General features: G+C 68.4%; 211 protein-coding genes and 2 riboswitches (2 of these 213 cut by a window edge). Of the genes, 90 read left to right on the top strand and 121 right to left on the bottom strand.

From position 1 onward, the window contains the following. From OID54_RS23640 to OID54_RS23600, 9 genes are all read left to right on the top strand, one after another. Positions 1 to 715: the 3' portion of a phage tail tube protein gene (locus OID54_RS23640; protein ID WP_443055665.1), read on the top strand. The gene continues 44 nt to the left of window position 1, outside the view; 715 of the gene's 759 nt are visible here — the last part of the coding sequence; its start codon lies off the left edge, out of view; its stop codon occupies positions 713 to 715. A 105-nt stretch (positions 716 to 820) separates the two neighbouring features. Beyond that, a complete protein-coding gene (locus OID54_RS23635; RefSeq protein ID WP_329022513.1) occupies positions 821 to 1,159 on the top strand; it encodes a phage tail assembly protein in 339 nt (112 codons plus the stop codon). 380 nt (positions 1,160 to 1,539) lie between these two features. Beyond that, positions 1,540 to 5,814 carry a hypothetical protein gene (locus tag OID54_RS23630; protein WP_329022511.1) on the top strand — a complete coding sequence of 1,425 codons (4,275 nt, stop codon included), beginning with the start codon at positions 1,540 to 1,542 and terminating at the stop codon, positions 5,812 to 5,814. After that, positions 5,808 to 6,653 carry a phage tail family protein gene (locus OID54_RS23625; RefSeq protein WP_329022509.1) on the top strand — a complete coding sequence of 282 codons (846 nt, stop codon included), beginning with the start codon at positions 5,808 to 5,810 and terminating at the stop codon, positions 6,651 to 6,653. The genes OID54_RS23630 and OID54_RS23625 overlap by 7 nt, the downstream gene beginning before the upstream one ends. Further along, a complete protein-coding gene (locus OID54_RS23620) occupies positions 6,653 to 8,851 on the top strand; it encodes a siphovirus ReqiPepy6 Gp37-like family protein (protein ID WP_329022507.1) in 2,199 nt (732 codons plus the stop codon). The genes OID54_RS23625 and OID54_RS23620 overlap by 1 nt, the downstream gene beginning before the upstream one ends. A gap of 11 nt (positions 8,852 to 8,862) precedes the next feature. After that, a complete protein-coding gene (locus tag OID54_RS23615; RefSeq protein ID WP_329022505.1) occupies positions 8,863 to 10,176 on the top strand; it encodes a tail fiber domain-containing protein in 1,314 nt (437 codons plus the stop codon). Positions 10,177 to 10,190: 14 nt separating this feature from the next. Beyond that, positions 10,191 to 10,502, top strand: coding sequence for a DUF2746 domain-containing protein (locus tag OID54_RS23610; protein ID WP_329022503.1), 312 nt, complete (start codon positions 10,191 to 10,193; stop codon positions 10,500 to 10,502). A 28-nt stretch (positions 10,503 to 10,530) separates the two neighbouring features. Further along, positions 10,531 to 11,352 carry a peptidoglycan recognition protein family protein gene (locus OID54_RS23605; protein WP_329022502.1) on the top strand — a complete coding sequence of 274 codons (822 nt, stop codon included), beginning with the start codon at positions 10,531 to 10,533 and terminating at the stop codon, positions 11,350 to 11,352. Continuing rightward, on the top strand, positions 11,349 to 11,558 hold the full coding sequence (locus OID54_RS23600) for a DUF7439 family protein (RefSeq protein WP_329022499.1): 210 nt from the start codon (positions 11,349 to 11,351) through the stop codon (positions 11,556 to 11,558). Before OID54_RS23605 ends, OID54_RS23600 begins: the two co-directional genes overlap by 4 nt. A 55-nt stretch (positions 11,559 to 11,613) precedes the next feature. On the opposite strand, the gene OID54_RS23595 is transcribed toward OID54_RS23600, so the two are convergent. The 3 genes from OID54_RS23595 to OID54_RS23585 all read right to left on the bottom strand — a co-directional run bounded on the left by OID54_RS23595 (position 11,614) and on the right by OID54_RS23585 (position 13,689). After that, on the bottom strand, positions 11,614 to 12,072 hold the full coding sequence (locus OID54_RS23595) for a hypothetical protein (RefSeq protein ID WP_329022498.1): 459 nt from the start codon (positions 12,070 to 12,072) through the stop codon (positions 11,614 to 11,616). Between the two features lie 64 nt (positions 12,073 to 12,136). After that, positions 12,137 to 12,820 carry a hypothetical protein gene (locus tag OID54_RS23590; protein WP_329022496.1) on the bottom strand — a complete coding sequence of 228 codons (684 nt, stop codon included), beginning with the start codon at positions 12,818 to 12,820 and terminating at the stop codon, positions 12,137 to 12,139. Between the two features lie 41 nt (positions 12,821 to 12,861). Then, positions 12,862 to 13,689, bottom strand: a complete 828-nt coding sequence (locus OID54_RS23585; RefSeq protein WP_329022494.1) for a hypothetical protein — start codon at positions 13,687 to 13,689, stop codon at positions 12,862 to 12,864. Between the two features lie 268 nt (positions 13,690 to 13,957). On the opposite strand from OID54_RS23585, the gene OID54_RS23580 reads away from it, so the two are divergent. From OID54_RS23580 to OID54_RS23515, 14 genes are all read left to right on the top strand, one after another. Continuing rightward, the gene (locus OID54_RS23580) at positions 13,958 to 14,380 is read left to right on the top strand and encodes a hypothetical protein (protein ID WP_329022492.1); all 423 of its coding nucleotides are present in this window, start codon (positions 13,958 to 13,960) and stop codon (positions 14,378 to 14,380) included. Positions 14,381 to 14,624: 244 nt separating this feature from the next. Then, entirely contained in the window at positions 14,625 to 14,888 is a 264-nt protein-coding gene (locus OID54_RS23575; RefSeq protein ID WP_329022490.1) for a hypothetical protein, read from the top strand. A 2-nt stretch (positions 14,889 to 14,890) separates the two neighbouring features. Continuing rightward, positions 14,891 to 15,829, top strand: coding sequence for a hypothetical protein (locus tag OID54_RS23570; RefSeq protein ID WP_329022488.1), 939 nt, complete (start codon positions 14,891 to 14,893; stop codon positions 15,827 to 15,829). A gap of 66 nt (positions 15,830 to 15,895) precedes the next feature. Beyond that, positions 15,896 to 16,324 (top strand): hypothetical protein, encoded by a 429-nt coding sequence (locus tag OID54_RS23565; RefSeq protein ID WP_329022486.1) that lies wholly within the window; start codon positions 15,896 to 15,898, stop codon positions 16,322 to 16,324. 148 nt (positions 16,325 to 16,472) lie between these two features. Beyond that, on the top strand, positions 16,473 to 16,910 hold the full coding sequence (locus tag OID54_RS23560) for a hypothetical protein (protein WP_329022484.1): 438 nt from the start codon (positions 16,473 to 16,475) through the stop codon (positions 16,908 to 16,910). Positions 16,911 to 16,999: 89 nt separating this feature from the next. Further along, positions 17,000 to 17,839, top strand: coding sequence for an AAA family ATPase (locus OID54_RS23555; protein ID WP_329022482.1), 840 nt, complete (start codon positions 17,000 to 17,002; stop codon positions 17,837 to 17,839). 60 nt (positions 17,840 to 17,899) lie between these two features. Then, positions 17,900 to 18,274, top strand: coding sequence for a hypothetical protein (locus tag OID54_RS23550; protein ID WP_329022480.1), 375 nt, complete (start codon positions 17,900 to 17,902; stop codon positions 18,272 to 18,274). A gap of 190 nt (positions 18,275 to 18,464) precedes the next feature. Then, positions 18,465 to 18,899 (top strand): CHC2 zinc finger domain-containing protein, encoded by a 435-nt coding sequence (locus OID54_RS23545; protein ID WP_329022479.1) that lies wholly within the window; start codon positions 18,465 to 18,467, stop codon positions 18,897 to 18,899. Positions 18,900 to 18,933: 34 nt separating this feature from the next. Further along, a complete protein-coding gene (locus OID54_RS23540) occupies positions 18,934 to 19,443 on the top strand; it encodes a toprim domain-containing protein (protein WP_329022477.1) in 510 nt (169 codons plus the stop codon). Continuing rightward, entirely contained in the window at positions 19,440 to 19,691 is a 252-nt protein-coding gene (locus tag OID54_RS23535) for a hypothetical protein (protein ID WP_329022475.1), read from the top strand. Before OID54_RS23540 ends, OID54_RS23535 begins: the two co-directional genes overlap by 4 nt. Then, complete coding sequence (locus OID54_RS23530; RefSeq protein WP_329022473.1) at positions 19,688 to 19,906, top strand: hypothetical protein; 219 nt, start codon at positions 19,688 to 19,690, stop codon at positions 19,904 to 19,906. The genes OID54_RS23535 and OID54_RS23530 overlap by 4 nt, the downstream gene beginning before the upstream one ends. Beyond that, on the top strand, positions 19,903 to 21,099 hold the full coding sequence (locus tag OID54_RS23525; protein WP_329022471.1) for a hypothetical protein: 1,197 nt from the start codon (positions 19,903 to 19,905) through the stop codon (positions 21,097 to 21,099). Before OID54_RS23530 ends, OID54_RS23525 begins: the two co-directional genes overlap by 4 nt. Further along, positions 21,096 to 21,416 carry a hypothetical protein gene (locus OID54_RS23520; protein WP_329022470.1) on the top strand — a complete coding sequence of 107 codons (321 nt, stop codon included), beginning with the start codon at positions 21,096 to 21,098 and terminating at the stop codon, positions 21,414 to 21,416. Before OID54_RS23525 ends, OID54_RS23520 begins: the two co-directional genes overlap by 4 nt. Next, positions 21,413 to 21,799, top strand: a complete 387-nt coding sequence (locus OID54_RS23515) for a hypothetical protein (RefSeq protein WP_329022468.1) — start codon at positions 21,413 to 21,415, stop codon at positions 21,797 to 21,799. The genes OID54_RS23520 and OID54_RS23515 overlap by 4 nt, the downstream gene beginning before the upstream one ends. Before the next feature lie 133 nt (positions 21,800 to 21,932). Here OID54_RS23515 and OID54_RS23510 read toward each other — a convergent pair whose 3' ends face one another. Next, complete coding sequence (locus tag OID54_RS23510; protein ID WP_329022465.1) at positions 21,933 to 22,154, bottom strand: DUF397 domain-containing protein; 222 nt, start codon at positions 22,152 to 22,154, stop codon at positions 21,933 to 21,935. Continuing rightward, positions 22,151 to 23,020 (bottom strand): helix-turn-helix domain-containing protein, encoded by an 870-nt coding sequence (locus tag OID54_RS23505; protein ID WP_329022463.1) that lies wholly within the window; start codon positions 23,018 to 23,020, stop codon positions 22,151 to 22,153. The genes OID54_RS23510 and OID54_RS23505 overlap by 4 nt, the downstream gene beginning before the upstream one ends. A gap of 217 nt (positions 23,021 to 23,237) precedes the next feature. Between OID54_RS23505 and OID54_RS23500 the strand changes: the two genes are divergently transcribed. The 7 genes from OID54_RS23500 to OID54_RS23470 all read left to right on the top strand — a co-directional run bounded on the left by OID54_RS23500 (position 23,238) and on the right by OID54_RS23470 (position 28,551). Beyond that, positions 23,238 to 23,663, top strand: a complete 426-nt coding sequence (locus OID54_RS23500) for an ATP-binding protein (protein WP_329022461.1) — start codon at positions 23,238 to 23,240, stop codon at positions 23,661 to 23,663. Then, positions 23,663 to 24,208, top strand: coding sequence for a DUF6415 family natural product biosynthesis protein (locus OID54_RS23495; protein ID WP_329022459.1), 546 nt, complete (start codon positions 23,663 to 23,665; stop codon positions 24,206 to 24,208). The genes OID54_RS23500 and OID54_RS23495 overlap by 1 nt, the downstream gene beginning before the upstream one ends. Positions 24,209 to 24,266: 58 nt before the next feature. Then, on the top strand, positions 24,267 to 25,136 hold the full coding sequence (locus tag OID54_RS23490) for a hypothetical protein (protein WP_329022456.1): 870 nt from the start codon (positions 24,267 to 24,269) through the stop codon (positions 25,134 to 25,136). Positions 25,137 to 25,668: 532 nt separating this feature from the next. Then, positions 25,669 to 26,148 (top strand): hypothetical protein, encoded by a 480-nt coding sequence (locus OID54_RS23485; protein WP_329022453.1) that lies wholly within the window; start codon positions 25,669 to 25,671, stop codon positions 26,146 to 26,148. Positions 26,149 to 26,201: 53 nt separating this feature from the next. Next, positions 26,202 to 26,486, top strand: coding sequence for a putative ATP-grasp-modified RiPP (gene tgmA / locus OID54_RS23480; protein ID WP_329022451.1), 285 nt, complete (start codon positions 26,202 to 26,204; stop codon positions 26,484 to 26,486). Continuing rightward, positions 26,483 to 27,436, top strand: coding sequence for an MvdC/MvdD family ATP grasp protein (locus OID54_RS23475; protein ID WP_329022449.1), 954 nt, complete (start codon positions 26,483 to 26,485; stop codon positions 27,434 to 27,436). Before tgmA ends, OID54_RS23475 begins: the two co-directional genes overlap by 4 nt. Then, entirely contained in the window at positions 27,433 to 28,551 is a 1,119-nt protein-coding gene (locus OID54_RS23470; protein WP_329022447.1) for a methyltransferase domain-containing protein, read from the top strand. Before OID54_RS23475 ends, OID54_RS23470 begins: the two co-directional genes overlap by 4 nt. A 1,693-nt stretch (positions 28,552 to 30,244) precedes the next feature. Here the strand turns inward: OID54_RS23470 and OID54_RS23465 are convergent. Together OID54_RS23465 and OID54_RS23460 are read right to left on the bottom strand one after the other, a co-directional pair. Then, entirely contained in the window at positions 30,245 to 30,865 is a 621-nt protein-coding gene (locus OID54_RS23465) for a hypothetical protein (protein WP_443055664.1), read from the bottom strand. 513 nt (positions 30,866 to 31,378) lie between these two features. Next, a complete protein-coding gene (locus tag OID54_RS23460) occupies positions 31,379 to 32,965 on the bottom strand; it encodes a beta-N-acetylhexosaminidase (protein ID WP_329022442.1) in 1,587 nt (528 codons plus the stop codon). Positions 32,966 to 33,342: 377 nt separating this feature from the next. Between OID54_RS23460 and OID54_RS23455 the strand changes: the two genes are divergently transcribed. The 6 genes from OID54_RS23455 to OID54_RS23430 all read left to right on the top strand — a co-directional run bounded on the left by OID54_RS23455 (position 33,343) and on the right by OID54_RS23430 (position 38,360). After that, complete coding sequence (locus OID54_RS23455) at positions 33,343 to 34,029, top strand: 2-oxo-4-hydroxy-4-carboxy-5-ureidoimidazoline decarboxylase (protein WP_329022440.1); 687 nt, start codon at positions 33,343 to 33,345, stop codon at positions 34,027 to 34,029. A gap of 223 nt (positions 34,030 to 34,252) precedes the next feature. Then, a complete protein-coding gene (gene sdhC / locus OID54_RS23450) occupies positions 34,253 to 34,633 on the top strand; it encodes a succinate dehydrogenase, cytochrome b556 subunit (protein ID WP_308312055.1) in 381 nt (126 codons plus the stop codon). Positions 34,634 to 34,641: 8 nt separating this feature from the next. After that, complete coding sequence (locus OID54_RS23445) at positions 34,642 to 35,118, top strand: succinate dehydrogenase hydrophobic membrane anchor subunit (protein ID WP_329022437.1); 477 nt, start codon at positions 34,642 to 34,644, stop codon at positions 35,116 to 35,118. Between the two features lie 20 nt (positions 35,119 to 35,138). After that, positions 35,139 to 36,899: a succinate dehydrogenase flavoprotein subunit gene (gene sdhA / locus OID54_RS23440; RefSeq protein ID WP_329022435.1), complete on the top strand. Its 1,761-nt coding sequence runs from the start codon at positions 35,139 to 35,141 to the stop codon at positions 36,897 to 36,899. Further along, positions 36,899 to 37,657, top strand: coding sequence for a succinate dehydrogenase iron-sulfur subunit (locus tag OID54_RS23435; protein ID WP_329022434.1), 759 nt, complete (start codon positions 36,899 to 36,901; stop codon positions 37,655 to 37,657). The genes sdhA and OID54_RS23435 overlap by 1 nt, the downstream gene beginning before the upstream one ends. A 178-nt stretch (positions 37,658 to 37,835) precedes the next feature. After that, positions 37,836 to 38,360 carry a hypothetical protein gene (locus tag OID54_RS23430; RefSeq protein ID WP_329022432.1) on the top strand — a complete coding sequence of 175 codons (525 nt, stop codon included), beginning with the start codon at positions 37,836 to 37,838 and terminating at the stop codon, positions 38,358 to 38,360. A gap of 105 nt (positions 38,361 to 38,465) precedes the next feature. On the opposite strand, the gene OID54_RS23425 is transcribed toward OID54_RS23430, so the two are convergent. Genes OID54_RS23425 through OID54_RS23415 form a run of 3 tightly spaced genes read right to left on the bottom strand, consistent with a single transcriptional unit; the run spans position 38,466 to position 42,110 of the window. After that, positions 38,466 to 40,913 carry a DUF4132 domain-containing protein gene (locus tag OID54_RS23425; RefSeq protein ID WP_329022430.1) on the bottom strand — a complete coding sequence of 816 codons (2,448 nt, stop codon included), beginning with the start codon at positions 40,911 to 40,913 and terminating at the stop codon, positions 38,466 to 38,468. Positions 40,914 to 40,945: 32 nt separating this feature from the next. Then, positions 40,946 to 41,242, bottom strand: coding sequence for a hypothetical protein (locus tag OID54_RS23420; RefSeq protein ID WP_329022428.1), 297 nt, complete (start codon positions 41,240 to 41,242; stop codon positions 40,946 to 40,948). A 55-nt stretch (positions 41,243 to 41,297) separates the two neighbouring features. After that, positions 41,298 to 42,110, bottom strand: coding sequence for an alpha/beta fold hydrolase (locus OID54_RS23415; protein ID WP_329022426.1), 813 nt, complete (start codon positions 42,108 to 42,110; stop codon positions 41,298 to 41,300). A gap of 134 nt (positions 42,111 to 42,244) precedes the next feature. Between OID54_RS23415 and OID54_RS23410 the strand changes: the two genes are divergently transcribed. From OID54_RS23410 to OID54_RS23400, 3 genes are read left to right on the top strand one after another with little or no spacing between them, the layout of a single operon-like run. Further along, entirely contained in the window at positions 42,245 to 42,694 is a 450-nt protein-coding gene (locus OID54_RS23410) for a hypothetical protein (RefSeq protein ID WP_329022424.1), read from the top strand. 4 nt (positions 42,695 to 42,698) lie between these two features. Further along, the gene (locus tag OID54_RS23405; protein ID WP_329022422.1) at positions 42,699 to 43,133 is read left to right on the top strand and encodes a thiol-disulfide oxidoreductase DCC family protein; all 435 of its coding nucleotides are present in this window, start codon (positions 42,699 to 42,701) and stop codon (positions 43,131 to 43,133) included. A 9-nt stretch (positions 43,134 to 43,142) separates the two neighbouring features. Next, positions 43,143 to 43,970 (top strand): TetR/AcrR family transcriptional regulator, encoded by an 828-nt coding sequence (locus OID54_RS23400; RefSeq protein ID WP_329022420.1) that lies wholly within the window; start codon positions 43,143 to 43,145, stop codon positions 43,968 to 43,970. A gap of 77 nt (positions 43,971 to 44,047) precedes the next feature. On the opposite strand, the gene OID54_RS23395 is transcribed toward OID54_RS23400, so the two are convergent. Further along, positions 44,048 to 46,486, bottom strand: a complete 2,439-nt coding sequence (locus tag OID54_RS23395) for an MMPL family transporter (RefSeq protein WP_329027734.1) — start codon at positions 46,484 to 46,486, stop codon at positions 44,048 to 44,050. Between the two features lie 223 nt (positions 46,487 to 46,709). Between OID54_RS23395 and OID54_RS23390 the strand changes: the two genes are divergently transcribed. Next, on the top strand, positions 46,710 to 47,417 hold the full coding sequence (locus OID54_RS23390) for a response regulator transcription factor (protein ID WP_329022418.1): 708 nt from the start codon (positions 46,710 to 46,712) through the stop codon (positions 47,415 to 47,417). An 80-nt stretch (positions 47,418 to 47,497) separates the two neighbouring features. Continuing rightward, complete coding sequence (locus OID54_RS23385) at positions 47,498 to 49,180, top strand: sensor histidine kinase (RefSeq protein ID WP_443055788.1); 1,683 nt, start codon at positions 47,498 to 47,500, stop codon at positions 49,178 to 49,180. On the opposite strand, the gene OID54_RS23380 is transcribed toward OID54_RS23385, so the two are convergent. Together OID54_RS23380 and OID54_RS23375 are read right to left on the bottom strand one after the other, a co-directional pair. Then, positions 49,146 to 50,609, bottom strand: a complete 1,464-nt coding sequence (locus tag OID54_RS23380) for a metallophosphoesterase (protein ID WP_329022414.1) — start codon at positions 50,607 to 50,609, stop codon at positions 49,146 to 49,148. The two genes, OID54_RS23385 and OID54_RS23380, sit on opposite strands and share 35 nt — an antisense overlap. A gap of 11 nt (positions 50,610 to 50,620) precedes the next feature. Continuing rightward, positions 50,621 to 50,872: an SCO4848 family membrane protein gene (locus OID54_RS23375; protein WP_329022412.1), complete on the bottom strand. Its 252-nt coding sequence runs from the start codon at positions 50,870 to 50,872 to the stop codon at positions 50,621 to 50,623. Between the two features lie 145 nt (positions 50,873 to 51,017). On the opposite strand from OID54_RS23375, the gene OID54_RS23370 reads away from it, so the two are divergent. Next, positions 51,018 to 52,238 (top strand): D-alanyl-D-alanine carboxypeptidase family protein, encoded by a 1,221-nt coding sequence (locus OID54_RS23370; RefSeq protein WP_329027732.1) that lies wholly within the window; start codon positions 51,018 to 51,020, stop codon positions 52,236 to 52,238. 124 nt (positions 52,239 to 52,362) lie between these two features. Here the strand turns inward: OID54_RS23370 and OID54_RS23365 are convergent, their stop codons facing one another. The 4 genes from OID54_RS23365 to OID54_RS23350 all read right to left on the bottom strand — a co-directional run bounded on the left by OID54_RS23365 (position 52,363) and on the right by OID54_RS23350 (position 55,778). Next, a complete protein-coding gene (locus OID54_RS23365; RefSeq protein ID WP_329022410.1) occupies positions 52,363 to 52,950 on the bottom strand; it encodes a dihydrofolate reductase family protein in 588 nt (195 codons plus the stop codon). Between the two features lie 120 nt (positions 52,951 to 53,070). Continuing rightward, entirely contained in the window at positions 53,071 to 53,973 is a 903-nt protein-coding gene (locus tag OID54_RS23360; RefSeq protein ID WP_329022408.1) for a YihY/virulence factor BrkB family protein, read from the bottom strand. Between the two features lie 55 nt (positions 53,974 to 54,028). Then, entirely contained in the window at positions 54,029 to 54,991 is a 963-nt protein-coding gene (locus tag OID54_RS23355) for a decaprenyl-phosphate phosphoribosyltransferase (RefSeq protein WP_329027730.1), read from the bottom strand. Beyond that, on the bottom strand, positions 54,984 to 55,778 hold the full coding sequence (locus OID54_RS23350) for a phosphatase PAP2 family protein (protein WP_443055663.1): 795 nt from the start codon (positions 55,776 to 55,778) through the stop codon (positions 54,984 to 54,986). The genes OID54_RS23355 and OID54_RS23350 overlap by 8 nt, the downstream gene beginning before the upstream one ends. A gap of 290 nt (positions 55,779 to 56,068) precedes the next feature. On the opposite strand from OID54_RS23350, the gene OID54_RS23345 reads away from it, so the two are divergent. Together OID54_RS23345 and OID54_RS23340 are read left to right on the top strand one after the other, a co-directional pair. After that, a complete protein-coding gene (locus OID54_RS23345; protein ID WP_329027726.1) occupies positions 56,069 to 57,358 on the top strand; it encodes an FAD-binding oxidoreductase in 1,290 nt (429 codons plus the stop codon). Between the two features lie 66 nt (positions 57,359 to 57,424). Then, positions 57,425 to 58,180 (top strand): decaprenylphospho-beta-D-erythro-pentofuranosid-2-ulose 2-reductase, encoded by a 756-nt coding sequence (locus OID54_RS23340; protein WP_329022406.1) that lies wholly within the window; start codon positions 57,425 to 57,427, stop codon positions 58,178 to 58,180. Between the two features lie 136 nt (positions 58,181 to 58,316). Here the strand turns inward: OID54_RS23340 and OID54_RS23335 are convergent, their stop codons facing one another. Then, a complete protein-coding gene (locus OID54_RS23335) occupies positions 58,317 to 58,907 on the bottom strand; it encodes a 2'-5' RNA ligase family protein (RefSeq protein WP_329022404.1) in 591 nt (196 codons plus the stop codon). 314 nt (positions 58,908 to 59,221) lie between these two features. After that, a complete protein-coding gene (gene trpS, locus OID54_RS23330) occupies positions 59,222 to 60,235 on the bottom strand; it encodes a tryptophan--tRNA ligase (protein ID WP_329022402.1) in 1,014 nt (337 codons plus the stop codon). On the opposite strand from trpS, the gene OID54_RS23325 reads away from it, so the two are divergent. The 3 genes from OID54_RS23325 to OID54_RS23315 all read left to right on the top strand — a co-directional run bounded on the left by OID54_RS23325 (position 60,234) and on the right by OID54_RS23315 (position 62,998). Next, the gene (locus OID54_RS23325) at positions 60,234 to 60,911 is read left to right on the top strand and encodes an RNA polymerase sigma factor (protein ID WP_329022400.1); all 678 of its coding nucleotides are present in this window, start codon (positions 60,234 to 60,236) and stop codon (positions 60,909 to 60,911) included. The genes trpS and OID54_RS23325 overlap by 2 nt on opposite strands. Next, positions 60,904 to 62,148, top strand: a complete 1,245-nt coding sequence (locus OID54_RS23320; RefSeq protein ID WP_329022398.1) for a hypothetical protein — start codon at positions 60,904 to 60,906, stop codon at positions 62,146 to 62,148. Before OID54_RS23325 ends, OID54_RS23320 begins: the two co-directional genes overlap by 8 nt. Positions 62,149 to 62,302: 154 nt before the next feature. After that, on the top strand, positions 62,303 to 62,998 hold the full coding sequence (locus OID54_RS23315) for a hypothetical protein (RefSeq protein ID WP_329022396.1): 696 nt from the start codon (positions 62,303 to 62,305) through the stop codon (positions 62,996 to 62,998). A gap of 113 nt (positions 62,999 to 63,111) precedes the next feature. Here OID54_RS23315 and glyA read toward each other — a convergent pair whose 3' ends face one another. Further along, entirely contained in the window at positions 63,112 to 64,380 is a 1,269-nt protein-coding gene (gene glyA, locus OID54_RS23310; RefSeq protein WP_329022394.1) for a serine hydroxymethyltransferase, read from the bottom strand. A 30-nt stretch (positions 64,381 to 64,410) separates the two neighbouring features. Further along, positions 64,411 to 64,501, bottom strand: a riboswitch (ZMP/ZTP riboswitch). A gap of 176 nt (positions 64,502 to 64,677) precedes the next feature. On the opposite strand from glyA, the gene rocD reads away from it, so the two are divergent. Both rocD and OID54_RS23300 read left to right on the top strand, forming a co-directional pair. Beyond that, on the top strand, positions 64,678 to 65,883 hold the full coding sequence (gene rocD, locus OID54_RS23305) for an ornithine--oxo-acid transaminase (protein WP_329022393.1): 1,206 nt from the start codon (positions 64,678 to 64,680) through the stop codon (positions 65,881 to 65,883). 390 nt (positions 65,884 to 66,273) lie between these two features. Further along, a complete protein-coding gene (locus tag OID54_RS23300) occupies positions 66,274 to 66,939 on the top strand; it encodes a polysaccharide deacetylase family protein (RefSeq protein WP_329022392.1) in 666 nt (221 codons plus the stop codon). A 69-nt stretch (positions 66,940 to 67,008) separates the two neighbouring features. Here the strand turns inward: OID54_RS23300 and OID54_RS23295 are convergent, their stop codons facing one another. Both OID54_RS23295 and OID54_RS23290 read right to left on the bottom strand, forming a co-directional pair. Next, positions 67,009 to 68,190: a glutathionylspermidine synthase family protein gene (locus tag OID54_RS23295; RefSeq protein WP_329022390.1), complete on the bottom strand. Its 1,182-nt coding sequence runs from the start codon at positions 68,188 to 68,190 to the stop codon at positions 67,009 to 67,011. Positions 68,191 to 68,205: 15 nt separating this feature from the next. Then, positions 68,206 to 68,487, bottom strand: coding sequence for a hypothetical protein (locus tag OID54_RS23290; protein ID WP_329022388.1), 282 nt, complete (start codon positions 68,485 to 68,487; stop codon positions 68,206 to 68,208). A gap of 131 nt (positions 68,488 to 68,618) precedes the next feature. Between OID54_RS23290 and OID54_RS23285 the strand changes: the two genes are divergently transcribed. From OID54_RS23285 to OID54_RS23275, 3 genes are all read left to right on the top strand, one after another. Further along, positions 68,619 to 69,431, top strand: coding sequence for a hypothetical protein (locus OID54_RS23285; RefSeq protein ID WP_329022386.1), 813 nt, complete (start codon positions 68,619 to 68,621; stop codon positions 69,429 to 69,431). Positions 69,432 to 69,735: 304 nt separating this feature from the next. Further along, on the top strand, positions 69,736 to 70,773 hold the full coding sequence (locus OID54_RS23280) for an alpha/beta fold hydrolase (RefSeq protein ID WP_329022385.1): 1,038 nt from the start codon (positions 69,736 to 69,738) through the stop codon (positions 70,771 to 70,773). A gap of 34 nt (positions 70,774 to 70,807) precedes the next feature. Next, positions 70,808 to 71,158 (top strand): hypothetical protein, encoded by a 351-nt coding sequence (locus OID54_RS23275; protein WP_329022384.1) that lies wholly within the window; start codon positions 70,808 to 70,810, stop codon positions 71,156 to 71,158. A gap of 197 nt (positions 71,159 to 71,355) precedes the next feature. Here the strand turns inward: OID54_RS23275 and OID54_RS23270 are convergent, their stop codons facing one another. The 4 genes from OID54_RS23270 to OID54_RS23255 all read right to left on the bottom strand — a co-directional run bounded on the left by OID54_RS23270 (position 71,356) and on the right by OID54_RS23255 (position 75,693). Further along, the gene (locus tag OID54_RS23270; RefSeq protein ID WP_329022382.1) at positions 71,356 to 72,345 is read right to left on the bottom strand and encodes a malate dehydrogenase; all 990 of its coding nucleotides are present in this window, start codon (positions 72,343 to 72,345) and stop codon (positions 71,356 to 71,358) included. Positions 72,346 to 72,605: 260 nt separating this feature from the next. Continuing rightward, positions 72,606 to 73,658, bottom strand: coding sequence for a helix-turn-helix domain-containing protein (locus OID54_RS23265; protein WP_329022380.1), 1,053 nt, complete (start codon positions 73,656 to 73,658; stop codon positions 72,606 to 72,608). Between the two features lie 391 nt (positions 73,659 to 74,049). Beyond that, positions 74,050 to 74,808 carry a DUF3017 domain-containing protein gene (locus tag OID54_RS23260; RefSeq protein WP_329022378.1) on the bottom strand — a complete coding sequence of 253 codons (759 nt, stop codon included), beginning with the start codon at positions 74,806 to 74,808 and terminating at the stop codon, positions 74,050 to 74,052. Positions 74,809 to 74,829: 21 nt separating this feature from the next. After that, a complete protein-coding gene (locus OID54_RS23255; RefSeq protein WP_329022376.1) occupies positions 74,830 to 75,693 on the bottom strand; it encodes a bifunctional methylenetetrahydrofolate dehydrogenase/methenyltetrahydrofolate cyclohydrolase in 864 nt (287 codons plus the stop codon). A 256-nt stretch (positions 75,694 to 75,949) separates the two neighbouring features. Between OID54_RS23255 and OID54_RS23250 the strand changes: the two genes are divergently transcribed. Beyond that, entirely contained in the window at positions 75,950 to 76,552 is a 603-nt protein-coding gene (locus OID54_RS23250; RefSeq protein ID WP_329022375.1) for a hypothetical protein, read from the top strand. Positions 76,553 to 76,853: 301 nt separating this feature from the next. Here the strand turns inward: OID54_RS23250 and purH are convergent, their stop codons facing one another. Both purH and purN read right to left on the bottom strand, forming a co-directional pair. Further along, the gene (gene purH, locus OID54_RS23245) at positions 76,854 to 78,434 is read right to left on the bottom strand and encodes a bifunctional phosphoribosylaminoimidazolecarboxamide formyltransferase/IMP cyclohydrolase (protein WP_329022373.1); all 1,581 of its coding nucleotides are present in this window, start codon (positions 78,432 to 78,434) and stop codon (positions 76,854 to 76,856) included. After that, entirely contained in the window at positions 78,431 to 79,075 is a 645-nt protein-coding gene (gene purN, locus OID54_RS23240) for a phosphoribosylglycinamide formyltransferase (RefSeq protein ID WP_329022371.1), read from the bottom strand. The genes purH and purN overlap by 4 nt, the downstream gene beginning before the upstream one ends. A gap of 305 nt (positions 79,076 to 79,380) precedes the next feature. Here purN and OID54_RS23235 point away from each other — a divergent pair, with 305 nt between their 5' ends. Beyond that, positions 79,381 to 80,169 (top strand): hypothetical protein, encoded by a 789-nt coding sequence (locus OID54_RS23235; protein ID WP_329022369.1) that lies wholly within the window; start codon positions 79,381 to 79,383, stop codon positions 80,167 to 80,169. Between the two features lie 263 nt (positions 80,170 to 80,432). On the opposite strand, the gene OID54_RS23230 is transcribed toward OID54_RS23235, so the two are convergent. Beyond that, positions 80,433 to 82,562: a cell division protein PerM gene (locus OID54_RS23230; protein ID WP_329022368.1), complete on the bottom strand. Its 2,130-nt coding sequence runs from the start codon at positions 82,560 to 82,562 to the stop codon at positions 80,433 to 80,435. A 116-nt stretch (positions 82,563 to 82,678) separates the two neighbouring features. Here OID54_RS23230 and OID54_RS23225 point away from each other — a divergent pair, with 116 nt between their 5' ends. Beyond that, entirely contained in the window at positions 82,679 to 84,385 is a 1,707-nt protein-coding gene (locus OID54_RS23225) for a sigma factor-like helix-turn-helix DNA-binding protein (protein ID WP_329022366.1), read from the top strand. Positions 84,386 to 84,588: 203 nt separating this feature from the next. Here the strand turns inward: OID54_RS23225 and sucD are convergent, their stop codons facing one another. The 5 genes from sucD to OID54_RS23200 form a co-directional block, all read right to left on the bottom strand. After that, positions 84,589 to 85,473, bottom strand: coding sequence for a succinate--CoA ligase subunit alpha (sucD, locus tag OID54_RS23220; RefSeq protein WP_329022364.1), 885 nt, complete (start codon positions 85,471 to 85,473; stop codon positions 84,589 to 84,591). A 21-nt stretch (positions 85,474 to 85,494) separates the two neighbouring features. Further along, on the bottom strand, positions 85,495 to 86,676 hold the full coding sequence (gene sucC, locus OID54_RS23215) for an ADP-forming succinate--CoA ligase subunit beta (protein ID WP_329022362.1): 1,182 nt from the start codon (positions 86,674 to 86,676) through the stop codon (positions 85,495 to 85,497). A 602-nt stretch (positions 86,677 to 87,278) separates the two neighbouring features. Beyond that, complete coding sequence (locus OID54_RS23210; protein WP_329027724.1) at positions 87,279 to 88,430, bottom strand: vWA domain-containing protein; 1,152 nt, start codon at positions 88,428 to 88,430, stop codon at positions 87,279 to 87,281. A gap of 101 nt (positions 88,431 to 88,531) precedes the next feature. Further along, positions 88,532 to 91,306: a DUF5682 family protein gene (locus tag OID54_RS23205; protein ID WP_329022360.1), complete on the bottom strand. Its 2,775-nt coding sequence runs from the start codon at positions 91,304 to 91,306 to the stop codon at positions 88,532 to 88,534. Further along, a complete protein-coding gene (locus tag OID54_RS23200) occupies positions 91,303 to 92,427 on the bottom strand; it encodes an ATP-binding protein (protein WP_329022358.1) in 1,125 nt (374 codons plus the stop codon). The genes OID54_RS23205 and OID54_RS23200 overlap by 4 nt, the downstream gene beginning before the upstream one ends. Positions 92,428 to 92,545: 118 nt before the next feature. Here OID54_RS23200 and OID54_RS23195 point away from each other — a divergent pair, with 118 nt between their 5' ends. Next, positions 92,546 to 93,883, top strand: a complete 1,338-nt coding sequence (locus tag OID54_RS23195) for an SWIM zinc finger family protein (protein ID WP_329022355.1) — start codon at positions 92,546 to 92,548, stop codon at positions 93,881 to 93,883. Positions 93,884 to 93,894: 11 nt separating this feature from the next. Next, positions 93,895 to 95,544, top strand: a complete 1,650-nt coding sequence (locus OID54_RS23190) for a DUF5691 domain-containing protein (protein ID WP_329022353.1) — start codon at positions 93,895 to 93,897, stop codon at positions 95,542 to 95,544. 636 nt (positions 95,545 to 96,180) lie between these two features. Here the strand turns inward: OID54_RS23190 and OID54_RS23185 are convergent. Continuing rightward, positions 96,181 to 96,594, bottom strand: coding sequence for a cobalamin B12-binding domain-containing protein (locus OID54_RS23185; RefSeq protein WP_329022351.1), 414 nt, complete (start codon positions 96,592 to 96,594; stop codon positions 96,181 to 96,183). A gap of 475 nt (positions 96,595 to 97,069) precedes the next feature. Between OID54_RS23185 and OID54_RS23180 the strand changes: the two genes are divergently transcribed. Both OID54_RS23180 and OID54_RS23175 read left to right on the top strand, forming a co-directional pair. Beyond that, positions 97,070 to 98,212: an alpha/beta fold hydrolase gene (locus OID54_RS23180; protein WP_443055787.1), complete on the top strand. Its 1,143-nt coding sequence runs from the start codon at positions 97,070 to 97,072 to the stop codon at positions 98,210 to 98,212. 358 nt (positions 98,213 to 98,570) lie between these two features. Further along, positions 98,571 to 100,358: a M23 family metallopeptidase gene (locus tag OID54_RS23175; RefSeq protein WP_329022347.1), complete on the top strand. Its 1,788-nt coding sequence runs from the start codon at positions 98,571 to 98,573 to the stop codon at positions 100,356 to 100,358. Positions 100,359 to 100,561: 203 nt separating this feature from the next. On the opposite strand, the gene pcrA is transcribed toward OID54_RS23175, so the two are convergent. After that, positions 100,562 to 103,036 carry a DNA helicase PcrA gene (gene pcrA, locus OID54_RS23170; protein ID WP_329022345.1) on the bottom strand — a complete coding sequence of 825 codons (2,475 nt, stop codon included), beginning with the start codon at positions 103,034 to 103,036 and terminating at the stop codon, positions 100,562 to 100,564. A gap of 529 nt (positions 103,037 to 103,565) precedes the next feature. Between pcrA and OID54_RS23165 the strand changes: the two genes are divergently transcribed. Next, positions 103,566 to 105,224: an ABC-F family ATP-binding cassette domain-containing protein gene (locus OID54_RS23165; protein ID WP_329022344.1), complete on the top strand. Its 1,659-nt coding sequence runs from the start codon at positions 103,566 to 103,568 to the stop codon at positions 105,222 to 105,224. A gap of 326 nt (positions 105,225 to 105,550) precedes the next feature. Beyond that, positions 105,551 to 105,715: riboswitch (cyclic di-AMP (ydaO/yuaA leader) on the top strand. A 62-nt stretch (positions 105,716 to 105,777) separates the two neighbouring features. After that, positions 105,778 to 106,854: a C40 family peptidase gene (locus OID54_RS23160; protein ID WP_329022342.1), complete on the top strand. Its 1,077-nt coding sequence runs from the start codon at positions 105,778 to 105,780 to the stop codon at positions 106,852 to 106,854. Between the two features lie 160 nt (positions 106,855 to 107,014). Here the strand turns inward: OID54_RS23160 and OID54_RS23155 are convergent, their stop codons facing one another. Then, positions 107,015 to 107,368 carry a hypothetical protein gene (locus OID54_RS23155; RefSeq protein WP_329022340.1) on the bottom strand — a complete coding sequence of 118 codons (354 nt, stop codon included), beginning with the start codon at positions 107,366 to 107,368 and terminating at the stop codon, positions 107,015 to 107,017. A 256-nt stretch (positions 107,369 to 107,624) separates the two neighbouring features. Here OID54_RS23155 and OID54_RS23150 point away from each other — a divergent pair, with 256 nt between their 5' ends. Next, positions 107,625 to 108,710: a C40 family peptidase gene (locus OID54_RS23150; protein ID WP_329022338.1), complete on the top strand. Its 1,086-nt coding sequence runs from the start codon at positions 107,625 to 107,627 to the stop codon at positions 108,708 to 108,710. Positions 108,711 to 108,818: 108 nt separating this feature from the next. Here the strand turns inward: OID54_RS23150 and OID54_RS23145 are convergent, their stop codons facing one another. Beyond that, a complete protein-coding gene (locus OID54_RS23145) occupies positions 108,819 to 112,397 on the bottom strand; it encodes a HelD family protein (protein WP_329022336.1) in 3,579 nt (1,192 codons plus the stop codon). Between the two features lie 405 nt (positions 112,398 to 112,802). Between OID54_RS23145 and OID54_RS23140 the strand changes: the two genes are divergently transcribed. Further along, positions 112,803 to 113,252: a hypothetical protein gene (locus tag OID54_RS23140; protein ID WP_329022333.1), complete on the top strand. Its 450-nt coding sequence runs from the start codon at positions 112,803 to 112,805 to the stop codon at positions 113,250 to 113,252. Between the two features lie 173 nt (positions 113,253 to 113,425). Here the strand turns inward: OID54_RS23140 and OID54_RS23135 are convergent, their stop codons facing one another. Next, positions 113,426 to 114,121, bottom strand: coding sequence for a response regulator transcription factor (locus tag OID54_RS23135; protein ID WP_329022331.1), 696 nt, complete (start codon positions 114,119 to 114,121; stop codon positions 113,426 to 113,428). After that, positions 114,118 to 115,425 (bottom strand): PspC domain-containing protein, encoded by a 1,308-nt coding sequence (locus OID54_RS23130; protein WP_329022329.1) that lies wholly within the window; start codon positions 115,423 to 115,425, stop codon positions 114,118 to 114,120. Before OID54_RS23130 ends, OID54_RS23135 begins: the two co-directional genes overlap by 4 nt. Before the next feature lie 233 nt (positions 115,426 to 115,658). On the opposite strand from OID54_RS23130, the gene OID54_RS23125 reads away from it, so the two are divergent. Next, positions 115,659 to 117,038 (top strand): PspC domain-containing protein, encoded by a 1,380-nt coding sequence (locus tag OID54_RS23125; protein ID WP_329022327.1) that lies wholly within the window; start codon positions 115,659 to 115,661, stop codon positions 117,036 to 117,038. Further along, the gene (locus tag OID54_RS23120; protein WP_329022325.1) at positions 117,025 to 117,465 is read left to right on the top strand and encodes a hypothetical protein; all 441 of its coding nucleotides are present in this window, start codon (positions 117,025 to 117,027) and stop codon (positions 117,463 to 117,465) included. Before OID54_RS23125 ends, OID54_RS23120 begins: the two co-directional genes overlap by 14 nt. Here OID54_RS23120 and OID54_RS23115 read toward each other — a convergent pair. After that, positions 117,372 to 117,881 (bottom strand): DoxX family protein, encoded by a 510-nt coding sequence (locus tag OID54_RS23115; protein WP_329022323.1) that lies wholly within the window; start codon positions 117,879 to 117,881, stop codon positions 117,372 to 117,374. The genes OID54_RS23120 and OID54_RS23115 overlap by 94 nt on opposite strands. A gap of 66 nt (positions 117,882 to 117,947) precedes the next feature. Here OID54_RS23115 and OID54_RS23110 point away from each other — a divergent pair, with 66 nt between their 5' ends. Further along, a complete protein-coding gene (locus tag OID54_RS23110; protein WP_329022321.1) occupies positions 117,948 to 118,109 on the top strand; it encodes a hypothetical protein in 162 nt (53 codons plus the stop codon). Positions 118,110 to 118,152: 43 nt separating this feature from the next. Here the strand turns inward: OID54_RS23110 and guaA are convergent, their stop codons facing one another. Next, a complete protein-coding gene (gene guaA, locus OID54_RS23105) occupies positions 118,153 to 119,739 on the bottom strand; it encodes a glutamine-hydrolyzing GMP synthase (RefSeq protein ID WP_329022319.1) in 1,587 nt (528 codons plus the stop codon). A gap of 331 nt (positions 119,740 to 120,070) precedes the next feature. Between guaA and OID54_RS23100 the strand changes: the two genes are divergently transcribed. Then, positions 120,071 to 120,367 (top strand): chorismate mutase, encoded by a 297-nt coding sequence (locus OID54_RS23100; RefSeq protein WP_329022317.1) that lies wholly within the window; start codon positions 120,071 to 120,073, stop codon positions 120,365 to 120,367. A gap of 554 nt (positions 120,368 to 120,921) precedes the next feature. On the opposite strand, the gene OID54_RS23095 is transcribed toward OID54_RS23100, so the two are convergent. From OID54_RS23095 to OID54_RS23085, 3 genes are all read right to left on the bottom strand, one after another. Next, complete coding sequence (locus tag OID54_RS23095; RefSeq protein WP_329022315.1) at positions 120,922 to 121,506, bottom strand: SMI1/KNR4 family protein; 585 nt, start codon at positions 121,504 to 121,506, stop codon at positions 120,922 to 120,924. A 111-nt stretch (positions 121,507 to 121,617) separates the two neighbouring features. Then, positions 121,618 to 122,133 (bottom strand): SMI1/KNR4 family protein, encoded by a 516-nt coding sequence (locus tag OID54_RS23090; protein ID WP_329022314.1) that lies wholly within the window; start codon positions 122,131 to 122,133, stop codon positions 121,618 to 121,620. A gap of 859 nt (positions 122,134 to 122,992) precedes the next feature. Beyond that, positions 122,993 to 123,343 (bottom strand): hypothetical protein, encoded by a 351-nt coding sequence (locus tag OID54_RS23085; RefSeq protein ID WP_329022312.1) that lies wholly within the window; start codon positions 123,341 to 123,343, stop codon positions 122,993 to 122,995. A 52-nt stretch (positions 123,344 to 123,395) separates the two neighbouring features. On the opposite strand from OID54_RS23085, the gene OID54_RS23080 reads away from it, so the two are divergent. After that, positions 123,396 to 123,983, top strand: coding sequence for an LPXTG cell wall anchor domain-containing protein (locus OID54_RS23080; RefSeq protein ID WP_329022310.1), 588 nt, complete (start codon positions 123,396 to 123,398; stop codon positions 123,981 to 123,983). A 168-nt stretch (positions 123,984 to 124,151) separates the two neighbouring features. Here OID54_RS23080 and OID54_RS23075 read toward each other — a convergent pair whose 3' ends face one another. From OID54_RS23075 to OID54_RS23045, 7 genes are all read right to left on the bottom strand, one after another. Next, positions 124,152 to 126,023 (bottom strand): GMC family oxidoreductase, encoded by a 1,872-nt coding sequence (locus OID54_RS23075; RefSeq protein ID WP_329022308.1) that lies wholly within the window; start codon positions 126,021 to 126,023, stop codon positions 124,152 to 124,154. 64 nt (positions 126,024 to 126,087) lie between these two features. Continuing rightward, positions 126,088 to 127,692: a succinic semialdehyde dehydrogenase gene (locus tag OID54_RS23070; RefSeq protein WP_329022306.1), complete on the bottom strand. Its 1,605-nt coding sequence runs from the start codon at positions 127,690 to 127,692 to the stop codon at positions 126,088 to 126,090. Positions 127,693 to 128,011: 319 nt separating this feature from the next. Beyond that, positions 128,012 to 129,712, bottom strand: a complete 1,701-nt coding sequence (locus OID54_RS23065) for a serine/threonine-protein kinase (protein ID WP_329022305.1) — start codon at positions 129,710 to 129,712, stop codon at positions 128,012 to 128,014. A gap of 105 nt (positions 129,713 to 129,817) precedes the next feature. Next, positions 129,818 to 131,548, bottom strand: coding sequence for a serine/threonine-protein kinase (locus tag OID54_RS23060; RefSeq protein WP_329022303.1), 1,731 nt, complete (start codon positions 131,546 to 131,548; stop codon positions 129,818 to 129,820). A 183-nt stretch (positions 131,549 to 131,731) separates the two neighbouring features. Further along, positions 131,732 to 134,770, bottom strand: a complete 3,039-nt coding sequence (locus OID54_RS23055; protein WP_329022301.1) for a serine/threonine protein kinase — start codon at positions 134,768 to 134,770, stop codon at positions 131,732 to 131,734. A 171-nt stretch (positions 134,771 to 134,941) separates the two neighbouring features. Then, entirely contained in the window at positions 134,942 to 137,677 is a 2,736-nt protein-coding gene (locus OID54_RS23050) for a protein kinase domain-containing protein (RefSeq protein WP_329022299.1), read from the bottom strand. Between the two features lie 262 nt (positions 137,678 to 137,939). Further along, entirely contained in the window at positions 137,940 to 139,646 is a 1,707-nt protein-coding gene (locus tag OID54_RS23045; RefSeq protein WP_329022298.1) for a glycerol-3-phosphate dehydrogenase/oxidase, read from the bottom strand. 456 nt (positions 139,647 to 140,102) lie between these two features. Between OID54_RS23045 and OID54_RS23040 the strand changes: the two genes are divergently transcribed. Continuing rightward, positions 140,103 to 141,332 (top strand): nucleotide sugar dehydrogenase, encoded by a 1,230-nt coding sequence (locus OID54_RS23040; protein ID WP_329022297.1) that lies wholly within the window; start codon positions 140,103 to 140,105, stop codon positions 141,330 to 141,332. Between the two features lie 154 nt (positions 141,333 to 141,486). Here OID54_RS23040 and OID54_RS23035 read toward each other — a convergent pair whose 3' ends face one another. The 4 genes from OID54_RS23035 to OID54_RS23020 all read right to left on the bottom strand — a co-directional run bounded on the left by OID54_RS23035 (position 141,487) and on the right by OID54_RS23020 (position 146,031). Beyond that, a complete protein-coding gene (locus OID54_RS23035; RefSeq protein ID WP_329022296.1) occupies positions 141,487 to 142,611 on the bottom strand; it encodes a GuaB3 family IMP dehydrogenase-related protein in 1,125 nt (374 codons plus the stop codon). Positions 142,612 to 142,762: 151 nt separating this feature from the next. Further along, positions 142,763 to 144,265, bottom strand: coding sequence for an IMP dehydrogenase (guaB, locus tag OID54_RS23030; protein ID WP_329022295.1), 1,503 nt, complete (start codon positions 144,263 to 144,265; stop codon positions 142,763 to 142,765). Between the two features lie 325 nt (positions 144,266 to 144,590). Further along, a complete protein-coding gene (locus tag OID54_RS23025; RefSeq protein WP_329022294.1) occupies positions 144,591 to 145,166 on the bottom strand; it encodes a sigma-70 family RNA polymerase sigma factor in 576 nt (191 codons plus the stop codon). Positions 145,167 to 145,419: 253 nt separating this feature from the next. Beyond that, on the bottom strand, positions 145,420 to 146,031 hold the full coding sequence (locus OID54_RS23020) for a response regulator transcription factor (protein ID WP_003948568.1): 612 nt from the start codon (positions 146,029 to 146,031) through the stop codon (positions 145,420 to 145,422). A gap of 429 nt (positions 146,032 to 146,460) precedes the next feature. On the opposite strand from OID54_RS23020, the gene OID54_RS23015 reads away from it, so the two are divergent. Beyond that, positions 146,461 to 146,826, top strand: a complete 366-nt coding sequence (locus OID54_RS23015) for a WhiB family transcriptional regulator (protein WP_329022292.1) — start codon at positions 146,461 to 146,463, stop codon at positions 146,824 to 146,826. Between the two features lie 300 nt (positions 146,827 to 147,126). Here the strand turns inward: OID54_RS23015 and OID54_RS23010 are convergent, their stop codons facing one another. Then, positions 147,127 to 148,050 carry a LysR family transcriptional regulator gene (locus OID54_RS23010; protein ID WP_329022291.1) on the bottom strand — a complete coding sequence of 308 codons (924 nt, stop codon included), beginning with the start codon at positions 148,048 to 148,050 and terminating at the stop codon, positions 147,127 to 147,129. Positions 148,051 to 148,130: 80 nt separating this feature from the next. Between OID54_RS23010 and OID54_RS23005 the strand changes: the two genes are divergently transcribed. From OID54_RS23005 to OID54_RS22985, 5 genes are all read left to right on the top strand, one after another. Further along, positions 148,131 to 148,808 (top strand): MOSC domain-containing protein, encoded by a 678-nt coding sequence (locus OID54_RS23005; RefSeq protein WP_329022290.1) that lies wholly within the window; start codon positions 148,131 to 148,133, stop codon positions 148,806 to 148,808. A 321-nt stretch (positions 148,809 to 149,129) separates the two neighbouring features. After that, positions 149,130 to 150,641, top strand: coding sequence for a multicopper oxidase family protein (locus OID54_RS23000; RefSeq protein ID WP_329022288.1), 1,512 nt, complete (start codon positions 149,130 to 149,132; stop codon positions 150,639 to 150,641). A 10-nt stretch (positions 150,642 to 150,651) separates the two neighbouring features. Further along, on the top strand, positions 150,652 to 151,425 hold the full coding sequence (locus OID54_RS22995) for an SDR family NAD(P)-dependent oxidoreductase (protein ID WP_329022286.1): 774 nt from the start codon (positions 150,652 to 150,654) through the stop codon (positions 151,423 to 151,425). A 61-nt stretch (positions 151,426 to 151,486) separates the two neighbouring features. After that, complete coding sequence (locus tag OID54_RS22990; protein WP_329022284.1) at positions 151,487 to 152,518, top strand: hydroxyacid dehydrogenase; 1,032 nt, start codon at positions 151,487 to 151,489, stop codon at positions 152,516 to 152,518. Positions 152,519 to 152,697: 179 nt separating this feature from the next. Further along, on the top strand, positions 152,698 to 153,588 hold the full coding sequence (locus OID54_RS22985) for a sigma-70 family RNA polymerase sigma factor (protein WP_329022283.1): 891 nt from the start codon (positions 152,698 to 152,700) through the stop codon (positions 153,586 to 153,588). A gap of 131 nt (positions 153,589 to 153,719) precedes the next feature. Here OID54_RS22985 and groL read toward each other — a convergent pair whose 3' ends face one another. From groL to OID54_RS22970, 3 genes are all read right to left on the bottom strand, one after another. After that, a complete protein-coding gene (groL, locus tag OID54_RS22980; RefSeq protein WP_329022281.1) occupies positions 153,720 to 155,345 on the bottom strand; it encodes a chaperonin GroEL in 1,626 nt (541 codons plus the stop codon). Positions 155,346 to 155,477: 132 nt separating this feature from the next. Beyond that, positions 155,478 to 155,786, bottom strand: coding sequence for a co-chaperone GroES (groES, locus tag OID54_RS22975; RefSeq protein ID WP_329022280.1), 309 nt, complete (start codon positions 155,784 to 155,786; stop codon positions 155,478 to 155,480). 540 nt (positions 155,787 to 156,326) lie between these two features. After that, the gene (locus OID54_RS22970) at positions 156,327 to 157,301 is read right to left on the bottom strand and encodes a polysaccharide deacetylase family protein (RefSeq protein WP_329022279.1); all 975 of its coding nucleotides are present in this window, start codon (positions 157,299 to 157,301) and stop codon (positions 156,327 to 156,329) included. A 252-nt stretch (positions 157,302 to 157,553) separates the two neighbouring features. On the opposite strand from OID54_RS22970, the gene OID54_RS22965 reads away from it, so the two are divergent. Then, the gene (locus tag OID54_RS22965; protein WP_443055786.1) at positions 157,554 to 158,669 is read left to right on the top strand and encodes a class I SAM-dependent methyltransferase; all 1,116 of its coding nucleotides are present in this window, start codon (positions 157,554 to 157,556) and stop codon (positions 158,667 to 158,669) included. 99 nt (positions 158,670 to 158,768) lie between these two features. Continuing rightward, complete coding sequence (locus OID54_RS22960; protein WP_329022278.1) at positions 158,769 to 159,122, top strand: hypothetical protein; 354 nt, start codon at positions 158,769 to 158,771, stop codon at positions 159,120 to 159,122. A 65-nt stretch (positions 159,123 to 159,187) separates the two neighbouring features. Here OID54_RS22960 and OID54_RS22955 read toward each other — a convergent pair whose 3' ends face one another. From OID54_RS22955 to OID54_RS22945, 3 genes are all read right to left on the bottom strand, one after another. Beyond that, positions 159,188 to 160,438: an RNA polymerase sigma factor gene (locus OID54_RS22955; protein ID WP_329022276.1), complete on the bottom strand. Its 1,251-nt coding sequence runs from the start codon at positions 160,436 to 160,438 to the stop codon at positions 159,188 to 159,190. A 46-nt stretch (positions 160,439 to 160,484) separates the two neighbouring features. Next, on the bottom strand, positions 160,485 to 160,841 hold the full coding sequence (locus OID54_RS22950) for a YciI family protein (protein WP_329022274.1): 357 nt from the start codon (positions 160,839 to 160,841) through the stop codon (positions 160,485 to 160,487). A gap of 93 nt (positions 160,842 to 160,934) precedes the next feature. After that, positions 160,935 to 162,506, bottom strand: a complete 1,572-nt coding sequence (locus tag OID54_RS22945; RefSeq protein ID WP_329022272.1) for an MFS transporter — start codon at positions 162,504 to 162,506, stop codon at positions 160,935 to 160,937. 81 nt (positions 162,507 to 162,587) lie between these two features. On the opposite strand from OID54_RS22945, the gene OID54_RS22940 reads away from it, so the two are divergent. Further along, positions 162,588 to 163,310: a TetR/AcrR family transcriptional regulator gene (locus OID54_RS22940; protein ID WP_329022271.1), complete on the top strand. Its 723-nt coding sequence runs from the start codon at positions 162,588 to 162,590 to the stop codon at positions 163,308 to 163,310. 41 nt (positions 163,311 to 163,351) lie between these two features. Here OID54_RS22940 and OID54_RS22935 read toward each other — a convergent pair whose 3' ends face one another. Genes OID54_RS22935 through tsaB form a run of 4 tightly spaced genes read right to left on the bottom strand, consistent with a single transcriptional unit; the run spans position 163,352 to position 165,925 of the window. Beyond that, positions 163,352 to 163,636, bottom strand: coding sequence for a hypothetical protein (locus OID54_RS22935; protein ID WP_329022268.1), 285 nt, complete (start codon positions 163,634 to 163,636; stop codon positions 163,352 to 163,354). Then, positions 163,633 to 164,766: a tRNA (adenosine(37)-N6)-threonylcarbamoyltransferase complex transferase subunit TsaD gene (gene tsaD / locus OID54_RS22930; RefSeq protein ID WP_329022266.1), complete on the bottom strand. Its 1,134-nt coding sequence runs from the start codon at positions 164,764 to 164,766 to the stop codon at positions 163,633 to 163,635. The genes OID54_RS22935 and tsaD overlap by 4 nt, the downstream gene beginning before the upstream one ends. Then, positions 164,766 to 165,233, bottom strand: coding sequence for a ribosomal protein S18-alanine N-acetyltransferase (rimI, locus tag OID54_RS22925; protein ID WP_329027720.1), 468 nt, complete (start codon positions 165,231 to 165,233; stop codon positions 164,766 to 164,768). Before rimI ends, tsaD begins: the two co-directional genes overlap by 1 nt. A 29-nt stretch (positions 165,234 to 165,262) precedes the next feature. Continuing rightward, on the bottom strand, positions 165,263 to 165,925 hold the full coding sequence (gene tsaB, locus OID54_RS22920) for a tRNA (adenosine(37)-N6)-threonylcarbamoyltransferase complex dimerization subunit type 1 TsaB (RefSeq protein ID WP_329022264.1): 663 nt from the start codon (positions 165,923 to 165,925) through the stop codon (positions 165,263 to 165,265). A gap of 125 nt (positions 165,926 to 166,050) precedes the next feature. Here tsaB and OID54_RS22915 point away from each other — a divergent pair, with 125 nt between their 5' ends. Beyond that, the gene (locus tag OID54_RS22915; RefSeq protein WP_329022262.1) at positions 166,051 to 166,602 is read left to right on the top strand and encodes a L,D-transpeptidase; all 552 of its coding nucleotides are present in this window, start codon (positions 166,051 to 166,053) and stop codon (positions 166,600 to 166,602) included. A 543-nt stretch (positions 166,603 to 167,145) separates the two neighbouring features. Here the strand turns inward: OID54_RS22915 and tsaE are convergent. The 4 genes from tsaE to OID54_RS22895 form a co-directional block, all read right to left on the bottom strand. Further along, on the bottom strand, positions 167,146 to 167,655 hold the full coding sequence (gene tsaE / locus OID54_RS22910) for a tRNA (adenosine(37)-N6)-threonylcarbamoyltransferase complex ATPase subunit type 1 TsaE (RefSeq protein ID WP_329022260.1): 510 nt from the start codon (positions 167,653 to 167,655) through the stop codon (positions 167,146 to 167,148). 11 nt (positions 167,656 to 167,666) lie between these two features. Next, positions 167,667 to 168,878, bottom strand: coding sequence for an alpha/beta fold hydrolase (locus OID54_RS22905; protein ID WP_329022259.1), 1,212 nt, complete (start codon positions 168,876 to 168,878; stop codon positions 167,667 to 167,669). Between the two features lie 21 nt (positions 168,879 to 168,899). Beyond that, positions 168,900 to 170,111: an alanine racemase gene (gene alr / locus OID54_RS22900; RefSeq protein WP_329022258.1), complete on the bottom strand. Its 1,212-nt coding sequence runs from the start codon at positions 170,109 to 170,111 to the stop codon at positions 168,900 to 168,902. A gap of 1,713 nt (positions 170,112 to 171,824) precedes the next feature. After that, complete coding sequence (locus tag OID54_RS22895; protein WP_329022257.1) at positions 171,825 to 173,246, bottom strand: NAD(P)H-hydrate dehydratase; 1,422 nt, start codon at positions 173,244 to 173,246, stop codon at positions 171,825 to 171,827. A gap of 215 nt (positions 173,247 to 173,461) precedes the next feature. Here OID54_RS22895 and OID54_RS22890 point away from each other — a divergent pair, with 215 nt between their 5' ends. Both OID54_RS22890 and OID54_RS22885 read left to right on the top strand, forming a co-directional pair. Further along, a complete protein-coding gene (locus OID54_RS22890; protein WP_329022255.1) occupies positions 173,462 to 174,031 on the top strand; it encodes a hypothetical protein in 570 nt (189 codons plus the stop codon). A 2-nt stretch (positions 174,032 to 174,033) separates the two neighbouring features. Next, a complete protein-coding gene (locus tag OID54_RS22885; protein ID WP_329022253.1) occupies positions 174,034 to 176,148 on the top strand; it encodes an endoglucanase in 2,115 nt (704 codons plus the stop codon). Positions 176,149 to 176,269: 121 nt separating this feature from the next. Here OID54_RS22885 and OID54_RS22880 read toward each other — a convergent pair whose 3' ends face one another. Together OID54_RS22880 and glmS are read right to left on the bottom strand one after the other, a co-directional pair. After that, entirely contained in the window at positions 176,270 to 176,638 is a 369-nt protein-coding gene (locus tag OID54_RS22880) for a holo-ACP synthase (RefSeq protein WP_329022251.1), read from the bottom strand. 4 nt (positions 176,639 to 176,642) lie between these two features. Then, on the bottom strand, positions 176,643 to 178,490 hold the full coding sequence (gene glmS, locus OID54_RS22875; protein ID WP_329022249.1) for a glutamine--fructose-6-phosphate transaminase (isomerizing): 1,848 nt from the start codon (positions 178,488 to 178,490) through the stop codon (positions 176,643 to 176,645). 241 nt (positions 178,491 to 178,731) lie between these two features. Here glmS and coaA point away from each other — a divergent pair, with 241 nt between their 5' ends. After that, positions 178,732 to 179,727, top strand: a complete 996-nt coding sequence (coaA, locus tag OID54_RS22870; protein WP_329022248.1) for a type I pantothenate kinase — start codon at positions 178,732 to 178,734, stop codon at positions 179,725 to 179,727. A 30-nt stretch (positions 179,728 to 179,757) separates the two neighbouring features. Further along, entirely contained in the window at positions 179,758 to 180,702 is a 945-nt protein-coding gene (locus OID54_RS22865; RefSeq protein WP_329022246.1) for a DUF389 domain-containing protein, read from the top strand. Positions 180,703 to 180,917: 215 nt separating this feature from the next. On the opposite strand, the gene glmM is transcribed toward OID54_RS22865, so the two are convergent. From glmM to rplM, 3 genes are all read right to left on the bottom strand, one after another. Beyond that, positions 180,918 to 182,276 (bottom strand): phosphoglucosamine mutase, encoded by a 1,359-nt coding sequence (gene glmM, locus OID54_RS22860; RefSeq protein ID WP_329022244.1) that lies wholly within the window; start codon positions 182,274 to 182,276, stop codon positions 180,918 to 180,920. 171 nt (positions 182,277 to 182,447) lie between these two features. Beyond that, positions 182,448 to 182,966: a 30S ribosomal protein S9 gene (gene rpsI / locus OID54_RS22855; RefSeq protein WP_329022242.1), complete on the bottom strand. Its 519-nt coding sequence runs from the start codon at positions 182,964 to 182,966 to the stop codon at positions 182,448 to 182,450. Positions 182,967 to 183,007: 41 nt separating this feature from the next. Then, positions 183,008 to 183,451: a 50S ribosomal protein L13 gene (gene rplM / locus OID54_RS22850; RefSeq protein ID WP_329022240.1), complete on the bottom strand. Its 444-nt coding sequence runs from the start codon at positions 183,449 to 183,451 to the stop codon at positions 183,008 to 183,010. Between the two features lie 568 nt (positions 183,452 to 184,019). Between rplM and OID54_RS22845 the strand changes: the two genes are divergently transcribed. Next, the gene (locus OID54_RS22845; RefSeq protein ID WP_329022237.1) at positions 184,020 to 184,598 is read left to right on the top strand and encodes a hypothetical protein; all 579 of its coding nucleotides are present in this window, start codon (positions 184,020 to 184,022) and stop codon (positions 184,596 to 184,598) included. A 34-nt stretch (positions 184,599 to 184,632) separates the two neighbouring features. On the opposite strand, the gene OID54_RS22840 is transcribed toward OID54_RS22845, so the two are convergent. Further along, the gene (locus OID54_RS22840; protein WP_443055662.1) at positions 184,633 to 186,255 is read right to left on the bottom strand and encodes an ABC-F family ATP-binding cassette domain-containing protein; all 1,623 of its coding nucleotides are present in this window, start codon (positions 186,253 to 186,255) and stop codon (positions 184,633 to 184,635) included. A gap of 56 nt (positions 186,256 to 186,311) precedes the next feature. Between OID54_RS22840 and OID54_RS22835 the strand changes: the two genes are divergently transcribed. Continuing rightward, positions 186,312 to 187,250, top strand: a complete 939-nt coding sequence (locus tag OID54_RS22835) for a hypothetical protein (protein WP_329022233.1) — start codon at positions 186,312 to 186,314, stop codon at positions 187,248 to 187,250. Here the strand turns inward: OID54_RS22835 and truA are convergent. The 38 genes from truA to OID54_RS22645 all read right to left on the bottom strand — a co-directional run bounded on the left by truA (position 187,221) and on the right by OID54_RS22645 (position 214,943). Beyond that, positions 187,221 to 188,090 (bottom strand): tRNA pseudouridine(38-40) synthase TruA, encoded by an 870-nt coding sequence (gene truA, locus OID54_RS22830; protein ID WP_329022231.1) that lies wholly within the window; start codon positions 188,088 to 188,090, stop codon positions 187,221 to 187,223. The genes OID54_RS22835 and truA overlap by 30 nt on opposite strands. A 100-nt stretch (positions 188,091 to 188,190) precedes the next feature. Then, a complete protein-coding gene (gene rplQ / locus OID54_RS22825) occupies positions 188,191 to 188,697 on the bottom strand; it encodes a 50S ribosomal protein L17 (RefSeq protein WP_329022229.1) in 507 nt (168 codons plus the stop codon). Positions 188,698 to 188,831: 134 nt separating this feature from the next. Continuing rightward, positions 188,832 to 189,854 (bottom strand): DNA-directed RNA polymerase subunit alpha, encoded by a 1,023-nt coding sequence (locus OID54_RS22820; protein ID WP_146481858.1) that lies wholly within the window; start codon positions 189,852 to 189,854, stop codon positions 188,832 to 188,834. Between the two features lie 125 nt (positions 189,855 to 189,979). Beyond that, positions 189,980 to 190,384, bottom strand: coding sequence for a 30S ribosomal protein S11 (gene rpsK, locus OID54_RS22815; RefSeq protein WP_003956432.1), 405 nt, complete (start codon positions 190,382 to 190,384; stop codon positions 189,980 to 189,982). Positions 190,385 to 190,482: 98 nt separating this feature from the next. After that, positions 190,483 to 190,863 (bottom strand): 30S ribosomal protein S13, encoded by a 381-nt coding sequence (gene rpsM, locus OID54_RS22810; RefSeq protein WP_146481856.1) that lies wholly within the window; start codon positions 190,861 to 190,863, stop codon positions 190,483 to 190,485. A 194-nt stretch (positions 190,864 to 191,057) separates the two neighbouring features. Continuing rightward, entirely contained in the window at positions 191,058 to 191,171 is a 114-nt protein-coding gene (rpmJ, locus tag OID54_RS22805; RefSeq protein ID WP_003956441.1) for a 50S ribosomal protein L36, read from the bottom strand. A gap of 58 nt (positions 191,172 to 191,229) precedes the next feature. Then, positions 191,230 to 191,451 carry a translation initiation factor IF-1 gene (gene infA / locus OID54_RS22800; RefSeq protein ID WP_003956442.1) on the bottom strand — a complete coding sequence of 74 codons (222 nt, stop codon included), beginning with the start codon at positions 191,449 to 191,451 and terminating at the stop codon, positions 191,230 to 191,232. A 357-nt stretch (positions 191,452 to 191,808) separates the two neighbouring features. Further along, positions 191,809 to 192,645, bottom strand: coding sequence for a type I methionyl aminopeptidase (gene map / locus OID54_RS22795; protein ID WP_329022228.1), 837 nt, complete (start codon positions 192,643 to 192,645; stop codon positions 191,809 to 191,811). Between the two features lie 143 nt (positions 192,646 to 192,788). Beyond that, positions 192,789 to 193,439: an adenylate kinase gene (locus OID54_RS22790; protein WP_329022227.1), complete on the bottom strand. Its 651-nt coding sequence runs from the start codon at positions 193,437 to 193,439 to the stop codon at positions 192,789 to 192,791. Continuing rightward, positions 193,439 to 194,758, bottom strand: a complete 1,320-nt coding sequence (secY, locus tag OID54_RS22785; RefSeq protein ID WP_329022225.1) for a preprotein translocase subunit SecY — start codon at positions 194,756 to 194,758, stop codon at positions 193,439 to 193,441. Before secY ends, OID54_RS22790 begins: the two co-directional genes overlap by 1 nt. Positions 194,759 to 194,992: 234 nt before the next feature. Next, the gene (rplO, locus tag OID54_RS22780; RefSeq protein WP_329022223.1) at positions 194,993 to 195,448 is read right to left on the bottom strand and encodes a 50S ribosomal protein L15; all 456 of its coding nucleotides are present in this window, start codon (positions 195,446 to 195,448) and stop codon (positions 194,993 to 194,995) included. Position 195,449: 1 nt separating this feature from the next. Next, positions 195,450 to 195,632: a 50S ribosomal protein L30 gene (gene rpmD / locus OID54_RS22775; protein ID WP_329022221.1), complete on the bottom strand. Its 183-nt coding sequence runs from the start codon at positions 195,630 to 195,632 to the stop codon at positions 195,450 to 195,452. Then, positions 195,632 to 196,237, bottom strand: coding sequence for a 30S ribosomal protein S5 (gene rpsE / locus OID54_RS22770; RefSeq protein WP_005313527.1), 606 nt, complete (start codon positions 196,235 to 196,237; stop codon positions 195,632 to 195,634). Before rpsE ends, rpmD begins: the two co-directional genes overlap by 1 nt. A gap of 46 nt (positions 196,238 to 196,283) precedes the next feature. Then, entirely contained in the window at positions 196,284 to 196,667 is a 384-nt protein-coding gene (gene rplR, locus OID54_RS22765; RefSeq protein WP_329022220.1) for a 50S ribosomal protein L18, read from the bottom strand. A gap of 3 nt (positions 196,668 to 196,670) precedes the next feature. After that, a complete protein-coding gene (gene rplF / locus OID54_RS22760) occupies positions 196,671 to 197,210 on the bottom strand; it encodes a 50S ribosomal protein L6 (protein WP_329022218.1) in 540 nt (179 codons plus the stop codon). Positions 197,211 to 197,230: 20 nt separating this feature from the next. Further along, positions 197,231 to 197,629 carry a 30S ribosomal protein S8 gene (rpsH, locus tag OID54_RS22755; protein ID WP_329022216.1) on the bottom strand — a complete coding sequence of 133 codons (399 nt, stop codon included), beginning with the start codon at positions 197,627 to 197,629 and terminating at the stop codon, positions 197,231 to 197,233. Positions 197,630 to 197,892: 263 nt separating this feature from the next. After that, the gene (locus OID54_RS22750) at positions 197,893 to 198,078 is read right to left on the bottom strand and encodes a type Z 30S ribosomal protein S14 (protein ID WP_003948630.1); all 186 of its coding nucleotides are present in this window, start codon (positions 198,076 to 198,078) and stop codon (positions 197,893 to 197,895) included. A gap of 3 nt (positions 198,079 to 198,081) precedes the next feature. Continuing rightward, a complete protein-coding gene (gene rplE, locus OID54_RS22745) occupies positions 198,082 to 198,639 on the bottom strand; it encodes a 50S ribosomal protein L5 (protein ID WP_250923446.1) in 558 nt (185 codons plus the stop codon). Beyond that, positions 198,639 to 198,962: a 50S ribosomal protein L24 gene (gene rplX / locus OID54_RS22740; RefSeq protein ID WP_250923445.1), complete on the bottom strand. Its 324-nt coding sequence runs from the start codon at positions 198,960 to 198,962 to the stop codon at positions 198,639 to 198,641. Before rplX ends, rplE begins: the two co-directional genes overlap by 1 nt. A 2-nt stretch (positions 198,963 to 198,964) precedes the next feature. Continuing rightward, entirely contained in the window at positions 198,965 to 199,333 is a 369-nt protein-coding gene (gene rplN, locus OID54_RS22735; protein ID WP_023539336.1) for a 50S ribosomal protein L14, read from the bottom strand. Between the two features lie 96 nt (positions 199,334 to 199,429). Next, the gene (gene rpsQ / locus OID54_RS22730) at positions 199,430 to 199,714 is read right to left on the bottom strand and encodes a 30S ribosomal protein S17 (protein WP_329022213.1); all 285 of its coding nucleotides are present in this window, start codon (positions 199,712 to 199,714) and stop codon (positions 199,430 to 199,432) included. After that, positions 199,714 to 199,938 carry a 50S ribosomal protein L29 gene (gene rpmC / locus OID54_RS22725; protein WP_329022211.1) on the bottom strand — a complete coding sequence of 75 codons (225 nt, stop codon included), beginning with the start codon at positions 199,936 to 199,938 and terminating at the stop codon, positions 199,714 to 199,716. Before rpmC ends, rpsQ begins: the two co-directional genes overlap by 1 nt. After that, on the bottom strand, positions 199,938 to 200,357 hold the full coding sequence (gene rplP / locus OID54_RS22720) for a 50S ribosomal protein L16 (protein WP_072485538.1): 420 nt from the start codon (positions 200,355 to 200,357) through the stop codon (positions 199,938 to 199,940). The genes rpmC and rplP overlap by 1 nt, the downstream gene beginning before the upstream one ends. A gap of 5 nt (positions 200,358 to 200,362) precedes the next feature. Further along, entirely contained in the window at positions 200,363 to 201,196 is an 834-nt protein-coding gene (gene rpsC / locus OID54_RS22715) for a 30S ribosomal protein S3 (protein WP_329022209.1), read from the bottom strand. Beyond that, complete coding sequence (gene rplV / locus OID54_RS22710) at positions 201,196 to 201,543, bottom strand: 50S ribosomal protein L22 (protein ID WP_016645177.1); 348 nt, start codon at positions 201,541 to 201,543, stop codon at positions 201,196 to 201,198. The genes rpsC and rplV overlap by 1 nt, the downstream gene beginning before the upstream one ends. A gap of 51 nt (positions 201,544 to 201,594) precedes the next feature. After that, on the bottom strand, positions 201,595 to 201,876 hold the full coding sequence (gene rpsS / locus OID54_RS22705; RefSeq protein ID WP_030351437.1) for a 30S ribosomal protein S19: 282 nt from the start codon (positions 201,874 to 201,876) through the stop codon (positions 201,595 to 201,597). Positions 201,877 to 201,888: 12 nt separating this feature from the next. Beyond that, the gene (gene rplB / locus OID54_RS22700) at positions 201,889 to 202,725 is read right to left on the bottom strand and encodes a 50S ribosomal protein L2 (RefSeq protein WP_329022207.1); all 837 of its coding nucleotides are present in this window, start codon (positions 202,723 to 202,725) and stop codon (positions 201,889 to 201,891) included. A gap of 39 nt (positions 202,726 to 202,764) precedes the next feature. Continuing rightward, on the bottom strand, positions 202,765 to 203,097 hold the full coding sequence (gene rplW / locus OID54_RS22695) for a 50S ribosomal protein L23 (RefSeq protein ID WP_329022205.1): 333 nt from the start codon (positions 203,095 to 203,097) through the stop codon (positions 202,765 to 202,767). Beyond that, positions 203,097 to 203,750: a 50S ribosomal protein L4 gene (gene rplD, locus OID54_RS22690; protein ID WP_329022203.1), complete on the bottom strand. Its 654-nt coding sequence runs from the start codon at positions 203,748 to 203,750 to the stop codon at positions 203,097 to 203,099. Before rplD ends, rplW begins: the two co-directional genes overlap by 1 nt. A 5-nt stretch (positions 203,751 to 203,755) precedes the next feature. Next, positions 203,756 to 204,400: a 50S ribosomal protein L3 gene (gene rplC, locus OID54_RS22685; protein ID WP_250923438.1), complete on the bottom strand. Its 645-nt coding sequence runs from the start codon at positions 204,398 to 204,400 to the stop codon at positions 203,756 to 203,758. Positions 204,401 to 204,414: 14 nt separating this feature from the next. Continuing rightward, a complete protein-coding gene (rpsJ, locus tag OID54_RS22680; RefSeq protein ID WP_003948644.1) occupies positions 204,415 to 204,723 on the bottom strand; it encodes a 30S ribosomal protein S10 in 309 nt (102 codons plus the stop codon). A gap of 542 nt (positions 204,724 to 205,265) precedes the next feature. After that, positions 205,266 to 205,817, bottom strand: a complete 552-nt coding sequence (locus OID54_RS22675; RefSeq protein WP_329022201.1) for a hypothetical protein — start codon at positions 205,815 to 205,817, stop codon at positions 205,266 to 205,268. A 194-nt stretch (positions 205,818 to 206,011) separates the two neighbouring features. Continuing rightward, positions 206,012 to 206,395: a DUF7919 family protein gene (locus tag OID54_RS22670; RefSeq protein ID WP_329022199.1), complete on the bottom strand. Its 384-nt coding sequence runs from the start codon at positions 206,393 to 206,395 to the stop codon at positions 206,012 to 206,014. A gap of 5 nt (positions 206,396 to 206,400) precedes the next feature. Next, on the bottom strand, positions 206,401 to 211,176 hold the full coding sequence (locus OID54_RS22665) for a putative T7SS-secreted protein (RefSeq protein ID WP_329022197.1): 4,776 nt from the start codon (positions 211,174 to 211,176) through the stop codon (positions 206,401 to 206,403). A gap of 212 nt (positions 211,177 to 211,388) precedes the next feature. Continuing rightward, positions 211,389 to 212,009 carry a hypothetical protein gene (locus tag OID54_RS22660; RefSeq protein WP_329022195.1) on the bottom strand — a complete coding sequence of 207 codons (621 nt, stop codon included), beginning with the start codon at positions 212,007 to 212,009 and terminating at the stop codon, positions 211,389 to 211,391. Continuing rightward, positions 212,006 to 213,817 carry an alpha/beta hydrolase gene (locus OID54_RS22655; protein ID WP_329022193.1) on the bottom strand — a complete coding sequence of 604 codons (1,812 nt, stop codon included), beginning with the start codon at positions 213,815 to 213,817 and terminating at the stop codon, positions 212,006 to 212,008. Before OID54_RS22655 ends, OID54_RS22660 begins: the two co-directional genes overlap by 4 nt. 5 nt (positions 213,818 to 213,822) lie before the next feature. Then, positions 213,823 to 214,278: a hypothetical protein gene (locus OID54_RS22650; RefSeq protein WP_329022192.1), complete on the bottom strand. Its 456-nt coding sequence runs from the start codon at positions 214,276 to 214,278 to the stop codon at positions 213,823 to 213,825. A gap of 266 nt (positions 214,279 to 214,544) precedes the next feature. After that, the gene (locus OID54_RS22645; RefSeq protein WP_329022191.1) at positions 214,545 to 214,943 is read right to left on the bottom strand and encodes a glycoside hydrolase family 18 protein; all 399 of its coding nucleotides are present in this window, start codon (positions 214,941 to 214,943) and stop codon (positions 214,545 to 214,547) included. Positions 214,944 to 214,996: 53 nt separating this feature from the next. On the opposite strand from OID54_RS22645, the gene OID54_RS22640 reads away from it, so the two are divergent. Further along, positions 214,997 to 216,703: an RNA ligase family protein gene (locus OID54_RS22640; protein ID WP_329022189.1), complete on the top strand. Its 1,707-nt coding sequence runs from the start codon at positions 214,997 to 214,999 to the stop codon at positions 216,701 to 216,703. Continuing rightward, positions 216,690 to 218,843 carry an RNA repair domain-containing protein gene (locus OID54_RS22635; RefSeq protein WP_329022187.1) on the top strand — a complete coding sequence of 718 codons (2,154 nt, stop codon included), beginning with the start codon at positions 216,690 to 216,692 and terminating at the stop codon, positions 218,841 to 218,843. Before OID54_RS22640 ends, OID54_RS22635 begins: the two co-directional genes overlap by 14 nt. Before the next feature lie 248 nt (positions 218,844 to 219,091). Here OID54_RS22635 and OID54_RS22630 read toward each other — a convergent pair whose 3' ends face one another. Further along, positions 219,092 to 220,774, bottom strand: a complete 1,683-nt coding sequence (locus OID54_RS22630) for a D-glucuronyl C5-epimerase family protein (RefSeq protein ID WP_329022185.1) — start codon at positions 220,772 to 220,774, stop codon at positions 219,092 to 219,094. Positions 220,775 to 221,263: 489 nt separating this feature from the next. Between OID54_RS22630 and OID54_RS22625 the strand changes: the two genes are divergently transcribed. After that, a complete protein-coding gene (locus tag OID54_RS22625) occupies positions 221,264 to 221,530 on the top strand; it encodes a hypothetical protein (protein ID WP_329022184.1) in 267 nt (88 codons plus the stop codon). Positions 221,531 to 222,466: 936 nt separating this feature from the next. Here OID54_RS22625 and OID54_RS22620 read toward each other — a convergent pair. The 5 genes from OID54_RS22620 to OID54_RS22600 form a co-directional block, all read right to left on the bottom strand. After that, entirely contained in the window at positions 222,467 to 227,161 is a 4,695-nt protein-coding gene (locus tag OID54_RS22620) for a putative T7SS-secreted protein (protein WP_329022182.1), read from the bottom strand. Next, positions 227,161 to 227,799, bottom strand: coding sequence for a hypothetical protein (locus OID54_RS22615; protein ID WP_329022180.1), 639 nt, complete (start codon positions 227,797 to 227,799; stop codon positions 227,161 to 227,163). The genes OID54_RS22620 and OID54_RS22615 overlap by 1 nt, the downstream gene beginning before the upstream one ends. Further along, positions 227,796 to 228,191, bottom strand: a complete 396-nt coding sequence (locus OID54_RS22610; protein ID WP_329022177.1) for an SseB family protein — start codon at positions 228,189 to 228,191, stop codon at positions 227,796 to 227,798. Before OID54_RS22610 ends, OID54_RS22615 begins: the two co-directional genes overlap by 4 nt. A gap of 221 nt (positions 228,192 to 228,412) precedes the next feature. Continuing rightward, positions 228,413 to 228,622: a DUF397 domain-containing protein gene (locus OID54_RS22605; protein ID WP_329022175.1), complete on the bottom strand. Its 210-nt coding sequence runs from the start codon at positions 228,620 to 228,622 to the stop codon at positions 228,413 to 228,415. Next, positions 228,619 to 229,515, bottom strand: a complete 897-nt coding sequence (locus OID54_RS22600; RefSeq protein WP_329022173.1) for a DUF5753 domain-containing protein — start codon at positions 229,513 to 229,515, stop codon at positions 228,619 to 228,621. Before OID54_RS22600 ends, OID54_RS22605 begins: the two co-directional genes overlap by 4 nt. A 136-nt stretch (positions 229,516 to 229,651) precedes the next feature. Here OID54_RS22600 and OID54_RS22595 point away from each other — a divergent pair, with 136 nt between their 5' ends. After that, positions 229,652 to 230,230, top strand: a complete 579-nt coding sequence (locus tag OID54_RS22595; protein ID WP_329022171.1) for an ATP-binding protein — start codon at positions 229,652 to 229,654, stop codon at positions 230,228 to 230,230. Positions 230,231 to 230,369: 139 nt separating this feature from the next. Continuing rightward, a protein-coding gene (locus tag OID54_RS22590) for a helix-turn-helix domain-containing protein (protein ID WP_329022169.1) crosses the window boundary here: on the top strand, positions 230,370 to 230,686 show its 5' portion. It continues 631 nt past the right edge of the window; the window shows 317 of its 948 coding nt (coding positions 1-317); its start codon is at positions 230,370 to 230,372; its stop codon lies off the right edge, out of view.

Genomic DNA, 230,686 nt, shown 5'->3' with positions numbered 1-230,686 from the left:
CGTCGTTGGCAGTGGCAACTACCTTACGGCGCCCGTCGGGACGCCTATGCCCGCCGACCTTCTGACCCCCACTTCCCCCTGGCAGACCGTCGGCCATACCTCACTTGAGGACGTTTTCGGCATCACGTCAGAGGGCGGCGAAGCGACCACCATCGGATCGCTCCAGAACAAGTCTCTCCGCACGAAATATTCGGCGCGCACGGAGACCATGACTTTCACCCTCCAGCAGTTCGACACCGCCGCCCTTCGACTGTACTTCGGCGCCAACTCACCTATTCTCCCGGATGGTTCGGTGGGCGTTCCCACGAATCCGGAGCCGACACAGTCGGGGTTTCTCGCCATCTTCGTCGACGGCGAGAACCATTTCGCCTTCTACGCGCCGCGTTCGGAGATTTACCGGGCGGACGACATGGCAATCGCGGATACGGAGTCCCTTGCGGGCCTCCCCCTCGGCGTGAAGCCCATGGCTCACGGCTCGAATTCGTGGACGTATGCGATCACGCCGCTCGGCGGCGTCCTGGCGACCGGCGCGACCGCAGGGTCCCCGGGTGCATTCACCCCGGACGGGGCCACCGTTCCGGCCGATCTCGGAGCCCTCGCGTCCGTGATCGCCACCCCGACGGCGGCATGGGCCACCGGTCAGCACGTCGTTCTCGGCGACGCCGCGAAGGCCCATTGGACCGGCACTGCGTGGGCCGCCGGCCAGGCCGTCTGACAGCTCCCTGCGCGGACCCCTGCGGACCAGGGCCTGCGCGGACCCCTCCCCCACCAGGTCCGCAACACCTCACCCCCTTCCCCCAGCTCCCGGAGGTCTGCCCCCTTGGCTTCGTACACCCTCGACGACATCCGCTCCGCCGCCGACCGCAAGTACGGCTCCACCGACATCGAGGTGAGCGGGGAGACCGTCCGGCTCCTCAACCCCCTGCGGCTGACCAAGGCCAAGCGGGACTCGCTCCTCGGCCTCCAGGAGGAGATGGTCCGCGACGACGCCGACCAGGCCGCGCTTCTGTCGGAGGCGATCCGCACCGTGGCCCAGTCGGAGACGGCCGCGGATTCCCTCCTCACCGAGATCGGCGGCGATCTCGCCGTCCTCGCCGAGGTGTTCGGCCGATACGGGGAGAGCACCCAGGCGGGGGAAGCCTCGGCCTCGCACGGCTGATAGACGAATACGGGGAGGGGCTCTATCCGGACCTGCTCTTTCATTTCGGCGTCGATCTCCTCGAAGTGATAGCGGGCCGGGGCCCCACCCCCGCCCTCGTCCTCCTGCTCGTGCAGAGGCTCCCCGACACCTCTTTGACAACCGCCCTCGCGTCCGGGGGCCGTGAGCAATTCGGCTGGGGCCAGGACCGCCACCTGGCCGCCGACTTGTACGACGCAATCAACCAGAACACTCGGGCGACCGGGCAGTGGGAAAAGGGCAAGGCCCCGAAGATTCCCGCCTACCCGCGCCCGCAGGCAAAGACGGCTTCGGAGGAAACTCCGGCCAAGCCGCGCTCCGTTGCGGAGATTTACCAGCACTTCCAGCGGAGGTAGGCGCTTTTGTCGGACGCGAACATAGTCGGCCGGGTCGCGGTCAAGGTCATGCCGGACACCGCCGGGTTCAAGGACGACCTCAAGGACAAACTCAAGAGGATCGAGCGGGACCTTGATGTCACGGTGGACGCCCGCCTCGACGGCGAGGAACTCGGCCGGCAGGCCCGCTCCGCCCGGCGCGACGCCCAGCGGGAGATGAAGGATCTCCGACTGCGGGTCAACCTCGACAACCAGGACTCCGTCCGGGCTGCCATCGCCCGCACACGCCGGGCGCTCGACACCCTGCGCGAGACGACCATCGAGGTCGACCTGAACGAAGCCTCGTTGCAGGCAGCCGTCGACATGTTCGAGGAGCAGCTCGACGACATCGGGACGGTCTCCGTCCAGGTCGACCGCGCCTCCGAGTCGTCCGTCCGCAGCGCGGTCGCCCGTCTCGACCGCGAGCTGGAGCGGATCGCCGAGACCGAGCTGACCGTACGGCTCGACCGGGATTCGCTGGAGGAGGCCAGGCGGGATCTGCTGGCCGCTTCGCGGGCCGCCGCACAGCAGGCCGCCGACGAGATCCAGGCCGAGCTGGACGGCATCGACATCCGCCCCGAGCTGGACCACGCGCACGTCGCCAAGACCAAGCGCGAGCTGGAGGCGGCGTTCGCCCGGATGCGGGAGCTGCGCGCCAAGATCACGCCCGAGCTGGACGCGCTCGCGGTCCGCGCCGTCGAGCGGGACATGGAAGACCTCCAGGAGCGGATCGACGGGCTGCGGGCCGAGATCGAGCCCGAGGTGTCCCGCACCGGGATGATGGCGGCCTTCGCCCACATTGCCGCGCTCGCCCGGGACCGGATCGTTCATCTGGTCCCCCGGGTGCGGCTGTCGGCTGCGGCTACCGCGTCCTCCATGCTCCAGGCCCTCTCCGGCGCTCGGGTCATCAACAGCATGTTCGAGCGTCTCGGCCGGACGATCAGCAACCTCGACAAGAGTGTGCCGGTCATCGGGACGATGGCGACCGCCATCGCGGGCCTCGCCGGGTGGGGCATCGCCGCCGCGTCCAACCTGGCCGCCCTCTCCGCGTCGCTGGCGCAGATCGGCTACACCGCCCTCCTTCTCCCCGGTCTCCTCGGCGGTATCGCGGTCGGCCTGGGTGTCACGGTCGCCGCCCTCAAGGACTTCAACAAGGAGATCCCGGAGGCGAAGCAGGCGCTCGCCGGTCTCCAGGACGCGATCTCGGGCAACTTCTGGGAGAAGGCGCGGGAGCCGATCCGCTCCCTCGTCGAGGAGCTGCTCCCGAAGTTCCGGGACGGGGTCGAGCAGACCGCGACTCAGCTCGGCGGCTTTTTCGGCGGCCTCGCCACCGGCCTCGAAGGCGCACTCGTTCCCGCGCTCGGCCAGATGTTCTCGGACCTTTCCGAGTCCATCGGAATTGCGACGGCCGGGACGGATACTTTCGCGTCGGTCATCGCCATTCTGGGGAAGGTCGGCACTTCCTATCTTCCCGAGCTGGCGCAGTGGTTCGTCACCATTTCGGAGAAGTTCGACGCCTTCCTGAAGCGCAAGGGTGAGATCGGGCTCAAGAAGGAGATCGACGAGGGAATTAACGCCCTCAAGGATCTCGGCTCGGTCCTTTTCCACACGGGCGGAATCCTCGCCGGGTTCTCCCGGGCCGCGACTGCGGCCGGGGGTTCCACGCTCGACTCCATGGCGAGCGGGCTGGAGCGTGTCCACAGGACTGTGGACAGCCCGTCGTTCCAGTCCGGACTGACGCAGCTCTTTTACGCCGCCCATGAGGCGATGCGGGAAATCGCCACCGTTTCCGGCCCAGCGGTCGAAGAGTTCCTCAAGACGTTCGGCCGTCTGCTGCGGGACATCCTCCCGCAGGTCGGTGCGATCATCGGAACCGCGCTCGGCGCCATCGCCTCGGCGCTGTCCCAGCCCGCGGTGGTCGACGGGGTCAAGTCCCTGTTCGACGGGATTCAGTCCGCCGTCGAGGCGCTCGCCCCCGCGATGATGCCGGCCGGAGCCGCCCTCGGCACCCTGCTGGAGATCGCGGGCGCCCTCGCGGCCATCCTCGGCCCCCTCGCAGCCGCCGTTCTAACCCCCCTTGCAGAAACGTTCACTCTGCTCGGAGCTGCGGTTCTTCCGCTGATCGGGCTGCTCGGTGACGGGCTGATGGGGATCGTCGCGGCGCTGACCCCGCTTTTCATGACGGTGGTCGCGGCCGTCGTCCCGCTCGTCGAGGCCCTCGTCGCCGGGCTGGCCCCGATCATCCCGCTGATCACTGCCGCCTTCGCGGTGATGTCGGAGGCGCTTCAGCCCGTCGTCGAAATCCTGATGCGGATTTTGACGGCTGCGATTCTGCCGCTGATCCCGGTCGTCCAATCGCTCGCCGCCGAATATCTGCCTCAGATTTCGGCCGCTTTCTCGGCCGTCATGGAAGCGCTCCAGCCCTTCCTTGAGGCGCTGGAGGCGATAGTCGATTTCCTGATGCCGATCCTGGCTCCGGCGATCGAATTCATAGCCGGGCTCTTTCTGGACGTGCTGGTGACCGCCATCAACGGCGTAGCCAATGTCCTTGAGGGATTGCAGAAGATTTTCGTCGGCGTCTGGGACTACATCGTCGGCTACTTCAAGGTGGTCGTCGGATTCTTCAAGGGAACCCTGACCGGCGACTGGTCGATGTTCTCCGACGGCCTGAAGCAAATCTGGAACGGAATCAAGGGATTCCTCTCCGGCCTGTGGGACACCATCAAGGGTTTGTTCATGGTCTTCCTGAGCGTCGGAATCCTCGGCGTCGGGAAGAAGATCCTCTCCGGAGTGAAGTCCCTGTGGGACGACATCTGGAACGGAATCAAATCCTTCGCGATCGGCCTGTGGAACAGCATCAGGGGTGCGGCGGGCGTCTTCATGACGGGCGTCCGTGGCTACATCGACGACGGGCTGAATGCGATCAAGGGCATCTGGTCCTCGATCTGGAACTCGATCAAGAGCTTCTTCTCCAGCACCTGGGACTCGATCAAGTCCGTCGCCGGAACCGCGATGACCTCTCTGCGGACAGCAGTCTCGGACGGCATCGGCCGCGTGCTCACAGTCCTCAAGGAGCTGCCGGGCAAGGCGAAGTCGGCCCTCGGAAGTCTCGGCTCAACTCTCATCGACGCGGGCAAGAAGCTCATCCAGGGACTCATCGACGGCATCAAGTCGATGTTCGGGGCCGTCAAGGGCAAGCTCGGCGAACTCACCGACAAGCTGACCGACTGGAAGGGCCCTCCGAAAAAGGACGCCCGACTCCTCTACGACGCGGGACGGCTCATCATCTCCGGCCTCGTCAAGGGTCTGGAGTCGCAGTACGACAAGGTGAAGCAGTCCCTCGCCGAGCTGACGGCGAAGATCCCGAAGGACGCGTCCAAGGGGCTCAAGGACCGGGTGAACCGGGACCGCACCGAGCTGCTCAAGCTGGCCGCCCAGTGGGAGGCCGGAGCGAAGCGGCTGGAGGCCGCCCGCGACCAGCTTGACCGGCTGCGCGAGGAAGCCCGGGGCTACGCGGCCCAGGTCGCCGACCGGGTCCTAGCCACCGGGGACGTGACCAAGGTCAAGGACGCTTCCTTCTCCTCGATCACCGACTCGCTCAAGAACGCGGTCGAGCAGGCGAAGAAGTTCGCGGCCGTCCTGGCGAAGCTCAAGAAGCTCGGCCTCAACCAGGCCACCTTCGGCCAGATCGCCATGGCCGGGCCGGAGGCGGGTCTCGCCGCAGCCGACGCCATCGCCAACGCGGGCCACAGCGGCGTGAACGAGATCAACCAGCTCCAGAAGGAGTTGGAGAAGCACGCCAACGCTGCCGGGGCGACCGCCTCGAAGCACATGTACGAAGCGGGCCTCGCAGCCGCCGAGGGCCTGGTGAAGGGCCTCGAAGCCAAGCAGGCCGTCATCGAGAAGACCATGCTCAAGATCGCCACGAGCATGGTCGCAGCGATCAAGAAGGCCCTCGACATCCGCAGCCCATCCCGGCTGCTGCGCCGGATCGGCTCCTTCGCGGGGCGCGGGTTCGGCCTCGGTGTCGAGGACGAGACGCAGCGCATCGAGCGTGCCGGCCGGGCACTGGCCCACGGCGCCGCGACCGGCGCGTCCGGCGAGATCACAGCGGCCGTGTCCACCGGTCTGGCCCGCCCCGGCGGCCAGCAGGCCCCGGTGTCGAAGGTACTCAACTACTACGCGGGCAACGCCAGTTCCTCTCTCTCGTCCGAGGAGGAGCTGTTCGCGGCTGCCTCGCGGGCAAGGATGGTCGGTTGGTAACGCTCTCACTCAACTCCCCCTCGGATTCGCTGGACCTGTCCGAGGGGGAGGCGGGCGGAGTGGGCTATCAGGCCCTTGCCGGGATCACCGGCATGGGTCTGCCCCAGCTCTCCGCGCAGTGGCTCGAAGGCGCCGGGGACGGCGCGTCTTACCGGGGCCGCAGGGTTCTGCCCCGGGACATCGATATCCCCCTCGACATCGTCGGCCGCGACCGGGCGCACCTCTCCGAGCTGGTGACCCGGCTGGTGCGCGTCCTGGCCGACGAGTGCACCCTCACGGTGACCGACAGCACCGGCACCCGCTGGAGCACCCCCGTGCGATGGACCGGTGGAGGAGCGATCGACCCGGGCGCCGGGCAGCGGGACACCCAGACCGTCATCACGCTCCGCGCCCCCAGCCCGTACTTCCTGGCGGAGGCCGGGCAGACGGTCACCATCGGCGGCGCCACCGCCGCCCCGTTCCTTTCCGCGCTCGCTGCCATGCCGCTCGCCGCCTCGCAGGCGATCGGCGACGTACAGCTCACCAACGATGGTGACGTGGCCGCCTACCCCGTGTTCCAGGTGTACGGGCCGGGCGACAACTTCAAGGCCATCGGGCCGGACGGCCAGGCCCTCCACTACACCGGGGCGATCACGTCGACCGGGAGCATCACCGTCGACATGGGCGCGGGCATCGTCCGTGACGGCTCCGGCGCCAACGTCTACCGCTACCTCGCCACCGCCCCCCGGTTCTGGTCGGTCCCACCGGGGACTTCGACAGCCTCTGTCGCTCTGCTGAACACGACGGCCGCCTCGCGGATCGTCGTCTCCTGGCGTCCCCGGAAGTGGGTGGTCATCTAATGAAGCAGGATGACCTCCTGGTCGAGGTGCGCGACAAGTCTCTGTCGCGCGTCGGGACCATCCCCGCGGATCTCCTGCTGCTCGAAGCGGAGAACATCCACAACAACGTCGGCACCTGGAAACTCCAGCTCGGCGCCGATCACCCCCTGGCCGACGTGCTGTCGACGCCCGGCGCGGGCCTGATCGTCACCGGCCCGACGGACGTGCTGTTCTCCGGACCGGTCACCCGCACCGAGAGCGCCGTCACCGCGACCGACCCGCTCGGCACCCTGACGGTTGAGGGCGTGGACGACACGGTGATCCTGGCCGACATGCTCGCCTGGCCCCAGCCGTCCAACGGCGACGCGGCCACGCAGACGGTCGGAACCGACGACAAGACGGACGCGGCCGAGACGCTGATGCACTACTACGTCTCGGCGAACTGCGGCCCCAACGCCCCGGCCGCCAGGCGCCGGGCCGGTCTGACCCTGGGGACCAACGGCAAGCGCGGCGGCATCGTCTCCAAGAGCCCGCGCTTCCAGCCGCTCGGCGAGCTGTGCAAGGAACTGGCCGAACCGAACAACCTCGGCTTCCGGATCGTCCAGCGGGGGCCGCAGCTCGTGTTCGAGACGTACGCGGTCGCCGACCGCACGAAGGACACCCGGCTCGGCGTCGTGAACAACACCCTCGCAGGACAGCGGACCTCCACCTCCACTCCGCAGAAGACGCGGGTGATCGTCGGTGGCGACGGAGACGGCTCTCACCGCGTCGTCGTCCCCGTCGACAACCCGGGCTCCATCGCCTCCGAGGCCGACTGGGGCCGCCGCATCGAGCGGTTCATCGACGAGCGCTCCTCCAAGGACACCGCCGAACTCACCCAGAAGGGCACCGAGGCCCTCGCCGACGGGGGCGCCACCCTGAGATCGGCGCAGGCCGTACCCATGGAGGACTCCGCGCTGACCTTCGGGAAGGACTGGGGTCTCGGGGACCGGGTGACGGTCATTGTCGGCGGCACCGAGATGGCAGCCGTCGTCACGGGCATGGTCCTGAAGGTCACCGAGGACGGATACCGGCTCGGCGCGGCCCTGGGGGACCCGGCGCCGCTGTCGGCCGACGCGGCAGCCGCCTCCGCTCACACGGGGCTGGAGTCGCGGGTCTCCTCGCTGGAGCGGACGGCGGAGGCCACTCCGCCCGGTCCGCGCGTGATCAGTCCGTCGTACACGGGCATCACCCAGGCCACTCCGCCCAGCGGCTACCCCCAGGGTGAGACCGTCCAGTTCTACTTGAGCGCGGAGGCGTCCACGGTCGGCGGATGGGACTTCGCCGGGAAGTGGGGCATCGTCGAGACCCAGGTGTGGGCAGGCGGCGACGCTCTCCAGACCTGGCGCCGCGTCCACTCCGGCAGCACGTCGCACGAAGTGTGGGTACGCGGTGGCCAAGCCTCCGGCTGGTCGCCCTGGCGGCAGACCGCCTTCGAGCACACGCTGACCCCGACATCCGTCACGCAGTCGTCCTTGCCGTCCGCGTACCCCTTCGGCACATCGACCCTCGTGCTGGAGTCCGCCGAAGCAGCGGCCGGGGGCTGGGCCTTCGGCACCGGCAGCCGGTACGGCGTCCTGCGCACCATCCGGCCCGCGAGCGCGACATACGCCCACCAGACCTGGCTACGGCTCAGCCCCACCGTCACCGAGGAGTGGACCCGTTCCGGGAGCAGCGCCTCCGGCTGGACCGCGTGGCGCACCTCGGCCCACAACGAGAAGTCGGCCAAGGGCGTCGTCGCCATGCAGGAACTCGGTACCACCCCGTATGTCGGGGACTCCGCGACCGTCGTCTATACCCAGCAGTTCACCGCAGAGGCGGGCCGCTGCTACAAGGTCGCGCTCCGGGTCGCGTCCGTCGACACCGACGGCACCGGAGACCACGCCACGCTCCGGTACGCCAAGCAGACTGCCTACACGACTGTCCGATGGGCGTCCGGCACCTCCGTGACCACCAACAGCCGGATGGTCGGCGACTTCTACAGCACGACCTTCGACGACGACTCGCTCACGTCCACAGGTCTCGACATGGCCTGCTACATCAACAACCCCCCGCCCGGCCCCGTGACCATCGGAGTCACCCTCTACGCGCGCCGCCCGGCAGCCACCTACGGGCAGGTCCGTTTCCTACCGGGCGGCCTCTCCACCCTGGTCGTCGAGGACGCGGGCGCAGCCCTCTAAGGAGCCCCTCTTTGGCGATCACCGCCTACCCCTTCGACGGCCAGGCCGTCACCGAGACCGAGTTCAGCCGGTTGTTCCGGGAGTTCCAGGACTCCGGCGTAGTCGCCTCAGCCGACTCGGCCGGATTCCAGGTCGCCCCCGGTAGCGGGCTCGCGGTCACCGTCCAGTCCGGTACCGCCATCCTGCGCGGGCACATGGTGCACTCGACGGCGACCGAGACCCTCCCCGTCCCGGCGGCCGGCACCTCCAGCCGCGTCGACCGGGTCGTTCTGCGGCTCGACCCCGCCGCCAACTCGATCGGCCTCGCCGTGAAGACGGGTACGGCCGGGACATCGGCCCCGCCGTCCCTGACCCAGACCGACACCGCCGTCTTCGAGCTGCCGCTCGCCCAGTTCACCGTCGCCGCGAACGCCACCACGATCAGCGCCGGGGACATCGTCTCGACCCGTCCCGTCGTGGGACACCGGATCGGTACATGGACGACCGCGACCCGCCCGACCGGACCCCGCCGGGGACGCCTCGGCCTGAACACGGACAGCTCGACCTGGGAGTTCTGGACCGGCACCGCGTGGTCGCCGCTCGTCTCCACGGTCGACTGGGCCAGCCTCACCGGCAAGCCGAACAGTTTCGTCCCCACCGCCCATACACACAGGTGGGCGGACATCAGCGATGCCCCGTCGAGTCTTCCTCCCGCCGCGCACACCCACAGCTGGACCCAGGTCACCGGCAAGCCGTCGTCCTTTCCCCCGTCTTCGCACGGGCACGACTGGGACAACATCACCGGCCGTCCCTCCACTTTCGCCCCTTCCTCCCATGCGCACTCGTGGTCCAGCATCACCGGCAGGCCCGGCAGCTTTCCCCCGTCCTCGCACTCGCACGGCTCGTATCTGGAGTCCGGGGACACGATCGCGTGGGCCAACGGAACGAAGCGCGTTCACAACGACAGCGTGAGCGGCTCCGGGACGTATTACGCCGTCTGGGTCCAGGGGGACGGGACCTTCGCCCGCAACGTCAGCTCGCGAAAGTTCAAGCAGAACATCAGGGACTACGAGATCAGTCCCGACGCGGTTCTGTCCCTTCGTCCCGTGATCTACGACCGGAAGGACCAGACGGCCGAGGACGGCACGGTCGCCAAGGGCCGCGAGGGCGAGGTGGGACTCATCGCCGAGGAGGTCGAGACACATCTCCCCTGGCTCATCAACTACCTGGACGGGGAGGTCGACGGCCTGCGGTACGACCTCCTGTCTGTCGCCCTCGTGTCCGTCGTGAAGGCCCAGGAGGCCCGCATCGCGGCACTGGAGGCCCGCATCGGGGAGTCGTCCTGACCCTCGACCCCACCGTGCAGGTCGCCCTCGTCTCTGCCGGAGGAGTCGTCACCGCCGCACTCGTCGGCGTTCTCGTCGAGCTGGTGCGCCGCCAGGGCGCCGCCCTCGGCGAAGTCCGCGACCAGGTCTCCAACGACCACTCCAGCAACCTGCGGGACGACCTCGACCGCGTGATCGCCGGACTCGACCAAGTCCTCGAAGGCCAGGCCGAACACGGCCGGGACATCCGGCACCTGCGTACCGAGGTGGCCCACGAACGCGCCGAGCGGCTCGCGGTCGCCGAACGTCTCGACCAACACCTGACTTCTGTCCCACGGGACATCTAACCCCCGCCCCACCCCGCCAGGCCCCCGGATGCCCCGGGGGCCTTCTTCATGCCCGGAGGCACCCCTGACCATCAGCATCACGTCCCGAAAGACCTGGGGCGCAAAGCCCTGGACCAGCACCCCCGGCTCTGTCCCGCTCCAGGAACGACGCGAGTTCTTCATCCACTACGACGGCGCCCACTCCGTGGGCCGGACCGGACCGTCGGTGCCGAAGGCCATCGAGCGTGCCCACCTCGCCCAGAAGTGGTCCGGCATCGGCTACAACTTCGTGATCGACCAGAACGGGACCATTTACGAGGGGCGCGGCTGGGGCCATCAGGGCGCACACTGCCCCGGTCACAACCGGACCGGGATTGGTGTCCAGATCGCGATCGGAGGTGACCAGAAGCCGTCCGACGCGGCTCTCCGCTCGGCGCGGACCCTGTACGACGAGGCGTGCCGGCGCACCGGCCGGACCCTCGCCAAGCGCGGCCACAAGGACGGCATCCCCACGCTCTGCCCCGGCGGCCCCCTCTACGCCTGGGTCAAGGCCGGAATGCCCGCCCCGGGCGGAACGGTGAAGCCGAAGCCACCCGCCCCGAAGCCCTCCTCGAAGATCGTCGCTCTCCACAGCGGCGTACGGCCCGGGGCCCGGCACGCCCAGGTCCGCGACCTTCAACAGCTCCTCATCAAGACCGGCCACGGGCCGATCAAGGGCGCCGTCACCGACCTGTACGGCCCGGAGACCCAGCGTGCCGTCGCCCGCTGGCACGACCGAAACCCGAAGCACCGCTCGGCTGGCGTGGCCCACGACCCGCGGATCGGGCCGAAGGGCTTCGCCGCCCTCCAGAAGCAGGCGGGACGCCGATGAGTAAGCTGCGCGGTCCGATGGCCGCTCTCGTAGCCTCCTTGCCTGTCCGCTACCGCTCTCGCGTCGGAGCGGCTCTCGCCGCTCTCGGCGTGCTCGTCAGCGTCGCCGCCATCGTGTACGCAGACTCTCCGGAGGTGGCTGTCATCATTCAGCTCCTTACCGCCCTCGGTGTCGTGGCGCCGGACGAGAGCGAGCCCCAGGGGTAGAACCCTCAAAGCCCCCGCAGACCAGTCAACGGTCGGCGGGGGCTCTTCTTCTGTTTCAGTCGTCCGACGGCGCGGTCCCCTTCTTCATGGCCTCGATTTCCTCCAGGGTCATGACCGGGGCCCCGCCCGGCCCACGACGGCTCCCTCTCCGGCTTGCGTTGGCTGCCGTCTTCTTCGCGGCGGCCTTCCGTGGAGAGGTCTTCTCGGCCGCTGTCTTGCTGACTGCGGCCTTCCTCGCGGCGGCCTTCTTCGGGGCGGCGGGTGCTGGCTCTTCGTCATCGGCCGACGCTCCCTCCGTGTCGGTGATGTCAGGCTGGTCGTCTGGCAGCGCCGAGAGCGCAGCCTCCGAGATACGGAGGCCGAACACCGCCACGATGGGCTCGGCGTCCTGTGCGCAGAGGTCCCGCCGTACTGGTGGACTGTCTCCGACTGTGATCGTGTACCGGTAGGCGGGAGCATCGCGCCGTTCGCAGACGTCGCAGATGATCAGGGTCGTGGTCACTTCGATTTCCACTCGTGATGTCTCCTCGCCGTACGGATCGGGTCTGGATTGTCCCGTACGGCGAGGGGGCGTGCGGTCAGGCTGCCTTGTTGAGCTTTGTCAGGTATCGGGAGCCTTGGCGGCGGTCTCGGCCCATGAACTTCGCGAGGGCGGGGCCGGTGACCTTCTCCCCGGCCTCTGCGATGGCCTCGGCAGCCGCACGTAGTTCGTCAAGGCTCGGTCCGGGGCGGCCGGGGCGCCTCTTTCGTGCCCGCGTCACCTCGTCGGCTTCGCACTCGCCATCCAAGGTGGGCTGCACCGGCGCTTCGCCTGTCTCGTGGCTCTGGTCCTCCTGCTCTTCTGGTTCCTGGGGACGTGCGTCCCCCGGCACCCGGGCGCGGATGATCATGTGAGCGACATGGCCCGCGACTATGCCCGGAACGGTGGAGACTGCGGCCGTCAACGTCATGGACGAGTACATGTACCCAGCGGCTATCCAGTGGGCGACGATCTGCCCGACAACGACCATGGACAGGGCGCCTACCGCGCCCGCGACGGCGGTGCTGTGGCCCTTCTCGCCCTTCTTCCGGGTCTCGACGAACCAGACTGCGAAGCAGGCGTAGACGCTCATGCAGGCCGGCATTCCGGCAGCGGTCAGAGGCCCCCATCCGGCGGCGCGAGCGAGTTGGTACTCACCTGGCGCGGACATAGCGAGAGCGATAACGAGTACAAAGCGACCCACGGCGGGGGCGTAGCGGGGCAGGCGAGTACGTTCGGGCATGGCGCTGGTCCTGTCGAGCTGCGGGGCGTGCGGGGGGAGGCTCAGGCGCGTGCGGTCAGCGCTCGGCGGGCGCGGATGGACGCGACGAGTTGCGCCCCGGCTCCGGTGAGGTCGGCGGCGGAGCCCGGTGTGGGCGTCGGCTCAGGGGTGGGGGCGAGTCCGGCGCAGGCCGCACAGATGCCCTGGTCCTGGTTTGCGGGGAGGGGTCGACCGCAGTCACCTGCGCAATCGGCGTAGCTCTGCCACTGGCGGCGAGGGTCGGGCAGTTTTCTGTGCAGCCGGTCGCCGACGAGCCGTGCCGCGGAGTACACGCGGGTGGGAAGGCCCTGGCAGAGGGCGTCCGTCAGCTCCGCAACGGTGGCACCACGGCGCAGCCACTCAGCCGCAAAGGGTGCGAGGGCGGTCACCTGCTTGCCTGAGAGGCGGAGTCGGCTGTCGACCGCCGCGAGGCGGGCGAGGAGTCGGGACGCCTGGGTCAGGTGCTCGTCTCCGCCCTCCCTCGGAGGGGAGGCGGGAGGGGTCTTGTCCTCGTTCTTTCCGGAGTTCTTGTCGACCGAAGGGAGCGTTCCTGCGGCCTGGGTTCCCGGATCACCGGTTCCCGGCTGGTGGTCGGATGCGGCGACGCGGACCTGCGGGGTGTCGGTCACGAAAGTCTCGGTGCGCAGACGGCCATGGTCATCCCGTCGGGTGCGCCGGACGTAGTAACCGGCCGCGATCAGCTCGTCCACGGCGGACTGCACTCCGCGTCGGCCAACGCGAGGGTGTCGGTCGGCCAGCTTGCGGACATCGATGTCAGCACCGTCCGGAAGGCTCAGCAGGTAGACCAGGATGCCCCGGGCGGTGAAGGACAGTCGGGAGTCGCGAAGCACGTCGTTTCCCAGGACCGTGAAGGATGCACGCCTGGGGGTACGCTTGATACGCACTGGGAGGTCTCATCTCCTACGTGTGGTGACCGGCCAGCGTTCCAGCGCAGGTCGGTCGGGGCCCCGGGTAGGCGTTTCCAGCGCTTCCGGGGCCTGCTCTGTTTCTCGCAGCGTGTTGTGCCGCTGACGATCTTGTGAGGTTACAGCTTGACACAGCCGTCAACTTTGCGCAACCATGAGTTGATCACAGGCTGACACCGAGGGAGGAGGGCCCGTGGGTGCCAAGAAGGTGCAAGACGACAACGAGGCTATGAAATGGCTGAGGTCGGGCGTCCCCTACGACGAGATTATCGAGCGATACAAGACGAAGTACAACGTAGAGACCACGCGATCCATGTGGTCGACCTATCGTCGGCGCAAGAAGATCCCCACCCGGAACGTACGCAACACCGACTTGATCCCGTGGAAGGTGCGGGAGGAGCACCGGTACGAGTACCCGGTGATGATGCTGAGGGCCGAGGGTCGACGCCTGGCAGGCAAGGAGCTGACCAAGGAGGACGAAAAGCGTCTGGCCAGCTGGAAGACTGAGTTGGAGCGGAAGGATCTCGTCGTCCATTACGACCCAGACACCGAGTCGGGTTGGTTCTACGTCCCCCGATCTGATGGGGATGACGAGCTGATCCACCCTCCCGAGTGACGCCTATCCCCCTCCCCCTCGCATCGTCCCCCCGTCGGAGCCCCGGCGGGGGGTTTTTCATTCTTGAGGCGGAGAAACGGAAGCTCATATTCCCCTTACGGTGGATCAGCTCAGCCGGATGCCGCCAGGCGATCCGTCAGAAGACTTGGAGCGAGGGGGTCAGGATCGTGCTACAGGTTGACACCTGACTAACGCAGGGCATAGAACGGTGTTAGTTACAGGTTTACAGAAAGACCACCACCCGATGAGCGCAACCGTGCCCCTGGCGGGCACCCTGCACATTGCACCTGTTCCGGGCGCAGTGCTGTATGTCGACGAGGACCAGTGGCACTACCACCTGACCCTCGACCGGGGCGTAAGGCCGAAGGCGGTGCGCTCAGCCCTCCAGGCCGCCCAAGCCCTCGGTCTGGCGCCACTGGAGGAAGGCGAGGGGGACCCGTACTTCCTTGACGACGGCCGCATCCGCATGGACCTGGCCCGCGTGTTCAACTTCGAAGGAGCCGCTTAACCTTGCTGCGCATTGTGAACATCGCACCGGCAGCGCCGGACATCCCCCGGGACGGATGGGGGCGCCCACTCGTCATACCGAAGCAGGGGGGCAAGCCGGTACCCCTCACCAGGACCACGACCTTCATCGACTGCATAGAGGACAAGGCCGCGTTGTCCGACTGGCGGTCCCGCATGACCCTGCTGGGGGCAGCCGCCCGGCCCGCCCTTTTGGATGCGGCGCGGCAGCTCGACCCGGCCGCCCCTGCGGACAAGCGCAGGCTGAACGCACTCGCCCAGCAGGCGCAGGACATCGCGGGAGCCAGCGTGAAGCGCGAACGAGGGACCCATCTGCACACCCTCTCCGAGCGTGTCGACAGGGGCGAGCCGTTGCCTCTCGACACTCCGGACAGTGATCTCAGCGACATGGCGGCATACCTGACGAAGACCTCCGTCTTCGAGGTGAAAGCTGTGGAGAAGTTCGTCGTCGTGCCCGAGCTGGGGACGGCCGGCACCCTCGACCGGGCCCTTGCATACGCAGGGCCGGGCCCGCACGGCGAGCACATCGAGGGCCTGTTCATCGGCGACATCAAGACCGGCAGCGTGGAGTACGGGAAGCTGAAGATGGCGATGCAGCTCGCCGTCTACAGCCGAGGCGAGGTCTACGACCACACCCTCTGGCCCGTCGACCCCGCAGATCCGAAAGCGTTCGCGACGTGGAAGAGGCGGATCGTCCCCCCGCAAGAGGCGGCGCGGGCGTACAGCGCACTCCCCAAGGTGTCGCAGCAGTGGGGTGTGATCATCCACCTGCCCGCAGGCTCCGGCCACTGCACACTGCACTGGGTCGACCTTCAGGTCGGATGGGCCGCCGCGCGCCTGGCCCTGGAGGTGCGGACCACCCGAAGCCGCAAGGATGCGATGCTCCCGTGGGTGACCGGCGTCACCGCGCCTGCCGCCGCATAGCCGCGCCACAAGTGTTAACATGTAACTAGCAGAGAGAGGGAGCGAGTGAGTCAGCAGCACCACGGCGTGAGCGTGACCATCAAGTACGGCCAGAGCTACCAGGACACGCAGGTCGCCTTTCATGGCCCACCGGCAGATGTGCGCGCCCAGATCATCGACTTCTTTGGCTTCGAATGTCAACATGTAACTAACCTGACACTCTCAGAGCTGATCGTCGAGGCAACCAGCATCGCGCACGGGACGGGGGATATCGCCGGCATTCTCGGCGGTCGGATCGTCCCGCCCGAAGCCCCCGCCGACCCGGAAGGGAAAGAGGACCCCTGGAACCAGGCCCAGGAGTCCGCGCCCTCCAGCGGAAGCGCCTGGATCGTCGCCGAGATCGAGCGTCAGAAGAGCGTCGCTGACCTCCAGCGACTCTGGGCCGCGAACCAGGCGGCGTTCGCAGAACCGTCGGTGATGGCCGCCTACAAGGCCAAGGGGCGAGCCCTCACGTGATCCGCCATCCCGCCCTGCCTGTGGCCTTCGCCGCGACCTGGCTCGCGGCCTCGATCTGGGCCCGGGGCGCGACCGTTCGCCAGCGCCATCTCGCCCCAGAGCGGGTTGCCGCCCGTCCCTCAAACGAATAACCCAAGGAGACAAACCTTTGACCCTCACCTTCAAGGACATCCCCACCGTCGGTGGCGGCTGGTTCAAGCCCGTCGACCACCAGGGCGCCCCGGCCATCCTGGTCGAGGTCGCCGACTTCGAGCGCCAGCGCCCCACCCCCAACGGCCCGAAGGACTCGGCGCTGTGCACGATCTCCGTGTTCAAGGACCGCGAGGCTCTCGACGCCCTCGCCCCCGAGATCAACGCGTCCACGCGAGTTGAGCAGACACTCCTCGCTCGTGACCTGGAAGGCATGGTCGGCGCCGCGACCATCGTTACGGTCGACCAGATTCCGCCGAAGCGTCCGGGGTCCCACCCCGCGTGGGTGTGGAGGCCCGTGAACGACGCAGCCGTGCGCCAGAAGGTCATCGACTACGCCACCCGTCGCGAGAGCGCTGTGACGCAGGCCGCGGCGACCGCGCCCGCCTTCGACTGAACGACTGGATAGACGGGGCGGGCCGCCGTCCGCGGCCCGCCCCTCCCTGTAAGGAGAATCCCCTGCTTACCCCAGCAAGATCGCTCACGATGAACGCGGAAAGCGGCAAGGAGCTGCCCCGGGTCCCCGCCTTCGAGGCGCTGTACGGCCTGGGCTGTCGCCCTCGCCATGGAGAGGTGGTGATGATCGCGGGGAGAAGCGGCACGCAGAAAAGCGGCTTCGCCCTCTACTGGGTCACTCAGATGCGCTTGCCCACGCTGTACCTCAGCGCGGACATGAGCGCATTCACAGCCAGCTCCCGACTCGCCTCAATGATGACAGGCGACACGACCGCGATGGTGGAGGCAGGGATGGCGGCCGGCGGCCGACACCGCGCCCACTACATCGACGCGCTCAGCGGCATCCCTTTGACGCTCGCGTTCGGCAGCCCGATCACCTGGGAGGCCATCGACGAGGAGCTGGAGGCCCACGTCGAGCTGTGGGACGCGTTCCCCCAGGTCGTTGTCTGCGACAACCTCATGGACTTCGCCGAGGCCGAGTCGGACTACACCGCACAGATGGCTGTGATGAGCGGACTGACCGAGCTGGCCCGCGCGACCGGTGCCACGGTGATCGTTCTGCATCACGCTTCCGACAAGTCGTGGGAGGCCAAGAGTGATCCGTGGGCTCCGCCATCCCGCGACCAGGTCAAAGGTGGGCTCAGCGAAAAGCCTGAGCTGAGCTTGAGCGTGGCCCTTGACCCGACCTCGCACGAGTACCGGGTGGCCGTGATCAAGCAAAGGATGGGCCCGTGCGACCCGACAGGGAAACGCTACGCGACCATGCGCTGTCACCCGGAGATCACTCAGTTCTCCAGGCTGGAGAAGCTGGTACCCGCCGCGTCGCCGACGCGGCCTTGGTCCCCCACGAAGATCCTCGACGCCGCTTAGCCTGTTAACATGTAACTCGCCCGCAAGTGCGGGCATTATTTCGAGACAAGGTGTCAACCTGTGACTAACGTGACAAGCCGCAACCGGTCGAACCGGCGCAAGGGCGCCCAGTGGGAGACGGACCTCCGGGAGGGGCTGCGGGCCGCTGGAGAGGACGTCGAGAGCCTGCGCCTGGCCGGGGCGGAAGACGAGGGAGACCTCGTCATTCGGGAAGCGGACGGCGCCTTCCTGCTCATCGAGGCCAAGAATGCGAAGTTCGAGCCGGGGCCTTTTCTTGACGAGGCAATGCGCGAGCGGGAAAACTTTTCCAAGCACCGTGGGATAGACCCTGAAATCGTAGAGTCCATCGTCGTGGTCAAGCGTCGCGGAAAGAGCTGGAGGAAGGCTTTCGTCCTCACTACGGTCGAAGAGTATTTCGACCTGGACCCCGAATGATCAGAATTCTCACACGAGACCGAAAGACCCCCTCGGTGACGAACATCGGGGGGTGTCAGCTAGACGCTCCCGATTGGGCTTTCGAGGCATTCCTCGACTGCCTCAATGACCCTGAATTCGACGGGCCGCTGATGATGGCTGTCGAGGAGCTATACCAGGTTCCCATTGCCGACCTGGATTGGATGCTCCCGTGAAGTACACCCGCGTTGACCACGACAGAGCGCCAGCCGACGAGAAGCCTCTGCTGGAGGCCGCCTACGAGCACTACGGGCTCGACTTCAACCCGGAACGAGCCATCGGGATGGCGTGCTGCCCCTTCCATGAGGACGGCACGCCGTCATTCTCGTACAACCTCAACCGACAGCTCTGGAAATGTCACTCCTGTGGCGCCGGAGGGGACGTGTACGAGTTCATCATCCGCTATGAAACCGTCGTGAACCAGAAAGAGATCACCTTTGTCGGAGCGAAGTCCCTTGCAGCCTCTCTCGGACTCGCAGCGCGAGATGATGGAGGAAGCAACGGCGAGCTATCAGGAAGCTCTTACGCGGGAAGCCGCACGGTATCTGCTCGACCGAGGAATAGGCCGCGATCAGGCGGCTATACACCGGCTTGGCGTCGTCGCTGACATCCCCTTCCCCGGCCATGAGCGTTTCCGCGGAATGCTTGCCATCCCATACATCGGTCACGACGGCCGAGTCCTCACGCTGCGATTTCGCTGCCTGGAGGACCACGACCACCGGGCGCACTTCCACGGCAAGTACAACTCCATCAAGGACGATCCGCCAAGGCTCTACGGCATCGCCGACGTACACCGCGCCGGAGACACCATCGACGTGACCGAGGGCGAACTCGACGCCGTCGTCCTGCGAATGATCGGCCTCCATGCCGTCGCCGTCCCCGGCGCCGCTCTGTGGCTCGGCCGGCATCGCCGAATGCTCGCCGGGTTCTCCCGCGTGCGCGTCTGGGGAGATCCCGACGACGCGGGTGCCGAGTTCGCCTCGAAGGTGTGCCGGTCGCTTCCACGATCGTCTCGCAGTATCCGGCTGCGGCTCGGCGATGTGTCCGAGACCTACCAGCAAGAGGGTGCTCCGGCCCTCCTCGCCCTGGCCGAGGCGGGAGCGCTCACCACCACCTCGGGCGCCAACCGCCTCGACAGGGAGGTGGCATGAGCACGGCCCTGACCTGCCCTGACTTCATGGACGGCCGAGGGTGCGGCCACATTCAGCCGATCGACGGCGACCTCGCAGCCGCACGGGCCGCCCTACGGAATCACCTGCAAGGTAGGCACGGCGGTTACATGTGGACGAGGGAGCAAGCCGAACGAGCTGCCCGCCAAGCCAAACCGAGATCGCTGGACACCGCCCGGCGGCTTCTCGCCAAGGCGCACCGCGATCACCTCGCCAAATGGGGCCGATGAGTGCCGCGCTGCCGGGAAGCCCCGGCCCCCGCCTCCTCGGCATATGGGAATCGCTCGACCCTGACGAGCGCGCCGTCTTCGAGCGGCACCTCCTCGAAGGCACTGCGGCCGAGGATCTCGTCTGGATTCTCGCCCGCTACGGACACCGCGTGTCCGCATCCACGATCCGTACGTACCGGCGCCGACTGCGCCAGGAAGAGAGCAAGCAAGCTTGAGTGACACCCTCCTCGACGACCTGCTCGCGAAGCCCGTGGGCCCCTCCACGCCAACTCGCCAGACCGACCCCGAGCGCGACTTCACTCGACAGATCGAGGTCACCGAGGACGCGGCCGAGGTCACCGTTCGAGGCCCTGCCGAGATGGACCCCAAGGGCACTGCGGCCACCGTCCTGCGATCGCAGGGCCTCGACCCGGAGCACTGGGAGGTGAAGGGCTTCCGCTCCTCGGAGTGGACCATGCCGAACGGCGAGATCGGCCTGAGCACACGCTTCTCCTTCACTCGCCGCCCACTCACCCTGGAAGGAGACCGGGAGGACATCTCGGAGCTGATCAGCGCGGTGGAGGCGTACATACCCCGCTGGCCAGTTGGAGGCCCTCCCGACGGCGACCACACCTTCGTGATCGCGCTCGGAGACATGCAGTTCGGCAAGGCGGACGGCGACGGCCCGGCCGGCACTCTCCGGCGCACGATCGACTGCCTGAACCGCGCGGCTGACCTCTTGGAGGTCTACCGCGACCGGTTCTCCATCGGCCACGTGCACGTCGCCTGGCTCGGAGATCACATCGAAGGGTTCGTGTCCCAGGGGGGCGCGCAGAGCTGGCGTACCTCGCTCACCCTCACCGAACAGATCCGCCTCGCCCGCAGGGTCATGCTGCACGCAGCCATGACCCTGGCCCCCCTTGCCCGGCGAGTCACGATGGCCGCCGTACCCGGCAACCACGGCGAAGCCGTGCGCTTCAACGGCCGGGGCATCACCCGCTACGACGACTCTCACGACACGGAAGCCCTTGTCGCGGTTCGCGACGCTCTCGCCCTGGCCCCGGAGGTGTACGGGCACGTCGAGTGCTTCGTGCCGGACTCCGACGAACTGACCGTCGTCGTCGACTGCTCTGGCACCGTCGTGGCCCATGCCCACGGCCATCAGTGGCGGCCTGGCAAGCACTGGGAGTGGTGGCGCGGCCAGGCATTCAACAAGCAGTCCGCGATGCACCAGGCCGACGTGCTCCTCGCAGGACATCTGCACCACGAACACGTCGACACCGACGGCCCGCGGACCTTCATCCAGCCCCCGGCCATGGAGTCCGAGTCGACGTGGTGGCGGCACGCGAAGGGCACCACGGGCGCCCCCGGCCTGGTGGTTGCCGTGACGAAGGACGGCTCGGTCCCTGTCAAGGAGGTGGTCCGATGACCGATGTCGCGGACTGGACGGTTCTCACGCCCGAGGTGACGGCGCTCGCGGGCCGGGCCGCCCGCCGAATCGCGGATGGCTACGAGGACACGCTCACCATGGAGTACGAGGACGCCCGGCAGGAGGCGCTCATCATCCTGGCAACGAAGCCGCACATGGTGAGCCAGTGCCTCACCGAACCCTCCCTCGGGCTCGGCGTCCTCTACCACCGCCTGGTCCTCGACCTCGTCGACCGCGTGAAGACCGAGGCCACACGCCGTATCTGGCACACCTCGTACGAAGCGGCCTGCGACGCAGCCGAGCGCGGTCGCCTGTGAGCGGGTACGATCGTCGGCTCGTCGAGACCCTGCTGCCGGCCGTCTGGAGCACGGAGACCGCGTACGGACTCCGCTCCCCCACTGCCCCGGACGCCGACATGCCGAAAGGGACGACCGACCCACGAAGCGCAGATGCCCTCTTCGCGCACCTTGCAGATATCCGGCGAGCGTGGAAGTCCTGTCCCCTGTCGCGCGGCGAACGTCGCGCCCTGTTCCTGCGGTACGCGCTCGACTGGCCGGACGAGCTGATCGCCGCCCGCGACCGCATCACGGGGCGAGCGGTCCGGTACCGACTGGAGCGGGGAATCGGGAAGATGGCCTGCTGGCTGTCCGGGCGGGACTACGTGGACGGGTACGAGTCGCTGGAGCAGGAAGGAGACTGAGCCCCTGAAGCCCTACCGTCGACGGCGCCCCGCGGACCATCGGGCGAGTCGTCGGCGGTAGGCACTAAGACGCCAACCGGCGACGCCCACTCTCCTACGGAAAGTGGGCGCTTGCGCAGTTCCAGTAGCGCGGTCAGGGAAGAAGGGTCGCCTGCCCCGCCCGCACACTCGTCGTAAAGAGCCGGTAGTCCTCCATGGACACGATCAGGACCTTTGCATCGGGGTCCCCGACGTCCTTGGAGTCACGCAGCGCCACAACGCCATCGACGAAGGCGACTTCCAGGCAATTGTTGCCGCCGTTGCTCAGTTCACTCTTGGCCCAGTCGGCAGAGGTCAGGTCAACCTGCTTTTTCATGAGTAGCAATCCTTGATCAAGTCGCTGATGAAGCGACGGGTCTGGTCCGCAGGGAGCGTCTGTTCAGTCAGAGAGTCGAGGGCAGACCGATACCGGTCCACGTCTCCCGCCTCCTCCAGGTAGACCGATCTCGTCTTGCCTTCGATCACGACGACCGGTGGTCCCGCAGAGAAGTGTAGAAGCTGGAATGGGCCGTCCGAACTGGCGTGGGCGCCAACATCGAACGGCAGGACGCGCACATCCACATTGTTGCGCTGTTCGGTCACTTCGAGGAGTCGTTCGAGTTGGGCTTTCATGACTGCCCGTCCTCCGACGACCCTCCGAAGGGCGGCTTCATCCAGAATGCAGGCGAAGGTGAGCGGCGTCTCGCGAGTAAGCGCGGCCTGGCGCGCCATCCTCAGCTCGACGAAGCGGGCCACCTCGCGCCGCGAAGGCCACACCTGACTCCGTTCCACGATCGAGAGCGCGTAGTCCTCGGTCTGGAGCAGGCCAGGGACAACCGTGAGGTAGCCCTCGGTCGCACAAGCCAGCTCCTCCAGGTGCAGATACTCCTCAAACCCTTCGGTCACGACGGCTTCGCGGTACTCGTCGAGCAGGCTCGTGCGCCGACCGCTGGCCGCGAGAGTGGCCATGGCCTTGATCGCCTGCCGGGTCGCTTCCTCCCGCACCCCGTAGACCTCAAGGAACGCGGTCAGGGCGAGCCCCTGAACCCTCTGCTTGCCATTCTCGATCTTGCTGAGAGTGGGTTTGCCCGAGAGTGCCAGACGATCTGCGGCTTCTTCCATCGAAAGCCCGGCGGCGCGGCGTAGAGACCGCAGGGCCGAGCCGAGCCTCCTGCGGTGGACGTTCGGTCTCGCTTCGGGCATGGCGCACCTCCTCGCGAGGCAGCGTACCGCCACGCCCGACCCTGCCCCACGTCAGGTCTTCGCTTTGAGCAACGTTTCGAATACTGGGGGGTTGCGCGCAACGTTTCTAATAGAGCATCGTTGCCCAAGTCGAGACAACGTCCCTGAGCCGCAGGGCAGTTGTCGCCGGTCCCGCCTGCCCTGCCCCCAGGGCTTCGGCATGACCTTCGGAGGCCCCGTGAGTACGACGGCGATCCGCAAAACCGCCATAGGAGAGCCCAGCTACAGGCAAGTCGTGGCGTGCAGCCCCGAGGCCGCTTCCACTGCACGACGCCTCGTTGCCACCGCCCTGGAGATGTGGGGCATACAGGATCTGTGCAGCGACGCGGCGCAGATCGCCTCTGAGCTGGCTACGAACGCCGTCGTTCACACGAAATGCCAGACGTTCCGGTTCTCCGTGGAGCTGCAAGAGGGTGGGGTCCGCATCAGCGCCGAGGACTCTGCGCTCGATGTTCTTCCCGCCCGCCGTGCCGCTGACGACAGCTCGTTGGGCGGACGGGGCCTCCACCTCGTCGACGCCCTCTGCGCCCGCTGGGGATACGAACTACACCCCCAGAGCAAGACGGTGTGGGCTGAGCTGTGCGTCCCGGAGGCGGAGGGCTGATGGGGCAACAAGGCCAACGGTTCTTCCTGATCGGCCAGCCCGCCCGCCGCGGAATCGCCCCTCCGTTGGAGCAGCGGCCGACAGGCGAAGGCTGGACGCACCGACTCCCCGAGCCGGGCTTCGCGGTAGCTCCCGGGGTCGCTGCGGAAACAGGGATGTTACGCACGTTCCTGGAAGCGATGCGGCGAGACCTGACAGCCGGTAGGACACCGGTCCGTGTGACCGTCGTCGCGATCGAGGAAAGCGTCGAGTACCTGTTGAGCAGCCACCTCGACGAGGTGAAGGAGGGCGACCTCGACGCTGCGGTGGTCACACTCCGGGGATACCTGGGAGCGCTGGTCGAAGAGGCCGATGCAGTTCTGGACTTCGGCCGGGTGGTCGTGCGGGCCATGGTCGACCGGGCCCGGGGCGTCGCGGGCCGGGAGGGGGGTCGCAACAGCGCGGAGGTGCGCGAAGCGGCGAAGACGGCCCGCGATCTCTTGACCCTCATGAAGCAGGAGGGGTGGGAGGGCCCTAGAGCAGTCGACCCGGGGAGCAGTCCGTGATCAGCATCGTCGTCCCTGGAGCCGCGCCCAATGCTGTACTCGCAAAACGGGAGAGACCGTGTCCACTTTGTACCGCCAGGAACCGTCGGCCTACGACGGGGAGGACCCGAGCCGGGACGTCCCGGCCCTCCTCGCCTACCAGTTTGACCAACTGGGCATCGGGGATCACCTGACTCTCGTGGGCACCACGTACGGGTTGCCCATGGTGGACAACTTGGTACCTCCTGGGCTGGGCTGCTGCCGGGCCCGCGCGGTCGATGAGGCCCTGTGGCCGAAAGGTGCCGATCTGTGCGCCGTGGTCACCTGGAGCCCCGACCACGCCATCTCCCGGCGAGGCAATGCGGAGGAGTTGGCGGAGCACCGTCAGAAACGGACACCCGCCGTCTTGGAGGCTCTGGAGTCGCTGGGCTACACGGTGCGAATCCCGGGGCCACTCCAGGAGCACGAGACGCCGTGGGCTCCATCCAAGTTCTTCATCTATCGCTTGATGGAGGGCGCGGACCCAATTGAGTGGCCTGATGACGGGTGGGACCACCATGCGAAGCCAGGTGTCCGGCGGAGGATTTGGGAGCCGGATGAGTCGTCCCTGTGGCACCTGGAAAGCCTGATGGAGAAGGCCGGCCTCGCCGGACGGGACACCTACCTGCGGCGCTGGACGCCGATCTCCGGGGGGACGTACGGCTGCGCGGAGGTGGACCGTATCGAGTGGCCGCCGTACGCCTTCGTGTGCCTGCGTGTGTTCTGGAGGGCCTCGCAGGATGCCACCGCCAAGGACTGGGCTGCGGCCATGGTGAAGATCAAGCACTTCCTGCACGAACACGGCTACCTGACCAAAGAGCGGGCCCGACCGTGGAATCTGACCTTCGACCGGGACAGGCCGGAGGTCTTCGCCTACCGCACCGTCAAGCAGTCCAAGGAGGCAGGATGAGCCGCCAGCGGGCTCGCTGCCCCATCCATGGCCGGGCTCAGTCCAACGTGCAGAGGAACATCTGCCTGATCTGGTGCGAGCCGCCCCCGGTCCCCCTGGCCGAACGCATCCGACGCACCGCGTGGCGCTTGGAACAGTTCTGGGCTCGGCACGTCACGGACAGGGAAGCGTGCCGTCGGCTCGACCGCCTGCGTCTCCTGGCGCCTGAGCATCCCTGGTCCCCCGAAGAGGGCCTGGGGCGGGCTCGAAGGAACACCTCCGCCCGCGCGGAGGGCCTCCCCAGCGAGCCGCCTGCCGACTGAAAGGACTTCCGCTGCTGGGGGAAGTCCCGGGCGTGGGGGCCACACTCACACCTCGCGCCACCGGCAGCGGATGCCCGACCTGGCGTGACGGCCAGAGTCGGGCGCACGTCAGAGAAACCGATTACGAAGGAAAAGCGCAGTGATAGGCAGGACATCACTCTCCCAAGAAGGGCGCGCTGAAGGATGCCGCCAGCGCGGGCAGAGCTAGAGCAGAGGTGCGGAGGCCGGTCGTGCTCACCAACTTGATCCCGTTTCCGTCGCGACGCCGCAGCCCGCGCGAGTCTGAAGGCCCCCTGGCTGAAGGGGCAAGGCGGCGTCTGTTCTCCGTCTCGTCCGAGTCGGCCATCGTCGGCCGGGAAACCGGCCGGATGTGCGGCGCGCTCCGGAAGCTCTCACCGGCTCAGATCGAGTGCGCGCGGAAGCTCTTTCCGGTCTTCAGCAATACGGAGCACGGCGACATCACCACAGCCGCGCTCTGCGAACTGGAGGAGCACGACGGCCCGCACCGCGGCTTCGTCGTACCCCTCATGCACGCCGCCGCCGTCTGGGCGGAGTGGACCGACACGTCCACCAGGACCATGTTGCGCGCCCGGCCGGACTGCGGCTCACGCATCTGGGTCGACGGGCAGCCCGACGACTGCGTCCTGTTCGCCAGCCACCCCGGCTTGTGCACCCACAGCTACGCCTCACTGGACATGACGGCGTATTGACCGCCCGGCCCACCGTGGGCCGAGTCGAGAATGGATGGAAGGAAGACAACTTCGTGGAACTCATCGCACAGTTACCCCTTCAGACCGTACTTCCCATGGATGCCGCCCCCACGGGCGCGCGCCCGTACGCGCTGGGTGGCGCACGCTTCACCGCAGCCTCCCCCGCGTCGGCGTCGAGCCTGGGTCTGCCGGCATACGATCCCGTACGGCAGACGGCCGCCTACCAGGACGGCACTCCGCTGACCACGATGGCGACCTCCAAGAAGACGAACCCGGACGGGGACATCAAGAACCCTCCGCCGCATGACGAAGGCGCGGACCCTGGCTGCTTCGAGTGAACTCAACAGTCCTGATCGTGGACGGCCCCTTCGAGGCGGGTACCGACCTCGTCGCGGAGGGGCTGTCCGCAGCCAACGTTCCGGTTTTCCGGATGGACACGGCTGACTTCCCGCACGCACTGGAGCTGAGCGCCTCGTTCACGGACGGCGAATGGTCGGGGCGCCTTAGCAACCCCCACCGCCGAGTCGATCTGGCCGAGGTGCGGGCGGTGTACTGGAATCGGCCGCGCCTGTTCGAGTTCCCCGAGTTGTCAGCCTCGGACGCCCACTGGGCGCGAGGGGCTGCCCGGATCGGGCTGGGCGGAGTGCTGACAAGCCTGGAGGCCCGGTGGATGAATCATCCGGCCAGAGCGTCGGCCGCCGAGTTCAAGCCCCGGCAGCTCAAGGTGGCCCGCGCGTCCGGGCTGTCCGTGCCACGCACCCTGATCACCAACTCAACCGACCAAGTCCGGGCATTCGCGGCCGGGCTTGGCGGGGCCCCGGTCATCACCAAACCGCTCGGAATGCCGACAGTTGTTCACCAGACCGGATTGGAGACGATGTATACCCGGGCCGTCGACTTGGGCGACTTGAAGGGAATCCACCTGACCGCGCACCTGTTCCAGGAACAGGTCCCCAAGGAATTCGAAGTTCGCACCGTCGTCATTGACGGGGCATGTCACAGCGTGCGGATCGACACCGACAGCGCCGCCGCCGAGCACGATTGGCGAGCGGATTACGACTCGCTGAAGTACACCCCCATCAGAACCCCGTGCGCCGTCCAGGAAGGCGTCCGCCGGTACATGGACGCGATGGGCCTCGCCTATGCGTCACTGGACTTCATCGTTCGACCGGACCGGGCTTGGATCTTCCTGGAGGCGAACGCCTCGGGCCAGTGGGCCTGGCTACACAACGAACTGCCCCTCACTTCCATGTTCGTACACACACTGGAGAAATGGTGCAAGACATGAGCTGGCGAACTCTCGCCAATGCGCTCGCCGACTCCCTGGAGGCGAGTGGCGATCTCTCCTCTGCCCACTGGCGCCGGGCTGTGGAGGAAACCCCACGGCACTACTTCGTCCCCTCGTACTACCTCCCCGATGCCGGCACGCTCACCACCTGGCGGAAGCTCACCGAGGCGGATGGTGACGAGTGGCTGACGACGGCCTACAAAACCCGCACGCTGGTCACCCAGTTCAGCGAGCCGGGCAGCGGAGTACCGACTTCGTCGAGCACCACTCCGAGCCTTGTAGTGAGGATGCTCGAACTCCTGAATGTCCGGACCACCGACGATGTCTTGGACCTGGGAACGGGAACCGGCTATCAGACCGCGTTGCTCGCTCACCGGCTCACCGGCTCCCAGCAGCTCGTGTCGGCGGACATCGACCCCGCGCTGACGAGCGCCGCCGCCGAGGTGCTCTCGCGGCTCGGACACACTCCGCAGCTCCGGACCGTGGACGCGATGGTGGAGGAGTGGGGGTGCACCTTCGACAGGGTCATCGCGTCCTGCGCGCTCCCCCGGATCAACGGCTCGCTCCGGAACGCGGTCCGGGACGGGGGGCGCCTGATCGCCAACCTCTTCCCTCCACTGAACAACACACTCGTCGTTCTGGACCGCCAGCCGAACGGCTGCCTGGAGGGACGCTTCCACGGGGACGGCGGCTCATTCATGGCCGCCCGCTCTCGCGGCGGCCCCCCAGCCCCCAACGCTGGGCAGTCGTCGTACGCCAGTGGCACGACGAACGTTCCGATCGCGGCGTTCGACAACTACCACTTCCAGTTCCTCTTGGCGGCCCATCTTCCCGGAGCGGAACTTCAGTACGGCTACGAAGGGGACGTCGCCACGAGGCGGGTAGTCCTGCCCGGTGACAATTGGGCCGAGGTGACGTACGACGGCGCGAAGCCCTCGACGTGGTCGGAGGCCGGAGGGCAAGGCGTCTGGGAATCCGTCGAACGCTGGTGGAGGTGGTTCACCGACCACGGCCAGCCGACATGGGACCGGTTCGGCCTGACCGTGACACCTGAAGATGCCCACGTGCTGTGGTTCGAGGACCCTGCGGGAGCGGACGTCTGGGCACTGGTCTGACGGTCCCAGCGGGCCACGCTGCAACCACTGCGAAGGGGCCTAGGCGGGGCCATGCGCACTCGTGACACCGCCATGAGCCGCCGCCCCAGCCTCGGCCTCCTGGACACCCCCGGGCGCTCCACCTTCCACCGGTACCGCGTCCGGGGGTGCGGCGGTCAAGCCCGCTGGTGCCGAGCTTCCGATTCCGGCCTGGCCTGAATCCTTGGACGCCCGCATCACTGCATTCGGGTCTGGAAAGGAGCGCCTGGTGGTGGCGGGCGGCTCGGTCTCAACGAACAGGTCAGGAAGCACCGCGTCTATGAGTGCAGAGAGCGTGGAGCCCGACGAGTGATCTTCTGCTGCGGGGCGATGCCCGCCCCGCTCATTCGACTCGCCCGAATCGGAACCGGCCGAATTGCCGTGCGATAGGGCGTCCTCGCCGGGCGCCATTTCTCGATAGGTCACCTTGGAGGTCGCGTCATCTCTATGAAGAAGCTTTGGCACCTTTGGCTGTGGGCGGGGTGGGTGTATTGGGTACACAAGGCGAGTCGGGGGGTCGCTCTCCCCATACGCGAGGAGGCGAGCCTCCTGCTCTGAGGCTCCTCTGCGATCCGCCTCGGCCATCACAGCTCGCCGCTGTTCGTCGGTGAGCGGGACTCCGGCGATTCCGCCCGCGCCGTCAAAGTAGGTCGGCACATACCCTGCGGCCGAGTCATTACGGTATACGCCAGCCTCGGCAGCTTCCTCGGGTCGAGGGCTCGGAGACCCTTCTTCCGTTCGAGCCTGGGCGAATCCGAAAGTACCGACGTAAAGGATCACTGCGCCTAGCGCCCCCCAGGCCGCAGTTCTGCCCCTCCCTTTTTTCTTGCACTCGTCCACCGTGCGGTCCTCTGCGGGTAGGGGGGTGTGCGAACGTGACACGGGAGAGCCTTTCAAGCGGATTTCGTAGCTCCACTTCTAGCACCCGGGGGCGGCTTTAAAAAGGGCCTTCCGATATTTGATCTTTCGCTTCGCCTTAAGGGGTCCCTCAGCTTTACTGAACGCCAAGTGAGTCCGTCGCGACTTGCGAGGACTCCAGTTGGGCACCGTGACCAACGCATGACCAGCAGCGGTCACGAGCGGCCGAAAAGACCCAGAAACAGGCCGCACCCGCAACGGTTGAAGCCCCCCGACCAGGGCGCAAAATGCCTGCTCAGGGGGCCTCTAGGGGACTACTCAGGCCGGGGGTGGCGGCCCCGGTCGTCCCTCCGTCTGCCACCGCCGAGCGCGGGCAAACCCCCTGGCGGGCGAGCGCCCACCGGCCTTCGGAACGCCAGCGCGCTCACTTTCCACCGCGCTCGACTGCTCTGGTCTGCGGCCGTCTGGATTGGTCTGAGCTGGTCTGCGGCTGGTCTGCGGCTGGTCTGTGGTTGACGAATCCGGGCGAGCAAACGGACTTCACAGGGCACCGTTCTCTAGCGCGCCCTCGATATGACCTGCACCGGCCATCGAACCCATGTGCGGATCGGTGTACCGGGCAGGACGGGGGGCCAACGCGCCGAGCGAGCGGCAGAGCAGCGCTGACGCACCACGACGCCGAGCAGGACAAACAGCCCTGACGCAGGCCGGGCAAGCAGCGTCGATCGCCACACCCCCGAGCGAAGCGCCGGCCGGTCGCCCCGGACGCCACGCCTGAACCCGCCCGCGCGCCGGGTTCACCGTGGGCGCGACCGGATCAGCGCTGGACCCTGGCCCGGCGGGACACCACCGCGCGCAGCACCCGCTGCCCCTCGGTGGAGACGCGCTGCACCTGTCTCAGCCCGATCCGGCCCTCCCCTTGGGCCAGGATCTCCAGGACCCGCAGTTGACGGCGTAGTTCGGCGGTCACCAGCGGTCCCGCATGGGTCGGCTCGCCCTCGCGGCACCCCTTGAGCACCTCGATCACGGCGGACGCGGTCGGCTCGCCGGCCGGACCGGCGTCGAGTCGGTGGTGGAGTTCGAGCGCCGCCACCGAGCAGTCGTCGGCCCACTCGCGCAGCGGCTCGACCTGCCAGTCGTCCGGTGCGGCATCGAGCATGTGCCGGATCAGAGCGGCGGCCCCGTCCGCCTCGCCATCGCCCGGGGGTGCGGCCCCTGCCAGCGTGTCCCTGGCTTCGGCCAGCCGTCCCGGCCAGCCCTCCGCACCTTCGGCGAGTCCATCCCACAACGGACCGAGTGGATCGGTCTCGGAGGCGAGCAGGGGCAGACAGCGCTCCAGGCAGGCGAGCCCGCTCGCGGCCAATCCCCGCTCGTCCGCCTGTGCGATCAGTTCCCTCAGGCTCTTCGACGCCACTGACGCCTCCCATCGCGCACGCATGTCATTACCGCGCACACCTGAGCCCCGTGGCTCAATCGCGTCATGCCGAAGGCACCGGAGAACCGGGTCCTTGCAGGGCGGTACTACGAACCGCTCATCAGCATGGGTCTCGGGCTGCTTGGCGCAAACTACTCCCATCCAAGCCCCGTCCGCCACGTTTGGGCGGAGCTGAGCGGTCTTGGACGCCCCACATCACGATTTATCAAGTGAGCACTACCCATACACACTTGCACCACACTTCTGTTACATTCTGCGCACCTGGAGCTCGATTGACGGGACGGTGCATCGTTCCTGCGGGCTCCCGGGAAGCAGCGGTGCGAGTCCGCACACCCCCGGGCGGACTCGCGCCGCACCCCGCTGACCGGATGCTTCCGTGGCGTCGCGTCGACCCGGATCGGGCCTCGACTCCCGCTTGAACGCCACCGGTCGTAGGACCCCGTACCCCTGCCGACGGTCATGTTCGGACCCGTCCGAGCACCTCGCGCTCCCGCCGCCTTCACCGTGCGCGGGCTTTCAGTCCAGACGTTCGGCGAGCGCCGCGAACCGGGCCCAACTGAGGGCGGGTTTCCGCGGGTCCCACACCTTCTGGGCCAATGCGCTCAGCGGGAGGACGATCGCCCGCGCGATCTGGTCCGGCGTCTGGGAGCCCGCCAGATCACACCAGATGGCGAATCGTGCCCCGACGATCTGGTCGGAGTACTTCGCTGGAACCGGTCGGGTGCCGCGGAGCACCAGCGGGGTCCACTGCTCGTAGATGCGCTGACCGGTCGGATAGCGGAAGTCATTGGGCTCGCCGAGTACGTAGTAGAGGTACTCGTCGTTGACGTTCACCACCCGGCGCCCCTCGGCGAGGTACTCCACGGGCGGGCGGGCCCCTATCTCCTTGCCGGTCCAGTACTCGACCTCGATGTCCTTGTCGACGCTGACCTCACCGCCGCGGAAGAAGCCGTCGTTCCACGCCTTGAGCCGCCGATCGAGCGGACGCAACACCTCGGCCCGGTCGTTGACCCACTGGGTAGCCAGGTCCTGGACCTGTCCTTCGGGGCCGTACTCCTCGCGGGCGATGGCGGCGAGGCGCGGAAAGGATGCTTCCGGATCGCGTCGAGTGAGGGCCTGGTACTCGTCACCCCCGAGGTGCCAATAGGCACCTTCGAACAGATCGGCGTACTCGGTGAGGAGTTCGTCGACGAGCCGCGCCGAAGCCGGGTTGCCGATGTCGATCGCTCCCCGCACGCTGCGACCCGCCGCGTCCCTGAGTCGCAGTTGCGGATGGGCGGCGAGTACCGCCCCCAGATGGCCAGGCGAGTCGATCTCGGGGATCACGGTGATGTGCAGGGAGGCGGCGAGCGCGAGGATGCGACGCACCTCCGCCTTGGTCAGGTGGTCGCGGGACACCACCTCGGGATGGCTGTCCGACTCGATCCGAAACCCCTGGTCGTCGGAGAAGTGCAGTCCGAACTGATTGAGCTTGAGGTCGGCCATCTCCCGCAGCCGCCCCTCGATCCAGCCCGCGCTGAAGTGCTTGCGGGCGGTGTCCACCATCAGTCCGCGCTGAGGCCGGTCGGGCGCATCCCGAATGACGCCTTCGGGCATGGCGCCGCCGGAGCGCACCGCCTGCTTGAGCGTGCGGGTGCCGTAGAAGACACCGGCTTCGGAGGGACCCGCTATTCGGACGCGATTGTCGGCGGTCTGGACGGTGTACGACTCGGAGCCGCCCTGCTGGGAGGGTGCGAGGACCAGTTCCACATCGCCGGGTCTGACGGGCCCGGCCTCCCGGTAGGCGATCTTGAGTTCGCCTGCGAGCAGTCTGGCCTCGTCCGCCAGGGCCTCGCCGCCCGCGGTGACGACGACTCCCGAACCGGGCGCGGGCCGCCAGCCCGGACCGCGTGCCGGTTCGTGGTTCCGTACGGCGGGGATCGTCGCCGGTGCAGTGGAGAGGGGGTACGTCCGGGTGGGTGACGGGCTGGGCGTGGGGTCCGCCGTGCCGCGGCCAGCGCCGGCATCGGTGCGACTGGATCGCCCCGACTGACCGGAACCTCCCGGTTCATCCGAGGTTCCCGTTGAGCAGCCGGTCGCTGCTATCGAGAGGACAGCGGCCACGACGACTGCCGTACCGCTCCATCCTCCAGTACGCGCGAAATGCCGTATCACTTACATACCTCCCTTAAAACGAGTGAATCTTATGAATCAGACGAATCTCATGAAAGGGCCCAACTACCCCACATCACCTGATACAGCAGGTGAAACTCTCCCGTCCGGGTGAAAATCGCTCATCCGTCGGACAGCCCTTCAGCGGCATCGATAGCGTGGAGGCACTCCTGCCCCTTCTGTCACTTACTTCACATGGTTCTGGGGTTCTGGCCGTCTCGCCCAACCGTCCGCCCGCTCCAACCCTCTCCCTCTTCGACACCTCTCGCCTCCCTTACCAACCGTCAGTCGCACTAGTTCCATAAGTTCCATTAGTTCTCTTTGCTGACTTGCTAACCACTTGCCCTCCCCTGTCGCCCTCCCGGCCTCACCCAGCCCTCCGCTCGATCGCCGACGACCTTCCGGCGCTCGACGCGTCCCAGTTCCAGGAGCCCACGCTGTCCAGCGAAGTCCCCGTCGGCCTCCCGAAGCGACCGGCAGCCCCGCCGGGCACTCCCACCGCGCTGACGCCCCGATCACGAGCCCGACTGCCCGGGCAGCACCCCCTCGCGCCCGCCGGTCTGGAACTCCTCAACCGGATGGACCAGGACGCCGCCGTCGCCGCCCTCCTGAACTGCTGCGGGAGCCGGCATTGGGCCGAACGGCTGGCCGCCCACCGCCCCTACCCCGATCTCGATGTGCTGCTGGCGGCCTGCGACGAGGCCAGCTACGACCTCTCCCCCGCAGATCTCCACGAGGCGCTCGCCCGGGAACCCGCCGCGGGGCCGGACCGGGCCCTGACGGACGTACCGACATCCGCCCTGACCGCACTGGCCGCGGCCCACGCCGCGTACGAGAGCAGATTCGGCCACTCCTTCGTCATCTCCCTCGTCACTTTCCGGCCAGCCGAACACCTCGATCAGATCTTGATCGGCATCCGTGCGCGACTCGCCCATACCCCCGACACAGAGCGGGAGGTCGCCGCAGAGGAATTGCGCGGTCTGGCCCGATCCCGACTGATCCGCCTGGTGTCCTAGCCCCCTCGGCGACCACGGCCCCGACACGTCCCCATACCACCCGGCCTGGCGATAGCCCGTCCGTGGCTCTTTGATTGCCTGTTTGATCACACCTGCCGACCCGGCGCGAACGAACCGACAAGTCGTCGCTACGATGGCCGGGGCCGGTGGACCATACCCGGCCGGGCCAGACCGACCATCGCAAGCCGGCAGGCCCCAATCCCCGCTCCCGGAGGGCTCTTCCGTGCCGGCTGGAACGCTGTACCGCGGCCGGGAAGGAATGTGGTCATGGGTGGCTCATCGAGTCACCGGCGTCCTCATCTTCTTCTTCCTGTTCGTCCATGTCCTTGACACTGCTCTCGTCCGTGTCTCCCCCGAGGACTACGACAAGGTCGTAGCCGTCTACAAGACGCCGATCGTTGCCCTGTTGGAGTACGGCCTCGTCGCCGCCGTGCTGTTCCACGCGCTCAACGGCCTGCGGGTCATCGCCGTGGACTTCTGGTCCAAGGGACCGCGCTACCAGAAGCAGATGCTCTGGACGGTCATGGGCATTTGGATCGTGCTGATGGCGGGTGCGCTCTACCCCGTCCTCGGACACGCCGTACGTGAAGTCTTCGGGAGTTGATGCCGGACATGTCTGCTGACACCTCTTCCGCGATCGGTCCCGTCGAGAGCGGCTCGCTCTACGACGTGGACAACCCGGCCCCCCTGATCGAGGCCCCCCGCAAGCGCACGGGCAAGACCCCGCGCGCCACCCGCGGCAACTTCGAGATGGCCGCCTGGCTCTTCATGCGGCTCTCCGGCGTGGTGCTGGTCGTGCTGGTCATCGGCCACCTCGTGATCCAGCTGGTGCTGGACGGCGGCGTCTCCAAGATCGGCTTCGCTTTTGTCGCCGGTCGCTGGGCGTCCCCGTTCTGGCAGGTCTGGGACCTGCTGATGCTCTGGCTCGCCATGCTGCACGGCGCCAACGGCCTGCGTACCGTCATCAACGACTACGCCGAGCGGCCGAACACGCGCCTGTGGCTCAAGGGCCTGCTGTACACCGCGACGGTGTTCACCATCCTGCTGGGCACGCTGGTGATCTTCACCTTCGACCCGAACATCCGCTAAAGCCGGGGCTGACGAACCACATGAAGATCCACAAGTACGACACCGTCATCGTCGGCGCTGGCGGAGCGGGCATGCGTGCGGCCATCGAGGCCACCAAGCGCAGCCGGACCGCAGTCCTGACGAAGCTCTACCCCACCCGCTCCCACACCGGTGCGGCGCAGGGCGGCATGGCCGCCGCGCTCGCCAACGTGGAAGAGGACAACTGGGAGTGGCACACCTTCGACACGGTCAAGGGCGGTGACTACCTGGTCGACCAGGACGCCGCCGAGATCCTGGCGAAGGAGGCCATCGACGCCGTCCTCGACCTGGAGAAGATGGGCCTGCCGTTCAACCGCACCCCGAACGGCACCATCGACCAGCGCCGCTTCGGCGGGCACTCCCGCAACCACGGCGAGGCCCCCGTCCGCAGGTCCTGCTACGCGGCGGACCGCACTGGCCACATGATCCTCCAGACGCTGTACCAAAACTGCGTCAAGGAGGGCGTCGAGTTCTTCAACGAGTTCTACGTCCTGGACCAGCTGATCACCGAGGACCCCGAGACCGGAGTCAAGAAGTCGTCCGGCGTGGTCGCCTACGAGCTGGCCACCGGCGAGATCCACATCTTCCAGGCGAAGGCCGTCATCTACGCCTCCGGCGGCACCGGCAAGTTCTTCAAGGTGACCTCCAACGCCCACACGCTCACCGGTGACGGGCAGGCCGCCTGCTACCGGCGCGGGCTGCCGCTGGAGGACATGGAGTTCTTCCAGTTCCACCCGACGGGCATCTGGCGCATGGGCATCCTGCTCACGGAGGGCGCCCGCGGTGAGGGCGGCATCCTGCGCAACAAGGACGGCGAGCGCTTCATGGAGAAGTACGCGCCCGTCATGAAGGACCTCGCCTCGCGGGACGTCGTCTCGCGCTCCATCTACACGGAGATCCGCGAGGGCCGCGGCTGCGGACCCGAGGGCGACCACGTCTACCTCGACCTGACCCACCTGCCGCCGGAGCAGCTGGACGCCAAGCTGCCCGACATCACGGAGTTCGCGCGCACCTATCTGGGCATCGAGCCGTACACGGACCCGATCCCGATCCAGCCGACCGCGCACTACGCCATGGGCGGCATCCCCACCAACGTCGAGGGTGAGGTCCTCTCGGACAACACCACCGTCGTTCCCGGTCTGTACGCCGCCGGTGAGGTCGCCTGCGTCTCGGTGCACGGCGCCAACCGGCTGGGCACCAACTCGCTGCTGGACATCAACGTCTTCGGCAAGCGCTCCGGCATCGCCGCCGCCGAGTACTCCGCGAAGAACGACTACGTCGATCTCCCCGAGAACCCGGCGTCGCTGGTCCAGGAGCAGGTGGAGCGGCTGCGCAACTCCACCGGCAAGGAGCGGGTCTCCGACATCCGCCGCGAGCTCCAGGAGACCATGGACGCCAACGTCATGGTCTTCCGCACCGAGCAGACCATCAAGACGGCGGTCGAGAAGATCGGCGAGCTTCGCGCCCGCTACAAGAACGTGTCCATCCAGGACAAGGGCAAGCGGTTCAACACGGACCTGCTGGAGGCCATCGAGCTGGGCAACCTGCTCGACCTGGCCGAGGTCATGGCCGTCTCGGCGCTGGCCCGCAAGGAATCCCGCGGCGGTCACTACCGCGAGGACTACCCCAACCGCGACGACGTCAACTTCATGCGCCACACCATGGCGTACCGCGAGGTCGGCGACGACGGCTCCGAGAGCATCCGTCTCGACTACAAGCCGGTCGTCCAGACCCGCTACCAGCCGATGGAGCGTAAGTACTGATGGCTACCCCCGTACTGGACAAGGTCGAGGCCGACTCAGCCGCCTCGCCGTACATCACGGTCACCTTCCGCATCCGCCGCTTCAACCCGGAGGTCTCCGAGGACGCGGTCTGGGAGGACTTCCCGATCGAGATCGACCCCAAGGAGCGGGTCCTCGACGGTCTTCACAAGATCAAGTGGGATGTCGACGGCACGCTGACCTTCCGCCGCTCGTGCGCGCACGGGATCTGCGGCTCGGACGCGATGCGGATCAACGGCAAGAACAGGCTCGCCTGCAAGACGCTGATCAAGGACCTCAACCCCGCCAAGCCGATCACGGTCGAGCCCATCAAGGGCCTGACGGTCCTCAAGGACCTGATCGTGGACATGGAGCCGTTCTTCCAGGCGTACCGGGACGTGATGCCGTTCCTGGTGACCAAGGGGAACGAGCCGACGCGTGAGCGCTTCCAGTCCGCCGAGGACCGCGAGCGCTTCGACGACACCACCAAGTGCATCCTGTGCGCCGCGTGCACCAGCTCCTGCCCGGTGTTCTGGAACGACGGGCAGTACTTCGGCCCGGCGGCCATCGTCAATGCGCACCGCTTCATCTTCGACTCGCGCGACGAGGCCGGGGAGCAGCGGTTGGAGATCCTGAACGACAAGGACGGCGTGTGGCGCTGCCGTACGACGTTCAACTGCACGGACGCCTGTCCGCGTGGGATCGAGGTCACCAAGGCGATCCAGGAAGTGAAGCGGGCGCTGATCACCCGCCGCTTCTGATCGAACGTCATATCTGCCTCCCGGACGCGCTTCCGGGATCTCGAAGGCTCCGGTTCCCTGCGGACCGGGGCCTTCGCCCTTGGCACCGTTACCGGTACGGACTTCACCGAGTGCGGCGAGACCTGGCAGGATCGTGGGAACGTCTGTATGTGTTGCAGCGGGAAGCGGGGAAACCAAGATGACCGAGCCGAATCCATACGCGGCGGAGGGCGAGCCCGAGTACCAGTGGGGGCCCACACAGCCCTATGGATACCCACATGACACTCCGGGATACGGCTACCCGCACCAGCCTGCGGGCTACTCCCAGACCCAGCCGGCAGGGGTCCCGGTGCCCGTGCACGGTCCGCCGACGGGCGGGACCCCGCTGTTGGCGATCGGTGACATCACGGTGATGAGCGAGTCGATCATCACGCCGGCCGGGCCGATGCCGCTGAGGGGCGCCGTCTGGAACGCCACGGACATGTCGCGCACCGAGGAGAAGATTCCGACGTACGCGGTGGTGCTGGCGATCGTCTTCGCCCTGGCCTGTCTGTTGGGTCTGCTCTTCCTGCTGATCAAGGAGCGCAAGACGACGGGCTTCGTCCAGGTGACGGTGGCGAGCGGGGGCAAGCACCACGCGACGATGATTCCGGTGCACAGCCCCTATGCGTTCCAGGAGATCATGGGGCAGATCAACTACGCCCGCTCGGTGAGCAGTCTCTAGCGGCACCGTACGGGGGAGCTTGTGTGGGTGGGGGCAGACGGCCTTCGGGCGTCTGCCCCCACCCATGTCCGCTCCCGGCCCCAGGCCGCCCGCTCGGGGCAGGTGTCACAGCTGGGTGGTGATCGTCGGGTCGGTGATCTCCTTATCGTTGGCCAGCAGCATCGCCTTGCTGAGAATCACCGCGAGGGTGTTGTCCCCCTCGAACGGCAGATATCCGCTGTCCGTCGCACCGACCCGGGCCCCCGGCACGATGCAGAGGTAGCGGTCCATCGGAGCGATCAGGATGTTTCCCGACCCCAGATGGATGCGGTACGTGTGGAGTTCGCCCCGCACGTGGAGGAACCGACCCTCCACGGTGCAGCGGTCTCCGATCGCGAGCCGGGGAAGCAGTCGGGTGAGCAGTTCGCCGCGCGCCTGGGCGGTGCGGGACAGGTCACCGAAGGCGAAGGACTGCCAGTAGTCGCGAAAGTGGCCGCCCGGTCCGCCGTCCTGCCAGGTGGGGTCGTTGCCGACGGACGCCACGCCGACGAAGAGGTCCACGTCCCGCAGGACTTCGGAGAGGACCAGTTCGGGTACGGCGTGCAGCGGCAGCGGGTCGAGTATCGGAGCCCCGTCCTTGCGCCAGTAGGCGCGCTGCGCATAGGCGCCACCACCGACGTGGGCCCAGTTGTGCGCGGCTTCCAGGGGGTAGAAGCGGACCTGATCGGTGGCGATGCGCTGGTAGGCGCCCGAGGAGCTGAGGTCGCCGTCCTCCGGGCCGCCCACGCTCTCGATCCAGAACTCGGCGCGCAGCCCCCACAGGGGCAGTTCCTTGTAGGGGGGCGGTGCGACGTCGTCGACGCACAGTCTCAGCTTGGAGGTCCATCCGCGGGCCGCGGCCAGTGCGTGGAACTGGTACTGCCGTAGGAAGTGGCCGGCGAAGCGGTTGGAGTAGTTCCCGGTGGTGCGCTCGACGTCGGTGAGGGGGTAGGTCTCCCGGTGGGCCTGCTTGAACGGCTGGGTGATCTCCCGGTCCTCCAACCAGTGCCGCCAGGCCGCGGCTTCGGCATCGGGGCGTCCCACCGGGTGCCAGAGGGTGACGGTCGCGCTCGGGTCGGCACTCACCCGCTCGCCGTCGGCCGTGCGCAGTTCCGTGCCGTCCAGGGCGGCGCTCACACCGTCGACGGTCCAGATCAGTCTGCGCGCGAGCGTCCCCACCAGTGGGTGGTCCAGGATGCGTTCGCGCCAACGGCCCTGCGGCCAGCTGCGGCGGGCGAGGAACTGTCGGTCCAGCCGCTCGGACTGTGCGGTGAGCATCTTGTCGATGTCCTTGGCGGCGGCCCTGATCTCCTTGACCTCCTCCGCGAAGGCGCTCTTGACCGCGGCGGGCGGGCTCTTCACGATCCGTCCCGCGGCGGTCCGCCAGGAGAGCAGTGTCTTGCTTCCGCGCACCTCCAGCAGGGCGGTGGCGTCCCCGACGGCCCGCTCACCGCGCCCGACCGTGGTCAGTCCGTACGTGGGGGTGCTGAGCTCCTCGATCTCCTCCCGGGAGATGCCGGCGTCCTCCGCGCGTGAGTCGAGGGCGGTGCCGATCATCTTCAGCGTGGGCTTGTAGACGACCCGGGTGGACAGTCGGGCCAGTTCGGCGAGGGCTGCTTCGCCTTCCGTGCGGGAGAGCGCGACGACGGCCGCATTGGCGACCTTGGGGCTCCTGGGTCCTATGTCGGGGAGCTTGCGCAACGAGGTCGTGACCAGTGCGCCCAGGGCACGCACGGTGTCCTGCCCCGGTTCCACCAGGGAGGCGAGCCAAGCGAGACCGCGCAGTGCGTCGGCGTTGTAGGCGTCGTACTCCTGGTCCGATCCGTACCTGATTCTGAGCGGGAGCGTCCGGGGGCTGCCGACCAGTCCCAACCAGGCCAGCGCCGCGGTCCGGACGGTCCCCGGGCCGATCTCCGCCACCAGGGCGCGGACGGCCCGCTCCCACGCACGGGTGGGTTTCGCGGACCTGGCTGCCAGGAGCCGCTGGAGCAGCAGTCGCCCGGGCTCCCCCCAGGTCGCGGCGTCGGCGAGGGCTCGGTCCGCCCATGCCTCGCCCGGGTTGAGCACGGGCTCGGTCAGCTCACCAAGGATGTCGTCGAGAGGGTCCTCGGACCAGTAGGCGGCCAGTCGGGAGCGTCGGACCATGGCGACGAAGGGCCCGGGCAGGCGGCGGCCTGCCTTCTGCTCGGCTCGGATGAGCTCCACCAACTGGTGGGCGTCGTAGCAGTCGGTGTCCTGGGAGAGGCGCTCGATCCGCTCCTGGCGCTCGACTTCGAGCAGTTCGGCGCCGGGGTCGGCGGTACGGATCAGAGTGATCATGACGCTGAGGGCCACTGCGGTGTCGGCCCCCTCGTGATAGCGGCTGATCCAGTGCCGGGCCAGCTCCTGGCGCTGGTCTTCGGGCAGTTCACTCGTCCGTTTGAGCATGGAGGCCCGGTCGCCCGGCCATTGGTTGCTCTCCCGGGTGCCGATCTGGACGAGCAGGTCGGCGAGCTCGGGAAGGTCCCCCGCGGCGATGGCCGCGCGGACGGCCATGATGTCGGCGTAAGCCGATTGCCAGTTCTGCATCAGCCACCGACCAGGGGAACGAGCTTGAGGAAGGTGACTTCGGTCGTCTTCGCGAGACAGACGACCTCGTCGAGCTCGGATATCTGCCGCTCTCCCACGAGCACCAGGAAGCCGTTGCGGCCGAATGCCTTGATGGCGCGCTCGCAGGCGGCGTCCACGTCATCGCCGGGGGCCTCCTGTCTCACCCGTCGTCGAATGAGCTCCCCGAGCGGCAGCCGCTCCTCGGCGACCACGACGCCCACGGAGCCCAGTCGTTCACCTGTTGTCGTCTCGTCGACGAAGGTCACCAGTCCCATGCGAACGACGGTAGTCGGGCCCACTGACAACGCCGATCGGAGTGGGGCGCCCCGGTCAGGGGCGGTCGACAGGTGGAGCCGTCCGGGCGGGCTCGGGGCGGTGGTGCGTGCGCAGGAAGTCCAGCAGCAGCCCGGTGGTCTCGTCCGGGCGTTCCAGTGCGGGCAGATGACCGGCCCAGGCCAACTCCCTTAGTTCGGCCGAGGGGAGCAGCGAGGCCAGACGGCGCGCGGTGGCACGGAAGTCGGGCAGGTCGTGGGCGCCGAAGGCGACGAGCGCGGGCGCGGTCACCGCGGTGAGGGTCTGGGGGTCGAAGTCCCGGTCGCCGTAGTGCTCACCGTGTTCATGGGCGGCTGCGTCCTGCACCTCGAAGGCGTGCTGCTGCATCTGGCGCACCGCTGAGTGGGCCGCGGGGCTCGCGTCGGGGCCGAGCCAGGTGCGGCCGTTGAGTTCAGCCGCGCCGGACAGATCGTTGGCCTCGAAGAGTTCCGTCTCCCTCTCGTCGAACGCGACGAGTTCGGGGCTGGCACCCATGTCGGGCAGCCCGGCACAGAGCAGGGCGAGGGCGGTGACCCGCTTGGGGGCCAGGGCCGCGGTCTCCAGGGCGATCCGCCCGCCGTAGGAGGAGCCGACCAGCGCGGCCTGGTCGATGTGGAGTTCGTCCAGGAGCGCCAGGACGTCGTCCGCGTCGCTGTAGGGGCCGCGACCCGCGGGAGTCTCCCCGTACCCACGGAAGTCGCAGCGGATGACCTGCCAGCCCGCGTCTACGAGGGCCTGCCATTGGGGGTCCCACATGCGGCGGTCGCAGACGGTGGAGTGCAGGAGCAGAACGGTGGGGCCGGTGCCGGCCAGGTCATATGTCAGGTTCACCGGGCTGACATTAAGCCCACACCTAGGTCGGCGCTCTTGAGTTTTCCACTCACCAGACTCACTTGAACATGTTCAAAAACAGGTCTACATTCAATCCCGTCAGCACTTTTGAACGTGTTCAAGGAGCGTGTGGCATGGACGACCTCAATGTGGTCGCGTACATCGTCTATCTGCTGATCAGCGTGGCCCTGACGATCTGGGTGGCCCGCACGCTCAGCAAGAACGGGCGGATCTTCCTGTCGGACGTCATGCACGGCAACGAGAAGTTGGCCGAAGCCGTGAACCATCTCCTCGTCGTCGGCTTCTACTTGGTGAACCTGGGCTTCGTCGCCCTCTACCTGCGGGTCGCCGAAACCGTCGACAACGCCCGGGAACTCTTCGACGCCCTCTCGGTGAAGCTCGGCGTGGTGCTGCTGGTCCTCGGTGTGATGCACCTCGGCAACGTCTACGTCCTCAACAAGATCCGCAGGCGCGGTGTGATGGAGCGCGAGCAGATCCCGCCGGTGAGCCCGCAGGGCTGGACCAACCCGGCCGACCGCACCCCGCCCCCCAACGACGGCGGCCGTGCCAGGGCCGGAGCGTGACCCCATGGCCAGCCAGCCCCGTCCCAACGCCCCGATCGCCTCGCTGACCGTCCTCTACGACGCCAACTGCTCCCTCTGCGTCCATCTGCGGCACTGGCTCAAGGGCCAACCCCAACTCGTACCGCTGCGCCTGGTGCCCGCCGGATCCGTGGAGGCGCAGCGGCTGTTCCCCGAACTCGACCACGCCCGCACCCAGCGGGAGATCACCGTCATCGGCGACCAGGGCCAGATCTTCAGCGGATCCGCGGCATGGATCGTCTGTCTGTGGGCGCTCGCCGAGCACCGCCCGAAGGCCCACTGGCTCGCCACCCCGAGCGGAGCGCCCTTCGTCCGCGGCACCATGCTCGCCGCCGCCAAGTACCGCGAGCTCTCCGGTGCGGGTCCGGGCAACGGTTCCGGGCAGGCAGCCTGCGACGACCAGTGCGAACTGCCCGGCTAGGCTCGCACCGTGAGTGAAGAGAAGTCCCCCAAGAGCATCCCGAAGAGCGAACAGACCCGGACGCTCATCCTCGAAACCGCGCTCCGGCTGTTCCAGGAGCGCGGCTACGACAAGACGACCATGCGGGCCATCGCCAAGGAAGCGGGGGTTTCCGTAGGCAACGCCTACTACTACTTCTCCTCCAAAGAGCACCTCATCCAGGGCTTCTACGACCGGATCGCGGCCGAGCACCAGGCCGCCGTCCGGCCGGTGCTGGAGCGGGAGACCAAGTTGGAGGCCAGGCTCGCGGGGGTGCTGCTGGCCTGGCTGGACATCGCGGAGCCGTACCACGAGTTCGCGGCCCAGTTCTTCAAGAACGCGGCCGACCCGGACAGCCCGCTCAGCCCGTTCTCACCGGAGTCGGAGCCCGCCCGCGAGGAGGCCATCGACGTCCACCGCCAGACGCTCGCCGGCGCCAAGGCCAAGGTCCCCGATGAGTTGGCCGATGCCTTCCCCGAGCTGATGTGGCTCTCCCAGATGGGGCTCGTCCTCTACTGGGTCTTCGACCGCTCGGAGGGGCACGAGCGCAGCAGACAACTGGCGGTGCGCGGTGCGCGGGTCACCGCCCGGGGCATCACCCTCGCCCGCTTCCGGGTGCTGCGGCCCCTCGTCCACGATGTGCACGAACTGCTGACGGACCTGCTGCCCGGGATGGCGCAGAACGTGGCTGCCCGCAAGGAGAAGGCCCCCGCCCCGCGCCGACGGACCGCATCCGCGCCGAGGGGGAAGGCGCCCGCCCCGGACACCAGGGCGGACACCGGGACGGACATCGGGACGGGCACCGACCGGGAGGAGTGACCGGCCCGCCCGGCCACTCCCCTCCTCGGCTACTTCTCAGCGGCTCCTTCGTGGCTCCTGCGGTTTTCCGTTGCTCCTCAGTGGCGAGCGCCCACCGGGGCCAGCACCACGTCCTGCACCAGGGGCTCATCGCCGACGACGACGTGCCTCACCCACTGTTCGTGCCCGGTCGATGTGACCGTCAGAAGGTGGGCGCCCCCCTCGGGAGCCGAGAGGATGTACGAGCCGTCGGCCAGCGACACCACCCGGTCGATCCGTGCGCCGTCGGGTGACTCCAGCGTGAGCACACCGCCCATCACCGGCTCGCCCCGCCCGGTGTGGACGAGCCCGTGCACGACCGAGCCGGTCGAGCCGGTCGTGGGCGCCGCCGTACGGGAGGCCGACGCCGGTTCGTCGGGCAGGGCGTCTCCCGGTTCCACCGCCAGATGGGGAAGTCGAGCCTCCAGTACGGCCGGCAACCACCAGTTGGACCGTCCGAGCAGATGCATCACGGCCGGAACCAGCGCCGTCCGCAGCAGGAACGCATCCAGAGCCACCGCGACCGCCAGCCCCACGCCGGCCATGCCCGCCTCCATGTCACCGCTGAGGACGAAGGCACCGAAGACACAGATCATGATCAGGGCGGCGCAGTTGATGACCCGGCTGGTCTCGGCCAGTCCCACCCGCACGGCCCGGGCGTTGTCCTTGGTGTGCACCCACTCCTCGTGCATCCGGCTGACCAGGAAGACCTGGTAGTCCATGGAGAGTCCGAAGAGCAGGGACAACATGATGACCGGGAGGAACGCAGTGATCGGCCCTTCCTTGCCGATGCCGAGAAGTTCGGTTCCGTAGCCCCATTGGAAGATCGCCACCAGCACCCCGAAGGATGCGGCTGCGGCGATCAGGTTCATCACCGCGGCGGTCAGCGGCACGAGGATCGATCGGAAGGCGATCATCAGGAGGACGAAGCCGAGCACGATGATCGTGGCGACGAAGTACGGAAGCCGCTCGCTGGTCACGGCCGCGAAGTCCTTGAAGACGGCCGTGACCCCGCCGACGTGGACCTTCTCACCAGACTCGGCGATGACGTCCTCCCGTAGGACGTCGATCAGTCGGTCGGTCTCCTCGGACTGCGGTGACGTCGTCGGCACCACCTGGATCACCGTCAGCCCCGAGCCCGGCTGTGACGGCAGCGCCGCGGCGAAGGCCACGCCCTCGGTCTTGCTCACCTGTTGCACGAGTTCTTGGACGGCCCGGGGTTCGACACCGTCGGCGACCAGTTGCAGCGGCCCGTTGAAGCCGGGGCCGAAGCCGTCGGCCAGCAGGTCGTACGCCTGGCGCGTCGTCGATTCCTCCGGGTGATTGCCCTGGTCGGTCGCGCCCAGCCGGAGCGAGAACACCGGGATCGCCAGGGCCACCATCACCAGCAGCGCCACCGCGCCGATCGCTCGCGGCCGACGCTGGACCATCGCTGACCAGCGGGCGGCGAGACCGCTCGCCTCGGCGGGCGCGGGCCCGTTCGCGGCCAACCGCTGACGCTGCCGACGGCTGAGCACCTTCGGTCCGAGCACCCCCATGAGCGCGGGCAGCAGGGTCACGGCGGCCAGGACGCTCAGGACGACGGTGAGCGAGGTGGCGATCACCACACCGTCCAGGAAGCGGAGGTTCATCACGAGCATGCCGGCGAGCGCGATGCACACCGTCCCGCCTGCGAACAGCACCGCGCGCCCAGAGGTGTTGAGCGCATTGACCGCGGACTCCTCCGGCTCCATGCCGCGAAGAAGCCCCTTGCGGTGCCGGGTGACGATGAACAGCGCGTAGTCGATGCCGACCCCGAGCCCGATGAGCGAGCCGAGCAGCGGGCCCACCTCGGGCACGTCCGTCACATGGCTGAGCAGGATCGTCGCCATCATCGCCGTACCGACCGCGAACACGGCGACGACCAGGGGCAATGCCATCGCGAAGAGGGAGCCGAACGCCAGGAAGAGCACGACGGCAGCGGCTCCGAGACCCACGAGTTCCGCGGTGCCCATCGGCGGTTCCTGGATGCGTTTGACGGCCTGTCCGCCGATCTCCGTCTGCAATCCGTCGCCCGCCGCCGCCTCGGTGAGGTCCACGACGTCCTGGACGAGCGCCTTGGGCACCGCGTCCGCCTGGTCGACGAAGGTGATCTGGGCGTACGCGGTCCGCCCGTCCGTGCTGATCTGGATCGCGCCTTCGGGTGCGTAGGGACTGATGACCTCGCCGACCCCGCGCATCCCCGCGATCTCCCGGAGGGCAGGCTCCAGTCGCTGCCGTACGGGGGCGTCCCGCACCGAGCCGTCCTGCACCCGCCACACCAGGGTGTTCTGGTCCCCCGACCGCTCCGGGAACGCCTTGACCAGCAGGTCGAGCGCCTTCTTGGAGTCGGTGTCGGGAAGGCTGAAGACATTCGAGTAGTGAGTGCCCGCGGCGGTTCCGGCCACCCCCAGGCCCAACAGCGCCCCCACCCACAACACCAGAACCACCAGCCGATGCCGATAGCACCACCGTGCCAACGCCGTCACGATCACTGCTCCTTCGTCGATCCCCAGCCCCCGAGTGGCTACAGAATCGGCCGTGCGGTGCGGTCATGGCGGGATTCGTCCCTGACTCACAAGGAACTCCCAGGCATCGAACGGCCCCTCACCCGCCCGAGGTGCCGATACTGAGATCCCCATCGACCTGGATCGATGGGACAGAGGCAACGGCCCGGGGTTCATCGGGTCGGGAGGGGGCGGAATGAGCCAGGAGGAGCGGGGCGGGGACTGCGCCGGGGCGACGGTCCTGATCGTGGAGGACGAGCCGAGCATCGCCGATGTGCTGTCCATCGCCCTGAGGTACCACCGGTTCGAGGTGATGACGGCGGGCAGTGTGCGCCAGGCGCAGTGGTTGGCCAGCCGGGCCAGACCGGACGCGGCCCTGCTCGATGTGATGCTCCCCGACGGTGACGGCCGGGTGCTGGGGCGCGAGATGCGTGCGTTGCACCCGGACACGGCGATCGTCTTCCTCACGGCCCGGGACGCACCCGCGGAGATCGTGGGGGCGTTGGGCTTCGGTGACGACTACATCACCAAACCATTCAACGTCGACGAGGTGGTGGCGCGGGTCACCGCCGTACTGAGGCGCACCCGACCGGCCGATGTGCTGTCCGTACCGCCTCCACTGCGGTACGGGGACCTGGAGTTGGACGAGACGACGTACGCCGTGCGGCGCGGGGGGCGTTCCGTACAACTCACACCCACCGAGTACGCCCTGTTGCGGTTCCTGGTGCGCAACGGTGGACGGGTGGTTCCCAAGGACCAACTGCTGCGGCACGTCTGGAGCTACGAGCACGAAGCGGAGTCGACCGTGGTGGAGACGTACATCAGCTATCTACGGCGCAAGCTCGACCCGCTCGGGCCACCGTTGATCACCACCCGTCGGGGCGTGGGGTACGGGCTCTCGTGAAGGGGACAGCCAGCGGGACCCGGCGTGGGCACCGGCACGCGCCGCACTCCCTGCGCGCCAAACTGACGGCCGTCAACGTCATGCTGCTGGCCCTCGGCATCACCGTGGCGACCGCCGTCAGCCTGATGGGGATGCAGCACTTCCTCATCGACCGGGTCGACACCGAACTCGTCGGCAACCGCAACGCCCTGGAGCGAACCGGCTTCACCCAGAAGGAAGTCGAATCGCTCAGGGCCCTCGGCACCCTGCTGGAGCAGTTCGCACCCGGCGACCGGCAGTCCGGGCTGCCTCGCTCCGACACCATGATCGTGGCGCTCGATGACCGGGGGCAGCCCACCTCGTTCGCCGGGATCGAGCCCACCTCCCGCCAGCGCGCCATCGCCTCGGCCGTCGCCGATCCGTCCGCCCTCAGCCGTTCCAGCGCGGTCCGGGACATCCAGGTCAACGGGGAGCCCTACCGGGTGGTCGGCGCCCGGCTGGCCGACGGCACGATCGTGTTGATGGCGACCAGCACGGGCGCGATGCACAACGCCCTGCGCAAGGCGCTCAAGTTCGACATCGTCTTCGGTGTGCTGCTGCTGGTGCTGCTGGCCCTGGTCACCATGGGCTGGGCCAGGCGCAGGCTCCGTCCGCTGGAGGACATGGTGGAGACGGCGTCCGCCATAGCGGAGGGCGATCTAACCCGCCGGGTGCCGGCCGACTCCCCCACGGCGACCGAGATCGAGCAACTGCGGGTCGCGCTCAACTCCATGCTTCACCAGGTGGAATCGGCCTTTGAGACCCGGGAGCGCAGCGCGGCCCAACTGCGCCGGTTCGTCGCCGACGCCTCGCACGAACTGCGCACCCCGCTGTCCGCGATACGCGGCTACCTCCAGTTGTACGACCGGGGGATGCTGCGCGGCCCGGTGGAGCGTTCCCGGGCGCTGGCCCGGATGAACGCCGAAGCGGACCGGATGGGCCGACTGGTCGAGGAGCTGCTGACACTGGCCCGACTGGACCGGCAGGCCCCGCTGCGGATGGCCCCGGTGGATCTGGCACAACTGGTACGGGACGGGGCCGACGATCTGCGGGCGCAGCAGCCGGACCGGCCCGTCGCCCTGAGCGCATCAGGGCGGTTGGCGGTGCAGGGCGATGAGTCCGCACTGCGTCAGATCGTGGGGAACCTATTGGGGAACGTACGGGCGCACACGCCGGTCACCGCCCGGGTACGGCTGGAGTTGGCGCGGCAGCCGGGCGGGGGCGATCGCCCCGGGTGGGTGCGGCTGACCGTTGCCGACGAGGGCCCGGGGATGGCGGCTCAGGACGCGGACCGGATCTTCGACCGCTTCTTCCGGGCCGCGGGAGCGACAGCGGCCACGAGGGAGGCGGAGGAGCGGGAGACAGCGGTACGGGAAGCAGCGGTACGGGAGACGGGATCGGCTGACGGGACGGCTGTGGGGACAGCTGCGGGTCGATCGGTCGGGGCCGCCGAGGTGGCCGCCGATGCGTTGGTTTCCGGGGAGGTCCCGCCGGCGACGGGTGACGATGCAACCGTCGGCGAGGGCTGGCGGGAACGGCCGCAGCCTCCCGGCAGTGGGCTCGGCATGGCGATCGTGCAGGCCGTCGTCGCGTCCCACGGGGGTGAGGTGTCGGTGCGGACGGCGCGGGGCCGGGGGTTGGCCGTGACGGTGCTGCTCCCCGCGGCCACCGCCGGTGCCTCCCACGCGCCGCCGTCCTACACCGACACGGTCACGCCTGGCGGGACGCCAACTGCACCACGGTGATGTCGGATGAGGCGCCGACCCGCACGGGCGGCCCCCAGGCGCCGGCGCCGCGGGTCACATAGAGCTGGGTGTCGCCGTACCGCTCAAGGCCGGCGACGGTCGGATTGGCGAGCGCGGCCAGATGGTTGCCGGGCCAGAGTTGGCCGCCGTGGGTGTGACCGGAGAGCTGGAGGTCGACCCCGTGTTCCACGGCGTCGTGGATGACCACGGGCTGGTGGGCCAGCAGGACGGCGGCCCGGGCGCTGTCACGGTCGCCGAGGGCCTTGCGGAAGTCGGGCCCCCTGCCGAACTTCTCGCCCTCGATGTCGTCGACTCCCGCGAGGTCGAATCCGGCGATCTCGACGCGCTCGTTCTCCAGCGGGCGCAGCCCGAGTTCCCGCACATGGTCGACCCACTCCTCCGCCCCGGAGAAGTACTCGTGGTTCCCGGTGACGAAGAACGAGCCGTGCCGGGCCCGGAGCTGGTTCAAGGGCTCGGCCGCGGACCCGAGGTCGGCGACGCTGCCGTCGACCATGTCGCCGACGACGGCGACGAGATCGGGGGACGCGGCGTTGATGGTGTCCACGATCCGTTGGGTGTGGGCACGGCCGAGTATGGGCCCGAGGTGGATGTCGCTGACGACGGCGATGCGGAAGCCGTGCGCGGACCTGGGCAGCTTGGCGAGCGGAACGGTCACCCGTTTGATCTTGGGACCGCGCAGCACCCCGTAGGCGCCGTGCCCGACCGTGCCGAGCGCGGCGACGGCGGCACCGCCACCGACGACCCGGGAGACGAAGAGGCGCCGGGAGACGGTACGGGGGTCGTCGGGAGTGGTGGCGGGCTTGACCTCGTGGGTGGGTGCTCGATCAGCGGAGGTGTCGGTGTCGCCGGCCCCCGTACCCCGTACGGATGACGGGGTGTCCGTTGCCGCGGAGGCGGCGGCCGGGGCGTTCTCGGTGTGGGTCCTGCCCGAGGACGGGAGTGCGGTGGTGCCGCTCTCGGTGCTGGTGTTGGTGGCGGGTTCCGATGGCGGCACGGTGACCACCGCGGGTTCCTGGTTCGATGGCGGCGCATCGATCGGGGAGGGTGCCGCGGAGGCACCCGCTCCCCGAAGCTGCTGGGGCTGCTGAGACCCACGGGAACGACGAAGCCACACCGCTCGGACGACTTCCCCCACCAGCAGGGCGAGCACCAGATAGAGCAGCACCGCCAGCCACAGGTACCCCGGCCAGGCCACCACCCTTTCCAGCCAAAAAGGCGCGCCCGCGCGGCCTGCCACCAGCGCTCCGAAGGAGAGCAGCGGCAGCACCCAGAGGGCGACGGTACCCACTCCACGGGCCACGCCACGGGCCTGTGTGGTGTCGCGGACCAATCTCCGCCAGACGTACCAGTGCGCGCCTGCCAGGAGGGCGAGCACCGCCACGAAGACGAGCACGACGACCACGATCACAGAAAGCTCCCCTATTCTTCGCGTTCTTCGCGCCGCAAGGCGCGGACCCCACGCAACCCGATGAGTCCTACGACCGTCCCCAGAAGGAAGGACGTGATGGCGAGCAGCAGATGAACCCAGAAGTAGCCCGTGGGATCGCCCGCGTCGTCGAAGGCGAGTCCGCTGCCGTCCTGCCAAAGGTTTTTGACGAAGGTGACCCAGATGAACCAGCTCCACACCCCGAACGCGAGCAGGAACCAGGATGTGGGGCGGTTGAGCTTCATCCGTCCAGTATCGCTGCCGTTCATCGGTCGAGGTGGGTGGGGTGGGCCGTCTCGGCGGCGTTCCCGGCGAGTCATCAACCCGATAAGCATATTTTCTGATCAGCACTGTAATTTCACGCACGTGCCTGCTTTGAAGATGATCACGATGAAGGCCGTGCGCCGGACCGCGTCGGCGGTCACCGCCGCCTCGCTGCTGCCGCTGCTCGTCGCCGCGCCCGCCGCTGCGGACACTCATGAGCGTACGACCGACGGCAAGGCGCGCAAGCAGCCGAATCCCCCGTCGGTGATGTCCACGGTCGGCGGGGCGCAACTCGGCAAGGCGGGCACCCAGGTCAACCTCGGCACGGGTGCGCCCGTGCTCCCCAAGGACATCAGCAGCAGGTCCTGGATCGTGGCGGACGCCGAGAGCGGGGCCGTACTCGCGTCCCACAACGCCCACTGGCGACTGCCACCGGCCTCGACGATCAAGATGCTCTTCGCCGACACCCTGCTGCCGAAACTGCCGAAGGAGGCCACCCACAAGGTCTCCGCCGCCGAACTCTCCGAGGTCGGCACCAACAGCAGTCTCGTCGGGGTGAAGGAGGAGCTCACCTACACCGTCAACGACCTCTGGCTGGGAGTCTTCCTCCGTTCCGGCAATGACGCCGTCCACGTCCTGTCGGCCATGAACGGCGGCATCCCCAAGACCGTCCAGGACATGCAGGCCCACGCGGAGGAGTTGCAGGCGCTGGACACCCGGGTCGCCTCACCCGACGGCTATGACGCCGCCGGCCAGGTCTCCTCCGCGTACGACCTGACGCTCATCGCGCGCAACGGAATGCAGAAGAAGGACTTCCGGGACTACGCCGCCACCGTCCGCGCCCAGTTCCCGGGCGAGATGGACGGGAACAAGCGCGAGACCTTCGAGATCCAGAACACCAACCGACTGCTGACCGGTGAGGACGGCGTCACCCCGTACCCGGGGATCGCGGGCGTCAAGAACGGCAACACCACCCATGCGGGTTCGACGTTCACCGGGGTCGCCGAACGGGGCGGAAAGGTGCTGCTGGTCACCGTCATGAACCCCGAATCGGATGAGAGCCAGGCCGTCTACAAGGAGACCGCCCGACTGCTCGACTGGGGTTTCGCGGCCGGTGGGAAGGTCACCCCGGTCGGCGAGCTGGTGCCGCCGCGCTCGGCACGCCTCAAGGAGGCGGTCGGCGCCGGCCCGGGGAAGGACGGTACGCAGGCGAAGCCGGTGGCCATCGCCCGGGAGGAGTCCTCCGGGGGCGTCGGGATCGCCCTGGCGATCGTGGGCGGTGTGCTGGTGGCGCTCGCCGGTGCGTTCTTCGTGGTGAACCGGCGCTGGCCCTCCCACCGGGGGTGACCGGGGGCCCGGTCAGGCGGCCCTCGAAGGAGTCCCGGTCCGGGGGCGGGTTCCCGGCCTGGTGAAGGGACCTGGTGAAGGGGCCTGGTGAAGGGGCCTGGTGAAGGGCCTGGCGGAGAGGCCCTCAGCCTTCAGCGCGGCGATATGTGTTGATCAAGACGCCGGACGGTGTCGGCTGCGTCGCGGTCAGCGTCAGACGGCGGGCGCTCTGGCCGTCGGCGAAGAGTTGCTTCCCGCCGCCCAGGACCAGCGGAAAGACCAGCAGCCGGTACTCATCGACGAGGTCGTGTTCGATCAGGGTCCCGAGCAGTCCCCCGCTGCCCAACACCACCGTCTCGCGCTCGGACGCGGCCTTGATGCGGCTGACCTCCGCCGCCAGATCGGCACCGAGGACGGTGGAGTTCGCCCACGTCAGATCCCTGACTGTGCGGGAGGCCACGTACTTGGGCATCGCGTTCATCGCGGCCACCGCGGGGTCGTTCATATCGGCGTACGGCCATGTGGCCGCGAAGATCTCATACGTCCTACGGCCCAGCAGCAGGGCTCCGGCACCAGCCGTGGCCCCGCTCATGAACCGCTCCACCACCTCGTCGACATAGGGCAGCACCCAACCACCCCGATCGAACCCACCGTCCCGGTCCTCGTCGGCCGAGAGGACCGACTGCGTGACGCCGTCCAACGATACGAAGTTGACCACGACCAGCTGTCCCATGTGCTGCTCCCATCTGTGTGTTCCTGCTCCACCGAGGTTGACCAGGCACGGGAGCGGAATTCATCGGTTGCGGCGGAGGGCCGGCGAGATGGGGTCGCACGCATCCTTCTGGGACGGCCTTCAGGTCGCCCGCGGTGCCTTCGGTCCCTCGATGTCCGCCACGATCGCCGAACTCCTGCTGGGGGTCGCCGTCCAGGCCGCACAGAACAGCAGCAGTTTCGCCGTGAAGTTGATCCACAGCAGCAGGGCGATCGGTACGCCGAAGGCCCCGTACATGCTCTTGGACGCCACACCCGCCATATAGCCGCTCAGGAGCAGCTTCAGCAGTTCGAATCCGACGGCGCCGATCAGCCCGGCCACGATCAGTCGGCGCCGCTCGGGCTGGGCACCTGGTAGCAGGGTGAGCAGATAGAGCAGCATCAGGAAGTCCGCGAGGACGGCGATGGCGATCGCCACGACGGACAGCAGCACTCCCCAGGCGCCGTCCTTGTCGAGGCCGAGCCGATCCGCCGTCCAGCCCACCGCGCTGGAGCCGAGCGCAGAGGCGCCGAGGGAGACCAGCGCGGTCGCGCCGAGACCCAGCAGTACGCCCGCGTCCTTGGCCTTGCGGACGAAGGGGTTGCCCTCGTCCTCGTCGTCGGTCCCCCACACGGCGCGCAGACAGTCCCGCATGGCGCCGACCCAGCCGATGCCGGTCAGCAGCAGCAGCGCACCGGCGACCAGACCGACCGTGCCGGCATTGGCCACCAGCGAGTCGATGTTGAGCTGTTCGGAAATGCCCGGCACCTGCTCGCTGACCTTGTCCTCCAGCTTGCCGAGCTGGTCGTCGCTGAGCAGTGCGGCCCCGACTGCGGCGGCGACCGTGATCAGCGGGAAGAGCGCCAGGAAACTCAGGAAGGTGATGGCCGCGGCGAGCCGGGTCCAGTGCACTCGTTCCAGCGTCTCGTAGGAACGCCAGGCGTGCGTCTGCATCAGCCGGACGACGGTGGGCCCGACGACGGGGAGCTTGGTCAACCAATCCATGGCCTACGCCTACCCTCCGTTGCCGTCGGCAGTGGCCGGATCATGCATCGGAAGATCACAGTCCGGCGACTGCGCACGCATACATCGCGGCCCACACCAGACCGATCACCGCCAGCGCCCGGTCGCCCAGCACCACGTCCTCGGGTTCACCGGCCGTCCCGCGATCGGCGAACACGGCGTACCGCAGGACCGCGAGGATGAAGGCGATCATCGAGAGTTGCCGCCAGGGCAGCAGTGCGGACTCGTTCGGGACGCCGTTCTCCAGGGCCCAGAGGCAGTAGGCGAGTACGGCGACCGAGGCCGCGAGCTGCCAGACGAAACGCAGATAGCCGGTGGTGTACTCGCTCAGCAGGGCCCTGGTCGCGCCCTTGCCGCCGCCCCTGCCGTCCATCTGCACGGCTTCCGAGTAGCGCTTGGCCGCCACCATGAACAGCGCTCCGAACCCCGTGGTGATCAGGAACCACCGGGAGAGCGGAATGTCGAGTGCCACTCCTCCGGTCATGGCACGCAGCAGAAAGCCGGTGGTGACGACGGCCATATCGACGACGAGTACGTGTTTCAGCCAGATGCAGTAGGCGAGTTGCATGGAGAGGTACGCGGTGATCAGCGCCCCGGTCATGGCGTTGCAGAAGGCGGCGGCGCCCGCCACGGCGAGGGCGGCGAGGAGTGCGCCGACGACGTAGGCCAGCTGTACGGGCACCAGCCCGGCGGCGACCGGGCGGCGACACTTGACCGGATGGGCGCGGTCCGCTTCAGCGTCCCGGGCATCGTTGATCAGATAGACGGCCGCCGCGGCAGCGGTGAAGAGGACAAAGACGACCGCGAGCCGGGCCGCCGTGGATCGGGAATCCAGTTCGCCCGCGGCGGCGGGCGCGGCGAGGACCAGCAGGTTCTTGACCCACTGCCGGGGTCTGGCGGTCCTCAGCAGCCCGGCCAGCAGACCGCCGCGGGGCGGCGCGGGCGAGCGCCTGGACCCCCGCTCGGGCCGTACCAGCAGGGCGGTGCCGGGTTCATTCATCATGCCCTCCTCCCACGGCGAGGGGGCGGAGCGTCCAACGGTGTCCGAGGTGGGCGGCGAGCCCGCCGAGCGCGGCACCTGCGGCGATGTCGGTGGGGTAGTGGACGCCGACGACGAGCCGGGAGACGCACATGGCGGCAGCGACCGGGGGCAGCAGCCGCCGCGCCGCGGGCAGCAGGGCGCCGAAGGCTACGGCAGCCGCGGCGGCCGAGGTGGCGTGGGAACTGGGGAAGGAGTAGCGGCCTGCGGTGCTCACCAGGGGTGGCCATGCGGATGGCCCGGACGACCGCTGCGCGTCGTCCCGCTTCGAGGCGTACACACCCGGGCGGACGGCACAGGCGGTACGGGCAGTACTGGAGGCACGGGCGGTATGGGTGGTACCGGAGGCACAGGCGTCTTCTTGCCACCTGCGCCCCGGGGCGCCGGCTTCCGTTCCGTTCGGCGCAGGTGGGTAAGAAGTCGCGCCGGGGCGTGCTCTGCGCACCACCCGTTTGACGCCCACGCTCACGAGATGCGCCCCGCCGACCACGACCGTCGCCCGGAGCCACGCCCTCCGGCGTTTCCGGTCCACTGCCGCGTGCACCAGGCCGGCGGCGAGCCAGAGCGCGCCGTGTTCACCGACGAAGGAGAGCGCTCGGGCGACCGCGGCGATCTCCGGCTGGGCGCCGCACTCCCGCATCGCGGACAGCAGCCGTCGATCGGCGGCCAGCCATCCACCATCGGTCGCAGCCCGGCCGCGGTCCGCCTCGGCGTGTCCGGCACATCCGGTGTCCACTGCGTCGGTCATCCACCACCCCTTCCCATGAACCAGGGGCGACTCTTCTGGGCGATCGCCCAGTTTTCACGCCATTCTTTGATGACACTCGTTTAATCACCCATTTCGGCGAGTCAGCAAGACACTACGAAAATGCGGGCATAACCGGCTATACGGTCGACGCTATGTCTGTCGACACTCCCTCTGACCCCGCTCCGCCCGACGGCTTCGTGGACACCGGCACCCCATCGAGCCTCCTCGACGAGGCCGATCCGTTCGTCCGACTGAGCGGCTGGGGACGTACGGCACCGACCACCGCACGGATGGTGCGTCCGCGCTCCGCCGAGCAGACCGCGGCAGTGGTCCGGAGCCTGGGCGCGCGGGGCGGGATCGCACGAGGTCTCGGGCGTGCCTACGGCGACGCCGCCCAGAACGCCGGCGGCTGTGTGCTCGACATGACCGCTCTCGCCCGCATCCACGGCATCGACACGCACAGCGGAACCGTGACCTGTGACGCCGGAGTGAGCCTGCACCAACTGATGGAGGTGCTGCTCCCGCTCGGCTGGTTCGTCCCGGTGACACCCGGCACCCGACAAGTGACCGTGGGAGGCGCGTTCGGTGCGGACATCCACGGCAAGAACCACCACGTCAGCGGCTCCTTCTCGCGCCATGTGGAATCCATCGACCTGCTGACCGCCGACGGCGAGATCCAGACCGTTCGGCCCGGCACCGCCCTCTTCGACGCCACGGCGGGCGGCATGGGACTCACCGGAGTGGTCCTGTCCGCGACCGTACGGCTGCACCGGGTGGAGACCTCCTTGGTGGCGGTGGACACCGAGCGCGCCACCGACCTGGACGATCTGCTGTCCAGACTCACCACCGACGACCACCGCTACCGCTACTCCGTCGCCTGGATCGACCTCCTCGCCCGCGGCCGATCCCTCGGACGTGCGGTCCTCACCCGCGGGGAGCACGCCCCACTGGACGCGTTGGACGCCCGGGCCCGACGGACACCACTGGCCTTCCGTCCGGGACGGCTGCCCGCACCCCCCGCCCACGTACCGCGGGGACTGCTCAACCGAACCTCGGTGGGACTCTTCAACGCCTTCTGGTACCACCGGGCACCACGGTCCCGCAGAGCCGAACTCCAGCCGCTGACCAGGTTCTTCCACCCCCTGGACGCCGTACCGCACTGGAACCGGATCTACGGCCCCGACGGATTCGTCCAGTACCAGTTCGTGGTCGGCCACGGCCAGGAGGAAGCCCTGCGGCGCATCGTCCGACGCATCGCCGAACGGGGCTGCCCCTCCTTCCTCGCCGTGCTGAAGCGCTTCGGCGCGGCGGACCCCGGCTGGCTCTCCTTCCCCATGCCCGGCTGGACGCTCGCGCTGGACGTTCCCGCCGGGCTGGACGGTCTGGGCGACTTCCTCGACGAACTCGACGAGGAGGTCGCGGCGGCGGGCGGACGGATCTACCTCGCCAAGGACTCCCGGCTCCGCCCCGAACTCCTCGACGGCATGTATCCGCGGCTCGCGGACTTCCGCGAACTACGAGCCCGACTGGACCCGCAGGGGGTCTTCAGCTCCGACCTGGCTCGTCGCCTCGCCCTCTGACACCGCGGCCGTTCCGCGCCCTGCCCCGATCCAGCAGTCAGAACACACCCCAAGGAGTCATCCGGCATGAAGGACGCCTTCGGCACCCCGCAGTCCCTCCTCGTCCTCGGCGGCACATCGGAGATCGGGCTGGCCGTCGCCCGGCGGATGATCGCCCGCCGCGTCCGTACGGTCTGGTTGGCCGGCCGGCCCTCCCCCGAGTTGGAGGCCGCGGCCGGCTCGCTGCGCACGCTCGGCGCAGAGGTGCGCACCGTGCCCTTCGATGCACTCGACCCGGTTCCGCACGAAGAGGTACTCGGAAAGGTCTTCGCCGAGGGGGACATCGACCTGGTGCTGCTCGCGTTCGGGGTCCTCGGCGACCAGGCGAACGACGAGGGCGACCCCCCGGCCGCGGTCCGCGTCGCCCAGACCAACTACACGGGCGCCGTCTCGGCCGGACTGATCTGCGCGGTGGCCCTCCAGAACCAGGGGCACGGCTCGCTGGTGGTGCTCTCGTCAGTCGCGGGCGAACGCGCCCGCCGCACCAACTTCATCTACGGCTCCAGCAAAGCCGGTCTGGACGCCTTCGCCCAGGGCCTCGGGGACGCACTCCACGGCACCGGGGTCCACGTCATGGTGGTGCGCCCCGGGTTCGTACGGACCCGTATGACGGCCGGTATGCCCGAGGCACCCCTCGCCACCACCCCCGAGGCGGTCGCCACGGCCGTGGAGCTGGGACTGCGGCGCAGGAGCGAGGCCATCTGGGTGCCGGGGGTGCTGAGGGTGGTGATGACGGCCCTGCGGCACGCGCCGCGCGGCCTCTTTCGCCGACTGCCCCTCTGATGTCCGCCGTGTGATCTCGACCCTGCGAGCTCAACCGTGTGAATTCGACCGGGTGATCTTGACCCAGTGCCGGGGCAGTCCACCGCGTCAGGGGCACCCGGTGGGTGCGGCGGGGTCGCAGCGTCCCCCGGGGACGTTACGAGGTGGAGGGCGCCGTGGCCGGCTCGTCGACCGGGGAGCCCTGGGCCGGCACGGATCCGATGCCACCGCCGAACGCGTACTCGTGCAGCTTGCGCCACACACCGTCCGCACCCTGTTCGTAGAGGGCGAAGGAGGCGCACGTCCAAGCCGCCTCGAACTCCGCCAGCTCCGCATAGGCGCGGTCCATCGCCTCTTCGGAGATGGCGTGCGCCACCGTCACGTGCGGGTGGTACGAGAACTGGAGCTCGCGCACCAGCGGCCCGGAGTCGTCCCGCACCCGCTTCTGCAACCAGGAGCAGGCCGCCGCGCCCTCGACCACCTGGATGAAGACCACGGGCGACACGGGGCGGAAGGTGCCCGTACCGCACAGGCGCATCGGGAACGGTCGACCGGCGCGGGCGATCTCTGTGAGGTGGGCCTCGATGGCGGGCAGCAGCGCGGGGTCCGCCTCGGTCGGCGGCAGGAGGGTGATGTGCGTGGGAATCCCATGTGCGGCGGGGTCACCGAAGCCCACACGCCGCTCTTGGAGCAGGCTGCCGTAGGGCTCCGGGACCGCGATCGAAACGCCGAGCGTTACGGTCCCCACGTCGTTCTCCTCATCGTCTCGTACGGGCTGGCTGTCCATCCGCACGTCAGCTGTTGACGGATGTGGTGCAGCCGCCAGTGTGGCGGCTGCACGGTGCATGTGACCAGAGGCGTTGGACACACCCGGCGCTGCCGGCCGGCCTCAAGGTTGCCCCGTGGCTGGTCAGGGTTGGTGCGGGCGGCTGCAATACCGCCCGCCGGCGGTCAAACACCGACCTTTTCCGACGGTCGACCCGCGGGCCGCGGCTCGCGCCGCACCCGACGGTACGGGGGCCGGGGCCACCGGGGCGAACCGAGCCGGGCGCCGGTGCCCGCTCAGTGCTTGGCGGGCAGGAAACCGACCTTGTCGTAGGCCGCGGCCAGGGTCTCGGCGGCCACCGCACGCGCCTTCTCGGCACCCTTGGCGAGCACCGAGTCCAACGTCTCGGGGTCGTCGAGGTATGCCTGCGTCCGGGTACGGAACGGAGTGACGAACTCCACCATCACTTCGGCGAGGTCCGTCTTCAGCGCGCCGTACATCTTGCCCTCGTACTCCTTCTCCAACGCGGCGACGGTGGTGCCGGTGAGAGTGGAGTAGATCGTCAGCAGATTGCTGACACCGGGCTTGTCGACCGGATCGAAACGGATCACGGTGTCGGTGTCGGTGACCGCGCTCTTGATCTTCTTAGCGGTCGCTCTCGGCTCGTCGAGCAGATTGACCAGGCCCTTGGGCGTCGAGGCCGACTTGCTCATCTTGATCGTCGGGTCCTGGAGGTCGTAGATCTTCGCGACCTCCTTGACGATGTGCGGCGCCGGGACGGTGAACGTGTCACCGAAGCGGGTGTTGAAGCGCTCGGCGAGGTCCCGGGTCAGCTCGATGTGCTGGCGCTGGTCCTCGCCGACCGGTACCGCATCGGCCTGATAGAGCAGGATGTCGGCGACCTGGAGGACCGGGTAGGTGAACAGACCCACGGTCGCCCGGTCCGTGCCCTGCTTGGCCGACTTGTCCTTGAACTGCGTCATCCGGGACGCCTCGCCGAAGCCCGTCAGACAGTTCATCACCCAACCGAGCTGGGCGTGCTCCGGGACGTGGCTCTGGATGAAGAGGGTGCAGCGCTCGGGATCGAGGCCGGCGGCCAGCAGCTGGGCGGCGGCGAGGCGGGTGTTGGCCCGCAGCTCGGCCGGATCCTGCGGAACGGTGATCGCATGCAGGTCGACGACCATGTAGAACGCGTCATGGGTCTCTTGCAGCGCCACGTACTGGCGGATCGCTCCCAGGTAGTTACCGAGGTGGAACGAGCCGGCGGTGGGCTGGATGCCGGAGAGAGCACGGGGTCGGAGTGCGGCCATGTCGCTCATTCTCTCAGGTGTGGAACCGATCTCCGGTCGGCGGTGTATCAAAGGTGTGAGCACGCGGGAGGGTCCCCCACGGGGGCGGGTGCGGAGGGGAGGCCGCGGCATCCTGGACGAGGGCGCGGTGATCGCCCGGGTGCGCGCCGGGGAGCCGGAGGCGTACGCGGAGCTGGTGCGCGCCCATACCCAGGTGGCGCTGCGGGCGGCAGTGGCGTTCGGTGCAGGCGACGATGCGGAAGATGTGGTGCAGACCTCCTTCCTCAAGGCGTACCAGTCGCTGGACCGCTTCCGGGAGGGCGGTGCGTTTCGCCCCTGGCTCCTCCAGATCGTGGTCAATGAGACGAGGAACACAGTGCGCTCGGCGGTGCGGCTGCGGGCGCTCGCAGGGCGAGAAGCGGTGCTCTTGGGCGCCGAACCGCCGATACCCGAATCGTTGGACCCGGCCATGGCCGCCGTGGCGGATGAGCGGCGCGTCGAGTTACTGGCCGCGCTGGAGGAGCTCAGTGAGGAGCAGCGCCGGGTCGTGGCCTACCGCTATCTGCTGGAGATGGACGAGGCCGAGACGGCGGAGGCGCTGGGGGTGGCCAGGGGGACGGTGAAGTCCCGGCTGAGTCGGGCGCTGACCAAGCTGGGGCGGTCGATAGGGGGGAAGGGAGGTGAAGGACATGGTTGAGGGTGAGCGGCCCGGGCCGAAGGACCAGGCGCGGGCGAGCGGGCGGCAGGGGGCGTGGGAATTCGGCGAGCGGCAGGCGGCTGGCTCTGGGCAGGAGGCGGGCGAGCGGCAGGAGGCGTTGGCCCAGGAACTGCGGGTGCTGGGCCGCGGTCTGCGGATACCCGATGTGGACGGCGAGACGATGGCCGAGCGGGTGCTGGCGCGGATCCTCGCCGAGCGGGCGAGCTCAGACCCGGCTGCATCGGTGCCCTTGTCCCTGTCCGTGTCCTTGCCCGCACCCGGGCCCATTTCGGCGGAATTCACTCCTCCGGCCCACCCCGCAGCCGATGCGGCTGCCGTCGATATGGCTGCCGTCGATATGGCTGCTGGCGAAGCGTGTGGTCCCGCCGGGTTCTCATCCACATCCGCATCCGCATCCGCATCCGCATCCGCTGGTCAGCTGGAGGGCGCATCCGGTCAGGGGCGACAGCATGCGGCACGCGCTGCTCATGGTGGGGATGGGCCCGCGCGCCGACCCCTGGGCCGAGCCTGGCGGGTATGGCGGGCGGGTCGGGCAGAGCGAGCCGGGCGGGTACGGCGGTTGTGGCGCCGGGCCCTGCTGCGCTGGCGGTCCTGGGCGGTCGTGCTCTCCGGGGTGCTGGTCTTGCTGGTGCTCACACCTCCGGTGCGGGCTGCGGTGGCGGACTGGTTCGGCTTCGGCGGGGTGCGGGTGACCCATGAGCCATCGGCGACACCACGCCCCGGCACACCGACTCCGGGCTGTGAGAAGCCGCTGCCGTTGGCCGAAGCGGAGCGCCGCGCCGGCTTCCGCGCCCAGTTGCCCACGGTGCTCGGCAGGCCGCAGGCGGTGGCACTGACCGAGGTGACCGGCGGGCGTTCCGTGCTGACGCTGTGCTGGAGCGAGCGGGGGCGGGTGGTGCGACTGGACGAGTTCCGGGCCTCCGTCGACGTGGGGTTCGCCAAGCAGACGCCGTTGATGCCGACCTGGGTGACCCTGGGCGGCGACAACGGGCTCTGGTTCTCCGAGCCCCATCTCCTGCGGTTGCCGTTGCAGGACGACCAAGGCGACTGGACCCACACGGAACGGACCGCGGGCCCCACCCTGCTGTGGTCGGTCGACGGGCGGCGGACGACGCTCCGACTGGAGGGAGTGGCCACGCTGTCCCGAGCCGTGGAGATCGCGGAATCCATCCGACCCCGAAGTGATGCCACAGAAGCGGGAACCCCATCGGGTTGAGCGGTGTACCAGAGGTGACGCGGTGCGGATGGGCCGTACCGGGCGGACCTCTGGGGGAAGAATGCGACTGTGGCGATGTGTTGCCGCGCTGGCCGTGGCCTTGGCGATGAGCTGGTCATGGGCATCGAGCGCGCTGGCAGGTGGACCGACGAGCGTGTTGCTGACCACTTCGAACCTCGAGCGGGCTGCCGCGCTGTCCGTCGCTGACGAGAGGTATCAGACCTTGCTCGGGCTGCTGGGCGAGCAGAGGGACGGTCAGGCGAGCCCACCGGAGCATCTGAGTGCGCAGGCGCAGGAGCCATACGGCGTCCAGGTCTCCTGGTTGGTGCACGACATCAGGGCCTGGCGGGTGGATCGGCTCTATCCGAGCAAGACCTTCGACACCATCTGGACGCTCTCGTCGTTCTCGGAGACCGATGAGCCACCCATGAAGGGTGTCTGGCGTGAGGTGGAGCAGCCTGCCCGGCTTGCCGGGCTGCTCAAGGAGCTGGGGCTGTTGGGCAACCCGAAGCTGGTGGAGCCGGTGGATCCAAAACCCGGGGCGCCCGGCTCAGGGTCCTCAGGGTCCTCAGGGTCCTCAGGGTCCTCAGGGGGAGCGTCAGCCGGGGGCGACCGAAGTGCGGTGGACGGTGGTGCGGCGGACGACACCGGCCGGATGTCGGACAGCGGGTCGAGCGGGGGCGGAGCAGCCGCGTCGGCGGGGTCCGCCTCGGACCTCGGGAAGGGCTGGTGGTGGGCGATACCGGGCCTGGTGCTGGGGGCCGGTTCGGCCGCACTGCTGTCGATGTGGCGAAGGTTCCTCCCGCTCCTCGGACGAAGGGGCGGGAAGGACGGGACTGTCGTCAGCTGACGGGCGGCTGAGACGCCACGGGGGCGGCTCAGCGGCCCAGCAGGTGGCCGGATCGTCAAACGGGGGCGACCCGGCCACCCGATACCACTGGCCGGATCTGCCGGCCCGATCCACTAGCCGGTGAGCCCCGGGGCGGGATGGGCGGCCATCAACTCGGCCACCTCAGAGCGGATCGCGGCCAATGCGTCCTCATCGCCTGCGCCGGCAGCGGTCACACCTCGGTCGATCCAGTCCGCCACGGCGGCCATCTGGTCGGTGCCCAACCCTCGCGAGGTGAGGGAGGGCGTACCGATGCGGATGCCGGAAGGATCGAACGGCTTGCGCGGGTCATAGGGGACGGTGTTGTAGTTCACGACGATCCCGGCCCGGTCGAGGGCCTTGGCCGCGATCTTGCCGGGGACGTCCTTGGGGGTGAGGTCCATCAGGATCAGATGGTTGTCCGTGCCGCCGGAGACCAGGTCGAAACCACGTGCGAGCAGTTCGTCGGCCAGCGCCCGGGCGTTGGCGACCACGGCATGCGCATAGCTGCGGAAGGAGGGTTGCGCCGCCTCGCGAAGGGCCACGGCGATGGCCGCGGTGGTCTGGTTGTGGGGCCCGCCCTGGAGACCGGGGAAGACAGCCTTGTCGATCGCCTTGGCGTGCTCCTCGCGGGACATCAGCATCGCTCCACGGGGGCCTCGGAGCGTCTTGTGCGTGGTTGTGGAGATGACGTCCGCGTGCGGTGCGGGGGAAGGATGGGCGCCGCCTGCGATCAGCCCGGCAATGTGCGCGATGTCGGCGACGAGGACGGCACCGGACTCACGGGCGATGTCCGCGAAGGCGGCGAAGTCGATGGTTCGGGGAAGGGCGGTACCACCACAGAAAATGATCTTCGGGCGTTCCTTGAGCGCCAGCTCGCGGACCTCGTCGAAGTCGATCAATCCGGTGTCCTGGCGTACGCCGTACTGCACACCGCGGAACCAGCGTCCGGTGGCGGAGACGCCCCAGCCGTGTGTGAGGTGCCCGCCCATCGGAAGTGCCATCCCCATCACGGTGTCCCCGGGCTCGGCGAAGGCCAGATAGACGGCGAGGTTGGCCGGGGAGCCCGAGTAGGGCTGCACATTGGCGTGCTCGACACCGAACAGGTCCTTGGCCCGGGAGACCGCGAGCCGTTCGACCTGGTCGATGTTCTGCTGGCCCTCGTAGTAGCGGCGGCCGGCATACCCCTCGCTGTACTTGTTCTGAAGGACCGTGCCGGACGCTTCCAAAACGGCGGCGGAGACATAGTTCTCGCTGGGGATGAGCCTCAGAGTGGTGGCTTGAAGCTGTTCCTCGGCGAGGATGAGTTCGGCCAGTTCCGGATCGGTGGCGCGTAGCGCGGGATGGAGCGGGGGCAGGCTCATGACGTCCTCCGGGTCATCGTTCTTGACGATCCCGGGTGCCCAGGCGGGCGACACCTCGTCGGTTGTTGCGCGCAGGGCTCCCTCGGGGTCAGTTCCCCGTGCGCCAGTCGCCGTGCGTACCCGCAACCTTAGTACGCGTCCCCGGGGCGAGCCGGATCGCTCAGAGTGCGCAGCAAGGTTTCTTCACCCACTCGGCGAGCGACGATAGAAACAGGGGCATCACCCTGCCCCAGCCGGAAGCCTTGTCTTGCGACAAGCCTCCGCGAGAGCCATGTGAACTACGCGATCGGAGATCCCGTGTCTGCATCAGAGAGCGCCATTGCCGCCGCCGAAGCCCACAGTGCGCACAACTACCACCCGCTCCCCATCGTTGTGACCTCGGCGGAGGGCGCATGGATGACTGATGTCGAGGGACGTCGCTACCTCGACATGCTCGCGGGATACTCGGCGCTGAATTTCGGCCATGGAAACCGTCGTCTGATCGATGCCGCCAAGGCGCAGCTGGAGCGCGTCACGCTCACTTCGCGCGCCTTCTACCACGACCGTTTCGCGGACTTCTGCGAGCAGCTCGCCGATTTGTGCGGGATGGAGTCGGTGCTTCCGATGAACACCGGCGCGGAGGCCGTGGAGACCGCGGTGAAGACCGCCCGGAAGTGGGGCTACCGGGTCAAGGGCGTGGTCGACAACATGGCGAAGATCGTGGTCGCTTCGAACAACTTCCACGGGCGCACGACGACGGTGATCAGCTTCTCGACCGATCCGGAGGCCCGTGCGGACTTCGGCCCGTACACCCCGGGCTTTGAGATCGTCCCGTACGGGGACCTCACGGCGATGGAGGCCGCCCTCACCGAGAACACGGTGGCGGTGCTGCTGGAGCCGATCCAGGGCGAGGCGGGGGTTCTGGTGCCGCCGCCGGGATATCTGGCGGGGGTCCGTCGGCTCACCCAGGAGCGCAACATCCTCTTCATCGCGGATGAGATCCAGTCGGGCCTCGGCCGTACGGGTCGGACGTTCGCCCTGGAGCACGAGGGCGTGGTGCCGGACATGTACGTGCTCGGCAAGGCGCTCGGCGGCGGAGTCGTCCCGGTGTCCGCGGTGGTCTCCTCGCAGGAGGTGCTCGGCGTCTTCCGCCCTGGGGAGCACGGTTCGACCTTCGGCGGGAATCCACTGGCCTGTGCGGTGGCACTGGAGGTGATCGCGATGCTGCGCAGTGGGGAGTACCAGCAGTGGGCGAGCGAACTCGGTGAGCACCTCCACCATGAACTCGGGCTGATGGTCGGTACGGGCTCGGTGGAAGCCGTACGCGGCCGGGGGCTGTGGGCGGGCGTTGACATCGTGCCGGAGCGCGGAACGGGTCGGGAGATCTCCGAGAAGCTGATGGACCGGGGCGTACTGGTGAAGGACACCCACGGTTCGACCATCCGGATCGCCCCACCGCTGGTGATCAGCAAGGAGGATCTGGACTGGGGCCTCGACCAGTTGCGGGCGGTGCTGGCGGGCTGAGCCCAGCCGCGGCACGACCGCGCTGAGGACCACTCCGTCAGCCCCTCGCCCCCTCAGCGCCCACCCCCCGCGCGCCCTCGCCCCTCGTCATCGTCGAGCGCCCGACGATGACGAGGGTCGACGATGGATGGCGAGGGTCAGCGATGATCGGGCCCGGAGGTCAGCGGCCGGCTTCGGGATCCAAGGGAATCCATCTCCCCGCACCCCTCCAGCTCGGCGACGCGCGTCAACGCACGGGTCGCGGCCCACGGCCCGGCGACACTCATGAGCCGCCAGGGAAAGGTGAGTTCAGCCGGACCGAAACGTTCCCACCACCTCGGACACGGCTACCGATCGGGGTGTCATCCAGGCCATTGACACGACCGCTGGTCTGGACCAATGATGCGGGCCATGCCGAGACCCCGAGTGCTACTCGCCGTCCTCGTACCTCTCCTCGCCCTTCTGGGCCTGACCACCCCCGCGCAGGCCGCCTGGCCAACGCCGGTCCCCGTCGTCTCGAAGGTCTCCACGGACGATCCGGTCGTCTTCATCACCATCGACGACGGCTGGGCGCAGAATCCCGCCGCGGCCAAGATCCTGCGCGACCGGAACGTTCCCGCCTCGCTGTTCCTGGTGTCGGACGCCGCCAGCTACGGCGTCCCGTACTTCCGGAATCTGCTCGACCACGGTCCGTCCCGGGTCGAGAACCACACCGTGACCCACCCGTACCTCAGCTCATTGGACCTGGCGGGCCAGCGGGCCGAGATCTGCGGCGCACGTCAGCGGGCCCTGTCGACCTTCGGCCTGGAGCCCCGGCTGCTGCGTCCGCCCTACGGCGTCTACAACGAGGACACCCGCATCGCCGCCGGCGCCTGCGGTGCGAAGGCGCTGGTGACCTGGACGCACGACTTCACCACCTGGGGCAGTTGGCAGCCCCCCACCCCGCAACTCCAGGCCGGCGACATCATCCTGCTGCACTTCACCGACGACCTGCCGGCCGACCTCAATCGCGCCTTGGCCGCGGCCGATGCGGCCGGCCTGAAGCCCGCCCGTCTGCGCGACTACATCGCCGACTGACGACCCACCAACTCCTGCCCAGGATCCCTGAACGGCCACGCCCCCACCGGGGTCGCGGCCGGGGCGACGTCAGAGGATGACGTGGGGCAGGAAGCGGGCATACCCGTCCGTGATCGGACCGGACGACTCTCGGATGCCCAGCCCCGCTGCCTCGCCCTCGACGGTCCACGCACCGAGCACCACCCGGTTGCCGTCGAAGTCCGGTAGCGGGGCGAAGCCCTGGTAGCAGCACGGTTCCTCCCGTACGAGGGGTGCGGTGCCTGCTCCGTGGATCGTGACCCCGGCGCCTTCCCGCCCCAGGAGCGGTTTGGCGACATAGCCACCCTCGACGGCCAGTTCACGCGGACCGTCGAGATAGGCGGGCAGCAGATGGGGATGGCCGGGGTTGAGCTCCCAGAGGATCGCGAGCAGCGCCTTGTTGGAGAGCAGCATCTTCCAGGCGGGTTCGATCCAGCAGGTGGTGCCGGTGCCGCCGCCGTTGTCGAGCGTTTCGAGCACATGGGGCCCAAAGCGGTCGGTCGTCAGCCACTCCCAGGGGTAGAGCTTGAAGCAGGAGCGGATGAAGCGCAGACGTTGGTCGACGAAGCGCCGGGACAGCCGGTCCCAACCGATCTCCTCCACCGAGAGCGCTTGGGTGACGAGGCCCGCCTGTTCCGCGGTCTCCCTGAGATAGGCGACCGTCATCAGGTCCTCACCGAGGTCGTCGCCCGCGGAGTGGGCGAAGTGCACGGGCCCGGGCGGCAGCAGGGAAGCCTGCTTGCGCCATGCGTCGACGAGCCGCTCGTGCAGGGAGTTCCACTGGTCGGCGCCGGGGAAACGGTCTTCCATCCAAAACCACTGGGGGCTCGCGGCCTCGACCAGCGAGGTCGGTGTGTCGGCGTTGTACTCCAACATCTTGGCCGGCCCGGTGCCGTCGTAGCGGAGGTCGAACCTGCCGTAGATGGTGGGGAGTTCGTCCCGCCGCCGCCAGGACTCGGCGACCAAGGAGACCAGCCGGGGCTGGGTGATGCCTAATTCGGCGAACCGGTTCCGTTCGACGATGTGTGCAGCGGCGGCGAGGCACATCGTGTGGAGTTCCTCGACGACCTCCTCCAATGCCTCCACCTCGGGCAACGAGAACTCGTAGTAGGCGCTCTCGTCCCAGTAGGGGCGCAGGGAGCCGTCCGGGTAGCGGGTCAGGGGGTAGATGCACCCCTGCTGTTCGACGATCGCCTGCCAGCCCGGACGCGGCTCGATGGTGTGACGCTTCATTGGACCAGTCCCCGTTCAGCCGCCGCCGGAGCCCGCGCAGCCGAAGCCGCCGCGCTCGACGGCGTCTTCGTCGAAGCTGCCGCCCGTGACCAAGCCGTCCTCGACCCGACCGTAGGCGGAGGAGGCGTAGTCGCCCTCGCCATCGTGTTCCCTGCACTCGCTCATCGCGAGCTGTTCTTGGGACAGTCGGTCCGCGCCTCGCTTGTCCGGTTCCGCACCGCACGAGGTGAGGGACACCGCCAACACCCCTATGCCTCCCAGCAGTACCGTGCTCGACCTCAGGCGTCGACGAGCCATCACCTAACCCCCGTTCGTGTGACTGTCCTACAACGCACCGTAAATCGACGTCAGACTAGTGGCCGACAGGCACACCACCTTCAAACGGACGATCAACCCCATTGATCTACAGTCGTTTTGTGATCCTTGGCATGCTTTGCGCGCTTGGTTCAGCTCTCTGCTACGGCACCGCTTCCGTTCTCCAGGCCATAGCGGCGAAGGCCGCCGAACCGGGCTCGGGTTCCGGCGTCGATACGGCACTGCTCCTGCGGGCCCTGCGCCAGTGGCGCTATCTGTTGGGGCTCGCACTCGACGGATGCGGATTCGCGTTGCAGATCGTGGCCCTGCGGTCCCTGCCCATCTATGTGGTGGGCGCGGCGCTCGCCGCCTCCCTCGCGGTCACCGCCCTGGTCGCCTCCCGGCTGCTGCACATGAGGCTGAGCGCGGTGGAGTGGGGCGCGGTGGGTACGGTCTGCGCCGGCCTCGCGATGCTGGGCCTGGCCGCCGGCGCCGAGGGGGACCGCCCCGGCTCCACCGCATTGGGCTGGTCGCTGCTGGGGGTCGCGGTCGCGGTCCTGCTGGTCGGAGCGCTCGCCGGCGGGCTTCCGAACAGATCGCGCGCCCTGGTGCTGGGGTTGGGCGCCGGCGCGGGATTCGGGGTGGTGGAGGTCGCGGTCCGGTTGATCGACTCGATCGCCCTGCCCGAGGTGTTGGCCAACCCCGCGCTCTATGCGCTGCTTCTGGGCGGGGCAGCGGCCTTCCTCCTGCTGACCTCGGCGTTCTCCCGCGGCTCGGTGACGGTGGCGACGGCAGGGCTCGTCCTTGGCGAGACGGTCGGCCCGGCCGTGGTCGGGGTGGTCTGGCTGGGCGATCACACCCGGGCGGGGTTGGCGTGGTTGGCGGTGCTGGGGTTCGCCGTGGCCGTGGCCGGCGCTCTGGCGCTGGCACGATTCGGCGAGCCCTGACCGGATGCGCCGCCTCCAGGACCGGCCGCGTGCCGGTCCACTGGCGATCCGCTGCCGATCCGGTGTCGGTCCACCGGCGATCCACTGCCGGTCCACCGGTGATTCACGGCCGTACGCCGAGGGACCGCCATCGACTCCCTCTGTAAGCCCTCGATCGCCCCCAGTTGATCCCCCGGCTGACCCCCCGATCAATCCACAGCCAACCGCAGACTCCTTTGATCTTGTGGGGAGTTGGTGCACTATGAGCGCACAGATGTACGACCGAGTTGGGGGATGTGTGACAACACGCCGGACGTTTCTCTCCGTGGGTGCGGGGGCCGTCGCCACGATGGGTACGGGAGTGGCGGCTGCCGCTCCGGCACATGGGGCCGGTGCGCTGCACACCCCCGCCGACCCGACGTACGACCAGCCGCTGGGGATCGCCATGGAGGGGTACGCGACCGCGTACCCCGTACGGTTCCTGCGGATGGTCAACCAGGGCGAGACCGTCGACATGGCGTATCTGGACATCGCACCCTCGGGCCAGTCCCCCACCGGGCGCACGGTCCTGCTGCTGCACGGCAAGAACTTCGACGGCGGGGCCTGGACGACCACCGCCCGCGCACTGGCCGCGGCCGGGAACCGGGTCGTGGTGCCGGACCAGATCGGGTTCGGGCGATCGTCGAAGCCCGCCCTCGACTACAGCTTCGAACTGCTCGCGCACAACACCGTGGCGCTCCTGGACCACCTCGGCATCGCGGACGTCGACGTGGTGGGCCACTCCATGGGCGGAATGCTCGGAGTGCGCTTCGCCCTGCTGCATCCGACGCGGATCCGCCGTCTGGTGCTGGCCAACCCGGTGGGACTGGAGGACTACCGGGAACTGGTCCCCGCGCACACCACCGAGCGACTGTTCGCGGACGAACTGGCGAACACCGGCCTCCCCGGCATCCGGGCCTTCTACCAGTCGTATGTGGTGACCTGGCGACGGGCCTACGAGCGGAACGTGGAACTGCGGTACCGCGTCACCCTCAGCGGGGAGTACCCGCGTTGGGCGCTCGCATCGGCCCGCACCTATCAGATGGCGTACCACCAGCCGGTGGTGCAGGACCTGCCCGCCCTACGACTTCCGGTGCTGCTGGTGATCGGCCAGGAGGACCGCGCCGCGGTCGGCAAGTCGTACGCCACCCCGGAGAACCGGGCGAAGCTCGGTAACTTCCCCGTACTGGGCCGACTGGCCGCCGCTGCCATCCCCGCCTCGCGGCTCGTGGAACTGCACGGCGTGGGCCACCTCCCCCAGTTGGAGGCGAAGAAGCGCTTCGAACGGGAAGTGCTGTCGTTCCTCGGAACGGATCGACCCTAGCTCCCTTCTTCCGAATCCTGACAGAAGGGCCCACGTGACCTCGTACTACCGCGACGAGCGGGCGGCGCTCCACCAGCCCACCCTGTTGTCCGTGTCCTCACAGGGCGTGGACGAGGGATATCGACTGGTGGGGCCCGAGGGGCGATTGACGGCAGTGGTGGAGGACGTGCTCTGGCTCGACAACCATCCGGCCGGCCCCGACACCCATGTGGTGGTCTCGTTCGAGGACGGCACCCAGGTGGAGTTCCCGTTCGACGTACCGTTGACGGCCGTGTGGCACGCGGAGTCCCGCCCCCTGGACGAGGCAGAACTGGCCCTGCTGGCCCCCGCGCAGTGGGGCGAGGAAGGCCGCTTCCCCGTCCCAGGAGTGGACCCGGGCGACTGACAACAGAGTTCTGCCGTGGTGCCCACCAACGGACGTACGGTCCTCCCGGAGGGCGGGCAGGATGCGGCCAGGATCAACGACAACGGCCATCCAGGGCCGAGAACGCACCGTTCGACGCAGGGAAGCCCCCGGCCGCTTACCGCGACCGGGGGCTTGACCCGTCAGACCGGGTGAAGCGAGCTGGCTACGCCGCCGGCTCAGAGAAGGCCGAGAGCACGCACCGCGTCGCGCTCCTCCGCCAACTCCTTGACCGAGGCGTCGATGCGGGCACGCGAGAACTCGTTGATGTCCAGACCCTGGACGATCTCGTACCGGCCGTCCTTCGTCGTCACGGGGAAGGAGGAGATCAGACCCTCCGGGACACCGTACGAGCCGTCCGACGGGATGCCCATGGAGGTCCAGTCGCCGTCCGCGGTGCCGTTCACCCAGGTGTGGACGTGGTCGATCGCAGCGTTGGCGGCCGAGGCGGCCGAGGACGCGCCGCGCGCCTCGATGATCGCCGCACCCCGCTTGGCGACGGTCGGAATGAAGGTGTCCGCCAGCCATGCCTCGTCGTTGACGACCTCGGCGGCGTTCTTGCCGGCGATCTCCGCGTGGAAGATGTCCGGGTACTGGGTGGCCGAGTGGTTGCCCCAGATGGTGAGCCGCTTGATGTCGGAGACCGCGGAGCCCGTCTTCGCGGCCAGCTGCGAGATGGCGCGGTTGTGGTCGAGGCGCGTCATGGCGGTGAAGCGGTCGGCCGGTACGTCCGGGGCGGACGCCTGCGCGATCAGGGCGTTCGTGTTGGCCGGGTTGCCGACGACGAGGACCTTGATGTCGTCCGCGGCGTGGTCGTTGATGGCCTTGCCCTGGGGCTTGAAGATGCCGCCGTTCGCCTCCAGCAGGTCACCGCGCTCCATGCCCTTGGTACGGGGGCGGGCGCCGACGAGGAGGGCGACGTTCGCACCGTCGAAGGCGACGTTCGGGTCGTCGCTGATGTCGATGCCCTGGAGCAGCGGGAAGGCACAGTCGTCCAGCTCCATGGCGGTGCCCTGGGCGGCGCCGAGCGCCGGCGTGATCTCCAGGAGGCGCAGCTTGACCGGCACATCCGGGCCGAGCAGGTGGCCGGACGCGATACGGAACAGCAGCGCGTAGCCGATCTGGCCGGCCGCGCCGGTCACGGTGACGTTGACGGGAGTGCGGGTCATGGCGATCTCCGTAAGACAGCTGGCGTGGGGGCGTTGCTGCCCCGGGTCCGGAACACCCCTTCGCACCTGTCAGGAAGCACGGTGACTCCTGATGAATCTTGATGTGAAGAGACATCCAGCGGTCAGGCTATCCGACCCGGGGCGACGCGTTCAGGCGACCCCTTGTGGTGCAGCTCACGCCCACACGAACGCCGGAAACCGCGCAGCTCAGTACGGGTGCGTACGGCGGCGGCGCGCCCGGTGTCACACCGGGCGCCGGCTCACTGCACCTTGGTGCAGGTCTTGACCCCCGTCGTCCTCGCGATCGCGCACGCCTTGGGTTCGGTGCCCGCCGCCACGGCCGTCATCGGCGTATAGGCGTCGTTGTCCGCATTCACCAGGCCCTCCTGCCGGCCCTTGCCACCCACGCTGATGTCCACGGTGTCACCGGGGGCGGCTGCCGTGAGCCTGGCCCAGGCCGCCTTGCAGATCTCGCTGTAGCGGACCTCCACCTTGGCCTCGCCGATCTGCGCGGTCGCGGTGGTCTTGGCGAACTCACCGCCGCAGCCCATCGTCTCCGGGTCCTGACCCGTGCAGTCCTTGCCGCTGCACTTCACCCCTTCCGGCAGCACCGGGGTGCTGCTGGTGGCGGCCTGCGAGGGGGTTGCGGCCACGTTCTTCGTGTGGTCCTGCTCCCCGCCGAGGTCGGTGAGCAGCACGGCACCGGCGATCACCGCCAGCGCGCCGACCACTCCACCGAGGAACATGCCGACCCGGCGCTTGCTGGGAGGCGTGCCGTTGCCACCGGATTGGCGTCGGCCTGCGGGCGGCGCCGCCCGATGACCGGACCGGCCGGGGCCCTGCCCCATGCTGGCCGCCTGTCCCGTGTACGGAGGAAACCCCGCGGGAGCCGCCGTGCCCGGGCGGGTCGCCGCCCCCCTGGGCCGCCCGCCGTCCATCGGGTCGCCTATCGACGGTGACCGCCCGACGGGGCCCGAATCCCCGAGCGCGGCCCGCGCCTGGGATATCCGTATCTGTTCCATCGTGCGGTCGTGGCGCATCTCGGCCCGGCTCCAGGCGCGCTCCGCCAACTCCCACAGGGTGGTGAGGTGGATGGTGCTGGTGCCCGTCACCTCCGCCAGTGCGACGACAGCGCCCTTGGGCGCGAGTATTCGCCCATTGAGATAGCGCTCCCACGACGTTTTGCTGTAGCCCGTGCGGTCCGATACTGCCGCGATGCTCAACCCGCTGCGGTCCACGAGTCGCCGTAGATTCTCGGCGAACTCCCGGACCTCCGGGTCGAGCTCATCTGGCAGCGCTTTCCAACGAGGCATGGTCTAACCCCCCTTGTCCCCCCGAACGTAGGTGCAGTGCCCCGCGCCTATCCGCCCCCTGCGCCATTCCGGACGGTCCACCACGGCGGACCGTTCAAGAAGATGCGCAGGGCCAGGATGTCAGTTCCTGCCACCGGCGTGCACGGGAGCATTCGGAATGACGACCGCGCCCCACGTGCGCCCCCCATACCGAATGCGCCATCAGTCTCCCACTCCGGGGACAGGGGGATCGCACCATGGCGGAATGGTCACTTCCGTGCCACAGGCCACCTTCGTCCCTTGAAACCGAATTGGCGCGTCCATGACTCTGGGACGGCTGCGGCGCCTGTCCTTCCTCGGGGGAGAGGACAGGCGCCGTACGTCAGCGCGCCGAACGGCAGCCCACCGTCGGTCAGCGCACGGCGAATTCGACCAGATCCTTCAGGAACGGAAGTTCCAGCCAAGGGTCCGGCTGTGCCATCAGGGCGAGCAGGGTGATCGCTCCACCGAGCACCGCGTACGTGACCATGTCGGTGAAGCGCGAACGCACCGCGAGCATGCCGACCGAGGGCAGGGTGCGACGCAGCACGGCGCCTGTGATCAGCGCCACGCCCACCAGGATCGCGCCGATGCGGAACGCCTCCGCGAAGGGGTCGAGTCCGATGATCAGCAGACCGGCCCCGGTGAGCGCGAGGACGGCGAGCAGCGGCCACTGACGGGCGGGAGCCGGAGCGTCACCCGGGGCCGCTCGGCCGCCGCCTTCGGGGCGGGCCGTATCGGTGGTGAGGGTCGGCGGCCGGCGCGAGGTCTGCACCGAGGGCGCCGTGGCGTCGGCGTCCGGCTCCGGCGAATCCGCCCTCGCCCGCCCGTTCGCCCGGTCCTTCCCCTGTCCCGCTGTCGGCTCCTGCGCGGGCTCCGTCGTCTCCGGCCCGGAGTCCGCGTCCCCCTCCCGAGCCTGTGCCGCGTCACCGGCAGGCGTCGCTACGCCGTTGTCGGACGGTCGGCCACCGCCCGCGGCGTCCGGCCCCGACCCGTTGGGGCCGGTTGCCCCCTCCGGTCGGGCCGCTGCGTCCTGCCCGGCAGGACGACCCCCAGCGCCGACGGGGCTGCCGGCAGCCTGGTGCGGCGCCGGTCCCCCCGCCTCGGGGTCGTCATTCGTACGTACGCCCATCAGGGCAGCCTCTTCTCCTGGTCAACCCGCCACTGCGACCGAGCGTTCCGCCGCTTCGACCACGTTCACCAGCAGCTGGGCCCGGGTCATCGGGCCAACGCCACCGGGGTTCGGAGCGACCCAACCGGCGACCTCGGCGACCCCCGGATGGACATCACCGACGATCTTGCCGTTCTCGTCCCGGCTCACGCCGACATCCAGGACCGCCGCGCCGGGCTTCACGTCCTCGGGCTTCACCAGGTGCGGCACGCCCGCCGCCGCGACGATGATGTCGGCCTGCCGCAGATGCGACGCGAGATCGCGCGTTCCGGTGTGGCACTGCGTCACCGTCGCGTTCTCCGACTTCCGGGTGAGCACGAGCGGCATGGGACGCCCGATGGTGATGCCCCGGCCGACGACGACGACATGGGCGCCGTTGATCTCCACGCCATGGCGGCGCAGCAGCTGGACGATCCCGTACGGGGTGCAGGGCAGCGGCCCCGGTTCGCCGAGCACCAGCCGGCCCAGGCTCATCGGGTGGAGGCCGTCCGCGTCCTTCTCCGGGTCCATCAGCTCCAGCACCCGGTTGGCGTCGATGCCCTTGGGGAGCGGCAACTGCACGATGTAGCCGGTGCACTCGGGGTTCTCGTTGAGCTCCCGGACGACGTCCTCGATCTCCTCCTGGGTAGCGGTGGCCGGCAGCTCGCGCTGGATCGAGGCCATGCCGACCTGCGCACAGTCGCGGTGCTTGCCGTTGACGTACCAACGGCTGCCCGGGTCGTCCCCCACGAGGAGGGTGCCGAGCCCCGGTGTCACCCCCTTCTCCTTGAGGGCCTCCACACGGACGGCAATTTCGGATTTGATCGCGGCTGCGGTGGCCTTGCCATCGAGAATCTGGGCAGTCATAGACCCATCCTCGCGGATGGACCCGTCCTGGTTCCAATCCCCTGCCTCCCCCTCGGGCCCGGGGGACGAAAGCCATGGCCACCCGCCCGATTCCGAGGTTGCACTTGCACAACACATAGGCATACCGACTGGACAAAAAGTCCGTGGCAACACCACGATGACGTGGTAGACAACCGCGGAAGGTCGGGGGGACAACCGCTCGTTCGACCGTCCTCCGTCGGCCGTGCGTCCCCGCTTCCAACGGAGGAATCCCCCCATGAGCTTCGGCGACCCGAACAACCCCTACGGCCAGCAGCAGGGCGGTCAGCCGGGCTACGGCTACCCCCAGCAGGGGCAGCCCCAGGCACAGCCCTCGTTCGGCTATCCCCAGGCGCCGCCGGTGCAGTCCTTCGGCGGTGGATACGGCGACGGGTACGGGTACGGCGGCCCGCCGACCGAGATGCCGGGCGGGGTGAAAGCGGCCCGCGTGATGCTGTACGTCATCGGCGGATTCCAGCTCATCGGTGCGCTGTTGTTGTTCTGGGCGGGTGTGGGCATCGAGGAACTCAAGGACGACCCGGAGTTCCGCAACGACCAGGCATTCCAGGATCTGGCCCAGTACAGCGACAGCTTCCACGTCGTCGGTGTGCTCGCCCTGCTGTGGGGTGCGTTTGCGATGTTCCTGGCTGCGAAGCTCGCCAAGGGCGGCAACGGCATCCGGGTCACCACGCTCGTCTTCGCCGTCGTCACGGCGGTACTCGGGATCTACCCGTTCATCTTCGTCCTCGTCGGTCTGATCTACACGGTGCTCGCCGTGCTGATAGCCGTGTTCGTCGGCAAGTCCGACGGTGCGGCCTGGTTCAACCGTCCCCGGCACTGACCGTCCGCCACGACCGGTGGTTCGGAGCCGTACGACCGACCCCCGATCGACCCCGCTGCGGCCCGAGGCCGTGACCGATCTCCCGATGGCGTCCCCGTCGCTGGAGAAACGTCACGGCCTCTGTTGTTTCCACTCTTTCCACAGCCTCTGAGCGCTGCGGAACACGGCGGCGAGGTACGTCGACGGACGCTCTCCCCCACCCGCACCCCCGAACCGGCCCAGTGAGCAGTCACCGCAATGCGCGACGGCCCGCAGCTCCCGGGGGAACTGCGGGCCGTGGCCGCCCTGTCCGGGCGAGGTGTCAGTGGAAGAAGTGGCGCGTACCGGTGAAGTACATCGTCACGCCGGCCGCCTTGGCCGCCTCGATGACCGCGTCGTCACGGACCGATCCGCCCGGCTGGACCACGGCCTTGACGCCCGCCGCCGTCAGGATCTCCAGGCCGTCGGGGAAGGGGAAGAACGCGTCCGACGCGGCGTAGGAGCCTCGTGCACGCTCTTCGCCGGCACGCTCCACCGCGAGCTTCGCGGAGTCGACCCGGTTGACCTGCCCCATGCCGACGCCGACGGACCCACCGTCCTTGGCGAGCAGGATGGCGTTGGACTTGACCGCGCGACAGGCCCGCCAGGCGAAGGACAACTCGGCCAACTCGTCGGCGCTGAGGGCCTCGCCCGTCGCCAGCGTCCAGTTCGCGGAGTCGTCCCCCGCCGCCTGGAGCCGGTCGGTGATCTGCACCAGCGTGCCGCCGTCGATGGGCTTGGCCTCGACGTGCGCGGCGGGGGCGTCGGGGCAGCGCAGGACCCGGATGTTCTTCTTGCGGGCGAGCACCTCGACCGCGCCGTCCTCATAGGCGGGGGCGACGACGACCTCGGTGAAGATTCCCGCGATCTGCTCGGCGAGGGCGACGGAGACCGGCCGGTTGACCGCGATCACACCGCCGTACGCGGAGACCGGGTCGCAGGCGTGTGCCTTGCGGTGGGCCTCGGCGACGTCCTCGCCGATGGCGATGCCGCAGGGGTTCGCGTGCTTGATGATCGCGACACAGGGCTCTTCGTGGTCGTACGCGGCACGGCGTGCGGCCTCGGTGTCCGTGTAGTTGTTGTACGACATCTCCTTGCCGTGCAACTGCTCGGCCTCGGCGAGCCCGCCGGCCCCACCCACGTAGAGGGCGGCGGCCTGGTGCGGGTTCTCGCCGTAGCGCAGCACCGACGAGCGCTCGTAGGTGACGCCCACGAAGTCGGGGAAGCCGGACTCGTCGGCGGGCGCGTAGGAGGAGGCGAACCAGGAGGCGACGGCCACGTCGTAGGCCGCGGTGTGCTGGAACGCCTCGGCGGCCAGGCGCTTGCGGGCACCGAGGTCGAAGCCGCCGTCCTGCACCGCCGCGAGGACGTCTGCGTACCGGGCGGGGCTCGTGACCACGGCCACCGACGGGTGGTTCTTGGCCGCGGCGCGGACCATGGAAGGTCCACCGATGTCGATCTGCTCCACGCACTCGTCGGGGGCCGCGCCGGAGGCGACGGTCTCCCGGAAGGGGTAGAGGTTGACGATCACAAGGCCGAACGGCTCGACACCGAGTTCGGCGAGTTGGTCACGGTGGGAATCGAGCCGCAGATCGGCGAGGATGCCCGCGTGCACCCGGGGGTGGAGCGTCTTGACCCGCCCGTCCAGGCACTCGGGGAAGCCGGTCAGCTCCTCGACCTTGGTGACCGGCACCCCGGCCGCAGCGATCTTCGCAGCGGTGGAGCCGGTGGAGACGAGCTCCACACCGGCGCCGTGCAGACCACGGGCGAGGTCCTCCAGGCCCGTCTTGTCGTACACGCTGATCAGCGCTCGCCGGATGGCCCGCTTCTCGGCCACGGCAGTCTCAGTAGCCTCAACAGTCACGGGATAACTACCTTTCGTCCCTCAATGCGATAGCCGTTGCGGGCCAGACGCCCCACGACCTCGACGAGCAGCGCTCGCTCGACTTCCTTGATGCGCTCATGGAGAGCGGCTTCGTCGTCCTCCTGCCGGACCTGCACCGCGCCCTGCGCGATGATCGGGCCGGTGTCGACACCGTCGTCGACGAAGTGGACGGTGCATCCGGTGACCCGGGCGCCGTACGCAAGGGCGTCGCGCACTCCGTGGGCCCCGGGAAAACTGGGTAGCAGGGCGGGGTGGGTGTTGATGCACCGACCGTCGAACCGGGCGAGGAACTCCTTGCCCACGATCTTCATGAATCCCGCCGACACCACGAGGTCCGGTTCATGGGAGGCGACGGCGTCCGTCAGCGCCCGGTCCCACGCCTCACGGTCGTCGTGGTCCTTCACCTTGCACACGAACGTTGGCAGACCGGCCTGCCGGGCGCGCTCCAGGCCGACGGTGCCGTCCCGGTCAGCACCCACCGCGACGACCCGGGCGCCGAAACCCTCGGGGTCAGCGGCGCTCGCATCGAGCAGGGCCTGGAGATTGGTGCCCGAGCCGGAGACCAGGACCACCAGTCGGGCCGGCCGGTCGGCTGAAGGGACGAAGGACGGAGAGGCCACAGCGGGTCTCTTTCTGCGTGATCGACTTGGTGTTGTACGTGATCGACCGGAGGTGACGGCTCCCAGCGGATCGTCTCTGAGTGCGGTCGATCGTCTTTGTACGGTCGTACGAACGAGTCACGCTCCCGCATACGGGGAACCCTACGAAGAGGCCGACCGTCAGCAACGATACCGGCACGCGGGAAGGCCCCCACGGGACGGGGGCGGAGCAGGGAGGTAGCGTCAGGGGAACACACCCGTCTCACAACGGGTACGACGACACACGACCCCATGTGCACAGGGTCTGAGGGGAAGACGTTCACCAGATGCGGGACCGACGCCGCCGTACGGACCTCCTGTTGTCGCGGGAGCGCCAGTCCACCGACGACAACAACCCCTTCGCGCCGCCGCCGGAGGGGAAGCCGGACCAGCCGTGGCAGCCGCGGCAGCCCTCGAACGACCAATCATCCGGCTCCGGGTCCACCGGCTCGTCCGGCTCGGAATCACCCGACAACGGTGCACCCGACTCCTCAGGATCATCGGGCTCGTCCGACGAGCGCGGCAGATGGGGCAGCCAGTGGAGCAGCCGCCAGCCCGGCCGCTCCTCGGGCGGCGGCTTCGGCGGTCGCCCGGGCGGCTCCGACGGGTCCAACGGCGGGCAGCAGGGCCCCGGTGGCACCCCTCCGGGGCTGCGCTGGGACCCCACCGACCCGGCTCAACGCCGGGCCCGCTACTCCCTGCTCTCGGGCATGTGGGCCTTCTTCTTCGTGCTGTTCGACTTCACGGAGATCGCCCTGCTGCTCGGCGCCCTGTCGCTTTACTGGGGCATCAGCTCCCTGCGGGCGAACAAGAAACGCGACACCTCGGCCGTCCCGGGCGCGGCTGCCAACGGGGCATCGGTCCAGGCCGCCGGCAGGTCGCAGCGCACCGCCGCGGTGACCGGTGTGGTGATGGCGGGCATCGCCCTGCTCATCGTCGCCGGTGTCTTCGCCTCCCAACTGGTCTTCAGGGACTTCTACACCTGTGAGCGGGACGCGCTGACGAAGAATGCCCAGATCGCCTGCAACCAGGAGCTGCCGAAGGACCTCCGCGGCGTGCTCGGCGTCAAGGAGTAGCGTCCGCGGGAGCAGACCGGGCCCGGGAACAGGCCGGCATCACAGCCCAGGGGCGGACCGGACGCCAGATCGGACGCGCGTGGACCGGCGTGGACCACGAGGGACACCGGCAGGACTTCGGGGGCCGTCAGCAAGTCGGGCGGCCCCTGGACGCATCCGCTCGGCGCCCGCCTTCATCGGCCGATCGACCGCTCTGCCGCTCGACCGCTCGGCCGTGCGCTTCGACCGGATCGGTGGGGCGGGCTGCGCCGGGCGGCCGGCCGCTACTCCTGCGGCCCGGGTGGGTCGGTCCGGCCGGGAGCATCGGTCTGGCCGGGAGCCTGGGGCGTCTTCCGGGAGTCCGTCGAACTCTGCTGGTCGGCAACGGTCGGCGCATCCGGAGTGCTCTCCCGATTCCCCTCACCCCTTGGCGTCCCCTCGCCCGTACGGGCATCGCTCGCATCAGGGTCGCCGGGGCTGCTGAGGCTGTCGGGGTTGCGGGGGGTGCCGGGGCTGCTCGGCCAGGGGCTGGGAGGCGCGGACCAGGGCTTGCGCAGGGAGACGGACGGTCGAGCGACGGCGTCCGTGGATGTTCCGCTTCCTGTGCCGGGGACGGTCGGACCTTCCCCGGAGGGGGTCAGTTCCGTCATGGACCCTGCTTCTTTCGAGTGGACGTCGGTGGGGTCGGGGTGCCCCGCGCCTGACGCGACGGGCACGGGAGCCCCCGGCCCTGACTCCGGTCGCGGAGCCATCCACGCCGTACCGATCTCCGGCTGTCGTTTCGCCCAGTCGATACGAGACGGTTCCGCGGACGGGGACTGGCCCGCGGCCTCATCGGACCGGTGACCGTCCGGGGTGACGGCATCGGCGCTCCCGGCACCGGGCTGCGCCGGCCGCAGCAAGGTCGGCGTGGGTAGCGGAGGCGGCGTGGTTGACGCGCCCTGCGCCGCAGGCGTCGACGCAGACGTAGACGCGACAGTGCGGTGCGCCGCATCGTCCCGCTCGCGCCATGGCTCCGTGGGCAGGAAGTCATAGCAATCGCCTCCGTCGTCGATGATCACCTCGTCGACCCGCACTGCCCGAGCCGCGGTCATCGACGGCCGGGGACCGGACTCGTCTGCCGTCGACGACTGCGGCGCACGCTGGCCTCGTACGCGCCACACGCGCAGCAGAACGGATACGGGAATCGCGATCGCGGCCGACCAGAGCAGCGCGGCCCCGCCCGACTGCCACCACACGGGACCGAAGTGCGTCAGTCGACCCGTCCCCAGCGCGCCGCCCGAGGCCGCGGCCATCGCCGCCGTCAACAGGCCGCACCCCACGGCACCGCACAGCGCGGTCAGGGCGGTCTCGCGGTTGCTCCACACCTGCGCCCGCGGGGCGCCGCGCGGAGCTGCCGTCGCCGTCACGAACCGGGCGATCACGAGTGCTGCGATCAGCGGAACCGCTGCGCAGGCCCAGTTCCACGGAGTTCCCGGCCCCTCCGCGGGTACCGCGGCGAGCAGCGGGAACGGCGGCAGTGCCGGGTCCGCGGACACGGCGATGGGCGTGGCGGTCGCTCCCGTACCGAGGGTGAACCCAGGTCCCAGACCGTAGGCCGCGGCCCACACCGCCGCATTGGGTACGAGCACGAGACCCAGCAGCAGCACCGCGAGCCGGCCCGACCACACCGATGCGAGGTGCAGGAAGGTGTCCTGGGTGGCATCCGCGTGCCACACCAGTGCGGCGGCGACGAGCAGCGCTCCGCCGCCGAACAGCGCCAGCACCCCGGCCACGGCCGCGCGCACTGCCACGATCAGCCAGGTGCGGGCGAGCGTCAGCCGCCAGGTCCTCGGCAGCCAGGTCGGGAGGGAACCACCGGGGCGACCGCTCGCGGTCCACACGCCCGCCACGGCTGCCAGGACCGTCACCAGCGGCAGGTGCAGCACTGCGCTGCGGGTGTCCGCGATCAGTGGGCCGCGGGCCGCATAGACCGTTGCCGCCGCGCCGACCAGCAGATATCCGGCGCTCACCGCGCAGATCACCCCGCCTGCCGAGGGCCTGGGACGCCCGTTGGCGGGCAGCAGCGCATCACGGGCCGCACGGTGGACGAGCCAGACGGGCAGCGCCACGAGCAGCAGGGGCACCAAGCCCATCGGCGCGGGCGGCCCGGTGAGGGTGTCCGTCCGGACGAGTTCGGTTCCGTGGGCCAGCAGCCAGATGCCGGCGGCCACATGGAGCGCGCCCTGCGGTCCGCTGTCGGGGTACGGGGAACTGATCCACAGCACCATCACCAGTACGGCGATCGCGCCGAGCCCCAGCCCTGCGGTGGTGGCTCCACGGGCGAAGCAGGCCACCAGGGCGGCCTTCCGTCGGCCCTGTACGAGAACGGGTGCCGGTGCGGGGAAAGTGCCGTGATCGGTCGTCTGGGTCACCGGCCCATGCTCCCAACGACACGCGCTCTATCCATGTAACAGGCGAATGGCCGTTGTGTCGCTCAAGATACGTTTATGTACTTTTACGCCGAGTGCAGCGCTTCGGGGAGCCCCACATGACCCAGAGCACCACCCACTCCGCTTCCGGGACTCCGCTGCCCTCCCCGAAGGAACGGCGCAGATTGCGCGAGGCGAAGTCGATGAGCGAGCAGGAGGTCGCCATCGCACTCGGTGTGACGAAGGCGACCGTGCGGGCGTGGGAGACGGGGCGCACTGATCCGCGCGGCCGGCGCCGGGAGGCGTACATGAGGTTGCTGGCGCCGTCGGGGGAACCTGCCACGGCGGATGTCGACACCGGCAGCGCCCCGGCCGTGGCGGGCGCCGAGAGCGCGCAAGGACCGTCGGATGCGGTTACTGCGGTCGCTCTTGCGGGAGCGTCGAGCCCGGACGGGGCACCACTGGATACAGCGGACCAGGTTGCGACGACTCCGGTTGAAGCGGCCCCGATGGCGCAGACGCCACGGCCGTCACCACCGCAATCCGTCGCGAAGGAACACGGCGAGGACCACCACGAAGGGGCGTCGTACGGCGCCGCTTCCGGTCCGAAACCGCCCCAGGCACAGGCCGCCCAGGCGCCCAAGCCGGCCCGAGGAAAGCAGCCGCACGACACCACCCGGCCCGTTCCCGCGGTGAAGCGCGCCGCCAGGCCGGCGCCTCCGCATCCGGCCAGCCCCGCCCTGCCAGTCGTCCATCCCGCGCCTCCAGTTCCTCCTACGCCTCCTACGGAACCGCCTGTGCCTGCCGCCGCCCTCGATGTCTCCGCTGGTTCCGTTTCCGCCGAATCAGCCAAAGCTGCCAAAGCGGTCGAGTCGGCCGAGTCGGCCAAGTCGGTCGAAGCAACTGCACCAGCCGGGGAGTCGGCCGCCGGTGCCGCTCAGCCGGCCGAAGACCAGGAGGGGGAGCCGTACGAGTCCGTCTGGCCCCACTGGTCACCGCGCGACTCACTGCCCGACAGCACGTGCGGACCGACCCCCGCGGAGGCGTTCGACGACCTCTACACACGGGCGGCACCCGACCTCGTACGGCAGGCGTTCCTGCTCACCGGTCGGCGCACGCTCGCCCATGAGTCCGTGGAGCGGGCCTTCCACCTCGCGTGGCAGCACTGGCCGGAAGTCGCCACCGACCGGGATCCGATCGGTTGGGTGCGCGCCGCCGCCTACGAGTACGCGATGTCCCCGTGGCAGCGGCTGCGGCCCGGCTATCGGGATCCCGACACCCCACCGCTCGAACCCAGGTGGCGTGAACTCCTCGATGCGCTGTTGGAGCTCCCACCCGCGTACCGCCGTACCCTCCTGCTCTACGACGGGCTACACCTCGACCTGCCCGAGGCTGCGGCCGAGACGGAGGCGAGCACACCGGCCGCGGCGAACCGGGTACTGCATGCGCGGGAGGCTATCGCGGCGCGACTGCCTCAGCTCGGTTCCGAGGAAGCGCTGCACGAGCAGTTGATCGCCCTGGCGGACGCCTGTCCGGCGCCGCAACCGACACCGGCAGCCGTGGTCCGCAGGAACAGCGAACGCCATGTCTGGTTCTGGACGCGAACCGCCCTGACCGTCACCACGCTGCTCATCGGGATCACCGGGCTGGCGGCGGCCACGGCGCCCACCCAGTACCAGCCGACGATCGCCCCGGGCCGGCAGGTCCAGGGCATCCCCGCCCATGCGGGACCCCAACAGTTGTCGGAACGCAGCAAGGAGTTGCGGGAGAGGCTGCTCTCCGACCCGGCGCACGGGCCGGGTCGGCTCATGCCACAGACCCGCTGAACCTCGACGCCCGCCCCGCTTCGCTTCGCACCCTGCTTGCGGTGCGAGGCGGGGCGAGGGCGGGGCGGCCGTGCGCTGTGTGCCGTGTGCACAGGGCGCCGGGGCCGATACAGCGCGAACAGGCCGAAACGGGTGCGGGCCCCGCCGTCGTTCCCCGGCAGGGCCCACACCCGTGTTCACCACACGTTGATCACTCTCGGGCATCAGCCCTTGAGCAGTTCCCGAGCCAGGACGGCCGTCTCGGTGGGGGTCTTGCCAACCCGCACCCCGGCGGCCTCCAGGGCCTCCTTCTTCGCCTGCGCCGTGCCGGACGAACCGGACACGATGGCGCCAGCGTGGCCCATCGTCTTGCCTTCGGGGGCGGTGAAGCCCGCGACATAGCCGACGACCGGCTTGGTGACATTGGCCTTGATGAAGTCGGCCGCGCGCTCCTCGGCGTCGCCGCCGATCTCGCCGATCATCACGATCAGCTCCGTCTCCGGGTCGGCCTCGAAGGCCGCGAGCGCGTCGATGTGGGTGGTGCCGATGACCGGGTCGCCACCGATGCCGACGGCCGAGGAGAAGCCGATGTCCCGCAGCTCGTACATCATTTGGTAGGTCAGCGTGCCGGACTTGGAGACCAGACCGATCCGACCGGGCTTGGTGATGTCACCCGGGATGATGCCGGCGTTGGAAGCGCCGGGGGTGATCAGTCCAGGACAGTTCGGGCCGATGATCCGGGTCTTGTTGCCCTTGCTGGTGGCGTACGCCCAGAAGGCGGCGGAGTCGTGCACCGCAATGCCCTCGGTGATGACGACGGCCAGCGGGATCTCGGCGTCGATGGCCTCGACGACGGCTGCCTTGGCGAAGGCCGGGGGCACGAAGAGGACCGAGACGTCAGCGCCGGTCTCCTTGATCGCCTCGGCTACCGAGCCGAAGACGGGTACGGAGGTGCCGTCGAAGTCGACGGTCGTACCGGCCTTGCGGGGGTTCACTCCGCCGACGATGTTGGTGCCATCAGCCAGCATGAGCTTGGTGTGCTTCATGCCCGTGGCACCGGTCATGCCCTGGACGATGACCTTGCTGTCCTTGGTGAGGAAGATAGCCATGGTTGTGGAGTCCCTCGTCCCTTACTTCGCAGCCGCGGCGAGCTCGGCAGCCTTGTCGGCCGCGCCGTCCATGGTGTCCACGCGCTGCACGAGCGGGTGGTTCGCGTCGGAGAGGATCTTGCGACCCAGCTCCGCGTTGTTGCCGTCGAGACGCACGACCAGCGGCTTGGTGACGGCCTCGCCCTTGGTCTTCAGCAGCTCCAGAGCCTGCACGATGCCGTTGGCGACCTCGTCACAGGCGGTGATGCCACCGAAGACATTGACGAACACGGACTTGACGTCCGGGTCACCCAGGATGATCTCCAGGCCGTTCGCCATGACCTCGGCGGAGGCGCCACCACCGATGTCGAGGAAGTTGGCGGGCTTGACGCCGCCGTGGCCCTCGCCGGCGTAGGCGACGACGTCCAGCGTGGACATCACCAGACCTGCGCCGTTGCCGATGATGCCGACCTCGCCCTCAAGCTTGACGTAGTTGAGGTTCTTGGCCTTGGCAGCGGCTTCCAGCGGATTGGCCGCAGCCTTGTCCTCAAGAGCCTCGTGGTCGGCCTGACGGAAGTCGGCGTTCTCATCGAGAGAAACCTTGCCGTCGAGCGCGATGACCCGGCCGTCGGCGAGCTTGGCCAGCGGGTTGACCTCGATGAGGAGCGCGTCCTCAGCGATGAAGGTCTTCCACAGGGTCACCAGAATGTCGGCAACCTGGTCAGCGACCTCAGCCGGGAACTTCGCGGCAGCGACGATCTCGGCGGCCTTCTCCGCGGAGACACCGTCGTTGGCGTCGATCGGGATCTTCGCGAGGGCCTCGGGCTTGGTGGCCGCGACCTCCTCGATGTCCATCCCGCCCTCGACGGAGGCCATGGCCAAGAAGGTGCGGTTGGTGCGGTCGAGGAGGTACGAGACGTAGTACTCCTCGGCGATGTCCGGGGCGGTCTCCGCCAACATCACCTTGTGTACGGTGTGGCCCTTGATGTCCATGCCAAGGATCTGACCGGCCTTCTCGACCGCGTCATCCGGGCTGGAGGCAAGCTTCACGCCGCCGGCCTTGCCTCGGCCGCCGACCTTCACCTGCGCCTTGACGACCGACCGGCCGCCGAGACGCTCGGTCACCGCGCGCGCCGCCTCAGGCGTGTCGATGACTTCACCGGCCAGCACCGGTACACCGTGCTTGGCGAAGAGATCCCTCGCCTGGTACTCGAACAGGTCCACGCGCGTCCGTCCCTTTTCTGCTGATCGCGGTTCGTTGTCTGCGTGGGCGTGCCGCGAAGGGCAACGTGACTGCGATGTCACAAGGGATGCGCACACGGTGTCCGAGCACGCGGCATGTCCGTCTCGCAGGTTATCCCCGTGGACGGTGGCTCCCTAAATTGGAGCTCACACAGGAGTGGTGATAACAGTCACAGATCGATCCTCAGGCCGTGTCGCAGTGGCGTCGAAGCCCCCGGGGCATCTGCCGTTCGGCCCTACTGGCCTGCGGAATCCGCACCGGAAGGGGCCGCCGGGGCACGGGCGGTCCGACCCGCCGAAGAGGGTCGGACGGCTGTGACGCAGGTCGCGCCGCAGGGTGACTCAACGGGGTTCGAACCGGGGACGTGGACGCCGTCGTCCCCGCCCGTTCCCCTCCGCCGGTGGCCGTATGCGGAGAGAGTCCGCGTTGTACGGATGCTCGCCCTCCTGCCCCGCCGCAGCCCAACAGCCGAGACCCTGATGTCGGTAGGTGCCGGCCTTGCACCGGCCCATGGGTCCTCTGTCTGTCCCATCGCAGGACCGCCGTGGAGGGCCGCCAAAAGACTCAGCGGCACCCTCGCCGCTCATCGGTCGGGTATCGGGAGCGGCCTCTTCTCGATCGCCGCCGCCATGACGTCCGGGAAAAGGTCCGGCGTACAAGCGAATGCCGGAACCCCGAGCTCAGCCAGCGCAGCCGCATGACCGCGGTCGTACGCGGGCGTCCCTTCGTCCGAGAGGGCGAGCAGCGCCACGAACTGCACTCCGGACGCCTTCATCGCCGCCACCCGCTTGAGCATCTCGTCCCGTATACCGCCCTCGTAGAGATCGCTGATCAACACCACGACGGTGTCGGCCGGCCGGGATATCTGCGACTGGCAGTACGCCAGGGCCCTGTTGATGTCGGTGCCGCCGCCGAGTTGGGTACCGAAGAGGACATCGACCGGGTCGTCGAGTTGGTCGGTGAGATCGACCACCGCGGTGTCGAAGACGACGAGACGGGTGGCGATGGCCCGCATGGAGGCGAGCACTGCACCGAACACCGAGGCGTAGACGATGGAAGCCGCCATCGAGCCCGACTGGTCGATGCAGAGCACGACCTCCTTCTTCATGGACTGGGATGCGCGCCCGTAGCCGATCAGCCGCTCCGGGACGACCGTGGAGAACTCCGGCAGATAGTTCTTGAGGTTGCTGCGGATGGTGCGGTCCCAGTCGATGTCCTGGTGGCGGGGGCGGCTGGTGCGGGCCGAGCGGTCGAGCGCGCCGGTGAGGGTGGACCGGGTACGGGTCGCCAACCGCTTCTCCAGGTCGTCGACCACCTTGCGGACCACGGCTCTGGCGGTCTCCTTCGTCGTCTCCGGCATGGCCTTGTTCAGTGAGATGAGGGTGCCGACGAGATGGACGTCCGCCTCCACTGCCTCCAGCATCTCCGGCTCCAGCAGCAGGGTCGCCAGGTCCAGTCGCTCGATGGCGTCGCGCTGCATGACCTGGACCACCGAACTGGGGAAGTACGTACGGATGTCGCCGAGCCAGCGGGCCACGGAAGGCGAGGAGGAGCCTAGACCGGCGCCACGGTCCTTGCTGCGACCGCCGTTCGGCGCCGTGCCGTAGAGGGCGGTGAGGGCACCGTCCATGGCCGCGTCCGCCCCGGCGAGGGAGCAGCCCGTGCCATCGGCCGACTCACCGCCGAGGACCAGTCGCCATCGCCGCAGCCGCTCGCCTTCCGACGCCTCGGGCAGAGTCCCCGGCGCGTCAGTCGCCGTGGGCTCCGGGGGTACGGGGGCCACTGATTGCGGAGCGGTCCGGGCCGCCCCCGGCTCCACGGCCGTCTCTTCGGTCGTCACTTCGCACCGCCCCCTCTGCCGTCCGCACGCCCGCTCGTTCCCGGTCCGATCCCGCTCATCGCGGCCCCGGCGGTGAGCCCGTCCGCCATCGCCCGCTCCCCCGTGGCGCAAATCGCCGTTTCAGCCGCTCCGGCCGTTTCAACTGATACGGGCGTTGCAGACCTTTCCGTCGCTTCCGCTGGTCCCCCTGCTTCCTCGGCGGCGATACCGAGGATCAATCGCAGCATCGGCAGCACCGCGTCCGCCCGTGGCCGGTCGAGACCGTCCCCGAATCCCTCGGAACCGACTGCGCCGAGCCCTCGCGCCCCCGCCCCACGGCGGGTTGCCCCCTCCGCCGTGGATCTCCGTACCAATTCGCCCAGTGTTCGCCGAACGGCCGGTTCATAAGCGGCGAAGGTGCGGCGCAGCAACGGAAGGACATCGGTGAACGCATCCCCTGACACTCCGCTCAGCCAGGTGTCGACCAGCCCCCGCAGTCGCTCGTCGTGCACCAGGAGGAGCCCACCGCCCGAAGCTCCGCCGACGAATCCCTCGATCCAGGTGGCGGCCTCGGCCGGCGGAGCACCGCTGGACAGGGCCAGGCCCATCAGCCGGGCGGCCTCCATGTCGTCGAGCCGTCCGTCGTCGAGGAGGAGCCGGGCCGCGCGGCCCCGCAGCAACCCGGGCACGGAGTCCCGAGAGGCCAACCGCAGCAGGACGGAACTCCAGCGCTCGCCGAGTTCTTCCGCGGCGGGCAGCAGCCCCACGGCGGTGTGGACGGCGTCGATGTGCTGGCGCATGGCGAAGGCGCCGTCGGCATCGAGTCCCGAGCAGGCGGGTGGCAGTCCCACGCAGATCCGTTGGGCAAGGCCGGTCGCGACCTCGGCGAGGGCTGCGGTGTCGGTCGCGCGGACATCGCCGTAGCGCAGGGACCGGGCGAGGGCGGGCAACGCCTCGGCGAGGTGGCCGACATCCGTGTCCAGCGCGGCCCGGTCCGCGAGCGAACGCATCACCACCGGGAGCGCGTCGGTCAGTTCGGCCAACAGACACTCCTCGGCGAGTGCCGTGATCTCGCCGAGGGTGGTCGCACAGAGCGCCCGGTGCTCCGCCTTGGCCGTGGCGGCGGACAGGACGGTGGTGCCCCAGACTCCGGCCTCGGCCACGCGTACGTACAACTCGGGCTCCCAGCGCAGCCGCCAGCCCTCCCGGAAGGTGCCGGTGCTGCTCCGCCCGGCATGCGGCTCGCCCCACTCCACGCGGAGCAGCCGCAGCCGGTGCAGCAGTCGGCTCCGGGCGGCGTCGCCGTCGGACCGCAGATCGAGCTCCAACTGCCGCTCCGACGCCTCCGGTTTCAGTCGCAGTCTGCGCTGGGCCCGGGCCAGGTCCCGCTGGAGCGGCACGGCGGGGGCACCCTCCGGAACCGCGCCGAGCACATCGCCGATAGTCAATCGGTCCTTGATCAGCTGGAGTGGCACGTCCGAGCCCTCACACATGACCGCTCGGATCGCGTCGGTCGTCTCGGCGAGCCCGGCCAGCGGTCGTCCGCGCAGGACCGCCAGGGTCTGGGCGAGCCGAACCGCTTCGATGGCGTGGGCCGATGACACGGGTTGGTCCTCTTCGCGCAGGAGTGCGACGACCTTGACCATCCATCGCTCGATGGGGCGCTCCTGCGTGTGGAAAAGGTGCTGGTACCACCCCGGCGACTCGATCCCAGCGCCGTATCCGCTGTACCGGGAGAGCCTGCGATGGGTCCAGGGAACCCAGGTCATCTCCGTCTTGGTCCTGGGGAGACCCTTGAGTACGGCCCGGTCCGCGGCGATGGTGGTCCTCTCACTGAGGGCCGGCACGTGCCACGCACCGCAGACCACGGCCACCCCGTCACCGAACTCCTTGCGCGCGGTGCGCAACTGAAGCCTCATATACGCCTCGCGCACCAGGTCCCGGCGATGCCCGCCATGACCGTACGTATCGCGCAACACGGCCATGGCCTCTCCGAGTGCGGCGAACGGCGCCAGCGGGTCGGTCCCCGTCCCTTTCTCTGCATCGGACGCTGATCCATCGTGCGGCGCGGTGGGGACCGGTGCGTCCGCAGCCACGGTCTCCGGGGCGGCCGGGCCACCCTGGTGTTCGACGACGTCTTCCCACCAACGCTCCGGATCGTCGTATCCGGCCGTCTCCGCCAGGACCGCGAGGGGATCGATGCGTACGTCGGCGGACATGGCCTGTTCGATGTTCGCGGGCGGGCGCTGCTGGCCTGGCTCAGCGCTCTCCCCCGCCTTCCGATCCACGGTTCCAGCACCGGCCGGCTCCGGTGCATGCGCTCCGGGCACTCCACCGGGGTCCTCGGGTCCGTCGGATGCAGGAACGTCCCGCCCGTGCCGGTCGGCGTCTGCCGGCTCGCTGCCCGGCAGGGGGCGATCGTCGTCCGACGTGCTGCGATCGTCCGCTTCCCGCTGTTCCTCTTCGGCCGCAAGTGCCAGCGAGTGCGCAGCCGGAAGGTCGATGAAGCGGACGGGAACACCCCGCGCCAGGGCCCAACGGATCGCCACCCACTCGGGGGAGAACTCCGCGAGCGGCCAGAAGGCGGCCCGCCCCGGATCGTCCACGGCGTGGGCCAGGAGCGCCACCGGGGGTCGCATCCCCTCGTCCGCGGCGAGAGCGATCAGGTCATTGCCCTCGGGCGGCCCCTCGATCAGGACGGCCGGCGGACGAGCGGCTTCGAGCGCGGCCCTCACCGCCCGCGCCGAGCCCGGCCCGTGGTGACGGACTCCTAGCAGCAGCGGGCCGGTCATACGCTCACCTCGCGGCAGGCCCGGTAGAAGTCCTGCCAGCCATCGCGCTCACGGACCACGGCCTCCAGGTACTCCTGCCAGACCACGCGGTCGGAGGCCGTGTCGCGCACCACCGCACCGAGGATTCCGGCCGCCATGTCCGCGGGGCGCAGCACGCCGTCACCGAAGTGGGCGGCCAGGGCGAGCCCCCCGGTCACCACGGAGATCGCTTCGGCGGTGGACAGCGTCCCCGACGGAGACTTGATCTTGGTGCGGCCGTCGGACGAGACTCCCTCCCGGAGCTCCCTGAACACGGTGACCACCCTCCGGATCTCCTCCAGTCCCGCCGGTGCGTCGGGCAGGTCGAGCGAACGCCCGAGCTGATCGACTCGACGGGAGACGATGTCCACCTCCGCTTCGGTGGTCGCGGGCAGCGGCAGTACCACCGTGTTGAAACGTCGACGCAGGGCGCTGGAGAGGTCGTTGACACCACGGTCGCGGTCATTGGCAGTGGCGATGAGGTTGAACCCTCGGACGGCCTGGACCTCCTGCCCGAGTTCGGGGACCGGCAGGGTCTTCTCCGACAGGATCGTGATGAGCGCGTCCTGCACATCGGCCGGGACCCTGGTCAGTTCCTCCACACGGGCGGTCATTCCCTCAGCCATCGCGCGCATCACAGGGCTGGGCACCAAAGCGTCCCGACTCGGACCGTGGGCCAGCAGTCGCGCGTAGTTCCACCCATAGCGGATGGCCTCCTCCGAGGTGCCGGCCGTGCCCTGCACGAGCAGGGTCGAGTCCCCGCTGACGGCGGCGGCCAGATGCTCGGACACCCAGGTCTTCGCGGTGCCCGGCACCCCGAGGAGCAACAGCGCACGGTCGGTGGCGAGGGTGGTGACGGCGACCTCCACGATCCTGCGGGGCCCCACGTACTTGGGGGAGATCACCGTCCCGTCCGGCAGGGTGCCGCCCAGCAGATACGTGGCGACCGCCCAGGGAGAGAGCCGCCAGTTGACGGGGCGCGGTCGGTCATCGGCCGCCGCGAGGGCCTCCAACTCCTGTGCGAAGGCCACCTCGGCATGGGGTCGCAGCACCTCGGCGCCGGCCTCCGCGCCGATGCCGGAACTGGTCTCGGGCATGGTCATGTGTCCCCCTCCAGATCGTGCGATCCGATGTGGTTCCCACCCTGCACCACACCACTGACAGTCAACCGTCAGTGCAGGTCAGAGCCGTTTGTCAGTGGTGGGGGCTAACGTCGTGGACATGAATCAGACGGGGGTTCGCTGGACATCGGAACAGGTCCTGGCACTGGCTCCTGACGCCACATCACAGAAGGCGGGGAGCAGGCTCGGCACAACGGGCCAGTGGTCGGGCACGGGTCGGAGCGAAGCCGGAGCGATATGGGGTCTGTGCAAGGGCAGCGGGAGCAAGCCCTACCAGACGGTCGTGGACATCACGGGCCCCGCGTACAAGTGCAGTTGTCCGAGCAGGAAGTTCCCCTGCAAGCATGCGCTGGGGCTGCTTCTGCTGTGGGTCACGGACGAGGAGGCAGTACGGGCGAGCGCGGAGCCGGACTGGGCCGAGCAGTGGCTGAGTGGGCGGCGGAGTCGAGCGGAGCAGGGAAGCGGCGAGACGCGAGCGGGGGAGGTCGCGGATCCGGAGGCGGCCAGACGCAGGGCGGCGCGTCGGGCCGAGCGGATCACTTCCGGAGCACTGGAGTTGGAACAGCGCTTGACCGACCTGCTGCGCGGTGGGCTGGCGACGGCCGAGCGCGCGGGTTACGGCCTCTGGGAAGAGACCGCTGCACGCATGGTGGACGCGCAGGCGCCGGGGCTGGCCTCCCGGGTGCGGGAGTTGGGGGCGATTCCCGGTTCGGGGCCCGGCTGGCCCGCGCGGCTGCTGGAGGAGTGTTCGATGCTCCATCTGTTGAACCGGGCGTGGTTGGAGATCGAGCGGCTCCCGGAGCCGCTTGCCGTCACCGTGCGGACCAAGGTCGGCCTTCCCTCACCCGCCGCTGGAGAGCCGGTGCGGGACCACTGGTCCGTGCTGTCCCAGTACGACAGGGCCGAAGCGAAGATCACCACACGCCGTATATGGGTGCACGGAAGGGAAACGCAACAGATGGCCTTGCTTCTCTCCTTCGGTGCTGCGGGCAGGGCTCCGCAACTGTCGCTCCCCGTGGGGACCGTCATCGACGCGGAGCTGACTCCCCATCTGGGAGCGGGACAGCTCCGCGCGGATCTCAGCGGCCAGTTCGGGATACCGGTCCCGATGGGCTCCCCGCCGCCCGGTGGCCCCGTTGCCTCGGCCGTCGAGGCGTACGGGCGCGCCTTGAGCGATGATCCCTGGCTCGACAGCTGGCCGGTGACCTTGACGGACGTGATTCCCGTCCCCGACGGGGACGGTTGGCAACTGGCGGATGCGGAGGGTGGTTCCGCACTGCCCATCGCCCCGTCCGCCATCTCCCGGCCAGGGCTGTGGCGGCTCGCGGCCCTGTCCGGGGGCGGGCCGATCACCGTGTTCGGCGAGTGCGGCCACCGCGGCGTCACCCCGCTCGCCGCCTGGTCGGGGAGTGCGTTCGAGACGGTAGTCCTGATCTGAGAGGGAGGGGTGTGACGTTGAGGAGCAACAGCAACGAGACCGATCGGACCGAAGACCCTCTCCCCCGCTGGGAGGAGTTGGTCACCACGGCCCTCCTGGGGACCGAGCGTCGTCAACCACCCGTGCTGGTCCGCCCGCGCGGCAGGGAAGCCACCATCACACTGCTGGACGCGGCAGTGGTGCATACCGTGCGTCGTAGGGCGGGTCTGGTGCCCGCCGCAGCGGCCTCTCGACCTGCGCCCGCTCCGTTCGACGGCAGACCGCTACCGCCGTTGGCAGCGCGCCGTCGGCTCGCGCAACTGTTGGCCGATCGGGCGGCTCCGTCGTCGAGCGGCCGTCGGGGAACGGCACCGGACCTCACGGAGCTGCTGCCCCAGTGGCTGACCAAGGCGAACGACCACGGCTACCAGGCCCCGGCGCCGCTGCTGCCCGCATTGTTGGACGCTGCGCGCGCCCGCACGGATCTACGGACGCAGGTCCTCACCTTCGTCGGCTCTCGGGGCCTGTGGCTGGCACGGCTCAACCCGGAGTGGAAGTTCGCGCTCCGAGGGGCATCGGGCAGTGGTGCACTGTTGTTCGACGTGGACGACTCGAATGCCGTGCACGAACTCTGGGCCGAGGGCCTGTTCGCGGAGCGGGTGGCCCTGCTGACGGCGGTGCGGGGGCGGGACGCGAGCCGGGCGTTGGCACTGCTCGCCGGCACCTGGTCCACAGAACGGGCCGAGGACCGGTTGATGTTCCTCGACTCCCTGCGTGCGGGCCTGTCCCCGGCGGACGAACCCTTCTTGGAGCAGGCGCTCACCGACCGCAGCCGCAATGTTCGGGCCACGGCGGCGGAACTGTTGTCCGCGCTGCCGCTGTCCGCACTTGCCGGTCGCATGGCGAAGCGTGCGCTGGCCTGCGTCGGTCCGGCGCTGGTGGCCGGGAAGCCGTCCATCGCGGTGACCGCTCCGCGCGAGTGCGATGCGCAGATGCAGCGGGACGGCGTGGCGCCCGCCCCGCCGACGGGTCGCGGCGCGCGTTCGTGGTGGCTCGGGCAGTTGGTGGAGTCCGCGCCACTGTCCGCCTGGACGGAGCAGTTCGACGGTCGTTCGGCGCAGGACATCGTGACCCTGCCCGTGGCGGACGGCTGGGGGGAGGAGTTGCACGCCGCCTGGTGCAGGGCTGCGGTACGACAGCGCGATGCCCAGTGGGCCCGTGCTCTGCTGGGTAGACCGGGCGCGCCGCCGGAGTCGGGCCAGGGCACGTCCTCCCTGGCCGAGCGCGCCAAGCTGCTGTCCTCTCTGCCCGAGGACGAACGGGCGCTCTGGGTGGCGCGGTTCATTGCCGCGCACGGCCTGTCGGAGGCGTTCCAGTTGCTGGGGGTGTGTGCGGTGCCGTGGTCGGAACCGCTGGGGCACTCGGTGGTGGATGCACTCGACATCGCTCGGGAGGCAGGGAGTTACCCATGGAGCTTCAGCGGGGTGATGGGACTGGCCGAGCGCTGCCTCGCCCCGGTCGAGGCCGGCCGGCTCGATCTACTGACGGCCACTCCGGCCGAGGTCGAGGGTGCGTCTCCCGGCGCGGGTAGCTACTGGTCGGAGGCGTTCCAGCGGCTGGTCTCCACCTTGCGGCTGCGCGAAGCGATGCAGGGTGAGTTGGCGGGGACCCTCCCCCGCTGATCGCTTCTGCTCCCGGCTGCCTTCCGACCCGGCTTCCGATCCGATCCGGATCGGAAGGCAGCCAGAGCCCCCTCACGCCGGCCCAACGCGTACGCGTCGTCAGGACGCCAGTAGCCAAACCGGAGGGTGTCGGTCGGGCAAAGCCCTGGCAGAGCACCCCGCCTGGCGGGGAGGGACTGTCCCCTCCTCTTTGTCACGGAGGTCTTCCGGGGCGGTCGTAGATCGGGCAATCGAAAGTCTCGCTTATGCGCACGGCGACATGGCGAGAGGTGTGCACTCCGCCCTCGGTGAGGAGCCCGGCGCTCATCCGCACCTCGCCCTAGGGTGGATCACGGCTCTCGCTTCGCTCCGCCACCGTGCACCGAAGCAGCGGCGCCGCGAACTCCCACCCATAAAGCCCATACCCCAGTGGGGGTACCCGCCCGAGACCTAGGCCGTTTTCGGGCAATCAGCAGCAAAGGCAATGCCACGGGCTCACCGGGGCAGGGGCGTCGCACATGCAGATGTCCCGGCCCATGCCCACAGCTCGTTTGGGCCGAACGGCTGAACATTGCCCCCCTTCGACCCTCTTCACCCGACTCGCCCACACCCCGTTCGGGATCGCGCGCCAGGTGTGCCGCTGCCCGGATGGACGGTTCAGGTGCCGGCGGGTTCCCTGACGTTCGCCCTCACCCAGTCGACGATGGACGTCGTCGTGGCACCGGGCGTGAAGATCTCCGCCACCCCCAGCTCCTTCAGCGGTGGGATGTCGGCGTCCGGGATGATCCCGCCGCCGAAGACCTTGATGTCCTCCGCTTCCCGCTCCTTCAACAGCGCGATCACCTTGGCGAAGAGCGTGTTGTGCGCACCCGAGAGGATGGAGAGTCCGATGGCGTCCGCGTCCTCCTGAATTGCCGTATCCACGATCTGTTCGGGCGTCTGGTGCAGGCCCGTGTAGATGACTTCCATGCCGGCGTCACGCAGGGCCCGCGCGATCACCTTGGCTCCGCGATCATGGCCGTCGAGCCCCGGCTTGGCCACCACCACGCGGATCGGACCCGTCACACCCATCGCTGCCTCCACATAGCCGACTCCGCCGCAAGTGAACGAACGTTATCTCCAGCATCCCGCAGCTAGCCGTTTCACGGTGAACAGGGAGGGGGAAATCACACACTGGGACATGTTCGCTATGCGTCGTACCCGCTGTTCCAGGCAGACAAGCCAAGGCGAGGCCGGCGCAAGGGAGCCGCTTCAGCGCTGGATGGCCCTGCCGTCAGCCGCACGGCACGGAGATCCGGCACCCACGCCTCGGCGAGCGCCGATGCCATCGGCGCTCGCGGAAGCCGCTGAGGAGGCCCCACTGAGGGCATCCCGAGCGACGATGCCGTCCTTCGGGATGTCATACGGAGGTCGGCCCATGCAGGTCCTGCCCTTCTTCCCCCTCAGCCTGAGCCTCGGCCTGGCCCCGCTGCCCCAGTGCCTTTCACTGACTCCGGGCATGAACGGCTGGGATCTGCACACCGTCAGCCTGCGCACGGCCCAGCAGCTGCGTTCCCTGTGCGACCTGCGCATCCCTGGCACGGTGCTCCGCGCGACAGCCCTTGAGCTGGCCATCCTCGCCGGACACGCACTGCTCTACCCCTCCGGCTTCGCCCCCGAGCGCAGCGGCATCCCTTCACCCCAGAAGCCCCCGACCACCTGCGATGAAGACCCCTCCGAGCTACAAGGCGAGCGGCCGACGGCGCGCCACACCGGGACGGACAAACCCGGGGACAGCAGGGACAGCAGGGACAGTAGGGACAGCAGGCCAGGAACCCTGCGAGTCGACCGCCCACGCCCCCTCGACGCCGGTAAGGCTCCGCGTCCGCGCCAGGGCGCACGGCAGGGTGCACGGCAGAAACAAGCCCCTCACCCGGACCGGCGCAGCGGCGCAGCGAACCGGACCGCGTCACCCGCACCCGCACCCGAGCGGGCATCTCGCCAGCCCCGGAACAGAACCCACACCGGCCCACAGAGCCCCACTGCCACCCAGCCGCCCGAGCGCCCCGACCAGGAGCACCCTCCCGTCATCATGCTGCACGGCTTCGCCGACAACCGGTCGGTCTTCGTGCTGCTGCGGCGATCCCTCGCCCGGCATGGTTGGCACCATCTCGAATGTCTGAACTACTCCCTGCTGACCTGTGACATCCGCGCCGCTGCCGACCTCCTGGGCCGGCACGTCGAGGAGATCTGCGAACGCACGGGACAGCCCAGGGTCGACATCGTCGGCCATAGCCTCGGCGGGCTGATCGCCCGCTATTACACCCAGTGTCTCGGCGGTGACCTGCGCGTCCGCACTCTGGTCACCCTGGGCACTCCCCATGCCGGCACCACCGTCATCCCGCTCGCCAGCGCGCACCCCATCGTGCGGCAGATGCGCCCGGGGTCCTCGGTCATCGAGGAGCTGGGGCGACCTGCACCGGGCTGCCGCACTCGATTTGTAAGCTTCTGGAGCGATCTCGACCAGTTGATGACTCCGGTCGAGACGGCACGTCTGGACCACCCCGATCTCCTGGCCACGAATGTGCAGATCAGCGGCGTCGGCCATCTCGCACTCCCGGTCCACCCGGCCGTTGCCGCAGGCGTCCGAAGGGCGTTGGAGCCCGATAAGTCCTGCACCGGAAGCAGCGACAGCGCCTCGGTCGCCTAGGCCAGGTCTGAGACCTCGTATTCCCCGGCGGTCACGACGGCTCCTCGCTCCACCCGGAACGGTCACAGCACCTACGTAACTCCGCCTCAAGACCCTCATGCTCGACGGCGATTCCCTAGACGACAGCGACAAAACGGTCAGCCAAAGCTCGAACGTGTTTCGAACATAGGGCCAAACCTAGGTCTGCACCTCGCCGAAAGACGCTCGAATGCCCGTTTCCTGATTGGCCAAAACCTCAGGAAGATTGTCGCCGTCGCATACCGCCGGGTACAGTCGCGCCACTGGTTCCCCTGCTGGGATTCAACTGCTCCATGGCCCCAGAAAGCCAGTTCCTGCTGCCGAGGCGAGAGAGAAGTTGGTGAACGACCAGCACGCCCACGCCGGGCACGTCGGCTACGACAACAACCCCACCGGCAGCTTTGACATCGATCCGCTCTTCGGTGCCATCGCGCACACGCCGGCCGGGTACGAATCGGTTTCCCACGGTGGCGGCTATGAAACAGGCGCCTGGGACACGGGATCGCATCAGAGCGCCGACTATGGAACGTACGCGGAACCGCAGCAGATCGACCCGTTCGTCCAGGTCGATCCCACCGGACAGTACGACACGACCGGGCAGTGGGACGCGGCTGCATGGAACCAGACCGGTCACACCGGTCAGTTCGACACGGCCGCCGCCACCTTCGTGCCCGACACGACCGGCCAGTGGACGGTCACGGGCGCCGACAGCGGCGCGTACGACGCCACCGCGTGGAACGTGGGCGCGGAAGCGGGCGTACCCCAGCAGTTCACACCTGATCATGAGTTCGCCGCAACTGATTTCGGCGTGAACCACGGTGATTTCGGCACGGAAGCACCGTCGGAGCTGATGGCGGACCATTCCCAGGACTTCAACGCCCCGGACTTCAGCGCCCAGGACTTCAACGCTGAGACCTTTCAGCCCGATGCCTATGGGTCCGAAGCCTTTCAGCCCGAGACGTATGGACCCGACGCCTATGACACCGGTTCGTACGCGACCGGGAGCTACGAGGCGGGCGGATACGAGAGCGGGCACCAGGAAGTCGGCGCCTTCGACACCGGGTCGTATGAGACCACCTCGTACGAGACCGGGTCGTACACCTTCGCGGCTCATGAGGACGGTTCGGAACCGGGCTCGGAGACGGACCTCGACAGCACCGGTGATCTCGGCCCGAGTCTCGACGCCGAACCCGACCACACCTTCGTCTTCGACATCGATCTCGACCTCGCGCACGGCGCTCCCGAGACCGGTTTCGCTGCGGACGACGACACCGACGCTGACGCGGACCAGCCGTCCGACGAGGAGTTGGGGCTGATCACGCCCGTCGCTCCGGTGACTCCGCGTCCCGTACGACGCTCCCACGGCAGCAACACCGGTCGGGGGCGGCGGCGCACTCCGGCCAAGCGTTCCGCTTTCCTGACGGTCGCCGTGCCCTCCGCCTGTGTGATGGGCGTCGCCGGTATCGCTGCCGCCTCTGTCGGCGGCCTCAGCGGAGGCGACGCCAAGAAGGACGACACCACCAAGCTCGCCGCAGCCGATGTGGCCTCCACCGCTGCCACGACCGCTGCCGCCAACAACAAGATGGACACCCAACTCGCGGCGCTCCACGCGGAGGCCCGCGACTTCGGCGATCGCGCATCCCGCACCCAGGAACGCATCGACCTCAAAGTGCGCCAGGAAGCCGAGCGCAAGAAGCGCGAGGAAGAGGCCAAGAGGCGCGAGGCCCTGCGCCCCAAGTTCTCCCTGCCCGTGCGGCAGAACGGCATCAGCGCCTACTACGGCCAGTCCGGGGTCAACTGGGTCTCGCTGCACACCGGCATCGACTTCCCGGTGGGCTACGGCACCGAAGTCCTCGCCGCGACGGACGGGACCGTACGCACCCAGTTCAACAGCGCCTACGGCAACATGGTCATCCTGACCGCCCCCGACGGAACCGAGACCTGGTACTGCCACTTGAGCAGTGCCAAGATCCGCTCCGGCACCGTGAAGGCCGGCGAGGTGATCGCGTACGCCGGGGACTCCGGAAAGTCGACGGGACCGCACCTCCACTTCGAGGTCAGGCCCGGCGGCGGCGCGGCGATCAACCCCTTGCCGTGGCTGCGCAGCCACGGTCTCAACCCCGTCTAAAACGCGCGCCCGGCGCCCGTATCCGATGTCGGATGCGGGCGCTTTTGACGTCCGGGCGTGCCTCGGTGTGCGTATGTCTCCGGCACGTCCCGCTGCTCAGCGGATGGCCGGGAGGCTCCCTGACCCATCCGCATCGGCTGGGCCAAGGGCGAGCCGGACGGCGCGGTCGGCACCAGCGATCGCGCCCTCCTGGGCCGGGTCCCTCACAACTTCTCGACCGGTGCGTACCTCAGCAGCAGACGCTTGGGCTTCTCGTCCCCGAAGTCGATCGTCGCCTGCGCATCCGCACCCACACCGGTGACCGCGACGACCGTCCCCAGACCGAACTGGTCGTGCGTGACGCGGTCACCGATCGACAGCGAGATGACCGGCTTCTCGGCGGCGCCGCCGCGACGGGTGGCGAAGCCGGAGGCACCCGCCCGACCGCGGGACGAGGGCGCGGAGGACAAGCGCGACCCGAGGCCCGACACGGGACCCGCGGGCGCTGCCATCGGCCCCGTGCGCTTCCACTGGACGTGCTGGACCGGAATCTCCTCCAGGAACCGCGAGGGCGGGTTGTACGCGGGCTGGCCCCAAGCACTGCGCATCGCCGAGCGCGTGAGGTAGAGCCGCTCGCGCGCCCTGGTGATGCCCACGTACGCAAGCCTGCGCTCCTCCTCCAGTTCCTTGGTCTGGCCGAGGGCACGCATGTGCGGGAAGACGCCGTCCTCCAGTCCGGTCAGGAACACCACCGGGAACTCAAGGCCCTTGGCGGTGTGCAGGGTCATCAAAGTGATCACCCCGGAGCCGTCCTCGTCCTCGTCCGGGATCTGGTCGGAGTCGGCGACCAGTGCGACCTGCTCCAGGAACTCCGCGAGGGTGCCCGCTCCCTCGTCCTCGGTGCGCGCCTGCTCGAACTCCAGCGCGACGGCGGCAAGTTCTTGGAGGTTCTCGATGCGGGTCTCGTCCTGCGGATCGGTCGACGCCTGGAGTTCGGCCAGATAGCCGGTCTGCTCCAGTACGGCTTCCAGGACGACCGCGGGGCCGGCGCCCGAGTCGACGATCGTGCGCAGCGTCTCCATCAGTGCGTTGAACCGCTTGACGGCATTGGCCGAGCGGGCCGCCATGCCGTACGCCTCGTCCACCCGCCGCAGCGCCTGCGGGAAGGTGATCTTCTCGCGCAGGGAGAGGGCGTCGATCATCGCCTCGGCGCGGTCGCCGATGCCCCGCTTGGGAACGTTGAGGATGCGGCGCAGCGGAACGCTGTCCTCGGGGTTGGCCAGCACCCGTAGGTACGCCAGCACGTCCCGGACTTCCTTGCGCTCGTAGAAGCGCACTCCGCCGACGACCTTGTACGGCAGCCCGACCCGGATGAAGATCTCCTCGAAGACCCGGGACTGGGCGTTCGTCCGATAGAAGATGGCGACATCGCCCGCTTTGGCGTCCCCGGCGTCCGTGAGGCGGTCGATCTCGTCGGCGACGAACTGGGCCTCGTCGTGTTCGGTGTCGGCGACATAGCCGGTGATCTGGGCGCCCGCGCCGGCGTTCGTCCACAGGTTCTTGGGGCGACGGCTCTCGTTGCGCTCGATGACGGCGTTGGCGGCGGAGAGGATCGTCTGGGTGGAACGGTAGTTCTGCTCCAGCAGGATCGTCTTCGCGTTCGGATAGTCCTCCTCGAACTGGAGGATGTTGCGGATCGTCGCACCACGGAAGGCGTAGATGGACTGGTCCGCATCGCCGACGACGCAGAGTTCGGCGGCGGGCAGGTCGTCGTACCCCTGGCCCACCAGTTCGCGTACGAGCGTGTACTGGGCGTGATTGGTGTCCTGGTACTCGTCGACCAGGACGTGCCGGAACCGCCGCCGATAGTGCTCGGCGACGTCGGGGAACGCCTGGAGCAGATGGACGGTGGTCATGATGATGTCGTCGAAGTCCAGGGCGTTGGCCTCGCGCAGCCGTGCCTGGTACATCCGGTACGCCTCGGCGAGCGTCTTCTCGAACTGGTCGCCCGCCTGGTCGGCGAAGGTCTCCTCGTCGATCAGCTCGTTCTTCAGGTTCGAGATCTTGGCGCTGAACGACTTCGGCGGGAACTTCTTCGGATCGAGGTCGAGATCGCGGCAGACCAGGGCCATCAATCGCTTGGAGTCCGCCGCGTCGTAGATCGAGAACGACGAGGTGAAGCCGAGCTTCTTGGATTCGCGGCGCAGGATGCGGACGCAGGCGCTGTGGAAGGTGGATACCCACATGGCGTTGGCCCGCGGCCCGACGAGTTGCTCGACGCGCTCCTTCATCTCACCGGCGGCCTTGTTGGTGAAGGTGATCGCCAGTATTTCCCCGGGGTGCACGGAACGGGTCCCGAGCAGGTGGGCGATCCGATGGGTCAGGACCCGGGTCTTGCCCGAACCCGCTCCGGCGACGATGAGCAGCGGGGAGCCCGTGTGCACGACGGCGGCGCGCTGCTGCTCGTTCAGCCCGTCCAGGAGGGCTTCCGGGTTCACCACGGTGCGCGGTGCGCCATCACGGTGGTAGGCGTCCCGGGCAGGAGGTACGTCGAAGGCACCCTGGAAGAGATCGTCGGGGATCTCCTCCCGGGCATGGCCCTCGGGGTCCTCATGGCCCTCATGGTCCTCGGGCGGCGGGGGCTCCTGCGAGGCGTGCTGGAGGTTCGCCAGGAATTGTTCGTCAAAGAGGCTGCTCATCGCTCTACGAGTCTAGGCCGACCCACTGACAACCCGGGGCCGCACCGGCCGATCGGGACGGGACGGTCCCCGGCACGGCTGCTGTCCGCGCCCCGCCCGGCCGCGCCCCGATGCCCGGGTGTCCGGCGCCCCGACCGCCGCGACATCGGAGGCGGCGGGGTTCAAAACCGCAGCTCACGGCGGATGCCCCGGCGAAGTGCCCGGTGTCGATCGGATCGCGACGACGGCTGGGTTCCGGGCTGGGTGGGGCTGGCCGAGAAATTGCGTTGGCGGGCCCGGACGAGACGTGTAGCGTCGCCCGCGTATCTGTTGTCGCCGTGAGGAGAGGCCGTTGCGCCGCTGAGGTCCGAGATGCCGTGCCCCGTCCTACCGGTGTGCACGTGCGCGACCTCAGAAGCGAGCTGCCCGGGGAGCTGACGTTCCCCCTTCCGGCGTTCTCCCTCTGTGTTCTCTCCCCTGTGTCGCGGTCCGCGGCGCACGGCATCTCCCTGTGCAGTCCTGTTCGCACGTTGATGGTGGAGATCCGCTGATGTCTCGTTCCCCTTCTCCTTCCCCTTCCTCTTCTCCTTCCGTCGTCTGTTCCCGTCTGTCGTTCACCTGGCCGGAGGGCACCGGCGTACTCGCCGATGTCTCCTGCGCACTGGGCACCGGACGAACCGGGCTGGTCGGCGACAACGGCAGCGGCAAGTCCACTCTGCTCCGGCTGATCGCCGGGCAGCTCACTCCCACGAGCGGCACCGTCCGGGTCGCCGGAGAGGTCGGATACCTCCCGCAGGATCTGACGCTGGCCACCGAACGGCGCGTGGACGAGGTCCTTGGCATCGCCGGCACCCGTGCCGCCCTGCACGCCATCGAGGCCGGTGACACCCGCCCGGAGCAGTTCGACGCGATCGGCGACGACTGGGACGTCGAAGAGCGCACCCGGGCCCTCCTGGATCAGCTCGGTCTCGGCCGGATCGGGCTCGATCGCACGGTGGGCCAGGTCTCCGGCGGCGAGGCCGTGCTGCTGTCGTTGGCCGCGCTGCTGCTGGCCCGTCCCCAGGTACTGCTGTTGGACGAGCCGACCAACAACCTAGATCAAGCGGCCCGTCGACGCCTTTCGACGGCGCTCGCCGGCCACTGTGGTGCGGTGATCGTCGTCAGCCACGATCGGCAACTGCTGGAACAGGTGGATCAGATCGCCGAGCTGCGCAGCTCGGAGGTACGGGTCTTCACCGGCGGCCTCAGCGCTTACCGAAGTGCCGTCGCGATCGAGCAGGAGGCCGCCACTCGTTCAGTACAGGCGGCCGAAGCGCAGGTCGCACGGGAGAAGAAGGAACTGGACCTGGCGCAGACCCGGCAGGCCCGCAGCGTCCGGTACGGGAAGAAGATGTACGCGGACAACCGGCTGGACAAGACGACGATGCAGGTGAAGAAGCGCTCGGCCCAGGTCGCAGCGGGAAAGGAGCGCGGTGTCCACGAGGAACGGCTGACTGCGGCGCGCGAGCGGTTGGACCGGGCAGAGGCGCTGGTGCGCGAGGAGGCGCCCCTTCGACTCGACCTGCCCGCCACGACCGTGCACCCGGGGCGCGCGGTGCTGAGTCTGCGGAGCGTACAACTGCGTACGGGTGCGGTCATCGACACCGTGGATGTCCACGGACCGCAGCGCATCGCCCTGCTCGGCGGCAACGGCGCGGGGAAGACGACGCTGTTGCGCACCATCAGCGGGCGGCTCGCCCCGGTCGGGGACGGGGCGTCGGACGCGGTGTCCGTACGCGTACCGATGCGGTATCTGCCGCAGCGCCTGGACGTCCTCGACGACGACCGCACGATCGCCCAGAACGTGACCCGGTTGGCTCCCACCGCGAACGACAACGAGATCCGGGCCCAACTGGCTCGATTCCTCTTCCGTGGAGCCCGGGCCGAACAGCGGGTGGGAACGCTCTCCGGGGGTGAGCGGTTCCGTGCCACGTTGGCCGCACTCCTCCTGGCCGACCCCGCTCCGCAGTTGCTCATGCTCGACGAGCCCACGAACAGCCTGGACCTGGCCAGCGTCACCCAGCTCACCCAGGCGCTGGCCGGCTATCGCGGCGCGTTGATCGTCGCCAGTCATGACCGGGCGTTCCTCCAGGAGTTGGGGATCACCCGCTGGTGGACCTTGGACGAGGAAGGACTGGCCGAGGGGCATCCCGAGGAACCAGCGGGCTGACCGGGGAATCGAGGGACTCGCCGAACGCCCCGGCAGCCTAGGCGGTTCGGCTTGAACTGCTCCCGAGCACGTCAGCGGGTGCCCTGGCCTGATCCGGCCGCTGGTCGGAGCACGGCAGCCTGCGCAAATGCCACAGAAGGCCAGGTTCGGTCACACGTGGAACTCGTACAGATGCGAAAGGTAATCATCCGAGCTCGACGGCACACCGAATGAAAAGGTCACGAAAATGTATCGGACAAATCGAACACCAATCTTCACAGCAGCCACACGGTTTGGCTAGCGTGCTGGCTCAGGCAGCCCGCACCACTGCGGCGACCCACGCCGATCGGGCAGCCACGCCGAATTCGGTCTCCACCCCCATGGGAGACGGGAACCGGGGAACCACCGTGCAGCACCGGGGTGAATCGGGCCTGTTCGTGCGCAGGCCCGTAGGGCTCTTCCGTCCGCCCGAACCCGACAGCTAACCCGGTAGGCGGCCTACGGAAGAAGGAGATGCCGGCCCTTGGTGTCGCATCGCAAGGCCCGAAGTCGCAAAGCAAATCCCTCACCTGCCGTGGGACTCACCACGGCGGCCATCGCGTCCGTCGGACTCCTCCCGGCGCAGGACGCACAGGCGGCGGATGACCGGACGCCCTCCGTGGAGGAAGTCCAACAGAAGATCGGCGCCCTGTACCGGAAGGCCGGTACAGGGACGCCGCCGCGGGGAGCAGCCCAGCAGGCAGCCGCCGAAGAGCGCCGCGAGGTCGAGGAGTTGCGGTCCGCCTACGCCCGACGCGCGGAACGCCTCAGGCAGACGGGCAGAGCCCTGGGATCCTCGGAGGAACAGCCTCGCGCGAAGCCGTCGGCCCCGACCGAGGAGCCGACCGCCCCGGGCGGTACCCCGCCCGAAGACGATCGGAGAGCGCCGCTGAAGGCGGCGGTCAACGCCCAACACGGCGCAATCGCCGATCGAGCGGTTCAGCGAGCCGCATTCGCCGAACCACCGTCCGAGGCGGGTAGGCCCACTTCGCTCCCCCGCTCGCCGAGCTTCCTCCGCACGGGAAAGCAGCAGGTGCAGTCGAAGCTGATCCAGGCGCGCTCCGTGCTGTGGCGGGGAGATGCGGAGGCCAGAGCGCGATTCGCGGCCGTCGAGCAGGAGATGGCGGCCGAGGCATGGCGGATCACCCAGGAGGAGGCCAGACACACGGCGATGGCCCGGGCCGCGGAGGAGGCGGAACTGAAGCGGCTGGAGCGGGAGCGCCAGAAGCATCCGGGCTCGCCCTGGGGCGCGGCTCTTGCCGAAGGGGTGCTCGCCTTCGTCCGGGCCCAGTTGGGGAAGCCCTATGTGCGGGGTGCGACGGGGCCGCGTTCTTATGACTGCTCGGGGCTGACACGGGCGGCCTGGAGGGCGGCCGGGGTGGATCTCCCTCGTACCGCCCGGGAGCAGGCGCATGCCGGGCGGCAGGTGGACATGGGCGGGCTACGCCCCGGTGACCTGGTCTTCTTCTATGACGACAGCAGCCATGTCGGCATCTCTATCGGCGGCGACAGAATGATCCACGCGCCGCAACCGGGCGTGGACAACCATGTGGAAGTGCGTGAGGAGTCGATCTACACGATGCCGATCCGGGGGATCGTCCGACCTGCCTGACATCTGACGGCTCCGCCCCGTGCGGACTCCCCCTCAGCGCGCAGTCCCGGCTGAACACACCTCGTGGACCAGTCTGTTCGCCCCGTACGGATCGACCTTCGGGTCGGCCCCACGGGGCGGGCGGGCCGGGCGGCGCGATGGGACCGTCCTGTCGTGGGCGTCAGGTCCAGACGGTGGCGATGAAGATGTTCGCGACCGTCAGTCCACCGACCGCGGCGAACAGCCCCTTCTCGACATTCTCCTCGTCCCGCTTGACGTACACCAGGCCCAGGATCACGACCAGCACCGCCATCTTGATGCCGATCTTGATGTTGTTCACCGTCTGGTCGTCGGCCTGGTTGAGGCCCACCAGTGCGACGCCGGTGACCAGCATCGTCAGCGCCCCGTGCAGCATGGCCGGGTTGAAACGGGCAGTACCGGCAGATATCGCCTTCATCTGCGTCAGAAATCCGCCCAGCAGAGAAGCGATGCCGATGATGTGCAGCGCCACGAAGACATTGATGAGTGCTTCCATGGGGCGGAGCCTAACCCTCCCCATATCACCACCCTCAGGCCAGGTGTGCCTCATTCGCCGCATCGGTCACAGGGGTACGAAGTGGGTCACACCTCCCGCGGGAACCCCTTCAGAAATCAACGCGAGCTGTACACCTTCCACCACATTCGGTCGATAGCACTCCACTACCGCCATCTCAGGCATACGGTCCTGGCCCAGGCGACCTCCCGCCTCCGGTTCCCCCCAACCGGCTTCACGGAAGGACGTGGACGCTCTCGTGGCCGCGCATCATCAGCACCGCAAGCCCCGAAAGTCCCGGCAGTACCCGCTCGCCGGCTCGGCCGTCCGCACGGCCAGCGCTCTCGCACTCGTCGGAACTGCGACCGCCACCGCATTCCAAGGCACCGCACAGGCCGCCCCCGCACCCACCCCCACACAGATCAAGGCCGAGGTCGACGGTCTCCAGCGGGAGGCCAAGGCCGCGGCGGAGCAGCATGACCGGGCTCGTGAGGCGGCAGCCCGGGAACGCGTCACACTCGACAGGTTGCGGGACGCGGCCGTACGCGAGGTGGAGCGGCTCAACACCACGCGTCGCCTTCTCGGTTCCATCGCCGCCGCCCAGTACCGGGCCGGGGGCAGCGCACCCGGCCTGGAGGTCGCCTTCACCTCGACCCCGGACGAGTATTTGCGGCGGACGGCCTTCGCCGCACACATCGGCGACCGTCGGGCCGCCACGGTCGCCTCGGCCGAGCAGCAGGCAAAGCGTCTGGCGACACTACGGAAGCAGGGCAAACGCACCGCCATCGCGCTCCGCACCCACCAGGACGAACAGGCACGGCACAAGGCAACCGTCCAACACAAGCTCACAGCCGCCCAACAACTCCTCGGCGCCCGCTACGCCCTGCGCGTCGACCGGGCCGCGGGGCACGGCACACCACGAGCGGCGGCCGTCACGTCCATCACCGAGTCCATCGCCGAGCCGATCATCGAGCCGATCACCAGGGGCGTCGCCACGACCCGGGCCACCCGGGCCATCGCCTATGCCCGCCAAGCCATCGGGAAGCCCTATGTCTGGGGTGCGACCGGACCTGATGCCTTCGACTGCTCGGGGCTGACTCGGGCCGCCTGGCAGTACGCGGGGGTCCGACTGCCCCGCACCACCTACGGCCAGATCGACTCCGGGACCCGGATCCCGCGATCCGCGCTCGCCCCCGGCGATCTGATCTTCTTCTACTCCGGAGTCAGCCATGTGGGGCTCTACATCGGCGACGGCAAGATGATCCACGCACCCCGGCCCGGTGAGAACATCCGTATCGCACCGATCGACGAGATGCCCTTCGCTGGGGCCACCCGACCCGGGTGACCGACGGCTTTCCCGGAGCGCCGCTCAGGCCGCGTGGCAGCAGCGGTGCTCACCATCTGTGCGATCGGCGATGCGGCGCCCCGGGAGTGCGTCAAGCCTCGGGGCGTGTCATGCCTCGGGGGAGTTCAGGGCCGTCGCGGCATCCCGACCGCCCCACCCTTCGGGACTGCGCCAGAGGACATGGACGTCGAACACATCACGGACGGTGTCGGCGGACCAGTCGTCCGCAGGCGGTTCGCACAGCACGAGGTAGAGGGCGTCGGCGCGGGTGGGCAAGGTGTGGTTGATCTCCAGCAGGCGGGTCGCTCCCGAGCGGAGGTCCGCATAGGTGGACCGGCCGGCGCCCAGCGCCTCGTAGAGGAACGTGCCCCGCTCCGTGACACAGCTGACGTCGACGATCGCAGAGTCCAAGGGCTGGAGGTCCGCCCACAGCAGGGCGGACTTCAACGCGTGCCGCACCGCTTCGTGCTTCTTGCAGGCGCGGTCGGCGGACGCCGCGTCCTCCAGCGCGCGAAGGAATCCCTCCTTGGTGGTCACGGCCGTTGCGGGCGGAGCGTGGTCGACGGTGGGCACGGTTTCGCTTTCCTTCGGCTCGGGTCGGGGCTCAGTGACGACGGGCGCGTTCGCGCTTTCCGGCACATTCGGTGCGCTCGGCACATCTGATGTCTCTGATGTCTCTGATGGGCCTGGTGTGTCTGGCGTGCTCGGGTTGGTGGCCTCGGCCAGTCGGACGCCGAGCAACTCCCGCGCATCGGCCAGGGCATCGGCCCAACCGGACCGCTCGTACTCCTCCCGAAGCCCATGGACGTTCACGGTGTTGTCCTTGAGCGCACGGTTGGCTCCCGCAGCGAGATCGCGCAGGAGACCCAGTCGGTGTCGGTCCGGAGATCCAAGTACGCGCCGTACGTCCACCCAGTCCGCCTGGTCACGACGGAGGATGCGGTTGGCCATGCCTTGCAGTTCGGACAGGCGGACGCGGGCGTCGTGCGGCACGCTTCCGTCCCCGGCCGTCAGTTCATCGAGTACGTCGACTGCCGCCGCATAGCGTTCCGCCATCCTGGGCGTGATGGGCAGTCGACCGCGCTGATCGGTGGTGAGGACGCTCTGATTGGTCTCGTTGGCGAAGACCCAGCAGTCGAGTTCCTCGCCTCGCCGCGGCGGGGCGGAGCCGTGGCGGACGGTCAGGAAGAGTGGACGGTCCAGGTCGGGAGTGAGCGCCTTGACCTTGTAGCGGCCTCCCGGCCCGACGCCGAGGACCCTCACCCGGATGTCCGTCCCGATCTCCGGGGCATCGCCCGACTCGACGGACTCCGCTTCATTGCCGACCTGTTCGCCGGACGTTGTTCCGCTCGGGTCCGGCTCTCCGGAGCCAGGGCCCGTCGTGGCACCGGATTGCGTCAGGGCCTGTGGGAGCGGCGATGTGTGCAACACGGTCAGGCTCTGCGTACTGCGGGTGAGGGCGATGTAGAGCTGGCGGAGGCCGGCCGGACCGCGGTCGGCGATGGTGGCGGGCTCGACGACCAGGACATGGTCGTACTCCATGCCCTTGGCCTGGGCAGCGGCCAGTACGGAGACCGCTTCGCGACTCGTCTCCTCGATGACCGCATCGAGGTGCCGGGCGATCTCGTCGAGCCACTCCGAGTCGTCGGGGACGATGACGGCCACCGACCGCGGGGTGTGGCCGTCGCTGGTGCCCACCAGACGGGCCACCTCGGCGGCCGTGTCGTCCAGGAGTTTCCACGGCCCGCTCGGCACGGTCCGTACGGCGCCCTCCCCCACCTCGCGTACGGCCTGCGGGTACGGCAGCCCCGGAGCGACCGCCCGGGCGAGGGGCGCCACGAACGCCATGATCTCCGCCGGCACCCGATAGCTCGTGTTCAACTCGGCGACCCGCCAGTCACCGTGGTCGGACAGGAGCGTTCCGATCCGGTCCCAACTGGTGTGCGTGTGCGGGCCCGTGGCCTGGGCGAGATCACCGAGGACCGTCATCGACCCGCCGACGGCACAGCGCCGGCGCAGCGCCCGGGCCTGCATGGGGGTGAGGTCCTGCGCCTCGTCGACCACGATGTGTCCGTAGCGCCTGGGGATCTCCCCGTCGATCAGGAACCGGAGTTCTTCGAGGCAGACATGGTCTTCGAGGGTCCAGGCGTCGGCGTCGGCGCTGGCGGCCCGGGGGCGGTGCAGCGCCGCTTGCTCGTCCTCGTCGAGGATGCCGTCGGCGCAGGTACGCAGCAGATCGGGCGAATCGTAGAGGGTACGCAGGGCCTCCCTGGCACCCTGTGACGGCCAGATGCGTTCGACGAGCCGCTCGACACGGCGATTGCGTTCCAGATCGCGGCGGATCGTGCTGCCCTGGGCGCGACGCGGTGCGATGGTGGCGAGTTCCTGGAGCAGCCGGTCCACGAACAGGCTGCGGAAACGATCACGGCACTGCCGGTACGGGCCGTCACCGCTGCGGGCCTCGTCGAGGAGGGCGATGACCTCGGACCGCGGCACGCGCAGGGTCGTACTGCCGGCGATGACCACGACGGCGGGTTCATCGCCTTCGAAGGAGGGCACTTCGGTGAGGGCATCGAGGGCCTCCGGGCGGTAGTCGTACTCCACTCGGCGGCGCAGTACGGAGCCCATGCGCTCGTCGGACTTCACCGAACGTGCCCGCGGCTCGTCGCTGCCGTGGATGTCCGCCTCCCACAGTCTGCTCAGTTGTACGGCGTTGACGTCGCGCGTACCGAGCGTGGGCAGGACCTGGCCGACGTAGTCGAGGAAGCCCTGATGGGGGCCGATCACCAGGATGTCCTGGGCTTTGAAGTGCTCGTTGTTGACGAGCCAGGTCACCCGGTGGAGGCCGACGGCGGACTTTCCGGTGCCCGGGCCGCCCTGCACCACGAGGATGTCGGAGGGGGATCCGGTGACCAGGTCCAACTGGTCGCGACGGATGGTCTCGACGATGTCCCGCATGCGTCCGCTGCGCGAGCGCCTGAGCTCACGCAGCAGGAAGTCGTCCGGTTGGAGCGGCTTGCGGCGCTGGAGACGGGCGACGTCACCGGGCGTGCGGGCTGGGCCCGGAGCGCTCCCAGCGCCTTCCTGCGGTGCTTCCGGCTCAGGTTCCAGCGGTGCTTCCGGATCTGGGCGCGGCTCGCTCGTGGGCTTGGGAGCCAGCTTGGTCGGTGTGGCGTCCTGCGCCGCCTCGGCCGCCTGATCAGCGGCCGGACGTGGCGATGGAACGGTCGTGGGCACGGTGGGCGCCATGAGGGCGATCTCGTCGAGGTAGTCCTTGACGACCCGCTCCACACAGCGCAACTGCCTGCGCAGGACCACCTCCCCGGGGGCCTCGGGGCGCGCCTTCGACCAGGTGGTGGCCAGAGGGCTGGTCCACGGCAGGACCACCAGTTCTCTTGTGGAGTCGTACACGACCCGACGGCCGATGTACCAGGGGCGCGGCTCACCGCCCGGGTCTTCCGGCGCGTCGACGCGCGAGAAGACGAGCGCTTCCGTGCCGAGTCCGCCGTACTCCTCGGCACGGGCCTCGGCCTCGATGCGGTTGGTGATGCCGTCCTTGGGATTCGCCGATGCCGTGGCGGCTGATGTTCCGCTCATCTCGGCCAGCCGTGCGGCGTAGCAGTCGTACGCGTGGTCAACGGCCTTCTGCTCGATGCCGATGATGGATTCGCGCGTGGTGGTGCTCATGTGCATCCCTCCCCGCGGCGACCGTGGGTCGCCGCTACGGGCAAGTCCGCCCGTACCCCACGGAAACAACTATCAGAAACCAGTCGATGACGAACAGTCAGAGAACTGTTCACCGAACGACTTTCCCCGGAGGTTTCGGGATGCGGGACATCAGGTGTTCGGCAACCACCGGCTGTTCCAGAGGGCGGGCACCAGCGGGCCTTCGTGAGGCGTCGACGGGTCTCGCGTCGGCGGCTGCCGCGGAGCGAAGTCGATTCGGTGGAGGCGGACTTCGCGGGTGCGGAGGTGCGCTGGCACGGCGCCCGGAGTGAACTCGCAGCCACCTTAGATGACTTGTGGATTCGTGGAGGAAGCCATACGGTTCAGCCGTACAGTCTCGTCCACGAAACCACATGAGGAGTTGGCATGGACAACCTGACGCTGCGCACGGCAGTGGTCGCCGCACTGGCAGACGTCGAATCCGTCAAGGCCAAACTCACCGGCCTGCTGGCGGAGATCGAAGGGACCGAGACCGTCGACCTTGGGCGCCAGGGTCGCTGGACGAAGGCGCAGGTCGCCCTGGTGTGGAGCAGGGTCGACCATCTCCCCGGTGTCCAAGCCCTCTTCGCCACCACCGCGGAACGCCCCGACGAGAAGGTCACGTTCACGGAGATCATCGAGCGCTCCGGGCTCGCCGAGCGTCAGCAGGCCAACGAGCACGCAGCACTCAGCCGCATCTCCGCCCAGCTCTTCCAGGAGAAGCGCTGGCCCATCGAGAACAGCCAGGGCAGCATCGACAGCGCGACGGGCAAGGCGGAGATGCTGTACTGGATGGACAGCCGGATCGCCCGGTGGTGGCTCGACATCACGGCCTAGGCGTCAGCGCACAAGCGTCACTGCACGGGCGTACCGCGTAGCCGTCACCCCACAGGCGTCACGGTGGCGAGATCACCACTCAGACAGCACCGTTCGAGCATCATCGCGGACACTGGGGCAGCAGGCGGACATCGCACGGCCGGCGGGGGTCCAGCCGTGCGAGGAGCCCAGGCTCACACCAGTCGTCGGGCCGTCGCCCAGCGCGTCAGTTCATGGCGGTTCGACAGTTGGAGCTTGCGCAGGACCGCCGACACATGCGACTCCACGGTCTTCACCGAGATGAACAGTTGCTTGGCGATCTCCTTGTAGGCGTATCCCCGCGCGATCAACCGCAGGACCTCCCGCTCCCGTTGGGTGAGCCGGTCCAGGTCCTCGTCGACCGGGGGTGCGTCGGTGGAGGCGAACGCATCGAGGACGAATCCCGCGAGCCGGGGGGAGAAGACCGCGTCCCCCTCCTGCACCTGGAAGATCGATTCCACCAGATCGGTGCCCGTGATCGTCTTGGTGACATAGCCGCGGGCACCGCCGCGGATCACTCCGATCACATCCTCCGCGGCGTCCGACACGGACAGTGCCAGAAAACGCACGGGGTCCTCGCCGGCCGCCATCAGGGAAGCACAGCGCCGCAGCACCTCGACGCCACCGCCACCCGGCAGATGGACGTCCAGCAGGACGACCTCGGGGCGCGTCGCCGTGATCACGGTGACCGCCTGGTCCACGTCCGCAGCCTCGCCGACCACCTCGACACCGGTACGCTCGGTCGCTCCGATCTCCGCCTGGACACCGGTACGGAACATGCGGTGGTCATCGACCAGCACCACCCGCACCCGCCGCTCGCCGCTCTCCCCTGGCGCCGTCGCTTCGGTCATTGTTCCGCCCTCTCCATGGCCCGTTCCATCTCCAACTCAACCTCCGTACCCCCGCCGGGCGCCGGACGGAGTCGGGCCGTACCGCCGTTGCGCTGCATACGGCCGATGATCGACTCCCTGACGCCCATCCTGTCGTCCGGCACGGAGTCCAGGTCGAAACCGGGCCCCCGGTCCCGTACGGAGACATAGACCGTGCGGCCGTCGACTTCGGCGAAGACCTGGACCGCACCGCCCTCGCCACCGTACTTGGCCGCGTTCACCATCGCCTCGCGTGCGGCCTGCATTTGTGCGCTCAATCCGTCGTCGAGCGGGCAGTCACCGACCACCACGACCTCCAGCGGGACGCCGTGCTTGTCCTCGACCTCGGCCGCCGCCTTCTTCACCGCATCCGCGAGGGTGTCGGGCTCCTCGGCCTCGTCCTTGCCCGTGCCTTCGGGTTTGTAGAGCCAGTTGCGCAACTCCCGCTCCTGGGCGCGGGCGAGGCGACGCACCTCACCGGCGTCATCGGCGTTGCGCTGGATCAAGGTGAGGGTGTGGAGCACGGAGTCGTGCACGTGCGCCGCGACCTCGGCGCGCTCCTGGGCCCGGATGCGCATGGTCCGTTCCTCCGAGAGGTCCTGGCTCATCCGAACCAGCCATGGGCCGGCGAGCAGGGCGATCCCGGACAGCACGGCTATCGCGGCGGTGAGCACATTGCCGAGTTGCGCCGCGGACCCCCGGACGACGACGAAGACGCTGAAGCCCATGCCGACCAGCGCCACCCCGGCCAGGCCCCGCCCGAGCTGGAACAGCCGGCGACGACGGGTGTTGGCCTCGCTCCAGCGGGCACGGCGGGCGTTGTCCGCCTGGCGCCACACCAGGACGACACCCGCACCGACCAGCACCGTCGGCCACACATAGCGGTTGGTGCCGCTGCTGGTGTCGAGGTTGCCCACGAAGATCGACGCCCCGAAGACCAGGGCGATCATCGCGAACAGTTGGCCCTTGTCGGGCTTGCGGAGCCTTCGTCTGCCGTCGTTCGCCACCTCGAAGAGGGAGCGCGGCTGCGCACCCTTTCCGCCCACCCCGAGCGGTACGACGATCCAGAACACCGCGTACAGCAGGATGCCGAGTCCCTCGGTCATGAACAGCCCGAGGAAGACCAGCCGGACCCAGACGACCGGCAGACCGAGATGACCCGCCAGGCCCCGGGCGACCCCGCCGAGGAACCGGCCGTCGGCACTGCGGTAGAGCTTGCGCGGCGGTGCCTCCTCGGGCAACGGGGCACGCGGAGGGGCGGCGGTACGGGGCGTGGCGGCGGGCATGCACCGATCGTCACACGGGAGAGGGCCCCGCGGTATCGGGGGCGACCCTGAGAGCACCCCGGGAAGGAACCCGGTGGCCACCCGCAGAAAGCAGCCGCCCCCTCGGATGTGGGTCTCTCAGGGATGGATCTCAGGGACGGGCCAGGGTCGGCGCGGGTGCCATCACGGCCGAACGCCCGTCACCATGGACGTATGACAGAGCCGATCGCCTTCCCGTGCCAGGTGGTGCACGTATGACCGGGCCGACCGCCGCACGGGGAGCGGGTGGCAGTGCCCCGTCCGCAGGGGACACCGACGCCGGCGGACAGCCCGCGGGCGCGTCCCCGCGGGCGTCGGGCGCGCGTCCCAGCCAGCCCCAGCCCGACCAGGCCGAAGAGCGCCCGTTGCGCCGTGCGTCGCGGCAGAAGGTCCTGGGCGGAGTCTGCGGCGGGCTGGGCCGGTACTGCGACATCGACCCGGTGATCTTCCGGATCGTGATCGGCGTGCTCGCGGCGGCGGGCGGCATCGGGTTGATCCTCTACGGGTTCGCCTGGCTGCTGGTGCCGCTGGACGACGATGGGGAGAGCGAGGCCCGTCGACTGCTCTCGGGCCGGGTCGACGGACCCGCGCTGACCGCGATCTTCCTCGCCCTCCTGGGCTGCGGCCTCTTCCTTACCATGCTGAACAGCGGGGGGACGCTTGCCTTCGCCGCCCTGCTCACCCTCACCATCTCCGGTGCGGCGGTGTGGTCGCAGCGTCGACGTACGGTCCAGGAGACCGCGCACGTCGACCGGGCGACCGCCCAGGCGGTCTCCGAAGCACCGCCCGAGACCAAGGCCCCTCCGGTGCGGGAGGCACCGTCGTGGTGGCGGGACCCGATCGTCAAGGACGGCTCCACGGGCCCGGTTCCCTCCGACTACCTCTGGGGTCCCGAAAGCGCCCTGTCCGAGGCCGTCAGGGCGGTCCCCGGCAAGGGCGCGCCCCCACGGTCCCGGCCGGTGGGGCCACGGCGCATCGGCGGCACGGTATTCATGCTGGCCATGGTCGCCGGCTTCCTGGGCACTCGGATGAGCTGGGACGGCCACCCCCTGGGCACGAGTCTCCAGATCGGACTGGTCTGTGCCCTAGGAGTCTTCGGTCTGGGCATCGCCATCAGCTCGGTAATCGGCCGCACCGGAGTCGGTACGGTCATGATGACGGTCGTCACCGCGCTCCTGCTGGCGGGCGCCGCTGCGCTGCCGAAGGACATCAGCACCCGGTGGCTCCAGAAGGAATGGGCGCCCACTGCCGTCTCGGACATCAAGCCCCGCTATGAGCTGGGCTCGGGCGACGCGACCCTCAATCTGACGGCCGTGCCCGTGCCGACCGGGGGTTCGGTGTCCACGACAGCGGAGGTGGGCGCCGGCCGGCTCAAGGTGGTCGTACCGAAGGACGCGGTGGTCACCGTGTGGGCCACGGCGGACTTCGGCGAGATATCCCTGCCGGGCGATGCCAAGAACGACATCGACATCTCCACCGATGTGGAGCGGCGGCAGAGCCTACCGGCTCCCAAGGGCGCCAAGCCCATGGGCGGGATCGAACTGCGTCTCAAGGTGGCCATCGGCCAGGTGGAGGTGACCCGTGCCGCGTCCTGACGTCGAGCACCCGAGGACCGAAGAGTCCCAGGCCCCCCAAGAGATCAGCGAGCCCAACGAGATCAACGAGACCGATAGCGCGACGGTGGCCGCTGACGTCCGACCGGGCGAAGGCCCGCCCGGCTCCCGGTGCGCTCCCGTCGTCTGCTCCCCCTCAGCCTCCCGTGTGGTGCACGGCTTCAGACCGGGCCGGATGCTCGCGGGGCTCACGGCTCTCACGCTGACCCTGCTCTACGCGGGCGACGCGGCCGGGTCCTGGCACGTCCCCTGGTTCATCGTCTTCCCGGTGATCACAGGGGGTCTGTCCCTCGCCGGTATGGCGGGCCTCGTGCACTACGGCCTGCGGCGCCGCCGAGCGGACACGGCCGCATCCAGCGAGAGCACGGACGCCCCCGCCAGGACCAACGGCAACCAGGCCATCAGATAGACCAGGTCATTGCCGTAGTAGTACGGCTCGGTCTGCCAGCTCACGGTCAGCCAGAGGCTCAGCGAGATCAGCGCGCCGCCGAGAGCCGCCAGCCGAGCCAGTAGTCCGATGAGGGTGCCGAGCCCGACGGCCACTTCACCGAAGGCCAGGGCATAGCCGAAGCCCTCGGGGTTCCTCAGACCGAGGTCGACCAGCCAGGGCACGGCGGAGGTGTCCCGGACATTGCGCATCAGATCGCCGATGGAGCCGGGGCCGCTGTCGCGGAGGAAGCTGCTGTCCGTGAGCTTGTCGAGACCGGCGTACACGAAGGTGACACCGAGGAAGATCCGCAGCGGCAGCAGGGCGTAGCGGCCCGCCTGCTCCCGTCGGGTCCGCGTAGTGCCGTCCCCGGCTGTCCACCGATGGCTTGTGCTCATGGCTGTCCCACCTCCCGTTGGCCCGTCATCTGACACTACGGACACCCGGGCCGAAAAGCTCACCAGATGTTCGATTCATCCCCAGGGCGGGGGCGGCTGACGGTCGATCCGGGCATGGACCGGCTCCGGGCGTACGTCGGCGTCCCACCGGGTCGTACCCCTGCCCCACTCGGAGCGGGCCACGCACCCGCGAACACGACGAACGCCGCCACCCGTACGAACGGATGACGGCGTCGGCCTTCAGCGGTGGGAGGTCACTCCCACTCGGTGGTCACTCCCACTCGATGGTGCCCGGCGGCTTGCTGGTCACGTCCAGCACCACACGGTTGACGTCGGCGACCTCATTGGTGATCCGGGTGGAGATCTTCGCCAGCACGTCGTACGGCATCCGGGTCCAGTCCGCGGTCATCGCGTCCTCCGAGGAGACCGGACGCAGCACGATCGGGTGGCCGTAGGTCCGCCCGTCACCCTGGACTCCGACGCTGCGGACATCGGCGAGCAGCACGACCGGGCACTGCCAGATCTCACGGTCGAGGCCGGCCACGGTCAGCTCTTCACGGGCAATGGCGTCGGCCTCGCGCAGCAGGTCGAGGCGCTCGCGCGTGACCTCGCCGACGATGCGGATACCGAGGCCCGGGCCCGGGAAGGGCTGCCGCTGGACGATCTCGTCGGGGAGGCCCAGTTCCTGGCCGACCATCCGGACCTCGTCCTTGAACAGCTTGCGCAGCGGCTCGACCAGCGCGAACTCAAGGTCCTCGGGGAGGCCGCCCACATTGTGGTGCGACTTGATGTTGGCGGTTCCGCTGCCGCCACCGGACTCCACCACGTCCGGGTAGAGGGTGCCCTGGACGAGGAAGGCGACTTCCTCACCGTCGGCCGCGCCCTCGGCGACGATCTCGGCCTGCGCCTGCTCGAAGACGCGGATGAACTCACGTCCGATGATCTTGCGCTTCTCCTCGGGGTCGGAGACACCGGCGAGCGCGGTCAAGAAGCGCTCCTGTGCGTCGACGACCTTCAGCGATACGCCGGTGGCCGCGACGAAGTCCTTCTCGACCTGCTCGGTCTCGCCCTTGCGCATCAGTCCGTGGTCGACGTAGACGCAGGTCAGCTGCGATCCGATCGCCTTCTGGACGAGCGCCGCCGCAACTGCGGAGTCCACGCCGCCGGAGAGGCCGCAGATGGCGCGCTTGGTGCCGACCTGCTCACGGATGAGGGCGAGCTGCTCCTCGATGACATTGCCGGTCGTCCACACCGGCTCGATGCCGGCGCCGCGGTAGAGGAAGTGCTCCAGCACCTGCTGTCCGTGCGTGGAGTGCATGACCTCCGGGTGGTACTGGACGCCGTACAGCTTCTTCTCGTCGTTCTCGAAGGCCGCGACCGGTACGACGTCGGTCGACGCGGTGACGGTGAAGCCCTCGGGCGCGGCGGAACAGGCATCGCCGTGGGACATCCACACGGGCTGCTCGGACGGCGTGCCCTCGAAGAGGGTGGAGCCTGGCTTGCTGACGTGCAGCGGAGTGCGTCCGTACTCACGGGCGCCGGTGTTGTCGACGGTGCCGCCGAGGGCGGTCGCCATCAACTGGAATCCGTAGCACATGCCGAAGACGGGGACACCGGCTTCGAAGATCGCCCGGTCGAGCTTCGGAGCGTGCTCGGCGTAGACGGAGGACGGACCGCCGGAGAGGATGATCGCCTTGGGCTTCTTGGCCAGCATCTCGGCGACGGGCATCGTCGAGGGCACGATCTCGCTGAAGACCCGTGCCTCACGGACGCGGCGGGCGATGAGCTGGGCGTACTGCGCGCCGAAGTCGACTACGAGTACGACATCGGGCTCGGCAGCGGGAGACGCTGATGACACTGGCGGCCTTCCGGCGGGACTGGGTTTCGGTTCTCCCGATTCTACCGGGGCCAAGGGGGCGTCCCGGTCCCCGGAAGTTCCCACTCCGTCTCACGATCCGAACCCGGCGTTGGCTGCGCTGCGTCACCGGTCCATACTGATTCCATGCTTCAGCAGCTGACCTTCGACTTTACCTATGGCACCGGCCCGTCCGGCTGCCATGGTCGTGCTGTTTGAGCTAGTGACAAACGACTTCCCAGGCGCCCCGGGCCGGTACGGCTCGGGGCGTTCTGTCATTCCCGGGCCATTGCCGCCCCGGGGCAGCCCCCTTGAGACAGAGGAGCCCCGCACGATGACCACGACGGCGAAGACGATCACGGAGCAGACCGGTGCCCGCACGGAGGAGGCGGCCGGCCTGATCACCGACGCACGTGAGCGCATCGACGCACTCGACGACCGGATCATCGGTCTCGTACAGGAACGGATGGCCGTGTCCGCGGTGATCCAGGACGCACGGATCTCCTCGGGCGGGCGACGGGTGAACCTGTCGCGCGAGATGGAGGTTCTCGGCCACTTCCGAGAGGCGCTGGGCAAGCCGGGGACGGCGCTGGCGATGACACTGCTGGAGCTGTGCCGAGGCCGCGTCTAAACCAACGGGGCCCGCGGCCGGACAGGCCCGACTAGGTGGTCGGGCGCAACTGAGTTCGGGTCCGCTCTCACCCGTACGGCGCGTGACCGAGGCCGAGCGGGCTTCGTTGGAACCCATGTCCGTGTCAGCCAGGGGCGGGCCTGGAAGGAAAACCACGCGTGGCTCCGCTGGGGCGTGTGATGTGCCGACGGCACGTCGTGGGACCTCGCACCAGCGCATGTGACCGGTCGGCAGGGGACAGCAGCCCGGTCACCCCAAAGCGGTCGACTCCGAGGACGCTCGGGGTCGACCGCAATCCGGTCGAAGCAGCTGCGCACTGCGTCCCACCCGACCCACCACCACACTTTCCGCCGTGTTTCCCACCGCGGCGAAACGACAGACCCCTCCCCCGCGGCGCACCCCCCAGCGCCGCATCCGTCGGCACCACCGCCGCCCTGACACCGGCGCCGACGGGCAAGGGCCCCCGCGGACTACACCCGCGGGGGCCCTTGCCGTGTGCGCCTGCCCAAGGACACGGATCCCGACACGGATCCCCCGGGACACGGAGCAGAGGATCACATCCCCCGCTCCGGCCCGTACCACTCGACGGACTGCTGCCCTGCCGGCCAGCGCTCCATCAGGAGAGGTCCCGGATAGAACGCCGCACTGTGGGGGCCGACCATGTCATCGCCCGTCAGATACCGGCTCAACCATTCGCCGAACGACATCCGGTACTCGTAGAAATCCTGCTCATCGCCGTCACAGGTGAGAAGCCGGCCCGGTTCACCGTCCACCTTTGGGGCGAGGAAGACGTACTCACCCCGATCGGTGCTGCACAGGGGGACCATCCCCTTCTCACCACCGAACAGGGGCCCGGTCGATTCAAAGCCGGGGCACAGGACGTCCTCGTCCCACGTGATGCTGGTGAACGCCTCCACGGTCTGAGCCATGAAGGACGACAGACCCAGGCCCGGAGCAGCAGGATGCTCAAGGTGGAGGTGTCCGTTGACCTGAATCGGCGCATAGCCGTCGACGAGGGTCTTGTAGTCCTCAGGTAGTGCGAGCCCGAGTTCCTCTTCCAACCTGTTCCAGGCGTCGGGGTCGGCGTAGCGCGCATCGGGTTCACCCATCATCGCGAACACGCGTTGCAGGGGTTCCATCTCCGCACCTCCAACGGCTTCGACTTCTGTCATGGCGACTCGGCGTTCCGGCTCTTCTCGATCGAGATCGGGCCGTACGCGGCGCTTCGGCCCATCGGCCCGACGACGGCATCAGCCGAACGTCATTCCAGCGTAGGGATCTGGCTCACCCGTCCACGGGTCGAGGCCCAGGGAGCGCAGGCGCTTGTCCTCTCGGTCACCCAGATACGACACCGGCACGGTGTTCCATAGATCGAGACCACTGAGCGGACACTCAGAAAACTCACCGGAGATGGTCGCCCGCAGGAACTCGACCATTCCGCATTCATACGTAGCCCAATGCGGAGAAGAATGCCTGCCCCAGACTGCCACTGGCCACTGATCCGGTTCTTCTCCTGAGACGAGCCAGCAGAGAATATCCCCACTCGAATCGACGCCCCAAGCGATCACGTCATGATCTGTTCGCAACGGCTCGGACCCACGAGCGTTCTCCGTCTCTTCCGCCATGGAATCGATCGGACCATCGACCTCCGGACCGAGTATCAGAAGGTACTGCATAAACACCCCCTTTCCGTAGGTGTGCAGAAAGTCGATGTAGTCCGCGGGAAAGCGAAAACCCCAACGACGCTCCACCGCCGGCCAGTCCACGGTGTCTCCCCCATCCCCGATGGGATCAATGAGACCGTCCAGCGCACTGGACCCGGACCGCTGAATCATCTCTTGCACCGCCCAACTCATGCCGCTCACAAGGACAGGGGCCAATGGGGTTCCCTATCGCTGGCCCACCATGACGGTATTCTCACCGGCCCCGGAAGCGCCGCTGAAGGAATTCAGCCCGCACCTCGTTGACAGCAATGGGGGACCGGCAGCCCTCCATCGCGTCATTCCGTGAGTTTTTATCAGGAACGCGAAAGGTACGGCAAACGGCCCCTTGCACTCAGGGTGACCCGATAGCGGACTATGTGACCGTCCTCCATCGCAACCTTCACCTGATTCCTGTGGGACATCACGCTTTCCACGAGCGGCCCGACCTCCGGACCGACTCCGGACGCCGAGTCCTCCGGGTTGGTTCCAGTCGAGTCCAGGGACCAACTGACCGGGACCAACCCGACTGACCGGACCGAGCCGGATCGCGTTGCAACCGTCATCGGAGTTCTGGGCGATCACCGGACGGGCGGACGGGCCGCTGCCCATGCGGACCAGGCGATGCGACTGCCCGTACATCCGTCGGACCGACAGATGGGCTATCACCGCGAAATACGTCCGTGGCCTTCACCACATAAAATTTCTGTCAGAAGATGGGCAACCATTCCGGCGGGTCGCAGGTCAATCATGCGTACCGACGGCCTCACCCGTGCACCACAGCTTCGGAAGGCCAACCAGCCCGTGCCGCATCGAAGCGGCGCCCAGACACCGCCGAGGTCTTCATGAAGCTCCGCCGCGCTATGGCCATCGCTGCCGCGAGCGCCGTCATAGCCCCTGCCACCTTCCTGGCAGCCCCGGCCGCCTATGCGACGAGCCCGAGCCCCTCCGAGTCCTCGTCCTCGCCGAGCACCTCGGAGAGCCCGTCCGAGAAGCCTTCGGAGAGCACCTCGCCGAGCCCGTCCGAGAAGCCTTCGGAGAGCACCTCGCCGAGCCCGTCCGAGAAGCCTTCGGAGAGCACCTCGCCGAGCACGTCGGAGAGCCCGTCCGAGAGCGCATCGCCGAGCAACTCCGAGAGCCCGTCCCAGAGCGAGAGCCCGTCGCAGAGCCCGAGCCCGAGCAACACCGAGTCCTCCCCGCCGGCGTCCCCGAGCCCGAGCTCCTCCGAGTCGGAGCCCCCGGTCGAGTGCAACGACTCCGCGGTCGACGTCTCCATCAGCGGTCTCCCCGGCAAGATCGCGGCAGGCAGCGGCTGGCACAAGTTCTCCATGAACGTGCACAACACCTCGGACGACACCCTGACCGACCTGGCGTTCTTCGCCGGAGCCTCGTCGGACAAGCTGGGCGAGGACCTCTTCAAGAAGAAGCACGTCGAACTTCAGGCGTACGACCCTGACACCAAGTCGTGGGAGGGCCTCGAAGGCCCCGACGGTGAAGCGGTCGGCTTCGTCGGCTGGACCGACGAGCTGAAGCCCGACTACGAGGTCAACCTGCCGCTGCGCCTCAACGTCAAGGCGAAGGCGCCCGTGGGCTCCGGCTTCTCGCTCGGCGCGAGCCTCTACTCCAGCGGTGAAGGCGAGTGCGAGGGCTTCGGCGAGGTCGCCTACAAGTTCCAGATCGTGAAGTCCGGCACGGACACCGACGGATCCGAGCCGCAGGAAGGCGGCAAGGTCCCGGTCGCGACGGAGAAGCCGTCCAAGGACAACAGCGGGGCCGTCGTCGAGGGCAGCCTCGCCGAGACCGGCTCCAGCTCCGTGGTCCCGACCATCGGGATCGTCGGCGGTATCGCCATCGTCGCCGGAGCGGGTGTCGTCTTCGCGATGAAGCGCCGCCGCGCGAACGGTGCCACGGCGTAGCCCGTAGGCCGAAGAACCCGGAGAGGTCGCTGTGCTTGGAGGGGGGCGCAGCGGCCTCTCTGTCTGTCCGGATGGATGCGCACGGTCGAATGCGGAGTCGATCGAATGCGAAGTCGGTCGCGCACGATCGAACCGGACTCAACCGGCCCGGAGCCAATCGGCGTGGAGTCAGTCCGCTTTCGGCCGGATCTCCGAGGTTTCGGAGCGGCGCGGTACGACCGGTATGCCGAGGAGCGGCAGCCGCAGTTCACCGAAGGCGCCCGCCGGCACCACGGGTACGACCGGGGGCACTGCCGGAATCCGTCGGTACGGTGCGCCCTGGGCGGGGCGGGGGTCCGCCTCTCCCTTGTTGGGCCACATCGACAGGGCCCGTTCCGCCTGGGCCGTGATGGTGAGTGACGGGTTGACGCCCAGGTTCGCCGTGACGGCTGCGCCGTCCACCACCGAGATGTCCGGATATCCGTACAGCCGGTGGTAGGGATCGATCACACCGGAGTCCGCAGATGCTCCGATCGGGCAGCCGCCGAGGAAGTGGGCGGTCAGCGGTGTGCCCATCAGCTCACCCACATTGGAGCCGGCGAAGCCGTTGATCTCCTCGGCGAGCAGCGATGCGGCCCGGGTGGCCGCGGCGATCTGACCCGGGTTGGGTGCTCCATGGCCCTGCCGGGCGGTCAGCAGCCCCTTGCCGAGGCCACCGGGCTTTCGGTAGGTCGTCAGCGAGTTGTCCAGGGACTGCATGACCAGCCCGATGATGGTCCGTTCCGACCAGCGTCGGTTGGAGAGCGAACGAACCGCCCGGACGGGGTGTCTGCCCAGTTGACCGACCCAGCCGCGCACCCGGGCCCGGGTGTTGTAGGGCACCTGGAGGATCGTGAGGAGCCCCATGGCGTTGGAGCCCTTGCCGTAGCGCACCGGTTCGATGTGGGTGTCGGCGTCGGGGTGGATGGACGAGGTGATCGCGACGCCGCGGGTGAAGTCGACCTTCCGTGTGCCGTGGCGCCGACGGTAGCGGCGGTCGTCGGTCTGGGCGCCCACCAGTGCTTCGGAGTTCGTCCGGGTCAGTTCGCCGAGCCGGGTCGAGAGCGCGGGCAGTCGTCCGGTGTCCTTCATCCGGTGCAGCAGGGTCTGGGTGCCGTACGTGCCTGCCGCGACGACGACCCGGGGCGCCGTGAACGTACGTCCCCCACCCCGGCGCCTGCGGTCGCTCGGAACGGTCGTGATGGACAGTCCGCCCCGCGGGTTCTCGGCGACGGCGGTCACGGTCGTCATCGGATGGACCACGGCGCCCGCGCGCTCGGCGAGATGGAGGTAGTTCTCGTTGAGGGTGTTCTTCGCTCCGTGACGGCAGCCGGTCATGCACTCGCCGCACTGGCGGCAGGCGGTGCGGGCGGGGCCGGCGCCGCCGAAGTAGGGGTCGGGCACCTGGGTGCCGGGAGCGACGCGCACGGTCTTGTCGGCGTCGGCGCCGTCGCCGAAGAACACCCCGACCGGAGCCAGGTGGAAGGTGTCCTCGATGCCCATCGCCCTGGCCGTGGCGCGGAGGTGGACGTCGGACGGGGTCACGGTCGGGTTGATCCGTACGCCGAGCATGCGACGTGCCTGGTCGTAGTGCGGGGAGAGTTCCGCCTGCCAGTCGGTGATGTCCTTCCACTGCGGGTCCTGGAAGAACGGCTCGGGCGGTATGTAGAGGGTGTTGGCGTAGTTCAGCGAGCCGCCGCCGACACCCGCGCCGGCCAGCACCATCACTTTGCCGAGCAGATGGATGCGTTGGATGCCGAACAGGCCGAGCTTCGGGGCCCAGAGGAAGTTGCGCAGGTCCCAGGAGTTCTTGGGCAGGGTCTCGCGGGTGAAGCGTCGGCCTGCCTCCAGGACGCCGACCCGGTATCCCTTCTCGGTGAGCCGCAGCGCGGCGACGCAGCCGCCGAAGCCGGAGCCGATCACGATCACGTCGTAGTCGGGGTCGCGGTCGCGGTCGCGGTCGCGGTCGGGGGATCCGTCGGGGGTCGGGGAGGTGCGGTGCTCAGGGGGTGCCTCGGGCATGGCTCTCCTCGTCCGGGAGGTTGGGGTGTGTCCCGGGGGCCGCCGGTTGACCCCCGAAGGTGCCTCAGGGCAGGCGCAGGGCCTTCATCATCCGAAGCGCGCGGCTCATCACGGCGGTGTACTTCCGGTCGTCCATGCCCAGCGACGGTCCGAGGGGCAGGAGTCGCTGCTGGGCCACCGTCTGGGCTTCGGTGTACTTGAGGATGCCCTCCGAACCATGGCGCCGCCCGAGGCCGGAGTCCTTCATCCCGCCCATCGGCGACTGCACGCTCCCGTAGGCCGATGCGTACGCCTCGTTGATGTTGACCGTACCGACGCGCAGTCGGGTGGCGAGTTCATGGCCGCGCTTGCCGTCACGCGTCCAGATGCTGGCGTTCAATCCGTACGGGGTGGCGTTGGCGGCCTCGACCGCCGTGTCCTCGTCGGTGAAGCGGTAGAGGGAGACCACCGGGCCGAAGGTCTCCTCGGCATAGACCGCCATGGGCGGCTCGACCCCGTCCAGGATGGTCGGCTCGTAGAAGTAGGGGCCGATGTCGGGTCGGGCGGTGCCGCCGGCCAGGATGGTGGCGCCCTTGGCGACGGCTTCCTCCACATGTCGGGTCACGGCTGTCAGTTGGCGTTCACCGGCGAGTGAGCCCATGTCCGCCCCGTACGAGAGCGAGTTTCCGAGGCGCATGGCCCGAGTGCGCTCCGCGAACCGTTCGATGAAGCGATCGGCGATGGACTCGTGGACGTAGAGCCGTTCGATGGAGACGCAGAGTTGACCGGCCGATGAGAAGCATGCGCGGACCGCGCCGGCCGCGGCCTGCTCGACGTCCGCGTCATGGAGCACGAGCATCGGGTTCTTGCCGCCGAGTTCCAGTGAGACGCCGATCAGACGGGCCGCCGCGCCCTGGGCGACCTCGCGCCCGGTGCGGGTGGAGCCCGTGAAGGAGACGTAGTCGGCGTGCCGAACCACCTCCGGCCCGACGACGGGCCCCTCCCCCAGGACGATCTGGAACACCTCGGCGGGCAACCCCGCCTCCAGGAGAAGATCGCGGGCCCACAGTGCGGTCAGCGCGGTCTCCGTGTCCGGTTTCATCACCATCGCGTTGCCGGCCACGAACGCCGGGAGCGCATCGCCGATGGAGAGTTCCAGCGGGTAGTTCCAGGGCGCGATCTGGCCGATGACCCCACGGGGCTGACGGAACTCGGTCACCTTCGTCAGTACGGGCACCACGCCCGTGTGGCGTCGGGCGTGCAGATGGGCCGCGGCGCGGCGGCCGTAGTGGCGGGCGGACACGGCCACCGCCTGCACTTCTTCGTGCGCGTGCAGCCGGGCCTTGCCCGTCTCCAACTGGATGAGGTCGAGCACCTCGGCCTGTCGTTCCAGGAGGAGGTCGTGGAAGCGCAGGAGGACCGCGGCACGGGTGCGGATCGAGGTCGCGGCCCAGGCGCCCTGGGCGGCGCGGGCCCGCTCGAAGGCCGTGGCCACGTCAGCGGGTGTCGCCTCGGGCAGATCGGCCAGTTTCGCCCCGGTGAAGGGGGTGTGGTTCGCGGTGCGACGGGAGCCGATGACACCCCGGGTGAGCTGGGCGACCACTTCGGGAGTGACCACGTCGTCTGCGGTGCGCGCACCCGTCGGCGCGGGGGCGATGGGGTTGGTCCCGAGGGGTTTCGACTCCGTCATGAGGCCGAGGGTAACGAGCCCGGGCCCCCTTTGGGTACCCGCGGGTAACACCTTTCGCCCCCTGCCGGCACCGCGCCAGCGATCGCTGGCACATAAGCCCTGATCAGCGGGGTTGCATCGACGAAGCCGCTCGCGAATCGCCGGTTGCGGGAGACATTCGACACCGGCCGCACGCGCCGCCCGAGTGGGTGGGCCCGCTGTCCGACCGCCCTCTCGAACAGCGGGCCGACGGGAAGGAACAGACGGGCCCGGACGCGAGCCGGACCCCCACAGACGGCGAGCCCGGCGCATCAGGGGCAACCCATCAGCGGACGGTTCCTCACAGCTCCTGGATGTCCAGATGCTCCACCACGCGCTCGAACAGTGCGCTGCCCTCCTTGGCCGCCCACCCCTCGGCCGGACCGGAGACCCGCAGCCGCCAGTACACCTCGTTCGCCCCCTCGCCCCTGGCGACGATCCGTTCCTGCCAGCGCATCCGGGCCGGATTGTCGCCGTAGGCGTTGGGCGGCAGGAAGTCGACGGTCGTGTCGAACGCCTTGCTCCCCTGCTGCTCCGTCGCCGCGATCGTCACCTTGGGTTCGTCGATCTCCGTCCCGTTCTCCCCACCCCGCTCGTAGTGGGTGCGCCAGGCGCTCTGGCTCGGCGGCAACTCCTTCTCCACCTCGGCGGTCTCGACCCGCTCCAGATAGATCAGGAACACCCCGCTGGGGTCGTAGTACGTGACGCTCGCCCCCCGGTCCTCCTCGACCCGCTTGTACTCGGACGGCACGGCCATGTTCGCCGCCACCACCTCACGGTCGGAACGGACCTCCCAGCCCTCGGGCATCTGACCGTCCGTCCCGCCGAACGGGTCGACGAGGACAAGGGCGAGGGCGACCGCCACGGCCAACAACCCGCCGCCGAGCCCGTACCGAGCGCCCTTGCTCTGCTGGAGCACCGGCGGCACCCATCGGTTACCTCCGCCGGTCGGGCTCGGCGCGTGCCCCGGAAAGGACTGCGTGGGGTCGTACGCGACCTGCGGTGGCCGGGCAACGCCCTCCAGCGTCTGTCGGATCTCCGCCGCATCGGGCCGCATGGCCGGATCCTTGCGCAACAGCTGCATCACCAACGTGCCCAGCGCACCCGATCCGCGCGAGGGCGTCTGGGGCTCGGCGGCGAGCACGGCCTGCAGGGTCGCCGGGATGTGCGAGCGACGGTAGGGGGACACCCCTTCGACCGCCGCGTACAGCACCACCCCGAGCGACCACAGATCGGACTCCGGGCCCGGACGCTGGCCCAGCACCCGCTCCGGGGCGATGAACTCGGGCGAGCCGACGAAGGCACCGGTCTCCGTCAGCCCCTGCTCACCCTCGATCTGGGCGATGCCGAAGTCGGTGAGGACCACCCGATCGCCCCGGCCCAACAGGACGTTGTCCGGCTTGACATCGCGGTGCAGCACGCCCGCCTCATGGGCGGCGGCCAGCGCCCCGAGCACATCGAGCCCGATCCGGGCGGCCTCCCGGACATCGAGGGTGCCCTCCTGGAGACGGTCGGCAAGGGACTGGCCGTGGACCAACTCCATGACGATCCACGGCTTGCCGTCCTCGACGACGACGTCGTGCATGGTGACCACGGCCGGATGCTCGATGCGAGCCGCGGCGCGGGCCTCGCGCTGCATCCGCAGATAGACCTTCTCCCGTTCCGCGTCGTTCAGGTGGTCGGGGACCCGAGGTTCCTTGACCGCGACCTCGCGGTCCACGACCTCGTCATGGGCCCGCCAGACCGTGCCCATACCGCCGTGGCCGAGCCTGCTGACGAGCCGATAGCGTCCGCCGATCCGACGCCCCTGCTCGGGCCCGCCCACCGGGGGTGGCACCGGTACGGCTGCCGGTGCCGGCGGCGGCGGCACGCTCATGGACTGCGCTGCGCTGTGGTGCTCCGGAGGCGTCGACGGGGGAACGTGCGTGGGGATCTGCGGTGCGTGCGGCGGTCTGAGGTCATAGCTGGTGGGCTCGTTCCCCCGGCCCCGGTTGTTCGTCATGCACACATCCTGGTCACTTTTCAGCCGTGAACGCTACGGCCGCCGTACAGCGGATGCAGAGCCGTGACAGTTGACGCCGAGGCATTCCACCAGCGGGGCAGGACGTCAGCTCGGGGGGCGCCAGCTGCGCAGCACCGTGTTGAACTGCTCCTCGGTGGTCCCCCAGTCCTCGGCCGGGCCGGACATGTACAGCGCGTACTCCGTGCCGTCCGCGCCGAAGTACATCTGGTCGACGGCCCGTCGTGGGCCGGGGAAGGTCTCCTTCTCGTTCCAGGTGAACTCCCACAGCGCCGACTTCGTCTGGTCCCGGAAGAGATTGGGCTCCAGCGTGACGCGCTGGTAGTCGGGAAGCTTCGCGAGGACCTTCTCCAGATCCAGCATGTGCGCGTGCGGATGGTCGTAGTCGGGTGAGGTGTCGATCCCGATCCGCAGGAGGTGCCGACCGCCATCGGGGGTGTAGTCGATCTGAGCACCCTGCACCCGACGCTCCCAACCATCCGGTACGAGCAGGCTGAAACCGGCCGGGTCTTCCACCCTGCGCCAGCCGTCCGGCACCTCCTGGGAGCCCTGAGGGGTGCGGGATGCCTCAGGTGCCTGTGCGACGGGACTTGGCGGCGGCTGGGACGCCTTGGCCTTCGGTGTCAGCCCGGACTCCTTGGGCGTCGACTCCGCCGTGACCTGCGGGGTCGCCGACTTCACCGTCTGCTCACGCTGTTGGTCGAAGTAGACGAACCCGGCGATTCCGGCACCGGTGCCGATGACCACCGCGAGCGCGATGACGACCAGGGACGTCCGTACGCCCGTTCTCCGCGGACGCTCGGGCGTCGGCAGGGGATGCGGCGCGTACGGCGTGTGGGTGGCCGGAGTCGGCGCGTTCATGGGAGGCGGCGGTACCGGGTGGTGCGGTTGGTTCAGCTGCGTCAGGGTCCGAGTGGACGGCTGGGGGGCGAACACCGCAGCGGGGTTCTGGCCGTCCAGGGCCGCCTGGAGCATCCGTTCCGTCTCCTGCAACGACGGCCTGGCCGCCGGGTCCTTCTGCAACAGGGCCATGACCACGGGAGCGAGCGGCCCGGCCTGGTGTGGATGGGCGGGCTCCTCGTCGATCACCGCCTGCATGGTCGTCAACGGCGATGTGCGCCGAAACGGAGAAGTGCCCTCCAGGACCGTGTAGAGCGTCGCGCCCAGCGACCAGAGGTCGGACGCGGCGCCAGGGTCGGCGCCGCGCACCCGCTCGGGCGCCAAATAGTCGAGGGACCCGACGATCTCACCGGTCCTGGTGATCGTGGAGTCCCCCTCGATGGCGGCGATGCCGAAGTCGGTTATGCGGGCCCGCCCGTCCGGGCCCAACAGGATGTTCGCAGGCTTCACATCCCGGTGGAGGACACCCGCGGCATGAGCTGCGCCCAGCGCCCGCAACACCTCAAGGCCGATCCGGGCCACCTCACGCGCCGGCAGCGCGCCCGCAGGCCCCTGCGCCACGGCGGCATCGGCGAGCGAGGGGCCGTCCACGTACTCCATGACGATCCAGGGCCGACCGTCGTGGTCGAGCACGTCGTGCACGGTCACCACACCCGGGTGGCTGATGCGTGCGGCAGCACGCGCCTCGGTCCGCGTACGGGTGTGCAGTACGGCACGGTCCGCCTCGGTGGCGTACATTCCGGCCGTCATTTCCTTGATGGCGACGACCCGGTGCAACACCTCGTCATGAGCGCGCCACACCTGGCCCATTCCGCCACGACCGATGGCCTCCGCCAGTCGATAGCGCCCCGCCAGCACCAGACCTGAGCCAATGCCCTGAGAGTGCACGGCGTCGCCACCGCGTTGAGCGTTTTCCACGATTCCCCCGCCCCGTTCCTGGGGACCCAGAGTACGGAAGACATGGCCGAGAAGGATCAGGTGGGTTGCACCAACTGTCCTATGCCTTCGGGCCGTCGGCGGCGACGGGGAATGCCCCCTGCTCAAAGCCCGTTGCCGACACGACCGTCGAGGGCCGCACCAAAAGCCCGGGGCGGCCGAAGGTCAACTGGAAGCGCGATAGCTGTCCGCAGCCTCGCGGTACGCCTCATTGATCTTGTCCCGTTGATCGTCGGGACCGATCACCTGCACCACGTGGTAGCGGCCGTCGAGGATCATCGCCAGATTGCGGACGAAGACGTTCCGGCCATTGGTGTCCTCCCAGGTGTACTGCCCCTCGGCCATGACCCGCTGGCCCACCTCGATCCGCCGCTGACCGGTCACCCCGGCCCAGGACGAGTCACGGAAGGGCTGGAGCTCACGCTCCTTGTCCTGCTGGTAGACCATCGGGTCGTCGCCACTCGTCTGCACACTGTCACGGCCCGGAACGATGATGAGGGTGAAGTCGCCGTTGCTGTAACGGACCTGGCCGATGTCATTCATCGGACGGCGCTCCCAGCCCTTGTTCACGACGACCTGGAAGTCCTCGGGGTCCTTGCGCAGGACATACCCGGTGGGCAGATCGCCTGCGCTCGGCGGTGATGTCTGGGGCTGCTGCGAGCGGGGGCTCTCCGTCGGCTTCGCCGGTCCGGAGGTCGAAGTGCGACCCGGGTCGGGGCTCTGCCCGGACGGCGCCGGTTGGGTGGCCTGCGGTCCCGTGGTGCCCTGGGGGGCGGTACGGTCCTGCTCTTCGGACTTCGGCATGAAGAACAGGGCGTAGGCGACGGCCCCTGCCAGCAGCAACAGTATGAGCATCAGCAGGGTGCGGCCGAGCGCCCCCGGTCCGCGACGCTTCTCACGCGGCTTCTTGTGGCGGTGCCGCCCGTGCACCATCTCCGAGTTCGTACGCCGCCGCCGGACCAGCTCACCGCGGCGGCGGATGACGGGAAGCCTGCTGCTATCCGGTTTGATGGACGGCGAGGGAACCGGTACGACATCCACACCGGCCTCGGGCTCGGGCGCTGAGCGCACCAGGGAACGCAGCCAGCCGCGCAATTCCTCGAAGTCCGGGCGCTCGGTGGGGTCCTGACGCAGCAGGGACTCGACGATCGGACGCAGCGCCCCGCACTCCTCGGCGAAGGCAGGCGGCTCCGAGCAGACGAGTTGCACCAACTCGGCCGCGTTCTCCTCGGGGTACGGGGCGTGGCCCTGGACGCACCGGTAGAGCAGGGCGCCCAGCGCCCAGAGGTCGGTGGCCGGGCCCACCGGGGCCGCCAACTGCCAGTTCTCATGGACCGGGCCGGCCTGCTCGGGGGCCCAGCGCTCGGTCACGGCACCGACGACCGTGATCCTGGCCTGCCGGGCGCGCTCCGCCGCCAAGGGGGTCGCCGGCCCATGGTGGACGGGGACTTCCACGTCGGCCCGGACCTGGTCCCAACCCACCGGGGTCGGCGGGGCGACGGCGGGCAGGCTCGAATGGCGCTGGGCGTCGGCGCGCATCGCCTCGCCGCCCGCTCCGCCGCGGCCGTCCCAACCGCCTGCGGCCGAGATGGCCCGTGTGGTCGGGGTGCGCGGCGCGGGCAGTGCCCTGAAATCGGCTTCGCCGTCCGGGCCTTGACCCAGGACTCGATCGCCTTCGGACTGCTCCTCCTGGCCGTGCCCGGTGGACTGATCCGGCGACTGGCCCGGGAGCTGGTCTGCGGACCGGCTCGGCGGCAGTTGCCGAACGCCGTAGGGGTCGCTGTTGCGATGGGGGTTGTGGCGTGGTTCGAATCCACCGCCTGCGGGCAGCGGCGGCGGGCCGTCCTGCCCGGGGAAGGGGGCGTCCTGCCAGGTGCCGGTGAGGCGGAGCCGTCCGGGCCGGTCTGATTCCTGGTCGCCCTGATCGCCGTGGTCTTCGTGATCGTCGTGCTCGTCCTGCCCGTCGCGCTGGACGGGTTCCCTGGTGAGGTCGCTGGGCTTCCGCGCCCACCAGTCGGGGTCGTGGCCCGTCTGCACCGGAGGCCCGCCGAGATGCTGGTCCTCCGAGATGCGTGCCGCGGCCTGTGCGCCCGCGCGGTAGGCGGCTATCGCACCGGCGCGGGCGGCCCGTGCGTCGGGCACTCCTGCCAGCGGGTCTTCGCCCGGCCGGGACGCATAGGGGTGCACCAGACCGGGGTCGGCAGGTATGCCGTAGGGGCTCGGCGGGCCCCCGCGGTCATCGTCCGGGGAGTCGTAGCGTTCGTACGGGTCGTCGCCGTGATCCGTGGGGCCCGCGCCCTGGGTCGGGACGAAGCCGCCATAGGGATCGGCCTCTTCGCCCGCGCGGTATCCGCCGCGGTCGCCCCCCGGAACGTCCTCGTGGGCATCTTCATGGGCGGCGTACACCCCGCCGTAGCCGCCGTGTTCGTCGTATCCGTCAGGCTCCGCAGGGCCGGCATGACCCGGATGACCTTCGTGATCGGCGTCGCGTTCGGCGTACTCGTACTCGCCACCGTCGCCGTACTCGTCTTCGCCGCCGCTGTACTCGTCGCCACCCTCGTACTCATCGAGCGAGGACTCAAGCGCCGCGGGCTCCGGGAACTCCTGGGGAATCGGCGAGTAGCCGCACAGGGCCTCCTCGGCGGCGCCGGCCGCCAACCCGGTGAGGACGACCCTGCCGTCGTCACAGACCAGGACCGTGCGCACCGTGATGTTCCGATGGGTCCAACCGTGGGCGTGCAGCACCATCAGCGCGGTCAGTACGTCGGAGGCGACCTCGGCGGCCCGGTACGGGCCCAGTGGACGCTCGGCGAGCAGGGCGGCCAGCGGCCTCGCGGCGACGCGTTCACTCACTATCCACAGCGAACCCGCTTCGGCGAAGACGTCGAAGACCTGGTCTAGCCGCGGGTGGTCGGGGATCCTGGCCGCGGCCTGCGCGGCTTCGATGGCGCGCGCCACCGAGGGGTCCGTGGCATCGCGCACGGAGCGCCCGAGGGCTCCGCGTCGGGGGGCGACAGCGGCCATGAGACCGTCGGCGTCGACGACCTCGGCTTCGACGATCTCCGGCAGCGGCACCTGTCGAACGAGGACTTCTTGCCCGCTGTAGGTGTCGAACGCCCTGGTCTCCGCCAGTTCGTACTCGTCCGACGGCGGTAGGGGCAGGCGGTACCGGTCGGCGAGCACCCTGCCCGCGTACTCGTCCATGTCGCCTCCCCGCAAGCCTGCCGCACCGTCTTCGACTGTCTTTCAACGTGCTTCCGGGAGCTGCGGCCAAACCCCGGACCCACTATTTGGTCAATACCCGTCAGTTCCGGTCACTCAACGGCATGGAGCGGCTGCGGACCGTCCGCGCGCTCTCACGATACGTGGCCCGCCTCAATCCTTGGGTGCGAATGTGGCGAACGCCGTCTTACGGAGCGTGTCGCACTCCGCGGCGTCCCATCCGGCCACTGGACAAGTGATCATGATGGAGTATCCGCGGCGGGCGTCGACCTTGAACCCCCGGTTGAGTATCCGAACGCGCTGCCCCTGCTGCTCGCGCTCGAACTCCCAATCGGCGACCGTCGGATAGCCCTTGTACTCGACGGTCCTTATGCCCCGGTGCACATACCCTCTGCTGGTCGCGTTGACTGCCGCGACCGCGGCGCTCCAGGCGGCTTTGGCATCGTCCTTGGGGCTGTCGTTGAAGTCCACCTGGAGTCGCGGGAAGCCACCGTTCTCGCTGAATATGGCGCCTGAGTTCAGCCCCGCCGTGCCGGTGCGCTTGAAGCCCTTCGGCATGGCGATGGTGAAGTGGAACTCGTCGTCGGAGACCAGGGCGTACCCGGCCGGCAGGCCGTTCCCGGCGGGCAGGGAGGTGCTGGGCTTCGTGGACGGCTTGGGATTGCTGCCCTGTCCGGCGCCCGGGCTCTGGTCCGCGCCCTTCGTGGGCTGCTTGCCGTCCTCCTTGCCGGTCTCGCCGCTCGTCCCCGGGGCACCCGTCTTGGACTCCTGGGTGGTGGCGGACGTGGTTGACTCCGGCTTCGCCTGCGGGTCCTTGTCGTCGTCGGTGCCGTTGATGACGGCGAACACCACACCGGCGATCACCGCGAGGGCCACCACGATCGCCACGATGACCAGGGTGCGTCGCGGTACGACGTCGGTGATCGCGGCACGACCCGCGGCCCGCTGCACGGGCGGGGTCGAGGGCTTGGGCGGCGTCGTCCCCCCGTCCTGCTGCCTGGCGCTGGCGTTGGTGTCCGGCTCCTTGGCCAAGGCGGCGCCGGACGCTGCGCCCGACGCACCGCGGCGAGGGTCGGTCGCCGGGTCCTGCGGGACGACCGGAGGGGGCGGGAGCGGTGGTGGCGCGCTCGGGAGGACCATGGCGCGGGTGGCGTCCCGCGGCGGCTCGGGCGCCGGCGGCGGGGCGTACACCACCTTGGTGAGCAGGGCCCGGGCACCTGCGTCGTCCAGGCGTTGTGCCGGATCCTTGGCCAGCAGACCGTAGATGACCTCTTCCAGCGGGCCTGCGTTCTTCGGCGGGTCGAGCGGCTCGGTCATCACCGCGGTGAGCGTCGCGATCGCCGAGCCCTTGTCGTACGGAGGGCAGCCTTCGACGCTCGCGTAGATCAGCCCGCCGAGCGACCAGAGGTCGGCCGCGGGCCCCGGTCGATGGCCGCGCGCCCGCTCCGGCGAGATGTACGAGGGCGCCCCGACGAGCATGCCGGTGGAGGTGATCGACGGATCGCCCTCGACCTGGGCGATCCCGAAGTCGGTGAGCACGACCCGCCCGTCCTCGGCGATCAGCACATTGGACGGCTTTACATCGCGGTGCAGGATGCCTTCACGATGGGCGGAGCGCAGGACGTCCAGGATCGCGAGTCCCACTTCGGCGGCGCGATGCGGAGTGAGGGTGCCGTCCTCGCGGATCGCCTCGGCGAGGGACTTGCCCTCCACCAACTCCATCACGATCCAGGGCCGGTCGTCCTCGTCGACGACGTCGAAGACCGTCACGGCGTTGTTGTTGCGGATACGGGCGATGGCCTTGGCCTCGCGCAGCGTCCGGGTGATCAGCCGGCGCTTCTCCTCGTCGTCGATGCTGGTGGGGAAGCGCAGTTCCTTGACGGCGACGGTGCGGTCGAGGGTCTCGTCGACCGCTCGCCAGACGGTGCCCATCCCGCCGCGCCCGAGCACTCCGCCGAGCCGGTACCGGCCGGCGAGCAGTCGCCCTTCGGAGTCCTGGCGTCCGCCGCCCGAGGCCGAGCCCCGCCCGGAGTTGCGGCCCGCGCGGTCCGAATCCCTGGACGCCTTGCCGACGGACTCGCCCCGGGCCGCGGGCGCGTCCCCAGGGGAGTCCTGCGGGCTGTCCTGGTGGGACGTCACTTCCTTACCGGCTGCGCGGCCTTCGCCCGTGGCGCGGTCCGTCGATCCGTCTCGGGCCGGAGCTTCCCTGTCGGAGGCCGATGCGGGATCGGCGGGCAGCCCCTCGTCGGACGGGTTTGCACCCGTTCCACCGCTAGAGCGCTCGCCGTCGTCCGTAGACACTCCGGTGTCGGGCGCTTCAGGACGCGCGGAGGACCGGTAGGTGCCATCGGCCTGTCGATCGCCCTTTTTCACCGAGATGGATTTGCTGCCGGTCGCCTGCCGGGGCACCCGAGTCGATTCGTCCGAACCGGAGGCATACGGCGCGGCTTTGTCCCCGCCCTGGGCTCCGGCCTCGTCCGCTGTTTCCAGCCGGCCTCCGGAGGTACCGGATGCCTTCCCTCCGGCCGCGAAACGGCCTGAGGCGACTGCCGACGGAACATCAGATTCCGATTGCGCGTCGGCCTTGGGTTCGGCCTTGGCGTCGTCCCTCGACGCCGAGTCGGCGGCGTTGGCGTCGGCGTCGGCGTCGGCCGACGCTCCCCGCGCACCGGAGGTCTTCGTCCCGAGCTTCACGCCTGCCTCCGCGCCGGAGCCTTGGCCACTGCGCTCTGGCGACTGCGCCGCCGTACCGGCCTCCCCCGACGCCGCGTCAGCCCGCTCACCGGAACCAGTGTGAGAACGACCCGCATCGTCCCGCTGAGAGCTGGACGCCTTGGGCTCCTTCGACTTGTCCCGCTGGGGCTCCCGCGACTGTTCCGCCTCCGACATGCGTCCCCTCTGCGATCCATGATCTTCGCCCGCGCCTGCCGCTCCCGCGCGATGCGGTAACACGCCCTGGCAGAGGCTTCATTGTCCCTCACCCCGGGATCGGCATCTCTCCCGGGTCCGCGGAGCACCGGGCACAACCCCGAAGTCGGGGGCCACCCACAGTGTCAACGCTCGACATGCGGCTCGCGGTTCAGACGGTCACCGCCGCAGGCTCCGCGCGGACCGGGATCGCCAGAGCAACAGGATCACAACGGGGGCGCAATCACAAGGGCACGATGTCGGGTGCGCCCAACCTCGCAGCGTCCGCGGTCAGATCGTCAGGCTGCCGCTGCGATTCGCGTTCCGCTTCGACCCGCTTCTTGTAGTGGGCGACCTCCTTGTCGATCTGCCCCTCGTCCCACCCCAGAACCGATGCCATCAGCCCGGCGCACTCCCGCGCACTGCGCACACCCCGGTCGAAGGTCTCTATCGAGATCCGAGTACGCCGGGTGAGCACATCGTCCAGATGCCTCGCCCCTTCGTGGGAGGCGGCGTAGACGACCTCGGCCCTGAGATAGTCGTCGGCGCCGGTGAGCGGCTCGCCCAGGGAGGGGTCATCCGCTATCAGGGCCAACACCTCCTCCGTCAGGGAACCGAACCTGTTGAGCAGGTGCTCCACGCGAACCACGTGCAGACCGGTGCGCGCCGCGATCCTGGCGCGGGCGTTCCACAGGGCCGTGTAACCCTCGGCACCGACCAACGGCACGTCCTCGGTGACACAGTCGGCGACCCGCTGGTCGAGCCCGTGCACCGCCGCGTCCACCGCGTCCTTCGCCATCACCCGGTAGGTCGTGTACTTCCCTCCGGCGACCACGACGAGCCCGGGGACGGGATGGGCGACGGTGTGTTCGCGCGAGAGTTTGCTGGTGGCGTCCGACTCCCCGGCGAGCAGCGGCCTCAGCCCCGCGTACACCCCTTGGACTTCATCGCGGGTCAACGGCACGGCGAGGACGGAGTTGACGTGCTCCAGCAGATAGTCGATGTCGGCGCTGGAGGCGGCGGGATGCGCCTTGTCTAGGTCCCAGTCGGTGTCCGTCGTGCCCACGATCCAGTGGCGCCCCCACGGAATGACGAAGAGGACCGACTTCTCCGTGCGCAGGATCAAGCCGGTGGTGGAGTGGATGCGGTCCTTCGGGACCACGAGGTGGATGCCCTTCGACGCCCGTACATGGAACTGTCCGCGCTCGCCGATCAGGGCCTGGGTGTCGTCCGTCCACACCCCGGTGGCGTTGACGATCTGCTTGGCCCGGATCTCGTACTCGCCGCCTGCCTCCACGTCCTGCACCCGGGCACCGACGACCCGCTCGCCCTCACGGAGGAAGCCGACCACCCGTGATCGGCTGGCGACCTGCGCCCCATAGCTCGCGGCCGTGCGCACCAGGGTCTCGACGAAGCGGGCGTCGTCCATCTGGGCGTCGTAGTACTGCAGGGCGCCGACCAGCGCGTCCTTTCGAAGGCAAGGGGCGACCCGTAGGGCGTGGCGGCGCGAGAGATGGCGATGGGTGGGCAGGCCACGGCCGTGGCCCGAGGACACCGACATCGCGTCGTAGAGCGCGACGCCGGATCCGGCGTAGAGCCGCTCCCAGCCCTTGTGCTGCAAGGGGTAGAGGAAGGGCACCGGTTTGACCAGGTGGGGGGCCAGTCGCTCCAGCAGCAGGCCCCGCTCCTTGAGTGCCTCACGGACGAGGGCGAAGTCCAGCATCTCCAGATAGCGCAGTCCGCCGTGGATGAGCTTGCTGGAGCGACTCGATGTGCCCGAAGCCCAGTCCCGAGCCTCGACGAGCCCGGTGGAGAGCCCTCTCGTCACCGCGTCCAGTGCAGTGCCCGCGCCGACCACTCCGGCGCCGACCACCAGCACGTCCAGTTCCCGCTCGGCCATGCTGGCGAGCGCCTGAACGCGCTCTTCGGGTCCCAGTCTCGCTGTCTTCACTGCGATGCCTCCCGTCGCCCCCGCGTACCCCTGCCGGGGTCCGTGGCCCCGCTGTCGAACTTCGCTTGGACCGTCTGCCCACGGACCCGCGGTCCATGGGTCTGGCCGGCCAGGCGCAAGCCCGTACGGCCGGGCGTCCGGTGCCCGGACCGGCCGGACCCTTCGACCGGGACCGGCGAGGACCCGGATGGCCCGGGCCTGCGCGGGACCCGTGGTCCATGGGCCCATGAGCGCCGACCGGCCGGGCACAGGTCCCCGCGGTCAGGCTCACACCATCGATTCTGTCCGCACTCTCCGACTTCAGCCACCGCCTGTGGATAACACTCGCCCACCCATGAGCCCGCAATGCCGCATATCGGTCATATTTACGCCTAGTCTGACATTGCGCACCGCCCGTTTCGCCCACAGGGCTTGCGTCAACGCTCCCCTCCGGCTATGGGAAGGACGGCCAACGCCATGCCCGCAGATCTTGCCGTCATCGGACTCGGACACCACGGCCTACCCCTCGCCCAGGCCGCCGTCACCGCCGGTATCGAAACCATCGGCTACGCCCCCGACCCCCGGCACCTGACCGAACCAGCGGCGGGCCGCACCCCCGCCGACATCCGCAAGATGTTCTCGGGCGGCTTCAGAACCGTCACCGACCCGGCCGAACTCGGTCGCGTACGAACAGCCGCCATCTGCGTGCCCACCCCACCGGACGGACAGGGCGACCTCGACCTCAGCGCCCTCGGCGACGCGGCGCGCGCCCTCGCCGCCCGGCTCCGCCCCCACACCACGGTGCTGCTCGAATCCGCCGTCCAACCCGGGACGACCGAAACCTTCCTCCGCCCCCTCCTGGAAGCGGGCTCCGGCCTGCGGGCCGGGCGGGACTTCCACCTCGCCTACTCCCCCGGCCGCACCGACCCCGGCAGCCGGACCCACGACTACGCCAACACCCCCAAGGTCATCGGCGGCCTCACCCCCGCCTGCACCGAATCCGCCGCCGCCTTCTACAGCCGGCTCACCGACAAGGTCGTCCGCGCCCGCGGACCACGCGAGGCGGAGACCGTACAGGTCCTGGAGACCAACTTCCGACACGTCAATATCGCCCTCGTCAACGAGATGGCCGTCCTCTGCCATGAACTCGGCGTCGACCTCTGGGACGTCATCCGCTGCGCCGAGACCAAGCCCTACGGCTTCCTGCCCTTCCGACCCGGCCCGGGGGTCGGCGGCCACGGTGTCCCGCTGGACCCCGGAAACCTGCCACACCCCGGTCGACCGCTGCGGATGGTCGGTCTCGCCCGGGAGATCAACACCCGGATGCCGCAGTACGTCAGCCAGCGGTGCGCCACCCTCCTCAACGAGTACGGCAAGTCAGCGCGCGGCGCCCGGGTCCTACTGCTCGGCGTGACCTACAAACCCGACCTGGGCGACCTCCAGGGCTCCCCCGCCCCCGAGATCGCCCGCCGACTGATGGATCTGGGCGCGTCCGTCAGCTACCACGACCCCTATGTGCAGGACTGGCGGGTGGGAGAGCGACCCGTACCGCGTGCCGATTCCCTGTACGAGGCCGCAGCAGGAGCCGACCTGACCGTGCTGCTCCAACAGCATCGGACCTACGACCTGCAAGGACTCTCGGTCAAGGCCCAACTGCTCCTCGACACCCGGGGAGCCACCCCGGTGGGCGCCGCACATCGGCTGTGACCTCCTGAGCGCACCCCTGGGCGCACCCCCTGAGCGGACGCCGCACGGGCGGACGGCGAAGGGCCCGGCACCCCTCCAACGAGGTGCCGGGCCCTTCGTACGACTCGAACCGTCCACCGCCGGCCCGCCAGGCCACCGATGTCGGTGCCGGAAGTCAGCGCCGGTGCTGGGAGTCGGCCACCGTCACCTCGACGCGCTGGAACTCCTTGAGTTCGCTGTAGCCCGTGGTCGCCATGGCGCGGCGGAGCGCACCGAAGAAGTTCATCGAGCCGTCGGGGGTATGCGAGGGGCCGGTGAGGACCTCCTCGGTCGTGCCCACGATGCCCAGGTCCACGAGCTTGCCCCGCGGCACGTCCTCGTGGACGGCTTCCATGCCCCAGTGACGGCCCTTGCCCGGGGCGTCCGTGGCACGGGCCAGCGGGGAACCGATCATCACCGAGTCCGCACCGCACGCGATGGCCTTCGGCAGGTCGCCGGACCAGCCCACTCCGCCGTCGGCGATGACGTGCACATAGCGACCGCCGGACTCGTCCATGTAGTCACGCCGGGCCGCTGCGACATCCGCGACCGCGGTGGCCATCGGCACCTGGATGCCCAGCACGTTGCGCGTGGTGTGCGCGGCTCCACCGCCGAAGCCCACCAGCACACCCGCAGCGCCGGTACGCATCAGATGGAGGGCAGCCGTGTAGGTGGCGCACCCGCCGACGATGACCGGCACGTCCAGTTCGTAGATGAACTGCTTGAGGTTGAGCGGTTCGGCGGCACCCGAAACGTGCTCGGCGGAGACCGTGGTGCCGCGGATGACGAAGATGTCCACACCCGCGTCGACGACGGCCTTGGAGAACTGCGCGGTCCGCTGCGGAGACAGCGCCGCGGCCGTCACCACGCCCGAGTCACGGACTTCCTTGATGCGCTGTCCGATCAGTTCTTCCCTGATCGGGGCCTCGTAGATCTCCTGGAGACGACGGGTCGCGGCCTCAACCGGCAACTCGGCGATCTCGTCGAGGAGCGACTGCGGGTCCTCGTAACGCGTCCAGAGGCCCTCAAGGTTCAGTACGCCGACGCCTCCCAGCTCACCGATGCGGATCGCGGTGCTCGGCGAGACCACGGAGTCCATGGGAGCGGCAAGGAAGGGCAGCTCAAAGCGGTAGGCATCGATCTGCCAGGCGATCGAGACCTCCTTCGGGTCGCGCGTGCGCCGGCTCGGTACGACGGCGATGTCATCGAATGCGTACGCCCTGCGACCGCGCTTGCCGCGCCCGATCTCGATCTCAGTCACCTTGTGTGGCCTTTCCCTCTACGTCTGCGCCTACCAGTATCCCCGACGCACACCACAGGGGCGGTTCCGGAGCTCGGACAACGCTGGCGGATCTCCGCCAGCGGCCCGGGACCGGAAATCGCCCCTGGGTGCCTACGAGGTTCTGCTGGGCCTACTTCTTGCTGTAGTTCGGTGCTTCGACCGTCATCTGGATGTCGTGCGGGTGGCTCTCCTTGAGCCCCGCCGACGTGATGCGGACGAAGCGGCCGTTGGTCTGGAGCTCGGGCACCGTGCGCCCGCCGACGTAGAACATCGACTGGCGCAGCCCGCCCACCAGTTGGTGGACGACGGCCGACAGCGGACCGCGGTAGGGAACCTGGCCCTCGATGCCCTCGGGCACCAGCTTCTCGTCGGAGGCCACGCCCTCCTGGAAGTAGCGGTCCTTGGAGAAGGAGAGCTGCTCACCGCGGGACTGCATCGCACCGAGCGAGCCCATGCCCCGGTAGGACTTGAACTGCTTGCCGTTGATGAACATCAGCTCACCGGGCGACTCCTCGCAACCCGCGAGCAGCGAGCCGAGCATCACCGTGTCAGCGCCGGCCACCAGGGCCTTGGCGATGTCACCCGAGTACTGGAGGCCACCGTCGCCGATCACCGGAACACCGGCTTCCTTGGCCGCCAGGGAAGCTTCGTAGATCGCCGTGACCTGGGGAACTCCGATGCCGGCCACCACGCGGGTGGTGCAGATCGAACCCGGTCCCACACCGACCTTGATGCCATCCACACCGGCGTCGATGAGCGCCTTGGCGCCGTCGCGGGTGGCGATGTTGCCGCCGATGACGTCCACCCCCGCGGCATTGGACTTGATCTTGGCGACCATGTCGCCGACCAGCCGGGAGTGGCCGTGCGCGGTGTCGACGACGATGAAGTCGACCCCCGCCTCGATCAGGGCCTGGGCGCGCTCGTAGGCGTCGCCGGCGACCCCGACGGCCGCTCCCACGAGCAGCCGGCCTTCCTTGTCCTTGGCCGCCATCGGGTACTTCTCGGCCTTGACGAAGTCCTTGACCGTGATCAGGCCCTTGAGGATCCCGACCTCGTCGACGAGCGGCAGCTTCTCGATCTTGTGGCGGCGCAGCAGTTCCATGGCGTCGACACCGGAGATCCCCACCTTGCCGGTGACGAGCGGCATCGGCGTCATGACCTCGCGCACCTGGCGGCTGCGGTCCGACTCGAAGGCCATGTCCCGGTTGGTGACGATGCCCAGCAGCTTCCCGGCGCGGTCCGTCACCGGAACACCGCTGATGCGAAACTTCGCACAGAGGCGGTCCGCCTCGGCGAGCGTGGCGTCCGGCAGCACGGTGATGGGGTCGGTCACCATCCCCGACTCGGAGCGCTTCACCAGATCGACCTGATTGGCCTGGTCAGCGATGGAGAGATTGCGGTGGAGGACACCCGCGCCGCCCTGCCGTGCCATGGCGATCGCCATGCGGGACTCAGTGACCTTGTCCATCGCCGCCGAGAGCAGCGGGATGTTCACCCGCACGTTCTTCGAGAGATACGAGGCGGTGTCGATCTGGTCCGGGGCCATGTCGGAAGAGCCCGGCAGCAGCAGTACATCGTCGTAGGTCAGCCCGAGTGTCGCGAATTTCTCGGGCACTCCGTCGACGTTGGTCATGACACCTTCCCCAAATGGCCTTGATCGGTGCGGATGTCCATGCTAACGGCCCGAAACGCCGTCCCATTCCACGATCAAGATCGCTCACCAGCTTTGTGTGTTCGTACGTACGAACGATCTGGTGCGAAGTCATACGCAAAGAGGGCGGTGACGGCTCATTCCGCGGCCGAACCGAAGGTTCGGGTGGCGCTGATCACGTTGGCCCCGTGGAAAGTCCTCTGCCCCGGACGGGCGTCCGGGGCAGAGGGTTGCGCTGTACGTTTCCGGACGGACGGCCCTACTGCTGCCGTGTCCATACCGGGCGGTCATCAAGCCCGGACGGGCCCTACTGCTCCGCCAGAGCCCGCAGTCGACTCAGGGCCCGGTGCTGGGCGACCCGCACCGCACCGGGCGACATTCCGAGCATCTGTCCCGTCTCCTCCGCGGTCAGCCCTACGGCGACCCGAAGCACCACCAGCTCGCGCTGGTTCTCCGGCAGGCTGGCGAGGAGCCTCTTGGCCCACTCCGCATCATCGCTGAGCAGTGCCCTCTCCTCGGGCCCCAGCGAATCGTCGGGACGCTCGGGCATCTCATCAGAAGGAACCGCCGTCGACCCCGGATGTCTCATGGCCGCCCGCTGAAGGTCGGCGACCTTGTGCGAAGCGATGGCGAAGACGAAAGCCTCGAACGGCTTTCCGGTATCTCGATAGCGCGGTAGGGCCATCAACACCGCAACGCAGACCTCCTGAGCGAGGTCTTCCACGAAGTGGCGCGCATCACCTGGCAGCCGGTTGAGCCGGGTGCGGCAGTAGCGCAGCGCGAGCGGATGGACATGTGCGAGTAGATCGTGCGTGGCTTGCTCGTCTCCGTCGACAGCACGGTGAACGAGCGCGCCGATCACCGTGGTCTGGTCGTCACGCATCGGTCCATGGTGCCTTGGTGGCCGCTGATCCGTGGCACCGCGCCCCATGTTGTGCACCGAAGCGTTATGAGCAGGTGCGCTGGAACTCATTGCCTGCGCCCTCCCCTTCCGCTCGCTGGACTCGTCCCCGAGGAACTCCACCCCTCAAGAATGCGGCATCGCGAGGGAAACGGGCGCCCGTGCGGGCCGTTTCCCCGCCCACCGTACGGCGAGCGGGGTAGATCGCACCCCCCGGGCACCCCATGTCCGGTGCCTAACGCACCAGGCCCCAGCGGAATCCGAGCGCGACGGCGTGCGCCCGGTCCGATGCTCCGAGCTTCTTGAAAAGCCTGCGGGCGTGAGTCTTCACCGTGTCTTCGGAGAGGAACAGCTCCCGGCCGATCTCCGCGTTGGACCGGCCGTGGCTCATGCCTTCAAGGACCTGGATCTCCCGCGCGGTGAGCGTGGGCGCGGCGCCCATCTCGGCCGAGCGAAGCCGCCTGGGAGCGAGCCGCCAGGTCGGATCGGCAAGTGCCTGGGTGACCGTGGCTCGCAGTTCGGCGCGCGATGCGTCCTTGTGCAGATAGCCACGGGCTCCGGCGGCGACCGCGAGCGCGACGCCGTCGAGGTCCTCGGCGACCGTGAGCATGATGATCCGGGCGCCGGGATCGGCGGACAACAGACGGCGCACGGTCTCCACACCGCCCAGACCGGGCATCCGTACGTCCATCAGAATCAAGTCCGAGCGGTCCGCACCCCAGCGGCGGAGGACTTCCTCGCCGTTGGCCGCGGTCGTCACACGCTCGACGCCGGGCACGGTCGCAACCGCGCGGCGGAGCGCCTCTCGGGCAAGCGGGGAGTCGTCGCAGACGAGGACGGAAGTCATGGCCGCCCTCCGCAGCTGATGCGCGTCACCTTGTGCCTCCAGGCTGGGTACGTTTCGTCACCTGTGCGGTTGAACGCACTCGGACATGTGCCCGAGCACCTATTCCTTCAACCGCCTCAGCCCTACCAACGATGGTCACTCGAAAGAGTTACGGGTCCGCCAGCCCTCTTCGGCACTCTATGTGAGGGCCCGCACACAGGGCCGCCCGAACCGCGGGAACGGTTCTCCATTCAAGCGTTATGCCCCATTTGGCGGCTTTTCTTCACTTTAGATGCTCTATGCGGCTAGTTTCGTAATGAGTCATATTTACATCTACTTAGATAGTAGATGTACGGTCGTGGGGCATGGTGCGGTGTCGGATACGACTCGTATCCCCCACTCGTGCGCCAACTGACCGACAACTCAGCACGGTTTCAAGGGGCAAGCGCTATGGCAGATTTCTCCCGCCTTCCCGGACCCAACGCCGACCTGTGGGACTGGCAGCTCCTCGCGGCCTGCCGCGGGGTGGACAGTTCGCTCTTCTTCCACCCCGAAGGCGAGCGGGGCGCGGCGCGAAGTGCGCGCGAGAACTCGGCGAAAGAGGTGTGCATGAGATGCCCGGTCCGCGCGGAGTGCGCGGCACACGCGCTCGCCGTACGGGAGCCGTACGGCGTCTGGGGCGGGCTCACCGAGGACGAACGCGAAGAGCTCATGGGTCGTGCGCGCCACCGCCTGGTTCCGTCGACCGGAGCGTCTCAGGGCGCGAACGCCACGGGAAGCACCACCGGAGCGACAGCCGGGGCGTCACGGGGCTGACACCCGACCCGACTTTCGCAGAAACGTTTCTTCTCTGGGGAAACCGCTTCCTGTCGGGAGCGTGCTCCACAACGGAGAAACCTGACCGGGGCCGTCGTCGCGGTTCCGCGACCCGCGGTGCGCCGGAGCGCGCCCGAGCACCGTGGTTCGACATCGACGGACCGGACGGGGGCCGGCCGCCCGTGGTGCGCTCGCACCATCGCCTCTCGCGCCACCACAGGAAGCCGCCCTCACTGAGCGGCGACCTGTATGAAATCGCCCTGGCGGCGCGGGTACGGCCAGGGCGGACCTTCCCACCCCTCAGCGGGAGGCGACCGACGACAGCTGGTCCAAGGTGGCCGCGACCGCCGGCACCTGCGAGAGGTCCGGAAGGGTGAGCGCGACGATCTCCCGCTCGATGGGTGGGTCGAGCATGATGGTGCGAGTGCCCTGGAGTCGCACCGTCTCCAATGCGAGCTCCGGCAGCACCGCCACCCCCAAACCTGCTTTGACCAGGCCGATCACTGCTGGTGAGTCATCAGTGGCAAAGTCGATGCGGGGGATGAAACCGGCTGCGTCGCAGACTTCGACCAACTGGCGACGGCAGCGCGGGCAGCCCGCGATCCATGGCTCCTCGGCAAGATCGGCGATGGTGACCGTACCGGCGTCCGCCAGGCGGTGATCTTCGGGAACCAGCCCCACCAGACGGTCGGTGAGCAAGGGTCGGACGACCAGATCGTCCCATTCAGCCGAATCGCCGGAACTTTCTCCGCCGACCCCGTCCGCACCCTTGCCATAGCGGAAGGCGAGGGCGACATCGCAGTCTCCGTCGCGGAGCATCTCCACCGAGCGCGGCGGCTCGGCATCGACCAGCGAGACACGGGTACCGGGGTGGGCGGCGCGCAGCGCGGCGAGGGCAGCGGGGACGAGGGTGGAACTGCCGCTGGGGAAGGAGACCAACCGGACCCGGCCGGCCCGCAGCCCCGCGATGGCGGCGACTTCCTCCTCGGCGGCAGTGAGGCCGGCGAGGATGCCCGAAGCGTGGCGCACCAGCGCCTGTCCGGCCTGGGTCAGCCGCATCTCCCGGCCCGTACGAATCAGCAGGGGGGTGCCAGCGGAGGTCTCCAGCGCCTTCATCTGCTGGCTGACTGCCGGCTGGGTGCAGCCGAGGGTGCGGGCCGCGGCGGAGAAAGAGCCGGTCGTGGCCACCGCGCGGAGCACTCGGAGGTGTCGGGCCTCGATCATGCTTTCAATATAAGCGACACTTGGGTGTATCAGCAATTATCAACTGATTCATTTGAGATTGCAGCGATTAGCGTGGTGCCATGAAGCTGCTGACCGTGAATGTGGGCACACCCCGGGCCGTCGACTACACCGCGAACCCCGGCGGCCTCACCGGAATCGACAAGCGCCCCTTCAAGGGCGAGGGCGCGGTACGGGTAGCGGAGCCGGGCCCGCGAGGGATGGGAGGCAGCGGTGTTGTGGGGGACGCCGTCTGCGATCTGCGCCACCACGGCGGTAGCGACCAGGCGGTGTACGCCTTCGCCCGGGAGGACTTGGACTTCTGGGAGGGGGAGTTGGGGCGCCCCCTCGCCAACGGTTCCTTCGGGGAGAACCTCACGACGGCCGGTCTCGATGTCAACGGCGCACGGATCGGCGAGCGCTGGCGGATCGGCGACCGGTTGGTCCTGGAAGTGACGCACGGCCGGGTGCCCTGTCGGACGTTCGCGTCCTGGTTGGGCGAGCAGGGCTGGGTCAGGCGCTTCACCGAGCACGCCGCACCCGGCGCCTATCTACGGGTGATCGAACCCGGCGAGATCCGGGCCGGCGACGCGATCGAGATCGTCCACCGCCCCGACCACGGGGTGACGGTCACCATGGCGTTCCGTGCCCAGACCGTCGAGCGCGGACTGCTGCCGCAGGTCCTGGCCGCGGGCGATGCACTCCACCAGGGGCTCCTTGCGACGGCACGGGAGTACATGGAGAAGAGGGGCATCGCCTGAGAACCGCGTCGGGGGCAACGGCCCGGGGGCCTGGCCTGACGGGGCCGACCCGGTGCGCCCTCCCGTAGTCGCCGGCGCAACGCACTGATCCTCCGCCCGACCGACTGCGCCTCTCCTGAGCCGCACCCCCGGTGATCACCAGAAGCTCGCCACCGGTGCACCCGTACGGTCGGGGCCGCAACGCCCGTGGCACCGCCCGGATCGCCCGTCGGCGCCGGGCGGCCATGGGGGTAATCCCTGAGGGGACGCGGCGAGCGCTTGGGGGACGACTGGGGGCTGCCCCCGATGCCCGCGGCAGTCGGAGATCGAAACGCTACGGCCATGCCCCGGCTCAAGCGCGTCCTCATCGTCACCGTCACGGTCGTCACCGTGCTCGCGGCCGTTCTCGGTGCCGCCGCCTCCTGGCTCTACACCAGCGCTGACGTCTCCACCGCCGGTACCCGCTTCGGCCGGGCGCTCGCGATACCCCCGCTGGCCCGACCGACCATCGAGGCGGACGGCACCAAACTCTTCGAACTGACCATGCAGGCGGGCCAGAAGGAGTTCACCGCCGGCAAGAAGGCCGAGACCTGGGGCTTCAACGGTGCCCATCTGGGGCCGACCCTGCGCGCTCAGCGCGGCGACAAGGTGAAGGTCCGCATCAAGAACACCCTGGACGAGCGGTCCACCGTCCATTGGCACGGGATGCACCTGCCCGCGAAGATGGACGGGGGCCCGCACCAGATGGTGGAGCCCGGCGACACCTGGACCCCGCAGTGGACGGTGGACCAGCCGGCCGCCTCACTCTGGTACCACCCGCATCCCCACGGCAGGACCGAGAAGCACGTGCAGCGCGGTCTGGCCGGCATGTTCCTGCTCGATGACGACGCCTCGGCCACCCTCGCGCTTCCGAAGAACTACGGAGTGGACGACCTCCCGGTCATGGTCCAGGACGTGACCATCGACGGCGGGAAACTCGACTTCGACCGCGGCCTTCTCCGCGACACCGGTTTTCTGGGCGAGCGGACCATGGTCAACGGCACGCTCGATCCCTATCGGAAGGTCAGCGATGAACTGATACGGCTGAGGCTGCTCAATGCCTCCACCGCACGGATCTACGACTTCGGATTCGCCGACGACCGCTCGTTCTCGATGGTGGCGACCGACGGCGGACTAAGGGAAATGCCGCTGCGGCTGGATCGCATCAAGCTGTCACCCGGCGAACGCGCGGAGATAGTCGTACGGATGGCACCCGGTGAGCGCGCGGTGCTCAGGAGCTTTCCGCACGAGGGATACGGAAGTGGCTGGGAGCGGCGATTGGCCGGCGGCGACGACACGTTCGACATTCTGGAACTGCGGGCGGACAAAGTCCTCCGACCCTCACCCGAACTGCCGGCCGAGTTGGCGAAACCCGAGGTGCCCGATGGGTCGGACTCGGTGCGGGAGCGCTACTTCGGGCTGGTGACCAGCAGTATCAACGGCCGCGAGATGAAGATGGACCGGATCGATCTGACCGTCACCCGTGGTACGGCCGAGACCTGGACCGTCCGCAATGAGCATGGAACCCCGCACAACTTCCATGTACACGATGTGCAGTTCCGGATTCTGGAAGTCAATGGCAAACAACCGTCGCCGGAGTTGCAGGGCGCAAAGGACACCGTCCTCATCCCGCCCGACACCACTGTGAAGCTTGCGATGCGGTTCGACGGACCTGCCGACCCCAACACCCCGTACATGTACCACTGCCATCTGCTGTACCACGAAGACTTGGGAATGATGGGTCAGTTCGTGGTCGTCGAGAAGGGGCAGAAAGCAGGGACCGTGCGTGCACCGGACTCCCATGCGGGGCACTAACGTGCCGCATATGACGACTGCACTGATCACGGGAGCCACCGCGGGCATCGGCGCCGCCTTTGCCCGGCGGCTCGCCGCCGATGGACACAATCTGGTGCTGGTGGCCCGCGACACCGAGCGGTTGCAGGAGCAGGCCACCGAACTGCACGACCGCCACGGCATCGAGGCCGAGGTGCTGACGGCCGATCTCTCGCAGGAATCGGGCATCTCCGCCGTGGAGAATCGGCTGCGCCATCGGAAGAGTCCGGTGGACCTGTTGGTCAACAATGCCGGCTTCGGGAACAAGGGGCGCTTCCTCCAGGTCTCCATGGCGGACGAGCTGACGATGCTCAAGGTCCACTGCGAGGCGGTGCTTCGGCTCACCTCGGCCGCTGCCGAGTCGATGCGGGAACGCGGTCGCGGCGGTGTGGTCAACGTGGCCTCGGTTGCCGCCTTCGTGCCCCGCGGGACCTACGGCGCCTCCAAGGCGTGGGTGGTGCAGTTCACCCAGGGAGCCGCCCGGGACCTCGCCGGTTCGGGAGTGCGGTTGATGGCGCTGTGCCCCGGCTTCGTACGGACCGAGTTCCACCAACGGGCCGGGATGGGGACGGACAACATCCCCGGTTGGATGTGGCTGGACGCGGACAAGCTGGTGGAGGCCGCGCTGGCCGATCTGGCGCGGGGGAAGACCGTTTCGATCCCCGACCCGCGGTACAAGGCGCTGATGGGGCTGGTGAAGTTGGCCCCGCGCAGTGTGCTCGGGGGGTTCACCTCCAAGACGGGACGCAAGTACGGACCGCAGTAGCCGGGACGGCTCGCAGGAACGACCGTCCACCCCGCCCGGTAGTAGGGAGCCCGGTTCCACCATGCACGAGCACCACACCGATGACCGCCCCCGGGTCCTCCTCGCCATGGGTCCGGGAGTCGCCGAACGGCTGCTGACCGAGGGCCACCGGGAGCGGCTCACCTCCCTCGCCCGTACCGATCCCACGCTGGTCGCCCATGACCTGACCGATCCGTCCCCTGCGGTGGTGGCCGCGCTCGCCTCGGCCGATGCACTGCTGACCTGCTGGGGTGCACCTCCGCTCACCGCCGGGGTGCTCGCCGGTGCACCACGGCTGCGGGCGGTCGTCCATGCGGCGGGTTCCGTGAAGCACCACATCACCGACGCCTGCTGGGAGCGCGGCATCTCCGTGTCGTCCGCCGCGGGCGTCAATGCGCTGCCCGTCGCCGAGTACACCCTCGCCGCGATCCTCTTCGCGGGAAAGGGAGTCCTCGCATCGGCCCGGCGCTATGCACGGTCGCGGTCCCTCGACGGCCAGGCCGAAGCACTGGCCGACCTGGGCAATCACGGTCGTACGGTGGGGATCGTCGGGGCGTCCCGCATCGGCCGCCGCGTGATCGAGTTGCTTCGCCCGTTCGATCTGCGCGTGCTGCTGTACGACCCCTTCTGCACGACGGCGGATGCCGAGGCCCTCGGGGTCGTACGGGTCGATCTGGACGAGTTGTGCCGCGCCAGCGACATCGTTTCCGTACACGCTCCGGAGGTGCCGCAGACCCGTCGGATGATCGACGGGCGGCGGCTGGCCCTGATGCGCGACGGCACGACTGTGATCAACACTTCCCGTGGGTCGCTCGTCGACGAGCAGGCGCTCATCGACGAGTTGTCCACAGGTCGGCTGCACGCGGTCCTTGATGTGACCGAGAGCGAGCCACCGCCCGTGGATTCCCCCCTCTACGAGCTGCCGAATGTGCTGCTCACTCCGCACGTGGCCGGTTCGCTCGGCAAGGAGCTGCACCGGATGGCGGATTTCGCCCTCGACGAGTTGGAACGCTTCGGCCGGGGGCTACCGTTCGCGGAGCCCGTACCGATCGGGTCGCTCGACCGCTCCGCGTAACCAGTGCCGCCTCCGGTGGAGCGAGGCGGTCGATCGGGCGGGGCCGGGCTGTCACATGTGTGCCGACGGATTCGTCATCTCTAGGAGGGCGCGGAAGGCGCGGAAGGCCCGGGAAGCCCAGCAGACCCGGGACCCGGGAGCCCGGGAGAGACGGACCGGCGGAGCTCAGGAGCGGATGCATGGATGACTTTCTGACGGAACGCTTCACCGCGGAACGACCGCGGCTGAAGGCGGTCGCCTATCGGATGCTCGGCTCGCTCAGCGAGGCCGACGACGCGGTCCAGGAAGCCTGGCTGAAGCTGCACCGCACGGAAGCAGTTGGAGTCGAGAACCTCAGCGGCTGGTTGACCACCGTCGTGGGACGGGTCTGCCTCGACATGCTGCGCTCGCGCACCGCACGCCGTGAGGACTCCCTCGAAGTGCGCGTACCCGACCCGGTCGTCCAGACAGAAGGGGTGAGCGATCCGGAGCACGAGGCGCTGATGGCGGACTCGGTCGGATTGGCGCTGCTGGTGGTGTTGGAGACCCTGGGTCCGACTGAGCGGCTCGTCTTCGTGCTCCACGACATGTTCGGGGTGCCTTTCGGCGAGATCTCCCCTGTCGTGGGTCGGTCGCCGGCGGCCACCCGGCAACTCGCGAGCCGAGCCCGGCGCAGGGTGCGGGGCACCGGCACCACCGCGGTACCCGATGACCTCCCCCGCCAGCGCACGGTGGTCGAAGCCTTCCTCGCGGCCTCACGCGGCGGTGACTTCGAGGCGCTGGTGGCCCTGCTCGACCCGGATGTGGTCCTGCGGGCGGACGTCGGCGGCGCGCCGATGATGGTCTCGAAGGAGGTGCGCGGCGCACGGAAGGTGGCCGGGCAGGCGATGCAGTTCAGCCAGTACGCGCAGTACGCACAGCCGGTGCTGGTCAACGGTGGTGCGGGAGTGCTCACCGCACCCGGTGGACAGCCGTTGTCGATCATGGGGTTCACCATCACGGGTGGCCGGATCGTGGCGATCCACATCCTGGCCGATCCGGAGCGGCTCGACGGTCTGGAACTGACGCTTCCGGGATTTCCCCGGCAGTGAACGCACGAGCAGGGGCCCGGTGCTTCCGCGACGGAAGCACCGGGCCCTGCTCTGTACTGCGCTCACCACTTCCGTACGGGCGGCGCGGCGGCCGGTGAGCCGCTGCGCCGACGTACGGGCTAAGACGTGTTTCAGTGGGAGTGGCCGTGACCGCCGTGGCCGGCGTCGCCCTCGTCATCGGCCGGCTTCTCGACGACCAGGGTCTCGGTCGTGAGCAGCAGTGAGGCGATGGAGGCGGCGTTCTCCAGGGCGGAGCGGGTGACCTTGACCGGGTCGATGACGCCGGCCTTCACCAGGTCGCCGTACTCGCCGGTCGCGGCGTTGAAGCCCTGGCCCGCGTCCAGCTCGGCGACCTTGGAGGTGATGACGTAGCCCTCAAGGCCGGCGTTCTCCGCGATCCAGCGCAGCGGCTCGACAGCGGCACGACGGACGACGGCGACACCGGTGGCCTCGTCGCCCTCCTTGCCGAGGTTATCGGCGAGGACCTTGACCGCGTGGACGAGCGCGGAGCCACCACCGGAGACGATGCCCTCCTCGACCGCGGCGCGGGTCGCGGAGATGGCGTCCTCCAGACGGTGCTTCTTCTCCTTGAGCTCCACCTCGGTGGCTGCACCGACGCGGATCACGCACACGCCGCCGGCCAGCTTGGCGAGGCGCTCCTGGAGCTTCTCGCGGTCCCAGTCGGAGTCCGTGGAGGCGATCTCAGCCTTGATCTGGTTGACGCGACCGACGATGTCGTCGCTGCTACCGGCACCGTCGACGATGGTCGTGTCGTCCTTGGTGATCGTGACGCGGCGGGCGCTGCCCAGCATGTCCAGACCGGCCTGGTCGAGCTTGAGGCCGATCTCTTCGGAGATGACGGTGGCACCGGTGAGGGTGGCCATGTCCTGGAGCATCGCCTTGCGGCGGTCGCCGAAGCCGGGGGCCTTGACGGCCACGGCGTTGAACCGGCCGCGGATCTTGTTGACGATCAGGGTGGAGAGGGCTTCGCCGTCGACGTCCTCGGCGATGACCAGCAGGGGCTTGGAGCCACCCTCCTGGATGACCTTCTCCAGCAGGGGCAGCAGGTCCTGGATGGACGAGATCTTGCCCTGGTTGATCAGGATGTACGGGTCCTCAAGGACGGCCTCCATACGCTCCTGGTCGGTGACCATGTACGGAGAGAGGTAGCCCTTGTCGAAGGCCATGCCCTCGGTGAATTCGAGCTCCAGGCCGAAGGTGTTGGACTCCTCGACGGTGATGACACCGTCCTTGCCGACCTTGTCCATCGCCTCGCCGATCAGCTCACCGACCTGCTGGTCCTGAGCGGAAAGGGCGGCGACGGCGGCGATGTCGGCCTTGTCCTCGATCGGACGGGCGCTGCGCAGGAGCTCATCGGACACGGCCTTGACGGCGGCGTCGATGCCCTTCTTCAGGGAGGCCGGGGAGGCGCCAGCGGCGACGTTGCGCAGGCCCTCGCGGACCAGCGCCTGCGCGAGCACGGTGGCGGTGGTGGTGCCGTCACCCGCGATGTCGTTGGTCTTGGTCGCCACCTCCTTCACCAGCTGGGCGCCGAGGTTCTCGTACGGGTCGTCGAGCTCGACCTCGCGGGCGATCGTGACACCGTCGTTGGTGATGGTGGGGGCGCCGAACTTCTTGTCGATGACGACGTTGCGGCCACGGGGGCCGATCGTCACCTTGACCGTGTCGGCAAGCTTGTTGACGCCGCGCTCGAGGGCGCGACGGGCGTCCTCGTCGAACTTCAGGATCTTCGCCATGGGAGCGTTTCTGTCCTCTTCTGAGACGAACTGCGCCCCTAGCGCCCGGATATGGATGTCAGCGGGGGCCAGGGGCGCAGCTCAATAACAAACGGGGTATGAAGTGTTCCGGGCGCGACCCGGAAACCCGTCCTACTTCTCGACGATGGCGAGCACGTCGCGGGCCGAGAGGACGAGGTACTCCTCGCCGTTGTACTTCACCTCGGTGCCGCCGTACTTGCTGTAAAGCACGACATCGCCGGTGTTGACGTCGAGCGGAAGCCGCTCGCCGTTCTCGAAGCGACCCGGGCCGACCGCAAGGACGACGCCCTCCTGGGGCTTCTCCTTCGCGGTATCCGGGATGACCAGGCCAGAGGCCGTGGTCTGCTCGGCGTCGAGCGGCTGGACCACAATGCGGTCCTCAAGCGGCTTGATGGCAACCTTGGAGCTGGTGGTCGTCACGATCCGACCTCCCCCTTCGGAGATCTCACGGGGTTAACTGATCTTGGGTGGCGACCAGATCGATCCGTCGTCGCGGGTGCCGGACCTGCCTGTCGCTGTGCTGGCACTCTCCAGTGGGGAGTGCCAGACCCGAGACTATGACTGCGATTAGCACTCGGTCAAGCGGAGTGCCAATGCTGGCGGGTCCGATGTGGCCGTTCAACCATCGTCGACCAGCACGCTTCTCTCAATATTGCCTGGTCAAAGGCGTCTTGGATCGATCACCGAAAGTTCGGCAACAGGAATTCGCCAACACGTCACACCTGCGGATGACACCACTCCGAGGGGTGGATCGGCCCTGCGGGAAGCTCGTACGACAAGGAGCACCGGATGGCCACGGTCCGGTGCGGGGTCGGAGATCTGGCGGTCGGACGACCCTGCGGGCATCCGGCCAGGAAGGCCGTGCGGCCCGGCGCGAGGGCAGGCCGCCGGGAATGCCACACCACGCGAAGCACTCCGGCGCACGGACCCGGGCAGTGCTGGAACGATCCCTCACCCCGATCAGACGTAGTCCTCCAGGCGAGCCACCGCGTACCCCTTCTCGGTCACGGTCTTCATCACCTGCCGGATCATGTCGGTCATCGTGCCGTTCCAGTCCTTCCGGCCCCGGAAGTGCGTGAGGATGATGTCGCCGGGATGCAGGTCCCGGTCCCATTCGCGCCACTCCATCCGATCGGGAAACGCCTCCGCCGCCCAGAGCGGCACCGCAGCGACCCCACACGCCTGCGCGGCCCGCAGGGTGTCCTGGTTGTAGTTGCCGTACGGCGGCCGGAAGAGCTGCGGGCGCTTGCCGTACAGCTTGTGCAAATTGTCCTGCTGGCCGCAGATCTCGCGCTTCTGCGCCGTGTAGGACAGCCCGGGCATGTAGCGGTGGTTGAGGGTGTGGTTGTGGAGCGCGACCCCGCGGTCGCGCATCTGACGGAAGTAGCCGTAGTTGTCATTGATCACGTAGTCGCTGAGGAAGGCGCTGTACGGGATCTGGAGCTCACTCATCATCCGGAGGAGCTCGGGGTCCTTCTCCGTACCGTCGTCGATGGTCAGGAAGACCACCCTCTCCGTCACCGGCACCGTGGTGAAGACCGGTGGCAGCGACTCGCCGTCCTCGACCTCGAAGCCCTTGCGGGTGGTGAGCTCCGGCTTGGTCGCGGGTGGTGCGGGGGCGACGAGCGGGGTGCGGGCGAGACCCCACCTCTTGGCGGCGGCCACCCGGGCGACCCGGGCACGTTCGGCCTTCTCGGCCGCCTTCGCCTTCTTGGCCTGCCGGGCTCTCGCGGCCTGGGCAGCCTGCTGGGCCTTCTCCGCCTTCTCGGGGAGTGCACCCGCCGCACCGGCCGCCTCCTTCGCCGGCTGCCCCGGGCGCGCTGCGCTGCGTTCATCGGCGGCCCCGGCACACGCCGAGCCGAGGAGGGCAACGATCAGCGCAACGCCGATCGTCCGCCCCGTACGGAACCGCCCTCTGCGTCTGCGTGTCGACACCTGGCCGAGAATGCCTCCTGCCCCACTGGCGCGCCCATCGGGAATCTCACCACCCAGCTCGGTGATTTTGAGGAGATTCTTTACGTTTTGTCGGTTTAGCTGCATGGCGCTGGATACTGTCAGCCACCCTCCGCACGACCACGCCGACACCGCCGGCGACCCCGACCCGTCCCCCACCTGGCCCACAATGGGCCGGTGAACGACCTCTCCTCACTCTCCGCACTCCTCACGGACGAGGGCCAAGCGCTGCTCATGGAGCTGCGCGACCACTCCCCCGCCCAGGAGTTGGCGATCGCCACCCGGCTGCGCCGCGAGCACCCGCCCGAACTGGTCTCGGCAGCACTCGGGCAGGCACGGCTGCGGCAGCGGGCGGTCGCGAAGTTCGGAGCCGAGGACGCCTACCGGATGTACTTCACGCCGAACGGAGTCGAACAGGCGACCCGTCGATCGGTCGCCGAGTACCGTGCCGCCCGCTTCTCCGCACTGGGCGTCGGTAGCGTGGCCGACCTCTGCAGCGGGATCGGCGGCGATGCCATCGCCCTGGCCCGCGCCGGCGTACGAGTGCTGGCCGTGGACCATGACCCGCTCACCGCGGCGACCGCCCGGGCCAATGCGCAGGCACTCGGCCTGTCCGAGTTCATCGAGGTCCGCTGCGCCGACGTCATGGAGACGGACACCGGCCCCTACGACGCGGTCTTCGTCGATCCGGCCCGCAGGGGCGGCCGGGGCAGGATCTTCGACCCGGAGGCGTACTCACCGCCGCTGTCCTGGGCGATCGAAGCGGCCCGTACGCGCCCCCACGCCGCCCTCAAGATCGCACCCGGCATCCCCCACGAGCTGGTGCCCCCGGACTTCTCGGCCGAGTGGATCTCGGACGAGAAGGACGTGAAGGAGGCCGTGCTCTGGCACGGCGGCCCTGCCACGCCCCGCATCACCGCCACCCTGCTGCCCGGCCCCCACGCCCTGCCCTCAAACGAACTGCCCGACCCGCCCGTACGCCCGGTGGGCCGCTATCTGTACGAACCGGACGGCGCGGTCGTGCGCGCCCATCTCGTCGCCGAGGTGGCCGAGGCATTGGACGGCGGTCTGATCGACGCGACCATCGCGTACATCACCTCGAACGAACTGCGCCCCACCCCGTTCGCCACGGCCTACGAGGTCACCGATGTCCTGCCGTTCAGCCTGAAGAAGCTCAAGGCCCTGCTGCGGAGCCGGAACGTCGGAATCCTCACGGTCAAGAAGCGCGGATCAGCCGTGGAACCGGAGGAACTGCGCCGCCGGGTGAAACCCCAGGGACCGAACGCGGCAACGGTGTTCCTGACCCGCGTCAACGGCGCCCCCTCGATGCTGATCGGGCACCCGGCTTAGGGAGCACCGGTCTCGGCGAAGGTGTTCGGTACGTCAGTCGAGGATGATGGCGGGGTGTTGGTCAACGTAGAGGCAGTACAGCCTGCCCCGGCGGGGTCCATGTCCGTCCGAGTGCACTCGGCGGTGGGCACCGTTGTGGCCCTATGGCAGGGGCCCCTTGAGGCAGTGGGGCAAGAGCACCGGGTCGAGTGGACCGTGGCTGAGGACATCGCCTGGGCGGTGAATGCCTGGCCAAGTGCCTCTGGTGTATCCGAACTGCGGGAAGACGGCGATCGCATCGTTTGCCGTGGGCAGCTGAGCCTCTTCGAGGACGGAGGTGCTGCCCTGGACGTGGGTGGCACGCAGATCCTGTTCGATCTTGCCGACCCGCAACTGCCGGACGGTGCCGATGGATCGTGGGTCGTGCTTCGTGCGGCACAGGACCATGTCACCGTCTGGCCCTGCGGCGTCTGATTGCTGGCGGGCGGTCAGGTCCCGTGCCAGTTCGGGGGATGACCCGTGTCATGCCCTCCCGACCGTCAGCCCTGCTCCCGTTCCGTAGCCATCGCCGCTCGGGTCAGTAGCAGGTCCCGTTCCCTCTCGTTGCGGGTCAGGGCAGCCGCCCGGTGGAACTCTTCCCGAGCCTCGGTGGAGCGACCCAAGCGGGCCAGCAGGTCGCCCCGTACGCTCGGCAGGAGGTGGTACTCCTTCAGCGCGGGCTCGGTGGCCAGGGCGTCCACCAGGGCCAGGCCCGCTTCCGGGCCTTCGGCCATCGAGACGGCGACCGCCCTGTTCAACTCGACCACCGGGGACGGGACGAGCGCCGCGAGTTGCCCATAGAGCGTGGCGACCGTCGCCCAGTCCGTGTCCTCGTAGTGGATCGCCCGGGCGTGGCAGGCCGCGATGGCCGCCTGGAGCATGTACGGCCCCGGGGGCGCGCCCAGCGCACTGGCCCTGGCCAGGGCGGAGAAGCCGCGGTGGATGAGCAACCGGTCCCAGCGGGTGCGCACCTGGTCGGCGAGGAGGACCGGGGCACCGTCCGGGCCGACCCTCGCGCCCATGCGTGACGCCTGGATCTCCAGCAGGGCGGCCAGCCCGTGCACTTCTGACTCCTGGGGCATCAGACCCGCCAGTACGCGGGCCAGCCGCAGGGCGTCCTCGGCGAGGCCGGGGCGTATCCAGTCGTCGCCCGTGGTGGCCGCATAGCCCTCGTTGAAGATCAGGTAGATGACTTCCAGTACGGAACCGAGACGGGCGACACGGTCCGTCCCGTACGGCACCTCGAACGCGACGCCCTCCTTGGCCAGCGCTCGTTTGGCCCGGACGATGCGTTGGGCGACCGTCGCCTCGGAGGTGAGGAATGCCCGGGCGATCTCCTCGGTGGTGAGCCCGCCGAGGAGTCTGAGGGTCAGTGCGATCCGGGCGTCCGTGGACAGGACCGGATGGCAGGCGGTGAAGATCAGCCGCAGGAGGTCGTCGTCGATGTCACCCGGCCCCGACACCTCGGGCGGCGGTACGTCCTCCAGGCTGCGCCCGACCTCGGCCAGTTTGCGGGCGTAGTTCTCTTTGCGGCGGACGAGGTCGATCGCCCGGTGCTTGGCCGTGGCCATGAGCCAGGCGCCCGGGTTGTCCGGGATACCTGACTCGGGCCACTTCTCCAGCGCTGCGACCAGGGCGTCCTGGGCGATCTCCTCGGCGATGCCGACGTCCCGAACGATCCGGGCGACACCGGCGATGATGCGCGCCGACTCGATCCTGAACACCGCTTCCACCGCGCCCGTTACCGTCACCGCCTCATCACAACAGCAGGGGCAGGGACGGGCAAGCGCCGATGGATCAGTTCTCCGCGATCTGCCGGATCTCAGCGGTGACGGTCCACACGTCATCGTGTGTCTGGAGGAAACGCTTGGTCCACTCGATCGCCTCGGCCTTGTCCTTGGCCTGGATGATGGAGTAGCCGCCGACGACCTCCTTGCTCTCCGTGAAGGGGCCGTCGGTGTGGCTGAGCTTGCCACCGGACCAGGTGACCTTGGTGCCGTCGGCGCTGGGGGTGAGCCCTGCGGTGTCCAACATGACTCCCGCCTTGGTGATCTCCTCCAGAAGCGCGCCCATGCGCTCCCCCATCTCCGGACTGTGACCCTCGGCCGGGATGTTGTTCTCGTCGATGCGGATCATCGTCAAAAAGCGCGGCATGGTGGCTCCTCGGTTCTTCCGGGTCGGCGACGGGGTCGTTTCCCCGCCGCTCACCCCTATGTCGAACGGGAGCCGGCAGGATCGACACCGCTCTCAGAATTCTTCTGAATTCTTCTGAGCATCGTGCCGACCGGCCACCGGAGCCATCGGATCGCCGGCTTCCGGTACCGGGTCACGATGGACGGCCGCGATCGGATCGGCCGCCGTGGCAGCTATGGGAGCCGTGGCAGCCGTCAGATCTTCGGTCTGAGCGGATGGGTCGGTCGTCGCGGTGGGTCGGTCATGCGCCGGAAGCAGTGCCATCGCCGCCACACATGCCAGCGCCATCAGTCCGGCGCACACCCAGTAGGCCGCTCGATAGCCCTCGGCGAGTGCCGCCGGCGTACTGCTTCCCGCACTGATGGACGCGGCGACCGTCACCAAGATCGCCAGCCCGAGCGAGCCACCGATCTGGCGTGAGCTGTTGAGCAGCCCCGACGCCATGCCCGCCTCCGACGGCACCACGTCCTTGGTGGCCGCCGTGCCCAGTGGGATGAAGCAGAGCCCGATGCCCACGCTGCCCAGCAGCGACGGCCCAAGGATGGAGTACGCGAAACTCCCATCCGGGATGGCGGTGACGGCGAACAGCACTATCCCCGCCGCACCGAGGAGCCCACCCGTCACCAGCAGCAGCCGGATGCCGACGACAGCGACCGCCTTGGTGCCTATCAGCGAGCCGGCCACCACGCCCACGCAGAAGGGGAGGAACGCCGCGCCCGTCTTCGACGCTTCGTACCCCAGCACCTGCTGCATGTAGAGGGAGCAGAAGTAGAAGGACGCGAACTGGGTGGAGCTGAGCAGCAGTGAGAAGAGGTTCGCTCCGAGGACGGGACGGTTGGCCAGCAGTCCCAGTCGCAGCAGCGGCTCGCGGACCCGTCGTTCGACCAGGGCGAAGGCGATCAGCAGGGCGATCGAGGTGCCCAGGGTCAGTACGGTGGTGGGCGCGCCCCAGCCGTGTTGCTCGGTACGGGTGACGCCCAGCACCAGCAGGGACATGCCCCCGGTGACCAAGAGCGCACCCGCGACGTCGAGCCGGGGCGCGCTGGCGCGGTCGGGCGCGCCGGGCAGGGCGGCCCGTGCGACTCCGAAGAGCGCGAAGACCACGATGGGCACGTTGACCAGCATCACGGCCCGCCAGCCGGCCGCATCCGTGAGGAGTCCGCCCGCCAGTACGCCGACGGCGCCGCCCGCCGCGCCCGCCATGCCCCACATGCCGAGCGCCTTGGAACGCGCGGGCCCCGCCGGGTAGGTGACGGTGATCAGGGTGAAGGCGCCGGGGGCCAGCGCGGCTGCGCCGATGCCCTGGGCGGCACGGGCGGCGATCAGTGCGCCGGGGGACTGGACGAGACCGCCGATCAGGCTCGCCCCGCCGAAGAGCACGAGTCCGGCGACGAGGATGCGGCGGCGACCCACGATGTCGGTCAGCCGACCGCCGAGCATCAGGAGGCCGCCGAAGGTGAGCGCATAGGCGCCGACGACCCATTGCAGGCCGTCGGGGGTGAAGCCGAGGTCGTCGCGCATGTCGGGCAGCGCGACATTGACGACGGACATGTCCAGCGCCACCAGGAACTGCACGATGAGTGCCACGGTCAACACCCAGCGCGTGCTCTGCGCTTGGTCGTTCATGGGTTCCCCTTCCCGGGATGCCCTGGGCAGGACCGCACATTACTATACGCGTAAAGAAAATAGGAGCGGGAGACTACGCAGGTGGCAACGGAGAAGAAACCCGCAGGCAGGGCCGGCAAGAAGGCCGTGGGACGACCACGTCGACTGGACCCAGAAACGATCGTCGCCACCGCGCGCCGGATCATCGAGGAGGAGGGAGTGGCCGCCGTCTCGATGCGACGGGTGGCCAAGGAGGTCGGCAGCACGCCGATGGCGCTCTACCACTACGTCCGCGACAAGGACGAGTTGCTGATGCTCACGCTCTCGGGCGTAGCGGCCACCTTCCCCCGCCCCGCACTGCCGGCCGACCCTCGCCAGCGACTGGTGGACACGAGCGTCCATATGCACGGGGTACTGGCGCAGTTGCCCTGGGTCCTGGAGATCCTGGCGCTGGGCGACCTCACCGACAAGGGCGCGCTCTGGATGGCAGAGGAGATCCTGGAGTCGTCGATCGCGTGCGGCCTCACCCCCGAGCAGGCCGTCCGTACGTACCGCACCATCTGGCACTTCGTCTACGGAAACCTTGTCTTCACCGCGGCCATGGCGCGACGGGAAGCGGAGCCGGAGCGACGGTGGAACTTCCCCGCGATACTCACGGACGAGGACGCCAAGGAGCTACCCCGGCTGACGGAGCTGGCTCCGCAGTGGAACAAGCTCGGGGAGTACGAGGTACGGGAGCAGCTGGAGGCGATCATCGACGGGCTGCTGAGCCGTGCGCAGCGCACGCGAACTGATGGGCCGACGCATCCGCACCGGCTCCACTGACCGACCCCGTGCACCACCGCGGTCGGTCACCACGAACGGCGTCACGCGGGGTCGACGGAGACCGATTCGAACCGCCAGCGGTGCACGGGCCTGGTGATCAGGTCCCCCGCCGGCTCCGGGAGCTCCGGGAGGGGCGCCGCCGCATCAACGGCGTGCCACCAGGTGATCACCAGCACCCGGTCCTGGCCGGCCTTGAAGGACTCGCGCCGCAGCGGCTGCAACGGCAGTTCCTGGGCGCGGGCCCACTCCAGCAGTTCCGCACCGCGGTCGCGCACCGCCCGCGCCTCCCACATCAGAGCGACCACGGTCGTCTTCGGGGCGGTCATGAGTACAGGTTGTCCTTGCTGATCTCATGCACATGGTCGTGGTCATGCGCGTGATCATGCGCGTGGCCGTGGTCCTGTGCGTGGTTCTGGCCCGGGACATGGGTTTCAGTCACCGGCAGCGAGGAGTCAGCCGACAGCTCCAGGTCAGACGGCGGCCGGTTGCGGGCGACCATCTCGGCGCCGAGGGCCGCCACCATCGCGCCGTTGTCCGTGCACAGCCCAGGTCGCGGCACCCTCAGTCGAATGCCGGCCCGCTCGCAGCGCTCCGCGGCCAGCGCCCGCAGTCGGGAGTTCGCGGCCACCCCGCCGCCGATCATCAGATGGTCCACGCCCTCGTCCACACAGGCGCGCACCGCCTTGCGGGTCAGCACATCGACGACGGCCTCCTGGAAGGACGCCGCGACATCGCGTACCGGCACCTCCTCGCCCGCCGCCCGCTTGGCCTCGATCCAACGCGCCACCGCCGTCTTCAGCCCGGAGAAGGAGAAGTCGTACGCGGCGTCGCGGGAGCCGGACAGTCCACGGGGGAAGGCGATGGCCCGGGGGTCTCCCTCCCTCGCCAGCCGGTCGATGACGGGGCCACCGGGGAAACCGAGGTCGAGCACACGGGCGATCTTGTCGAACGCCTCCCCGGCCGCGTCGTCGATGGTCGCGCCCAGTGGCCGGACATCGTTGGTGATGTCCGGTGCGAGCAGCAGCGAGGAGTGCCCGCCCGAGACGAGCAGCGCCATCGTCGGCTCGGGGAGCTTGCCGTGCTCCAACTGGTCGACGCAGATGTGGGACGCCAGGTGGTTCACGCCGTAGAGCGGTTTACCGAGGGCGTACGCGTACGCCTTCGCCGCCGAGACTCCCACCAGCAGTGCGCCCGCGAGCCCGGGGCCGGCGGTCACCGCGATGCCGTCGAGGTCGCGGGGCGAGACGCCGGCGTCGTTCAGCGCACGCTCGATGGTGGGGACCATCGCCTCCAGATGTGCGCGGGAGGCGATCTCGGGCACCACACCGCCGAACCGGGCGTGGGTGTCCACGCTGGAGGCGACGGCGTCGGCGAGCAGTGTGGTGCCGCGGACGATCCCGACGCCGGTCTCGTCGCAGGACGTCTCGATGCCCAGTACGAGCGGTTCGTCAACCATCAGTGACCATTCCCTTGCAGATGGAGCCGCATGACGAGCGCATCGACATTGCCCGGCTTGTAGTAGCCGCGGCGGAATCCCACGGGTTCGAAGCCGAAGCGCTCGTACAGCTTCTGGGCCCTGGTGTTGTCCACCCGTACTTCGAGGAAGACCTCGTCGCACTCGAAGGCGGTGGCGTGGTGGAGCAGATCGGAGAGCAGCCGGGAGCCGAGTCCGGTTCCCTGCTCGGTGGGGGCGACGGCGATCGTCTGGACATCGCCGAGGCCGCCGACCGCAGCGAGACCCGCGTATCCCACGATCTCACTTCCGCCGGTGTCCGTGTCCTTCTCGGCGACGACGTAGCGACGGGTGGCCTGGGGGCCGCGGGCGTGGGCCAACTCGGACCAGAACATCCCGGGCGACCATGCGTCCTCGGGGAAGAGCCGCTGTTCGAGGTCGAGTACGGGGCCAAGGTCCCACCAGCGCATCTCGCGCAGTACGGGATCCGATGCGGCGGTCACTTCGGGGTGACCACCTTGTAGTTCTTGGGCACCTGGGCGTCCGGCCGGCGCAGATACAGCGGCTGCGGAGGGAGGAAGTCCATTTCCTTGGCACCCCCGGCCAGTTTCCGCACGGCCAGGGAGGCGAGGGCACCGGCCGAAACGTGCTCGGGGTCGCGGGCGTCCGGGAAGACATCGGGGTAGAGCCTGGCGCCGGCTCCGACGGCCGGCAGGCCAGCAACCTGCTCGGCGATGTCGGCCGGTCGATCCACCGCCGGTTCGCCGACCCGATTGCCCGAGGCGTCGTAGCGGGCCCAGTACACCTCCTTGCGGCGGGCGTCCGTGGCGACCACGAAGGGTCCGTCGAGGTCGCTGGCGTGGGCGAGGCCGTCGAGCGTGCACAGTCCGTAGACGGGTACGTCCAACGCCGAACCGAAGGTCGCGGCCGTCACCAGGCCGACCCGCAGCCCGGTGTACGGACCGGGGCCCACACCGGTGACCACGGCGGTGACGGCGTCGATTTTCACCCCGGCCTCGGCGAGCACACGATCGATGGCGGGCAGCAGCAGTTCGCCGTGCCGGCGCGCGTCCACACGGCTGGACTCGGCAACGACGGACTCGCCGTCGTGCAGCGCGGCGGTGACGGCGGGAGTGGCGGTATCCACGGCAAGCAAGAGCACGCGAACAGCCTACGGCTCCCGCGCGGCAGGCACGGCGCCCCGCCCACCGCGGTCGGTGGCTGCTACCGTCGCCCCGAGGATGTTCATCCGAAGAACTGACACGACTTGGCGAGAGGTGGAGCACGGTGGCACGGAGCAGCTCGGGACTGGTGGCCGGGCTCACGGCAGCAGCCCTGACCGCCGTCTGCTTCCTCGCCTACCAGGCGTCGGCGAGCGCCCCGGACGACCTCAGCAAGCCGCGCTCCCCCAGCGCGCTGCCCAGTGCCGAGAACCCTCAGCAGCAGCGGAAGGACCCACTGGCCCTGCCAGTGAACTCGGGATCCGGGCTGCGGGTGGTGTATGCCCTCAGCGAGCGTCGGGTCTGGCTGGTGACGGCGGGGAACAAGGTCAGCACGACGTTCGCGGTGATGCCGTCGCCCGTCAATCCGCCGCCCGGCGCGTACGCGGTCACCTCCCGATCGGGGCAGGTCGACGGATCGGACGGGACGGCGATCGAGCACGTGGTCCGGTTCGCGAACGTCAATGACGTACCGATCGGATTCAGTGCGGCGGTGAGCGGGGCGATGACCGCACCCGACCCGTCGAAGAAGACCGGTGGTGTACGCATGAAGAGGGCGGACGGTGACGCCATGTGGCGCTTCGCCACCATCGGCACCAAGATCATCGTCGTCCCGTAGTCAGCCGCCGAGCCGCACACCGAGCCACTCGATCGGTGGGACGGGACCGCCGCGGGGTACGACTACGCGGCGTCGCGGCGCTCGCTCCGGTTGACGATCAAAGGACCGGAGATGTCCGCCTCGCGCGGCGGGGTGGAGATCGCTCTGGCCGCAGCGCACGAAGCCAAGAGCTGCCCCATCGACACCCCAACCGACGCCGACGGCCGGATCGACGTGGGCCGACCAGGCACGACGGGTGAGGACGAGGGCTCGGCGGTGGGCTGCTGCGATGGCTCGGATTCACGCGGATACGCCGGCATGGTGCCTCCTGGATCGCCGGGGGCAGACTGGTTAGGCAAACCTAACCACGTCTCCGTGCCATGTGACCACGCTCGGCACGGCATGCGCAATATTTTGCCGACGTCTTGTCGGAATATCCACCGAACGGCCAATGAGCCCACGAACCCGTCGGCACAGCGATGGTCAGATGACCACGGAGCGTAATCACCTTGGTCAGGTCAGGTCGTGCGCCTTGGTCGGGACAGGCCGCGCGCCTTGGTCAGGTCAGGCCGCGCTGAGATCCACTGCGGACCAGCGTCGCCCGTACCCCGTCAAGGTCACCTGGCGCCGATCGTCCTCCGTGTCGCCGACGACCCGGTGGATCACCACATGGAGCCGATCATCCGAAAGGTCCTCGACCTTTCCGTCACCCCACTCGACGACCACCACCGACTCCGGCAGCGAGACATCGAGATCCAGATCCTCCATCTCGTCCAACCCCCCGCCCAGCCGATAGGCGTCCACATGCACCAGGGCAGGGCCACCGGTCAGTGACGGATGGACCCGAGCGATGACAAAGGTCGGCGAGGTGACCGCTCCCCGCACCCCCAGGCCCTCCCCCAGCCCCCTGGTGAGGGTCGTCTTGCCCGCGCCCAGCTCGCCGGTGAGCATCACCAGATCACCCGGACGCAGCACTTTCGCCAGCCGCCGCCCGAGATCCTGCATCTGCTCCGGGGAATCGACGGCCATCCGTGCGACGGCGGTCACGGCCGCCGTGCTCTGCGGTGCTTCCATGCCGCCCAACGTTAGCCGTTGCCGGCCCCGCTGGCGTCGGCCGTCTCGGGCACCGCGCCCACTCGCGCCAAGAGGTCCGCCAACCGGTCGGTGACGGCCTCCGGGTGCTCCAGCATCACCAGATGGCCCCCGTCCGGGACGATCACCAACTCCGCGCCCGGCAGCAGATCGGCGATCGCCTCGCTGTGGCCGCTCGGGGTAACCAGATCCCGGTCACCGGCCAGCACCAGGACCGGCACATCGGCGAAGGCCGGGAGGGCGCCCGCCTTGTCGTGCTCGTCGAAGGCCGGATAGAACTCGGCGACCACGTCGATCGGCGTGGATTCGATCATCCGTTCGGCGAACCGGGCCACTGCCGGGTCGACGTCGCGGGACGAGAACGAATACTTCTTGATCAGACCGGCGAAGAGGTCCGCGGTCGCCCCGCGGGCGCGCTCCACCAGCTCCGCCTGTGAACCGAGGGCCCGAAGCACTCCCGGCAGCACCCGTCGCACCGCGTTGACGCCGGCGACCGGAAGGCCGTAGTTGACCTCGCCCAGCCGACCGCTCGACGTGCCGATGAAGGCCGCACCGACGACCCGGTCCCGAATCAGCTCCGGGAACTGGTCGGCCAACGCCATCACCGTCATCCCGCCCATCGAATGCCCCACCAGCACCAACGGGCCCTCGGGCGCCGCCGCATCGATGACCGCCTTGAGATCACGGCCGAGCTGATCGATGGAGACCGGCGTGCGATCGGGGCCCGCCTGCGCCGTGCCCCGGGCCGAACGGCCGTGGCTGCGCTGATCCCAATGGACCGTACGGACCAGACCGCGCAGAGCCGCCCGCTGGAAGTGCCAGGAGTCCTGGTTGAGGCAGTAGCCATGGCTGAAGACGACCGTCACGGGGGCGGGCGACCTACGGCCGAAGATCCGGCGCCGGCGCTGACCGGCGGCGTCCGGGTCGAGGTCGTCCGTCTCGTAGTACAGCTGAGTGCCGTCGTCGGCGACCGCCCGGCCCGGAGTGCCACGCAGGGCGCCGTACGGGCCCGAGGCGTCCAAGGCCAGCCGGGCCTTCTTGCGCATCCCGCGCCCCACGGTGAGCCGCTCGATCGCCACACCCGCCGCAGCGCCCGCGGCGATCACCCCTATCGCCGCACCGGCGATCCCCGCCCGGCGCCAGTGGCCCGACGCGGCAGCGCCCGCCGCAGCCACGACCGCATCGCCCGTGCTGGTCTCGCTCACCGTGCCGTACCCCTCTTCGACCTACGGAACGTCGGTACCGACGTCTTGGTGCAGATACACGCGCGGAACCCTCGCCCCGATCCGGGTGACGATCTCGTACGCGATGGTGTCCGCTGCCTGCGCCCAGTCCTCGGCCGACGGCTCCCCGCGATCACCCGGACCGAACAGCACCGCATCGGCCCCCTCCTGGATCTTGTGCCCACGCCCCTCGTCGCCCACGCCCCCGGCCGGGCCGAGATCCACCACGAACTGGTCCATCGCGATCCGCCCCGCCGCCCGATGCCACTCACCACCGACCAACACCGGGCCACGGCCCGATGCATGGCGCGGAATGCCGTCCCCGTAGCCGAGGGGGATCAGCCCCAGTTCCGTTTCACGCGCAGTGACGTAGTGGTGGCCGTAGCTCACCCCATGGCCCGCGGGGACCTGCTTGACCAGCGCGACCGAAGCGGCCAGGGTCATCACCGGCCGCAGCCCCAGAGCCTCGTGCGTCCCCAACTCGGGCGCCGGAGACACCCCGTACATCGCGATCCCCGTCCGTACGAGATCAAAGTGCGACTCGGGGAGCGTGAGGGTCGCCGGGGAATTCGCGATATGCCTGACCTCGGGCTCGACACCCGCCTTCTCGGCGTACGCCACGAGTTCCCGGAACACGTCCAACTGGGCCGCGATCGAGGGGTGCCCAGGCTCGTCGGCGCACGCGAAGTGCGACCACAGACCAGTGACCTTGGCCGTGCCCTCGCTCTCGGCGAGCAGCGCCGCGGCGACGAGTTCCGGCCAGTCCGCAGGCTGGCAGCCATTGCGGCCGAGGCCCGTATCGGCCTTCAACTGGATACGGGCGGGGCGGCCGACCTCGCGGGCCGCAGCGGTGACTTCCGCCAGCGCCCACAGCCCGCTGATCGACATGTCGAGATCCGCCTCGATGCCCTCGCGCCACGGATCACCCGGAGTCCACAGCCAACACATGATCCGCCCCGGCAGACCGGCGGCCCGCAGGGCGAGGGCTTCATGGGGGGTGGCCGTCCCCGTCCAACTGGCACCGGCCTCCCGCGCGGCAAGAGCACACGGGAGAGCGCCATGCCCGTACCCGTCCGATTTCACGACGGCCATCAAGGCAGCCCGGGGCGCACGCGCCCGCAGCGAACGCACATTGGCCCGCAGAGCCGCGAGATCGATCTCGGCCCGGGCACGGGGGCGGGGGGTGGCAGGGGAAGGCGGTGGTGTCTGGGTCATCGGCTCCAGTCTCTCAGAGGGGGTGGGGGCTGCGGGGCTTGGCTGTTTCCGGGTGGGGCCCGTGCCTGGGTTTCCACCCTGGGGGGTGGGGGTCCGTCCTCAAGCGCCGGACGGGCTGAGGTGGGGCGCCGGACGGGCTGGGTGGGGCGGGTGGAGCTTGTGTTGTGGGGGCTGGTCTGGGGTGCGGGTCTTGGGGGGTCCGGCTGGGGTTTGGGTTGGTTCGGGTGGTGGGGGTGCTTTCGGGCGTGACTCCTCAGCGCCGGCGGCCAGCGGCTGGCCCGTTGGTGGCGGCTCTGAAGCCGCCGACGCTTCCGGGGACACCCCCTGCGCGCCCCCAGAACATCAACCAGGCATACCTGCGCCCAGCCCATCCATAGATCGAGCTCAGGGGCGCAGAGCGCTCAGTGGCGCAACCAGGCATGCCTGCCCCACGCTCGTCCAAAAGTCAGGAAGTCGGACTCAGGGCGGGTGCCCAGTGGCGCAACTGCCGCTGCCTGCCCCTGGCTCCATCCGCAAGTTCAGCCATGGGTGGGGAGTGTTCCCCTGTGCCGTGGAGCAGGCTTCGGCCTCGGGTGAGGAGCGTTTACGGACCCATAGGCGGGGTCCAGGGTGAGGCGGGCCCCAAGCCCGGTAGGCGAGGCTGCGGGCCCGTCCTACAAGTGAAGGCCCTCGCCCATTTGGTTCATGGAGACCGGTACATCGAAGATCGGAGATCGGAAGTGCGAGGGGTGGATGCACATCACCACACCGCTCCAAGTTCACCCCCGATGGGGGACACCGCACCGACTCGCAGTCAACTCATGGGGCAAGGCAGGGCACAGAAGACCAGCCCAAGTGGACGTTCCGGAATGGTGGGTCCCAGTGATTGGCGCCATGGCCCCGTCCACCCTCCGACCAGGTATGCACCTGACTCGAACTCATGGACTCATGGACTCATGGACTCATGGACCAGGGTCGCCAGGCGGCGACCAATGCGCTGCGGACACTCCCTCTCCTTTTCCCATTCCCCATCCCCACGGGACTCGGTCTCATGGTCAACTGACGCACCGCCCTGAGCTCACCCCGTGCACAGGGCCAGGGGCAGGCAGACCTGGTTGCAGTGTTGGCTAGCACGCACCCTGAGCTCACCCCATGGATGGGCCGGGGCAGGTATGCCTGGTTGCGGTATTGGGTAGCGCGCACCCTGAGCTCACCCCATGGACAGGGCCAGGGCCGGGCAGACCTGGTTGCAGTGTTGGCTAGCACGCACCCTGAGCTCACCCCATGGATGGGCTGGGCGCAGGTATGCCTGGTTGCGGTATTGGGGGCGCGCAGGGGGTGTCCCCGGAAGCGTCGGCGGCTTCAGCGCCGCCATGGACGGGCCAGCCGCTGGCCGCCGGCGCTGAGGAGTCACGCCCGAAAGCACCCCCACCACCCGCACCCCACCCAAACCCCAGCCGGACCACCCAAGACCCGCACCCCCCAAAGCCAAGCCCACAACACGAGCTCCACCCGCCCCACCTCAGCCCGTCCGGCGCTTGAGGACGGAACCCTGCACCGTCCAGGGCTGAGCTCACAGAACGGGCTCCGCCCGGAAACAGTCAAGACCCGCAGCCCAGGCCAACCTCAGCCCGTCCGGCCCTTGAGGACGGAACCCCGCCACCCCCCAGGGTGGAAACCCAGGCACGGGCCCCACCCGGACCAAGCCAGGACCCGCAGCCCCGGCCCCCAATCTCACCCCAAAAAGCCCACCCCCTCCCCCACCTCCCAAGCCGTGATCGGCGTGCCGTGGCTCGCTGCCCGGCGGGCTGACAGGCCGTGGAGGTAGGCCGCGAGCGAGCCCGCGTCCCGGGCGTCGAGTCCGGTCGCCAGCAGCGAACCCGCCAGCCCCGACAGCACATCCCCGCTGCCCGCGGTCGCCAGCCACGGCGTCCCCATGGGGTTGACCCGTACGGCGGTCCTCGGTTCGGGGGAGGCGATCAGGGTGGTGGAGCCCTTGAGGAGCACTGTTGCCCCGTAGCGTTCGGCCAGTTCCCGTACCGAGGCGAGCCGCGCCGACTCCACCTGGTCCCGGGTGACGCCGAGCAGTGCTGCGGCTTCCCCGGCGTGCGGCGTGAGCAGGGTGGGCGCGGCCCTGCGGCGTACGACGTCGGCGTCCAGCAGTCGCAGTCCGTCGGCGTCGATGAGTACGGGCACATCGCTGGCGAGGATTTCCGCCACCGCCCCGATGTCCTCGCCGAGGCCGGGGCCGACGACCCAGGACTGCACCCGGCCAGCCTTCGCGGGTGGTCCGGCGTGGACCAGGGTTTCGGGGAAGCGCGCGATCACCGCGTCAGCGGCCGGCCCCACGTATCGCACTGCTCCCGCCCCGCCGCGCAGCGCCCCGGCGACGGCGAGGACCGCGGCGCCCGGGTAGCGGGCGGACCCGGCGACGATGCCGACGACTCCGCGGCGGTACTTGTCGCTCTCCGCGGACGGGCGGGGCAGGAGTTGTGCCACGTCCTCGTGTTGGAGCGCCTCAACGTCGGGCACGGACGGCAGTTCGGCGTCGAGCCCGATGTCGATGAGTCGTACGGTCCCCGCGTATTCACGTGCCGGGTCGATGAGCAGTGCCGGTTTATGGGTGCCGAAGGTGATAGTGGCGTCGGCGCGGAGGGCTTCGCCGGTGACTTCCCCGCTGTCGGCTTCGACGCCGCTGGGCAGGTCGACGGCGACGATCACGGCGTTGGATCCGCGGGCCGCGCGGGCGATGGGAATGGTCTCGGGCCGTAGCCCGCCCCGGCCGCCGATGCCGGTGATGCCGTCGAGGACCAGGTCGGCCGTGGCCAGTACCTCGAAGGGGTCGTCGGCGATCCGCCCGCCGGCGGCCGTGAAGGCGGCGAGTGCACCGGGGTAGGTGCGCTCGGGTGCCAGGAGCACGGCGCGGACACCCGCTCCGCGACGGGCGAGGCGTACGCCCGCATAGAGCGCATCGCCCCCATTGGCTCCGCTGCCGATGAGGAGGACGACCCGTGCTCCGTACACCCGGCCGAGGAGATCGGCGCAGGCGGCGGCGAGTCCGGCGGCGGCCCGGTGCATCAATGCGTCGGGCGGAAGCCGGGCCATCAGTGCGGCTTCTGCGGTTCTGACGGTCTCCACGCGGTGAGCGGTACGCATGCGTTCGAGTCTGCCCCAGGGCGCGCCTCCCCGCCCCTCACGATGCCCGTGCCGCCCAATTGCGCCAGCCGTTGGCCGAGTTGTCGATGGAGGTCAGGGAGGCGGTGGAGACCCGGGAGGACGGTGCAGGCTTGACGCGACTCCCGGTTCAACTTAGGTTTGCCTTACCTAACAGGACTTGCCTCGACGTCCGTTCTGCGAAAGGTGTATCCCCCATGCGTTCGCTCGCTCGCACCGCCGGCCGTGTCGCCACGGCCGCCCTGGGAGCTGCCGCCCTCACGGTGGCACTGGCAGCCCCCGCTTCTGCAGCGACCGCCAATCGCACCATCACCGACGGCGGTTCGACCTACAACCTGTCCGTGACCGCGCCGTCCACGGCCGCCGCGTCCGGCACGAACGTCACGGTGAGCGGCAGCGGCTACAACCCGAGCCAGGGCGTCTACGTCGGACTGTGCGTGATCCCCGCAGGCGTCAACGTCAGCAACCCGGCCACCTGGACCAGCAAGCCGACCCCCTGTCTCGGCGGCCAGGACCAGGCGGGCACCACCGGTGCCTCGCACTGGGTCAACAGCGACTGGTGGTGGATGTCGCCGAACAGTGCCTCCCCGTACACGGTCTCCAGCGGTCGGGGCAGCTTCTCGGTCTCGATCCACGTCAAGGCACAGATCTCCTCGACCATCACGTGCGGCCAGTCCGGAGTGACGTGCGCGATCGTCACCCGTGCCGACCACTTCGACAGCAACGACCGCAAGTACGACGTCTACGTCCCGGTGACCTTCTCCTGATCATGAGACCACGTACCAACAGAACCCGAACCAGCGGATTGACGGCCGCCGCACTGATCGCGGCGGCCTCAATCAGCGCCGCCACGAGCAGCAGTGCAGCGACGGCCGACCCCGGCGGGGCCACCGGCCCCACCGGGCAGAAGCTGACCGTCTCCGCGATCAAGGACATCGACCCCGCCGGCCAGAAGGTGACCGTCACCGGATCGGGCTATGCGCTGGACAAGGGCATCTACCTGGCCCTGTGCGCAGTCCCCAAGCCCGGTGAGGCGCCGAGCCCCTGCCTCGGCGGAACCGACATGTCGGGCAGTTCGGGATCTTCGTACTGGATCTCCAACAACCCACCGGACTACGCCCGTGATCTGGTGAAGCCGTTCACCGTCCAGAGCGACGGCAAGGGCTCCTTCACCTTGGAGATGACGCTCAAGGCCAAGGACAGCAGCGCCGACTGCACCCAGCGGGCGTGCGCCGTCGTCACCCGTGCCGACCACACCCACTCCGCGGACCGCGACCAGGACGTCATCGTCCCCATCACCTTCGGCAGCGGCGGTGCCCCCACCCCCGAGGTCCCGGCCGGAACGGTGCGCCACCAGGCCGTACGCACCATCACCCCCGCCCTCGGCGGCGCCAACGACGCCGAGGTCGACCCGGCCAAGGGGCATCTCCACATCAGCTCCGACAGCGGTTCCCAGAGCCGGCTGACGACGTACGACACCACGACAGGCGAGGTCGTCGGCGCCTTTGTCGAACTGCCGGGACCCGCCACGGTCATGGCCTTCGATAAGGAGCGCACCACGCTCTACCTGGGGTTGACCGACCGGGTCGCCTCCTACAACACCGCCTCCAAGGTCTTCACCGACAACCTCGTCACGGTCACCGGCAACATCAAACACCTCGCCGTGGACCCCGGCGCGAAACGGCTGTACGTCACCAATCAGCAGACCCGTTCGGTGACGGTGTACGACACCGGGACCTGGCGTGCGGTCGGTGACCCCGTGGCCCTCCCGTTCCTACCGGCGGGTCTCGCCGTCGACACCGAGCGACACATCGGCTACGTCACCTATGTGGGCGGCGCGATGGAGAACGGTGCCCTGGTCTACCGCAATGTGCTCAACGCCATCGACGGCGCCACCGGCAAGCTCGCCAGCAGCCTCAGCCTGGGCACCACCGCGCTCGGCAGCATGGGCGTGGCGGTGGACCCCACGACGGCCACCGGCTACGTCGCCAACCTGGCCGCTGGCACGGTCTTCACCGTCGACCTCCGAAAGAACGAGGTCACGGGCACCCTGACCGTGGGCGCCAACCCCAGGTCGCTCGCGTACGACCCGGGCACCAAGACCCTGTACGCCGCCCAGACCACAGCGGGCACGGTGGCTGTGGTCGACCCGGTGCGCAACAAGGTCACCGAGACCCTGACCATGGGTGACGGCCCGGACGAACTGACCCTGGACCACGGGCGGCACACGCTGTTCACCGTCGCGTCGGGCACGGTGGCCCAGTCCCAGCGGCAGGTCTCACCGACCGTGACCACCCTTCCGAAGGCCGTCTCGGTCCAGGTGGGCCAGCAGGCCGTGTTCCGCGCCGCAGCGGAAGGCTCCCCTGCTCCCACAGCGAGTTGGGAGGTCAGTACGGACGGGGGCAAGATCTGGCAGCCGGTAGCGGGCGTCACCGGCACGGAGTTCGCGTTCAAGGCGGCCACCGAGCACGACGGCAACCGCTATCGGGCGGTGTTCTCCAACTCGGTCGGCAGCACCCGCTCCGACGCCGCGGAACTCACCGTGACGGCGGTCCCGGAACCCTCGCCCACACCGACCGACGAACCGACGGACGGGCCCACGGAGGAACCGACCGACGAACCGAGTGACCAGCCCACCGACCCCACCGACACCGCCGGCACCTCGGGCGGGACGGACCCGGACCCCGATCCCACCGCACACTCCGGTGGGACCACCGACGGGGGCGGGAACAGCATCGGCGGGAGCGCGGGGGGCGCTTCCGTCGGCGGAGGCGGCAGTCTGGCCGCCACCGGTTCGGCGCTGTTCCCCCTCTCCATCGCCGCAGCCGCACTCACCGCCCTGGGCGCGGCAGCGGTGGCCCTACGCCGCAGGACACAGGCGTAGGCCAGCCGGCGCGGCCCCCTCCCGTTCATCGGCCGGGAGGGGGCCGCGTCTTGTGCATCACGGCCCGGCACAACGCGGGCCCGATACGACGGACGCCCGTGGCGAGCCGGGTGACCTGCGCCTACCCCTCGGCCACCACCATGGCAGAGGCGACCCCTGCGTCATGGCTCAACGAAATGTGCCACGACCGCACCCCGAGCGCCTCCGCGCACGCCGCGACCGTCCCGTACACCCTCAGACGAGGTCGCCCGCTCTCCTCGACGTACACCTCGGCGTCCGTCCAGTGCAGTCCGCTCGGTGCGCCCAGCGCCTTCGCCACGGCCTCCTTGGCGGCGAACCGGGCGGCCAGGGAGGCGTATCCGCGCTGTTCGCCGCTGGGCAGCAACAACTCACTCGTCAGGAAGAGCCGCTGGGCCATCGCCGGCGTACGTCGCAAGGACGCCGCGAACCGGTCGATCTCGGCGACGTCGATCCCCACCCCGATAATCACTCACTCACTCCACTGTCACTGATTTCGCCAAGTTCCGCGGCTGGTCCACCTCGTTGCCGCGGGCCGTCGCCAACTCGCAGGCGAAGACCTGCAAGGGAACGGTAGTCACCATCGGCTGGAGCAACGCGGGAGTGACCGGGATGCGGATCAGATGGTCCGCGTACGGCTCCACCGTGCCATCGCCCTCCTCAGCGATCACGATGGTCCGGGCACCCCGCGCCCTGATCTCCTGGATGTTCGACACGATCTTGTCGTGCAGGATCGGCTGGCCGCGCAGGGAGGGCACCACGACCACCACCGGCAGGTCTTCCTCGATCAGTGCGATGGGGCCGTGCTTGAGCTCTCCGGCGGCGAACCCCTCGGCGTGCATGTACGCCAGTTCCTTCAGCTTGAGCGCTCCCTCCAGCGCCACCGGGTAGCCCATGTGCCGGCCGAGGAAGAGGACGGTGTCCTTCTGCGCCAGCGAGCGCGCCAGTTCCCGTACGGGGCCCATGGTCTGAAGCACCCGTCCGACGGCGTCGGGGACGTCCGCCAGTTCCCGGATCACGGTCCGCACCTCGTCGGCGGTCTGGGTGCCGCGTGCCTGCCCGAGATACAGGGCGACCAGGTAGCACGCCACCAGTTGGGTGAGGAACGCCTTCGTGGAGGCGACGGCGACCTCGGGCCCCGCGTGGGTGTAGAGGACCGCGTCGGACTCCCGCGGGATCGTCGAGCCGTTCGTGTTGCAGATGGCGAGCACCCGGGCGCCCTGTTCCCTGGCGTGCCGCAGGGCCATCAGGGTGTCCATGGTCTCGCCGGACTGGGAGATCGCGATCACCAGGGTCCGCTCGTCGAGGATGGGATCGCGGTAGCGGAACTCGCTCGCCAGCTCCACCTCGCACGGGATGCGGGTCCAGTGTTCGATGGCGTACTTCGCGATCAGCCCCGCGTGGAAGGCGGTTCCACAGGCCACCAGCACGACCTTGGTGACCTCGCGGAGCACCGACGCCGGGATACGGATCTCGTCGAGCCGCAGTGCCCCGGTCGTGTCGATGCGTCCGAGGAGGGTGTCGGCCACGGCCTTCGGCTGCTCGGCGATCTCCTTGAGCATGAAGTAGTCGTAGCCGCCCTTCTCGGCCGCCGAGGCGTCCCAGTCCACGTGATAGGAGCGGACCTCGGCCGCCGCACCGGCGAAGTCGGTGACGGTCACCCCGCCGAGGCGCAGCTCCACCACCTGGTCCTGGCCGAGTTCGATCGCGGACCGGGTGTGGTCGATGAAGGCGGTCACGTCCGACGCCAAGAAGAACTCGCCCTCTCCGACGCCGACCACCAGCGGCGAGTTGCGGCGGGCTCCGACGACCACGTCGGGCGCGTCGCTGTGCACCGCCACCAGGGTGAACGCCCCTTCGAGCCGTCGGCAGACCTGGCGCATGGCATCGGCGAGATCCCCGCAGGACGAGAAGGACTCGGCAAGCAGATGCCCGACCACCTCGGTGTCCGTCTCGGAGACCAGCTCGTGCCCCCGGGTGGCCAGTTCGGCGCGGAGGACGGCGAAGTTCTCGATGATCCCGTTGTGGACGACGGCGACGCGTCCGGCGTTGTCCAGATGGGGGTGGGCGTTGAGGTCGGTCGGGGCGCCGTGGGTGGCCCATCGGGTGTGGCCGATCGCGCTGAAGCCGTCGGGCAGGGGTCTGTCCTTGAGTTCCTTCTCCAGGTTGACGAGCTTGCCCGCCTTCTTCGCGGTCGCAAGGCCCCCGTCGGCGAGCACGGCCACGCCCGCCGAGTCGTAGCCGCGGTACTCCAGCCGCTTCAGCCCTGCGATGACGACGTCGAGAGCCGACTGTCCACCGACATAACCCACGATTCCGCACATGTCCGCAGCCTAAGGCCAACCCCCTCGGCCCACCCGGGCGTGGCGCGACGGGCGGTCAGCAGGCCGCCCGCAGGCACCCGTCCAGCCGCTGGGCACCCACCCGTACGGCGGAAGCGCCCGACAGCCGGGGCAACGGTGATACGTGCACCATGCACTCCATGCACGGTGGTGGCGGGCAAGCCCGCTTCAGCGTGATGTTCTCCACCATCCACAACGGACTCCGAGCGCCCACAATGGCGAGGTGATCACTTCGCCGTCGCACAGTGCGCCTCGCAGGGCAGAGCATCCGTCGACCCCGTACGTCGACCTCAGCCGCGCGGAGTGGAGCGCTCTGCGGGACAGGACCCCACTGCCCCTCACCGCCGAGGAGCTCGAACAGTTGCGCGGACTCGGCGATGTGATCGACCTGGACGAGGTGCGCGACGTCTACCTTCCGCTGTCGCGGCTGCTCAACCTCTACGTGCGCGCGACAGGCGAGCTGCGGGGCGCCTTGAACACCTTCCTGGGCGACGCGGGTCACGGACAGGGCGAGCAGCCCGGCACCCCGTTCGTCATAGGGGTCGCCGGGTCGGTGGCGGTGGGCAAGTCGACCGTGGCCCGGCTCCTCCAGGCGCTCCTCGCCCGCTGGCCGGAGCACCCCCGGGTGGAACTGGTGACGACGGACGGCTTCCTGCTGCCCATGAAGGAGCTCCAGGCCCGCGGGCTGATGTCGCGGAAAGGTTTCCCCGAGTCGTACGACCGCCGGGCCCTGACCCGTTTCGTCGCCGACATCAAAGCGGGCAAGGACGAGGTCACCGCCCCCGTCTACTCCCATCTGATCTACGACATCGTTCCCGGCGAACAGCTCACCGTGCGCCGCCCCGACATCCTGATCGTCGAGGGGCTCAACGTCCTCCAGCCCGCCCTGCCGGGCAAGGACGGCCGCACCCGCGTGGGCCTCGCCGACTACTTCGACTTCTCCGTCTACGTGGACGCCCGCCCCGAGGACATCGAGCACTGGTACCTCAGCCGGTTCCGCAAGCTGCGCGAGACCGCCTTCCAGAACCCGTTCTCGTACTTCCGCAAGTACACCCAGGTCTCCGAGGACGAGGCCCTGGACTACGCGCGCACGATGTGGCGCACCATCAACAAGCCCAATCTGCTGGAGAATGTGGCACCCACCCGCGGCCGGGCCACGCTGGTCCTGCGCAAGGGCCCCGACCACAAGGTCCAGCGGCTGTCACTGCGCAAGCTCTGACCCCGCACCCATCCCGAGGAGTCCCACGGCGTGCTGCACCTGCGTCTGCTCACCCCCGCCGACCGCACGTCCGAGGTCCTCGGTCTCATCGACAAGACGGTCGGCACCGCCCATCTGGTGGTGGTGCCGGGTGCCGCCCGTGACCCCCAGGGCGATCTGGTGCTCTGCGATGTGGCGCGGGAGGCGGGCGACGAGCTGATCACGGGCCTGCGGGACCTCGGGATCGACGCCTGTGGCTCCATCTCCGTCGACGACATCGACCTCTCCTTGTCCACCCGGGCCGACCACGCCGAGGAAGAAGCTCCGGGCGAGGGCGCGGATGCGGTGATCTGGGAGCAGCTCGTCGGCGCGACCCACGAGGAATCGACGCTCTCCGTCACCTATCTCGCGTTCCTCTCCCTCGCCACGATGATCGCGGCCTGCGGAGTGGTCCTGGACAACGCGATCCTGATCGTGGGGGCGATGGCGGTTGGTCCTGAGTTCGGCCCGCTGGCCGGATTCTGTACCTCGCTGGTGCAGCGCGCTCCCCGGCTGGCGTGGCGCTCGTTCTCGGCGCTGATCGTGGGGTTCGCCGTGGCCATAGTGATCACGGTGGGCTTCAGCCATCTCATGACGTGGCTGGGGCAGTTCGACGCGGCGAAGTTGGAGGCGGACCGGCCCAACACCGCCTTCATCTACCAGCCCGATGTGTTCTCGTTCGTGGTCGCGCTCCTGGCCGGGGTGGCGGGAACCCTCTCGCTGACGTCGGCGAAGTCCGGAGCGCTGGTGGGGGTGGCGATCTCGGTCACCACCGTGCCGGCCGCGGCCAATGCGGCGGTCGCCTTCAGCTTCCAGGAGTACCGCCAGGCGTGGGGCTCCACGGAACAGCTCCTGCTGAACCTGGGCGGGATCGTGCTGGCCGGGACGGTGACGCTCCTGGTCCAGAAGGCGCTGTGGGCCCGCCGTACCGCTGGTCCCCGCATGCGGGGGATCTGACGGCCCCACCAGGGGCCCAAGGGGTACGAGGCGCCACAGAAGGGTCATCGGTCGGCCGCGGGAGCCGTACGGGCCCTTCCACGGGTTCCGGCCGGCCCACACGTTCTCGCCGGGAACAGCACTTCTGCCGACGACGGCGGGTGCGACCGCTGCACGATGCCTTTGGCCCGTCCGGCGCCCGGGCGACGAGCAGCGGTCCCACACCCGTTTGATGTCTATCCGAGCGTGGACTTCACCGCGTCCGCCAGCCGCCCGGCGACCGATCGGGCCTGCTCGATGTCCGCGGCCTCCACCATGACCCGCACCAGCGGTTCCGTGCCCGATGGGCGCAGCAGCACCCGTCCGGTGGCGCCCAGTTCGCGTTCGGCGTCCGTGACCGCGTTCGCCAGTTCCGCGCAGGTGTGCACACGGGACTTGTCCACGTCGGGAACGTTGATCAGGACCTGGGGCAGCCGGTTCATCACCGCCGCGAGGTCAGCCAGGGAACGGCCGGTCGCCGCGACCCGGGCGGCGAGCATCAGACCGGTCAGCGTGCCGTCGCCGGTGGTCGCGTGGTCGAGGACGATCACATGTCCGGACTGTTCGCCGCCCAGCGCGTAGCCGTGCTCCTTCATCGACTCCAGGACGTACCGGTCGCCGACACCGGTCTGCACGATCTCCAGACCCTCGCGCTCCATCGCCAGTTTGAAGCCGAGGTTGGACATCACGGTGGCGACGACGGTGTTCCCGCGCAGTGTTCCCGCCTCGCGCATGGCGATGGCCAGCACGGCGAGGATCTGGTCCCCGTCGACCTCTTCGCCGGAGCCGTCCACGGCCAGGCAGCGGTCGGCGTCGCCGTCGTGTGCGATGCCGAAGTCGGCCCCGTGCTCGACGACCGCGGCCTTCAGCTGGTCCAGATGGGTCGATCCACAGCCGTCGTTGATATTGAGTCCGTCGGGGGCGGCACCAATGGTGATGACCTCGGCCCCGGCCCGGGCGAACGCCTCGGGCGACACCTTCGCCGCTGCCCCGTGCGCCTCGTCGAGGACGACCTTCAGCCCGTCGATCCGGTTGGGCAGTACGGACATGAGGTGGGCGACGTAGGTGTCGAAGCCCTCGTCGTAGTCGCGCACCCGTCCCACGCCGGCGCCGGTCGGGCGCTCCCAGGGCGCGCCGGTGCGGTGCTGCTCGTACACCGTCTCGATGCGGTTCTCCAGATCGTCGGCGAGCTTGTGGCCGCCGCGGGCGAAGAACTTGATGCCGTTGTCCGGCATGGCGTTGTGGCTGGCGGAGAGCATCACGCCGAGGTCGGCACCGAGTGCACCGGTGAGATGGGCGACCGCGGGCGTCGGCAGCACGCCCACCTTCAGTACGTCCACTCCCGCGCTCGCGAGCCCCGCCACCACGGCGGCCTCCAGGAACTCTCCCGACGCACGCGGATCACGTCCGACCACGGCGGTCGGCCGATGCCCCTCAAAGGTCCCAGCCTCGGCGAGCACATGCGCCGCGGCGACCGAGAGACCGAGCGCGAGCTCCGCCGTCAGGTCCGCATTGGCGACACCGCGCACACCGTCCGTGCCGAAGAGTCGTCCCACAGCTGTCCTCCGAAATACTCCGTGAAGCTTCGTGATGCTCCGAGAATGCAAGCTTATGAACGCTTCAAGCCCGTTCTACGACCAGTGGTCCCAGTGGTCATGGAAAAACGTACGCCCCCGCGGCACTGGGTGCCGCCGGGGCGTACGTAAAAGAACAGACCGAGCAGGCGATTAGCGCTTGCTGTACTGCGGAGCCTTGCGGGCCTTCTTCAGACCGGCCTTCTTGCGCTCGACCGCACGGTCGTCGCGGCTCAGGAAGCCTGCCTTCTTCAGCGGGGCGCGGTTGTTGTCCACGTCCGCCTCGTTCAGCGCGCGGGCCACACCGAGGCGCAGGGCGCCGGCCTGGCCGGAAACGCCACCACCCGAGATACGGGCGACCACGTCGTAACGGTCGTCGAGCTCAAGCACCTTGAAGGGCTCGTTGACTTCCTGCTGGTGCACCTTGTTGGGGAAGTAGTCCTCAAGGGTGCGACCGTTGATCTTCCACTTGCCGGTGCCCGGAACGATCCGGACGCGGGCGATGGCGTTCTTGCGACGGCCCAGACCGGCGGCCGGCTGGGGGTCGCCGAAGCGGGATGCGAGGGACTCGGAGGTGAACTCGCCCTCGACGGGCACCTCCGACTCGAAGGTGGTGACCTCTGCGTAGGTCTCTTCGCCCTCGACGGGGGTTTCAGCGGTGGTCTCGGCCACGATATTCCTCAGATTCTTTTCGTCTTAGGGGGTGGCCGGAACTACTGCGCGACCTGGGTGATCTCAAACGGAACAGGCTGCTGCGCAGCGTGCGGGTGGTTCTCGCCCGCGTAGACCTTCAGCTTCGAGAGCATCTGGCGCCCCAGGGTGTTCTTGGGGATCATGCCCTTGATGGCCTTCTCAACGGCCTTCTCCGGGCTCTTCGCCATCAGCTCGTCGTAGCGGACGGAACGCAGACCGCCCGGGTAGCCAGAGTGGCGGTACGCCATCTTCTGGGTCTTCTTGTTGCCGGTCAGGTGAACCTTGTCGGCGTTGATGATGATGACGAAGTCGCCCATGTCCATGTGGGGGGCGTAGATCGGCTTGTGCTTGCCCCGGAGGAGGTTCGCTGCCGTTGTCGCCAGACGGCCCAGGACGATGTCCTGCGCGTCGATGATGTGCCACTGGCGCGTGACATCGCCGGGCTTGGGGCTGTACGTACGCACGGTCGTAGCCTTCGCTTCTTCAGTGAGTGGGTCTCCCTGGGCCCGAAAGCCCGGAGAGTGGGTCCTGACAAGGCCGCCCGGTCGATCACAACAGCTCTGGTGACACCTCGGGGACGCAACCCGGATGCCTACCGCTGGTCATTGACCGGTGGACCGGCGTAAGGGCCCCTCACGTGAGATAGAGCAAGCCAATACGCATAACGAAGCAGAAGCTTACCCGGGGCTCGCCGGAAGGGTCAAAACGCGGTCGTCCCACCTCGCCGAGGTCCGGTGCCGCAACGCTTCACAAAGGGTGGGACACACGGCGAAATCACCGCAGGTCACCGCCATCGCAAAACGCTTGAGCCCCAGGAGCCCTCAGAGTACGCCAAGGCCGTGTCCGCGTACCCCTGCCCCCTGGCCCCGGCCCTGAGGCGTAGTACCGAACAGCAGGCCGGCCGGTCCCCCGCCGTGGTCGCCCGCCGATGCCGACGAGAAGCCCGACCTCTCAGTACAAACGACGAAAGTCGACCCCTGCGCCCACTTCCGGCGCCTGTGAGACCCCTCTCACTCCTCCTAGGGTCCCGCCATGCAGCAGCTGAGCGAGTTCCTCGTCACCCAGAAGATCACGCCGATGGTGAACCGCTATCTGGTCACCACCCCGGAAGGCGGCACGGTCCTCGCCTTCGCCGAGCAGAAGCGGCTCGCCCTCAAGGAACGGGTCACCCTCTGGCGCGGCGAGGACCGCACCGAGGAGATCTGCACCTACCGCGCCCGCAAGGTGATGGACCTCGGACCCACCTGCGATGTCACCGGCAGGGACGGCGAGGCCATCGGCTCCTTCCGCAAGGACGTCAGGTCCTCACTGCTCCGCTCCACCTGGCAGCTCGCCCCCGAAGACGGACTGCCGGCGGTGGGCACCGAACGCAGCGGGGGCGTTGCCATCGCCCGACGGATAGGGAAGGTCGCCGATGTCGCCCTGCCGTTCACCGTTCCCCTGCCGTTCGTCTTCCACTTCGACTTCGTACGGCAGGACCGGCCCGTCCTGAGCGTCGAACGACTGTGGGGGGTGCGGGACCGCTACCGCGTCCAGATCCACGATCCGGCCCTGGACCGCAGGCTCGCCCTCGCCCTCAGCGTGGCCCTGGACGCCTTCCAGTCCCGCTGACGGCCCCGAACACCGCCAGGGCGGCCCCGAAGGGCTACCGGGCGCGCTCCACCCGCCGCTCGTCCCACACGGGACCGTCGGTCTCCCGCACCACCCCGTCCGAACCGAACACCAGATAGCGGTCGAAGGACTTCGCGAACCAACGGTCGTGCGTCACCGCCAGCACCGTCCCGTCGTACACCTCAAGCCCCTCCTGCAACGCCTCCGCCGACTCCAGGTCGAGGTTGTCCGTCGGCTCGTCCAGCAGGAGCGCCGTCGTACCGGCGAGCTCCAACAGCAGGATCTGGAACCGCGCCTGCTGCCCGCCCGAGAGCTTCTCGAACGGCTGGTCACCCTGCCGCTCCAGCTCATAGCGGCGCAGGACCGACATCGCACCGCCCCGGTCCTTCGCCTGCTCGGTCCACAGGATGTCCACCAGGGTCCGGCCCAGCAGTTCGGGATGGGCATGGGTCTGCGCGAAGTGTCCGGGCACCACCCGGGCACCCAGCTTCCACGCGCCCGTGTGGACCACCGATCCATCGCCCGCCAACAGCCGCAGGAAGTGGGACTTGCCCGAGCCGTTGGAGCCGAGCACGGCGACCCGCTCGCCGTAGTAGACCTCCAGGTCGAACGGCTTCATCAGCCCCGTCAGCTCCAGACCCGTGCAGGTCAGGGCACGCACCCCGGTCCGGCCGCCGCGCAGCCGCATCCGGATCTCCTGCTCGCGCGGCGGCTCCGGCGGCGGGCCCGCATCCTCGAACTTCTTGAAACGGGTCTGCATCGCCCGGTACCGCGATGCCATGTCCGGGCTGATCGCCGCCTGCTGCCGCAACCGCAGGACCAGCGCCTTCAGCCGGGCGTGCTCCTCGTCCCAACGCCGCTTGAGCTCCTCGAACCGGGCGAACCGCTCCTTGCGAGCGTCGTGGTACGTGGCGAACCCGCCGCCGTGCACCCAGACGTCCGACCCCGCGGGGCTCGGCTCCACACTGACGATCTTCTGCACGGTACGGGCGAGCAGTTCGCGGTCGTGGGAGACGAAGAGGACCGTCTTGCGGGTCTCCTTCAGCCGCTCCTCCAACCAGCGCTTGCCGGGTACGTCCAGATAGTTGTCCGGCTCGTCCAGCAGCAGGACCTCGTCGGGGCCGCGCAGCAGTGCCTCCAGGGCGAGCCGCTTCTGCTCACCGCCGCTCAGCGTCCCCAGCAGTCGCCACTGCGCCTTGTCGTACGGCACCCCCAGCGCCGCCACGGTGCACATGTCCCAAACCGTCTCGGCCTCGTAGCCGCGCGCTTCCGACCAGTCACTGAGCGCCTGCGCGTACGCCATCTGCGCGGCTTCGTCGTCGACGGTCATGATGCGCTGCTCAGCGGCGTCGACCGCGGCTGCGGCTTCCCGCACCCGGGGCTGGGCAAGGGACACCAGCAGGTCCCGTACAGTCCGTTCGTCGCGCACCGAACCGATGAACTGACGCATCACCCCGAGGCCACCGCTGACCGACACCGTGCCGCTGTGCGGCTGCAACTCCCCGGAGATCAGCCGCAGCAGGGTCGTCTTGCCTGCGCCGTTCGCTCCGACCAGGGCGACCACCGCCCCGTCGCCCACTCGGAACGAGGCATCCGCGAGCAGCACCCGTCCGTCGGGTAGGTAGTACTCCAGGTGTGCTGCTTCGAGGTGTCCCATGTCCCCCATAGTGACGGCCCCTCCCGCGCAACCCCAACCGGTTTAGGATTCGCAGCATGAGCTTTGGCCAGGGGGGACCTCAATGGGGGTCCGGCGGACAGCATCACGACCCGTACAACTCCCGTCAGGGAGCGCCCGATCGGTTCGATCCGTTCGGTGCAGGGCGGTCGGCGGGGGATCCTGACACACCGGACTGGGCGGCCCTGGCCGAGGCGTCCGCGGCCCGGGCCCGCCGCAGGCGCTGGCTGCTGATCGGTGGTGGGGCGCTGGCCACGGCCGCGATCGCGGGAATCGTGGCCACGGCGATCGTCAGCTCCAACGACGACGGCGACGACCGTTCGCAGAACACCTCCAGCGAACTGCCCGGCCCGGAGAACGTGCCGAGCGGCAGCGGCGGCCCCGACCCGTCCTTCTCCTCGGTCGCCCCCGCTCCCCCGCCCGATCCCAAGGACTTCATCTCCAGCGAGACGAAGGACACCGCCCCGCTGAGCGTCGACACCCTCTTCCCCGGCAAGAAGCTGACGATGACCGGGCGCTCCTACGCCAAGGGGGCGACGGCCCGTACCGGCACCTGTACCGCGGCGGTGCAGGGCGGTCTCGGGCCAGTCCTCGCCCGCAACGGCTGTGACCAGGTATTCCGCGCCACCTACAGCAAGGACGGGGTGGCGGTCACCGTGGGAGTGGCCGTCTTCGGCAAGGAGAGCGAGGCGAAGGCCGCCATCGCACAGCGGGTGCGCGGACAGAACCTCACCCCGCTGGCGGGGGCGGGCGTCAACACCTTCTGCAAGGCCGGTCCGACGTGCCGCTTCACGGCCAACTCCTACGGCAGGTACGCGTACTTCACCAGCACCGGCTACACCACCGGCAAGGACGTGGTGACGGGCGACACCAAGGCGTTCCAAGCCGGCGACGACCTCGCCGAGTTCGTCTTCCGGCAGATCGTGGCCCGGGGCAATGCGCAGGCGTCAGCAGCAGCCGTCGCGCCCGCCGGCTGACAGCGGCAGCGAACGCCGGTTGCGCGCCTCCACGTTGCGGGCCGCCAACAACTCGTCAGCTGGGTAGCCGACCTCTTCGAGGGTGAGGCCGTGGGGGCGTACGACATGGACGGCCGAGTCCCGCACCCCTGCGGCGAGCACCGTAGCGGGCCACTGCACCGGCCGGTGTCCATCGCCGACGAACAACAGCGCGCCCACCAGCGAGCGCACCATGTTGTGGCAGAAGGCATCGGCCCGCACGGTCGCGGTGATGATCCCGGCGTCGTCCCGCTGCCAGGAGAACTGCTGGAGGGTACGGATGGTGGTCGCGCCCTCGCGCTTCTTGCAGTAGGCGGCGAAGTCATGCTCGCCCACCAGCCGCCGTGCGGCCTCGTTCATGGCGTCGACGTCCAACGGCCAGTCGTGCCACAGCACATGGCCGCGCAGCAGCGGATCGACACCACCGGGGTTGTCGGTGACCCGATACGCGTAGCGCCGCCAGATCGCCGAGAAGCGTGCGTTGAACCCCGCGGGCGCCTCCGCGACCCGCCAGATCCGCACATCGCGGGTCAGCCGTCCCGCGAGCCGCTTCAGCAGCTTCTCCGCGTGCTCGGCCCACAGCTCCTCGGGCACGTCGACATGGGCGACCTGCCCGCGGGCGTGCACCCCCGCGTCGGTCCGCCCCGCGACGGTCAGCTCATGGGTCCGCGCGGACCGGGTCACCGTACGCAGCGCATCCTCGATCTCGCCCTGTACGGTGCGTCGCCCCTCGGCCTGTTTGGCCCACCCGGAGAAGTCCTTGCCGTCGTACGACAGGTCCAGCCGCAGCCGGACCCAGCCGGCCGCCACCTCATCACTCACGTGTTCAGTTCCTCTCAGGGCCCTCGATCCCACCGAGGGCGCCGGACAAGCGGAACGGGTCCGCTCCCCGAAGGGAACGGACCCGTCACCAAAGACGCGATCAGGCGTCCTTGGACTCCTCGGCGGCCTCGACCGGCTTGGCGTCCTCAACCGGAGCGGCCTCGTCGGCAGCGTCCTTCTTGAGGGCGTCTTCCTTGACCGCGCGCTTGGCGGCGGCCTCGGCCTCGGCAACGGTGGCCTTCTTCGCGATCTCGCCCTCGACGAGCTCGATCACGGCCATGCGCGCGTTGTCACCGCGGCGGTTGCCCACCTTGGTGATACGGGTGTAGCCACCCGGGCGCTCGGCGTACCGCGGCGCGATCTCGGTGAAGAGCGCGTGCACGATGCCCTTGTCCGTGATCGTCTGAAGAACGAGGCGACGGTTGTGGATGTCGCCCTTCTTCGCCTTGGTGATCAGGCGCTCGGCGACCGGACGCAGGCGGCGGGCCTTGGCCTCGGTCGTGGTGATGCGGCCGTGCTCGAACAGCTGCTTCGCAAGGTTCGCGAGGAGCAGACGCTCGTGCGCGGCGCTGCCGCCCAGACGGGCACCCTTGGCGGGCTTCGGCATGGTGTTTCTCCTTGTGTGCTGCACCGGCCGTACCAGGTACCGGTGTCAGTTCCCCCGAAGCGGCTGCCACGGGGAAGTCATTCGGCATCCGTGCGGGACGCGGGTGGCGTCCCGCACGGGATGCTCGATGGTGCTTAGTACTGCTCGGTCTCGACGAAACCGGCGTCCGCGTCGTCGTCGGCGCCGAAGGCGTCAGCGGCGGCGGTCGGGTCGAATCCGGGCGGGCTGTCCTTGAGCGCCAGGCCCATGCCGGCCAGCTTCGCCTTGACCTCGTCGATCGACTTGGCACCGAAGTTGCGGATGTCGAGCAGGTCCGCCTCGGAGCGGGCGACGAGCTCGCCCACCGAGTGGATGCCCTCGCGCTTGAGGCAGTTGTAGGAGCGAACGGTCAGCTCCAGCTCCTCGATCGGCAGGGCCAGGTCCGCGGCGAGCGCGGCGTCCGTCGGGGACGGACCCATGTCGATGCCCTCGGCGTCGATGTTCAGCTCGCGGGCGAGACCGAACAGCTCGACCAGGGTCTTACCGGCGGAGGCCATGGCGTCACGCGGACGCATCGCCTGCTTGGTCTCGACGTCGACGATCAGCTTGTCGAAGTCGGTGCGCTGCTCGACTCGGGTCGCCTCGACCTTGTAGGTGACCTTGAGGACCGGCGAGTAGATCGAGTCGACCGGAATGCGACCGATCTCCTGGCCGACCTGCTTGTTCTGCACGGCGGAGACATAGCCGCGACCGCGCTCGACGGTCAGCTCCATCTCCAGCTTGCCCTTGCCGTTCAGGGTGGCGAGGACGAGGTCGGGGTTGTGCACCTCGACACCGGCCGGGGGCGCGATGTCGGCGGCGGTGACCAGACCCGGGCCCTGCTTGCGCAGGTACATCACGACCGGCTCGTCGTGCTCCGAGGAGACGACCAGCTGCTTGATGTTGAGGATCAGGTCGGTGACGTCCTCCTTGACGCCCGGCACGGTGGTGAACTCGTGCAGGACACCGTCGACGCGGATGGACGTGACCGCCGCACCCGGGATCGAGGAGAGGAGCGTACGGCGGAGGGAGTTGCCGAGGGTGTAACCGAAGCCCGGCTCCAGCGGCTCGATCACGAACCGGGAGCGGTACTCGTCGACGACCTCTTCGGTCAGCGACGGACGCTGAGCGATCAGCATGGGGAAATCCTTCAGTCGTGGGCGCCCGCTATTTGACGCCCGACGGATGTCTTACAAGGGTACGGGCGGCACGACCCGAAGGGGCCGTACCGCCCGTAACCACAGCCACTCAGCTCAAGCGAGCGTCAGACGCGACGACGCTTGGGCGGACGGCAGCCGTTGTGCGGGGTGGGGGTGACGTCCTGGATCGAACCGACCTCAAGGCCAGTGGCCTGGAGGGAGCGGATCGCGGTCTCACGGCCGGAGCCGGGACCCTTGACGAAGACGTCGACCTTGCGCATGCCGTGCTCCTGCGCGCGGCGGGCGGCCGACTCGGCGGCCATCTGCGCGGCGAAGGGGGTGGACTTGCGCGAGCCCTTGAAGCCGACGTGGCCGGCGGAGGCCCAGGAGATCACGTTGCCGGACGGGTCCGTGATCGAAACGATGGTGTTGTTGAACGTGCTCTTGATGTGCGCGTGGCCGTGAGCGACGTTCTTCTTTTCCTTGCGGCGCACCTTCTTGGCAGCGCCCTGACGACCCTTGGGGGGCATCTATATCTCCTACGGGAGGTGGTCGGTCCTACAGCGAAGACCGCTTGGCTGTGCGGCGACCCGGGCAGTCCCCGGGATTCCGCAGCGTCCGCTGAGGACTACTTCTTGCCCGGCTTCTTCTTGCCGGCGATGGCGCGACGCGGGCCCTTGCGGGTACGAGCGTTGGTGCTGGTGCGCTGGCCGTGGACCGGAAGTCCACGACGGTGACGCAGACCCTGGTAGCAGCCGATCTCGACCTTGCGGCGGATGTCGGCCTGGATCTCGCGGCGGAGGTCACCCTCGGTGCGGAGGTTGGCGTCCACGTACTCGCGGATCTTGACCAGGTCCTCTTCGGCCAGGTCACGAACGCGGGTGTTCGGGTTCACGCCGGTCGAGGCGAGGATCTCCTTGGACCGGGTACGCCCAATACCGAAGACGTAGGTGAGTGCGATCTCCACACGCTTTTCGCGCGGGATGTCAACACCGGAAACGCGTGCCATTCAATGGCTCCTGTGTGATCGGGGGTCTTCCGCAGAACCACTCCCTGGCCGCCGACTCCGTGCTGGAGTGGTACGACCGGGTCTCCGGCCCCCGCCGGAGGTGTCGCCGACCCATATGGGCTGGGCGGGCTCTGCGTATGTACGAATTCGCTTGCGTCGCGCGAAGAACTGCGAGGTGCAGAAGTCGGCGTGCGTCAGCCCTGGCGCTGCTTGTGGCGCAGGTTGTCGCAGATGACCATGACCCGACCGTGACGGCGGATCACCTTGCACTTGTCGCAGATCTTCTTGACGCTCGGCTTGACCTTCATTGGATGTCAGGTTCTCCGGGTCAGTGCCATCTCCCCCGCGAAGGGGACCAGGCAAGATCTACTTGTACCGGTAGACGATCCGGCCACGCGTTAGGTCGTACGGAGACAGCTCCACCACGACCCTGTCGTCCGGAAGGATTCGGATGTAGTGCATCCGCATCTTGCCGGAGATGTGCGCGAGGACCTTGTGACCGTTCTGAAGCTCCACCTTGAACATCGCGTTCGGGAGGGACTCGATCACGGTGCCCTCGATTTCGATGGCACCTTGCTTCTTGGCCACGCTTCGCCCTTCGAATCGGCTACCTTGATCAGCTCCCGTCCACCGTGTGCGGACACACGGGTACACGAGAGCCGACGCATCAGTCTACGTCAGGGCATTCGAAAAGACGAATCCTGGAAGCTTGCCCACTCGTAGAGATCGTTACTCGGCCGATTCAAGAACCGAATCGGCCATCCGGCCACTGAGGGTCACCGGAGCTCTGGTTCCGGCCCGCATTTCCCTAGGGCGTACTGCCCCGGAGAAGGTCTCACCGGCAGCCGGTGCGCCGGGGCGGAAGACCCATCGCGGTTCACCCGTACGAGTCCATGCCTATGCCTCCGCCCGCCCGGACCGGCGCCACCGGCCCCCGCACCCTGCTCAGCCCAGCGGGTCGGGTGCGGCCGTGATCCCGAGTTCGGCGAGCTTGGCCCGGCCGCAGTCGGGCGAGGTGAGCACCAAAGGGCCCTCCTCGGTCACCGCGACCGAGTGCTCCCAGTGCGAGGACCAGGTGCCGTCGGTGGTGATCACGGTCCAGTCGTCAGCGAGGACCTCGGTCTTCGGAGTCCCCAGGGACACCATCGGCTCGATCGCCAAGCAGAAGCCGGGCACCAGCCGCGGCCCCTTGCCCCGCTTGCGCGAGACGTAGTTCAGCAGATGCGGATCCATGTGCATCTGGGTGCCGATGCCGTGGCCGCCGTAGTCCTCGATGATCCCGTACCGACCGCCACCGGGCTTGGGCTGACGGCGGATGTACATCTCGATGGCGCGGGAGACGTCCACCAGGCGGCTGCCGGACTTCATCGCGGCGATCCCGGCCCACATCGACTCCTCGGTCACCCGGGAGAGTTCGATCAACTCCGGGGCGTGACCGGTGCCGACGAACGCCGTGTACGCGGCGTCCCCGTGCCAGCCGTCGACGATCGCTCCGGCGTCGATCGAGATGATGTCACCGTCCTTGAGGACGGTCTTGTCGTCGGGGATGCCGTGGACGACGACCTCGTTGGCCGACGTGCAGATGGTCGCGGGGAAACCGCCGTACCCCAGGAAGTTCGACTTGGCGCCGTGGTCGGCAATGACCTTGCGGGCCACCTCGTCCAGATCCCGGGTGGTCGCGCCGGGGACGGCAGCCTCGCACGTCGCCGCGTGGATCGCAGCCACGACCAACCCCGCCTCGCGCATCTTCGCGATCTGCTCCGGGGTCTTGATCTCCACCATCGCCTTGCCTTCCACCTCTGTCTTGTCCGGTACGGCCCGTACGATCCTCGCTCAACAGTACGGCCGCGGCGTCCATCGGACACCGCGGCCGTACCGTGACGGTCAGGACCTTCAGGTCTTGTCGACCTCGGCCGTCTTCTACTTCAGTTCTTCTTCAGTGCTTCCATCGCCCGCTCGGTCACGTCCGCGACCTTGCCGAGTGCCGAGATCGTCACCACGAGGCCCTGGCCCCGGTAGTAGTCGATGATCGGCTCGGTCTGGGTGTGGTAGACCTCAAGGCGCTTGCGGACGGTCGTCTCCGAGTCGTCGTCGCGCTGATACAGATCGCCACCGCAGACGTCACAACGGCCGTCCACCTTCGGCGGCGAGTACGTCACGTGGAAGACATGGCTTGAGTCATTGCGGCAGATGCGGCGGCCCGCGATCCGCTTGACGACCTCGTCCTCGGGGACCTCAAGGTCGAGCACCCCGTCCAACGTCATGCCCTCGGACTTCAGCATCCCGTCGAGCGCCTCGGCCTGCGAGACGTTGCGCGGGAAGCCGTCGAGCAGGAACCCGTTGACGGCGTCCGGCTGCTCCATCCGGTCCTTCGCCATACCGATGGTGACCTCGTCGGGAACCAGCTCACCCTTGTCCATATAGGACTTGGCTTTCCGACCGAGGTCGGTGCCCTTGCTGATGTTGGCGCGGAAGAGATCGCCCGTGGAGATGTGCGGGATCGACAAGTTCTCGGCAAGGTACGCAGCCTGCGTTCCCTTGCCGGCACCGGGTGGTCCGACGAGGACGATTCGCATTAGCGGAGGAACCCTTCGTAATTGCGCTGCTGGAGCTGGCTCTCGATCTGCTTCACGGTCTCCAGACCCACACCCACGATGATGAGGATGCTTGTCCCGCCGAACGGGAAGTTCTGGTTCGCGCCTCCGAAGCCCGCCAACGCCATCGTCGGAACAAGAGCAATCAGACCCAGGTACAGCGAGCCCGGCCAAGTGATCCGGTTGAGCACGTAGCTCAGATACTCGGCAGTAGGTCGACCAGCCCGGATACCCGGGATGAAGCCACCATACTTCTTCATGTTGTCCGCGACTTCCTCGGGGTTAAACGAGATAGCCACATAGAAGAACGCGAAGAACACGATCAGGAAGAAGTACACGGTGATGTAGTACGGGTGATCACCCTTGACGAAGTACTGCTCGATCCACGTCTTCCAGGAGGAAGTACCGCTGGAGAACTGTGCCACCAGCGCTGGGATATAGAGCAGCGACGAAGCGAAGATGACCGGAATCACACCCGCCTGGTTGACCTTCAGCGGGATGTAGGTCGAGGTGCCACCGTAACTACGCCGCCCGATCATCCGCTTCGCGTACTGAACAGGGATACGACGTTGTGCCTGTTCCACGAAGACGACCAGGGCGACCATCACGAAGCCGATCAGAATGACCGTGCTGAACTCGATCCAGCCCTTGGCGAGCTTGCCGCTCTCCTTGATGGCCCAGAGGGCACCCGGGAAGCCGGCGGCGATCGAGATGAACATGAGGATCGACATGCCGTTGCCGATGCCGCGGTCGGTGATCAGCTCACCGAGCCACATCACAGCGGCGGTACCCGCGGTCATGGTGATCACCATGACGACGGTGGTGTAGATGGTGCGGTCCGGCACGATCTGGCTGGCGACCGGGCAGCCGCTGAAGAGTGCACCGCTGCGAGCGGTCGCGACCAGACCCGTGCCCTGGAGCACGGCGAGGGCCACCGTCAGATAACGGGTGTACTGGGTGATCTTCGCGGTGCCGGACGAACCCTCCTTCTTGAGGGCTTCCAGCCGCGGAATGACCACGGTCAGCAGCTGCAGGATGATGCTCGCCGTGATGTACGGCATGATGCCGAGCGCAAAGATGGTGATCTGCAGCAGCGCACCGCCACTGAACATGTTCACCAGGCCGAACAGACTGTTGTTGTTCTGCTGGGCCAAGTTGACACAGGTCTGAACGTTCTGGTAATCGATGCCCGGTACCGGGATGTGAGACCCGAGTCGATAGAGCACGATGATGGCGAGCGTGAAGAGCAGCTTCTTGCGCAGGTCGGGCGTCTTGAACGCCCGGGCGAACGCGGTGAGCACGGTGCCTCCTGCGACCCCCGCGCTTCTGCGTCAGAGGTGACGGTCTTGAGGATCGATGAATACGAATCAGGAAATCCGCACGATCCCGATGGGGCAGACCGTACGGGGGTTCTTTACAGCAACATCGCACGCCACCTTACCGGCGGCAGTGCCCCGCTTGGAACGACCAACCGGGGATGCCCCATTTGAGAGGCATCCCCGGTCGGTGTTCAGCTTCCCACCACAGAACTTGTGTCAGACAAGCTCGGTGACGGCGCCGCCAGCGGCGGTGATCTTCTCCTTGGCGGAGCCGGAGACGGCGTCAACCGTCACCTGCAGCGCCACGGAGATCTCGCCCTGGCCCAGGACCTTGACGAGCTGGTTCTTGCGGACCGCACCCTTGGCGACCAGATCGGCCACCGTGACTTCGCCACCCTCGGGGTAGAGCGAAGCGAGCTTGTCCAGGTTGACGACCTGGTACTCGGTACGGAACGGGTTCTTGAAGCCCTTGAGCTTCGGGAGGCGCATGTGGAGGGGCATCTGCCCGCCCTCGAAGCGCTCCGGAACCTGGTAACGGGCCTTGGTGCCCTTGGTTCCACGACCGGCCGTCTTACCCTTCGACGCCTCACCACGACCAACACGGGTCTTCGCGGTCTTGGCACCCGGGGCAGGACGGAGGTTGTGGACCCTCAGCGGGTTCTGCTCCGCCATATCAGTCAACCTCCTCGACCGTCACGAGGTGGCGGACGGTGTGCACCATGCCGCGGAACTCGGGACGATCCTCCTTGACCACCACGTCGTTGAGCCTCTTCAGGCCCAGCGAGCGCAGCGTGTCACGGTGGTTCTGCTTGCAGCCGATGTACGACTTCTTCTGCGTGATCTTGAGGCGGGCCATTACGCACCCGCTCCCGCACGTGCACGAAGCAGAGCCGCGGGGGCGACGTCCTCAAGGGGCAGACCACGGCGAGCCGCGATCTCCTCGGGACGCTGCAGACCCTTCAGGGCCGCCACGGTCGCATGCACGATGTTGATCGCGTTGTCGGAGCCAAGCGACTTCGACAGGATGTCGTGAACGCCGGCGCACTCCAGAACGGCGCGCACCGGGCCACCGGCGATAACACCGGTACCGGGGGAAGCAGGCTTGAGCAGAACGACGCCCGCAGCCTTCTCGCCCTGGATCGGGTGGGGAATGGTGCCCTGGATGCGGGGGACCTTGAAGAAGTGCTTCTTGGCCTCCTCAACACCCTTGGCGATGGCGGCCGGCACCTCCTTGGCCTTGCCGTAACCGACACCAACGGTGCCGTCACCATCGCCCACCACGACCAGCGCGGTGAAGCTGAAGCGACGACCACCCTTCACAACCTTGGCGACGCGGTTGATCGCGACGACGCGCTCAACGTACGCGGTCTTCTCGGCGGCAGCTGCGCCACCGTCACGGCCCTTCCGGTCCCGCCGCTCGCCGCCACCGGCACCGCTTCCGCGGCGCTGGGGTCCAGCCATTGGATCTACCTCTCTCTGTTACGTCCGCTAGCTCCGGAACCGGGGCCTAGAACTTCAGCCCGGCCTCGCGGGCGGCGTCAGCCAGAGCGGCAATCCGCCCGGCGTACTGGTTGCCACCACGGTCGAACACGACGGCCTCGACACCAGCGGCCTTGGCGCGCTCGGCGACCAGGGCGCCGACCTGCTTGGCCTGGGCGCTCTTGTCGCCCTCGCCACCGCGGATCGAGGTGTCCAGGGTCGACGCCGACGCCAGCGTGTGGCCGGCGATGTCGTCGATGACCTGCGCCACGATGTGGCGGTTGGAACGCGTCACAACCAGGCGCGGGCGCTCCGGCGAACCGGAGATGCGCTTGCGAACGCGGATGTGGCGGCGCTTGATGGCGGCGCGCTTGTACGCGTCACCCTTGGCGATCTTCACACCGTATGCCATGGCTTACTTACCCGCCTTTCCGACCTTGCGGCGGATGACCTCGCCCGCGTACTTGACGCCCTTGGCCTTGTACGGGTCGGGCTTCCGCAGCTTGCGGATGTTGGCGGCGACCTCGCCGACCTTCTGCTTGTCGATTCCCTCGACAGAGAACTTGGTCGGCGATTCGACCTTGAACGAGATCCCCTCGGGGGCCTCGACCAGGATCGAGTGGCTGTAACCGAGCTGGAACTCCAGGTTGGAGCCCTTCGCTGCGACGCGGTAACCAACACCGCTGATTTCGAGCGCCTTCGTGTACCCCTGGGTCACGCCGGTGATCATGTTGGCCACCAGCGTGCGGGACAGGCCGTGGAGGGCCTTGTTCTGACGCTCGTCGTTGGGGCGGGAGACGTTGAGAACGCCGTCCTCACCCTTAACGATGTCGATCGGCGCGGCAACGGTGTGGCTCAGGGTGCCCTTGGGACCCTTCACCGCGACCGTGCGGCCATCGATGGTGACGTCCACACCGGCGGGAACCTGGATGGGGAGCTTGCCGATACGCGACATTGCTATTCCTCCGTTCCCGACTACCAGACGTAGGCGAGGACTTCCCCACCTACGCCCTTCTTCTGCGCCTGCTGGCCGGTCAGGAGACCGTGGGACGTGGAGATGATCGCCACGCCCAGGCCGCCGAGGACCTTCGGCAGACTGGTGGACTTCGCGTACACGCGCAGACCCGGCTTCGAGATCCGCCGGATGCCCGCGATGGAGCGCTCCCGGTTAGGACCGAACTTGAGCTCCAGGACGAGGTTCTTGCCGACTTCGGCGTCCTCGACCTTCCAGCCCGTGATGAAGCCCTCCTGCTGGAGGATCTCTGCGATGTGCGACTTGATCTTGCTGTGCGGCATGGTCACGGAGTCGTGGTACGCCGAGTTCGCATTCCGCAGACGCGTCAACATGTCTGCGATCGGATCAGTCATGGTCATGAATTGGCCTTCGGCCTCTCTCGCCGGGGTTTCCTGTATGCGCCATCCCTCTCCCCACACTGGGGCGGGACGGGTGCGGCGCGGGGACCTACGGCGTAGTAAGTCGTTCAGGGCGGCGGACGCCCAACCCTCCTAGCCTAAGCCATGGAAGGACGGGCCTCCGCCTACCCTCTGCTTACCGAGAGCGTCCAGTAATCCCAATCTCCGATCCGGTCACCTGCAGGCGCCCCGGAGGGCACCGGCTGGGGACCGGGTGGAGGGGTTTACCAGGAGCTCTTGGTCACGCCCGGCAGCTCGCCACGGTGAGCCATCTCACGAAGGCACACGCGGCACAGGCCGAACTTGCGGTACACGGAGTGGGGACGACCGCAACGCTGGCAGCGCGTGTAGCCACGCACGCCGAACTTGGGCTTGCGGGCGGCCTTGGCAATGAGAGCCTTCTTTGCCACGGCTCACGCCTCCTTGAACGGGAAGCCGAGGTGACGCAGGAGCGCGCGGCCCTCAGCGTCGTTGGTCGCCGTGGTAACCACGGTGATGTCCATACCCCGGACGCGGTCGATCTTGTCCTGGTCGATCTCGTGGAACATGACCTGCTCCGTGAGACCGAAGGTGTAGTTGCCACGGCCGTCGAACTGCTTGGGGGACAGACCACGGAAGTCGCGGATGCGCGGAAGCGCGAGCGACAGGGTGCGGTCCAGGAACTCCCACATGCGGTCGCCACGGAGGGTGACGTGGGCGCCGATCGGCTGACCCTCACGCAGCTTGAACTGCGCGATGGACTTGCGGGCCTTGGTGACGGCCGGCTTCTGACCGGTGATCGTGGTGAGGTCCTTGACGGCACCATCGATCAACTTGGAGTCGCGGGCGGCGTCGCCCACACCCATGTTGACCACGATCTTGACGAGCCCGGGAACCTGCATGACGTTCTCGTACGAGAACTCCTCAAGCAGCTTGCCCTTGATTTCCTCGCGGTACTTCGTCTTGAGACGCGGAGTGGTGGTGGTAGCCATCAGATGTCCTCACCCGTCCGCTTGGCAACGCGGATCTTGTTGCCCTCGTCGTCGAAGCGGAATCCGACGCGCGTCACAACCTTCTTGCCGTCCTTCTCCACGACGAGCTGAACATTGCTCACGTGGACGGGGGCCTCGGTGGTGACAATCCCGCCGGTCTGCGAACCACGAGCGGTCTGGCCGGCCTTGGTGTGCTTCTTGACCCGGTTGACACCCTCGACCAGGACACGGTCCTCACGGGGGAAGGCCTGAATGACCTTGCCCTGCTTGCCGCGGTCCTTACCGGTGATGACCTGAACCAGGTCGCCCTTCTTGATCTTCATGCTTACAGCACCTCCGGCGCGAGCGAGATGATCTTCATGAACTTCTTCTCGCGCAGCTCACGGCCCACCGGGCCGAAGATACGGGTGCCGCGAGGGTCGCCGTCGTTCTTCAGAATGACAGCGGCGTTCTCGTCGAAGCGGATGTACGAGCCGTCCTGGCGGCGGCGTTCCTTCACGGTGCGAACGATGACCGCCTTGATGACGTCACCCTTCTTCACGTTGCCACCGGGGATCGCGTCCTTGACGGTGGCAACGATGACGTCACCGATGCCCGCGTAGCGGCGACCGGAGCCACCGAGAACACGGATGCAAAGGATTTCCTTGGCACCAGTGTTGTCGGCGACACGCAGTCGCGACTCCTGCTGGATCACGTGTATCTCCTGTTTGTCTGCCGGTTCCCCGGGGGACCGCTGAGCGGCCCCCCGGAGCCTGGCGGAACTGACTCGAAGGGTTACCCCTTCAAGTAATTACTTGGCCTTCTCAAGGATTTCGACGATGCGCCAGCGCTTCGTCGCCGAGAGCGGCCGGGTCTCCATGAGGAGAACACGGTCGCCAACGCCAGCGGCGTTCTGCTCATCGTGTGCCTTGAGCTTGCTCGTACGGCGAATGACCTTGCCGTACAGAGCGTGCTTCACGCGGTCCTCGACGGCAACGACGACGGTCTTGTCCATCTTGTCGCTGACGACGAGACCCTCACGGGTCTTGCGGAATCCGCGGGCAGTGTTCTCTTCAGTCACATTCGTCTCGCTCATCAGGCGCTCTCCACCATCTCGATGCCCAGCTCGCGCTCACGCATCAGGGTGTAGATCCGGGCGATGTCCTTGCGGACGGCCTTCAGCCGGCCGTGGTTTTCGAGCTGGCCCGTCGCCGCCTGGAAGCGGAGGTTGAACAGCTCTTCCTTGGCCTCGCGGAGCTTGTTGAGAAGCTCCTCGTTGCCCAGCTCGCGCAGCTCAGACGCCTTGGTTCCGGCCGACATCACGCCTCACCTGCTTCGCGCCGAACGATGCGGCACTTCATCGGAAGCTTGTGAGCAGCGCGGGTGAGCGCCTCACGAGCAATCTTCTCGTTCGGGTAGGAGAGCTCGAACATCACCCGACCGGGCTTGACGTTCGCGATCCACCACTCCGGGGAACCCTTACCGGAACCCATGCGGGTCTCGGCGGGCTTCTTGGTCAGCGGGCGGTCCGGGTAGATGTTGATCCAGACCTTGCCGCCACGCTTGATGTGGCGGGTCATCGCGATACGCGCCGCCTCGATCTGGCGGTTGGTCACGTACGCCGGAGTGAGGGCCTGGATGCCGTACTCGCCGAACGCAACCTGCGTACCACCCTTGGACATTCCGCTGCGCTTCGGGTGGTGCTGCTTGCGGTGCTTGACCCTACGGGGGATCAGCATTTCGGTCAGGCCTCCGTTCCGGTGCTCTCAGCCGGAGCAGCAGCCGGAGCGTCAGCCTTGGGGGCCTCGGCTGCGGCGTTCTGCTGCTGCGGCTTACGGCCGCGTCCGCCACGCTCGCCACCGCGGCCACCACGGCCGGCCGGGCGGTCAGCGCCACCACGAGCCGGGCGGTTGCCAGCGCGGGCAGCAGCGTTCTCAGCGCGGACCTCGGCGATGTTCTTGACGTCGCCCTTGTAGATCCAGACCTTCACACCGATACGGCCGAAGGTGGTCTTGGCCTCGAAGAAGCCGTAGTCGACGTTCGCGCGAAGGGTGTGCAGCGGCACACGGCCCTCGCGGTAGAACTCCGACCGGGACATCTCGGCGCCGCCGAGACGGCCACCACACTGGATCTTGATGCCCTTGGCGCCGGCCTTCATCGACGACTGCATGCTCTTACGCATGGCGCGACGGAAGGAGACGCGGGAGGACAGCTGCTCGGCAACGGCCTGGGCCACGAGCTGAGCGTCAACCTCGGGGTTCTTGACCTCAAGGATGTTCAGCTGGACCTGCTTGCCCGTGAGCTTCTCAAGGTCGCCGCGGATGCGGTCGGCCTCGGCGCCACGGCGGCCGATGACGATGCCGGGACGCGCGGTGTGGATGTCCACCCGCACGCGGTCACGGGTGCGCTCGATCTCAACCTTCGAGATGCCGGCGCGCTCCATGCCGGACGTCATCATCCGACGGATGGCGACGTCTTCCTTGACGTAGTCCTTGTACAGCTTGTCGGCGTACCAGCGGGACTTGAAGTCCGTGGTGATACCGAGCCGGAACCCATGCGGGTTAACCTTCTGGCCCATTACCGGGTTCCTTCCTTGCTGCTGACGACCACGGTGATGTGGCTGGTCCGCTTACGGATCCGGTAGGCGCGACCCTGTGCACGCGGACGGAACCGCTTCAGGGTCGGGCCCTCATCCACGTACGCCTCGCTGATGACCAGCGAAGAAGCGTCACTGTGGTCGTAGTTGTGCGCGGCGTTGGCAATGGCGCTGTCCAGCACCTTGCCCACCGGCACGCTCGCGGCCTGCGGGGCGAAACGCAGGACCGCCTGAGCCTCCGTGGCATCCATGCCACGGATGAGGTCCACCACTCGGCGGGCCTTCATGGGCGTGACGCGGATGTACCGCGCTTGGGCCCTGGCTTCCATGGTTGTCCCTTCAGTGTCTGACACGTTCGTCATAGTCGTTTCCACCCCGCGCTAGCGGCGCTTCGACTTCCGGTCGTCCTTGACGTGGCCTCGGAAGGTGCGAGTCGGCGAGAACTCACCGAGCTTGTGGCCGACCATCGACTCGGTGACGAACACCGGGACGTGGATCTTGCCGTTGTGCACCGCGATCGTGTGGCCCAGCATCGCCGGGACGATCATCGAGCGACGGGACCAGGTCTTGATGACGTTCTTGGTACCTGCTTCGTTCTGTACGTCCACCTTCTTGATCAGGTGGTCGTCGACGAAGGGCCCCTTCTTGAGACTGCGCGGCATCTAAACCCGCTCCTAGCGCTTCTTGTTCGTCTTGCGGCGGCGGACGATGTACTTGCTGCTCGCCTTCTTGGGAGAACGAGTACGACCCTCCTTCTGACCCCACGGGCTGACCGGGTGGCGACCACCGGAGGTCTTGCCCTCACCACCACCGTGCGGGTGGTCAACCGGGTTCATCGCGACACCGCGGACGGTCGGGCGAACGCCCTTCCAGCGCATACGGCCGGCCTTGCCCCAGTTGATGTTCGACTGCTCGGCGTTGCCAACCTCGCCGATGGTGGCGCGGCAGCGAACGTCGACCAGCCGGATCTCGCCGGACGGCATACGGAGGTGGGCCATGACCCCCTCCTTCGCCAGCAGCTGCACGGAGGCACCCGCGGAACGGGCGAACTTCGCGCCGCCGCCGGGCCGCAGCTCGATGGCGTGGATGGTCGTACCGACCGGGATGTTGCGCAGCGCCAGGTTGTTACCGGGCTTGATGTCGGCGGTCGGGCCGTTCTCGACGCGGTCGCCCTGGCTCAGGCCACGCGGCGCGACGATGTAGCGCTTCTCGCCATCTGCGTAGTGCAGAAGGGCGATGCGCGCGGTGCGGTTGGGGTCGTACTCAATGTGAGCGACCTTGGCCGGCACGCCGTCCTTGTCGTGACGACGGAAGTCGATCACGCGGTAGGCGCGCTTGTGGCCACCGCCCTGGTGACGGACGGTCACACGACCGGTGTTGTTACGGCCGCCCTTGCTGTGCAGAGGGCGGACCAGCGACTTCTCCGGCGTGGACCGCGTGATCTCGACAAAGTCGGCGACGCTGGAGCCACGACGGCCCGGAGTCGTCGGCTTGTACTTGCGGATACCCATTTCTCAGTCCTCGTCCGATTCCGGACGACTCGACCTCACTTAAGAGGTCGGGCCGCCGAAGATGTCGATACGGTTGCCCTCGGCAAGGGTCACGATGGCGCGCTTGGTGTTGGCGCGCTTGCCGAAACCGGTGCGGGTGCGCTTGCGCTTGCCCTGCCGGTTGATCGTGTTGACCCCGGTGACCTTGACCGAGAAGACCGCTTCCACGGCCTGCTTGATCTGGGTCTTGTTGGCACGCGGGTCGACGATGAACGTGTACTTGTTCTCGTCGAGCAGTGCGTAGCTCTTCTCGGACACGACCGGCTTGACGAGGAGGTCACGCGGGTCCGTGTAGGTCTTGCTGGTAACGGCCGCCGTGGCGTTCTCGGACATCAGGCGTCGCTCCCTTCGGTCTCAAGGGCCTTGTCGGGGCCGGACACGAAGGACTCGAAGGCAGCCTGAGTGAAGACCACGTCCTCGGAGCGGATCACGTCGTACGTGTTCAGCTGGCCCGGCTCCAGAATGTGCACCTGGGGCAGGTTGCGGGCGGACAGCCACGCGGCCTCGTCGGCGCGGTCGACGACCAGGAGCAGGTTCTTGCGCTCCGAGATCTTGCCGAACAGCGTCTTGGCGGCCTTGGTGGAGACCTCGCCCTCGATCACGCCGGTGACGACGTGGATGCGCGAGTTGCGGGCCCGGTCGGTGAGGGCACCGCGCAGGGCGGCGGCCTTCATCTTCTTCGGGGTCCGCTGGGAGTAGTCACGCGGCACGGGGCCGTGGACGACGCCACCGCCGACGAACTGCGGGGCGCGGGTCGAACCCTGACGGGCACGGCCGGTGCCCTTCTGGCGGTACGGCTTCTTACCACCACCGCGGACCTCGCCACGACGCTTGACCTTGTGCGTGCCCTGACGGGCAGCGGCCAGCTGCGCGACGACGACCTGGTGGATCAGCGGGATGCTGACCTTGGCGTCGAAGATCTCGGCCGGGAGCTCAACGGTCCCGGTCTTGTCGCCTGCGGGCGACAGAATGTCAATGGTGCTCATAGTCCTCAGGCCCCCTTGGCCGCAGTGCGGACCAGGACCAGGCCGCCGTTGGGACCAGGAACCGCACCCTTGATCAGGAGCAGGCCCTTCTCCGCGTCAACAGCGTGAACGGTCAGGTTCTGTGTGGTGACCCGCTCGTTGCCCATACGGCCCGCCATGCGGAGGCCCTTGAACACACGGCCCGGGGTGGCACAGCCACCGATGGAGCCGGGAGAGCGGTGCTTGCGCTGGGTACCGTGACCGGCGCCGAGGCCCTTGAAGTTGTGACGCTTCATGACACCGGCGAAGCCCTTGCCCTTGCTCTTGCCCGTGACGTCAACCTTGACGCCGGACTCGAACACGGCAGCGGTGATCTCCTGGCCGAGCGTGTACTCGCTGGCGTCGGAGGTACGGAGCTCCACCAGGTGGCGGCGGGGGGTCACGTCGGCCTTGGAGAAGTGGCCCTTGAGGGGCTTGTTCACCTTGCGCGGGTCGATCTCGCCGAAGGCGATCTGGACCGACTCGTAGCCGTCGGAGTCATTCGTACGGACCTGGGTCACAACGCAGGGCCCGGCCTTGACGACGGTCACCGGGACGACACGGTTGTTCTCGTCCCAGACCTGGGTCATGCCGAGCTTCTCGCCCAGGACGCCCTTGATCTGCTTTGCCATCTCTTCCGCGCCTCTCAGAGCTTGATCTCGATGTCAACGCCGGCCGGAAGGTCCAGGCGCATCAACGAGTCAACGGTCTTGGGCGTCGGGTCGAGGATGTCGATCAGGCGCTTGTGCGTACGCATCTCGAAGTGCTCGCGCGAGTCCTTGTACTTGTGCGGCGACTTGATAACGCAGTACACGTTCTTCTCAGTGGGCAGCGGCACCGGGCCCGCGACCGACGCACCAGTACGCGTCACCGTCTCGACGATCTTCTTCGCCGACGAATCGATGACCTCGTGGTCGTAGGCCTTGAGCCGGATGCGGATCTTCTGTCCCGCCATGGCTACTTCGTAGTCCTGTCTTTTGTATGGACGCTCTGCAACTCGCTGAGTCCTGCGATCTCCTCCGACCCCCGCGGTCGGGCGTGTCGCACACCCTCTACGTAGATATCCCGAAGGATTTCCCAACCAAGGGGGTGCGGGCCTGGCCCGCGAATCGAGGGAGAACACCCACCGAGCGCTTGGCTGGTACCCCGCTGACGCTTCCCGGAAGATTCCCGTACGTCCGCTCCAGCGCTGCCCAGGAGGCAGATGGGGCGACGAGTACTGTGGGACTCGCTTCCGGTCCTCCCGGCGGGAGGCGCGCAGCATCGGCACTCAACCGAGCAACCCGGATAGTCTGCCACACGGGGTTGCAACCTGGCCAATCGAGCCGTAGAGGCTACCCCACGTCACAGAGAGCCACACACGGGGAGCCTGCGGGTGGGGGGCGAGCACCATCAGTGCCCGGACAGGCGCTTAGCGTGATCAAGGCCCGGCGACGGTGCGGTACGGGATGAACCCTCGGGTGGACGCCGGAACGGGGTTGCTACGCCGGAACGCCGTTACTTCGAGTAGACCCGCTCCACCATCGGTGTCGCCCACTCCGGAAAGACGTCCCGTGCGGGAAGCGGCGGGGCCGGGGATGTGTCGATCCCCGGCGAACCCGGTGGAATCTGACGGTGAGCGTACTGGCGTGACCACCAGAGCCAACGCCGCACGAACTGGTTGGCGCTCCACACCATGACCAGTCCACCTCGCAGCTCGGGAACCTCGGCCCAGTAGGTAGCGAGAAGGGCCGCCCGGGCCGAAGCGATCTCCTGGGCAGCCGGCTTAGAGTCCTCGGTCAGTTCAGTTCCGATGGCGAATCCCGCATGAGGGCTACCCCTCAGCAGAATGTCGCAGTCCCTGAGCACTAGTTCGAGAATCCGAAGCGGGGCAAGTTGCGTCTGCCGCTCCAGATTTTCCAGCAGGCCGGCAAAGTCATCTGCCAGGACGGATTCCTGGCTGGGCGTCACACTGAGGCACCGGATTGCCTCACTCTCCTCGGGCCCACCACTCAGCATGCCGAGATAGGCGAGCGCCCTCGCCACCTGCCATCGGGTGAGTGAATCCATAAGCCTGATGCGGGATGGCCGAAAAGCCGGCCGCGTCGGCCAATCGACAGCGCACACATGCGGCTGCAAAGACGCAAGGCCAGGGTGCACCGGTGCCGGGTAGAGCGGCATATTTCCACCCGAGGTCAATCGAAATCACAGCCAGTTTGAAGTGAGCACGGGCGAGACAGCAACATTCCTGGCACCGCTAAATCCTAATCCACCATGACGGCAGCCATTACAGCCCTACAGTACTCGTCAGGCGGTACGTACGCATGCGCCTCCACATAGTGCACAATCATGACCGGCGAGGCATAAACGACACCGTCCCCCGCCACCCGAATCTCTCCACTGGCGATGAATAGATCGCCCCGAGACGTGTTGTCCCTCGCGGTTTGAAAGTCTGGACACAATTCACAGAAATGCATACCACGCTGAATGTTCTCCGCACCCGTACCCAACACAGCAAGCGCCTCAACCAGGCCCTCGGGCGCAGCTCCAGTCACATACGGGTGAATCTCATCTAGCCAACCCACGTTCAGCATTGCGGGCTGAGATTCCGTGTACTCATAGGGGCTCAGATCGGGGAAATAGGTCACACTTCTCACCTTGGCCTAACGTGTTCGCGGCAAATCAAAACATGCACTGCACCCATTCCGTCCCTAACGATTTCACTCAGAAACGTCGGAGAATCGACCGTGATCGACTTGCTGCTGATCGCCAGGTTCTTCGGAACGTCAACCGTATAGTTGGGCAAACTCTTACCAGGACCGAACGTCTCTACGGGCGGATGATTTCCTCCCGTTTCAATATCGTGAGCAAATCTGTCACCAAGTCGCGCACCGTCCTCGACATAAAACTTCAGCCAGGTCCCCGACGGAACAACCATATCTCCCGACCCGAATTGATAGTACCCATGCCCAGAGATTACCTGGGAATTATCGCTCCTACCTGTCTGGGTAACACTCTTTGCCCACGCTTCGCCCTTCCCCTCACCATGCGAGGGGGGTTGTGGCCGCCGATCCTGCTCCGCCGGACAGGGCGATAGTCCGAGCGGATCCGTCCAGGTGTGGGGGTTGTGCGGGTAGGTGGTCGGATTGGGGGCGGGGGTGAGGCCGAGGGGGTCCGGGGTGAGGTAGCGGGCGGTTTCGGGGTCGTAGTGGCGGAAGTAGTTGTAGTGGAGCCCGGTTTCGGGGTCGTGATACTGGCCGGGGAAGCGTAGGGGCGTGTAGGTGGTCGCGTCCCGGTTCCAGGTCGTGGTGCCCCAGAGGGTCGCCCGGCTGTACCAGGCGATCGTGCCCGACTCGTCGATGAGCTCACTGGGGGTGCCGACGAGGTCGGTGGTGATGGCGAAGAACCGCTCGTCGATCGTGTCCTGGGAGGCGTCCGCGGTGAGGATGCGTTCGGTCTGGGCGAGCGGGCGGCGTCCCTGGTGGTCCCAGGTGAGGGCGACGGGGTGGGGCAGATCGTTCGAGGTGGTGATCTGTTCGGCCAGAGTGGTGCCGTCCCAGCTGAAACGCGTCTCCTCGACGACCGAATCACCATCCGGTGCGAGCCGCTGTTTGGCGGTACGCCGGCCCAGCGGGTCATAGCGGTAGCGCCAACGGGTGCCGTCCGGGGTGGTGACGGCGGTGAGGCGGTCCTCCGCGTTCCAGGTGTAGCGCCAGGTGTCGGGCCTGCGGGAGAGGCGGGTCTTCTGGCGCAGGGTGATGCGGCCCGCGGGATCGTGCTCGTAGCGGACGTTCCCGGCCCGGGTGAGGTTGGTCCCGGCGTAGGCGCGGGGGCCGGTGGCTTCCTGGCCGGGATGTGTGGTGGGCCAGGAGGCAGCCGTCTGGTTGCCGGCTTCGTCGTACGCGTACGTCTCGGTCCAGTTCGCGGCGGTGACCGCAGTGACCCTGCCCGCCGGGTCGAGGTCGAAGCGCTGGGTGCCGCGAAGGTCATCGTCGAGTGAGGTGAGGTAGCCGTCGGCACGGTAGGCGTAGGCGCGGCGGTTGAGGACGCGTTCGCCCGCGGTGGAGATCTCGGTGGCGAGCCGGCCGGCTTCGTCCCACGTGGAAGCGGTGCGCAGCATGTCGCCGAAGGTGCGCTCCAGCTCCCGCCCGGCAGCATCGTGGGTGAAGGTGATGCGATGGTCACCACTGGTCAGCAGGGTGGGACGGCCAGCTGGGTCATAGTCGTAGGTGGTGGCCCGGCCGCTCGGAGTCGTCCGGCGCGTTCGGCGACCCAGTGCATCGTAGGTGTAGGTAGTGGCGAGGCCGTTGAACTGTTCGGTCTTGGCAAGTCCTCGGCGGTCGTACTGGAAGACCAGTTCGCCGTCCGGGCTGCTGGCCCTGAGCAGGCGTCCGGCGCGGTCATGCGTGTACTCGGTCACCTCCCCCGCCGCGTCCTTGCGGATGACCTGCCCGACGGAGTCGTGTTCGTAGGCGACGCGCGCACCGAGCGGCGTCGTACGCGCCACGAGTTGCCCGGCCGGGTCGAGGCTGTAGGTGAGCGTGCGGCCGTCGAAGTCGGTTTCGGAGGTGAGCCGCCCGGCCGGGTCGTAGGTGTAGGACCAGTTCAGTCCCTGTGGATTGGTGACCTGGGTGAGGCGCAGCTCGCGGTCGTGCTGGAACTCGTAGCGCACCCCGTCGGGGTCGATGCGGGCGGACATCACATCGAAGTGGGTGTGTTCGAAGCGGGTGGTCTGTCCGAGAGGGTCGGTGTGGCTGGTTCGGTTGCCCTCCCCGTCGTACGTCCAGGACTCGCTGGTTCCGTCCGGTCGGGTGCGGTTGGAGAGCTGACCGTCGACGGTCCACCGAAGGGTCGTGATCGCACCGAGAGCATCCGTCGCCCGTACCGGTCGACCGAAGGGGTCGCGCTCGATGCGGGTGGTGCCGCCGAGCGGATCGGTGACTTCCAGCAGCAGCCCCGCAGCATCGCACCGAACCGTGGACACCGCACCGAGCGCGTCGGTGACCGACGTGAGGCGGCCGTGGGGGTCATAGCCGTAGCGGGTGGTGTGACCGGCCGGATCGGTGAGCGCGGTGCGGTTGCCCCGGTCGTCGTACTCCTGGGCCCAGCGTGCTCCGTCCGGACTGAGGAGGGTGACGGGGAGCCCGAGAGCATTGCGTGTCGTCGCTAGCTCGCTGCCGTCCGCCCGTACGACGGTGGCGAGTCGGCCGTCGGTGTCGTAGCGGAAGGCGGTGGTACGGCCCAGCGGATCCGTGCGGGTGAGTGCTCGACCACGGCCGTCGTAGGTGAACCGGGTTGTGTGGCCGAGCGGGTCGGTGGTGGCGAGGACACAGCAGTTGGTGTCAATGAGATGCCGGGTGGTGTGACCGTCCGCGGTGGTGAGGGCGGTGGTGCGATGGCCGGTTGCGGAGTCCGGCAGACCGTAGGCGATGGTCAGTTGGTAGTGACCCGCTTCACCGCCCTCGCCGATCACCCGGTCCTGTTCGTCGTAGACGTAGTCGTACCGGCTGCGGTTGGAGTCGATCCAGGTGACGATCCGACGCCGGTCGTCGTACGCGAAGGTGAGTGTGGCGCCGGAAGGCTTGGTGACGGTGGTCAGGTTGCCGTCGTCATACCCGTACGACATGACCGGGTGCGGTCCGTCCGGGGCTTCGAGGGCGAGTGAGGTGACTCGGTCTTCGTCCAGGGACAGGGCAAGACGGTGACCAGCCGAGTGAACGAGTGCGAGCGGTACGCCGTCGGGGGTGCGGTCGAAGGTGATGGCGTTGTCGTTGCGGTCGGAGATCTGAACCAGCCAGGCATCGCCGTCGCCCCCGGGTTCCCCGCCGGGTGGTGCGGTGAAGTGACGCGTCAGTCCGCTGTCCGGGTCGGTGATCGTGTAGTCGCCGGCTTCGTCCCGAGCGAGGGTGCAGCGGCTGATGCCGCTCTCGGGGAGGGTGGGCAGTCCGGGGACGGGGTGCGGATAGGTCAGCAGGAGCCCGTCAGCGGTGACATGGATGACTCCTGCGGCGTCGACCTCAAGACGCTCGTCGACGGTGGATGACCAGGTGGGCCCGAAGAAGCGGCCTGCTCGGTAGCCCGACTCGACGCGTCGGGTGAACAGCAGCGGCAAGGCGCCGGGCAGCATCACATCGGTCTGCGGCAGGAACATCCGCCCCGAGGCCAGGTCGACCGGGTCGGTGTTGGTGGTGGTGCGCTGGCCGTCCTGGCGGTTGTGGGTGCCTTCCGGAGCATCATCGACCACCTTGCGGGCGCGACTCGCGTCAGCTGCGAGGTCCGCCGCCTCCTTGGCGATCCGGGCCCCCTTGACCGCCGCGCCGCCGCCTCCCGTGGCAGCGGTGAGCAGCAGATCGGGCACCAGACGGCCAATGCCCTCGGCCGGGTCCTTCATGAAGCCGGTGACCATCTGCTTGCCGGCACCCCAAGGGTCGTTCGCCACCTGCACCAGGCCGGCCGCGGTGTTGCTCAACGCCAGTGCGTACTCCGCCGGGTGGGTGAGGTTGTAGGGGTCGAGCGGGTTGACACTTCGGACGAAGTTCACCAGCCCGGCCGTGCCCTTGATGACCCCACCGACGAAGTGGGACTGGATCACCTCCATCTCGTTGAGGCCGCTCACCGCCTGCTCGTGGTACGAAGGTTTCGGAGGCGCCGCGTCACGTGCCGCGCGCACTGCGGTACGTGCGGTCTCTGCGGCGCTGTTGCGCTGTTTGCGGGCCTCGCCGAGGAGTTCCTGCGCCTCTTTCATCAGCGCCGTACCCGGGTCCTTGAACTCACCCGGGCGCGGCGGCAGCGACGAGGGGTCACGTTGGTCCGGGGCCATCGCGTTGTACGTTTCGGCGGCCCGGTTGAAGGTTTCGTGCTTCGCCTTGTGCGCGTCCCAGGCGTCTTCGGACGCCTTGGTGCCGGCCTTCCACTTCTCGATCGCCGTCTGTGCCTGCCCTTGCGCCCACTCGACGGTCGCCGCGAACGCCTCCAGGGCACCTGCGGCATCCCCGTACGCGTCCGCGCCCTTCAGCCACTTCGGTGGTTCGATCGCCACCGTCTCCCGGAACGCCTCCGCCGCCTCGCCCTTCACCGAGGACGAGTCCAAGCCCTTCAGCCCCTGGGCCACCGTCGTGAAAGATTTCTGAAAGTCCTTCAGATGAGCTGCGGTGGCTCGGAGTTTGGACGGAGAGCCGTAGATGAGCTTGGTCTTGTCGTCGGTCTGTCCCAGGTCGAGTTCATCGACCTCGGCACCCATTCGGTTGGCCAGCGAACGGGACTTTTCCCGCACCCAGTCGGCGCCCGAATCCCATCCCACGTCTTTGAGTCGGTCCGCCGTCCAGTCCCCGGCGTCCTCGACTCGATCGCCCGCCCACTCGGTGGCGTCTTCTACGGCGTCCTCGACCACATCTGGGGTCAGATCGCTGACCAGATCACCGAAACCCATGGCTTAGCTCCCCCGTCGCCCACCCGAGCCCGGTTCCGGCCCATCGACCTTCCCGACCTCTACAAGCACCGTAGGAGGCCACGGCTCACCCGCAGCAGACGGTTTCTGGCCCCCGCAGTGACGAAATCCCGCCAGCTGGTGGCAATGCCCACCTCTTCAAGTGGCCGCACCGCCGCGGCTGGCAGCAGCGTGGCGCGGCCCGAGGCAGTGGGTCACCGGCTAGGAGAGGCCGAGGGGATCGCCGTGGTGGCAGACCAGAAGTCGGACCGGACGTATGGGTCGGGGACCACGGGGCCTTCGAAGGGGGTGCCGTTGGGGGGAGTCTTGGGGGCTTCCACCTCAGACGTGATGAAGCAGGGAGTTGTGATCCCGAAGAAGAATTGCCCCTTCTTGCCCACCATGGCAACCAAGCGGAAGTCCTCGGGGGTGCTGGCGTAGATCGCTGGAAAGGTCTTGTTGCGGTTGACCCCGGTGATCTTGTAGCCCCTCTCCTTCCAGTACCGCTCGATCACTCCCAAAAGGCTGCCGCGCCTGGTCTCCGAGACAACGGTCATCACCACCACCCGCCGGGTAGCCGAGCCGGTCGCCTTGCCGTCGATCGTGTACGAGTCACACCCCCCGTCGGTGTTCCCGTAGTGCACCCAGTTCACTTCTGGCCTGACGGAAGCCATTGTGGCAAGCATGATCCCATCCGCTCGTTCAGCGGCTTCCTGCAAACTCACCTTGCTCACCTTGCGCTTCTCACTTCCCCTGTCATCGGACGCCCCTACAAAGCCGCAACCTGTCACGGTCATAGCCAACACGACAGCCAAGGCCATCCTCATTGCCCTCATCGATGCTCCTGAGTGGTGATCGCTGCCCCCTGGCCCGCCACAATCATTGCGATATTGTCTGCGGACTCCGAATCCTTCTTGGGATTGAAGTAGTTGGAGTGCGCTGGCATCTGGACACCAGTGTCGACGTGCATACTCGGGCCGTCGTCGACTCTGAATCGCCGGGCACCAAAGTCCGCGTGAGAGGGGTCAGTCCCGTAGTAGATCTGGCTCCCATCCGTTGCGACATTCCCGATGAGGAAGCCGCTGGCCCCTCCGGTGACAGGTCCCAAGGGAGTCACACTTCCGATGAGTACGCCGGCCTGAAGCCCCTTGGAAGAGTTCTGATCAGGAGCCCTGGTGACCGGGTCGTTCTCGGCCGCACCTACGTAGACCCGATCTCCCGGCACGCCCAAGTCCTCGGCCGTCTGCGCCCCCGTACCGGGACTGCCGACCAGAATGATGTTGTCCGCGCCCGGGATGCCTCCCTCCCTCTGAGCTGCCATACCCACGGTGAGAGAGCCGTAGGAGTGACCAATAGCCGTCATATGAGGATCGCCGTGCTGATTGGTAGCACTCAAGCCGGCCATGAATTCGTTGTATGCCGGTGCGCCTGCTTTCGCATCCCTGTCACTTGCCACAGCCAGGTTGTCGAGAGCCTTGTCCGCTGGAAACTGCGGCGGGTCATACCCAAGCCATACGATCGATGCGCTGGAAGGATCGATTTCAGCAGCTCCGATTGCAGTATCCCGCGCTCTCGTAATGTCGTTCCTGGCAAACTCCGCGTCCAACGAAGTCGACAGTCCCGGAACATATGCCGACACGTTCTTCGCCGTATCCGGGTTGCCGAAAGACACGATCGCGCGGCCCAACCCTTCGTCCCCGATCCCCAATAGGTACATCGGTGGCACACCCGGCAACGGTTCGGCACGCAGTTGTTCGTCGATGCTCTTCAGCCCCGCCAGTTGGTTCTGTGAGCGTTCGTCCGGCTGTCCCTCCAGTTTGCCGATCAGGAGTTGGAGGTTGTCCCTGTTCGCCGTGTCCCTGATCTCTGCCGGGATTCCGTCCAGGTTGCCGATGCGGTCCGGGTAGGTCGCCAGGAGTTCTTCGCGGTGTTCCTGGGTGAGGCCGTCCCACCATCCCTTGCGGGCGGCCGGGGTTCCGCAGTCCGGGATGGCCTCGGGGAGGTATCCCTTGGCCGCTGTCCGTACAGCTGCCGCGTCGTGTGCCGCGTCCGTCCAGGTGGCCTTGGTCACGGCGAGACCCGGTGGGGCTTTCAGCGCGGCCAGGATGCGGCTGAAGCGGCCGTCGATCTCGTTGGCGTTGCGGGTCGCGTCCCCGATGGCTCCGGCGATCCGCTGGGCCTCGGCCCGGTGCGGGTTGGGGCTGATCAGCGGCGACGGCTGTTCGAGGACTCCGAGGCGGCGGGTGGTGCCGCCGGCTGCCGGCTGGTCCAGGATGTTGTTGCCGCCCGCGGGATAGCTGACCGAGCCGTCGGTATGGACGGTGAACTTGCGGTTCGCCGCGTCTTCCAGGGCGAGGTTGAGCCGTCGCTGTTCCTCGCCCAGTTCGTGGGCGAGCGCATTCAGGGTCGTACGGATCAGACCGCATTCCGTGTACGCGTACTCGAAGTTGCGGTCGAGTTGTTTGAGGCGCCCCAGTGCTGCATCGGCCGCCTCTCCGACTTGGGATTCGGCCAGCGCATTGATCATCTGGTTGCTGATGCGGTCCCGGGCGGCGTCGGCCTGGTTGCTGGCCACTCCCCAGCCGTCGGCCGCGCCTTCTAATTCGGAGAGCTTGAGATCGCGGAGCAGCTGCCAGGTCAGCACGGCTGCTACCTGCCCTTCTCAGCGGGCGGGGCGGCCTTCTCGAAGGACGACTTCACCGCCTTCTCGTGCTCGCCCTGGTCCGTGGCGACCCGTTTGAGGGCCGGTGCCAGGGAGCCGCATTCATCGCGTACGGCTCCGAGCCGCTTCTCCCAAGATGTGAGGACGGCTCTCAGCGCTCCGAGGCTCGCGAGTCCCGCTGTACCCGTATCGACTCCGCTATGTGCCGCCCCGAGCTTGGCGTTGGCGCTCGCGGTGTTGGTGCGCAGCACCGCGGCTGCGGTGGCCGCCGAAGTCCACGGCTGGGCCTCGTGCTTCAGGTCTCCCGTCGCGCCTTTGGCTCCCGGTTCACCAGGGGAGCCGGCGACGGACGCGAGCGACATGCCCGTCCCCGTGGTGTCCGTCCGAGGTTGTCCCGCCAGATGTAACAGTTCCTGCCATGGGTCGGCCCCTGCCCCGGTCATACCCGTCCCCCTCGTCCGGTGTGCTTCCGGCGGTCACGCTAGAGGGTCGGGGAGGGTGTGTTGGGTTCTTCAACTCACGTTGGCGGAAAGAAAACCCGCTGGTCATAGCAGATGTCCAGGGCCCGATACAAGGGTGCTCACGCTCACCCATGTGGGCTATGGGTCCGGGTTCGGGCTCAGCTGACCACTGCGTCAGCGCGATGGTCGGGAGCCGCGCCGAGGAGCGCGTCCCCCGATCATCGCGTCCTTCTCAGTCCTCGTCCGTCCTACCGCAGTCTGCTGACGATCGCGGTCAGCAGCTCGGCGTTGTCCGTGTCACCGCGGAGGTTGGAGAGGAAGGCGCCGCCCAGGCCGTACTGCTTGGCGTAGGCCATCTTCTCGGCCACCGTGGTCGGGTTGTCGTAGGACCACCATTCGATCCCGCAGAGGGTGTACGCATGCCCCACGGTCACCCGGGCGCCGGGGCACCTCGTCTTGATGTTCCGGTAGTCCTCCAGGCCCACTCCGAAGGTGCCGTAGGCGGGCTCGGAAGCCCGGGCGTGGGGCTGGAAGTCGCGGACGCCTTCCCAGCCCCGGGCGTGGGACGCAACGCCGAACACGATCTTGCTCGGGTGGACTCCCCGAGCTGTGGTTCCGCGGGAAAATCGCTCGATCGCCCTGATCAACTACTTCTACAGTGGCCCGGCACGTCCATCATCAGCGCCGGGGGCCGATCATCATGCGGACGCACTATCCGCGCACACCGCATCTGCCCTGGTCGCCGGGTGCCACGTCCGACGATGTACGGACCGGTGATCTGGCGCATCTCATCGGCCGCGAGGTGGTCGTCACCGAGAAGCTCGACGGCGAGAACACCACGCTGTACGCGGACGGGCTACACGCCAGGTCCCTCGACTCGGCCCACCATCCCTCACGGGCCTGGGTCAAAGCCCTCCACAGCCGTATCGCCCATGAGATCCCGGTCGGCTGGCGCATCTGCGGCGAGAACATGTACGCCCGGCACTCCCTCCCGTACGACCGGCTCGACGGCTACTTCTACGGGTTCTCCGTCTGGGACGCGCAAGGGCGTTGCCTGGACTGGGACCGGACGGTCCCCTTCCTGCGGGGATTGGGGGTTCCCGTGCCGGCCGTTCTCTGGAGGGGCGTCTTCGACGAGCGCGCCCTGCGTGCCCTGCGGCTCGATCTGTCCCGGCAGGAGGGATACGTCGTCCGGACCGCTGAGGGCTTCACGGCCGGCGACTTCCCGCACTCCGTGGCCAAGTGGGTGCGGGCCGGACATGTGCAGACCGATACCCACTGGATGCATACGGCGGTCGTCCCCAACGGTCTGGGGCAAACTGCCGCACTCTGGTCCGTACGCTCCGGAGGCTCGGCGAACGCCGCTGAACTCGGCGACGCGATCGGCGTGGGCACACATGCCTCGAACCGGCTGCTCACCGAGGTGGCGGCGCGGCTGGAGCGTTCGGGCGATGTGCGGTTGACCGCGGTTCTCGCCGCCCTGTTGCACGGGGAACACCGATCCACCCTCGCGGCCAGGTTGCGGCCCGCGTTGGGGATGAGGCTCGCCCGTCGGGTTGCGGATGTCGTCGGTCTCGCACCCGGCCTGCATCGCCCGTATCCCGACGAGGAGCGCCGCACCGGTCTAGTGCGGCTGTCGTACGCCGCTGACCTCGATGTTCTGCACTCCGTGGCCGCGGCGCTCGCGCAGAGCGCGGAGGAGCGGGAGCAGGTCGAATGGTCAGCGCTGTGTGCGGACGAGGTCCGTAGTTGGGACCCGCCGCGGTTCGACGAACTGGCAGCGGATGTGGCGGACCGCTGCCGGGCCGAGGCTCGGGACGCCTATGCGGAGGGTCGGATCAACGGTTCGGAGGAGGCCGCGGCGGCGACCTGGCGTTGGCGCGACGGTGACTTCCCCCGCCTGGTGCAGATGGTCGGCCCGTCGGGCAGCGGCAAGAGCACCTTTGCCCGCGGGCTGGGCGCCGGCACCGTCATATCCCTCGATGAACTGCGGGAGGAGGCCGGGGCACGGGTCGACCAGCGGGGGAACAGCGATGTGCTGCGGACCGGTCTCGACCGGCTTGATCGGGCACTGACCGCGGGCGGCACGGTCGTCTGGGACGCCACTTCGATCAATCGGCACCAGCGCGCGCTGGTGCACAAGATCGCGCGGCGTCGCAATGCGCTGGTCACCCATGCGGTCATGGTGCTGGACGAGGAACAGTTGAGACGCCGTAACGCAGGTCGCACCCATGCGGTGCCGGACGAGGTGCTGGAGTCCCAACTGCGACGGTACGAGCCTCCGTACCCGGGTCAGGCGCATCGCACCTGGTACATCGGCCCGAACGGGACCATCGAAGACACATACGGGGACGCCGACGAGAACGGCGACAGGGACGGGGACGGGCACGGCCATGCAGACGAGTGAGGGGCTCTACCACCGGGTGCGCTGGGATGCCCGGTTCGATCCGGCCAGATTCACCCTGGGCGTGCTACAGCGCGGCGCCGAGCCCAAGCGGGTGCCGCTGACGTCGTTCGTACCGGGCGGAGAGGTCCCCTGGCACCGGGTGCTGTTCTTCGAGGCCGACGGCGAGGTGGTGTGGGACCGGCGTACGGGCGTGGACCGCATCGATCTCACCGAAGCCGGGCGGATGCAGGCCCCGCGCCGGCTCCCGTCCCCCTTCTTCGAGCCGACCACTCCCCAGAACTGGGACGGCGCGGCCTGGGGGACCACAGCCGTCCCGCGCTCGGGGTCGTCGACTCTGCGCGTGCTGACGTGGAACACCCTGTGGGACCGGTACGACGCCGAACTCCTGGACACCGCACGCCGCCGACCGCTGCTCCTCGAAGCGCTGCGGAACGCGGACGCCGATGTGATCGCGCTCCAGGAGGTGACATCGGAACTGCTGAGGCTGATCCGCGCGACGGAGTGGGTCCGGAAGGACTACACGCTGGCGCCGGGCGGACGCGATGTGGACGAGTACGGACTGCTGCTCCTCAGCCGTCTGCCGGTGACAGAAGCCGGACACCATGTCCTCGGACCGCACAAGGCGCTGTCGGCGATCGTGGTGGAGTCGCAGCCCTACGGCCTGGTCACGGTCGCAGTGACCCATCTGACCAGCGACCACACGGCGAAGGGTCCAGCCGTACGGGTCCGGCAGTTGGACGAGGCGGCTGACGGGCTGGCCGCGCTGGAGGGCCCGACCGTGGTGTTGGGCGACTTCAACGACATCGGCAACACGGCGGAGTTGAGGCTCGGGCTCACCGATGCATGGACCTCGGTCCATGGCTCCCACGACCAGACGCCGACCTTCGAACCGTGCCGCAACCCACTGGCGGCCTTGTCTTCCCTCACGGGCGGTTCGGGCAGGCTGGACCGAATACTGCTACACGGCGCAGAAGCGCGACGGGCGGTGCTCAGGGGAGACATCCCGGACGCGGACGGCCTCTTCGCCTCGGACCACTACGGAGTCGAGGCGGACCTCGGTCCGCTGTCCGATCCCTTCGTCGAGACCACGGCCCGTCAGGTACGAGAGGTGTTCGCGGAGGGCTCGGTGCATCTGGTCGGATCACGACGGCTGGGGTGCGCCCTGGCCAGCGCCGATCTCGACCTGATCGCCGCACTGCCGGGAGAGGTCGCGATCGCGGCGGTCCGGGACCGACTCACCGCGGCCGTGCCGGACGCCACCGGTCTCCGGGTGGTGGAGGGCGCGCGAGTGCCGGGCGTACGGTTCCGGGTCGGTGGGCTGGGGGTGGACCTGGCCGTCGTCGGTACGGATGAGATCCCTCCGAATGAGGCCGTGGCGCGCCGGTCCGAGCTGGGCCGATCGGCGGCCGTCGCGCTGAGCGCGGTCAGCGATGCCCGGGCGGTTCTGGAACTGGTGGGCACGCGGCGCGATGCCTTCGCCCGGCTGGCCGGGGAGGTGAAGGCATGGGCTCGCGCCCGCGGTCTGGACTCCGCGCCCTTCGGCGGGGTCCCGGGCATCGGCTGGGCGGTGCTGGCCGCCCGTACCGTTTGCGAGCAAGGCGCATCATCGGGGCCTGAGCTGCTGAAACACTTCTTCGGCAGCTGGGCGGCCTGGGACTGGCGCAGGGCGGTGGGCGGCCCGGACACCGAGTTCCCACTGACGGTCATGACCCCGAGCGAGCCCGTCCGCCCCTGTACGGAACGGGTGAGCACCGCCGGCCGGGACCTGATCGCGGAGGAACTGTTCCGTGCCTGGGAGGTCTTGGAGACTCACCCCGATCCCTGGCCCGAACTGCTGGCCGTACCGCCGTTGGATTCCCGCCACCGCCAATGGCTGGTCGTGACGGCACCCGAGGACCAGACCGGCCGGGTACGGGGCCGGATGCACGGCCTGCTCCGGGCCCTGGAGGAGACGGGAGCCTCGGCCGCCCACGCCTGGCCGCGCCCCTTCACGACTGACCCGGTGCGGTACGCGATCGGCCTCGGCCCCAACCCCTTGGATGCGGCCCGGCTGACGGATGTGTCATCGGACTGGGTACGGGGGCTGGCCGGGGTCACGCTGACGCCGTGGGAGGAGGCGGGCGCGCCACGTCTGCGGTGAGGGGAGGCATCCCCGCTCGGGAGCCTCAGGCCGAGGGAACCTCCGCTCGCCATCCGATCCCGCGCTCGCCATCCAATCCCGCGCTCCCCGCCCGATCCTGCGCTGCTCGCGGACGGGCTGCTCCTCGCGGACGGGCGGCGGTTCACGGCGAAAGCCCGCTCTGCCCGCATCCTGTGTGCGGGCAGAGCGGGCTTCGACGCCGTGTTACCGATGCCGATCGTCAAAGCAGCGGCCGTGGCTCCCGAGGGTCAGCGGCCGTCGGTGGCGACCAGCGGCAGCGGAGCCCAGTAGTCCTTGAGGCCACCAGCGGTGATCCGGATCATGGGTCGGCCGTTCACAACCGCGCGCCGATCGAACGGCGCGTTGGACTTCTTCGCGAACTTCACCGTCTTCAGCGTGCCGGTCTTCCCGTCCGCACCGAACTTCACGCAGGTGATGTCCACCCCGGCGGGGAACGTCGCGGTGCGCTGAGGGTGGTAGGTCGTGGGGACGTACTCACCGCGCAGGAATGCCTTCGGATACGCCTCGCCGATCCACCAGCCGGTGTATGCACCGCCGTTGATCCGGTAGTAGATGCCGCGTCCCTGGATACGGCGGCGGATGTTGACCGGCGCCTGGGTGGCCCTGGCGAAGGTGACCTTCTTCGTCGCGAGCTGCTTGTCCTTCTTCGACTCGTGCCAGCCGTAGTTGCCCACCGCGTCCAGTGTGTCGAGCTTGTACAGGGTGTGCGACCCGGCGGCGATCGCCGCGACGGAACCCGAGCGCAGTCCGAAGGCGGGGAAGTCGTCGACCAACTGGTCGTGCTGGTGGGCCAGGCGCGCGCTGCCGGTCTGCCAGTGGAGTTGCCGCATCAGGTTGATGTGGTGCTGGTGGTAGGTCGGCGCGGGAATCCGGTGGGTGTCGCAGTAGTACGAGAACCAACGGCTGTTGCGCAGATTGGGGAAGTGGTCGCGGATCGTGACGATCGAGCCGTCGTACAGCTCCTGGGCCAGCGGGTTGCCCGTCGCGACGAAGTAGTCCCAGAGCCCGAACATGGCGAAGATCATGCCGTTGTACGTGTAGTCGCCGGTGCCGGGCTTCGCCCCCGGGTACTCCTGGATCCAGAGGTAGCCGTCCTTGTCCCGGTTCACTGCCCACGGCTTGCCGTCGTCGGCACGCAGCAGGGAGGCGAAGGCACCGTCGGCGGCGGCCTTGTAGAGGGTGCGCTCACTGCTGGTGATGCCGTTCAGCTCGGCGAGCTGTACGAAGAGGCTGATCGCCTCGCCCTGGGCCATGCCTGAGTACCAGGGGGCCTTGTAGTCGACGCCGCTGTGCTTGGCGTGCTTGAAGTCGAAGGGGTACGGGAAGTACCAGGCGCCCCGGGCCTCCACGCGCTTGTCGATGAGCCGCTTCGCCTGGGCCTTGGCGCGCTTGAGGAAGAGCGCCTTGCGGGTGGCGTTCTTCTCGGTGCGATAGCTGGCGATACAGCCGAGCCCGAACTGCGCCTGGGTGACCGGCTGGTCGTAGCCGGGGGCGGTCCGCTTCGGGCGGTACATGATGGCGCCCGCGGAGTCGAGGTACGTGTACTCCGTGTTGGGTGTGACGTTCTCCCAGCGGGTGGGACGGTCCCGCCAGGGGCGCATGTACTCGGGCAGATCGGTGGCGCACTCGTAGCCGCCGGTCTTGAACTCGAACGGAAGGGTCTTCGGCACTGCCGCCCTCGCGGCCCCCGGGTCCACGGGCTCGTCGGCGTAGGGAATCGACCGGGCGCGGGGCGGGGAGACAAGACCGCCTTCGAGCTGGTCCGGCAACGGCGGCAGCGGCGGCTCGGTGCCACCGGGAACGGTGGGCAGGCTGAGCGCGAGCGAACGAGGCATCCCCTTGAAGGGGTCGGCCGGTGAGGGCTCGAACAGCCCGGTGGCCTGGGCGGTGAACGTGCCCCCTCCCACCACGCCGGCACCCGCGATCGCCCCTCCCGCTACACGAATGAAGCCTCTGCGGCCGATTTCCGCTCGTCTCTTCCCAGCCATGATGAACAAACCCCCCACGGGTGTAGCCAAGGGACAACTAGGGAGGATCCTATGCCGTGACCTGCGACATTCCGGTCGAATCATGAAGCGCGTGCGGTACCCATCCGATGTGGACATGGCTAGAAATGGAGCAACTCCCTTACATATAGGGGAAGTTGCGCCATGAAGTGGGATTGATTCCAGCCGCAGATATCCATGCTTCTTAAGGATTTCGGCCATCGCGCGACGTCTACTGACGAGGAAGACACGACTCCGGGGTGATTCAGGCAGGGCGGGTGAGACACGCCGCCCGATACCGGCCCCCGAGTTACTCACCCCGGTATTCGAGGGCTGGGCATCCCCTTGCCCGCCAAGACCTCCGTCGAGGTCCTGACCGGCGACGCCACCGAGATCCGCCCGCTGGAGTGACGCGTGGACAGCGTGCTGCGGGTGGAAACCTCAGAGGGGCAGCGGTCCCTCCTCGCCATCGAAGCCCAGGGCCGCAAGGACCCTTACAAAGAGACGAGTTGGCCTTACTGCACGGCGTATCTCCGGGACAAGCACGACCCCCCGGTACTCCTCCTGGTCGTCTGCAAGGACCGGGCCACAGCAACAAGGGCGGCGGGGCCGTTCACCACGGGGTACAAGAACCGGATCTTGCAGAGCACCTATCCCATGGTCCTGGGTTCTGGGTCCTGACAACCTGCCGACGATTACCAGCCCCAGAGAGGCCAGCAAGAACCTGGCACTCGCGACACTGGCGGCAATGACTCATAGCAAGGACAGGAACCTCGACGCCATATTGGAAGCGCTGGCGTCGGCGCTTGGCTCTGCCGATGAGGATTCTGCCGACTACTTCTTCGAACTGTTGGAAATCGGCATCTGATGGCCGTAGGTACCTACTTCCCCGGCCGAGGGACATTGGTGGAGGAGACCTACCTCAAAGCCAAGGTGGACGGCAAGAATGAATCGATGGCGACGTCGTCGACATAATCCGAATCAGTGGCGCCTACTGCACCCGGCTCCACGACCCCACCGAGGGGGCCAAATATTGAGCGCGCGACCGACATTTCGGAACCCGAGCGAGCCGTTCCCTCCGCCTTGAAACGCTCACCATCCCTAGAATTCCCCGTTCAAAAAGCCCACTATCGTTTCGGTTTACGGCAGGACTGCGCCTAGCACCCAAGGGTCCCTGGAACTCTCCGACCGGATCACTGAATGCACGTACGCCGTCGGCTACGAACCCATACCCGAGGCGGGGGCGTCCGTCTCGGAGGTCAGCTCACGCAGTCCCCCGCAACGGCCCAAAGCGAGAGGGAGACCTCTGATCCCCCTCGTCCTCGAACCACTGAAAGTCAGCTGACCAGACATACCCTTCCCCCCTATTCAGCAGGAAGAGAGATCCATGCGAGATCCCTGGATGCACCCCCAGCCATTCAGCAACCTCATCTTGGGCAACCACGTCGATTCTCAAAGTCCTGTAAGTAGGCTGAAGTTTCATGATTTCAACAGCCGGGAAGGCAATGTCAATCCGAGACCTCAGGGGACCGGAAACCACGCTCCGTAGCAACAATGTCGAATGACTAACCGAGTACTGCCAAACTTGAAACTTTCTCTCCCAGCAGGCAACCTCGTTCACTTCTTAACACCTTCCCCTTCCTGCGGCTTCGAGAATTCCAATTCCGGTATCTTCACCTTCATACCTTCTTCATAAAAGGTTATACTATCCCATTCTCGATCGCCCACACGAACCGCCTTTCCCACGTGATAGATTTCACGCTCCGTCGCGAACCAATTATCGCCTGAACCACTTCTGTATGCAGCCATAATCTTTTCTGTAGGGCTGTCTCCGAAAAACCCATCGATCGCGATATGCAAGTGAACGTCGGGGTTGTGGGCTGCACCCCGCACACTCGCCTCCCAGTCCAAGTCATCGAGATAGTGAGCGAATTCGTTCTTCACTGCGAACTCCCGCAAATTGTGCTCACGGATGCCCAAAGCAAGATTGGGCGGATATGGAGCGAGCCCGAGTGGATCGGACCAGAGATGCGGATTGCGGACATAGGCGACCGGGTTAGGAGCCGGCGCCAGCCCTAACGGGTCCGGCGAAAGGTAGCGCCCGGTCTCCGGGTCATAGTGCCGGTGGAAGTTGTAGTGGAGGCCCGTCTCCGGGTCGAAGTACTGGCCGGGGAAGCGAAGTGGGGTGTACGCGGTGCTGGTCGTGGACCAGGTGGTGGTGCCCCACAGTGTGCTTCGGGTGTGCCACGCCAGGTCGCCCGACTCATCGATCAGTTCTGTCGGGGTGCCGACCAGGTCGGTGACGATACTGAAGAAGCGTTGGTCGATCTCCGACTGAGGTGCTTCCGCCGACGCGATGCGTTCTGTTTGCGTCAACGGGCGCAGGCCATCGTGGTCCCAGGTGAGCGTGACGGGATTCGGTAAATCATCCGCCACCGTGGTCTGCTCGCAGAGGATCGCGCCATCCCAGGTGAAGTCGACCTGTTCCAGGACGGTGTCGTTCTGCCCCAGCCGCTGTTTGGCGATGCGGCGGCCCAGCGGGTCATACCGGTAGCGCCAACAACTGCCGTCCGGCGTCACCACGGAGGTCAGATGGTCCTCGGCGTCCCAGGTGTACCGCCAGGTGTCCGGCTTGCGCGACAACCGGAATTTCTGACGCAGCGTGATGCGGCCCCGTGCGTCATGCTCGTAGCGGACCTTCCCCGCGCGAGTGATGGTGGTGCCGCTGTAGGTGCGCGACCCCGTCGCTTCCTGCCCAGGGTGAGTGGACGGCCACGAAGCCTCTGTCTGGTTGCCCGCCTCGTCATACGCGTAGCTCTCCGTCCAGCCCTCGGCGTTGACCGCGGTGACCCTGCCAACCGCATCAAGGCTGAAGGCGCGGACTCCGGTGAGCTGATCGTCCACCCCGATGACATGGCCGTCTGCCCGATAGCTGTAACCGCGGTGCTGGACACTGCGGCCCGCGCTCATGACCTGCTGGGTCGTGAGCCGTCCCACCAGGTCGTAGCTGTTCGTCAAGGCCAGGGTCTCGCCGATGCCGCGGGTGACTTCTCTACCAACTGCGTCTCGTTCGAAGGTGAGCGTCCGGCCTGACGCGGTCAGGGTGTTTCGCCGCCCTGCGGCGTCGTAGGTCCAGGTGCTCACGGCACCCGAAGGCGTCGTCCGGGAGACCCTGCGGCCGAGTTCGTCGTAAAGGTAGGAGGTGGTTCGGCCGTCGACGGCCTCCGACCTCAGACGGCCGAACCGGTCACGCAACATGCTGATGTACGCGTCGGGACCGCTTGCCTCGGCGAGCTGGTCGAAGAGGTCATACGCGAACGTGGTGACCGCTCCGTCTGCGTTCTTGGAGATGATCCGGTCCAAGGTGTCTCGCTCATAGCGGACCACCTGTCCCAGCCCGTCCGTACGGGCGACCAGCCGGCCCGCCACGTCATGCTCATAGCCGAGCGTACGGCGGTCGAAATCTGTCTCCGAGCTCAGTCGACCCGCCGGGTCGTAGGCATAGTCCCAGGTCAGTCCGTGTGGATTCAGCACCTGGGTGAGACGCAACTCCGCGTCATGGGTGAACTCATACCGCGCGCCATCCGGCCCGGTCCGAGCCGACATCAGATCGAAGTGCGTGTATTCGAAGCGGGTCTGTGCTCCCAGAGCATCCGTATGGCGAACGCAGTTTCCCTCACCGTCATACGTCCAGGACTGCTCGCTCCCGTCTGCCTCTATCCGCCGGGCAGGTCTTCCCTCCGGCGTCCACTCCAGCCGTGTCACCGCTCCCAGTGCGTCGATCACGGCGACCGGCCGTCCGAAACCATCACGTTCGACGCGGCTGACCGCACCCAGCGGATCGACGATTTCGAGGGGGAGACCCGCTGGGTCGCACCGTATTCGGGTGAGGTGACCGAGCCCATCGGTCACCGAGGTCAATCGGCCGGTGTCGTCGTAGAAGAACAGAGTCGAACCGGAGTTGCCGGCGACCCGGATGCAGTTCCCACGTTCGTCGTACTCACGTCGGACCGTGGTGCGGTCCGGGCCGACCACTCGTACGGGCAGACCGAGCTCTCCGTATTCCGCAAGCAACTCCCGGCCGTCCGGCCTGACCACCCGTACCGGGTTGCCCTCGTCGTCGTACGCGAACCGCGTGGTCCGCCCCAACGGGTCGGTGCGGGAGAGCAGTCTGTTGTAGCGATCGCGCTCATACCGAGTGACCGCACCCAGCGGGTCCGTCTCCGCGACAATTTGATGGGCGGTGTTGACCTGGTACCGCCTGATCGCGCCGTTCCTGCTGGTCAGAGTCGTTGTGCGCAGCCCGGTTCCGGGGTCCGCGGTGCCATACTCAAGCCGCACGGCCATGTGCCCGGCCACACCGCCTTCCGCGACGCACCGGTCCTCGTCGTCGTAGGCGTAGTCATAGCGGCTGCCGTTGGTGTCGGTCCATGACGTCACCCGTCCCGACGCGTCGTACGCGAACCGCAGTGGCATGCCGGAGGAGTTGGTTACCTCGGTCAGTAGGCCGTCGGTATAGCCGTACCGCAGGATCTGCTGATCGGCGCCGCCGGCTGCGGCGGAGGCCAGGCTCAAAGAGCTGATCCGGCCTTGGTCGGTCGCAAGCTTCAGGTGGTAGCCGCCGTGGTGGACGATCGAGGCGGGGGCCCCGTTCTCGTCATACTCGAAGTCGATCCAGTTGCCGTTGCGGTCCTCTATCCGGGTGAGGAGAGCCAGTTCCCTTTCCGAAGTCGCAAGGTGCCCGTAGCCCCGCGTCGTGAAGTGGCGGACCCTACCGGTCCCGTGCTCCGTGACGGTGTAGTCACCGTCCGGATCTACGCTGAGGGCGCGCCAGGGCCCATGGCTCGGCAGCACCGGGACGCCGGGAGCGGGATGGGGATAAGCCAGCAGGAGCCCGTCTTCGCAGACCAGCACGACCCCCTGAGAGTCGATCTCCAACCGTTGATCCGCTGTCGACGCCCATTGCGGCCCGAACCAGCGTCCCGCCCGGTAGTCCGACGCCACTCGCCGTCCGAACACGAGAGGCAGCAACCCAGGCAGTGAGATGTCCGTCTGCGGCAGAAACATGACACCGGTCGCCAGATCGATCGGGTCGGTGTGCCCGCTCTCCACGGCGTCCCGGGTACGGGACGGCTTCGCCGGATCGTCCACGCTCTGCCGAGCCGCTGAGTCCGTGCCCGTCTTCGCCCCGGCCCGGATGCCGCCCCGGACGGCTCCCGCGCCCTTCGTGCCGATCAGCTCCGGGAGCAGGCGGCCGACGAACTCCCCCGGGTCGTTCTTCGCCGTCTCCCAGAGGTTCTTCAGCGCCCGGTCCGGGTTGGCCGCTGTCGAGACCAGACCGGCGAGGACCGTACTGGTGCCCTTGTAGTACTCAGCGGGGTGGGTCAGGTTGTAGGGGTCGATCGGGTTGACGGCACGGACGAAGTTGAGGATTCCCGCCGTCCCTTTGATCACCCCGCTGCCCACGTGCTGGAGTTCGGTGATCTGCGCGATTCCGGTGTCGATCGCGTCGAGCTTCAGCCGCTCGGCGCCCTTGGGTTCCGCCGGGGCGTGTGCGAGGGCCCCGGCGACCGCTGACTTGGCCGTCTCCGCGGCGTCGTCGCGCTGCCTACGGGCCTCGGCAAGCATCTCCCGCGCCCGTTCTCGCTGGGACTCACCCGGATCGACGAACGTGTCCGGTTTGGGAAGCGGATCAGGTCCGTTGCGTGCGGCGTTGTACGCCTCCGCCTTCTTGTTGTACGTCTCGATCGCCGTCTTGGAGGTATCGTTCCCCTCTTTGTAGAGGGCAATGGCCTCCCTCGCCTTGCCCTGCGCCCAAGTGACCATCTCGGCGTAGGAGCCCAGCGCTTTCGCCGCCGCACTGAACGCGTCCGCCGCGCGGAGCCAGTCCACCGGCAGTACGGAGAACTTCTCCCGGAAGGTGTCTGCCGCCTCGCCCTTCCACTGCTGTGAGTCCAATTGCTTCAGACCCTGCCCGACGCTGTCGAACGCGGTCTGGAAGTCCCGCAGGTTCTTCGCCGCGGCGTTGATCCGTCCGGGGTTGCCGTGGATCAGCTCGTTCGCCTCGTCGGTCTGGCCGAGCTGAGCCTCGTCCACCTGCGCGCCGAGCGAGGATGCCTTGCGGTCGCCCCAGTCCTCGAACGAGTCCGCCGCGCCTTCAGCTCCGACCTTGTCCAGCAGATCGGCGCCCGCGTCGGTGGCGGCGTCCACGCCCTCCCCGACGATCTCCTTGCCCTTGTCGATCCCGTCGCGGACCTTGTCATACGCGGAACCGAGCCCATCGAGCGCCTTGCCCCAGTCATCAACCCCCATCAGCCGCCGTCCCCCTCACGAGCCCGCTGGACGGCCTCCTCAGATGGGTCGTATGTTTCCTGCGCCTGCGCTTCCAGGGCACCACGGAAACGCGGGTCGATGACTCCCGAATCCGTCAGCGAGTCCATCAGGGCGTCATTCACGTCATACGTCGTGTCCTGCCAGGTCTGCTTCACCTCACCATGAGCCTTGGAGAAGGACTCCGCGCTGTAGTCCGGGTTGTCCCACGCGGCCTGGTTCCTGATCTCGTCCCAGCTCTTCTTCGTGACCTCGTCCTCACTCAGGTGGGGGTTGCCGTTGAGGGAGTTGAGTCCGATCTTGAACGAGTCCTTGCGGTACTGCTCCTGCTCATAGCTGGCCCCCGCCGACAGCCCCAGCTCCCTGGCGAAACCGTTGCCCCGCTGCATCAGGCCGCGTACGCCCCACTCCCACCGCCGACAGAAGGTCTTGAACTCTTCGCTGAGCCCCCGGTGCCCCAGTTCCAGTCCCGACAGTGCGAGATCCGCGAACCCGCGGTGGGAGGTCGCGTCTCCGACCAGGCCGAGGTCCTTCAGTTCGCCGTACGCCTTGTCTATCCCGCTTGCGATCAGCTCCAGCGCCCCCGGCGGCACCGCCAGGTCCGGATCGGTTTCACTCACGGGGTCCTCCCCGCATCGACTGCCACCGCGTCCGGCACGATCCCCACGACGGGCGGGAAGAGCACGCCCCCATCGCTGCCCGCGTCCAACGCAACCCCGGCTGGCCCTTTGATGGTCGGCACCAGCACATCGAGCAGCCGTGCGCCAAGAACGGTGTGATACGTCCATTCCCGTTCGGCTTCGCCTCGCGCCAGAGCGAAGCGGGCCAAGGACTCCTCGCCGGAGAAGGCACATATCCAGCGAACGCCGCTCTGATCCGCCGTCCAGAGGCTGCCATACGGATCGAAGGGAACCAGGACCGCGGTCCGTCTGAACTCCCCCAGCAAGACGGCGAACTCACGGCTTGCCGAAGCCTCTTGGGTCTGTGACATTCCGCCCCCGCTGTCTGTCATGGACAGCATCGTTCCATAGGGAATCGCTCAGAGCGGGAGTTACCGCCACGGGGAGCGAGGCTTCCCAACGTCAGCGGTCAGCTCGACGCTCGGCGACGGAAACTGGGCGGTAAACCGTGCTGATGGACCGGTCGCCAGGACCCCGACCTCTGCTCTGGAGCCGCACAGCAGTGTGCCCCGCACCTGGCCGGAGCCAAGCCCGGGGCACGTTCAGCTGAGGATCAGCGCTCGGATGCGTACGAGACGAAGTCGGCCCATGCGCTGGACGTGACCGCGAGCCGAGGGCCCGCAACGTTTTTGGAGTCCCGGACATGCACCGTGCCGACAGCAGTCGCAACCTCGACGCAGTCGTTGGGGTTGCTGGTGTCGCTGTAGCTGCTCTTGAACCAGACCAGTTCGTCGACTTCCCGGACGAAGGCTTCCCGGATCATGTGTCTCCCAGCACTTGCTCGATGAAGGCCCGTGACTCCCCTGGCGCGAGAGCCTGAGCCCGGATGATGCCATAGCGCAGCTCAAGAACCCGTAGTTGCTTGGGGTCGGAGACGGGACGCCCCCCGTACTCGTCGTCGGTGCGGCCCACTGCCGAGCCGTCACCGAATTTGAGCACCTGAATCCTCCCGCCCGTTCCAGGATGTTCCCAGCGGTCCATCGGCATCACCTGGATCTCGACGTTCCGCATCTGCCCTACCTCCAACAAGCGTTCGAGCTGCTGGCGCATCACCATTCTGCCTCCGGTCGGACGACGCAACGTCTGCTCTTCCAGGACAAAGCTGAGTTCGGGTGCGGGTAAGCGGTCGAAGATGGATTGCCGTGCCATTCGTCCATCCAACGCCCGATCTAGCTCATCAAGTGCCAGCGCAGGACGACGCGTTCCGAGCAACGCGCGAGCATGGCCCTCAGTCTGCAACAGCCCATGCAAAGCATGGCTCCCGTACGACAGCAACTCGACCGCGCGGGCCTCTAACCTCGCCAGATCCCGCACCCGCTTCGGGTACCGCACCTCCGCCACATCCCGCTTCATCGCGGCGATCAGCCCACCCGCGCTCAGGACCGCGTCCGCCCTGTCCAGATACTCGGCGCGGGGAATCCGCTTTCCGGCCTCCACCTTGTAGACGAGGTCTTCGCCGTAGCCGATCGCAAGGGCGAAGTCCGCAGCGCGCATCGCCGCCGCCTCTCGGCGCAGCCTCAACTGCCTTCCCACCGTGGCAATAACGGCCGCTCCCGACTCATCGTCGGGGTCGACCTCCCAACCGGGTTCATCCGCCTCGCCACCGGGCTGTTCCGTACCGTCCGTGTTCACCCGCACCCGTGCCACCTCCGACATACCGCTGTCACTGGACGCCCCCTGCCCGTAGGAACGTCTCGACAGCCTGGACAGCGCTGGACAAGCTCCGGACAGTAACCGTACGCAATCGTTTCGTCACTGGTCAGCGTAAGCAGAGGCGGCAACGCTGAGTGATGTGAACCAGCGAATTGCCCAACTGGGCTCCCCCACCGCCCGCTTCAGCGTGGTGCTCTCCCCCACCCCTCGCGGCGCCCGTCTCGCCCGTCGACTCGTCACCGAGCGGCTGGACTCCTGGGGCCTGTCGGATCAGGTGGCCGAAAATGCGGCGCATATCGTCGCCGAGCTCGCCGCGAACGCCGTCACCCATGGCCGGGTGGCCGGCCGTGACTTCCTTCTCGGCCTGCACACCACAGGCGGTGATCGTCCCGCCCTCCGGATCGAGGTCACCGACACCCACACGGGCCGCATTCCCGGCACCAGCCCCCTGGCCCCGGAGCCCGAGAGCGAGTCGGGGCGTGGGCTGCTGCTGGTCGAGGCGTTCGCGGACCGGTGGGGCGTAAAACTGGGCCCGGTACCGCGCAAAACAGTGTGGGCGGAGCTCAATCTCGCACCGGATCAGTGCCCCTCACCGGAGCACGTGCAATCAGGTTCCGGTGGCACGGGCGCTCTCCTCCAAGGAACAGAAGAGAAGAAAGAACCGCACCCAACCCCACCCCCCTTCTCGCCGTTCGGGGAGTCTCACTCACACGGGTGAACCTCAGCAACAGGGCTGGTAATGGCGGGGGTTGAGTGCTCTACGCTCGCGGCAACACAACCGCAGACATACGACGGCCCCCGCCGGGACTGGCATCCCAATGCGAGGGCCTGACCACCAAGGAAGACGGACCTTCCCGATGGATACGCAGCACCTTAGCGTGCCCTCGCACGCCCCGCCCAGGGATGCCGAGACGCAGCACGACACGTTTGATCGCCCTGATGGCAAGCGTCAGCCGTATGGCGTGACGCACGACAACACCCGTCACACCAGCCGCTTCACCATCATCGGCAACCACCTCGCCCAGCACTCCGAGTTATCCCTGCTGGCGATCGGACTGGGCGTGCACATCCAGTCCCTGCCGACCGGGGCCCGGGTGGACATCAAATCGCTCACCGCCCGCTTCCCCGAAGGCGCGGCCCGGATCTCCGCAGCACTGCGCGAACTGGAAGCGGT

Origin of the sequence: Streptomyces sp. NBC_00690 (assembly GCF_036226685.1) — a bacterium.
GTDB lineage: Bacteria > Actinomycetota > Actinomycetes > Streptomycetales > Streptomycetaceae > Streptomyces.
The sequence above is the reverse complement of the archived record's forward strand: the minus strand, read 5'-3'. Positions and strand labels throughout refer to the sequence as shown.

Excerpts from the sequence above, each read along its gene's own strand:
- OID54_RS23620 (WP_329022507.1), top strand. The coding sequence starts at position 6,653 with ATGAAGCAGGATGACCTCCTGGTCGAGGTGCGCGACAAGTCTCTGTCG.
- OID54_RS23605 (WP_329022502.1), top strand. The coding sequence starts at position 10,531 with ATGCCCCGGGGGCCTTCTTCATGCCCGGAGGCACCCCTGACCATCAGC.
- OID54_RS23600 (WP_329022499.1), top strand. The coding sequence starts at position 11,349 with ATGAGTAAGCTGCGCGGTCCGATGGCCGCTCTCGTAGCCTCCTTGCCT.
- OID54_RS23590 (WP_329022496.1), bottom strand. The coding sequence starts at position 12,820 with ATGCCCGAACGTACTCGCCTGCCCCGCTACGCCCCCGCCGTGGGTCGC.
- OID54_RS23575 (WP_329022490.1), top strand. The coding sequence starts at position 14,625 with ATGAGCGCAACCGTGCCCCTGGCGGGCACCCTGCACATTGCACCTGTT.
- OID54_RS23555 (WP_329022482.1), top strand. The coding sequence starts at position 17,000 with ATGAACGCGGAAAGCGGCAAGGAGCTGCCCCGGGTCCCCGCCTTCGAG.
- OID54_RS23540 (WP_329022477.1), top strand. The coding sequence starts at position 18,934 with ATGCTTGCCATCCCATACATCGGTCACGACGGCCGAGTCCTCACGCTG.
- OID54_RS23535 (WP_329022475.1), top strand. The coding sequence starts at position 19,440 with ATGAGCACGGCCCTGACCTGCCCTGACTTCATGGACGGCCGAGGGTGC.
- OID54_RS23530 (WP_329022473.1), top strand. The coding sequence starts at position 19,688 with ATGAGTGCCGCGCTGCCGGGAAGCCCCGGCCCCCGCCTCCTCGGCATA.
- OID54_RS23520 (WP_329022470.1), top strand. The coding sequence starts at position 21,096 with ATGACCGATGTCGCGGACTGGACGGTTCTCACGCCCGAGGTGACGGCG.
- OID54_RS23510 (WP_329022465.1), bottom strand. The coding sequence starts at position 22,154 with ATGAAAAAGCAGGTTGACCTGACCTCTGCCGACTGGGCCAAGAGTGAA.
- OID54_RS23505 (WP_329022463.1), bottom strand. The coding sequence starts at position 23,020 with ATGCCCGAAGCGAGACCGAACGTCCACCGCAGGAGGCTCGGCTCGGCC.
- OID54_RS23495 (WP_329022459.1), top strand. The coding sequence starts at position 23,663 with ATGGGGCAACAAGGCCAACGGTTCTTCCTGATCGGCCAGCCCGCCCGC.
- OID54_RS23470 (WP_329022447.1), top strand. The coding sequence starts at position 27,433 with ATGAGCTGGCGAACTCTCGCCAATGCGCTCGCCGACTCCCTGGAGGCG.
- OID54_RS23465 (WP_443055664.1), bottom strand. The coding sequence starts at position 30,865 with ATGCGTGCGCGATGGGAGGCGTCAGTGGCGTCGAAGAGCCTGAGGGAA.
- OID54_RS23445 (WP_329022437.1), top strand. The coding sequence starts at position 34,642 with ATGTCTGCTGACACCTCTTCCGCGATCGGTCCCGTCGAGAGCGGCTCG.
- sdhA (WP_329022435.1), top strand. The coding sequence starts at position 35,139 with ATGAAGATCCACAAGTACGACACCGTCATCGTCGGCGCTGGCGGAGCG.
- OID54_RS23435 (WP_329022434.1), top strand. The coding sequence starts at position 36,899 with ATGGCTACCCCCGTACTGGACAAGGTCGAGGCCGACTCAGCCGCCTCG.
- OID54_RS23430 (WP_329022432.1), top strand. The coding sequence starts at position 37,836 with ATGACCGAGCCGAATCCATACGCGGCGGAGGGCGAGCCCGAGTACCAG.
- OID54_RS23425 (WP_329022430.1), bottom strand. The coding sequence starts at position 40,913 with ATGGCCGTCCGCGCGGCCATCGCCGCGGGGGACCTTCCCGAGCTCGCC.
- OID54_RS23420 (WP_329022428.1), bottom strand. The coding sequence starts at position 41,242 with ATGGGACTGGTGACCTTCGTCGACGAGACGACAACAGGTGAACGACTG.
- OID54_RS23410 (WP_329022424.1), top strand. The coding sequence starts at position 42,245 with ATGGACGACCTCAATGTGGTCGCGTACATCGTCTATCTGCTGATCAGC.
- OID54_RS23405 (WP_329022422.1), top strand. The coding sequence starts at position 42,699 with ATGGCCAGCCAGCCCCGTCCCAACGCCCCGATCGCCTCGCTGACCGTC.
- OID54_RS23390 (WP_329022418.1), top strand. The coding sequence starts at position 46,710 with ATGAGCCAGGAGGAGCGGGGCGGGGACTGCGCCGGGGCGACGGTCCTG.
- OID54_RS23385 (WP_443055788.1), top strand. The coding sequence starts at position 47,498 with ATGCTGCTGGCCCTCGGCATCACCGTGGCGACCGCCGTCAGCCTGATG.
- OID54_RS23375 (WP_329022412.1), bottom strand. The coding sequence starts at position 50,872 with ATGAAGCTCAACCGCCCCACATCCTGGTTCCTGCTCGCGTTCGGGGTG.
- OID54_RS23370 (WP_329027732.1), top strand. The coding sequence starts at position 51,018 with ATGAAGGCCGTGCGCCGGACCGCGTCGGCGGTCACCGCCGCCTCGCTG.
- OID54_RS23365 (WP_329022410.1), bottom strand. The coding sequence starts at position 52,950 with ATGGGACAGCTGGTCGTGGTCAACTTCGTATCGTTGGACGGCGTCACG.
- OID54_RS23360 (WP_329022408.1), bottom strand. The coding sequence starts at position 53,973 with ATGGATTGGTTGACCAAGCTCCCCGTCGTCGGGCCCACCGTCGTCCGG.
- OID54_RS23355 (WP_329027730.1), bottom strand. The coding sequence starts at position 54,991 with ATGAATGAACCCGGCACCGCCCTGCTGGTACGGCCCGAGCGGGGGTCC.
- OID54_RS23350 (WP_443055663.1), bottom strand. The coding sequence starts at position 55,778 with ATGACCGACGCAGTGGACACCGGATGTGCCGGACACGCCGAGGCGGAC.
- OID54_RS23345 (WP_329027726.1), top strand. The coding sequence starts at position 56,069 with ATGGTGCGTCCGCGCTCCGCCGAGCAGACCGCGGCAGTGGTCCGGAGC.
- OID54_RS23340 (WP_329022406.1), top strand. The coding sequence starts at position 57,425 with ATGAAGGACGCCTTCGGCACCCCGCAGTCCCTCCTCGTCCTCGGCGGC.
- OID54_RS23325 (WP_329022400.1), top strand. The coding sequence starts at position 60,234 with ATGTCGCTCATTCTCTCAGGTGTGGAACCGATCTCCGGTCGGCGGTGT.
- trpS (WP_329022402.1), bottom strand. The coding sequence starts at position 60,235 with ATGGCCGCACTCCGACCCCGTGCTCTCTCCGGCATCCAGCCCACCGCC.
- OID54_RS23320 (WP_329022398.1), top strand. The coding sequence starts at position 60,904 with ATGGTTGAGGGTGAGCGGCCCGGGCCGAAGGACCAGGCGCGGGCGAGC.
- glyA (WP_329022394.1), bottom strand. The coding sequence starts at position 64,380 with ATGAGCCTGCCCCCGCTCCATCCCGCGCTACGCGCCACCGATCCGGAA.
- OID54_RS23300 (WP_329022392.1), top strand. The coding sequence starts at position 66,274 with ATGCCGAGACCCCGAGTGCTACTCGCCGTCCTCGTACCTCTCCTCGCC.
- OID54_RS23295 (WP_329022390.1), bottom strand. The coding sequence starts at position 68,190 with ATGAAGCGTCACACCATCGAGCCGCGTCCGGGCTGGCAGGCGATCGTC.
- OID54_RS23290 (WP_329022388.1), bottom strand. The coding sequence starts at position 68,487 with ATGGCTCGTCGACGCCTGAGGTCGAGCACGGTACTGCTGGGAGGCATA.
- OID54_RS23285 (WP_329022386.1), top strand. The coding sequence starts at position 68,619 with ATGCTTTGCGCGCTTGGTTCAGCTCTCTGCTACGGCACCGCTTCCGTT.
- OID54_RS23270 (WP_329022382.1), bottom strand. The coding sequence starts at position 72,345 with ATGACCCGCACTCCCGTCAACGTCACCGTGACCGGCGCGGCCGGCCAG.
- OID54_RS23265 (WP_329022380.1), bottom strand. The coding sequence starts at position 73,658 with ATGCCTCGTTGGAAAGCGCTGCCAGATGAGCTCGACCCGGAGGTCCGG.
- OID54_RS23260 (WP_329022378.1), bottom strand. The coding sequence starts at position 74,808 with ATGGGCGTACGTACGAATGACGACCCCGAGGCGGGGGGACCGGCGCCG.
- OID54_RS23255 (WP_329022376.1), bottom strand. The coding sequence starts at position 75,693 with ATGACTGCCCAGATTCTCGATGGCAAGGCCACCGCAGCCGCGATCAAA.
- OID54_RS23250 (WP_329022375.1), top strand. The coding sequence starts at position 75,950 with ATGAGCTTCGGCGACCCGAACAACCCCTACGGCCAGCAGCAGGGCGGT.
- OID54_RS23235 (WP_329022369.1), top strand. The coding sequence starts at position 79,381 with ATGCGGGACCGACGCCGCCGTACGGACCTCCTGTTGTCGCGGGAGCGC.
- OID54_RS23225 (WP_329022366.1), top strand. The coding sequence starts at position 82,679 with ATGACCCAGAGCACCACCCACTCCGCTTCCGGGACTCCGCTGCCCTCC.
- sucD (WP_329022364.1), bottom strand. The coding sequence starts at position 85,473 with ATGGCTATCTTCCTCACCAAGGACAGCAAGGTCATCGTCCAGGGCATG.
- OID54_RS23205 (WP_329022360.1), bottom strand. The coding sequence starts at position 91,306 with ATGACCGGCCCGCTGCTGCTAGGAGTCCGTCACCACGGGCCGGGCTCG.
- OID54_RS23200 (WP_329022358.1), bottom strand. The coding sequence starts at position 92,427 with ATGACCATGCCCGAGACCAGTTCCGGCATCGGCGCGGAGGCCGGCGCC.
- OID54_RS23195 (WP_329022355.1), top strand. The coding sequence starts at position 92,546 with ATGAATCAGACGGGGGTTCGCTGGACATCGGAACAGGTCCTGGCACTG.
- OID54_RS23185 (WP_329022351.1), bottom strand. The coding sequence starts at position 96,594 with ATGGGTGTGACGGGTCCGATCCGCGTGGTGGTGGCCAAGCCGGGGCTC.
- pcrA (WP_329022345.1), bottom strand. The coding sequence starts at position 103,036 with ATGAGCAGCCTCTTTGACGAACAATTCCTGGCGAACCTCCAGCACGCC.
- OID54_RS23165 (WP_329022344.1), top strand. The coding sequence starts at position 103,566 with ATGTCTCGTTCCCCTTCTCCTTCCCCTTCCTCTTCTCCTTCCGTCGTC.
- OID54_RS23155 (WP_329022340.1), bottom strand. The coding sequence starts at position 107,368 with ATGGAAGCACTCATCAATGTCTTCGTGGCGCTGCACATCATCGGCATC.
- OID54_RS23145 (WP_329022336.1), bottom strand. The coding sequence starts at position 112,397 with ATGAGCACCACCACGCGCGAATCCATCATCGGCATCGAGCAGAAGGCC.
- OID54_RS23140 (WP_329022333.1), top strand. The coding sequence starts at position 112,803 with ATGGACAACCTGACGCTGCGCACGGCAGTGGTCGCCGCACTGGCAGAC.
- OID54_RS23135 (WP_329022331.1), bottom strand. The coding sequence starts at position 114,121 with ATGACCGAAGCGACGGCGCCAGGGGAGAGCGGCGAGCGGCGGGTGCGG.
- OID54_RS23130 (WP_329022329.1), bottom strand. The coding sequence starts at position 115,425 with ATGCCCGCCGCCACGCCCCGTACCGCCGCCCCTCCGCGTGCCCCGTTG.
- OID54_RS23125 (WP_329022327.1), top strand. The coding sequence starts at position 115,659 with ATGACCGGGCCGACCGCCGCACGGGGAGCGGGTGGCAGTGCCCCGTCC.
- OID54_RS23115 (WP_329022323.1), bottom strand. The coding sequence starts at position 117,881 with ATGAGCACAAGCCATCGGTGGACAGCCGGGGACGGCACTACGCGGACC.
- OID54_RS23110 (WP_329022321.1), top strand. The coding sequence starts at position 117,948 with ATGTTCGATTCATCCCCAGGGCGGGGGCGGCTGACGGTCGATCCGGGC.
- OID54_RS23100 (WP_329022317.1), top strand. The coding sequence starts at position 120,071 with ATGACCACGACGGCGAAGACGATCACGGAGCAGACCGGTGCCCGCACG.
- OID54_RS23095 (WP_329022315.1), bottom strand. The coding sequence starts at position 121,506 with ATGGAACCCCTGCAACGCGTGTTCGCGATGATGGGTGAACCCGATGCG.
- OID54_RS23085 (WP_329022312.1), bottom strand. The coding sequence starts at position 123,343 with ATGGAGACGTCGACCGCGGAGTCGTTGCACTCGACCGGGGGCTCCGAC.
- OID54_RS23080 (WP_329022310.1), top strand. The coding sequence starts at position 123,396 with ATGAACGTGCACAACACCTCGGACGACACCCTGACCGACCTGGCGTTC.
- OID54_RS23075 (WP_329022308.1), bottom strand. The coding sequence starts at position 126,023 with ATGCCCGAGGCACCCCCTGAGCACCGCACCTCCCCGACCCCCGACGGA.
- OID54_RS23070 (WP_329022306.1), bottom strand. The coding sequence starts at position 127,692 with ATGACGGAGTCGAAACCCCTCGGGACCAACCCCATCGCCCCCGCGCCG.
- OID54_RS23065 (WP_329022305.1), bottom strand. The coding sequence starts at position 129,712 with ATGACGAACAACCGGGGCCGGGGGAACGAGCCCACCAGCTATGACCTC.
- OID54_RS23055 (WP_329022301.1), bottom strand. The coding sequence starts at position 134,770 with ATGGACGAGTACGCGGGCAGGGTGCTCGCCGACCGGTACCGCCTGCCC.
- OID54_RS23050 (WP_329022299.1), bottom strand. The coding sequence starts at position 137,677 with ATGTCGGAGGCGGAACAGTCGCGGGAGCCCCAGCGGGACAAGTCGAAG.
- OID54_RS23040 (WP_329022297.1), top strand. The coding sequence starts at position 140,103 with ATGCCCGCAGATCTTGCCGTCATCGGACTCGGACACCACGGCCTACCC.
- guaB (WP_329022295.1), bottom strand. The coding sequence starts at position 144,265 with ATGACCAACGTCGACGGAGTGCCCGAGAAATTCGCGACACTCGGGCTG.
- OID54_RS23025 (WP_329022294.1), bottom strand. The coding sequence starts at position 145,166 with ATGCGTGACGACCAGACCACGGTGATCGGCGCGCTCGTTCACCGTGCT.
- OID54_RS23020 (WP_003948568.1), bottom strand. The coding sequence starts at position 146,031 with ATGACTTCCGTCCTCGTCTGCGACGACTCCCCGCTTGCCCGAGAGGCG.
- OID54_RS23015 (WP_329022292.1), top strand. The coding sequence starts at position 146,461 with ATGGCAGATTTCTCCCGCCTTCCCGGACCCAACGCCGACCTGTGGGAC.
- OID54_RS23010 (WP_329022291.1), bottom strand. The coding sequence starts at position 148,050 with ATGATCGAGGCCCGACACCTCCGAGTGCTCCGCGCGGTGGCCACGACC.
- OID54_RS23005 (WP_329022290.1), top strand. The coding sequence starts at position 148,131 with ATGAAGCTGCTGACCGTGAATGTGGGCACACCCCGGGCCGTCGACTAC.
- OID54_RS23000 (WP_329022288.1), top strand. The coding sequence starts at position 149,130 with ATGCCCCGGCTCAAGCGCGTCCTCATCGTCACCGTCACGGTCGTCACC.
- OID54_RS22995 (WP_329022286.1), top strand. The coding sequence starts at position 150,652 with ATGACGACTGCACTGATCACGGGAGCCACCGCGGGCATCGGCGCCGCC.
- OID54_RS22990 (WP_329022284.1), top strand. The coding sequence starts at position 151,487 with ATGCACGAGCACCACACCGATGACCGCCCCCGGGTCCTCCTCGCCATG.
- OID54_RS22985 (WP_329022283.1), top strand. The coding sequence starts at position 152,698 with ATGGATGACTTTCTGACGGAACGCTTCACCGCGGAACGACCGCGGCTG.
- groL (WP_329022281.1), bottom strand. The coding sequence starts at position 155,345 with ATGGCGAAGATCCTGAAGTTCGACGAGGACGCCCGTCGCGCCCTCGAG.
- OID54_RS22965 (WP_443055786.1), top strand. The coding sequence starts at position 157,554 with ATGGAGCTGCGCGACCACTCCCCCGCCCAGGAGTTGGCGATCGCCACC.
- OID54_RS22960 (WP_329022278.1), top strand. The coding sequence starts at position 158,769 with ATGTCCGTCCGAGTGCACTCGGCGGTGGGCACCGTTGTGGCCCTATGG.
- OID54_RS22950 (WP_329022274.1), bottom strand. The coding sequence starts at position 160,841 with ATGCCGCGCTTTTTGACGATGATCCGCATCGACGAGAACAACATCCCG.
- OID54_RS22945 (WP_329022272.1), bottom strand. The coding sequence starts at position 162,506 with ATGAACGACCAAGCGCAGAGCACGCGCTGGGTGTTGACCGTGGCACTC.
- OID54_RS22935 (WP_329022268.1), bottom strand. The coding sequence starts at position 163,636 with ATGACCGCCCCGAAGACGACCGTGGTCGCTCTGATGTGGGAGGCGCGG.
- tsaD (WP_329022266.1), bottom strand. The coding sequence starts at position 164,766 with ATGGTTGACGAACCGCTCGTACTGGGCATCGAGACGTCCTGCGACGAG.
- rimI (WP_329027720.1), bottom strand. The coding sequence starts at position 165,233 with ATGCGCTGGTGGGACCTTGGCCCCGTACTCGACCTCGAACAGCGGCTC.
- tsaE (WP_329022260.1), bottom strand. The coding sequence starts at position 167,655 with ATGGAAGCACCGCAGAGCACGGCGGCCGTGACCGCCGTCGCACGGATG.
- alr (WP_329022258.1), bottom strand. The coding sequence starts at position 170,111 with ATGACCCAGACACCACCGCCTTCCCCTGCCACCCCCCGCCCCCGTGCC.
- OID54_RS22895 (WP_329022257.1), bottom strand. The coding sequence starts at position 173,246 with ATGCGTACCGCTCACCGCGTGGAGACCGTCAGAACCGCAGAAGCCGCA.
- OID54_RS22890 (WP_329022255.1), top strand. The coding sequence starts at position 173,462 with ATGCGTTCGCTCGCTCGCACCGCCGGCCGTGTCGCCACGGCCGCCCTG.
- OID54_RS22885 (WP_329022253.1), top strand. The coding sequence starts at position 174,034 with ATGAGACCACGTACCAACAGAACCCGAACCAGCGGATTGACGGCCGCC.
- glmS (WP_329022249.1), bottom strand. The coding sequence starts at position 178,490 with ATGTGCGGAATCGTGGGTTATGTCGGTGGACAGTCGGCTCTCGACGTC.
- OID54_RS22845 (WP_329022237.1), top strand. The coding sequence starts at position 184,020 with ATGCAGCAGCTGAGCGAGTTCCTCGTCACCCAGAAGATCACGCCGATG.
- OID54_RS22840 (WP_443055662.1), bottom strand. The coding sequence starts at position 186,255 with ATGGGACACCTCGAAGCAGCACACCTGGAGTACTACCTACCCGACGGA.
- OID54_RS22835 (WP_329022233.1), top strand. The coding sequence starts at position 186,312 with ATGAGCTTTGGCCAGGGGGGACCTCAATGGGGGTCCGGCGGACAGCAT.
- rplQ (WP_329022229.1), bottom strand. The coding sequence starts at position 188,697 with ATGCCGAAGCCCGCCAAGGGTGCCCGTCTGGGCGGCAGCGCCGCGCAC.
- OID54_RS22820 (WP_146481858.1), bottom strand. The coding sequence starts at position 189,854 with ATGCTGATCGCTCAGCGTCCGTCGCTGACCGAAGAGGTCGTCGACGAG.
- rpsK (WP_003956432.1), bottom strand. The coding sequence starts at position 190,384 with ATGCCCCCCAAGGGTCGTCAGGGCGCTGCCAAGAAGGTGCGCCGCAAG.
- rpsM (WP_146481856.1), bottom strand. The coding sequence starts at position 190,863 with ATGGCACGCGTTTCCGGTGTTGACATCCCGCGCGAAAAGCGTGTGGAG.
- rpmJ (WP_003956441.1), bottom strand. The coding sequence starts at position 191,171 with ATGAAGGTCAAGCCGAGCGTCAAGAAGATCTGCGACAAGTGCAAGGTG.
- map (WP_329022228.1), bottom strand. The coding sequence starts at position 192,645 with ATGGTGGAGATCAAGACCCCGGAGCAGATCGCGAAGATGCGCGAGGCG.
- OID54_RS22790 (WP_329022227.1), bottom strand. The coding sequence starts at position 193,439 with ATGCGAATCGTCCTCGTCGGACCACCCGGTGCCGGCAAGGGAACGCAG.
- rplO (WP_329022223.1), bottom strand. The coding sequence starts at position 195,448 with ATGGCGGAGCAGAACCCGCTGAGGGTCCACAACCTCCGTCCTGCCCCG.
- rpmD (WP_329022221.1), bottom strand. The coding sequence starts at position 195,632 with ATGGCCCGCCTCAAGATCACGCAGAAGAAGTCGTACATCGGCTGCAAG.
- rpsE (WP_005313527.1), bottom strand. The coding sequence starts at position 196,237 with ATGGCTGGACCCCAGCGCCGCGGAAGCGGTGCCGGTGGCGGCGAGCGG.
- rplR (WP_329022220.1), bottom strand. The coding sequence starts at position 196,667 with ATGGCATACGGTGTGAAGATCGCCAAGGGTGACGCGTACAAGCGCGCC.
- rplF (WP_329022218.1), bottom strand. The coding sequence starts at position 197,210 with ATGTCGCGTATCGGCAAGCTCCCCATCCAGGTTCCCGCCGGTGTGGAC.
- rpsH (WP_329022216.1), bottom strand. The coding sequence starts at position 197,629 with ATGACCATGACTGATCCGATCGCAGACATGTTGACGCGTCTGCGGAAT.
- rplE (WP_250923446.1), bottom strand. The coding sequence starts at position 198,639 with ATGGCTACCACCACCACTCCGCGTCTCAAGACGAAGTACCGCGAGGAA.
- rplX (WP_250923445.1), bottom strand. The coding sequence starts at position 198,962 with ATGAAGATCAAGAAGGGCGACCTGGTTCAGGTCATCACCGGTAAGGAC.
- rpsQ (WP_329022213.1), bottom strand. The coding sequence starts at position 199,714 with ATGAGCGAGACGAATGTGACTGAAGAGAACACTGCCCGCGGATTCCGC.
- rpmC (WP_329022211.1), bottom strand. The coding sequence starts at position 199,938 with ATGTCGGCCGGAACCAAGGCGTCTGAGCTGCGCGAGCTGGGCAACGAG.
- rplP (WP_072485538.1), bottom strand. The coding sequence starts at position 200,357 with ATGCTGATCCCCCGTAGGGTCAAGCACCGCAAGCAGCACCACCCGAAG.
- rpsC (WP_329022209.1), bottom strand. The coding sequence starts at position 201,196 with ATGGGCCAGAAGGTTAACCCGCATGGGTTCCGGCTCGGTATCACCACG.
- rplV (WP_016645177.1), bottom strand. The coding sequence starts at position 201,543 with ATGGAAGCCAGGGCCCAAGCGCGGTACATCCGCGTCACGCCCATGAAG.
- rpsS (WP_030351437.1), bottom strand. The coding sequence starts at position 201,876 with ATGCCGCGCAGTCTCAAGAAGGGGCCCTTCGTCGACGACCACCTGATC.
- rplB (WP_329022207.1), bottom strand. The coding sequence starts at position 202,725 with ATGGGTATCCGCAAGTACAAGCCGACGACTCCGGGCCGTCGTGGCTCC.
- rplW (WP_329022205.1), bottom strand. The coding sequence starts at position 203,097 with ATGTCCGAGAACGCCACGGCGGCCGTTACCAGCAAGACCTACACGGAC.
- rplD (WP_329022203.1), bottom strand. The coding sequence starts at position 203,750 with ATGAGCACCATTGACATTCTGTCGCCCGCAGGCGACAAGACCGGGACC.
- rplC (WP_250923438.1), bottom strand. The coding sequence starts at position 204,400 with ATGGCAAAGCAGATCAAGGGCGTCCTGGGCGAGAAGCTCGGCATGACC.
- rpsJ (WP_003948644.1), bottom strand. The coding sequence starts at position 204,723 with ATGGCGGGACAGAAGATCCGCATCCGGCTCAAGGCCTACGACCACGAG.
- OID54_RS22675 (WP_329022201.1), bottom strand. The coding sequence starts at position 205,817 with ATGGATTCACTCACCCGATGGCAGGTGGCGAGGGCGCTCGCCTATCTC.
- OID54_RS22665 (WP_329022197.1), bottom strand. The coding sequence starts at position 211,176 with ATGGGTTTCGGTGATCTGGTCAGCGATCTGACCCCAGATGTGGTCGAG.
- OID54_RS22660 (WP_329022195.1), bottom strand. The coding sequence starts at position 212,009 with ATGAGGGCAATGAGGATGGCCTTGGCTGTCGTGTTGGCTATGACCGTG.
- OID54_RS22650 (WP_329022192.1), bottom strand. The coding sequence starts at position 214,278 with ATGACCGGGGCAGGGGCCGACCCATGGCAGGAACTGTTACATCTGGCG.
- OID54_RS22640 (WP_329022189.1), top strand. The coding sequence starts at position 214,997 with ATGCGGACGCACTATCCGCGCACACCGCATCTGCCCTGGTCGCCGGGT.
- OID54_RS22635 (WP_329022187.1), top strand. The coding sequence starts at position 216,690 with ATGCAGACGAGTGAGGGGCTCTACCACCGGGTGCGCTGGGATGCCCGG.
- OID54_RS22620 (WP_329022182.1), bottom strand. The coding sequence starts at position 227,161 with ATGGGGGTTGATGACTGGGGCAAGGCGCTCGATGGGCTCGGTTCCGCG.
- OID54_RS22610 (WP_329022177.1), bottom strand. The coding sequence starts at position 228,191 with ATGACAGACAGCGGGGGCGGAATGTCACAGACCCAAGAGGCTTCGGCA.
- OID54_RS22605 (WP_329022175.1), bottom strand. The coding sequence starts at position 228,622 with ATGATCCGGGAAGCCTTCGTCCGGGAAGTCGACGAACTGGTCTGGTTC.
- OID54_RS22600 (WP_329022173.1), bottom strand. The coding sequence starts at position 229,515 with ATGTCGGAGGTGGCACGGGTGCGGGTGAACACGGACGGTACGGAACAG.